The 224,690-nt window shown below is 58.7% G+C and carries 222 protein-coding genes, 2 tRNA genes and 3 pseudogenes (1 of these 227 running past the window's edge); 125 read left to right on the forward strand and 102 right to left on the reverse strand.

From position 1 onward, the window contains the following. Window positions 1-221 (forward strand): annotated as a pseudogene (locus ACR0A2_RS06350) (transposase); the annotation flags it as partial. A gap of 294 nt (window positions 222-515) precedes the next feature. Here ACR0A2_RS06350 and ACR0A2_RS06355 read toward each other — a convergent pair. Further along, window positions 516-950 carry a hypothetical protein gene (locus tag ACR0A2_RS06355; protein ID WP_480834493.1) on the reverse strand — a complete coding sequence of 145 codons (435 nt, stop codon included), beginning with the start codon at window positions 948-950 and terminating at the stop codon, window positions 516-518. Window positions 951-1,344: 394 nt separating this feature from the next. Then, window positions 1,345-2,433 (reverse strand): acyltransferase family protein, encoded by a 1,089-nt coding sequence (locus ACR0A2_RS06360; protein ID WP_480834495.1) that lies wholly within the window; start codon window positions 2,431-2,433, stop codon window positions 1,345-1,347. 283 nt (window positions 2,434-2,716) lie between these two features. On the opposite strand from ACR0A2_RS06360, the pseudogene ACR0A2_RS06365 reads away from it, so the two are divergent. After that, window positions 2,717-3,070: pseudogene (locus ACR0A2_RS06365) on the forward strand (integrase core domain-containing protein); the annotation flags it as partial. On the opposite strand, the gene ACR0A2_RS06370 reads toward ACR0A2_RS06365, so the two are convergent. The 6 genes and pseudogenes from ACR0A2_RS06370 to ACR0A2_RS06395 all read right to left on the reverse strand — a co-directional run bounded on the left by ACR0A2_RS06370 (window position 3,015) and on the right by ACR0A2_RS06395 (window position 10,976). Continuing rightward, the gene (locus ACR0A2_RS06370) at window positions 3,015-3,605 is read right to left on the reverse strand and encodes a hypothetical protein (protein WP_480834497.1); all 591 of its coding nucleotides are present in this window, start codon (window positions 3,603-3,605) and stop codon (window positions 3,015-3,017) included. The pseudogene ACR0A2_RS06365 and the gene ACR0A2_RS06370 overlap by 56 nt on opposite strands. Window positions 3,606-3,676: 71 nt before the next feature. Then, window positions 3,677-4,312, reverse strand: a complete 636-nt coding sequence (locus ACR0A2_RS06375) for a recombinase family protein (RefSeq protein WP_480834499.1) — start codon at window positions 4,310-4,312, stop codon at window positions 3,677-3,679. 1,006 nt (window positions 4,313-5,318) lie between these two features. Next, a complete protein-coding gene (locus ACR0A2_RS06380; protein ID WP_480834501.1) occupies window positions 5,319-6,914 on the reverse strand; it encodes a hypothetical protein in 1,596 nt (531 codons plus the stop codon). A 655-nt stretch (window positions 6,915-7,569) separates the two neighbouring features. Continuing rightward, a pseudogene (locus ACR0A2_RS06385) lies at window positions 7,570-8,697 on the reverse strand (IS3 family transposase). 246 nt (window positions 8,698-8,943) lie between these two features. Next, window positions 8,944-10,311, reverse strand: coding sequence for a sensor histidine kinase (locus ACR0A2_RS06390; RefSeq protein WP_480834503.1), 1,368 nt, complete (start codon window positions 10,309-10,311; stop codon window positions 8,944-8,946). Beyond that, window positions 10,308-10,976, reverse strand: a complete 669-nt coding sequence (locus ACR0A2_RS06395) for a response regulator transcription factor (protein WP_171118947.1) — start codon at window positions 10,974-10,976, stop codon at window positions 10,308-10,310. Before ACR0A2_RS06395 ends, ACR0A2_RS06390 begins: the two co-directional genes overlap by 4 nt. A gap of 139 nt (window positions 10,977-11,115) precedes the next feature. Between ACR0A2_RS06395 and ACR0A2_RS06400 the strand changes: the two genes are divergently transcribed. From ACR0A2_RS06400 to ACR0A2_RS06420, 5 genes are all read left to right on the forward strand, one after another. Beyond that, window positions 11,116-12,204, forward strand: coding sequence for a type 2 periplasmic-binding domain-containing protein (locus ACR0A2_RS06400; protein ID WP_171118945.1), 1,089 nt, complete (start codon window positions 11,116-11,118; stop codon window positions 12,202-12,204). Between the two features lie 76 nt (window positions 12,205-12,280). After that, the gene (locus ACR0A2_RS06405; protein WP_171229066.1) at window positions 12,281-14,311 is read left to right on the forward strand and encodes a tripartite tricarboxylate transporter permease; all 2,031 of its coding nucleotides are present in this window, start codon (window positions 12,281-12,283) and stop codon (window positions 14,309-14,311) included. Between the two features lie 79 nt (window positions 14,312-14,390). Then, window positions 14,391-15,479: a 4-oxalomesaconate tautomerase gene (locus ACR0A2_RS06410; protein WP_152459103.1), complete on the forward strand. Its 1,089-nt coding sequence runs from the start codon at window positions 14,391-14,393 to the stop codon at window positions 15,477-15,479. 36 nt (window positions 15,480-15,515) lie between these two features. After that, entirely contained in the window at window positions 15,516-15,767 is a 252-nt protein-coding gene (locus ACR0A2_RS06415; RefSeq protein WP_480834505.1) for a hypothetical protein, read from the forward strand. Then, window positions 15,764-16,744, forward strand: a complete 981-nt coding sequence (locus ACR0A2_RS06420) for a D-2-hydroxyacid dehydrogenase family protein (protein ID WP_480834507.1) — start codon at window positions 15,764-15,766, stop codon at window positions 16,742-16,744. The genes ACR0A2_RS06415 and ACR0A2_RS06420 overlap by 4 nt, the downstream gene beginning before the upstream one ends. On the opposite strand, the gene ACR0A2_RS06425 is transcribed toward ACR0A2_RS06420, so the two are convergent. Then, a complete protein-coding gene (locus tag ACR0A2_RS06425) occupies window positions 16,713-17,687 on the reverse strand; it encodes an AbrB family transcriptional regulator (protein ID WP_480834509.1) in 975 nt (324 codons plus the stop codon). The genes ACR0A2_RS06420 and ACR0A2_RS06425 overlap by 32 nt on opposite strands. A gap of 168 nt (window positions 17,688-17,855) precedes the next feature. Here ACR0A2_RS06425 and ACR0A2_RS06430 point away from each other — a divergent pair, with 168 nt between their 5' ends. The 4 genes from ACR0A2_RS06430 to ACR0A2_RS06445 all read left to right on the forward strand — a co-directional run bounded on the left by ACR0A2_RS06430 (window position 17,856) and on the right by ACR0A2_RS06445 (window position 21,229). Beyond that, a complete protein-coding gene (locus ACR0A2_RS06430; protein ID WP_480834510.1) occupies window positions 17,856-18,536 on the forward strand; it encodes a GntR family transcriptional regulator in 681 nt (226 codons plus the stop codon). Window positions 18,537-18,547: 11 nt separating this feature from the next. After that, window positions 18,548-19,942 carry an FAD-dependent tricarballylate dehydrogenase TcuA gene (gene tcuA, locus ACR0A2_RS06435; protein WP_480834512.1) on the forward strand — a complete coding sequence of 465 codons (1,395 nt, stop codon included), beginning with the start codon at window positions 18,548-18,550 and terminating at the stop codon, window positions 19,940-19,942. Next, entirely contained in the window at window positions 19,932-21,011 is a 1,080-nt protein-coding gene (gene tcuB, locus ACR0A2_RS06440) for a tricarballylate utilization 4Fe-4S protein TcuB (RefSeq protein ID WP_480834514.1), read from the forward strand. The genes tcuA and tcuB overlap by 11 nt, the downstream gene beginning before the upstream one ends. A 65-nt stretch (window positions 21,012-21,076) precedes the next feature. Then, window positions 21,077-21,229, forward strand: coding sequence for a hypothetical protein (locus ACR0A2_RS06445; RefSeq protein ID WP_480446109.1), 153 nt, complete (start codon window positions 21,077-21,079; stop codon window positions 21,227-21,229). Between the two features lie 66 nt (window positions 21,230-21,295). Here ACR0A2_RS06445 and ureG read toward each other — a convergent pair whose 3' ends face one another. From ureG to ACR0A2_RS06495, 10 genes are all read right to left on the reverse strand, one after another. Continuing rightward, the gene (ureG, locus tag ACR0A2_RS06450; RefSeq protein ID WP_480834515.1) at window positions 21,296-21,925 is read right to left on the reverse strand and encodes an urease accessory protein UreG; all 630 of its coding nucleotides are present in this window, start codon (window positions 21,923-21,925) and stop codon (window positions 21,296-21,298) included. Next, window positions 21,922-22,587, reverse strand: a complete 666-nt coding sequence (locus ACR0A2_RS06455; protein ID WP_480834516.1) for an urease accessory protein UreF — start codon at window positions 22,585-22,587, stop codon at window positions 21,922-21,924. Before ACR0A2_RS06455 ends, ureG begins: the two co-directional genes overlap by 4 nt. Continuing rightward, window positions 22,559-23,011 (reverse strand): urease accessory protein UreE, encoded by a 453-nt coding sequence (gene ureE, locus ACR0A2_RS06460; RefSeq protein ID WP_171725862.1) that lies wholly within the window; start codon window positions 23,009-23,011, stop codon window positions 22,559-22,561. The genes ACR0A2_RS06455 and ureE overlap by 29 nt, the downstream gene beginning before the upstream one ends. A 28-nt stretch (window positions 23,012-23,039) precedes the next feature. Further along, window positions 23,040-23,264 (reverse strand): DUF1127 domain-containing protein, encoded by a 225-nt coding sequence (locus ACR0A2_RS06465; RefSeq protein WP_171725861.1) that lies wholly within the window; start codon window positions 23,262-23,264, stop codon window positions 23,040-23,042. A 121-nt stretch (window positions 23,265-23,385) separates the two neighbouring features. Then, complete coding sequence (gene ureC / locus ACR0A2_RS06470) at window positions 23,386-25,146, reverse strand: urease subunit alpha (RefSeq protein WP_480834517.1); 1,761 nt, start codon at window positions 25,144-25,146, stop codon at window positions 23,386-23,388. After that, complete coding sequence (locus ACR0A2_RS06475; RefSeq protein ID WP_480446106.1) at window positions 25,121-25,453, reverse strand: urease subunit beta; 333 nt, start codon at window positions 25,451-25,453, stop codon at window positions 25,121-25,123. The genes ureC and ACR0A2_RS06475 overlap by 26 nt, the downstream gene beginning before the upstream one ends. Further along, complete coding sequence (locus ACR0A2_RS06480; RefSeq protein ID WP_171169025.1) at window positions 25,450-25,611, reverse strand: hypothetical protein; 162 nt, start codon at window positions 25,609-25,611, stop codon at window positions 25,450-25,452. The genes ACR0A2_RS06475 and ACR0A2_RS06480 overlap by 4 nt, the downstream gene beginning before the upstream one ends. 18 nt (window positions 25,612-25,629) lie before the next feature. Next, on the reverse strand, window positions 25,630-25,932 hold the full coding sequence (locus ACR0A2_RS06485) for an urease subunit gamma (protein ID WP_152459090.1): 303 nt from the start codon (window positions 25,930-25,932) through the stop codon (window positions 25,630-25,632). Between the two features lies 1 nt (window position 25,933). Further along, window positions 25,934-26,830, reverse strand: coding sequence for an urease accessory protein UreD (locus tag ACR0A2_RS06490; protein WP_480834518.1), 897 nt, complete (start codon window positions 26,828-26,830; stop codon window positions 25,934-25,936). A gap of 248 nt (window positions 26,831-27,078) precedes the next feature. After that, the gene (locus ACR0A2_RS06495) at window positions 27,079-27,696 is read right to left on the reverse strand and encodes a TetR/AcrR family transcriptional regulator (protein WP_480446104.1); all 618 of its coding nucleotides are present in this window, start codon (window positions 27,694-27,696) and stop codon (window positions 27,079-27,081) included. A 101-nt stretch (window positions 27,697-27,797) separates the two neighbouring features. Here ACR0A2_RS06495 and ACR0A2_RS06500 point away from each other — a divergent pair, with 101 nt between their 5' ends. From ACR0A2_RS06500 to ACR0A2_RS06520, 5 genes are all read left to right on the forward strand, one after another. Then, complete coding sequence (locus ACR0A2_RS06500) at window positions 27,798-28,946, forward strand: efflux RND transporter periplasmic adaptor subunit (RefSeq protein WP_480834519.1); 1,149 nt, start codon at window positions 27,798-27,800, stop codon at window positions 28,944-28,946. Window positions 28,947-28,949: 3 nt separating this feature from the next. Continuing rightward, window positions 28,950-32,078: an efflux RND transporter permease subunit gene (locus tag ACR0A2_RS06505; RefSeq protein ID WP_480834520.1), complete on the forward strand. Its 3,129-nt coding sequence runs from the start codon at window positions 28,950-28,952 to the stop codon at window positions 32,076-32,078. Further along, a complete protein-coding gene (locus ACR0A2_RS06510) occupies window positions 32,075-32,494 on the forward strand; it encodes a DUF2141 domain-containing protein (protein WP_171229056.1) in 420 nt (139 codons plus the stop codon). The genes ACR0A2_RS06505 and ACR0A2_RS06510 overlap by 4 nt, the downstream gene beginning before the upstream one ends. A gap of 6 nt (window positions 32,495-32,500) precedes the next feature. Further along, window positions 32,501-33,349, forward strand: coding sequence for an ABC transporter six-transmembrane domain-containing protein (locus ACR0A2_RS06515; protein ID WP_171229055.1), 849 nt, complete (start codon window positions 32,501-32,503; stop codon window positions 33,347-33,349). A 346-nt stretch (window positions 33,350-33,695) separates the two neighbouring features. Beyond that, window positions 33,696-33,962, forward strand: a complete 267-nt coding sequence (locus ACR0A2_RS06520; protein ID WP_480834521.1) for a hypothetical protein — start codon at window positions 33,696-33,698, stop codon at window positions 33,960-33,962. 18 nt (window positions 33,963-33,980) lie between these two features. Here ACR0A2_RS06520 and ACR0A2_RS06525 read toward each other — a convergent pair whose 3' ends face one another. Continuing rightward, window positions 33,981-34,319 carry a twin-arginine translocation signal domain-containing protein gene (locus tag ACR0A2_RS06525; protein WP_480834522.1) on the reverse strand — a complete coding sequence of 113 codons (339 nt, stop codon included), beginning with the start codon at window positions 34,317-34,319 and terminating at the stop codon, window positions 33,981-33,983. A gap of 110 nt (window positions 34,320-34,429) precedes the next feature. Next, on the reverse strand, window positions 34,430-36,088 hold the full coding sequence (locus tag ACR0A2_RS06530) for a sulfatase-like hydrolase/transferase (RefSeq protein WP_480834523.1): 1,659 nt from the start codon (window positions 36,086-36,088) through the stop codon (window positions 34,430-34,432). A gap of 78 nt (window positions 36,089-36,166) precedes the next feature. On the opposite strand from ACR0A2_RS06530, the gene ACR0A2_RS06535 reads away from it, so the two are divergent. The 9 genes from ACR0A2_RS06535 (at window position 36,167) to ACR0A2_RS06575 (ending at window position 46,890) form a co-directional block, all read left to right on the forward strand. Beyond that, complete coding sequence (locus tag ACR0A2_RS06535) at window positions 36,167-37,336, forward strand: helix-turn-helix transcriptional regulator (RefSeq protein WP_480834524.1); 1,170 nt, start codon at window positions 36,167-36,169, stop codon at window positions 37,334-37,336. A gap of 142 nt (window positions 37,337-37,478) precedes the next feature. Beyond that, the gene (locus ACR0A2_RS06540) at window positions 37,479-37,856 is read left to right on the forward strand and encodes a SnoaL-like domain-containing protein (RefSeq protein WP_480834525.1); all 378 of its coding nucleotides are present in this window, start codon (window positions 37,479-37,481) and stop codon (window positions 37,854-37,856) included. Window positions 37,857-38,042: 186 nt separating this feature from the next. Beyond that, window positions 38,043-39,836, forward strand: coding sequence for a PHA/PHB synthase family protein (locus ACR0A2_RS06545; RefSeq protein ID WP_480834526.1), 1,794 nt, complete (start codon window positions 38,043-38,045; stop codon window positions 39,834-39,836). Window positions 39,837-40,109: 273 nt separating this feature from the next. After that, window positions 40,110-41,096: a zinc-dependent alcohol dehydrogenase family protein gene (locus ACR0A2_RS06550; protein WP_480834527.1), complete on the forward strand. Its 987-nt coding sequence runs from the start codon at window positions 40,110-40,112 to the stop codon at window positions 41,094-41,096. 570 nt (window positions 41,097-41,666) lie between these two features. Then, a complete protein-coding gene (locus tag ACR0A2_RS06555; protein ID WP_152459077.1) occupies window positions 41,667-43,013 on the forward strand; it encodes a substrate-binding protein in 1,347 nt (448 codons plus the stop codon). A gap of 105 nt (window positions 43,014-43,118) precedes the next feature. After that, window positions 43,119-44,150 carry a branched-chain amino acid ABC transporter permease gene (locus ACR0A2_RS06560; RefSeq protein WP_171118891.1) on the forward strand — a complete coding sequence of 344 codons (1,032 nt, stop codon included), beginning with the start codon at window positions 43,119-43,121 and terminating at the stop codon, window positions 44,148-44,150. A gap of 3 nt (window positions 44,151-44,153) precedes the next feature. Next, a complete protein-coding gene (locus ACR0A2_RS06565; protein ID WP_171118889.1) occupies window positions 44,154-45,359 on the forward strand; it encodes a branched-chain amino acid ABC transporter permease in 1,206 nt (401 codons plus the stop codon). Window positions 45,360-45,369: 10 nt separating this feature from the next. Further along, entirely contained in the window at window positions 45,370-46,125 is a 756-nt protein-coding gene (locus tag ACR0A2_RS06570; RefSeq protein ID WP_152459074.1) for an ABC transporter ATP-binding protein, read from the forward strand. Window positions 46,126-46,134: 9 nt separating this feature from the next. Continuing rightward, window positions 46,135-46,890: an ABC transporter ATP-binding protein gene (locus tag ACR0A2_RS06575; protein WP_152459073.1), complete on the forward strand. Its 756-nt coding sequence runs from the start codon at window positions 46,135-46,137 to the stop codon at window positions 46,888-46,890. Window positions 46,891-47,382: 492 nt separating this feature from the next. Here the strand turns inward: ACR0A2_RS06575 and ACR0A2_RS06580 are convergent, their stop codons facing one another. From ACR0A2_RS06580 to ACR0A2_RS06595, 4 genes are read right to left on the reverse strand one after another with little or no spacing between them, the layout of a single operon-like run. Beyond that, a complete protein-coding gene (locus ACR0A2_RS06580) occupies window positions 47,383-48,180 on the reverse strand; it encodes an ABC transporter permease (protein ID WP_480834528.1) in 798 nt (265 codons plus the stop codon). Then, window positions 48,177-48,929, reverse strand: coding sequence for an ABC transporter permease (locus tag ACR0A2_RS06585; RefSeq protein WP_152459071.1), 753 nt, complete (start codon window positions 48,927-48,929; stop codon window positions 48,177-48,179). The genes ACR0A2_RS06580 and ACR0A2_RS06585 overlap by 4 nt, the downstream gene beginning before the upstream one ends. A 9-nt stretch (window positions 48,930-48,938) precedes the next feature. After that, a complete protein-coding gene (locus tag ACR0A2_RS06590; protein ID WP_171634594.1) occupies window positions 48,939-49,703 on the reverse strand; it encodes a transporter substrate-binding domain-containing protein in 765 nt (254 codons plus the stop codon). 42 nt (window positions 49,704-49,745) lie between these two features. Beyond that, complete coding sequence (locus tag ACR0A2_RS06595; RefSeq protein WP_480834529.1) at window positions 49,746-50,543, reverse strand: ABC transporter ATP-binding protein; 798 nt, start codon at window positions 50,541-50,543, stop codon at window positions 49,746-49,748. Window positions 50,544-50,620: 77 nt separating this feature from the next. Between ACR0A2_RS06595 and ACR0A2_RS06600 the strand changes: the two genes are divergently transcribed. Genes ACR0A2_RS06600 through ACR0A2_RS06615 form a run of 4 tightly spaced genes read left to right on the forward strand, consistent with a single transcriptional unit; the run spans window position 50,621 to window position 54,845 of the window. Next, a complete protein-coding gene (locus ACR0A2_RS06600; protein ID WP_480834530.1) occupies window positions 50,621-51,277 on the forward strand; it encodes a TetR/AcrR family transcriptional regulator in 657 nt (218 codons plus the stop codon). After that, complete coding sequence (locus tag ACR0A2_RS06605; protein WP_480834531.1) at window positions 51,274-52,458, forward strand: pyridoxal phosphate-dependent aminotransferase; 1,185 nt, start codon at window positions 51,274-51,276, stop codon at window positions 52,456-52,458. Before ACR0A2_RS06600 ends, ACR0A2_RS06605 begins: the two co-directional genes overlap by 4 nt. Then, window positions 52,455-54,059, forward strand: coding sequence for a 5-guanidino-2-oxopentanoate decarboxylase (locus ACR0A2_RS06610; protein WP_480834532.1), 1,605 nt, complete (start codon window positions 52,455-52,457; stop codon window positions 54,057-54,059). The genes ACR0A2_RS06605 and ACR0A2_RS06610 overlap by 4 nt, the downstream gene beginning before the upstream one ends. A gap of 3 nt (window positions 54,060-54,062) precedes the next feature. Further along, window positions 54,063-54,845: a dimethylarginine dimethylaminohydrolase family protein gene (locus ACR0A2_RS06615; protein ID WP_480834533.1), complete on the forward strand. Its 783-nt coding sequence runs from the start codon at window positions 54,063-54,065 to the stop codon at window positions 54,843-54,845. Window positions 54,846-55,110: 265 nt separating this feature from the next. Here the strand turns inward: ACR0A2_RS06615 and ACR0A2_RS06620 are convergent, their stop codons facing one another. The 5 genes from ACR0A2_RS06620 to ACR0A2_RS06640 all read right to left on the reverse strand — a co-directional run bounded on the left by ACR0A2_RS06620 (window position 55,111) and on the right by ACR0A2_RS06640 (window position 58,349). Then, complete coding sequence (locus ACR0A2_RS06620) at window positions 55,111-55,992, reverse strand: copper resistance D family protein (protein ID WP_480834534.1); 882 nt, start codon at window positions 55,990-55,992, stop codon at window positions 55,111-55,113. Next, window positions 55,989-56,330 (reverse strand): copper resistance CopC family protein, encoded by a 342-nt coding sequence (locus ACR0A2_RS06625; RefSeq protein WP_480834535.1) that lies wholly within the window; start codon window positions 56,328-56,330, stop codon window positions 55,989-55,991. Before ACR0A2_RS06625 ends, ACR0A2_RS06620 begins: the two co-directional genes overlap by 4 nt. Before the next feature lie 10 nt (window positions 56,331-56,340). Further along, window positions 56,341-56,772, reverse strand: a complete 432-nt coding sequence (locus ACR0A2_RS06630; protein WP_480834536.1) for a c-type cytochrome — start codon at window positions 56,770-56,772, stop codon at window positions 56,341-56,343. Window positions 56,773-57,803: 1,031 nt separating this feature from the next. Next, window positions 57,804-57,879: transfer RNA gene (locus tag ACR0A2_RS06635), tRNA-Ala, on the reverse strand. A gap of 143 nt (window positions 57,880-58,022) precedes the next feature. Beyond that, window positions 58,023-58,349 (reverse strand): TIGR02300 family protein, encoded by a 327-nt coding sequence (locus ACR0A2_RS06640; RefSeq protein ID WP_171118864.1) that lies wholly within the window; start codon window positions 58,347-58,349, stop codon window positions 58,023-58,025. A gap of 100 nt (window positions 58,350-58,449) precedes the next feature. Between ACR0A2_RS06640 and ACR0A2_RS06645 the strand changes: the two genes are divergently transcribed. From ACR0A2_RS06645 to ACR0A2_RS06655, 3 genes are all read left to right on the forward strand, one after another. Then, a complete protein-coding gene (locus tag ACR0A2_RS06645) occupies window positions 58,450-59,145 on the forward strand; it encodes a M48 family metallopeptidase (protein WP_480834537.1) in 696 nt (231 codons plus the stop codon). Between the two features lie 30 nt (window positions 59,146-59,175). After that, window positions 59,176-59,823 carry a GntR family transcriptional regulator gene (locus tag ACR0A2_RS06650; protein ID WP_480446085.1) on the forward strand — a complete coding sequence of 216 codons (648 nt, stop codon included), beginning with the start codon at window positions 59,176-59,178 and terminating at the stop codon, window positions 59,821-59,823. Window positions 59,824-59,936: 113 nt separating this feature from the next. Next, window positions 59,937-61,067: a lytic murein transglycosylase gene (locus ACR0A2_RS06655; RefSeq protein ID WP_480834538.1), complete on the forward strand. Its 1,131-nt coding sequence runs from the start codon at window positions 59,937-59,939 to the stop codon at window positions 61,065-61,067. Window positions 61,068-61,070: 3 nt separating this feature from the next. Here the strand turns inward: ACR0A2_RS06655 and ACR0A2_RS06660 are convergent, their stop codons facing one another. Further along, window positions 61,071-62,033 (reverse strand): acetyl-CoA carboxylase carboxyltransferase subunit alpha, encoded by a 963-nt coding sequence (locus tag ACR0A2_RS06660; RefSeq protein ID WP_152459042.1) that lies wholly within the window; start codon window positions 62,031-62,033, stop codon window positions 61,071-61,073. Window positions 62,034-62,136: 103 nt separating this feature from the next. Between ACR0A2_RS06660 and ACR0A2_RS06665 the strand changes: the two genes are divergently transcribed. Next, window positions 62,137-62,307, forward strand: a complete 171-nt coding sequence (locus ACR0A2_RS06665) for a hypothetical protein (protein WP_171118860.1) — start codon at window positions 62,137-62,139, stop codon at window positions 62,305-62,307. Here the strand turns inward: ACR0A2_RS06665 and ACR0A2_RS06670 are convergent. After that, entirely contained in the window at window positions 62,283-62,879 is a 597-nt protein-coding gene (locus tag ACR0A2_RS06670; protein ID WP_171168988.1) for a LysE family translocator, read from the reverse strand. The two genes, ACR0A2_RS06665 and ACR0A2_RS06670, sit on opposite strands and share 25 nt — an antisense overlap. Before the next feature lie 73 nt (window positions 62,880-62,952). Between ACR0A2_RS06670 and ACR0A2_RS06675 the strand changes: the two genes are divergently transcribed. Both ACR0A2_RS06675 and ACR0A2_RS06680 read left to right on the forward strand, forming a co-directional pair. Next, a complete protein-coding gene (locus ACR0A2_RS06675; RefSeq protein WP_171118856.1) occupies window positions 62,953-63,405 on the forward strand; it encodes an Lrp/AsnC family transcriptional regulator in 453 nt (150 codons plus the stop codon). A 119-nt stretch (window positions 63,406-63,524) separates the two neighbouring features. Next, entirely contained in the window at window positions 63,525-64,103 is a 579-nt protein-coding gene (locus ACR0A2_RS06680; RefSeq protein WP_171229028.1) for a PA14 domain-containing protein, read from the forward strand. 45 nt (window positions 64,104-64,148) lie between these two features. Here the strand turns inward: ACR0A2_RS06680 and ACR0A2_RS06685 are convergent, their stop codons facing one another. Then, window positions 64,149-65,111 carry an L-malyl-CoA/beta-methylmalyl-CoA lyase gene (locus ACR0A2_RS06685; protein ID WP_152459038.1) on the reverse strand — a complete coding sequence of 321 codons (963 nt, stop codon included), beginning with the start codon at window positions 65,109-65,111 and terminating at the stop codon, window positions 64,149-64,151. A 295-nt stretch (window positions 65,112-65,406) separates the two neighbouring features. Between ACR0A2_RS06685 and dgcN the strand changes: the two genes are divergently transcribed. The 3 genes from dgcN to ACR0A2_RS06700 all read left to right on the forward strand — a co-directional run bounded on the left by dgcN (window position 65,407) and on the right by ACR0A2_RS06700 (window position 68,320). After that, entirely contained in the window at window positions 65,407-66,408 is a 1,002-nt protein-coding gene (gene dgcN, locus ACR0A2_RS06690; protein WP_171229026.1) for an N-acetyltransferase DgcN, read from the forward strand. Between the two features lie 75 nt (window positions 66,409-66,483). Then, complete coding sequence (dgcA, locus tag ACR0A2_RS06695; RefSeq protein WP_480834539.1) at window positions 66,484-67,449, forward strand: N-acetyl-D-Glu racemase DgcA; 966 nt, start codon at window positions 66,484-66,486, stop codon at window positions 67,447-67,449. Window positions 67,450-67,459: 10 nt separating this feature from the next. Further along, a complete protein-coding gene (locus ACR0A2_RS06700) occupies window positions 67,460-68,320 on the forward strand; it encodes a D-amino-acid transaminase (RefSeq protein WP_152459035.1) in 861 nt (286 codons plus the stop codon). A gap of 199 nt (window positions 68,321-68,519) precedes the next feature. Here the strand turns inward: ACR0A2_RS06700 and ACR0A2_RS06705 are convergent, their stop codons facing one another. Then, window positions 68,520-69,422 (reverse strand): LysR substrate-binding domain-containing protein, encoded by a 903-nt coding sequence (locus ACR0A2_RS06705; RefSeq protein ID WP_480446079.1) that lies wholly within the window; start codon window positions 69,420-69,422, stop codon window positions 68,520-68,522. Window positions 69,423-69,594: 172 nt separating this feature from the next. Here ACR0A2_RS06705 and ugpB point away from each other — a divergent pair, with 172 nt between their 5' ends. The 8 genes from ugpB to rpsD all read left to right on the forward strand — a co-directional run bounded on the left by ugpB (window position 69,595) and on the right by rpsD (window position 76,467). Then, window positions 69,595-70,905 (forward strand): sn-glycerol-3-phosphate ABC transporter substrate-binding protein UgpB, encoded by a 1,311-nt coding sequence (gene ugpB, locus ACR0A2_RS06710; RefSeq protein ID WP_480834540.1) that lies wholly within the window; start codon window positions 69,595-69,597, stop codon window positions 70,903-70,905. 61 nt (window positions 70,906-70,966) lie between these two features. Beyond that, entirely contained in the window at window positions 70,967-71,848 is an 882-nt protein-coding gene (gene ugpA / locus ACR0A2_RS06715) for a sn-glycerol-3-phosphate ABC transporter permease UgpA (RefSeq protein ID WP_152459032.1), read from the forward strand. 20 nt (window positions 71,849-71,868) lie between these two features. Beyond that, window positions 71,869-72,705, forward strand: coding sequence for a sn-glycerol-3-phosphate ABC transporter permease UgpE (gene ugpE / locus ACR0A2_RS06720; RefSeq protein WP_480834840.1), 837 nt, complete (start codon window positions 71,869-71,871; stop codon window positions 72,703-72,705). Window positions 72,706-72,708: 3 nt separating this feature from the next. Next, window positions 72,709-73,764, forward strand: a complete 1,056-nt coding sequence (locus ACR0A2_RS06725; protein ID WP_480834541.1) for a sn-glycerol-3-phosphate import ATP-binding protein UgpC — start codon at window positions 72,709-72,711, stop codon at window positions 73,762-73,764. Then, on the forward strand, window positions 73,764-74,699 hold the full coding sequence (locus ACR0A2_RS06730; protein ID WP_253286088.1) for a glycerophosphodiester phosphodiesterase family protein: 936 nt from the start codon (window positions 73,764-73,766) through the stop codon (window positions 74,697-74,699). The genes ACR0A2_RS06725 and ACR0A2_RS06730 overlap by 1 nt, the downstream gene beginning before the upstream one ends. 128 nt (window positions 74,700-74,827) lie before the next feature. Then, the gene (locus tag ACR0A2_RS06735) at window positions 74,828-74,992 is read left to right on the forward strand and encodes a hypothetical protein (RefSeq protein WP_480834542.1); all 165 of its coding nucleotides are present in this window, start codon (window positions 74,828-74,830) and stop codon (window positions 74,990-74,992) included. Window positions 74,993-75,285: 293 nt separating this feature from the next. Then, the gene (locus tag ACR0A2_RS06740) at window positions 75,286-75,606 is read left to right on the forward strand and encodes a hypothetical protein (RefSeq protein ID WP_480834543.1); all 321 of its coding nucleotides are present in this window, start codon (window positions 75,286-75,288) and stop codon (window positions 75,604-75,606) included. 240 nt (window positions 75,607-75,846) lie between these two features. Beyond that, on the forward strand, window positions 75,847-76,467 hold the full coding sequence (rpsD, locus tag ACR0A2_RS06745) for a 30S ribosomal protein S4 (protein WP_171725844.1): 621 nt from the start codon (window positions 75,847-75,849) through the stop codon (window positions 76,465-76,467). Window positions 76,468-76,599: 132 nt separating this feature from the next. Here rpsD and ACR0A2_RS06750 read toward each other — a convergent pair whose 3' ends face one another. Further along, window positions 76,600-77,061: an Lrp/AsnC family transcriptional regulator gene (locus ACR0A2_RS06750; protein WP_152459027.1), complete on the reverse strand. Its 462-nt coding sequence runs from the start codon at window positions 77,059-77,061 to the stop codon at window positions 76,600-76,602. 102 nt (window positions 77,062-77,163) lie between these two features. Here ACR0A2_RS06750 and ACR0A2_RS06755 point away from each other — a divergent pair, with 102 nt between their 5' ends. From ACR0A2_RS06755 to ACR0A2_RS06770, 4 genes are all read left to right on the forward strand, one after another. Then, window positions 77,164-78,579: an aminotransferase class V-fold PLP-dependent enzyme gene (locus tag ACR0A2_RS06755; RefSeq protein ID WP_480834544.1), complete on the forward strand. Its 1,416-nt coding sequence runs from the start codon at window positions 77,164-77,166 to the stop codon at window positions 78,577-78,579. 64 nt (window positions 78,580-78,643) lie between these two features. After that, window positions 78,644-79,729, forward strand: a complete 1,086-nt coding sequence (gene hisC / locus ACR0A2_RS06760) for a histidinol-phosphate transaminase (RefSeq protein WP_480834545.1) — start codon at window positions 78,644-78,646, stop codon at window positions 79,727-79,729. Beyond that, the gene (locus ACR0A2_RS06765; RefSeq protein ID WP_480834546.1) at window positions 79,726-80,646 is read left to right on the forward strand and encodes a prephenate/arogenate dehydrogenase family protein; all 921 of its coding nucleotides are present in this window, start codon (window positions 79,726-79,728) and stop codon (window positions 80,644-80,646) included. Before hisC ends, ACR0A2_RS06765 begins: the two co-directional genes overlap by 4 nt. Then, window positions 80,643-81,476, forward strand: coding sequence for an extensin-like domain-containing protein (locus ACR0A2_RS06770; protein WP_171665935.1), 834 nt, complete (start codon window positions 80,643-80,645; stop codon window positions 81,474-81,476). The genes ACR0A2_RS06765 and ACR0A2_RS06770 overlap by 4 nt, the downstream gene beginning before the upstream one ends. On the opposite strand, the gene ACR0A2_RS06775 is transcribed toward ACR0A2_RS06770, so the two are convergent. Continuing rightward, window positions 81,473-82,471, reverse strand: coding sequence for a DUF2125 domain-containing protein (locus tag ACR0A2_RS06775; protein WP_480834547.1), 999 nt, complete (start codon window positions 82,469-82,471; stop codon window positions 81,473-81,475). The two genes, ACR0A2_RS06770 and ACR0A2_RS06775, sit on opposite strands and share 4 nt — an antisense overlap. A 66-nt stretch (window positions 82,472-82,537) precedes the next feature. Here ACR0A2_RS06775 and ACR0A2_RS06780 point away from each other — a divergent pair, with 66 nt between their 5' ends. From ACR0A2_RS06780 to ACR0A2_RS06790, 3 genes are all read left to right on the forward strand, one after another. After that, on the forward strand, window positions 82,538-83,068 hold the full coding sequence (locus tag ACR0A2_RS06780) for a gamma-glutamylcyclotransferase (RefSeq protein WP_152459021.1): 531 nt from the start codon (window positions 82,538-82,540) through the stop codon (window positions 83,066-83,068). 69 nt (window positions 83,069-83,137) lie between these two features. After that, entirely contained in the window at window positions 83,138-84,316 is a 1,179-nt protein-coding gene (locus ACR0A2_RS06785) for a biopolymer transporter ExbB (protein WP_171638904.1), read from the forward strand. A gap of 3 nt (window positions 84,317-84,319) precedes the next feature. Continuing rightward, window positions 84,320-86,062, forward strand: coding sequence for a peptidoglycan -binding protein (locus tag ACR0A2_RS06790; protein ID WP_480834548.1), 1,743 nt, complete (start codon window positions 84,320-84,322; stop codon window positions 86,060-86,062). 50 nt (window positions 86,063-86,112) lie between these two features. On the opposite strand, the gene ACR0A2_RS06795 is transcribed toward ACR0A2_RS06790, so the two are convergent. From ACR0A2_RS06795 to gloB, 3 genes are all read right to left on the reverse strand, one after another. Then, on the reverse strand, window positions 86,113-87,000 hold the full coding sequence (locus tag ACR0A2_RS06795; protein ID WP_480834549.1) for a YHYH protein: 888 nt from the start codon (window positions 86,998-87,000) through the stop codon (window positions 86,113-86,115). Between the two features lie 138 nt (window positions 87,001-87,138). Next, the gene (clpA, locus tag ACR0A2_RS06800) at window positions 87,139-89,463 is read right to left on the reverse strand and encodes an ATP-dependent Clp protease ATP-binding subunit ClpA (protein ID WP_171168952.1); all 2,325 of its coding nucleotides are present in this window, start codon (window positions 89,461-89,463) and stop codon (window positions 87,139-87,141) included. A gap of 174 nt (window positions 89,464-89,637) precedes the next feature. Then, the gene (gloB, locus tag ACR0A2_RS06805) at window positions 89,638-90,405 is read right to left on the reverse strand and encodes a hydroxyacylglutathione hydrolase (RefSeq protein WP_480834550.1); all 768 of its coding nucleotides are present in this window, start codon (window positions 90,403-90,405) and stop codon (window positions 89,638-89,640) included. Window positions 90,406-90,466: 61 nt separating this feature from the next. Here gloB and ACR0A2_RS06810 point away from each other — a divergent pair, with 61 nt between their 5' ends. The 7 genes from ACR0A2_RS06810 (at window position 90,467) to ACR0A2_RS06840 (ending at window position 96,826) form a co-directional block, all read left to right on the forward strand. Next, on the forward strand, window positions 90,467-91,201 hold the full coding sequence (locus tag ACR0A2_RS06810) for a class I SAM-dependent methyltransferase (RefSeq protein ID WP_171229009.1): 735 nt from the start codon (window positions 90,467-90,469) through the stop codon (window positions 91,199-91,201). Between the two features lie 300 nt (window positions 91,202-91,501). Beyond that, window positions 91,502-92,062: a F0F1 ATP synthase subunit delta gene (locus tag ACR0A2_RS06815; RefSeq protein ID WP_171232889.1), complete on the forward strand. Its 561-nt coding sequence runs from the start codon at window positions 91,502-91,504 to the stop codon at window positions 92,060-92,062. Further along, window positions 92,063-93,601: a F0F1 ATP synthase subunit alpha gene (gene atpA, locus ACR0A2_RS06820; protein WP_152459013.1), complete on the forward strand. Its 1,539-nt coding sequence runs from the start codon at window positions 92,063-92,065 to the stop codon at window positions 93,599-93,601. Window positions 93,602-93,616: 15 nt separating this feature from the next. Further along, the gene (locus ACR0A2_RS06825) at window positions 93,617-94,495 is read left to right on the forward strand and encodes a F0F1 ATP synthase subunit gamma (RefSeq protein ID WP_171118815.1); all 879 of its coding nucleotides are present in this window, start codon (window positions 93,617-93,619) and stop codon (window positions 94,493-94,495) included. Between the two features lie 18 nt (window positions 94,496-94,513). Continuing rightward, window positions 94,514-95,938, forward strand: a complete 1,425-nt coding sequence (atpD, locus tag ACR0A2_RS06830) for a F0F1 ATP synthase subunit beta (RefSeq protein ID WP_152459011.1) — start codon at window positions 94,514-94,516, stop codon at window positions 95,936-95,938. Window positions 95,939-95,950: 12 nt separating this feature from the next. Further along, window positions 95,951-96,361 carry a F0F1 ATP synthase subunit epsilon gene (locus ACR0A2_RS06835; RefSeq protein ID WP_480834551.1) on the forward strand — a complete coding sequence of 137 codons (411 nt, stop codon included), beginning with the start codon at window positions 95,951-95,953 and terminating at the stop codon, window positions 96,359-96,361. 114 nt (window positions 96,362-96,475) lie between these two features. Continuing rightward, window positions 96,476-96,826, forward strand: a complete 351-nt coding sequence (locus ACR0A2_RS06840) for an H-type lectin domain-containing protein (RefSeq protein WP_480834552.1) — start codon at window positions 96,476-96,478, stop codon at window positions 96,824-96,826. 44 nt (window positions 96,827-96,870) lie between these two features. Here ACR0A2_RS06840 and rpiB read toward each other — a convergent pair whose 3' ends face one another. Together rpiB and ACR0A2_RS06850 are read right to left on the reverse strand one after the other, a co-directional pair. After that, complete coding sequence (rpiB, locus tag ACR0A2_RS06845; protein WP_480834553.1) at window positions 96,871-97,320, reverse strand: ribose 5-phosphate isomerase B; 450 nt, start codon at window positions 97,318-97,320, stop codon at window positions 96,871-96,873. 103 nt (window positions 97,321-97,423) lie between these two features. After that, window positions 97,424-98,443 carry a ribose-phosphate pyrophosphokinase gene (locus tag ACR0A2_RS06850; protein WP_152459007.1) on the reverse strand — a complete coding sequence of 340 codons (1,020 nt, stop codon included), beginning with the start codon at window positions 98,441-98,443 and terminating at the stop codon, window positions 97,424-97,426. 107 nt (window positions 98,444-98,550) lie between these two features. Here ACR0A2_RS06850 and ACR0A2_RS06855 point away from each other — a divergent pair, with 107 nt between their 5' ends. Together ACR0A2_RS06855 and ACR0A2_RS06860 are read left to right on the forward strand one after the other, a co-directional pair. After that, window positions 98,551-99,153: a 2-hydroxychromene-2-carboxylate isomerase gene (locus ACR0A2_RS06855; RefSeq protein WP_152459006.1), complete on the forward strand. Its 603-nt coding sequence runs from the start codon at window positions 98,551-98,553 to the stop codon at window positions 99,151-99,153. Further along, window positions 99,150-99,983: an alpha/beta fold hydrolase gene (locus tag ACR0A2_RS06860; protein WP_480834554.1), complete on the forward strand. Its 834-nt coding sequence runs from the start codon at window positions 99,150-99,152 to the stop codon at window positions 99,981-99,983. The genes ACR0A2_RS06855 and ACR0A2_RS06860 overlap by 4 nt, the downstream gene beginning before the upstream one ends. Here the strand turns inward: ACR0A2_RS06860 and ACR0A2_RS06865 are convergent. The 3 genes from ACR0A2_RS06865 to ACR0A2_RS06875 are packed head-to-tail and all read right to left on the reverse strand — an operon-like array spanning window position 99,970 to window position 102,406. Continuing rightward, complete coding sequence (locus ACR0A2_RS06865; protein ID WP_480834555.1) at window positions 99,970-101,004, reverse strand: threonine aldolase family protein; 1,035 nt, start codon at window positions 101,002-101,004, stop codon at window positions 99,970-99,972. The two genes, ACR0A2_RS06860 and ACR0A2_RS06865, sit on opposite strands and share 14 nt — an antisense overlap. After that, window positions 101,004-101,477, reverse strand: coding sequence for a YcgN family cysteine cluster protein (locus ACR0A2_RS06870; RefSeq protein ID WP_171206268.1), 474 nt, complete (start codon window positions 101,475-101,477; stop codon window positions 101,004-101,006). The genes ACR0A2_RS06865 and ACR0A2_RS06870 overlap by 1 nt, the downstream gene beginning before the upstream one ends. After that, window positions 101,474-102,406, reverse strand: coding sequence for a bifunctional riboflavin kinase/FAD synthetase (locus ACR0A2_RS06875; RefSeq protein WP_480834556.1), 933 nt, complete (start codon window positions 102,404-102,406; stop codon window positions 101,474-101,476). The genes ACR0A2_RS06870 and ACR0A2_RS06875 overlap by 4 nt, the downstream gene beginning before the upstream one ends. A 260-nt stretch (window positions 102,407-102,666) precedes the next feature. Here ACR0A2_RS06875 and ACR0A2_RS06880 point away from each other — a divergent pair, with 260 nt between their 5' ends. Both ACR0A2_RS06880 and ACR0A2_RS06885 read left to right on the forward strand, forming a co-directional pair. After that, a complete protein-coding gene (locus tag ACR0A2_RS06880; protein ID WP_171118794.1) occupies window positions 102,667-103,248 on the forward strand; it encodes a methylenetetrahydrofolate reductase C-terminal domain-containing protein in 582 nt (193 codons plus the stop codon). Beyond that, on the forward strand, window positions 103,245-104,234 hold the full coding sequence (locus tag ACR0A2_RS06885; RefSeq protein ID WP_171638915.1) for a methylenetetrahydrofolate reductase: 990 nt from the start codon (window positions 103,245-103,247) through the stop codon (window positions 104,232-104,234). The genes ACR0A2_RS06880 and ACR0A2_RS06885 overlap by 4 nt, the downstream gene beginning before the upstream one ends. A gap of 75 nt (window positions 104,235-104,309) precedes the next feature. Here the strand turns inward: ACR0A2_RS06885 and ACR0A2_RS06890 are convergent, their stop codons facing one another. The 5 genes from ACR0A2_RS06890 to ACR0A2_RS06910 all read right to left on the reverse strand — a co-directional run bounded on the left by ACR0A2_RS06890 (window position 104,310) and on the right by ACR0A2_RS06910 (window position 109,053). After that, complete coding sequence (locus tag ACR0A2_RS06890; RefSeq protein ID WP_117872517.1) at window positions 104,310-104,753, reverse strand: MaoC family dehydratase; 444 nt, start codon at window positions 104,751-104,753, stop codon at window positions 104,310-104,312. Window positions 104,754-104,854: 101 nt separating this feature from the next. Next, window positions 104,855-105,730, reverse strand: a complete 876-nt coding sequence (locus tag ACR0A2_RS06895) for a TIGR01459 family HAD-type hydrolase (protein ID WP_171168937.1) — start codon at window positions 105,728-105,730, stop codon at window positions 104,855-104,857. A gap of 102 nt (window positions 105,731-105,832) precedes the next feature. Then, a complete protein-coding gene (locus ACR0A2_RS06900) occupies window positions 105,833-106,909 on the reverse strand; it encodes a DUF389 domain-containing protein (protein ID WP_480834557.1) in 1,077 nt (358 codons plus the stop codon). Window positions 106,910-107,041: 132 nt separating this feature from the next. After that, window positions 107,042-107,962 carry a manganese-dependent inorganic pyrophosphatase gene (locus ACR0A2_RS06905; RefSeq protein ID WP_480834558.1) on the reverse strand — a complete coding sequence of 307 codons (921 nt, stop codon included), beginning with the start codon at window positions 107,960-107,962 and terminating at the stop codon, window positions 107,042-107,044. A gap of 110 nt (window positions 107,963-108,072) precedes the next feature. Further along, window positions 108,073-109,053 (reverse strand): TraB/GumN family protein, encoded by a 981-nt coding sequence (locus ACR0A2_RS06910; RefSeq protein WP_480834559.1) that lies wholly within the window; start codon window positions 109,051-109,053, stop codon window positions 108,073-108,075. 110 nt (window positions 109,054-109,163) lie between these two features. Between ACR0A2_RS06910 and ACR0A2_RS06915 the strand changes: the two genes are divergently transcribed. The 6 genes from ACR0A2_RS06915 (at window position 109,164) to ACR0A2_RS06940 (ending at window position 115,023) form a co-directional block, all read left to right on the forward strand. After that, window positions 109,164-109,838, forward strand: coding sequence for a DUF2161 domain-containing phosphodiesterase (locus tag ACR0A2_RS06915; RefSeq protein ID WP_480834560.1), 675 nt, complete (start codon window positions 109,164-109,166; stop codon window positions 109,836-109,838). 153 nt (window positions 109,839-109,991) lie between these two features. Then, window positions 109,992-110,279: a co-chaperone GroES gene (gene groES, locus ACR0A2_RS06920; RefSeq protein ID WP_152458994.1), complete on the forward strand. Its 288-nt coding sequence runs from the start codon at window positions 109,992-109,994 to the stop codon at window positions 110,277-110,279. Window positions 110,280-110,332: 53 nt separating this feature from the next. Next, entirely contained in the window at window positions 110,333-111,976 is a 1,644-nt protein-coding gene (groL, locus tag ACR0A2_RS06925; protein WP_152458993.1) for a chaperonin GroEL, read from the forward strand. A gap of 244 nt (window positions 111,977-112,220) precedes the next feature. After that, window positions 112,221-113,063, forward strand: coding sequence for a DMT family transporter (locus ACR0A2_RS06930; RefSeq protein ID WP_480834561.1), 843 nt, complete (start codon window positions 112,221-112,223; stop codon window positions 113,061-113,063). Window positions 113,064-113,101: 38 nt separating this feature from the next. Further along, entirely contained in the window at window positions 113,102-113,875 is a 774-nt protein-coding gene (locus ACR0A2_RS06935) for an alpha/beta fold hydrolase (protein WP_480834562.1), read from the forward strand. Further along, window positions 113,872-115,023 carry an alpha-D-ribose 1-methylphosphonate 5-triphosphate diphosphatase gene (locus tag ACR0A2_RS06940; protein WP_480834563.1) on the forward strand — a complete coding sequence of 384 codons (1,152 nt, stop codon included), beginning with the start codon at window positions 113,872-113,874 and terminating at the stop codon, window positions 115,021-115,023. Before ACR0A2_RS06935 ends, ACR0A2_RS06940 begins: the two co-directional genes overlap by 4 nt. A gap of 67 nt (window positions 115,024-115,090) precedes the next feature. Here the strand turns inward: ACR0A2_RS06940 and ACR0A2_RS06945 are convergent, their stop codons facing one another. The 4 genes from ACR0A2_RS06945 to ACR0A2_RS06960 form a co-directional block, all read right to left on the reverse strand. Further along, on the reverse strand, window positions 115,091-116,158 hold the full coding sequence (locus ACR0A2_RS06945) for a 5-(carboxyamino)imidazole ribonucleotide synthase (RefSeq protein ID WP_480834564.1): 1,068 nt from the start codon (window positions 116,156-116,158) through the stop codon (window positions 115,091-115,093). A gap of 2 nt (window positions 116,159-116,160) precedes the next feature. Further along, window positions 116,161-116,916, reverse strand: a complete 756-nt coding sequence (locus tag ACR0A2_RS06950; protein ID WP_480446057.1) for an NAD(P)-binding domain-containing protein — start codon at window positions 116,914-116,916, stop codon at window positions 116,161-116,163. Further along, complete coding sequence (gene purE / locus ACR0A2_RS06955; RefSeq protein WP_152458987.1) at window positions 116,913-117,398, reverse strand: 5-(carboxyamino)imidazole ribonucleotide mutase; 486 nt, start codon at window positions 117,396-117,398, stop codon at window positions 116,913-116,915. Before purE ends, ACR0A2_RS06950 begins: the two co-directional genes overlap by 4 nt. Before the next feature lie 76 nt (window positions 117,399-117,474). Next, on the reverse strand, window positions 117,475-117,699 hold the full coding sequence (locus tag ACR0A2_RS06960) for a YdcH family protein (protein ID WP_152458986.1): 225 nt from the start codon (window positions 117,697-117,699) through the stop codon (window positions 117,475-117,477). Window positions 117,700-117,862: 163 nt separating this feature from the next. Here ACR0A2_RS06960 and ACR0A2_RS06965 point away from each other — a divergent pair, with 163 nt between their 5' ends. The 3 genes from ACR0A2_RS06965 (at window position 117,863) to ACR0A2_RS06975 (ending at window position 119,481) form a co-directional block, all read left to right on the forward strand. Next, window positions 117,863-118,276 (forward strand): Hsp20 family protein, encoded by a 414-nt coding sequence (locus ACR0A2_RS06965; RefSeq protein ID WP_058275530.1) that lies wholly within the window; start codon window positions 117,863-117,865, stop codon window positions 118,274-118,276. Between the two features lie 5 nt (window positions 118,277-118,281). Beyond that, entirely contained in the window at window positions 118,282-118,506 is a 225-nt protein-coding gene (locus tag ACR0A2_RS06970; RefSeq protein ID WP_171168916.1) for a DUF1150 family protein, read from the forward strand. An 84-nt stretch (window positions 118,507-118,590) separates the two neighbouring features. Continuing rightward, the gene (locus tag ACR0A2_RS06975; RefSeq protein WP_171228995.1) at window positions 118,591-119,481 is read left to right on the forward strand and encodes a PhzF family phenazine biosynthesis protein; all 891 of its coding nucleotides are present in this window, start codon (window positions 118,591-118,593) and stop codon (window positions 119,479-119,481) included. A 51-nt stretch (window positions 119,482-119,532) separates the two neighbouring features. Here ACR0A2_RS06975 and ACR0A2_RS06980 read toward each other — a convergent pair whose 3' ends face one another. The 4 genes from ACR0A2_RS06980 to trxB form a co-directional block, all read right to left on the reverse strand. Next, window positions 119,533-120,369, reverse strand: coding sequence for a hypothetical protein (locus ACR0A2_RS06980; protein ID WP_480834565.1), 837 nt, complete (start codon window positions 120,367-120,369; stop codon window positions 119,533-119,535). Between the two features lie 127 nt (window positions 120,370-120,496). Then, window positions 120,497-122,218: a bifunctional sulfate adenylyltransferase/adenylylsulfate kinase gene (locus tag ACR0A2_RS06985; RefSeq protein ID WP_152458982.1), complete on the reverse strand. Its 1,722-nt coding sequence runs from the start codon at window positions 122,216-122,218 to the stop codon at window positions 120,497-120,499. A gap of 196 nt (window positions 122,219-122,414) precedes the next feature. Then, the gene (locus ACR0A2_RS06990; RefSeq protein WP_480834566.1) at window positions 122,415-124,106 is read right to left on the reverse strand and encodes an adenylate/guanylate cyclase domain-containing protein; all 1,692 of its coding nucleotides are present in this window, start codon (window positions 124,104-124,106) and stop codon (window positions 122,415-122,417) included. Between the two features lie 214 nt (window positions 124,107-124,320). Next, the gene (trxB, locus tag ACR0A2_RS06995) at window positions 124,321-125,262 is read right to left on the reverse strand and encodes a thioredoxin-disulfide reductase (protein WP_480834567.1); all 942 of its coding nucleotides are present in this window, start codon (window positions 125,260-125,262) and stop codon (window positions 124,321-124,323) included. Between the two features lie 227 nt (window positions 125,263-125,489). Between trxB and ACR0A2_RS07000 the strand changes: the two genes are divergently transcribed. Further along, window positions 125,490-125,990, forward strand: a complete 501-nt coding sequence (locus tag ACR0A2_RS07000; protein ID WP_152458979.1) for an Lrp/AsnC family transcriptional regulator — start codon at window positions 125,490-125,492, stop codon at window positions 125,988-125,990. Between the two features lie 119 nt (window positions 125,991-126,109). On the opposite strand, the gene ACR0A2_RS07005 is transcribed toward ACR0A2_RS07000, so the two are convergent. The 5 genes from ACR0A2_RS07005 to lgt all read right to left on the reverse strand — a co-directional run bounded on the left by ACR0A2_RS07005 (window position 126,110) and on the right by lgt (window position 130,329). Further along, window positions 126,110-126,892, reverse strand: coding sequence for a Hint domain-containing protein (locus ACR0A2_RS07005; protein WP_171168906.1), 783 nt, complete (start codon window positions 126,890-126,892; stop codon window positions 126,110-126,112). A gap of 334 nt (window positions 126,893-127,226) precedes the next feature. Continuing rightward, on the reverse strand, window positions 127,227-127,355 hold the full coding sequence (locus tag ACR0A2_RS07010; protein ID WP_256367481.1) for a hypothetical protein: 129 nt from the start codon (window positions 127,353-127,355) through the stop codon (window positions 127,227-127,229). A 267-nt stretch (window positions 127,356-127,622) separates the two neighbouring features. Next, window positions 127,623-128,381: a peptidoglycan editing factor PgeF gene (gene pgeF, locus ACR0A2_RS07015; RefSeq protein WP_480446054.1), complete on the reverse strand. Its 759-nt coding sequence runs from the start codon at window positions 128,379-128,381 to the stop codon at window positions 127,623-127,625. Beyond that, window positions 128,378-129,445 carry a class I SAM-dependent methyltransferase gene (locus ACR0A2_RS07020; RefSeq protein WP_480834568.1) on the reverse strand — a complete coding sequence of 356 codons (1,068 nt, stop codon included), beginning with the start codon at window positions 129,443-129,445 and terminating at the stop codon, window positions 128,378-128,380. Before ACR0A2_RS07020 ends, pgeF begins: the two co-directional genes overlap by 4 nt. Then, window positions 129,442-130,329 (reverse strand): prolipoprotein diacylglyceryl transferase, encoded by an 888-nt coding sequence (gene lgt / locus ACR0A2_RS07025; protein WP_480834569.1) that lies wholly within the window; start codon window positions 130,327-130,329, stop codon window positions 129,442-129,444. The genes ACR0A2_RS07020 and lgt overlap by 4 nt, the downstream gene beginning before the upstream one ends. Before the next feature lie 97 nt (window positions 130,330-130,426). Between lgt and ACR0A2_RS07030 the strand changes: the two genes are divergently transcribed. The 5 genes from ACR0A2_RS07030 to ACR0A2_RS07050 all read left to right on the forward strand — a co-directional run bounded on the left by ACR0A2_RS07030 (window position 130,427) and on the right by ACR0A2_RS07050 (window position 133,632). Next, window positions 130,427-130,675: an accessory factor UbiK family protein gene (locus tag ACR0A2_RS07030; protein WP_152458974.1), complete on the forward strand. Its 249-nt coding sequence runs from the start codon at window positions 130,427-130,429 to the stop codon at window positions 130,673-130,675. 320 nt (window positions 130,676-130,995) lie between these two features. Then, window positions 130,996-131,496, forward strand: coding sequence for a type III secretion system chaperone family protein (locus ACR0A2_RS07035; RefSeq protein WP_152458973.1), 501 nt, complete (start codon window positions 130,996-130,998; stop codon window positions 131,494-131,496). A 39-nt stretch (window positions 131,497-131,535) separates the two neighbouring features. Further along, window positions 131,536-132,351 (forward strand): pyrroline-5-carboxylate reductase, encoded by an 816-nt coding sequence (gene proC / locus ACR0A2_RS07040; protein ID WP_480834570.1) that lies wholly within the window; start codon window positions 131,536-131,538, stop codon window positions 132,349-132,351. Further along, the gene (locus ACR0A2_RS07045; protein ID WP_480446049.1) at window positions 132,344-132,682 is read left to right on the forward strand and encodes a tRNA-binding protein; all 339 of its coding nucleotides are present in this window, start codon (window positions 132,344-132,346) and stop codon (window positions 132,680-132,682) included. The genes proC and ACR0A2_RS07045 overlap by 8 nt, the downstream gene beginning before the upstream one ends. Then, the gene (locus tag ACR0A2_RS07050) at window positions 132,682-133,632 is read left to right on the forward strand and encodes a 2-hydroxyacid dehydrogenase (protein ID WP_480834571.1); all 951 of its coding nucleotides are present in this window, start codon (window positions 132,682-132,684) and stop codon (window positions 133,630-133,632) included. The genes ACR0A2_RS07045 and ACR0A2_RS07050 overlap by 1 nt, the downstream gene beginning before the upstream one ends. Here ACR0A2_RS07050 and ACR0A2_RS07055 read toward each other — a convergent pair. Further along, complete coding sequence (locus ACR0A2_RS07055; protein ID WP_152458970.1) at window positions 133,629-134,207, reverse strand: thymidine kinase; 579 nt, start codon at window positions 134,205-134,207, stop codon at window positions 133,629-133,631. The two genes, ACR0A2_RS07050 and ACR0A2_RS07055, sit on opposite strands and share 4 nt — an antisense overlap. Before the next feature lie 354 nt (window positions 134,208-134,561). Here ACR0A2_RS07055 and ACR0A2_RS07060 point away from each other — a divergent pair, with 354 nt between their 5' ends. Continuing rightward, window positions 134,562-135,023, forward strand: coding sequence for a hypothetical protein (locus ACR0A2_RS07060; protein WP_152458969.1), 462 nt, complete (start codon window positions 134,562-134,564; stop codon window positions 135,021-135,023). A 64-nt stretch (window positions 135,024-135,087) separates the two neighbouring features. Further along, entirely contained in the window at window positions 135,088-136,992 is a 1,905-nt protein-coding gene (locus tag ACR0A2_RS07065; protein WP_480834572.1) for a hypothetical protein, read from the forward strand. 18 nt (window positions 136,993-137,010) lie between these two features. On the opposite strand, the gene ACR0A2_RS07070 is transcribed toward ACR0A2_RS07065, so the two are convergent. After that, a complete protein-coding gene (locus tag ACR0A2_RS07070; RefSeq protein WP_480834573.1) occupies window positions 137,011-138,135 on the reverse strand; it encodes a beta-ketoacyl-ACP synthase III in 1,125 nt (374 codons plus the stop codon). A 159-nt stretch (window positions 138,136-138,294) separates the two neighbouring features. Here ACR0A2_RS07070 and ACR0A2_RS07075 point away from each other — a divergent pair, with 159 nt between their 5' ends. Genes ACR0A2_RS07075 through ACR0A2_RS07085 form a run of 3 tightly spaced genes read left to right on the forward strand, consistent with a single transcriptional unit; the run spans window position 138,295 to window position 142,848 of the window. Next, on the forward strand, window positions 138,295-138,762 hold the full coding sequence (locus ACR0A2_RS07075) for a MarR family winged helix-turn-helix transcriptional regulator (RefSeq protein WP_152458966.1): 468 nt from the start codon (window positions 138,295-138,297) through the stop codon (window positions 138,760-138,762). Then, entirely contained in the window at window positions 138,759-139,796 is a 1,038-nt protein-coding gene (locus tag ACR0A2_RS07080; RefSeq protein WP_480834574.1) for an efflux RND transporter periplasmic adaptor subunit, read from the forward strand. Before ACR0A2_RS07075 ends, ACR0A2_RS07080 begins: the two co-directional genes overlap by 4 nt. A gap of 10 nt (window positions 139,797-139,806) precedes the next feature. Next, entirely contained in the window at window positions 139,807-142,848 is a 3,042-nt protein-coding gene (locus ACR0A2_RS07085) for an efflux RND transporter permease subunit (protein ID WP_171168886.1), read from the forward strand. Between the two features lie 225 nt (window positions 142,849-143,073). Here ACR0A2_RS07085 and carB read toward each other — a convergent pair whose 3' ends face one another. Next, the gene (gene carB / locus ACR0A2_RS07090; RefSeq protein ID WP_171638935.1) at window positions 143,074-146,418 is read right to left on the reverse strand and encodes a carbamoyl-phosphate synthase large subunit; all 3,345 of its coding nucleotides are present in this window, start codon (window positions 146,416-146,418) and stop codon (window positions 143,074-143,076) included. 177 nt (window positions 146,419-146,595) lie between these two features. On the opposite strand from carB, the gene ACR0A2_RS07095 reads away from it, so the two are divergent. From ACR0A2_RS07095 to aspS, 4 genes are all read left to right on the forward strand, one after another. Continuing rightward, window positions 146,596-147,723 (forward strand): aminodeoxychorismate synthase component I, encoded by a 1,128-nt coding sequence (locus ACR0A2_RS07095; RefSeq protein WP_480834841.1) that lies wholly within the window; start codon window positions 146,596-146,598, stop codon window positions 147,721-147,723. Beyond that, window positions 147,678-148,325, forward strand: coding sequence for an aminotransferase class IV family protein (locus ACR0A2_RS07100; protein WP_480834575.1), 648 nt, complete (start codon window positions 147,678-147,680; stop codon window positions 148,323-148,325). Before ACR0A2_RS07095 ends, ACR0A2_RS07100 begins: the two co-directional genes overlap by 46 nt. Further along, entirely contained in the window at window positions 148,322-148,993 is a 672-nt protein-coding gene (locus ACR0A2_RS07105; RefSeq protein ID WP_480834576.1) for a CPBP family intramembrane glutamic endopeptidase, read from the forward strand. The genes ACR0A2_RS07100 and ACR0A2_RS07105 overlap by 4 nt, the downstream gene beginning before the upstream one ends. A gap of 77 nt (window positions 148,994-149,070) precedes the next feature. Then, entirely contained in the window at window positions 149,071-150,849 is a 1,779-nt protein-coding gene (gene aspS, locus ACR0A2_RS07110) for an aspartate--tRNA ligase (RefSeq protein ID WP_480834577.1), read from the forward strand. A 194-nt stretch (window positions 150,850-151,043) separates the two neighbouring features. On the opposite strand, the gene ACR0A2_RS07115 is transcribed toward aspS, so the two are convergent. Continuing rightward, entirely contained in the window at window positions 151,044-151,763 is a 720-nt protein-coding gene (locus tag ACR0A2_RS07115; RefSeq protein WP_171329295.1) for a response regulator, read from the reverse strand. 136 nt (window positions 151,764-151,899) lie between these two features. On the opposite strand from ACR0A2_RS07115, the gene mce reads away from it, so the two are divergent. Together mce and ACR0A2_RS07125 are read left to right on the forward strand one after the other, a co-directional pair. Continuing rightward, window positions 151,900-152,304, forward strand: coding sequence for a methylmalonyl-CoA epimerase (gene mce / locus ACR0A2_RS07120; protein WP_170346086.1), 405 nt, complete (start codon window positions 151,900-151,902; stop codon window positions 152,302-152,304). A 24-nt stretch (window positions 152,305-152,328) separates the two neighbouring features. Further along, window positions 152,329-152,601, forward strand: coding sequence for a DUF1467 family protein (locus tag ACR0A2_RS07125; protein ID WP_117867937.1), 273 nt, complete (start codon window positions 152,329-152,331; stop codon window positions 152,599-152,601). A 6-nt stretch (window positions 152,602-152,607) separates the two neighbouring features. Here the strand turns inward: ACR0A2_RS07125 and ACR0A2_RS07130 are convergent, their stop codons facing one another. After that, window positions 152,608-153,306, reverse strand: coding sequence for an EI24 domain-containing protein (locus tag ACR0A2_RS07130; protein ID WP_480446038.1), 699 nt, complete (start codon window positions 153,304-153,306; stop codon window positions 152,608-152,610). Then, the gene (locus ACR0A2_RS07135) at window positions 153,303-153,881 is read right to left on the reverse strand and encodes a nitroreductase family protein (RefSeq protein ID WP_480619828.1); all 579 of its coding nucleotides are present in this window, start codon (window positions 153,879-153,881) and stop codon (window positions 153,303-153,305) included. Before ACR0A2_RS07135 ends, ACR0A2_RS07130 begins: the two co-directional genes overlap by 4 nt. 135 nt (window positions 153,882-154,016) lie before the next feature. Here ACR0A2_RS07135 and ACR0A2_RS07140 point away from each other — a divergent pair, with 135 nt between their 5' ends. Then, window positions 154,017-154,292, forward strand: a complete 276-nt coding sequence (locus tag ACR0A2_RS07140) for a DUF167 domain-containing protein (protein ID WP_171228976.1) — start codon at window positions 154,017-154,019, stop codon at window positions 154,290-154,292. Here the strand turns inward: ACR0A2_RS07140 and ACR0A2_RS07145 are convergent. After that, window positions 154,280-154,528, reverse strand: a complete 249-nt coding sequence (locus ACR0A2_RS07145; protein ID WP_170346090.1) for a hypothetical protein — start codon at window positions 154,526-154,528, stop codon at window positions 154,280-154,282. The genes ACR0A2_RS07140 and ACR0A2_RS07145 overlap by 13 nt on opposite strands. A gap of 120 nt (window positions 154,529-154,648) precedes the next feature. On the opposite strand from ACR0A2_RS07145, the gene ACR0A2_RS07150 reads away from it, so the two are divergent. The 5 genes from ACR0A2_RS07150 to ACR0A2_RS07170 all read left to right on the forward strand — a co-directional run bounded on the left by ACR0A2_RS07150 (window position 154,649) and on the right by ACR0A2_RS07170 (window position 156,586). Further along, the gene (locus tag ACR0A2_RS07150) at window positions 154,649-155,356 is read left to right on the forward strand and encodes a M48 family metallopeptidase (protein ID WP_171118712.1); all 708 of its coding nucleotides are present in this window, start codon (window positions 154,649-154,651) and stop codon (window positions 155,354-155,356) included. Then, on the forward strand, window positions 155,353-155,721 hold the full coding sequence (locus ACR0A2_RS07155) for a YigZ family protein (RefSeq protein WP_152458953.1): 369 nt from the start codon (window positions 155,353-155,355) through the stop codon (window positions 155,719-155,721). Before ACR0A2_RS07150 ends, ACR0A2_RS07155 begins: the two co-directional genes overlap by 4 nt. A gap of 69 nt (window positions 155,722-155,790) precedes the next feature. Further along, window positions 155,791-156,042: a DUF6455 family protein gene (locus tag ACR0A2_RS07160; RefSeq protein ID WP_152458952.1), complete on the forward strand. Its 252-nt coding sequence runs from the start codon at window positions 155,791-155,793 to the stop codon at window positions 156,040-156,042. A 14-nt stretch (window positions 156,043-156,056) separates the two neighbouring features. Then, window positions 156,057-156,326: a DUF6455 family protein gene (locus ACR0A2_RS07165; RefSeq protein WP_480834578.1), complete on the forward strand. Its 270-nt coding sequence runs from the start codon at window positions 156,057-156,059 to the stop codon at window positions 156,324-156,326. Continuing rightward, window positions 156,326-156,586, forward strand: a complete 261-nt coding sequence (locus ACR0A2_RS07170) for a DUF6455 family protein (RefSeq protein ID WP_152458950.1) — start codon at window positions 156,326-156,328, stop codon at window positions 156,584-156,586. Before ACR0A2_RS07165 ends, ACR0A2_RS07170 begins: the two co-directional genes overlap by 1 nt. Here ACR0A2_RS07170 and ACR0A2_RS07175 read toward each other — a convergent pair whose 3' ends face one another. Further along, a complete protein-coding gene (locus ACR0A2_RS07175; RefSeq protein ID WP_480834579.1) occupies window positions 156,587-156,829 on the reverse strand; it encodes a CDGSH iron-sulfur domain-containing protein in 243 nt (80 codons plus the stop codon). It lies immediately after the preceding gene. A gap of 229 nt (window positions 156,830-157,058) precedes the next feature. Here ACR0A2_RS07175 and ACR0A2_RS07180 point away from each other — a divergent pair, with 229 nt between their 5' ends. Then, window positions 157,059-157,247 carry a hypothetical protein gene (locus ACR0A2_RS07180; protein WP_050604769.1) on the forward strand — a complete coding sequence of 63 codons (189 nt, stop codon included), beginning with the start codon at window positions 157,059-157,061 and terminating at the stop codon, window positions 157,245-157,247. A gap of 610 nt (window positions 157,248-157,857) precedes the next feature. Here the strand turns inward: ACR0A2_RS07180 and rimO are convergent. After that, on the reverse strand, window positions 157,858-159,246 hold the full coding sequence (gene rimO / locus ACR0A2_RS07185; RefSeq protein ID WP_480834580.1) for a 30S ribosomal protein S12 methylthiotransferase RimO: 1,389 nt from the start codon (window positions 159,244-159,246) through the stop codon (window positions 157,858-157,860). Between the two features lie 94 nt (window positions 159,247-159,340). On the opposite strand from rimO, the gene ACR0A2_RS07190 reads away from it, so the two are divergent. Then, complete coding sequence (locus ACR0A2_RS07190) at window positions 159,341-161,296, forward strand: AsmA family protein (RefSeq protein WP_480834581.1); 1,956 nt, start codon at window positions 159,341-159,343, stop codon at window positions 161,294-161,296. A 47-nt stretch (window positions 161,297-161,343) separates the two neighbouring features. Here ACR0A2_RS07190 and ACR0A2_RS07195 read toward each other — a convergent pair whose 3' ends face one another. Genes ACR0A2_RS07195 through ACR0A2_RS07210 form a run of 4 tightly spaced genes read right to left on the reverse strand, consistent with a single transcriptional unit; the run spans window position 161,344 to window position 165,909 of the window. Continuing rightward, a complete protein-coding gene (locus ACR0A2_RS07195; RefSeq protein WP_480834582.1) occupies window positions 161,344-162,840 on the reverse strand; it encodes a phosphomannomutase/phosphoglucomutase in 1,497 nt (498 codons plus the stop codon). A gap of 15 nt (window positions 162,841-162,855) precedes the next feature. Continuing rightward, entirely contained in the window at window positions 162,856-163,689 is an 834-nt protein-coding gene (kdsA, locus tag ACR0A2_RS07200; RefSeq protein ID WP_171228967.1) for a 3-deoxy-8-phosphooctulonate synthase, read from the reverse strand. Window positions 163,690-163,694: 5 nt separating this feature from the next. Further along, on the reverse strand, window positions 163,695-165,272 hold the full coding sequence (locus ACR0A2_RS07205) for a KpsE/RkpR family capsule polysaccharide export protein (RefSeq protein ID WP_152458944.1): 1,578 nt from the start codon (window positions 165,270-165,272) through the stop codon (window positions 163,695-163,697). Further along, on the reverse strand, window positions 165,250-165,909 hold the full coding sequence (locus ACR0A2_RS07210) for an ABC transporter ATP-binding protein (protein WP_152458943.1): 660 nt from the start codon (window positions 165,907-165,909) through the stop codon (window positions 165,250-165,252). Before ACR0A2_RS07210 ends, ACR0A2_RS07205 begins: the two co-directional genes overlap by 23 nt. Before the next feature lie 224 nt (window positions 165,910-166,133). Between ACR0A2_RS07210 and ACR0A2_RS07215 the strand changes: the two genes are divergently transcribed. Both ACR0A2_RS07215 and ACR0A2_RS07220 read left to right on the forward strand, forming a co-directional pair. Next, window positions 166,134-166,745 (forward strand): uracil-DNA glycosylase family protein, encoded by a 612-nt coding sequence (locus ACR0A2_RS07215; protein ID WP_480834583.1) that lies wholly within the window; start codon window positions 166,134-166,136, stop codon window positions 166,743-166,745. Beyond that, entirely contained in the window at window positions 166,738-167,526 is a 789-nt protein-coding gene (locus ACR0A2_RS07220) for an SseB family protein (protein ID WP_480834584.1), read from the forward strand. Before ACR0A2_RS07215 ends, ACR0A2_RS07220 begins: the two co-directional genes overlap by 8 nt. 60 nt (window positions 167,527-167,586) lie before the next feature. Here the strand turns inward: ACR0A2_RS07220 and yghU are convergent, their stop codons facing one another. Continuing rightward, the gene (gene yghU / locus ACR0A2_RS07225) at window positions 167,587-168,465 is read right to left on the reverse strand and encodes a glutathione-dependent disulfide-bond oxidoreductase (protein WP_480834585.1); all 879 of its coding nucleotides are present in this window, start codon (window positions 168,463-168,465) and stop codon (window positions 167,587-167,589) included. 235 nt (window positions 168,466-168,700) lie between these two features. Here yghU and ACR0A2_RS07230 point away from each other — a divergent pair, with 235 nt between their 5' ends. Continuing rightward, the gene (locus ACR0A2_RS07230; protein ID WP_152458940.1) at window positions 168,701-169,219 is read left to right on the forward strand and encodes a YHS domain-containing (seleno)protein; all 519 of its coding nucleotides are present in this window, start codon (window positions 168,701-168,703) and stop codon (window positions 169,217-169,219) included. 49 nt (window positions 169,220-169,268) lie between these two features. On the opposite strand, the gene ACR0A2_RS07235 is transcribed toward ACR0A2_RS07230, so the two are convergent. Together ACR0A2_RS07235 and metF are read right to left on the reverse strand one after the other, a co-directional pair. Then, complete coding sequence (locus tag ACR0A2_RS07235; RefSeq protein WP_480834586.1) at window positions 169,269-169,934, reverse strand: J domain-containing protein; 666 nt, start codon at window positions 169,932-169,934, stop codon at window positions 169,269-169,271. A gap of 230 nt (window positions 169,935-170,164) precedes the next feature. Then, a complete protein-coding gene (metF, locus tag ACR0A2_RS07240; protein ID WP_480834587.1) occupies window positions 170,165-171,031 on the reverse strand; it encodes a methylenetetrahydrofolate reductase [NAD(P)H] in 867 nt (288 codons plus the stop codon). A gap of 94 nt (window positions 171,032-171,125) precedes the next feature. Between metF and ACR0A2_RS07245 the strand changes: the two genes are divergently transcribed. Beyond that, entirely contained in the window at window positions 171,126-172,031 is a 906-nt protein-coding gene (locus ACR0A2_RS07245) for a LysR family transcriptional regulator (RefSeq protein ID WP_171725953.1), read from the forward strand. Window positions 172,032-172,129: 98 nt separating this feature from the next. Further along, window positions 172,130-172,915, forward strand: a complete 786-nt coding sequence (locus ACR0A2_RS07250; RefSeq protein ID WP_480834588.1) for an inositol monophosphatase family protein — start codon at window positions 172,130-172,132, stop codon at window positions 172,913-172,915. A gap of 18 nt (window positions 172,916-172,933) precedes the next feature. Here the strand turns inward: ACR0A2_RS07250 and ACR0A2_RS07255 are convergent, their stop codons facing one another. Then, a complete protein-coding gene (locus tag ACR0A2_RS07255; RefSeq protein WP_480834589.1) occupies window positions 172,934-173,677 on the reverse strand; it encodes a rhomboid family intramembrane serine protease in 744 nt (247 codons plus the stop codon). A gap of 42 nt (window positions 173,678-173,719) precedes the next feature. Then, window positions 173,720-177,118 (reverse strand): bifunctional proline dehydrogenase/L-glutamate gamma-semialdehyde dehydrogenase PutA, encoded by a 3,399-nt coding sequence (gene putA / locus ACR0A2_RS07260; protein ID WP_480834590.1) that lies wholly within the window; start codon window positions 177,116-177,118, stop codon window positions 173,720-173,722. A 108-nt stretch (window positions 177,119-177,226) separates the two neighbouring features. Here putA and ACR0A2_RS07265 point away from each other — a divergent pair, with 108 nt between their 5' ends. Beyond that, on the forward strand, window positions 177,227-177,709 hold the full coding sequence (locus ACR0A2_RS07265; protein ID WP_152458934.1) for an Lrp/AsnC family transcriptional regulator: 483 nt from the start codon (window positions 177,227-177,229) through the stop codon (window positions 177,707-177,709). An 84-nt stretch (window positions 177,710-177,793) separates the two neighbouring features. Then, complete coding sequence (locus tag ACR0A2_RS07270; protein WP_371809266.1) at window positions 177,794-178,306, forward strand: tetratricopeptide repeat protein; 513 nt, start codon at window positions 177,794-177,796, stop codon at window positions 178,304-178,306. A gap of 114 nt (window positions 178,307-178,420) precedes the next feature. On the opposite strand, the gene ACR0A2_RS07275 is transcribed toward ACR0A2_RS07270, so the two are convergent. After that, window positions 178,421-179,194, reverse strand: a complete 774-nt coding sequence (locus tag ACR0A2_RS07275; RefSeq protein ID WP_152458933.1) for a FadR/GntR family transcriptional regulator — start codon at window positions 179,192-179,194, stop codon at window positions 178,421-178,423. Window positions 179,195-179,528: 334 nt separating this feature from the next. Here ACR0A2_RS07275 and ACR0A2_RS07280 point away from each other — a divergent pair, with 334 nt between their 5' ends. The 4 genes from ACR0A2_RS07280 (at window position 179,529) to dld (ending at window position 185,624) form a co-directional block, all read left to right on the forward strand. After that, window positions 179,529-180,578 carry a TRAP transporter substrate-binding protein gene (locus ACR0A2_RS07280; protein ID WP_152458932.1) on the forward strand — a complete coding sequence of 350 codons (1,050 nt, stop codon included), beginning with the start codon at window positions 179,529-179,531 and terminating at the stop codon, window positions 180,576-180,578. A 120-nt stretch (window positions 180,579-180,698) separates the two neighbouring features. Then, window positions 180,699-182,762 (forward strand): TRAP transporter large permease subunit, encoded by a 2,064-nt coding sequence (locus ACR0A2_RS07285; RefSeq protein ID WP_152458931.1) that lies wholly within the window; start codon window positions 180,699-180,701, stop codon window positions 182,760-182,762. Window positions 182,763-182,774: 12 nt separating this feature from the next. Next, entirely contained in the window at window positions 182,775-183,926 is a 1,152-nt protein-coding gene (locus ACR0A2_RS07290; RefSeq protein WP_480834591.1) for an alpha-hydroxy acid oxidase, read from the forward strand. A gap of 18 nt (window positions 183,927-183,944) precedes the next feature. Beyond that, window positions 183,945-185,624 carry a D-lactate dehydrogenase gene (gene dld, locus ACR0A2_RS07295; protein ID WP_480834592.1) on the forward strand — a complete coding sequence of 560 codons (1,680 nt, stop codon included), beginning with the start codon at window positions 183,945-183,947 and terminating at the stop codon, window positions 185,622-185,624. Between the two features lie 754 nt (window positions 185,625-186,378). Here the strand turns inward: dld and gph are convergent. After that, the gene (gene gph, locus ACR0A2_RS07300) at window positions 186,379-187,038 is read right to left on the reverse strand and encodes a phosphoglycolate phosphatase (protein ID WP_480834593.1); all 660 of its coding nucleotides are present in this window, start codon (window positions 187,036-187,038) and stop codon (window positions 186,379-186,381) included. A 206-nt stretch (window positions 187,039-187,244) separates the two neighbouring features. On the opposite strand from gph, the gene hemP reads away from it, so the two are divergent. After that, window positions 187,245-187,412, forward strand: coding sequence for a hemin uptake protein HemP (gene hemP / locus ACR0A2_RS07305; protein ID WP_083445319.1), 168 nt, complete (start codon window positions 187,245-187,247; stop codon window positions 187,410-187,412). Beyond that, window positions 187,409-187,885: a hypothetical protein gene (locus ACR0A2_RS07310; protein ID WP_480834594.1), complete on the forward strand. Its 477-nt coding sequence runs from the start codon at window positions 187,409-187,411 to the stop codon at window positions 187,883-187,885. Before hemP ends, ACR0A2_RS07310 begins: the two co-directional genes overlap by 4 nt. A gap of 50 nt (window positions 187,886-187,935) precedes the next feature. On the opposite strand, the gene ACR0A2_RS07315 is transcribed toward ACR0A2_RS07310, so the two are convergent. The 8 genes from ACR0A2_RS07315 to ACR0A2_RS07350 all read right to left on the reverse strand — a co-directional run bounded on the left by ACR0A2_RS07315 (window position 187,936) and on the right by ACR0A2_RS07350 (window position 198,916). Next, window positions 187,936-191,001, reverse strand: a complete 3,066-nt coding sequence (locus ACR0A2_RS07315) for an aminotransferase class III-fold pyridoxal phosphate-dependent enzyme (RefSeq protein WP_480834595.1) — start codon at window positions 190,999-191,001, stop codon at window positions 187,936-187,938. 103 nt (window positions 191,002-191,104) lie between these two features. Then, a complete protein-coding gene (locus tag ACR0A2_RS07320) occupies window positions 191,105-191,977 on the reverse strand; it encodes an NAD(P)-dependent oxidoreductase (RefSeq protein WP_171232840.1) in 873 nt (290 codons plus the stop codon). A 100-nt stretch (window positions 191,978-192,077) separates the two neighbouring features. Then, window positions 192,078-192,467, reverse strand: coding sequence for a Cu(I)-responsive transcriptional regulator (cueR, locus tag ACR0A2_RS07325; protein ID WP_171118663.1), 390 nt, complete (start codon window positions 192,465-192,467; stop codon window positions 192,078-192,080). Next, entirely contained in the window at window positions 192,464-194,932 is a 2,469-nt protein-coding gene (locus ACR0A2_RS07330; RefSeq protein WP_480834596.1) for a heavy metal translocating P-type ATPase, read from the reverse strand. Before ACR0A2_RS07330 ends, cueR begins: the two co-directional genes overlap by 4 nt. Window positions 194,933-195,010: 78 nt before the next feature. Continuing rightward, entirely contained in the window at window positions 195,011-195,775 is a 765-nt protein-coding gene (locus ACR0A2_RS07335; RefSeq protein ID WP_480834597.1) for an SDR family NAD(P)-dependent oxidoreductase, read from the reverse strand. Beyond that, window positions 195,772-196,704: an SDR family oxidoreductase gene (locus tag ACR0A2_RS07340; RefSeq protein ID WP_480834598.1), complete on the reverse strand. Its 933-nt coding sequence runs from the start codon at window positions 196,702-196,704 to the stop codon at window positions 195,772-195,774. Before ACR0A2_RS07340 ends, ACR0A2_RS07335 begins: the two co-directional genes overlap by 4 nt. Beyond that, the gene (locus tag ACR0A2_RS07345) at window positions 196,701-197,603 is read right to left on the reverse strand and encodes a bile acid:sodium symporter family protein (protein ID WP_480834599.1); all 903 of its coding nucleotides are present in this window, start codon (window positions 197,601-197,603) and stop codon (window positions 196,701-196,703) included. The genes ACR0A2_RS07340 and ACR0A2_RS07345 overlap by 4 nt, the downstream gene beginning before the upstream one ends. Next, entirely contained in the window at window positions 197,600-198,916 is a 1,317-nt protein-coding gene (locus ACR0A2_RS07350; RefSeq protein ID WP_480834600.1) for a flavin-containing monooxygenase, read from the reverse strand. The genes ACR0A2_RS07345 and ACR0A2_RS07350 overlap by 4 nt, the downstream gene beginning before the upstream one ends. Window positions 198,917-198,981: 65 nt before the next feature. Here ACR0A2_RS07350 and ACR0A2_RS07355 point away from each other — a divergent pair, with 65 nt between their 5' ends. Continuing rightward, complete coding sequence (locus ACR0A2_RS07355) at window positions 198,982-199,644, forward strand: TetR/AcrR family transcriptional regulator (RefSeq protein ID WP_480446010.1); 663 nt, start codon at window positions 198,982-198,984, stop codon at window positions 199,642-199,644. A 253-nt stretch (window positions 199,645-199,897) separates the two neighbouring features. Continuing rightward, window positions 199,898-200,593, forward strand: a complete 696-nt coding sequence (locus ACR0A2_RS07360; protein ID WP_171363876.1) for a THxN family PEP-CTERM protein — start codon at window positions 199,898-199,900, stop codon at window positions 200,591-200,593. A gap of 176 nt (window positions 200,594-200,769) precedes the next feature. Here the strand turns inward: ACR0A2_RS07360 and ACR0A2_RS07365 are convergent, their stop codons facing one another. Genes ACR0A2_RS07365 through ACR0A2_RS07375 form a run of 3 tightly spaced genes read right to left on the reverse strand, consistent with a single transcriptional unit; the run spans window position 200,770 to window position 202,079 of the window. Beyond that, window positions 200,770-200,931, reverse strand: coding sequence for a hypothetical protein (locus tag ACR0A2_RS07365; RefSeq protein ID WP_162896721.1), 162 nt, complete (start codon window positions 200,929-200,931; stop codon window positions 200,770-200,772). A 50-nt stretch (window positions 200,932-200,981) separates the two neighbouring features. Further along, a complete protein-coding gene (locus ACR0A2_RS07370; protein WP_171118650.1) occupies window positions 200,982-201,602 on the reverse strand; it encodes a pyridoxamine 5'-phosphate oxidase family protein in 621 nt (206 codons plus the stop codon). A 12-nt stretch (window positions 201,603-201,614) separates the two neighbouring features. After that, entirely contained in the window at window positions 201,615-202,079 is a 465-nt protein-coding gene (locus ACR0A2_RS07375) for a nuclear transport factor 2 family protein (RefSeq protein WP_480446009.1), read from the reverse strand. A 292-nt stretch (window positions 202,080-202,371) separates the two neighbouring features. Here ACR0A2_RS07375 and ACR0A2_RS07380 point away from each other — a divergent pair, with 292 nt between their 5' ends. The 3 genes from ACR0A2_RS07380 to ACR0A2_RS07390 all read left to right on the forward strand — a co-directional run bounded on the left by ACR0A2_RS07380 (window position 202,372) and on the right by ACR0A2_RS07390 (window position 205,643). Next, window positions 202,372-202,935, forward strand: a complete 564-nt coding sequence (locus tag ACR0A2_RS07380; protein ID WP_152458914.1) for a TetR/AcrR family transcriptional regulator — start codon at window positions 202,372-202,374, stop codon at window positions 202,933-202,935. A 141-nt stretch (window positions 202,936-203,076) separates the two neighbouring features. Further along, window positions 203,077-204,234, forward strand: coding sequence for an acyl-CoA dehydrogenase family protein (locus ACR0A2_RS07385; protein ID WP_480834601.1), 1,158 nt, complete (start codon window positions 203,077-203,079; stop codon window positions 204,232-204,234). Between the two features lie 137 nt (window positions 204,235-204,371). Further along, window positions 204,372-205,643, forward strand: coding sequence for an NAD(P)/FAD-dependent oxidoreductase (locus ACR0A2_RS07390; protein ID WP_480834602.1), 1,272 nt, complete (start codon window positions 204,372-204,374; stop codon window positions 205,641-205,643). 2 nt (window positions 205,644-205,645) lie between these two features. Here ACR0A2_RS07390 and ACR0A2_RS07395 read toward each other — a convergent pair whose 3' ends face one another. Then, on the reverse strand, window positions 205,646-206,347 hold the full coding sequence (locus ACR0A2_RS07395) for an SDR family oxidoreductase (protein WP_480834603.1): 702 nt from the start codon (window positions 206,345-206,347) through the stop codon (window positions 205,646-205,648). A 103-nt stretch (window positions 206,348-206,450) separates the two neighbouring features. Between ACR0A2_RS07395 and ACR0A2_RS07400 the strand changes: the two genes are divergently transcribed. Then, on the forward strand, window positions 206,451-207,302 hold the full coding sequence (locus ACR0A2_RS07400) for a LysR substrate-binding domain-containing protein (protein WP_480834604.1): 852 nt from the start codon (window positions 206,451-206,453) through the stop codon (window positions 207,300-207,302). Here ACR0A2_RS07400 and ACR0A2_RS07405 read toward each other — a convergent pair. Further along, the gene (locus ACR0A2_RS07405; RefSeq protein WP_480834605.1) at window positions 207,293-208,195 is read right to left on the reverse strand and encodes a LysR family transcriptional regulator; all 903 of its coding nucleotides are present in this window, start codon (window positions 208,193-208,195) and stop codon (window positions 207,293-207,295) included. The two genes, ACR0A2_RS07400 and ACR0A2_RS07405, sit on opposite strands and share 10 nt — an antisense overlap. A 75-nt stretch (window positions 208,196-208,270) precedes the next feature. On the opposite strand from ACR0A2_RS07405, the gene ACR0A2_RS07410 reads away from it, so the two are divergent. From ACR0A2_RS07410 to ACR0A2_RS07430, 5 genes are all read left to right on the forward strand, one after another. Then, window positions 208,271-211,483, forward strand: a complete 3,213-nt coding sequence (locus ACR0A2_RS07410; protein ID WP_480834606.1) for a reductive dehalogenase — start codon at window positions 208,271-208,273, stop codon at window positions 211,481-211,483. Window positions 211,484-211,608: 125 nt separating this feature from the next. Then, window positions 211,609-212,475 (forward strand): FAD binding domain-containing protein, encoded by an 867-nt coding sequence (locus ACR0A2_RS07415; protein WP_480834607.1) that lies wholly within the window; start codon window positions 211,609-211,611, stop codon window positions 212,473-212,475. Beyond that, on the forward strand, window positions 212,472-212,951 hold the full coding sequence (locus ACR0A2_RS07420) for a (2Fe-2S)-binding protein (RefSeq protein WP_152458906.1): 480 nt from the start codon (window positions 212,472-212,474) through the stop codon (window positions 212,949-212,951). Before ACR0A2_RS07415 ends, ACR0A2_RS07420 begins: the two co-directional genes overlap by 4 nt. Next, window positions 212,951-215,206 carry a xanthine dehydrogenase family protein molybdopterin-binding subunit gene (locus ACR0A2_RS07425; RefSeq protein ID WP_480834608.1) on the forward strand — a complete coding sequence of 752 codons (2,256 nt, stop codon included), beginning with the start codon at window positions 212,951-212,953 and terminating at the stop codon, window positions 215,204-215,206. The genes ACR0A2_RS07420 and ACR0A2_RS07425 overlap by 1 nt, the downstream gene beginning before the upstream one ends. After that, window positions 215,199-215,444 (forward strand): MoaD/ThiS family protein, encoded by a 246-nt coding sequence (locus ACR0A2_RS07430; RefSeq protein ID WP_152458904.1) that lies wholly within the window; start codon window positions 215,199-215,201, stop codon window positions 215,442-215,444. Before ACR0A2_RS07425 ends, ACR0A2_RS07430 begins: the two co-directional genes overlap by 8 nt. Here the strand turns inward: ACR0A2_RS07430 and ACR0A2_RS07435 are convergent. Further along, window positions 215,441-216,145 (reverse strand): lysophospholipid acyltransferase family protein, encoded by a 705-nt coding sequence (locus ACR0A2_RS07435; RefSeq protein ID WP_480834609.1) that lies wholly within the window; start codon window positions 216,143-216,145, stop codon window positions 215,441-215,443. The two genes, ACR0A2_RS07430 and ACR0A2_RS07435, sit on opposite strands and share 4 nt — an antisense overlap. A gap of 141 nt (window positions 216,146-216,286) precedes the next feature. On the opposite strand from ACR0A2_RS07435, the gene ACR0A2_RS07440 reads away from it, so the two are divergent. Beyond that, window positions 216,287-216,362, forward strand: a tRNA-Trp gene (locus tag ACR0A2_RS07440). Window positions 216,363-216,789: 427 nt separating this feature from the next. Here ACR0A2_RS07440 and ACR0A2_RS07445 read toward each other — a convergent pair. Then, window positions 216,790-217,716, reverse strand: a complete 927-nt coding sequence (locus ACR0A2_RS07445) for an alpha/beta fold hydrolase (protein WP_480834610.1) — start codon at window positions 217,714-217,716, stop codon at window positions 216,790-216,792. 218 nt (window positions 217,717-217,934) lie between these two features. Here ACR0A2_RS07445 and lptF point away from each other — a divergent pair, with 218 nt between their 5' ends. Beyond that, window positions 217,935-219,074 carry an LPS export ABC transporter permease LptF gene (gene lptF / locus ACR0A2_RS07450; protein WP_171206205.1) on the forward strand — a complete coding sequence of 380 codons (1,140 nt, stop codon included), beginning with the start codon at window positions 217,935-217,937 and terminating at the stop codon, window positions 219,072-219,074. A gap of 3 nt (window positions 219,075-219,077) precedes the next feature. On the opposite strand, the gene ACR0A2_RS07455 is transcribed toward lptF, so the two are convergent. Beyond that, window positions 219,078-219,911 (reverse strand): LysR family transcriptional regulator, encoded by an 834-nt coding sequence (locus ACR0A2_RS07455; protein ID WP_480834611.1) that lies wholly within the window; start codon window positions 219,909-219,911, stop codon window positions 219,078-219,080. 101 nt (window positions 219,912-220,012) lie between these two features. On the opposite strand from ACR0A2_RS07455, the gene ACR0A2_RS07460 reads away from it, so the two are divergent. Beyond that, on the forward strand, window positions 220,013-220,615 hold the full coding sequence (locus ACR0A2_RS07460) for an HD domain-containing protein (protein ID WP_152458899.1): 603 nt from the start codon (window positions 220,013-220,015) through the stop codon (window positions 220,613-220,615). Window positions 220,616-220,654: 39 nt separating this feature from the next. On the opposite strand, the gene speB is transcribed toward ACR0A2_RS07460, so the two are convergent. The 4 genes from speB to speA all read right to left on the reverse strand — a co-directional run. Then, a complete protein-coding gene (gene speB, locus ACR0A2_RS07465; protein ID WP_480834612.1) occupies window positions 220,655-221,497 on the reverse strand; it encodes an agmatinase in 843 nt (280 codons plus the stop codon). Beyond that, window positions 221,494-222,663, reverse strand: coding sequence for a carboxynorspermidine decarboxylase (gene nspC, locus ACR0A2_RS07470; RefSeq protein ID WP_171228927.1), 1,170 nt, complete (start codon window positions 222,661-222,663; stop codon window positions 221,494-221,496). Before nspC ends, speB begins: the two co-directional genes overlap by 4 nt. A gap of 106 nt (window positions 222,664-222,769) precedes the next feature. After that, window positions 222,770-223,993 carry a saccharopine dehydrogenase family protein gene (locus ACR0A2_RS07475; protein WP_480834613.1) on the reverse strand — a complete coding sequence of 408 codons (1,224 nt, stop codon included), beginning with the start codon at window positions 223,991-223,993 and terminating at the stop codon, window positions 222,770-222,772. A gap of 25 nt (window positions 223,994-224,018) precedes the next feature. Beyond that, window positions 224,019-224,690: the end of a biosynthetic arginine decarboxylase gene (speA, locus tag ACR0A2_RS07480; RefSeq protein WP_480834614.1), read on the reverse strand. 1,218 nt of this gene lie beyond the right edge of the window; only the last 672 of its 1,890 coding nucleotides appear in the window; its start codon lies beyond the right edge, outside the window — the gene reads right to left on this strand; the stop codon is at window positions 224,019-224,021.

Consider the following 224,690-nt stretch of genomic DNA (forward strand, 5'->3'; position numbering starts at 1 on the left):
GAGAAGCGTTGAAAGACAAAGGGATACGCGCCTGCATCCCCGGGCGAAAGCAGCGAAAGACGCCTGTCGAGTACGACAAGCGCAGATACAATCGGCGAAACCGCATTGAGATTATGATTGGCAGGCTTAGGGATTGGAGGCGCGTGGCGACACGCTGTGACCGTTGTCCCAAGGTCTTCCTATCAGCCATCGCACTCGCGGCAACCGTAATTTACTGGTTATGGGTCCTGACCCCAGGTCGTTTTACGATTGTTGCCATTGCCCAAATCTCCTGTGTTGGAGATATCTTTTCCGTTCAAGTGCAGCGGAGGCGCAGCGGACACAGTTTCATGCGCAGCATAGCAAGAGGTGCTAGTCGCGTAAGACCTTGATACACTGCGGGGAAAGGATGGTGGGTGATGAGAGACTCGAACTCCCACAACTTCACCACAACAGCCTTATTTTTATGATGCTTAATGGTCGCTGCCTTAAAGACGATGTACCATTGCGATGTACTCGTTGTCAAAGACCGTCCGTCAAGACGACGACAGCAGGTCAAAGAAGTCTTCCTGTTTAGCGCTGATCTCCCCCAATATTTTGTCTTTGGTTCTTGGGCTTCTAAACATCTGATAGTGAGCAATCGCTTTTGGCTGACTGCAGGCGTTGGCAACACGACGAATGGCGTCTTCAACCAATTCTCTTGCGGCATCTCCACTCGGCAGTACCGCGTTTTGTCTTTTCACATGAAGTAACTTGCAGGCATAAAAAACGAACCAATAACCGTATACAAGATACTGGTGCTGATGTTTATGCCCGTTTTCCGGTGACGACCCAAACTCAGAAATATAGGCATCGCGCATTGCCTCAATAAGTCGATAAATCTCGAATAGTCGTATTAACTCATCTATGTTTTGTCTTTCGTGGAAAATGGCATTGAAACGAGTGTCAAAGATGGAATCGGATTCTGACATTGCTTTGTCTGGCTCGTGTAGTTCAAACGCCAGAAAAATCGCCCAAGCTTTAAGGCGTCAATCCTCTTCTCTACCGGAGCATCAATGTGCATGTTCTTCTTTCGCTCGAAGAAGTACCCGCGCTCTTTGAGCGCTAGTGGTCGAGGCCTGCAATGACCGACCCGTTCGTGGCACAGCGGCTTGATTTCCTCGCTCACCATATCGGCCTTCAAAGCGTGCCCCTACGCCTGCTTTCGCGGCAGTGCAGTTGACACCATTGCATTTAATAAGTTGGGGTAGACCCCTGCTGTTTCGCCGACTTATTTGACAGATAATTACCGTTGCAAATGATAGCCTACATCATAACATTAAGCGTTCAGCGAAACGGATCAAACTTGCCGCTGGGTAACTTCAACTACTGGAAACGGCGATTCAGAACAGGCTCATTGGACCTTGGTTTGGTCATATGCCGGGCGAGGCGCATAAAGGGACGCTCTATAGTATAGAAAAAGATAGTTGCTATCGGCACAGCAGCGACAAGGGTTATCGCGCAGACAATTGGCACAACCAGTATTGGTTTTTCCGTGAGTTCTGCAGCCTGTCTAGTGAGATCCGTCTTGTAAATTAAAAACGGGTGCATCAAATAAAGACTATAGCTTATCTTTCCAAGAAATTCGGTAAATCTATTAACCAAGAAGCTTACGGGATAGAGCGCTTGGGATAGGGCGAGGCATGCAAACCCAATCCCCCATCCTAGAATGAAAATTAAGGAAATTGGATTCGTTGAAGCGTCTGGGTGAGGTCCATACAGAAACGCCACTGATAAGACACCCAAACCTATGACCAGGGCGGCCAGCCCGATCTCTCGCTCCCAGCTACCCTCGATCCTATGGAAAATACTCCATGCCAACAGACCAAGTGCAAAGTATGGGGCATTGGTAAGAAAGTTGTGCCAATAGTACCCGTATGGAACCTCGGTGGAACCGTGAAGATTCAAAATTCCCCATCCGATACATGACGCCACAAACAGGATGAGAGCACCCGACATGTTTCGCCAGATCCAGAAGAATGGGAAGAGTAGGTAGAAGATCGCTTCAACACCCAGTGACCACCCCGCAGGTACGAGACTGTTTTGTTCTTCGGGAACAAAACCGAATGTGAATGTGAGGTTCCTTATGATTGTATCGAATTCTGGCCAGGGTCCCTTGCGATGCCAGAGGAACAGCATGAAAAAGAACAACGGAGCAATCCGCAGAAAGCGCCGCACCGCATATTTCCAACCACTACGGATCGTCACTCCATTGGGATAGGCAAGTGACATAGAGAAGGCGCTGATTATGAAAAACAACGGAACTCCCATGGTCAAGTAGTTCACATGCCACCCGAAAAACTCGACCCCGAGCGGGTGAATATACACCGCATGTAGGCAAACCACTCCAGTCGCGGCAATACCGCGCAGAGCATCAAGGCCATGAGCCCGTTGTTTTCCCGCTTCGATCGACATGTCCTGCTAATACGATCCACTCGAGTAGGTAACGTCAGCACAAGTGCTTAGCCGCTTGCAAACGATTAATTCTGGCGGCGCTAGTTTCATCAACTTACTGGAAGGCTTTCGTGTGCGGGCGGCTAGCACGTTACAAGTAGTCATCGCATCCCATACCCCAGCACAGCTGTTTCAACAAGATCGAAATAGTCTCGATGCATCGTAACCAAACAGAATTCCCCGATCAGCCTCTCGGCCAGAGCATCCGCAATCCAGTTGGAAGTCCTACGTTGCGGTAAGGCTGAACCCTTCCAGTTATATCTCTGGTGAACTTGCTGAATGGCTGGAAGATCAGGAAATGGATCATGTCCGAGGGGCACCATACTATCCGCAAACTCAGGGAAAGATCGAGCGCTGGCACCAGACCTTGAAGAACCGCATCTTGCTGGAAAACTACTACCTGCCCGGTGATCTCATGCAGCAGATCGATGCTTTCGTCGATCACTACAACCACCGGCGCTATCACGAGAGCCTGCAAAACCTCACCCCGGTCGATGTCTACTTCGAGCGCGGCCACACCATTCTGAAACAACGAGAAAGGATCAAACGGAAGACAATCGAAACCCGGCGCTTGCTCCACCGCAAATCCGCCGCATAATCAAACCAAACAGATGCGCCAGATCCTCTCTTAGCTCAGGCGGCCATCTGTCCCAAAATCCCTGACGACGGGCAAGCACCGCAAGCATCGGGTAGCCGGGCTGTCCCTCTGCCGGAATTAGTTTGACAAGCTCAGCGCGGTGCCGTGCGTTATCTCTCGCTTCTTCTAAGGTAAGTACCTTCACTTCGATCTTCAATTTCGGACCTGATATACGGGGTAAATGTACAGATTGAGCAATCGAGTGTTGATCAGAGTGACGAGCTTGCCGCAGGTATTGCATTACCTCGTTATGCTTCCTTCGGTTTTTCACAAGCGCATACCAGGCTTTCGCATGAAAGGATGCTTTTGTACTCTGCTCAAATTTGGAAAAGAAAGAGTTTGAACTCATGAGGAAGCTAATCCAGCTTCCATAAGCATCGAAATTGCCGTAGTTGGCTACCATTTCTTTGACGTCTTGCTTTGCGAACCGAAGTCTTTTTTCAGCAGCAGCATATCCATCTAAGAGTTTTTGTTTTTGGTCGTCTGAAAGCGGCATTGCAGGTGACAAAAATATCTATGAACGTCAAAGTGATCGTCGCAAAAAACAAACAATAAAAGAAAGCAATTTCAAAGCCCCCACTTCGCCAAAGCCTTCTCTGCCGCCGCTGGGTCTTTCCTGATCCGTAGAATAGTTTGACGCGTAAGTGCCATTGCATTCGAGATTTCCGACGCACCTGCACCTTTTGACAGCATGTCCATAACCCTTGTGAGCGTTTCCCTGTCGTAGCTGGGTTTCTTGCCACGGTACTTGGTTTCATCATGACGCGCAGCCTCTATACCTGCCTTCTGGGCCTCCTTTGTGGCTTCAGCCTGAGCTTGAGCAGTGGCAGCCATAAAGGCTATCAGAGCGTCCCTCACGGCTTCTTGCATGGGGTCTGTTGTTGCCCCGTCAAACGTGAGGTTGTTGATCACCGTGCGCACGACTACTCCCTGCCTCATGAAGTGCCTGACCGTGTCGGTCACGTCTTGGTAGTTACGACCCAAGCGATCTACCCAGCGGACCACTAGCGTGTCACCGTGGCGCAACTTATCGTACAGCCGCTTCCCCTCAGGTCTGTCTTGCAGCGTAGTGCTGACACCCGAAACCCCGTGGTCGGATACCACCTCGTCGATCTCAAACCCAGCAGCCTCAGCTTGCGCCCGTTGATGGTCAAGCGTCTGGTCAGCAGTCGAAACTCGTGCGTATAGGATAGTCTTGCTCATGTCGCCTTCGTGTCCGTTTAGGTGCTGTACGTTGATAGGAATGTACGATTAAAGAAGTCAACCCTTACGGACAGTCTTTTTGGGGTGCTGTAGGTGTACTTTGAGGTATACCCTTACGGACAAAGCGATAAATGCGCTTACCTGAGTCAAGTTGTCGCGACGATTTCAGAGACACATTCGCTATTGATTAGGGCAAGGCGTTCTATGCCAACTGGCATGAGTTCGTTTCCTTGCGCAGTTCAAACGAAAGAGGACTTCGCAAATGAAAGCTTACACCGCATCCTTCGTTCTTTTCCATACGACGCTGGTCGTACGTTCTAACGTTCCGTTGCTTATGCCAAAGGTCGAAGCGACAAACGCAGAGTTGCTGTTTGACCTTGGTTTGGTGCAGTTGTTTGTGACGAGGGGACGCGCCCCAGCAGTCTAAGTATTCGCTTGGGAAGGCGTGGCAATTGACTGCGCCTTACCAGCCCGTCGAAGACCCGGTATGGGGGTATTATCGATTAATACGATATATGGATAAGGCTCTCAGATTTTTGCGATATTTTTTGCTTGGTTGACTAATGTCAGCTCTTTCACTGATTGCGCTAGCGTCAATCTCGTCGTGGTGATCAAACTTCAAGCTGCCTTCAGCAAACATAGCTTGAGCTATGAGGATGTGGATAATGGGTCTTTCCTCCACCACGAGGACGACCCAAGCTTCAGCAATAGCTTAAGCTACCTAAGCAAAATAGCTTCAGATGTATCCCCAGATGCCCCCCTTACCCCCCAAAGCTGAAAGCTGAAAGAACGGTAAGGGAGGTCTGGCGACTAACATCGAAGCTACAGCTTCAGATTGTAGTTGCCCCAGAGAGGCCCCCACAGAAACGATTATTCTGTAATGGTGGCACCTAAACCGAAGTAACCTAATGACGCGCTGAGAGACTCTGGAGCGCTCGCTAAAGGCTCTAGGCTATATACCCAGCTGAAGCGCACGAAAGGTCACTCAGTGACTCGCTCAGCGGCTCTAGCGGGGCAGGAATGAAGGAAGCTTACGCATCTCCGTCGCCAACCCTGGTAGCATTGCGTCGCTCTTGCCATACCCTTCAGCTGACCGCCCAGTTGATCGTCCTGTGATGTATGTCTTTGCGCTGTCCGAGATACCCGCCCTCAATGCCAAGTCTTCGAACAGATGTCTCCACCCATGGTTGGGTGCTAGGTCTTTTCTTTTAAGCCCAAGCTTACCTCGTACCCACCCAGCTACGTTTCCTTGTGATCGCCGGGGGAACAATCTTTGAGTGGGGGTGCCGCTGTGCGCCTGAACAAACTGGATCAATCCCTCAGCTATGAGGTCAGGGTGTACGGGAACAGTCCTCTTGCTGTGTTGGTTCTTCAGTGTTTTCCCGCCCTTCGTCGTGATCCGGTAGAACCAGTCGTCAGCGGACTGGAAGAAGTCATCGGGCCTTAGCTGCGCAACCTCTTCAATCCTAGCGCCCGAGTAGGCGCACATCCACGGCAACCATCTAAGCTCCGGCTTCGTCTCACGCCTCGCCCCTTTAAGGACCAACTTCGCCTCACTCAACCGATACGTCCGATCAGCGCTGTTGACGCCCTGTCGCTGCGGTAGCTCAACTAGTTCCAAGGGGTTGCCGTCGGGGAAAAGACTACCGAGGGCATGACGACGCGCCCACTCCACAACCGTCCTTACGTTCTGCAAACGCTGGGCTATCGTCGAGTTAGACAGCTTTCCCTCATTCAGCATTGACCACTTCCAGTCGTCTGCCTGTTGCGCTGTCAGAGTGTCCACTCGTTTGCTCTTTCGGTGCTTCGCAAACTCGTCAGCGGCTCTTCGAAACTTTCGCTCTGCACTGGAGGACATGGGCTTTGCATCTCTGCCTGCGGATCGGCGACGTACTTCCTCGTCAATTACTTCGTCAAACGTAACTCCACCGCGCTCATCGTGAACACCCGGGTGTTGTTTGGGTTTTGGCTCGTAATTTGGGTACTTCTTGAGAGTATCTATTTCAGAGTAGTCACCCGTCGCCCTTGCAAAGCTCACCCGGCTGACATCCTCCATGGCCACAGCAATGCGTCGAATGAGACGGTTGCGAGACTCGTTGTCAACGATCAGACCTCGCCTAGCCAACTGAGCATCTGCTAACTCGCCAAATCGATGCTCCATGTCTGTAACCTTGGTCGAAGGTGTAGGGACCGCCAAGGAATTGCTCTTGCCCTCCCTAGCGTTGGCATCCAGTTTTGCCACCTGCTTCCACACCTCAGGTGATCCGGGTTCTTCTTCAAGTACCTGAAGGAACGTTGCGACGACTTCGCCAGCTAACGCAACTGTGTCCTTATGACTTAGGCTAGTTGAGCCAGAGCGTAGTGTATCCCAGTAGGTCTCTAACGCAGCATATGCTGTTGCAAAGCGTTTCTTTGCTTCTGGCCAGTCTTTCGTCCTCAATGAAACTTTGGCGTGGGTCGTAAGCTTTACCCGACAGTCCCTATCGCCGACAGGTAGAACAACTGTGGTACCTGCAGCTTGGTTGACTACGTCTCTAGGGACATGGACACGTAAATAGTAAGTCGATCTGATCAGAACAGGCTTAGGCATTGCGAATCTCATCGTGTACCACCTCTATGTACTAGTTGAGGCAGCGCAAGGCCCTGAATATCAGGAACATTAGCGAGATCAATAAGTTGGGATGGTGGGTGATGAGAGACTCGAACTCCCGACATCTTCGGTGTAAACGAAGCGCTCTACCAACTGTTGCACAGACGCTCCGCTGTCTGAGCTAATCACCCGTGACGGATTGTGCGTGTTTTCCCAAAGCATCAACTGCGGTTTTCTCAGGTGAACCCTCGTGGTTCGAGTACGACACTTACTGTAACGGAATCAGAGGTCAAGTCGTTACATGTACGGGTAGAGGGGTTTGGGGCAGGTCCGACAACGGTTACTTGAGACGTCTCAATCTCAGCCGTGCGCTGAATTGTAAACCTTTACCGACTGGAAGATCCTGATGCTTCAACAGAATCTTTAACTTAGCCGTTCCATTTATCCGTAGAAGTTCACATCGGATCGATATTGACGGGTCACTGATCATCCAAACCGTTTGCTCGTCGGATCATTGTAACCAACTCTTCTACCTTTTCATTTAGGTCAAGAGTATCTAGTTTGGCGGTTTTCTCACACACCAAGGTCGCAGCCTTTACCTTGTCGCCATCTTTGTGAACATATGGGTCAGTTTGAGCAGCCTCATCTGACTGGTCCAAATTGATTGTTAGTGCATCGTCGGCCTGCGATCCATTGATATGATGGTTTCGGGCGCTGGCGGGCGATAGCCCAGTGCACTGTGGGGCCGCTTTGTGTTGTAGTGTCTCCTCCATTGTTCGATCAGAATTTGAGCTTCGCGCAGGCTGTAGAAGATCTCACTGTTGAGCAACTCGTCCCTGAACCGACCATTGAAACTTTCACAGTATCCGTTCTCCCAAGGGCTCCCAGGTTCGATGTAAGCCGTCTTGGCGCCAACTGCGGCGATCCAGTCTCGGACGGCTTGGGCAACAAATTCCGGTCCATTGTCAGAACGTATGAAACTCGGCGCGCCGCGAAGTATGAACAGATCCGTCAGGGCATCGATCACATCGACCGAGTTCAGCTTGCGCTTCACTTTAATCGCCAGGCATTCCCGACTGTACTCATCAAGGATGTTCAGCGTCCGAAAAGCTTTGCCATCATCGGTTCGGCAATGAACGAAGTCATAGCTCCATACATGATTGCGATACTCCGGCCTCAGCCGGACACATGATCCGTCATTCAGCCAGAGCCGTCCTTTCTTCGGTTGTTTCACTGGCACTGAGCAGCCCCTCTCGTCGCCAAAGCCGTTCAATTCGCCCATCGCTGACAGACCATCCAGCCTCTCGCAGTAGTGCAGCGATCCTGCGATAGCCATATCGGCCGTATTGACGGGTCAGCTCAATCATGTCGGCCACCAATCGGTCTTCGTCTGCGCGACCTTGTGGTACACGCCGTTGCGTGGACCGGTGTTGTCCAAGCACGCGGCAGGCGCGTCGCTCAGATACTTTGAGCTGGCTGCGGACATGATCGATGCAGGCACGACGACGAGCGGGGCTCAATAGTTTCCCTTGGCCGCCTCCGTGAGGATCAGTTTGTCCAACGTCAGGTCAGACACCGCGCGTCGCAGCCGCTCGTTCTCTTTCTGAAGCCGCTTCAGTTCCTTCAACTGATCCACACCCATTCCGCCGTACTTCTTTCGCCAGCGGTAGTAGGTTTGTTCAACAACGCCGATCTGCCTGATCGCATCAAGACGGGACATCCCTTGCCCCATCAGAACTTCAACCTGCCGTAACTTCGAGACAATCTCTTCGGGCCTCGGTCGCTTGTTTGCCATTCGTAGTCCTCCGTTTCCTAAACATAACGGTGGACCCGTTCAGTTGGGGAGGCTCAACCCAACATCGGTTTTATCGACGTTGGCGGTTTGTTATGACGCGGAAAATTAGCCGATGGTTGCGAGGCCAGCCGTTCAGAACATAGTCCGGAAACAACCGCAATGCGCAACGAAGCAACAGTTCGCTGCAACCGCAAAGAGTACCCTTTGATATTGAAGAGTTTAGGGCTTCTAAATGCTGGAAACGACTTACAGGGCTATGGGAAGCTCAAGTGTAACGCTTGCTCCTTTTTCGACTTGGTTGATTGCAACCACTCCTCCATGGCGTTTTGCCACCGCTGAGACAATTGACAATCCAAGGCCGCTGCCTTCCGAGTACTCTAGCTGCGAAAACCGACTGAATGCTGCTTCGCTTTGGGCGGGTGAAAGACCAGTTCCGTCATCGGCCACAGTAAGATTGACATTTCCTCCGTCACAGAAGAGCACAATTGAAATTCGGCTCAACTTAGCGCCACCATGCTTAACTGCATTGTCCAGCAGGTTTTTGATGGCCTCAGTCAAAAATACCCGATCCCCTGTTACCATGATTGCAGACTCCGGCATCGTGACCTCAAAATCGATCCCATTTGCCAGAATGTGTACGCCCATCTCTGCACAAGCTTCTTCCACGACCAAGCGGAAATCAATCTTTTCCATCTGATCCTGATGCGTAGGTTGCCGCAGCCGTTCCAGTGATAACAGCTGTTCCGCCACAGTGGCCGAGTTCTTTGCTGCTGCCACAAGCTCGACAATGCGTTTGTCCCTGTCTTCATCCGTTTTTGCATCTCGCAGCGCCTCGGCCATGGACTGGACTGCGGCTGCTGGATTTCGCAGTTGATGCGCAGCTTCTGAGATAAACACTTGATGGGCGTTAATACTGTCTTCGACCTGCCCAAACAGCCGGTTCAGGGTCTGAACAATGCCACGGACTTCGGTCGGGACCGGGCGTTTTATCTTGCTGAGGTCGTCGGGCGAACGCAGGTCAATGGCGTCCTGCAAATCCAGCAACGGTCGCAGGCCGCGCGCAACGCCGAACCAGACGACAAAGCCAAGGGTGGCCATTAGGATGCCCATCAGTATAGCTGCTCGGATCGACAATTCATTGGCAAACGCGTTGCGATCCGCGATGCGTTGCCATGCGGTGACCGTCGCATCTCCTACAAGGTTATCCAGAGTGACCCGTTCGGTCATTTTCAATACGCGCACCGGCTCGTTACGATAGACCGCTTCGAAAAACTGGGGTTGGTAAACGTCCTGTTTTGTCGGGTTTGCCGAGGCAGGTGGATATGCGTAACCGGTTACGTAGATACCGCCGGGTCCGGTCACGTGGTAAAAAATCTCTCCCCCCGATGCATCGCGGATTAAGCTGCGGGTGGTGGGCGATAAAGCATCGCCGTCTGACACCGCCACATCGCGCGAGATCGCCAGACCAGCAGATAACAGGCTGTCGTCAAAAAGCTCTTGCGCCGTTTCCCGGGCAACCGTGTAGCGCCAATATCCAAGCAGAATCGCGAGCAACACCAAGGGCGTCAGGATCAGAATGAACAGCCTAAGCCGGAGCGAACCATGCCTGATCACTTCTGCACCTCAAGCAGATACCCAAGACCGCGGGCGGTTTTGATCCTAATGCCAAGGTTCTGAAGGCGTTTGCGCAATCGCGATACATGAGGTTCAACGGCAGAGTCTTCGACATCCGCACCCACGCCATAGACATAGTCAGTCAGCTGGCCCTTGGGGACAATTCTGCCGCGCCGTTCCAGCAGGCATTCAAGCACAGCCATTTCTCGGCGTGGCACGTCAAGCACCTGTCCCTTTACGCTGACCTGCCGCGCGGTGCGGTCAAATTCCAGTTCTCCGATGGTCTCTTGCGAGCCGTAATCCAGTTGCTTGCGACGAGACAGGGCGCGGATGCGCGCCTCGAGCTCGTCCATCTCGAAAGGTTTGACCAGGTAGTCGTCAGCGCCCATATCCAGACCAGACACTCGGTCACTGGTCTCGGTGCGCGCGGTCAGCAGAATAACCGGGGCGCTGTCACCCCGGTTGCGCAACGACCGCAAGATTTCAAGCCCTGACCGACCCGGAAGGTTGATGTCCAGAACGATCAGGTCCGCGCCTTCCTGCTCTAGATACAGATCGGCTGCATCGCCATCTGTCAGTACATCAGCAGCATGGCCCCGATCCCGCAAGCGATAGGCAATGGCGTTGGCGAGGGTCTCATTATCCTCGACGATGACGATCCGCATTCGGGCTCCTGCAAGTTTCGCGCAAGGTTGGCGTTCCATGATTGCCAGATGGGAGGGGGAATCAACCCCACAGTTCTATTTGCGATCACGGTGGCGCGGAGGGCGCCGACGTGGTTGTCTGGTCAACAGGGAGGAACCAATGGCCATTTCCAACTTCACCCGTCGCGCCGTCGTGGGGCTGATCGCCGCCGCCGGTATCGCAGCACCCGCCGCAGCCGAGGTCGATTTCTCGGGCAAGACCATTGAATGGGTCATCCCGTTCTCGGAAACCGGCGGGTCTGCCAAATGGGCCAACTTCTTTGCGCCGCTTCTGTCCGAGGCGCTGCCGGGTCAACCGACAGTGGTGGTGAAATTTATGCCGGGCGCGGGTTCGACCAAGGGTGCGAACTGGTTTCAGGAGCAAAGCCATGATGACGGTACGCTGCTGTTCGGCACCTCGGGTTCAACTCAATTCCCGTATCTGCTGAACGATCCGCGCGTGCGTTATGAATATAACGACTGGATTCCGGTTATGGCATCGGGAACCGGTGGCGTCGCCTATCTGAACGCTGAGGATGGCGCAAAGTTTGATGGCTCCGCAAACGCGTTGAAAGACACCAACTTCATCTACGGCTCGCAGGGTGCAACCCGGTTGGATTTGGTGCCGCTGTTGGCTTGGCAGATGCTGGGTATGAATGTTGAGCCTGTCTTTGGCATCAAAGGCCGTGGAGACGGACGCCTGATGTTCGAACGTGGAGAGGCCAACATCGATTATCAAACCTCCTCGGGCTATCTGGGCGGTTCGGCGCCGCTGGTCGAGGCTGGTCAGGCCGTGCCGATGATGACATGGGGTGCCTTGGATGCAGACGGCAACATCGTGCGCGATCCGACATTTCCGGATATCCCGACTTTCAAAGAGGTCTGCGAGGCCACCGATGGCTGTGAAACCAGCGGTGAAGCATGGGACGCATGGAAAGCCTTCTTCGTGGCGGGCTTCCCAGTTCAGAAACTGGCCTTCCTGCCCGGTGACACGCCACAAGAGGTCGTCGATGCCTACACCGCGGCGTTCCAAGCTGTAACCGAGCGTGGTGACTTTGCAGACATTTCGTCCAAACGCGTAGGCAAGTATCCGGTGTTCGTCGGCGACGGCTCAAAAGCTGCGCTGCAAACCGCGACCAATGTGGATGACAATGCCAAGCAATATGTCCTGAACTGGCTGAAGGAAGCCTATGGTGTCGAGTTGAACTAAGCCGACACGTCGTCGCGCGCCCAACGAAGGGCGCGCGCTTTTCTACATACAAGACAATTTATGAAAGGCGGCCGCTATGGAGGTTTTCGCCACCGCTCTTCCTGCGCTTGGTGATGCGTGGGGTCTTATCCTGCAACCTATCGTTCTGGGTTATCTTGTGCTCGGCGTCGTTATGGGGCTGGCTGTAGGTGTTTTCCCGGGGCTTGGAGGCATTGCCGGCCTGTCGCTCTTGCTCCCTTTCATGTTCGGCATGGACCCGATCCTGGGTCTGGCCCTGATGATCGGGATGGTGGCGGTGGTTCCGACCTCTGACACTTTCGCATCGGTCCTGATGGGCATCCCCGGCAGTTCGGCCTCGCAGGCCACAGTGCTGGATGGCTTCCCCATGGCCAAAAAGGGCGAGGCCGCGCGGGCGCTGTCGGCGGCCTTTTCCTCGTCCCTGTTCGGAGGGCTGGTCGGCGCGACCTTTCTGACCATGTTCATTCTGATCGCGCGCCCAATCGTTCTGGCCTTTGGACTGCCCGAGATGTTGATGATCACTATTCTCGGCCTGTCGATGGTCGCCATTTTGGCAGGACGTATCCCACTGAAAGGCGTCGCCGCCGCTGGATTAGGCCTGATGGTCGGCACAATTGGCGAGGCCGATGCCGGTGGATCGCTTCGGATGGCGACCTATGACATTCCCTATCTTACCGATGGCTTGAAACTTGTCATTGTCGGTTTGGGTATTTTTGCGGTGCCCGAAATCGTCTCGCTGCTGCGGCAGGATCGGTCGATTGCGAAAGGCGCCTCGATAGGTGCTGGATGGCTGGACGGCGTCAAAGACTGGTTTGCGAATATCTGGCTGTCGGTCCGCTGTTCGATCATCGGGGTCGTCGTCGGCGTCATTCCGGGCCTCGGCGGTTCGGTCGTTGACTGGATCGCTTATGGCCATTCGGTTCAAACCACCAAGGACAAAAGTAATTTCGGCAAAGGCGAAGTGCGCGGGGTCATCGGCCCGGAAAGCTCGAACAACGCCAAGGAAGGCGGCGGTCTGGTGCCGACGCTTCTGTTCGGAATTCCGGGCTCGGGCTCGATGGCAATCTTCATTGGTGCGGTTGCGTTGCTGGGGTCGGGAGATATCGAAGTCGGTCCGAGCATGCTTCAGGACAATCTCGATATCACCTATTCGATCGTCTGGCTGTTGGCGCTGGCCAACGTGGTGGGCACCATCCTGTGCATCGCGGCCTCGGGCGGGATCGCCAAGCTGACCACGATCCGCTTTACCTATCTGGCGCCGTTCCTGTTCATGTTGATCAGCTTTGCAGCCTTCCAATCCGGTCAGAACTTCGAAGACCTGCTGGCCTTGTTTGTGATTGGTTTGATCGGCATCTTCCTGCGACGGTTCGACTGGTCGCGCCCTGCTTTCCTGATCGGCTTTGTTCTGTCGAACCCGGTTGAAAAGTTCACCAATCAGGCCTTCCAGATTGCATCGTTCCGTTTCCGAAAGAGCTTTGGCGAAGGGATGGAATATGTCTTCAGCCCCATCGTCATTGTCTTGATCGTCGTCACGGTTGCCTCGGTTATTCTGGGCATCCGGCAAGCCAAGATGATCATGGCCGAGGGTGAGGTCCAGGCAGGTACAAAGCGTGCGCCATTGGTCTTTCTACTGGTGATCATGGCCTATCTGATCGTGGCTTTGGTCAATGCTAACATGATCCCTGACTACAACATGACCGACAAAATCATCCCCCTGGTGATCGGCTGTATCTCTTTGTTCTGCTGCGTGATCCTGCTGATCCAGATGATGCGGCGGCCCGAGGGCGACGCGATTTTTGCAGACAAGGAAATTGCGGGTGAGGACGCCAGTGCCCCCCATGGTTTGTGGTCCACGCTGGCGTGGTTCGCCGGTCTCATCGCGGCGACATGGGTGGTGGGGTTCATCCTTGCATTGCTGGGTTTCCTGATCGCGTTTTTCCGTATTCGGGCGGGGGCCAGCTGGCAGATGGCGCTGATCCTGACCGCCTGCGGTATTGGCTTTATGTGCCTGATGGCGGGTGCTCTGAACCGCGATTTCCCGCCTGGTCTGTTGCAGGACATGGTCAGCTTGCCCTGGCCATTGAAATGAGCAGCCCGATGACATCGCTCGGCCTGTGTACCGGGCCGGGCAGAAGAAACACCACTCAGTCTTGGCCAGGGGGGACCCGATGACCCAAACAGCGATCCCATATGTATTCATGCGGGGCGGAACCTCTCGGGGCCCGTATTTCCGCCGCTCGGATTTGCCCGAGGATCTGGACACTTTGGCCAAAGTGCTGATCGCTGCCCTCGGGGCCGGGCAGTCGCTGAACATTGATGGTATCGGCGGTGGCGCGGCGGTCACGACCAAGGTCGCGATGCTGTCGGTCAGCGAGGATGACTGGGCCGATATCGACTATTTCTTCGCGCAGGTTGCGGTCGAGGATAAGTTGGTCGACTTCAAACCAACTTGCGGCAACATCCTGTCAGGTGTCGCCCCCGCTGCAATCGAAATGGGGTTGTTTGAGCCCCAAGGCGATGAAACCGAAATCCGTATCCGGGCGGTCAACACCGGGGCCCGTGTAGTGGCCCGGATTCAGACACCCGGGGGAAGGCTGACCTATGAGGGTGATACAGGCATTGCCGGGGTGCCCGGCCAATCTGCACCGGTGCAGCTGAGTTTCATGGGGGTGGTTGGGTCAGCAACCGGTGCTTTCCTGCCCACCGGCAACCTGCGTGACACAGTACAGGGGATCGAACTGACTTGCATGGACGTCGCTATGCCAATGGCCATTGCCTGCGCCGCCGACTTCGGACTGACGGGTTATGAAAGCGCCGAGGATCTGGACGCCAACCGCGCCTTTTTTGACCGGATGGAAGCCGTTCGGATCGAAGCCGGGGAACGGATGGGGATGGGGGATGTGTCCAAATCCGTGACCCCCAAATTCGGCCTTGTAGCTCCTGCCAAAGCGGGCGGAACGCTTGCAGTGCGGTATTTCATGCCGTGGAAGACCCACCCGACCATGGCGGTTACCGGTGCGCAGTGCATGGCGTCCTGCGCTTTGACGCCCGGCACGGTCGCGGACGGTTTGCTGGATCGCCCGACGACAAGCCCGGCTGAAGTCATATTGGAACATGCCTCGGGCACGATCGACGTATTGGTGGATTTCACCACTGAGAATGGGTTCACTGTAAACGCAGCAGGCTTGGTTCGTACCGCGCGCAAGTTGGCAGACGGCCATGTGTACGTTCCACAATCCGTGTGGAAAGGGAGTTGATTAGGCATTTCCAAATTGGTATACTTTTGTATACAAATGAGAGAGGTTACGATGGACGACTACTCGGAATGCCTCGATATCGCGCGTCAGGAGCTCCGGTTGGCGCAAGCTGCCTTGCGACGGGATATGGCCGAATACCCCACGCCAATCGCGGGATGCGACGAGCAATTCAATCATCTGTTGGACCAAAGCGAACGCGTCCGAAACGCGCTGGCAGCACTTGACGTGCAGCATTTTGTGCCGACACCCAGAAAACTGACCACCGGGCAGAGTATAGAAAGCCGATGAAAGTACACATTCTGGATGATTGGTTCGACACGCTGCGTGGGCTGCCATGTTTTGAGAGACTCAACGCTCATGAAGTGACGGTGTGGACGGATAATGTCGAGGATCTTGACATCTTGGCCAAGCGTTTGCAGGAGGCTCAGGTGCTGGTGCTGTTCCGAGAGCGGACCAAAGTCACGCGCGCCTTGCTGGAAAAGTTGCCGAATTTGCAGCTGATCAGCCAGCGCAGCGTCTATCCCCATGTTGATGTGCCGGCCTGTACAGATCAGGGTGTTTTACTGTGTTCGAATATGCATAGCGGCACGCCGTCTTATGCTGCGGCGGAACTCACATGGGCGCTGATCATGGCTGGGATGCGGGATTTGCCCGCTCAGATGGCCTCGGTCAAGGCAGGGCACTGGCAGGCAGGGGTAGGCAAGACGCTACGCGGTCGTCAATTGGGGCTCTATGGTTACGGCCGTATCGCGCGTGCGGTTGCGGGTTATGCCGAGGCGTTCGGAATGAATGTCGTTTGGTGGTCGTCCGATGAAGGTCGGTCGCGTGCGCAAGCGGATGGCGCTAGGGTCGCGCCGAGCCGCGAGGCGTTTTTTGCCGATAGTGATGTTGTTTCGATCCATGTGCGCCTGAAACCGGACACGCGTGCGATCATTACCGCATCGGATTTTGCGCAGATGCAGCCCGGGGCGATCTTCGTGAACACTTCACGGGCCGGGCTGATTGCTCCGGGCGCTTTGCTTGAAGCGCTCAACGCCGGTCGCCCCGGCAAAGCCGCGATTGATGTATTCGATTCCGAGCCACTGACTGACGCGACCGATCCTTTGCTGGCACATCCCAACCTGCTCGCGACGCCGCATATTGGTTTTGTGACCGAGGATGAGTTCGACCTGCAATTTGCCGATATCTTCGATCAGGTAAATGCGTACGCTGACGGCGCGCCGATCCACATGATCAACCCCGAGGTTTGGACCACCGTAGAATAAGATTGGCGGCGATGGGCGCGCCGATGATCACCAGCACAATCCTTGTCAGATGGTGAGTGATCACAAAGCCCAGGTCCGCGCCTGAAACGATGGCCAGAACTGTCATCTCGGCCTGCCCGCCGGGCGCGAAGGCCAGAAACGCCTCGACCGGCTTGCCAAGCCCTAACGTGGTGACAACAGCAGTGAAGGCCGCAGCCAACACGGCCAGAACAACCACATAGGCGCAACCCGCTGCCACGACCTTGCGCAATTCCACCCAGGTGACACCGACAAACTTCACTCCGATTCCGCAACCGATGAAGAATTGCGCGGCCAGGATGGCCTCGCGCGGGGGGCGGGTATGGATGAAGTCCCCGAGTGACAAAGCAGCTGTCAGGATCATCGGTCCCAGGATCGACGCGCCGAAGAGACCGATGCGCTCGCCGCCCTTCCAGCCGATAAAGGCGGCCAACACCATCAGGGCCAGTTCGTGAACCGGCAGGGCGTGTGCGGGTTCACCGATTGGGTTGGTCAATTCAGCGCCATAGAAAACAGTCAGAAATAGCGGGGCCAACGTCACTATGATCAGCACGCGTGTGCCGTGGATCAGCGACAACGTGCGCGGATTGGCACCCGCCTCGGATCCGAAGATGATCATGTCCTGCAACCCGCCGGGCATGGCAGCATAAAAAGCGGTTGTAGTATCGAAGCCCCAAACCTTGCGGAAGAATGGCACTCCGACCAGTGCGATCAGCAGGATAAAGAACGGAACCAGCGCAATCGACGCGGCCATTTTCGGCAATTCGGCAAACAGGGCCGGAGTGATCGATGCTCCCACGGCAACGCCCAGGATAGTGCGTGCCGCCACCGAGACCTGCCCGAATCCCTCCATCGGCGCATGCGCCAGGGCTGCAATCAGACAGGCGCTCATTGGGCCGAACAGGAAGGGCAGGGGCAAACTCATTAACCAGAATGCTCCGGTGCCCAACACTGCAAGCACGAAGGTCACGGCACGTTTTTTCGCTGAGGAGGGTGCGTTGATCTGGGTGGGCAAAATGTAGATTCCGGTGCGGTTGACTTAGTGTGTATCCAAATGTATACAAATGGACGCAATAACACAAGTGAGCGCGTGATGACCCTGCAGGACGACCCGTTACAGCCTGGCCCACAAGGCAATTCCGCCTATCAGCGCCTGCTGGATGAGATTCGCGAAGGTAGCCTGCCGCCCGGCGAACGCCTGCGCGAGATTGAGTTGTCCGAGAGGTTGGGAGTTAGCCGCACGCCTGTGCGCGAAGCGATCCGACAGCTGGAAGCGGATGGCTTGGTAACACATATCCCCCGTCAAGGCGCGACGGTACGCAGCCTGGATTACGCCGAAGTGATGGAGCTCTATGAGATGCGCGCTGTGCTCGAGGGCACTGCGGCCCGTCTGGCGGCAAGGGCGGCGTCCGATGTCGAACTGGATGAGCTGGATGTGCTGAATGACCGGCTGGCCGAGGCAGGCACCGGTCCGGAGGCCGCGCGGATCAATCGGATTTTCCATGCGACGCTTCTGGATGCGGCCAAGAACCGGTTTCTGGCTAAATCCATGTTGTCTTTACAAAAGGCGTTGCTGATCCTGGGTCCGTCGCAATTGCTGGACGGCGACCGAGCCGAGGTCGCAGTAGCCGAGCATCGCCTTATCATGGCCGCCTTGAAAGCCCGGGATGGCGCGGCGGCTGAGAAAGAGATGCGCGCTCATATCCACGCAGCACAACGCATGCGCATTCGCGCCTTGCAGGGGCGCGACCGAACAACGGACCAAACTCAATAGGCGGAAACCACATGGCCACCCAAAAGGAAGCCTACGATATCGCTGTGATTGGCGGAGGTAACGCCGCCCTGTGCGCTGCGATGACCGCCGCCGAAGCAGGCGCGCGCGTTCTTATCCTCGAAGCGGCGCCAAAACCCTATCGTGGCGGAAACTCTCGCCACACCCGAAACTTTCGCTGTATGCATTCCAGCCCGTTGGGCCCGCTGGTCGAGGAATACAGCGAAGACGAATACCTGTCAGATCTGCTCAAGGTTACCGGGGGCAAAACCGACAAAGATCTGGCGCGCCTCGCAATTCGCACGTCCGAGGAATGTCTTCCCTGGATGGAGGACCACGGAGTTCGGTTCCAGCCCTCTTTGTCGGGGACGCTATCGCTGGCGCGGACGAATGCGTTCTTTATGGGCGGCGGTAAATCGCTGGTAAATGCCTATTACCGGACAGCAGCGAAGCTGGGCGTCGAAGTCCTGTACGAAGCCGTCGTCACGCATCTCGAATTGAACGGAGACCGGATTGAGTGGGTAGACTTCACCTGCGAAGGCCAATCCCATCGCATAACGCCCAAAGCGGTCATCGTCGCTTCGGGCGGCTTTCAGGCTGACACCGATTGGCTGACGCGTGCGTGGGGACCTGCGGCACGCAACTTCCTGATCCGGGGCACGCCCTATAACCGGGGTGTCGTGCTGGCCGATCTTCTGGATCAAGGCGTCGAGAGCGTTGGAGACCCGACACAATGCCACGCGGTTGCCGTCGACGGGCGTGCTCCGAAATTCGATGGCGGCATCGTCACCCGTCTGGACTGCGTTCCAATCTCAATTGTTGTCAACAAAGATGCCGAGCGGTTCTATGACGAGGGCGAGGACGTCTGGCCAAAGCGTTACGCGATCTGGGGTCGCCTAGTCGCAGCCCAGCCGGATCAGGTGGGCTATGTGATCATTGATGCCAAATCGCTGAACCTGTTCATGCCGTCGGTTTTTCCGCCGTTAAAGGCCGACACGCTCGAGGAACTGGCCAAAGCGATGGGTCTGCCCGCCGATAAACTGACCACGACCGTCGCAGAATTCAACGCCGCCTGCGGTGACACAAGTGGCTTTCATCCAACGGAATTGGACGGAGTTTCAACTACCGGCCTGACCCCACCCAAAACCAATTGGGCGCGCCCGATCACCGAGCCTCCTTACTATGGCTACTCGCTGCGCACCGGTGTGACCTTCACCTATCTGGGGCTCAAGGTGGATGAATCTGCGCAATGTTCATTGTCAAACGGCAAAATCCAGAACCTCTGGGCGGCGGGCGAAACCATGGCTGGGTCGATTTTGGGGCAGGGTTATCTGGCCGGGTTCGGCATGACCATCGGAACCGTCTTCGGACGCATTGCAGGACGAGAGGCCGCTTCTTATGCGAACTGAACTGATACAGGAAGCCCGCCGTCAGGCTGAGATCTGCAATGCCTGCCGGTATTGCGAAGGCTATTGCTCGGTCTTTCCGTCGCTTCACGCTGAACGCGCATTCTCGGACGGCGATATCACGCAATTGGCCAATCTCTGCCATAACTGCAGAGGATGTTACTATGCCTGCCAATATACGGCGCCGCATGAGTTCGACCTCAACCTGCCGAAGGCTCTGGCCGAGGTCCGGCGCGACAGTTGGGAAAGCTTCGCCTGGCCGCAACCAGTGGCGCGCTGCTTCCATAGCCATGGTGGAGCGATCGCCCTGGCTCTGGTCGTCGGCTTCGCGCTTATTTTTTGGGCCATTCGCGCGATCGGCTCGACCGGAGGCGAAGGCTTCTACTCTGTCCTCTCTCACAATGCGATGGTGTTGATTTTTGCTCCGGCATTCCTTCTGCCGTTGTTCAGCATTGGCATCAGCTTGCGGCGCTATTGGCACGCAGTTGGAGGCCAGCCGATCCAACTGGGCGACTTGAAAGCCGCGCTAAGTCGAACGGCCAAAATGCAGGACCTGGCTGCTGGCCACGGGGAGGGTTGCAATTTCGAGGACGAAGACCGTTTTAGCCAGGCCCGCCGCCACGTGCATCATGCGATAATGTACGGGTTTCTGCTGTGTTTTGCTTCGACTTCGGTGGCGACGATCATGCATTATGGGTTCGATCTGCACGCACCTTACCGGTTCTGGTCATTGCCGAAGCTGTTTGGAGTCACAGGGGGCGTTTTGCTCACTGTTGGCTGCTACATGATGGTCCGGCTGAAACACAAGTCAGACCGCAATCTCGGCGATGTTTCAGCTTGGGGCGGAGAAATCGGATTTATACTACTGCTTGGGTTTGTAGCGTTGAGCGGGCTTGTTCTTTACGCTTTCGGTTCATCCGCAGTAATGCCTGCGCTGCTTGCCGTCCATCTGGGGTCGGTCCTCGCGTTCTTCCTTCTTACGCCTTACACAAAAATGGCGCACGGTTTCTATCGGCTTGCTGCCCTTGTCAGGGATGCACAACGAAAAAGAGATGTGTCGGTGGTCCGCTAGCAGCCCGCATTTCCTGAGTGAGGCAAAGGAAAACGCATTTATTATCGAAGGACGCGGTGTCGCGGGTGGCAGCCAACGTCCCGAAGGGTTCGCGTGAATATTTCTCAGCGGCACTGAAAGATACCGCCACGAAAGGTGCGGAATTGATGGAAAAGCTTGGAGTCGCGCGTGGTAAAGCCTTTGCGCCAATCGAAAACAGAATGACGAAAAATCTATGAATTAGGTGCCTCTGAACGGCAGAGCCGATGACAGGTGTCGACAGATTGGCATCTTCGTTCTGAGCGTTAATTCCTTTCTGGAATCATTAACCCCCCCTTCTTCACTAAAAGGTCGACAATTGCGCCGACTCCTTTTTTGTGACGAAGGGACGTGAACAAAAAGGGCCGCCCTTTGCGCATTCTGGCTGCATCTCTATCCATGACCTCCAGTGAAGCGCCAACATGCGGCGCCAGATCGGTCTTGTTTATGACCAGGATGTCGGATTTCGTTATTGCCGGTCCGCCTTTTCGCGGGATTTCCTCTCCTGCTGCGACGTCGATCACATAGATTGTAAGGTCTGCGAGTTCTGGACTGAATGTAGCCGACAGGTTGTCGCCGCCACTTTCGATCAGAACGATGTCAAGATCGGGATGCCGGTTTCGCATTTCAGCGACCGCTGCAAGGTTTATCGATGCATCCTCACGGATAGCTGTATGTGGACAACCGCCCGTTTCGACGCCGATGATCCTGTCCCTTGGCAAGACCTGCAAGCGCATCAGCGCCTCGGCGTCTTCCTGAGTGTAAATATCATTGGTGATAACGCCCACTGAACAAACATCGCGCAGGGTTTCAGATAGGGCAGCCGTCAAGGTGGTCTTTCCGGCTCCAACCGGACCACCGATGCCGACGCGAAGAGGGCCGTTCAAACTGCTCATGTTCGGAATATCCTTGAATACTGTATTTCGTGTCTCATCGACGCGATGTCCGTTAGGAACGCAGTCGAACTCAATTCGTTCAAGCCTGCCATTTGCGCTTGTTCAGCGATACGAGCACATAGCGGTGTCAAATTACGGATCAGTTTTTGAGCGTCGGTTTGCCCCAGCGGCACAAGGCGCGTTGCGCACGCGACCAAGTTGCTTGCAAATGCTTGTAGATACAGCTGTGTCGTTAACAGTATGGGAAGGCTCTGCAGATGCGCGGCGTAGCCCACAGACACTGGGTAGGAAAGCCGTTGGATGTCGAAATCCCAGACGTCTCCTGTGACGGTCCCGAATGCCTGCCCCAGCAATTCGGTTTCCATTTTTCTTTCCGATGATGCGCAGATCGCCCGTGCCTTGGTATCAACGCTGATAAGCTCATCATTATCCTGGGCGTTGTAAGCGGACACTACGAACAGAGCGTCATTCCATCCCGACCCATGTTCCAGCACATCAGAAATCCAGGCTTCGGCGTCTTGGGAGCTGGCGACTGCTCCTTCGTCAATTGCAGCTTCCAACCCATGAGAATAAGCAAAGCCCCCCACAGGGTATGCCGGAGACAACCACTGGGTCAGAGTCAGGATATCGGCGTCAGTGGGCGTGGCCATGTGTTCTGCCATGGCCATAGGCTCCGCCTTCGGGGTTGAACGGTTCGTGCACCTCGCGCACTGTGGCCCCGATTTTCAAAAGCATGTCTCGGATCACATGATCGACCTGGATCAACAGACGATCCTTTTCGATCTGGCAGGGCGTGTGGCGATTGCCGATATGCCATGCGATACGTGCCAGATCAGGAGCCGAGACCTCCAGCAAGGCTTCGGGCGCGGCCTGGATTTCAACCGCGCGCCCGTCGTCCAAGATCAGCGCGCCGCCGTGATCCAGTGAGGTTGTCTGAGCCAGGTCGACCAGAATCTGTTCGCCGCTTTCGCATGTTAAAACCTTTCGGCGCAAAAACCGATCGTCATAGGTCAACGACAGGCAATCGGCAGTGTCGTCGTGCATGTGATCCGAGTAACGGCGTGCGGTGCAGAGCAGGGCGGTCATACCGTCGCCTCCTCTGGAGCAGAAATGGTCAGAGCCAGATCGAATCCGAAAACACCCGATGCACGATCCGTTCGCGTGATAGGCCGCGTTTTTGCAACTCTTCGTCGCTGAGCGATTGCAGGAATTCGACTTGCCGCACGCGCGATTGAGCTTCGGCCACACTGATCAGAGCCCCATAGATTGATGATCCGATGGACGCGATCAGACCGGGCAGCGAAAAGCCTGCGTGTGATTGTGTTGCTGAGTGTGCCATTTGGACCCTCGTAAACGTTGGTCCTCCCTTGAGCATTAATATCTGTCATATCGGCCTCACGTTGAAGTGGGTGTTTGGTCATTTCTGCCTTGCGCACGGTGCAATGCAGCATAATTTTTAGTCAGAACATAAAATATCGCTGTGCCATCGGCAGCACTTCGGCCGGTTGGCAGGTCAGCAATTCACCGTCTGCCCGGACCTCATAGGTTTCCGGATCAACTTCAACATGCGGCGTCGCGTTGTTGAGCAAAAGATCCTGTTTGCCAATCTCTCGTGTGTTTTGGACAGCGACGGTCTGCTTCGCCAAGCCCAGTGTATCGCCAATCCTGTCGGCCTGTGCGGCCTCAGAGACAAATGTGATTGCCGAATGCTCGACCGAGCGGCCATAGGCCCCGAACATCGGGCGGCTATAGACTGGTTGCGGTGTGGGGATCGACGCGTTTGGGTCACCCATTTGGGCACAAGCAATCGTACCGCCCAGCAAAACCATCTCGGGTTTCAAACCAAAAAAGGCAGGGTTCCATAGAACAAGATCAGCACGTTTGCCTTCTTCGATACTGCCAATCTCGCGGCTCAGGCCATGAGCAATGGCCGGGTTGATCGTGTATTTGGCGATATAGCGTCTGACGCGCAGGTTGTCGTTTTCGCCTGTTTCCTCGGGAAGGCGCCCGCGCTGTTTCTTCATTTTGTCGGCGGTTTGCCACGTCCGGATCAACACCTCGCCCACGCGGCCCATAGCCTGACTGTCGGACGCAATGATGCTGAACGCGCCCATGTCGTGCAGGATATCTTCAGCCGCGATGGTCTCACGCCGGATGCGGCTTTCAGCAAAAGCCACGTCCTCGGGGATGGATTTGTCGAGGTGATGGCAGACCATCAGCATGTCCAGATGTTCCTCGACCGTGTTCACCGTAAAAGGCCGCGTGGGGTTGGTAGAGGAGGGCAGGACATGGTCCTCACCGCAGATTTTGATGATATCTGGTGCGTGGCCGCCGCCCGCGCCTTCAGTGTGGAAAGCGTGGATAGTCCGACCCTTTATCGCGGCAACCGTGTTTTCAACAAACCCGGATTCGTTGAGCGTGTCAGTGTGGATCATCACCTGAACGTCCATCGCGTCAGCGACCGAAAGGCAGCAATCGATGGCCGCCGGGGTCGTACCCCAGTCCTCGTGCAGTTTCAGGGCACAAGCCCCGGCTTTGACCTGTTCCTCCAAAGCAGCGGGAAGCGAAGCATTTCCCTTGCCTGCAAAAGCAAGATTCATGGGAAAAGCATCCGCCGCCTGCAACATCCGGCCAATATGCCACGGGCCCGGGGTACATGTGGTCGCCAGAGTGCCATGTGCCGGGCCGGTGCCACCGCCAAGCATGGTCGTCAGGCCAGAATGCAGCGCGTCCTCGATCTGTTGCGGGCAGATGAAGTGAATATGGCTGTCGAACCCGCCAGCCGTCAGGATGCGACCTTCGCCCGCGATGGCCTCTGTGCCGGGACCGATGATGATGTCTACTCCGGGTTGCGTATCTGGATTTCCGGCCTTGCCGATCTTGGCGATGCACCCGTCCTTCAGACCGACATCCGCCTTGTAGATGCCCGAGTGATCCACGATCAGAGCATTGGTGATCACAGTGTCCACGGCACCTTCGGCACGCGTGGTCTGAGACTGCCCCATCCCATCTCGAATGACTTTGCCGCCACCGAACTTGACCTCTTCACCATAGACATCTTCGCGGTGGCCGGTTTCACTGAAACGCGCAGTTGTTGCGCGCTCCACGATAAGGTCTTTTTCTACCTCGATGATCAGATCGGTATCTGCCAATCGTACCTTGTCGCCGACCGTTGGGCCGAACATGGAGGCATAGTCACTCCGACTGATCTTGCCCGGCATCTTTCAGAGCCCCCATGATATGCATATTGAAACCGTAAATGTGCCGGCGCCCTTCAAATGGCACCAGAATAACTTCGCGAGTTTGGCCTGGCTCAAATCGCACCGCGGTACCCGCCGGGATGTCCAGCCGCATACCCAAAGCTGCATACCGATCAAAATCCAGGGCCGAGTTTGCTTCAGAAAAATGGTAGTGGCTGCCGACCTGTATGGGTCGATCGCCGGTATTGGCGACAATAACAAGACGGGTGCTGCGTCCCGCGTTCAACGTCAGAGAGCCTTCGGCAGGAATGATCTCGCCCGGAATCATTTCGGCAGCTTCAAAATCACGGTTATGGCGATGACCCCAATCAAAGCCAACCCAACTGCAAGCGCGGTGTAATCGCTGCCATGGGCGTGAATATGGGTATCCGAATGGGCCGTGGCCGGACCAGCCAGAATGAGAGCGGGAAACAGCATGCGGATCATGGGTGACTCCTTTGGAAATTAGCGAATGGGGTTGTGGACAGTCACAAGTTTTGTGCCATCCGGGAAAGTGGCTTCGACCTGCACCTCGTGGATCATCTCGGGCACGCCTTCCATGCAGTGTTCCCGAGAGATCACTTCAGCCCCAGCTTGCATCATGTCGGCGACCGAACGGCCATCGCGCGCGCCTTCGACCACGGCATCGGTAATCAAAGCAATGGCCTCGGGGTGATTCAGCTTGACGCCACGCGCCAGCCGTTTGCGAGCGACCTCGGCGGCCATGGCCACCAGTAGTTTGTCTTTTTCACGAGGGGTCAGGTTCATGTCAAAGCATCCAGCATCGGGGTAATGTGTCGTTGTTCAGCCGGCGCAGAACCGGCATCAATGTGCGGCGCAGTGCAAAGCTGTCGCCGGCCAGAATGCGAATGACCAGTAGGTCTTTCCGGATCAGAGTTGCCCCGGCGGCGTCCGGTAGCAATTCCCTGACAGGCTCCAGATGACCTTCGGCGGAACCCGACATTAAGACGATCAGGGCCATCGCCCCTGCGCCGTTTGCAATATGCCGCTTAGCCAAGTGAGTGTGCCAATCACCAGCAAACCTAATCGCATCGAGAAACACCGGCGTTCCTTCGCGCCAAATCTCGATTTGATCGCGCAAGCGGATTTCAGTCAACGTTTCACCCATGGCGACGCGTCCAAAAACAAGCGGTTCCACCATCAGCATTTCGGCATCCGGTGACAGGTCGATCCTGAGGCGCCGGTCCAACGCACTGCCATTGTAAAGAATGGTCTCTTGCGGCAACCAGTTCAGCCGGGCTCCAGCCTCTACCGTCAAATGATTTGTAACCTGGCCCCATTCTTTGGGCTGGGCCTTGTAAGCGCGCTCGCAAGCTTGCGTAGTCAAGTTCAGCGCCGTGCCTTTTGCTGCCTTGCAAGAAAACCGAAATGAATCTCCTCCGGTCACTCCGCCTGCCGAGTTTAGCAGAACCGCATCAAGTTCAGGTGTCGTGGTTCTGGGGAATAGGCATTTGAAAGACCCAGATTGGCGAAACTTATTCAGCACGGTCCTGTTGCCCAATTGCTTGGTGCTTAAGCTGACGGTGCCTGCTGCGCGCGGTGGTACTGCGCTGTGCGCGGGTAATATGGTTGCAACTTGTGTAATAGGGCACCTACAGCGCTTCGGTTTGCTGCCACCTGTTTCTCTGTTGAAGTATCGGAACACTAACTTGCAGCGTCGGAATCTGCTTAATTTCCCATCATATGATTAAATTTTAGACAGCAACCATTGGCTTGGATGAAAAAATATGCGCATCTCGCCGATTTCCCAAATTGGGTTAAAGGTAAGTTGGGGAGGCTTCGTTTTCCTGAAGGATGGGCGGAAAGCTGAACTCAGCTATCCGCACGATTGCCACAGTGCGTCTTCCCGTTCGCAGGCTTTCATCAGCTTCAGGTAAACGCGCAACACAGGCTTCATTGACGCGCCAGCAGCGAGCTCAGAATGAAATCCTCCATGCTTCCAGCGATTTTGCTCATGGGCGTTTCCGACAGGACGCTGCGATACGCGCTTCCTTCCAGAACCTCTATCACCAATTGCGACGCCTGTAGCGGATCCGGAACAGCGCGCAGATCTCCTGCGTCAACTCCGCGTTTCACTACTTCTTCAAGCGCCTCGGTCAGTCTGGCTCGGTTTTCGACGAACAGTCGCGCGATATCCGGTTGACGAACGGCTTCGCTCGAAATCTCCAAGGTGAGGATGACGTTCTCCGGCGCAGCCAGATAGTTGGCGTAGGCCTTGATGAACTTTTTCAACACTTTGGGTGCGGGTGCATTTGAATTCAGGACTTTCAGAAACGGCTCCAGCTCGCGGCGTTCAAGCATCGCGATTTCCACAAGCACGTCATGCTTGCCGCGAAAATGGTTGTAGAGGTTTCCAAGGCTGACGCCCGCCCGCGATGCGATATCGCGGACGCCGGTCTGATGATAGCCGCGTTCGAGAAAACACATAACGGCGGCCTCCAAAATCTGGTTGCGGCGCTTGGCTGTTGCCTTTTCCCGGGTGGACCCTGGTTTTTTGGTGTTTTCGGGCATTTTGGTTTTTTCATATTGAACGAACGATCGTTCATAATATATGACATCCAATCGTGCCCCACAAGGCGCAATGGTTCAGGCGGCTCAGGAAAAACAGGACAATGACAGACAAAACCTCAGAAGCTCAGCGAAGACCAGCCCGACGATGGCTCTGGATTGGATTGTCGCTGATGCTGTTTGTGGCGGTCGTCATCCTGTTATTTGACGCGGAAGATACGGTTGATGTTCAGGCAGCAAACACCTCACCTCCGCCACCGACCGTCTCTGTCGTAACTGTTGTTCCGGAAACCGTGCAGGCGCGTGTTTCCGCATTTGCCGAAGTTCGGCCTCGTTGGGATGCCGAGCTGCGGTCTGCTGTGTCCGGGCGCATCACCGCAGTCCATGCCGGCGCTTTGGCCGGGACACAGGTGGAAGGGGGCGACCCTTTGTTTTCAATCGAAAATGCCCCCTATCAAAGCGCCGTTGCAGCCGCCGAGATGGAGCTTGAGCGAGCGGAGCTTGCACTGTTGCGCGCGCAGAACAACGTAACCGTCGCGAAACGGCAGTTCGAACGAGACGGGGTGGAACCGCCAAACAAATTGGCCGTGAACCTGCCGCAATTGCGCGTTGCCGAAAAAACCGTTGCAGCGGCGCAGGCCCGCCTGAATGCGGCGAGAAATGACCTGAAGGACGCAGAAGTTGTTGCCCCGTTTTCAGGCTTTGTCACCCGCCGCTTTGCCAGCCTTGGCCAGACGGTCAACCCGGGCGATCCCCTGATACACCTGTCGGACAACCGGCAATTCGAACTGGTTGCCGGGTTCAGCCAAGCGGATTGGGCGCTGTTCGATCATCCGATCTCTGGCGTTGCTGCTGAACTGACGCACCGTTCGGGCGAAAACCTGGGTCAGGCACGCGTCCGGCGTGGAGGCGGTTTTCTGGATCAGGACACACGACAGGTGCGCGTCTTTTTGGATGTCGCAAACCCCGGTGACGGCATACTCGCCGGAGACTTGCTGAAAGTGCACATTCCCGGACGGCGAATTGCTGACACCGTGACCCTGCCGGAAAGCGCCCTGACGCGCGCGGGGTACATTTGGATAGTGGATGAAAACGACCACCTTCAGAGGTTCAGCCCGAACATCCTGTTCCGCAGCGAAGGTGCTGTCACGATACAGGCCCCCGACGGGAACGGCCCATGGCGCGTGGCCAAGACACCTTTGGCTTCGTTTCTGCCGGGTCAGCGCGTCACGCCGCTTTCGGATGGGGGTTGAGCCATGCACGCACTGACATCCTGGTTTATCCGCAACCCTGTCGCCGCCAATCTGATGATGGCGCTGATCCTCTTTCTTGGGGTGCAGACGCTGCTGAATATTCGGATCGAGGGCTTCCCTCGCATTCCTGCGGAAAGCGTTACGATTTCGATCGAGTTCCCGGACGCCACTGCCGAACAGGTCGATGAATTGGTGACCCGGAAAGTTGAGCAGGCGCTGGAAGGGTTGGAGGGCGTGCGCAGTGTGACTTCGCGATCCCAAAACGATCTGAGTGTCGTGACCGTCCGCCGCGCGGGTGGCCAGAAACTGCAAGCCGTTCTGGATCGTGTCCGCATTCGCATCGATGGGTTGACCGATCTGCCCGATACCGCGCGCCGCCCTGTGATCGAAGCGTCGGGTTTCGATTTTCCAGCGCTCTATCTGAACCTCTACGGCGAAACAGACCCGGCCACATTGCAGAGCCTGGCGCAGCGCCTGAAGGAAGAGCTACTGGCGCAACCGGAATTGTCCCGGCTGCAAATCTGGGGTCTGATCCCGCGGGAACTACGCATCGAAATCGACCCTGCGCTGTTGCGCCACTATGGCCTGACCGTGGCGGATGTGACCCGCGCAATCGAGGAAAACTCGGTGACATTTCAGGCAGGCCGTTTGCGGACCGAGGGCGGCACGATCTATATGCGGGCCGATGATCGCGCAAAATACGCTCCTGAGTACGCGGCCCTGCCGATCATCGAACGTGACGACGGGTCTTTTGTGCCCTTGGGTGATATCGCCAAGATCGAAGACGGGTTTCAGGACGGCGAGTACCTGTTTCGGCTGAACGGCAAACCAACCGTCGGGATGGAGGTTCTGGTCGGGCAGAAAGAGAACCTGCTGACGATCAGTGACGTTGTGCGCCGCACGGTGGATGAGTTCAGCCGCCAGTTGCCGTCGCAGGTTCAGGTCGATGTCTGGGGCGACAGCGCCGGCTATATCTCGGACCGGCTGGCGCTGTTGCGGTCCAACGGGGTGCAGGGGCTGATCCTTGTGACTTTGATGCTGTCGGTGTTTCTGAACGTGCGCCTGGCCTTCTGGGTCGCCATGGGCATTCCGGTTTCGGTCATGGGGGCCATAGCTGTTTCGGGTTCAAAATGGGTGGACTATTCGCTCAACGATGTCACCACCTTTGGTCTGATCATCGCCCTGGGCATTCTGGTCGATGATGCCGTTGTGGTCGGAGAAAGCGTTTACGATGAACGTCGAAAGGGCACGGACCCGATACAGGACACTGAACGCGGCGTGCACCGCGTGGCGGTCGCAACAGTCTTCGGCGTGCTGACGACAATCGCGGCGTTCTTCCCGATGCTGCTGATCGACAACCCGTTGGGCAAGGTGCTGGCCGGGTTCGCGGGGATCGTGATCCTGACGCTGGTCTTTTCGCTCATCGAAAGCAAGTTCATCCTGCCCGCCCATCTTGCGCAGGTTTCGATGAGGCAAGAGCGAAGGTACCTGCTGTCCCGCCTCTGGGGCCGCGTACAGGATACCGCGCAGGGCGGCCTGGACTGGGGGCGGGATCGCATCTATCAGCCGCTGCTCGTTGCGGCAGTGCGGCAGCGCTATGCCGTGCTGATCCTGTTCGTCGCCGCCGCGACGCTGGGGCTTGGCCTGATGTACAAGGGCAAGGTCAGAACGGTGTTCTTTCCCGAAGTGCCCGGTCAGATCATCACGATGAACCTGGAAATGGACGCCCGCGCGCCCTTTGCACTGACCCGCGCGAACGTGGATCGGATCGAAACTGTGTTGAGCGATCTGAACGCCGAGCTTGCCGAAGACGCAAGTATGGCCGCGCCGCCCGTTCAGACCGTGTTCAGCATCATCAACAGCGCGGGCAGCGCACAAATATACGCCGAGATGATCCCGGTGGCCGAACGACCGGATGTTCCGATCCTTTCCGTGGTTCGCGAATGGCGCGACCGGGTCGGAGCGGTCGAAGGCGCAACCGAACTGGAGTTCACCGGATCGGAAACGCTCGCCGGAGGATTCCGCATCTGGTTGGCGTCAAGAGGCGAAGACCTGCTGCGACAGGCGAGCACCGAGATGAAAGACTTCCTGTCGAACATCGAGGGCGTGGCGAATGTTCGGGATGGGCTGGCGGGCGGCCAGCCCGAACTGAAGCTCCGCCTGCGTCCGGACGCGCGGCACCTTGGCTTCAATGCCGAGGCTTTGGCCAGACAGATTGGCTATGGGTTTGGCGGGGCCGAGGTGACCAAGGTTCGGCGCGACGGGTCCGAAATTCGCGTGGTCGTGCAGAACGCGCGGGAAAACCGCGATACGCTGGCCGATCTGATGCAGACCCAGTTGCGCAGTGCATCCGGTGCCTGGGTGCCGCTTGAGACGGTTGCCGAAATCGAAGGCACCTACACCTCTGGCACCGTCGATCGCCGCGATGGCAAGCGCATGAACATCGTGGCCGCGTCCATCGACCGTGACCGTGTTGCCCCCGAAGAGGTTGGTCAGGCAGTGTTCGATCAGCTGGTCCCGAAACTCCGCGAAAAGTACCCGAGCGTCACAGTTTTGCCCGCCGGTGAACTGGAAGAGATGGCCGATATCAGCGGTGGCTTGAAACGTGCGCTGCTGCTGGCGGCGGTTCTGATCTATGTGTTGATGGCCGTGCCGTTGAAAAGCTATTGGCAACCTTTCGTCATTCTGGCCATCGTGCCCTTTGGTTTTATCGCGGCTGCGGTCGGGCACCTGATCATGGATGTGTCGCTGTCGCTGTTTTCGTTCTTCGGCATGCTGGCGCTGACCGGCGTGATCGTGAACGACAGTCTGGTCATGATCACCCGATACAATCAGGCGCGCCAGGAAGGTCAGCCCGTGAACCTGGCGCTGAAAAGCGCCGGCATCGGACGTTTCAAGGCGATCTTTCTGACCACCGCAACGACGGTGATCGGCTTGCTGCCCTTGCTGACGGAAACCTCGGAACAGGCGCAGTATCTGATCCCTGCCGCCATTTCTCTGGCTTTTGGCGAACTGTTCGGCACCGCCCTCATGCTGCTGCTGGTGCCCGTGCTGATCGCCATTGCCGAAGATGTCCTTGTCGTCTTCAAGCCAGCCCCGCCGCACCCTTCCGGAGAAAGGACATATTTATGACACGTAGCATTCTGGCCCCCGCATTCGCCCTGATGGCGCTTGCAACGCCTGCCGCATCTGATGGTCTGAACGTGATTGTGGAGGGTATCCGCAACGCCAAGGGAAACATTGTGATCCTTGTTTTCGACGACGCGCGCGCCTTTGACGGTTTGGATGTCCAGAGCGCGATTGACTACGCCCAGGTTCCGTCCCGCAAAGGCAGTGTCAGCCATGAGTTTCCCGACCTGACGGCCGGCCCCTATGCGGTGCTGCTGTTTCACGACGAAAACAAGGACGAAGACCTGAACATGACCGAGACGAAGCTTTTGGAGGGGCTGGGTTCAACCGGCGCCCCGAACCCTCAGGACATGCCTGATTTCGAGGCCGCCTCGGTCTGGCCGGGCGATGTCCGCGTTCGTGTCCACTATGATCAGTGATGCCGCATGCTGAGGGACAGAAAACTGACTATCGGTACGTTGCTGAGCGTGTTTCGGTGGCGTGTCGGGATCACATGGTTTCTGATACTGTCGGAAACTGCATTAACCGTGTTGATCCCGCTGTTTATCGGCTTTGCCATAGATGGATTGCTGAGCGGACAGTTTCAGCCCTTTGTGCATTTGGGCGCTCTTATGGTCGCCCTCACGCTGATCGGCGTGATCCGGCGGATATACGATACGCGTGTCTACGGAACGATCCGCGTCGAACTGGGCAAGGCGCTTGCTGCGCGTTTTTCAAACCTGCCGATTTCTTTGTTGAACGCCCGGATCGGAATGGGGCGCGAACTGGCCGACTTTCTGGAAGAGATCCTGCCTTCGGCCATTTCAGGAATCATGCAGTTCGTCGTCTCAGCAATATTGCTGTTTTACTTCTCGCCGGTGCTGGCTCTGTCAGCCTGCGGGGTGCTTGTGGGAATGATATGCATCTACGCCCTGTTTCATTCGACGTTCTGGCAATGGAACCGGGCCCTGAATGAGCAGATGGAACATCAGGTCAGCATTCTGGAGCAACGCCGCGTCCGCCCGGTGCTTGTCCACCTGATGAAACTGCGTCGTTTCGAAGTGAAGCTCTCGGATACCGAAGCCTACCTGTACGGTGTGATCTTCGTTCTGCTGATAGGTCTGATCCTGTTCAACCTGTGGTTCGCGACGCAAAATCTGGATGCGACACCCGGAATGATCTTTTCGATTGTCAGCTACTCATGGGAATTTGCTGAAGCCGCACTTGCTTTGCCGATCACGTTCCAATCCTGGTCCCGGCTGTCCGAAATCACGGTCCGATTGCAGAGAGGATGATCAGATTTTCAAACTGCAAGTTGCGTGGAACGGGTGTTGCAATCAGGTGTTGGTCGTATCGTGACCGCCGTTGAGCTACCCTCTGGCATGCGGCAGGGCAGTCCTTCGTGGCAGATATTCGGTACGATGGCTCTGCGGCGAAAGTGTCAGAGGCCTGCAACGCGGGAAAAGCAGGTTTCGAAACAATGGCAGTGTCTCTGCGCAGGTCAGAGTGTTGAATGGAATGTCGTACAGGCTGTAGCTTTGCCAAGACGGCGTCGGCGGGATCTTTCCGGCTGGGAAGGATCAGCCAAGCCAGCCCATCTGCAATTGCTTAGGCTCAGGCTGTAAAACGGCTGAGAACGTTATGCGGGATTTGCTGAGTGGTGCGGTCCTTCCACTTGAGACCCAGGAACCAATAGATGGTGCCCGCGCAGAAGACCTCGCCCTGGCCTTCGATCAGCTGCGCCCAACCGGTTTGCGAAACCGTGTCCTAGCGCGATACGATGTATTGCTCGGCCACCGTGGCGCCTATGCTGGGCGATGTGATACGGGCCGCGTTCGGATCAATATCTTTGTTGAAAGCGCTGACCTTGATTTCGATCCCGTCTCCTCGACGGCAGCAGAACCGTGAGGAGTACCCGATCAAAGGTCATTCAAGCCCCTGTTCGGACTGTCGGGCCTCAACCTTGGTTGTGACGCTGTTCCAGGCAGCGACCAGCATCGCAGGCGATGCGGCCACGCTCATGGAGGCTTTCAAAAAGCTGCGGCGGCTAAGGTAGTCAGTAATCAAAGCAGAGGTTTTTTGGGCACGGTGATTTGTCCAGCTGGGTTGGAATGCGGTTGGCACATCGGTCAAACGATCCGCAAAAAACCACATCCGGTAAAAGCCTAAAAAGCCAGTTGCTACCAGATTGAACAATATCAGGGCAAACACTGGCGCCGATGCGTTCAAAGATTGCCTTAGAACATTACCTTCCTCGGATTTCATTGGCTTGGGCCACGCGGAAGCTTGTCCAAGCATTGGGGAGTGGCTCAGTGTTGTCTTGACTGCATAGGTTGTCGTTGGCGCGCGGGCAGGTTCCGCGCGCCATCAAGGCTTCACTCTTGCCAGCCCATGAAAACTTGCCGCGCCTTTTCGCTTTCGGGGCGTAGGTTCTCGATGCCGCCATAGGGGACGTCTTTACCGATTTCCGAGTTCGGATACTTGGCGATCATCTTCTGATGTCGCTTGATCATGTCCTGGAACGATGCGCCGGCCCAGAGGGAGTACCCGACCAGCGGATGCAGTTCGCGCGGGTCGCGATAGATGTTGTACGTTGGCGCGGCTGCGCCGGGTGCGCCCGGAGCAGGCAGGTGCATCTTGAACTCCTGTTTCACGACCGAGCGAAGAACCGGGCCCTCGTACACATAAACGTAGTCGCGTCGCCCATTGCCTTCGCCTTCCAGCAGCAGGGCCGTCTGATCGATCCCATCGATCACCCGATCACGCGGGATATAGTCGGTGGCGCCAGCGATACGCGCCATCGTCGTGTAGATATCCGAGACATGAAAAATGTCACCGGCGGCGCTGTCAGCCTCGATCACACCGGGCCAGCGAATGAATGCATCAGTGCGCACACCCCCTTCGAGATGTTGAGTCTTGCCGCCGCGATAGATCAGTTGGTTCAGCCCGGATGTTCCTTCGTAATGGTACATCAACCCGTTGTCGGCCATGATCATGACGATGGTGTTGTCCGCCTCGCCGGTCTTCTCCAGCGCGTCGAGAACTTCGCCGATCCAACCGTCCAGAAGCTGCAACTTGTCCGCGTGGAAGCCTCCGTTACGTGACAGCGCCTGATCGGGATAGACAAAGTTCAGCGGATAAAGCGGCCAGTATTGCAGGAAAAACGGCTCATCCAAGGCTGCGACACGCTCGAGCTGTTCAATTGCCTGCGTCTGGTAGCGCTCGTTCATCTCTTCGTATTTGGCTTGGGTCCATTCTTCACCTGCGGCCATGTCGACTTCGCGGGCTTGCCCTCCTGCCTCGGCTTCGACACCTGTCACCAAACCATAGGGCTTGAAACGCTCATCCAGCAGAAGGGCATTGTTCTGTCCCGACGCGTGGTACCCCAACATGTTGTTGGCCCGCATCGCCTCGCGGGTCATCAGGCTCAGCTGAACCTGCTGATGCAGCGGGAAGGCCGCCCAGTCAAATCCCTGATTGTGTGGGTAGGCCTCTTCGATATCGCCCTGATGCCATTTGCCGACATGCGAGGTGTTGTAGCCCGCCTGTTTCAGGATTTCCGGCAGCGTCACTTCGCTGGCAGGAAGCCCTTCCCCTACCAAAGCCACTTTCACCTCTTCCACGCCGGCCCGGATCGGGTGGCGCCCGGTCAGCATAGCCGTACGAGTGGGTGTACATGAGGGCTCGGTGTACATCCGCATCAACGACATGCCTTCGCTGGCAAAGTCATTGATATTCGGGGTTTCAATGCCCATCACATAGTTGAGTTTGCGTTCGCCCATCTGGCCAAAGCTGATGTCATCGATGAGGATGTACAGGAAATTCGGGGGTTTGCCGCCGTTGGCTTCCCGAAGTTCAGCCAGCCTCGCATCAATCTCGACGTCCTGCGCATCCCATTGCTCGCCAAATTGGGCGCGCAGGAACGCAAATTCACCGTCATGCACAATCGCGTCTTGTTGTGCGGCCGATTGTGTGGTGCTCAACGCTGCTAGCAAACAGGCTGCGATGCCAGTCCTTTGGACAACATTAGTCATTCTTCGTTCCCCCTTTGGTGCTCCTAAAGTTCATCGCCTGAACAATCAGGTCGCGACATTTTGCTGAAAGAGATTGGTTTGACTGATGCGCCAGCTCAGATAACCGCTGGTGTTCTGGTGGCGTTAGAAACGTCACCACGCGCTCTGATCGGGCGTCGGCCTCAGGAAGCCGTGGTCGGCCCATGGTGGCGAGGTTTGGAGTTTTTGCCGACACTTGACTCCCCGCGGTTCGAATTCGCTACATTACCGGTAAAGTGTCAGGCTCTGGGAATGGACCACATCAAGAATTCGCCAAATTCGCAAAAGGGTGTCCCTTCCGTATCAGACGGGGTTACGCCCACAGCCGTGCTGAATTTCGAACATCCCAACAAAATCGGGGAAATCACGCCGTGGGAGATAGACTTCCGACAGCTCGATCCCGGTCGATTGTCGACGTCCATAAGGGTGCGCTCAGGGCGATCGGTCTCCGCTCTCAGCATCGCGATGAACCAACGCGTTCATCAACGTGGTGTTTCGCCCAAGGGCTGGATGACGTTCGGGATTCCGTCAAATGGTGCGGTCGACAAATGGCAGGCAAAGGACGTAACCGATAACGCATTCCTGTCCTTCGGGGACAGTGATGGGTTTGACGGTATTTCGACGGCCGGTTTCACGGGAAATGTCATTTCCTTCCAAACCCAAAGATTGGAGAATTTTGCAGAGTCCTGCGGATTTCACCTGGCGCGCGACAACCCGGATGCCCACAGACTGAGGTCCAAAGCAGGTTTGGCCAGCATGGCGAATCTGGAGGGTCGCGTAGCCGGGCATCTTAACAGTGTTGATGCGCAGTGGTCTGAGGCGGCTGAGCAAGCCCTGATGCTTGAAGCCCTGGTTATCCTGACCGACGACGAAGCGCATTTTGACAGAAGTCAGGCGGGCACCAGGCGGCGTGCCCTGGATCGCGCAACCGATCTTATGGTTGCCAATCTGGAAGACCCGATTTCAATTGAAGAGATTTGTAAAGAAAGCGGGGCGTCTTGGCGAACTCTGGATCGCGCGTTCAAGGAACAGTTCGGACAAAGCCCCAAGTCGTATTATATGCGTCTCAGGTTGAACCGTGTTCGCGAGGACCTTCTTTCAGGGTCTTTCAGCGGAAGAATAACCGATGCTGCAAACCGGCTCGGATTTTGGCATATGGGCCAGTTCGCGCGCGACTACAGGCTGTTTTTCCGAGAGCTGCCGTCTGAAACAAGGGGCGTGCAGAAATAGGTTTCCCATACCAATTCCGCTCTTCAGCACCCGGAAGTATCAGCGCAGGGGCCAATCTTTGCAGGACCGTCTCATTTTGATCTTTGTCAAGGTTGGATGCGGCCCGACGAGATACAGTCACCAATGTATCAGGAGGTCTTGCATGGAAAGACTGGTCGAAATTGGGCGGACATTTGTTCAGGCGATGCGTGATCGCAATGGCTTGGTAAGTGTTGACGAGATGTATGCGGAAAACGCTCAATCCATAGAGGCGGTTGTGCCTCCGGTAAGGCAATTTCGGATTACAAAGGGTCGCGACGCGATCAAGGCAAAGCGGGAAGACTGGCTGAAAACGCATGAAATCCAAACGCTTACGGCAGATGGTCCTTTTGTTCATCCGCCCAATCGCTTTGGCGTGCGTTTCAATGCCGAGGTCGTGCAGAAAGACACCGGACAACGAATGAACCTTAGCGAGATTGCCATTTATTCCGTTGAAGATGGCAAGATTGTACTGGAAGAGTTCTTTATGTTGCCAAAATAGCGAACGGTGCCTGGCAACACGGGTTCCCAAGCGCTTGCGGCCATTTCAGGAAGCCTCGCCAGGTCCGGCGCTGCAATCAAGTACGTCCAATCAAAATGGGCGGTTGACTGGTCGGTCCGGGGCTTGATGGACAGATGGATTAAGGCTTGCAGCATTTTAGCACTCTGCCCGGATCGGAGAACCTAGATGACCGAACTCTCACCTGACAAGCTGTCTGCCGAGGCCGGGGTTTGTGCGGCAGATACCGACGAGAATGCCCCGCCACACCCCTATGAGAAACTTGACCGCGCAACGCGCGCGGCCCTCGCCCGTGCCACCGCCGGTGTTTCCCCGCATTCGATAATGGCCACCTGGATGGATTGGGCCCTGCACCTGGGTCGTTCACCCGGACGCCAGCTTGAACTGACAGAACGCGCGGCACGCGATGCGGCCAAGCTCTGGGTCTATGCCAGCGAGATGGCGACCGGCGCGAAGGCCACTCCGCCTTTTCAGCCACGTAAGCAGGATCACCGTTTCAATGCGCCCGGCTGGCAAAAGGCGCCATTTTCCCTTTGGCAGCAGACTTTTCTGAGCGCACAGGATTGGTGGCAGGCCGCAACGGACGAAATGCCGGGCATCGCCCCCCGTGACGCCGAACGCGCGCAATTTCAGATTCGCCAAGCACTTGATCTTGTCTCTCCTTCGAACTTTCCGTGGTCAAACCCGGAAATCATCAATCGCACGTTCCAGACCGGCGGTCGCAATTTGATAGAGGGCGCCGCCCACTTTCTTGAGGATGTTGCCCATACCATAACGCAACAGCACGAACCTGCCCCTCAGGGTTATGAAATCGGTAAAGACATTGCCGCGACCCCCGGCAGGGTCGTTTATCGCAACGCGCTGTTCGAGCTGATTCAATACACTCCACGCACCAAGCGCGTACAGGCCGAACCGATCCTTTTCGTGCCTGCATGGATCATGAAATACTATGTGCTCGACCTTTCGCCGGAAAACTCCATGGTGCGTTATCTGGTCGAGCAGGGCTTTACCGTTTTCATGATCTCTTGGGTCAATCCCACCGCTGATCAGTCGGATCTCAGCCTCGAGGATTATCGTCTGAACGGTGTCATGGCCGCGATCGAGGCCATCGAAAAAATCGTTCCGGGTCAAAAGATCCACGCCAATGGGTATTGCCTTGGCGGCACGCTTTTGGCGATTGCAGCTGCGGTGATGCAACGCGATGGCGATGACCGGCTTGCAAGCGTTACGCTGATGGCGGCGCAGGTTGATTTCGCCGAAGCCGGTGAGCTTTTGCTGTTTATCGATGACAGCCAGGTCGCTTTTGTCGAAGACCTGATGTGGTTGCAGGGCTATCTTGATCGCCCTCAGATGACGCGAACTTTCACGACAATCCGCGCCGAGGATCTGATCTATGCCCGGGCTGTCCGTCGCTATTTTCTGGGTGAAGACGACCTGCCTACGGATCTGACGGTCTGGAACAATGACACGACCCGGATGCCGGCGCGAATGCATTCCGAGTATTTGCGCGGTTTGTTCCTGGAAAACCGGCTGAGCGCTGGGCGCTTTTCTGTCGAAGGTCGGATCGTTGCGCTCAAGGACATACGCGTACCCATGATTGTGGTCGGAACGGAATCCGACCACATTGCTCCGTGGCGATCAGTGTACAAAATTCGGCTGTTTACCGACGGAGACCTCACCTTCGTGCTGACCAACGGTGGTCACAATGGCGGCATCCTGAGCGAGCCGGGGCACAAGCACCGCCACTATCGGTTGGGCCACAGGCCGGCCGACGCGCTGTATACCTCGCCGGATGAGTGGTTTGAGTCGGCCGAAGAAAAGCAAGGTTCCTGGTGGCCTGCGATGGTGGATTGGATCAAAGACCGTTCATCGGGCGAAACTGCGCCGCCGCCGATGGGCGGAAAACGAAGGGGGGCTGAAAACCTGCTCAAAGCGCCGGGCAGCTACATTCATCTGACCTGAAACCGGTGGCGAGGGTCAGACCCGTCAGTGCCCGGTCGATCTCCTTTGGACATCCTGCGCAAGCCCTTCAGGTGCAGTTGATATTTTGGTCGCTGAGTTGGATCTGAGACTTTGCGATGGATCAAGCCTTGCTGCGGCGCAGGTGTGCTATCGTTCAGGTCGTCGGAACCTAGTGCCACACTTACGGTTTTGTCGAAGGCCGAGCCCGAAATTTGCAACGACAAGAGGCAATAAACAGATGATTTCGGGCGGATGTATCTGGAGAGTTGGACCATGACCCGCGCAATGGTTTTGAACGAGGCCGGCCGCGCGCTGAAACTGGAAGACATCGAACTTCCGGCGCCGGGCGCTCATGATATCGAGATCCAGATCGAGGCTTGTGGTGTCTGCCGCACGGATCTTCACATCGTCGATGGTGACCTCGAACATCCTGAACTTCCACTGGTTCCGGGCCACGAAATCGTTGGGCGGATCGTTCGAAAGGGGGATGCCGTAACAGGGCTGGAAACCGGTCAGCGCGTGGGCGTGCCTTGGCTTGGGTCCACTTGTGGTAAATGTCCGTATTGCCATCGAGCACAGGAAAACCTGTGTGACGCGCCGGTGTTCACGGGATACACGCGAAACGGAGGATTTGCCGAAGCTTGCCTTGCGGATGCACGGTATGTCTTTGCCCTGCCAGAGATTGCCGATCCGGTTGCACTGGCGCCGTTGTTATGTGCCGGGCTTATCGGGTTTCGCTGTCTGCGAATGGCCCAGGATGCCAAGAATATCGGCTTTTATGGCTTCGGAGCTGCCGCGCATATCCTTGCACAACTGGCCGTCTGGCAGGGCCGGAATGTATATGCGCTGACCCGGCCCGGCGATATCGAGGCGCAGGAGTTTGCGCGTGACCTTGGCGCGGTTTGGTCTGGTGGGTCCGACGAACGACCACCGGCGGAACTGGATGCTGCAATCATATTCGCCCCCGTCGGAGCCCTTGTGCCCAAAGCGCTGCAAGCTGTCCGCAAGGGCGGCCGCGTGGTTTGCGGCGGAATTCACATGAGCGACATTCCGTCCTTTCCCTACAGCGATCTTTGGGGGGAACGCCAAATCCTGTCCGTCGCAAACCTGACGCGTCAGGATGGTGAGGAGTTTTTTGCAATGGCCCAAGCCGCAGGCATCCAGACACGAACCCAAGGATATTCACTGAAGGACGCCAACACAGCCCTCGCGGATCTGAGCGCCGGACGATTGCAAGGGGCAGCGGTTTTGGTTCCCTGACCAATGGTCTGTCGCGCTCCGCACCGGCTTGACAAGTCACAGCGGACGTCAGCATCCGAAATTAGGGTGGTGGCTTAGGCAAACGGATCCTGATCGTGGAATGGACGGAACACCGGAACACGAAAGACCGCTCGGCGCACTGGGATGTCGCCCACGCGTGCAGGACACGATCATACCGGCGGACTCATGGACGATCATGCGCCAACAAACAAACTGGACCCGTCAGATGAGCGACGAGCTTGTTTCCATTTAGCGTGCTGAAAATGCTGGCTTTGTATTGCAAATCGGCTTTTGGTGCCGCAGAGAACGAATATTGGTGTCATGCCTGACAAATATGTCCCCGATATTTACATTTAAATATATGAAAAATATATGTTTAAATGTGAGCAAGCGAAAAAGCTTTTCAAACGATCTTGATTTTCGTCAAGACGTTTACAAAATTTTGTTTCAAATCCAGTAATTTGTTGTGAAATTTTCCACCGCCTTTCCATTATTGAAATGCACATAAGTGCGCTTTCGTCTGCTGGAAGAGGAGCCAGACGACGAGAGAAAGGGAAATGGGAGGAATTAATGACCAACAAATCTGTCACACGCCGCGGCGTGTTGAAGTCTGGTGCCGTTGCAGGTACCGGTCTGGCCCTGCCTACGATCTTCACGGCTTCGTCGGCGGCCGCTTACACCAACGAACCAACCGGAGGGTCCGTGACCCTGGGCTTCAATGTTCCCCAGACCGGGCCGTATGCGGAAGAGGGCAATGACGAGCTGCTGGCGCAACAGCTGGCGGTGGAACATCTGAACGGAGAGGGTGACGGCGGTTGCCTGAACACCTTCACGTCCAAGGCGCTGAAGGGCAATGGCATCCTCGGCAAGAAGGTCGAGTTCGTCACAGGTGACACCCAGACCAAGTCAGACGCCGCACGTGCGTCCGCAAAGTCGATGATCGAAAAAGACGGTGCGATCATGATCAACGGCGGGTCGTCCTCGGGCGTGGCCGTTGCGGTTCAGGGCCTGTGTCAGGAAGCGGGTGTGATCTTTATGGCGGGCCTGACCCATGCCAACGACACCACCGGCAAGGACAAGAAGGCCAATGGTTTCCGCCATTTCTTCAACGCCTACATGTCGGGCGCTGCGCTTGCGCCGGTGCTGGCTGCCGAGATGGGCAATGACCGCCGCGCCTATCACCTGACGGCGGACTACAACTGGGGCTGGACCCAGGAAGAGTCGATCGTCGCCTCGACCGAAGCCCTGGGATGGGAAACGGTCAACACCGTCAAAACGCCACTCGCGTCAACAGACTTCTCGTCCTACATCACTCCGGTTTTGAACTCGGGCGCGGACGTTCTGGTTCTGAACCACTATGGCGGCAACATGGTGAACTCGCTGACCAACGCGATTCAGTTCGGCCTGCTCGACAAAGTCGCAAACGGCAAGGACTTCAAGATCGTCGTGCCGCTGTATTCGGAACTGATGGCCGCCGGTGCTGGCGAGAACATCAAAGGCGTGCTGGGTTCGATGAACTGGAACTGGCAGTTGCAGGATGAAGGCACCAAAGCCTTCGTGAAATCCTTCGGCGAAAAATACGGCAAGCCGCCGTCCAATTCGGCGCAAACCTGCTATGCACAGGTTCTGCTGTATGCTGATGCTTGCGAGCGTGCCGGTACGTTCAACCCATGCGGTGTCGTTGAAGCGCTGGAAGACTTCGAGTTCGACGGCCTGGGCAACGGCCCGACCTGGTATCGCGGCGCGGATCACCAGTGCTTCAAGGACGTACTGGTCGTGCGTGGCAACATGAACCCGACCAACGCCTATGACACGCTGGAGATCGTCGAGATCACCCCACGCGCGCAGGTCGAATACGATCCGGAGCATCCGATGTTTGCCGGTGGCGCACTGGGTGAGTGTAACCCGGGCGCATAAGACCGCGTATCAAAGTCTGGCCGCCAAAATGGTGGCCAGACATCTACAGCAGGGTTGATCCTGTTGTGCCACTCAATTCACACTGACCAACCCTGAGGTGGGCCAATGGACGCCATCCTATTGCAAATTCTGAACGGTCTGGACAAAGGGTCGGCTTATGCGCTGATTGCGCTGGGGCTGACGCTTATTTTTGGGACGCTCGGCGTTGTGAACTTTGCCCATGGGGCCCTGTTCATGATCGGTGCGTTCTGTGCCGTCACTTTGCAAAAGCTCATGAACCTGAGCTTTGTAACCATCGACGAGAGCCAAACCGACTTTCTTGGCAACCCGCTGAAGGTGGAAACACCTTATGTCGAGGCATGGTTCGGCCCGGAGTTCGGGGCGACGATCATCGACTGGTCCGTTCCATTGGCAATCCTGTTTGCGATCCCGATCATGCTGGCGGTTGGCTATGTGATGGAACGCGGGCTTATCAAGCATTTCTACAAACGCCCCCACGCGGACCAGATCCTTGTCACGTTCGGCTTGGCGATCGTGTTGCAGGAAATCGTAAAGTATTTCTTTGGTGCCAACCCCATCCAGACCCCGCCGCCCGACGCGCTGAGTGGCTCTATCGATCTTGGCACCATGATCGGGTTTGATCCCAACGCGATCATCTACCCGATCTGGCGCCTCGTCTATTTTGGCTTTGCAGTTGCCATTATCGGTGCCGTCTTCTCATTCCTGCAATTCACCACCTTCGGCATGGTTGTGCGCGCCGGCATGGCGGATCGCGAAACTGTGGGCTTGCTGGGGATCAACATCGACCGGCGCTTTACGATCATGTTCGGGATCGCTGCCGCGGTGGCCGGTTTGGCGGGCGTCATGTACGGGCCGCTCAACCCACCAAACTATCACATGGGGATGGATTTTCTGGTCCTCAGCTTCGTTGTGGTTGTTGTTGGTGGCATGGGGTCTCTTCCCGGCGCGGTGCTGGCTGGCTTTCTGCTGGGCATTCTTGAAAGCTTCGCCTCTACGACCTGGGCCACAACGACGATCCCGGGCATCAACCAAATCATCATCTACCTTGTTGCCATTATTGTGCTGCTCACACGCCCGCGCGGTTTGATGGGACGCAAAGGCGTGATGGAGGAATAATCGATGTTGGGACTGAACAAAAAAGATACCAGCCTGCTGATCATCGTCGGCATCCTTACGATGCTGGCACCCTTCATCCTGAATCCGTTCCCGGAAGGCAGCGCCATGGCGCAGTTCAACGCGGGCTATCCGGATCTGATGCAGCGTTTTGTCATTTTTGGCATCTTTGCCATCGGCTTCAACATCCTGTTCGGCCTTACCGGATACCTGTCATTCGGTCACGCGGCCTTTCTGGGCGTTGGATCCTATTCCGCCGTATGGATGTTCAAGCTGCTGAGTTACAACATCATCCCGGCCATCGCACTCAGCGTTGTGGTCGCCGGGGTATTCTCATTGCTGATCGGGTTCGTCAGCCTGCGCCGGTCGGGCATCTATTTTTCGATCCTCACGCTGGCCTTCGCCCAGATGAGCTTTGCGTTGGCTTATTCGGTGTTGTCCAACCCCAAATTCAACCTGACGAACGGGGAAACGGGATTGCAGGTTTACGCGGATGATCCACAGATTCTGCAAGGGGCGAACTCGCCGGACCTGCCGCATCTGTTCGGGTTGCCGATGCGCGCAACCTACACGCTGGACGTGGGCGCATGGAGCTTTGATTTCAACGCGGGATACTATCTGTGTGCGGTGATCATGATGGTGGTATTCTATCTGTCCATCCGAATTTTCCGTTCACCTTTCGGGATGATGCTGCGGGCCGTCAAATCAAACCAGCAGCGGATGAACTATACCGGCCTGAACTCGAAACCCTACACGCTGGCAGCTTTTGTCATCTCTGGCATGTATGCCGGCCTGGCTGGTGGGCTGATGGCCGCAATGGACCCGCTGGCAGGTGCCGAACGTATGCAGTGGACCGCATCGGGCGAGGTCGTTCTGATGACGATCCTAGGCGGCACCGGCACACTGATCGGGCCGGTGCTGGGTGCGGGCTTCATCAAGTACTTCGAAAATATCTTCTCGAAGATCAACGACAACGTGTTGCACAGCTGGTTTGCATTCCTGCCTGACGGGCTGGAGGACGCGGTGGTTTTCTTGATTCATCCGTTCATCGGCAAGGGCTGGCATCTGACGCTGGGCATTCTTTTCATGCTTGTCGTTATCTACTTGCCGGGTGGTCTTGTCGAAGGTGGTCAGCGTTTGCTGAACCGGCTCAAGCGCAAGAAATCAAAATCCGACGACGCGACGTCGGGCAAAACGGAACCGGCGGAATAAGGGGCGAGCCATGGCAATTCTAAGAGTCAAAGACGTCAGCAAGCGCTTCGGCGGCCTCAAGGCGCTCACGGATGTGAATCTCAGCGTCGAGGAGAATTCGGTTCACGCAATCATCGGGCCTAATGGTGCGGGCAAGTCGACCTTGCTGAATTGTCTGGTCGGCAAGCTCATGCCAGATACCGGGTCCGTATTGTTCGACAACGCATCGGTCTTGGGGCTTGAACCCTTCCAGATCAACCAGATGGGCATAAGCCGCGTGTTTCAGACACCAGAGATTTTTGGTGAACTGACGGTGATGGAGAATATGTTGATTCCGATCTTCGCCATGCGGGATGGGGCGTTCCGAATGCATGCGTACGAGACCATCGCCAACGAAAAAGCTGTTGTTGAACAGGCCGAAGCGATGCTGGAAGAGATGAACATGGCCGACAAGCGTGAGATGCACGCGGCTTCGCTGTCGCGCGGTGACAAGCGCCGGCTCGAGATCGGCATGTGCCTCAGCCAGAATCCGCGGTTGTTGCTGCTGGACGAACCGACGGCGGGGATGGCGAGGGCGGATACCAACAACACGATCGACCTGCTGAAACAGATCAAGGAAGAACGTGATATCACCATCGCGATCATCGAGCATGACATGCATGTTGTCTTCAGCCTTGCCGAACGCATCACTGTTCTGGCCCAGGGGACACCCCTGGTTGAAGATACTCCTGAAAACATCCGCGGAAACCCAAAGGTTCGCGAAGCCTATCTGGGCGAGGCTGCGTAAGGAAAAGCTATGAACGAGAAACCTGACTTTTCGAAAAACGCCAATATGGCCAGCACCGCCCCTGCGTTTCTTTCCGTTTGGGATATGCACTCCTATTATGGAGAAAGCTATATCGTGCAGGGTGTCAGCTTCAATGTGCATGAAGGCGAGATTCTTGCTCTTCTTGGGCGCAACGGTGCGGGCAAAACCTCGACACTGCGCTCGATTGCAAGGGTTGGAGAACCCGAAGTAAGACATGGCGAAATCTGGTTGGACCACAAACCGCTGCACAACATGACAAGCTATGAAGCAGCAGCGGCTGGCCTTGGTCTTGTACCAGAAGACAGACGCATTATTCCCGGCCTGACAGTCGAAGAAAATCTGCAACTTGCACAGATTGCGCCTCCGATCGGATGGTCCCTTGAACGGCTTTACGAGCTGTTTCCGCGTCTCGGTGAGCGCAGGAAGCAGGAAGGGATTACACTGTCGGGTGGCGAACAGCAGATGCTGTCAATCGCCAGAGCGCTTGCCAGGGACATCAAGGTGCTGCTTTTGGATGAGCCGTATGAAGGTTTGGCGCCTGTTATCGTCGACGAAATCGAAAAAACCCTCATACATGTCAAGCAGCAGGGTATGACCACGATAATCGTTGAACAGAACGCTGTGCGCGCTTTGGAACTGGCGGATCGCGCGATCATTCTTGATACCGGTACCATCGTGTTCGACGGAACGGCAAAAGAAGTGCTTGAGGACACCGGTCTTCGTGAGGAGTATCTGGCGATCTAAGCGTTATTCTGATTGGCAAACAGACCCGATGGGTATGACCAGTTCGTGGCTCACCATGACCCGCGTTCAGGGCAGATACTGCCCACTCGCGCGATCAAAGGTGTTTCACCCCAAAAAATGATTGTCGTTGGCTCAAACCCGAATGCGGGTTTGCGGCAACAGGTTCTGTCGGGCCTGCGCTGAATGCGCGCCTCGTGGAACGCGCCCCAAAGGACGAGGGGGCAAGTTTGCAATGCTTCGCCACATCCGCCACTGCGCCGACCAGACGATTGCGGCACGGTGTTCCAGGTCGTTGTGCAATGGATAAGAAAGTCAGGCTCTGGCCCTGGGCTGCCAGTGCCGCGCCGCAGGGGCCTGCAAGCCGAACCTGCCCTAAATCATTTCGGGCAACCGTCTTGATCGTGGGCCCATGGTTTCAATCGGCCTGAAAACGCGCCGACGAAATCTGTGCCCGGAGTGGGGCCGTGGATCTCGCTTTACTTCCGGCTTGTACTATCCGGCTGGCCCATTTCGGCTTTCGGTTCCCAGCACCTTCATTTCCAGCCAGTGGAACATCATGGCAATAATACCGGCAACGAGAATGTAGAATACGGCCAGCAGGATGAGCGGCTCGTAGATGATGAACGTGTCGGACCGCACCCGCGATGACACGGCATAGATATCCACCACCGTAATCGTGGCGACCAAGGGCGTCGCCTTCAACTGGAGGATGGTTTCACCGCCCAGGGTGGGCAGAACGTTGCGGATTGCCTGCGGCAGCCAGATGCGGCGGAACATCGTCAGCCTGGGCATGCCAAACGCCTTTGCCGCCTCCAGCTGACCTTTGGCGACGCCTTTGAAGGCTCCGCGCATTACCTCACCTTCATAGCCGGCATAGGAAAGCGTTAGTGCCAGCACCGCATAAGGCCAGGCCTGACGCAGATACGGCCAAAGCTCGGATGATCGTATCCAGGGGAATTGAGGGAACAATGAGCCGAGGCCATAATACAGCAACCAAAGCTGCAAAAGCAGGGGTGTGCCCCGAATGATGGTGCAAAACGCCTTGGCGGGAGCCGCAAGATACCAGGGCCCAACGGCCTGGGCCAACCCGAGTGGTACGGCCAGCAGAAACCCGAGAACGACGGTGACAACAAGCAGCCAGAGCGTGGTCCAGATTCCGTGCAACGTAAGCGGTGCGTATTTTGGCAACCAGTCCCATCGCAAAGACATGGCACACCAGATCACGATCCCGGCAAAGATCAGCATCATCACGATACGATGGGGTTGCATCAAAGACCTGAGATCGATCATCTGCCACCTCCTTTCAGAGAAGGTTGACCGCGACGCGCCCATTTTTCGATCCGCGCGAAGATGGCGCCCGAAAACAGGGTGACCATGAGATAGAGAAAACCCGCCGCCAGAAAGAAGGTGAAATAGGCGCGTGTGCTGCTGGCGGCCTGCCGGGTTTCCAGTGTCAGTTCATTGAATCCCACGACCGCGAGCAGGGCGGTGTCCTTGGTGGCGATCAGCCACAAGTTGGCCAGACCGGGTACGGCAAAGCTCATCATGGCGGGGATCGTCACGCGGCGCATGGTCATGAAGGCGGGCATCCCGTAGGATTTGGCGGCCTCGATCTGTCCGGGTGGAACCGCCTGAATGGCTCCGCGCAGGATCTCGGTTGCATATGCGCCCTGAACGACGCCCAGAACCCAGATGCCCGCAGCGACGCCATTGACCTCGACCCGTCCTCCGCCCATTGCAGCAGAGATTTTGTTGATGATGTCAGATCCCACGTAATACAGGATCAGAATCAGGACCAGTTCCGGAACGGCCCGGATCACGGTCGTGTAGATGGCAAGAAGATCGCGCGTGACCTTCCCGCCGTAAAGCTTGCCATAGGCTCCGAACAATCCGATCACGAGGCCGAGCGCATATGCACCAAAAGCGATCTGCAATGAGTGGGACAATCCGCGCAGCAGATTGCCCCCCCAACCCGGTGGCGACAGCGACAGAAGCTCTGCGCTCTGCGCCAATCCAAGCGATTCCAACAGTCCGGTCACGGCAGCCGCTTAGTAGATGCTGGCCGAGAAATAGTTCGAAGTGATCTTCTCGTGCGTTCCATCGGCAAGAATTGCCGCGATGCCTTTGTTCAGCGCCGCAAGCAGGTCATCATCGCCCTTGCGAACACCGGCACCAACGCCCCGGCCCAGGATGGCCGGATCATCTGCGACGGCGCCCTTGATTTCACAGCATGCCCCGGCATCCGAGTTCACGAAGTCCGCCATGGCGATACTGTCGGCCTGAGTGGCGTCAATACGACCTGCGAACAAGTCCTGGTTGGCCTCATCCTGCGTCTGATAAACCTTCAGTTCGGAATCCTTGAAATATTCCTGCGCATAAGCCTGGTGGATGGTCGACGCCTGAACGCCGACAACCTTACCGGCCAGCGACTCGGGGGTCGCTTCGATATCCATCGATTTGTCCGCGACGATGACGGCAGGTGTGTTGTAGTAAGGATCGCTGAAATCAATGGTTTTCAGCCGCTCTTCGGTGATCGACATAGACGCCATGATGGCGTCGATCTGCTGTCCGGTCAGCGACGGGATGATACCATCCCAGGCGACCGGCGTGATGACACAGTCAAGTTCCGCAGCGGCGCAGACCGCATTGATGACATCGATTTCCCAGCCGACCCAATTGCCTGAACTGTCCAGCGACGCGAATGGCGGGTAAGGTTCGGCCGCGATGCCGATCTTGACCTCTTCTGCACTGGCGATACCAGCCGAAAGGACAGCGGCGGCAAGGCCGGACGCGAGCAGTTTCTTGACGTTCATTTTGATACTCCCTTTTGGTTCATTTTGTTTTGTTTTTTAGGTTCAGGCGACCGAACTGAGGAACTGCTTCAGGCGCTCTGATTTCGGGTTTCCGAAGACCTCGGCAGGTGGGCCCTGCTCTTCGATGCGGCCCTCGAAGAGATATACAACGTGGTCTGCGACTTCGCGTGCGAATTTCATTTCATGGGTGACAAGCAGCATTGTGCGCCCTTCGGCGGCAAGATCGCGGATCACGGTCAGAACTTCGCCAACAAGCTCGGGATCAAGCGCCGACGTCGGTTCATCGAAAAGCATCACCGAAGGATCGACCGCAAGCGCCCGGGCAATGGCGGCGCGCTGTTGCTGACCACCCGAAAGATAGGCCGGATAGGTGTCGGCCTTGTCGCCAAGGCCCACCCGCGTCAGCAGCTCGTGCGCCCGCGCGATCGCCTGGGCCTTTGGCACCTTGAGCACATGCACCGGCACTTCGATCACGTTCTCAAGAAGTGTGCGATGTGTCCACAGATTGAACTGCTGGAAAACCATGGCCAGACGCGTGCGGATACGTTCGATCTGGCGGCGGTTGGACGGGCTGCCATCGGTGTGCATTTCAACCGGTTCCCCGCCGATGGTTATCTTTCCGGAACTCGGCGTTTCCAGAAAGTTGATGCAGCGCAGCATGGTGGATTTGCCCGAGCCTGAGCCCCCGATAATGGCAACAACATCCCCCTTGTTTGCGGTCAGGGATACGCCTTTCAAAACCTCCAGCGTGCCAAAGGATTTGTGCAGATCCTCAACCTTGATCGCCTCATCGGGCGTGGTTGTTTCGGGTGCGGGTGAAACTGCTTTGGCTGTGTCCATATCCAAGAATCTTCTGATTTCAGCTTGCAGTAAGCCCCGAATCTCGCAATTATGCAAGTGTATAATAACTCCGTGCCATGGATGACACTGACGTGCAGGACGACAGCCGCAAATTCAAACGTGAGTCTGCCGAGTTTCGCCGCGAGGCGCTGATTCTGGCGACTTTGGACCTGATCGCCGAGATGGGCGTTCGGGGTGCCACGGTGCGCGAGATCGCAGCCCGCGCGAATGTGACCCAAGGTTTGATCCGGCACTATTTCTCATCCAAGGACGAACTGGTTCAGGCGGCGTATGAGCACCACATGAATACGTTGACGGACCAGACCGCGGCGTCATCAGGAACCGGAAGCGCGGTTTCTCAGTTGACCAACTTCGTGGACGCGTCACTGCGACCGCCGGTCGTCGATCCAAGCGCCGTGGCGTTGTGGGCGGGTTTCCTGAACAAAGTGCAGCATGACCCGAAAATGCAGCGCATTCACCAGCGAACCTATGACTATTTCCGGGATCACCTCGAGAAGCTGATCGTCGCGGCATTGCAGGAAACCGGGCGTTCGGTTGATGCGTCAGAGGCAATGCAACTGGCCATCGCCTGCAACGCGGTGATCGACGGCCTGTGGCTTGAAGGGGGCGCGCTTCCGGATGCGTTTTGCGAAGGCCATCTGGCGCGGATCGGTTTGGATTCCGTCAGCGCCATCGTCGGGATTCCATTGACCAAAGAGGTGGAGCAGTCATGAAAACCACATCGGTGACAGAACGGTTGGCGGGCTTGGGTGGCGCCAAATGGGGCGTACATCTGAAAGCCCGCGACCTTATAAAGGCCGGAGCGAACATCGTCGAGATGACGATTGGAGAACCGGACGTGCCGGTGCCGGACGCGCTGGTCGAAGCCACCGTTGCATCATTGCGGGCGCAGCGGACAGGGTACTCCAACGGGCGCGGTGAAGCAGGGCTGCTTGACGCGCTGGCTGCGCGCTATTCTGTCTCTTGCGGGCGGGCTTTCGAGCCCGGGAATTTTCTGTGCTTTCCCGGCACGCAAACCGCCTTGTTTGCAGCCATGGCCGGGGTCGCCGAGGCGGGCGACGAAGTTCTGGTCGGCGATCCGTTGTACGCGACCTATGAAGGTGTTGTTCGTGCATCCGGGGCCGAGATGGTGCCCGTACCGCTGCGGCCCGAGAAAGGGTTTCGCATGCAGGCCGCAGATATCGCGGCCCGCATCACTCCGCGCAGCCGCGCCATTCTTCTGACAACGCCGCATAACCCGACGGGCGCGATTCTGACCGCCGCGGACATTGCCGAGATCGGGCAACTGGCGATTGCGCGTGATTTGTGGATCATCTCGGACGAGGTCTATGAAGAACTGATCTTTGACGGTGCCCGATTTGTTTCACCATTGGCAGATCCGGAACTGGCGGATCGTGTTATTGGCGTATCATCCATCTCGAAATCTCATGCCGCTCCGGGGTTCCGCAGTGGCTGGTGTGTCGGGCCCGCCCCGTTCTGCGAGGCGTTGCTGCCCTATTCCGAGACCATGCTTTTTGGCAATCAACCGTTCATCGCGGACATGACCGAAAAGGCGATCCGTGACGGATCCGAGGTTGCCCCCGGTATGGCCGCTCGCTTTTCTGGCCGCGCCACCCTGTTGGCCGATCGTCTTGAAGCCGAAACGGATCTGACTGTTCACCGGCCCGAGGCGGGAATGTTCGCACTCATCAATGTCTCTGCCACCGGGCTGGATGGCGAAGCCTATGCCTGGGATCTGCTGCAGGCCGGGGTGGCCGTCATGCCGGGATCCGCCTTTGGTGACAGCCTTAAGGACTGGGTGCGGGTTGCTTTGACGATCAATGACACGGACTTTGGTACCGCGGTTTCCCGTATCATCGAACACGCCAACAGCAAATCACGCGAGGTCGCATGAGCAGTATGACAATTGGCGAAGCTCTGGTTGCCGGGCTGCGCCAGCGGGATGTGACCTGCGTCTTCGGAATTCCGGGCGTTCACACGGTGGAACTGTATCGAGGGCTTGCCGCTTCGGGCATACGACATGTGACGCCCAGACACGAACAGGGGGCGGGTTTCATGGCCGATGGCTATGCCCGTGTGTCGGGTAAACCGGGTGTTGCCTTTGTGATCACCGGCCCCGGACTGACCAATACGCTGACGCCGATGGCGCAGGCGCGGGCCGATTCAATACCGATGCTGGTGGTGTCCGGCGTCAACAAAACCGGATCGCTTGGCAAGGGTTTGGGGCATCTGCACGAATTGCCAGACCAAATCGGGTTGGCGAAAACGGTTGCGTTGGTGTCCGAACAGGTCACCGGCCCCAGCGCTCTGGCCCCAGTTTTGGACCGCGTTTTTCACGGCCTCAGCAATGGTCGCTGCGGGCCGGCGCATATCGAGGTTCCGTTGGATGTCGCAGCGGCGGACTATCAGGAAACAGCAATCGAGACGCCTAACCCTGATCCTCCGGTCAGCCCGGCATTGATCAGGCAGGCCGCAGGGCAACTGGCTGAGGCAAAGAAAGTCGTCATTCTGGCGGGCGGCGGCGCGAAACGTGCCGAGGCGGGATTGCAGGCACTGGCCGAAGCTCTGGATGCTCCGGTTGTGCAAACCGTCAACGCGCGCGGCCTGATGCACGGACATGCTCTGACCGTTCCGGCCAGCCCCAGCCTGAACGCGGTGCGCGCATTGTTGGAAAGCGCCGATTGCGTACTGGCCTTGGGAACCGAGCTGGGGCCAACCGATTATGACATGTATGCCACCGGTCAGTTTGCGAAACTGCCAAACCTGATACGGGTTGATCGGTGCCGCGATCAGCTTTCGCGGCATGAGGCAGCGATTGCCATTCAAGGTGACGTTGGGTTGGTATTGCCAGCGCTGTGTCAGGCCCTGCCGCAGAGGGCACGGCAAAGCGACGGTGCGGACCGTGCCAGAAAAACGCGCGATGCGGCCTGGCAGGAGATTGGTCCGGATTATCGCCAACAGGTGGAGATACTGAATGCGATGCGCTCGGCGTCTCCGGATTCTCTGATGGTCGGGGATTCCACCCAGCCCATTTACGCCGGCAATCTTTACTATGATCACGACCGGGCAGGTGGCTGGTTCAATGCGGCAACGGGGTATGGTGCGCTTGGCTATGGCATACCCGCAGCCATCGGTGCGTCGATTGCCGATCCAACGGCGCGGGTAATATGCATCGTCGGCGATGGCGGGGCGCAGTTTTCAATGCCGGAAGCAATGGCCGCGGTAGACGAAAACCTGCCGGTCACGTTCGTGATCTGGAACAATCACGGGTACCGGGAAATCGCCACATCGATGCAGGATGCAGGCGTGACGGTCATTGGATGTGACCCCACACCCCCCGATTTTGCAGCAACGGCCAGATCCTTTGGCATTCCACACACCCGGGTTCCCGACAAGCCGCAGGCCGTCGCGCATGCATTACGCGAAACTGCCGCCCTGGGCGGACCCGCGATGATCGAAGTCACCGCCCGAAAATTCGAACCTCAGAGAGATTGAAACATGTCAGACCCGACTTTTGAGTTTTCCCGCGCCATCACCCGCCGCCCGGCACCGACCATCGCTGACGGATTGCGCGCAGAAGATATCGGAAACCCGGATTTCGATGGGATGACGGCCGCGCATGGGGCATACGTGGCAGCACTGAAAAGCACCGGGGCCGAGGTGATCGAGCTTGATCCCCTGGATGCGTTCCCAGACGCGCAGTTTGTGGAAGATACGGCCCTGTGCCTGCCGCAGGGCGCTGTGCTCATGCGGCCGGGCGCGCCTTCGCGAATGGGGGAAGTGGCCGAGATCGCCCCGGCACTGCGGGCCTGTTATGAAACGGTCACACAGATCAATGGTCCCGGCCATATCGAGGGTGGAGACATCCTTGTAACCGGCAGCGAAATTCTTGTGGGCCGGTCAGACCGCACTGACGCGGAAGGTGTTGAGGAACTGGCGAAAATCACCTCGGAATGGAGTCACAAACTGCGGGAAGTGTTCACGCCCGAGGGCGTTTTGCACTTCAAAACGGATTGTTCGCTGATGGACGCCGAGACGATCCTTGCGACCCGGCGATTGGACGCTTCGGGCTGCTTTAAAGGCTACCGGGTGCTGCATGTTGCTGACGGAGAGGAAGCAGCGGCAAACGCGATCCGGTTCAACAATCTGGTGCTGATGGCCGCTGGTTTCCCACGCACCGCAGAGATGCTGGACCGCGAAGGATATGAGGTCATTGAAATTGACAATACCGATTGTGCAAAGCTTGATGGTGGCATGTCCTGTCTTTCATTAAGGTTCTGAGGGGCAGCTGCAGGGTTCAGATCCCAGTGAATTCGGCAGGTCGCGTGTTGATGGTTCGAAAGACAGGCGGTGAACAAGCTTGATTTCTTACGGTTGACCGGCGCGCAGGTGGCACTGTTTGAACCCTGTTTGCCAAAGCCCAATGGCTGGGCCCCGCGGCAAGGGTCGGCGGGTCCTGAGTAGGATTGTCTTCCTTGTTCGCATCGGATCGTGCACCGCCGCTGCCATTGCTGCACATTGCGCGCGCACCGGTGTCTGGCCCGCTCTAATGGCCCGAATTCGGAAGCGCCAGAACACTCGTGAGTGTTGCCGTTGTTGCCAGCACCACCAACACCATCAATGCCTCAACCTCGATAGAGCGGGCGAGGCGTTGCGCTGCCTTGACCTCTCCACCTTGCATGGCCGGAACAAATCGGAGCTTGTTTGCGGCGGCAAGAAACAACAGCAGTGCCACAAAAAACACTTTGAGCAACAACGACTGCCCGTAGCCAGTGAACAGAAGCCCTTGGAGATTGCCGACAAGCAACCAGGCCATCCAAAGGCCCGCCACGATCAATGCCGGCACAAGCCAAGTGGCAGCTTGCCCAAAGACATGACCGAGTTCAGCAGCATCCTTCAGGTGTTCAGGAGCAAGGGCCATATTCCGCAGCGGGCTGAAGATGCCCACCCAGAAAGCTACACATAACAAGTGCAGCAGGAGAAGGAGCTGGATACCAAAGCTCTCCAGTTCCGGCACGTGCCCGATCTGCGCAAACGACCACAGAGCGATCGTGCCACCCAACAGCGCGATCCACTGACCAAAGCGAGGAACGGACAGCCCCACAAGGATCAACGCTGCGCCCGCAAGACGGTAAACAAGTGCGTCGCCCACGGATGTCTGCCACAGCAGGCCAAGCATCTTCGGATCGACCATGCCGTCAACCCCGCCTGTCAAGGCGGCTCCACGAAGCAAGAAGCCAACTGCTGTCGCGACAAGAGCAAGCCATGCCAAGGCCCTGGCCTGACGTGTCATCGCAAGGTTCACCGGCGCGACAAGGCCGGAATAGAGGCATCCAACAATCACAAGCCCGGCAGAGCCCGCAAAGCCGATGTAGAGCACCAGCTTTGCGAGGATCGCGGCAATCGCCCAGATGTCTGGCATGCTCATTCCACGGTAAAGGAAAACGCGCCCTGTATCGCATGGCCGTCTTCACCCAAACCCCGCCATTCGATGACATAGGTCCCCGTTCCATTGCTCGGCAGTGGGATCGTGAACGCCTGACTGAAACTTGTCTGGTCGCCCAAATCCAGGCTTACTGCCGAGTGTTCTTCATGGGCCATCTCTATCCGTGTCAGCCGGATGTTTTTTGAGAAGTCGAGGCCAATTTCAGCGGGCACAGTGGTTATCGTGGCGCCGTTGGCAGGGGTTGTTCCTTCAATTTTGGAATGCGCCAGTGCGCCGTTGGCAAGCGCAACCATAAGCGCGAATGTCATGATCTTCTTCATTGGGTTACCCTCAGTTTATTCCGTTGGCACGCTGGATTTCGCGAATGTAGGCGATCACCATGGCAACGTCACCTCGTGTCAGGCCCTCCACGGGGGGCATGTCGCCAAACTGCCAATGGTGGCTTCTTACACCTTGTGAAACCGCCCTGTGAAAGGCTTCATCAGCGTGGTGACTGGGTTCGTAAATTTTGTGGATCAGAGGCGGCCCGGCGCCCTCTACGCCGACCGCATTGGCGCCGTGGCATGACGCGCATGAGACCTCAAAAACACGCTGTCCGATTGCGGCATTGCCTTCGATGGCCGGCATCTGAATTGCGACCATGGCGTCGCCTGTGCGTGTTTCATGCGGTGCGGCCTCTTCAATTGCGCCGGAGCGAAGAGTTATGAAGGCGGCGACGGCAGCGACAGCGCATGCGCCGATTAGCAAGTGACTTTTTTTCATGGATTGGTCCTGACATTTTGGAAGCTGGCAACGCTGCGGCACATCGCGAACAACCGCACGTGCTGGTCGCTTACATCCGCAGGGATTTGTGCTGCTTCAAAGGTCAGGGGGCCTGTAGAGTGCGTCTGGTTCACTCAGCTTGACTTGAGTTCCAACATGGAACTCCGGGTCAGTATCACGCCGACCCTTGGCAACTTCACTGACTTGGAACGGCAATGCAACGGCTTGGCAGATAAAGGGATTGCACTTTCCGGTTTCGGAACTCTCCGGGTCATGATGATGACCTGAAGCCGAGACGTCACCGCTCGTTGCCAATGCAGAGTGTTCGGAAGGTTGCATATGGTGCTCACAGTGAAGGCCCACACAACCATTCGACAGCGCGTGCGCAACACCGCCAAGGCCAGTCAGGATGACCAGAACGCCAACCAATAGAACAAGTGAATATCGCCGGATGACCATGGTGCTGGACGTTACTGCACGCAAGCGCACGATACAACGCCACACAATTCATCGCCCCGAAACAGGGTCGCTCAATTGTGGTCTGCTATGCAAAAAAAAGCAAACCGTGACTGCGATGCGGTTTTGTGCGCTGCATTCTCACCATAGTCTTCATGGCCCAATTTGCAGTATCGGATGGTATCAATCATGCGCTCCCTCTGAGACTCACTGAAAGGGCCGAGTTTATCCCGCGCGCCTTTGTTCTTGCCAAAGCACTCATGAGACCCCGGGCATCATTGTGCGTAGTTCATGCCCGACTGTTATTTGTGCTTCTTTATTGCGTCGCCGCACGCTGCAAGACGCCGTGCCAGAGTACCAGCCTCTTTAGGGCATCGTGTACGCAAAGACATACGAAGGGTCCCACGTGTTGTGCTTGGTCTAGTGCGGGGTTTTGGAGTTGTCTCGGGCAGTGGTCAACGGAAGTAGTAGATGCCGTGTCGGGACAGTGAGAGATACGCATGCAGCTTCATTTTGTGTCACACCTGTGTGTCACACCGCTCTAATGCTTGCTATCTAGTTGTTCTGTTGGGTTTTGGTGGAGCCTAGGGGAGTCGAACCCCTGACCTCTTGCATGCCATGCAAGCGCTCTCCCAACTGAGCTAAGGCCCCATCTAGGTACCGCTGATGCGGTGGACGGACGTTTAGGAGACAGTGACGACGAGTGCAAGTCCAAAAATGGAATCGAACGCGAATTTCCGCACCAAGCTGTCCGTGGAACGAAAAAGGCGACGCTGTGGTCGCCTTTGACTTGATCAGTTTTCGTCTTCCGAAGACATGTCGGTGATATCATCCAGCGAAACGTCATCACTGGTGTCATCATCGTCATCCAGCAGATCATCATCCAGTTCGACGTCGACAGAGTCGTCGTCATCCAGTACCAGCTCCCCATCCGACGCGTTTTCACGCGCTTTGACCGAGGCGGCATCTTCTGCATCCGCCGCGATCATGCGGCTTTTGGATGTTTCAAGCTCCACGATCTCGCCAGTGTAGGGGCTGATGATCGGGTCCTTGTTCAGGTCGTAGAATCGCTTACCGGTGGTCGGGCAAACGCGCTTTACGCCCCATTCTTCCTTGGGCATGTCAAATCCCCTTGATATCAGGTGAGTCGTCTAAATGATTCAGCTCACCTGCCACAGGCAGAGAGCACTGTCAAAGTCTTTGCGCAAGAGAGGTCGCGATATGGGAGAGCACGCATTGCCAGGGACACCGCCGGTGCCGCTGAGGCTGCGCAAATCCGCCCGGGCGCGGCGCATAAGTTTGCGAATTTCTCAGCTGGACGGCCGGGTTACGCTGACCTATCCGGTCGGTGTGCCTGAATCCGAGGCGCTGAGTTTCGCACGTACCAAGGAAGAGTGGATTCGTCAGCATTTGCAGGACAGGCCGGAAACGGCCGTGGCGCAGTTCGGACAGAAGATACCGATTGAAGGGGTTGTCCGGCGAATCGTGCCCGCCAAGGGTCGGCGTGTTCAGTTGATGGCGGACGAGGTCGCAGTGCCCGAAGGGGCCGAGGCGCGCAGATTGGCCCGGTTTCTGAAGGAATTGGCGCGAGACCGATTGATTGGCGCGTGTGATGATTACGCGGCAATGCTGGGGCGGTCGTACAGCACGCTCAGCCTGCGCGACACGCGGTCACGCTGGGGATCATGCAGTTCGCAGGGTGGCTTGATGTTCTCGTGGCGGCTCATCCTCGCGCCGTCCGAGGTGCTGCACTATGTGGCCGCGCACGAGGTGGCGCATCTTGTCGAGATGAACCACTCGCCCGCGTTCTGGGAACAGGTGGAACGCATTTTCGGCCCCTGTCAGCAGCCCCGCCGCTGGTTGCGTGACAATGGGGCAGAGTTGCATCGTTACAGGTTTGACGCAAAGCCGAGTTGACCTTGCGCAGATTTGTGATCACATAAGCGGATGTTGAGCACACGCCCGTCTGACACCCAAACTGCCACTCATGACCGGGTGTACCGGGTCCTGAGATCTCGAATCATGCATGGTGAGATGGCGCCGGGACACGCGCTGACCTTGCGTGGCATCGGCAAGGAATTCGGCGTCTCGATGACCCCGGCGCGGGAGGCCGTGCGCCGTCTGGCCGCCGAGGGCGCTTTGTTCCTGTCCAATTCCGGCCGGGTCTCGACACCTGAATTGACCAACGACCGGATAGAAGAATTGGCGGCGTTGCGCGCGTTGCTGGAAGTCGAGCTGGCCAGCCGGGCTTTGCCCCGGGCGCATATTGCGCTGATCGACCGGTTGCAGACCATCAACATGACCGTTGCCGAGATGGTGACCAAGCGGGACGCGGTTGGGTACATCCGCTCAAATCTGGAATTTCATCGCACCCTGTACCTGCGGGCTCAGGCGCCCGCGATGCTGGCCATTGCCGAAACGGTCTGGCTGCAACTCGGGCCGACGATGAGGGCGCTTTACGGGCGTCTCAGGCGCACTGAGCCACCGCATTATCACAAGCTGATCATTGCTGCCCTCAAGGCCGGGGACGAACCGGGTTTGCGCCTGGCGGTCCGTTCGGACGTGACGCAGGGATTGCGCTTGCTGGTGAGCTGAGCGGCATCCCGCCGACATTCCCGCGCCCACTGCGCAAGGTTTCACCGTTCTGGCCTGTTCAACCCGACTGGGTTACTCTTGAGGCAAATCACAAACAAGAGCAGACCACAGCCATGATCACTCGACGGACTTTTTCCATTTGCCTTGGATCAACATTGTTGGCCGCCTGCACGCGTGGCGGTGCGCCATCCAGCGCGCCTGCATCGCGTATGCGAGCTGTTCCCAACGCGGGTTGGGATGCCTGGGTTGCCGGGTTCAAGGGCAGGGCGGCATCGCAAGGTATTTCACAATCCACGATTGATCGCGCTTTTCAGGGGGCAGGGTACCTGCCCGATGTCATCGAGCGTGACCGCAATCAGGTAGAGTTCAAGCGTTCGCTCGAAGACTACCTGGCCATTGCCGCCTCGGACGAGCGGATCAGCACCGGCCAGAAGATGCTGCGGCAATACAACGGGACGCTGTCGCAGATCGAGGCGCAGTACGGGGTGGACAAGGAAATCGTCGTTGCAGTGTGGGGGCTGGAAAGCCGCTATGGCGCGCGTCGGGGCGATGTGCCCGTTGTATCAGCTCTGTCGACGCTGGCCTATGACGGGCGGCGTGGTCAGTTCTTTGAAAGCCAGTTGATCGCGGCGCTCAAGATTCTTCAGAATGGTGACACCACGCCTGACAAGATGACCGGCAGCTGGGCCGGTGCGATGGGGCACACGCAATTCATTCCAACCTCTTACCTGGCCTATGCCGTGGATTTCACCGGCGACGGGCGGCGCGATATCTGGTCGGACGATCCGACGGATTCGCTGGCTTCGACCGCTGCTTACCTGTCACGCGCAGGCTGGGTGCGGGGGCAGCCCTGGGGGGGCGAGGTCGGAACCGTTTCCGGTACACCGGTCGACGTGCTGCAACCACAGAAACCCGGGCCGCGCATTGCCGTCTTCCGCAATTTTCAGGTCATCAAGCGCTATAACAATTCGGACAATTACGCGATCGGGGTCGGTCATCTGGCGGACAGAATCGCCGGTGGCGCGCCGTTTCAGGCCTCGTTCGGGCCAGATGCAAACGGTCTGACATTGGACGACCGCAAGGAATTGCAACGGCGGCTGACATCCCAAGGGTATGATACGAAAGGCGCGGATGGGGTGATCGGCAAAAACACGACGTCTGCCATCAGCGCGTATCAAAGCGCCAATGGCCTAGCGGTCACCGGAGAACCTTCGGTTGCGTTGTTGCGCAGGTTGGGCGGCTGACGGTTACGCCGCCAACCCTTTCGAGCCGATGTCGAGGAATTTTTGACGGCGGTCCTGTATCAGGGTCGCCGCGTCTTTGCCGTCCAGTTCCGCCAGCATATCGGTAAGAGCCGCGCGAACAGCCTCGACGGCGGCCGGACGATCGCGATGCGCGCCGCCCTTGGGTTCAGGGATGATCCGGTCGCAAACGCCAAGCTTGTGAAGATCCTGAGCGGTCAGACGCAGCGCCTCGGCCGCTTCACGCATCTTTTCTGCATCTTTCCAAAGGATCGATGCGCAACCTTCCGGCGAGATCACCGAATAGACCGAGTGTTCCAGCATTGCCACGCGGTTGGCGGTGGCAAAGGCCACGGCCCCGCCCGAGCCGCCTTCGCCGATGATGACCGACACCAGGGGCACGCCGATCTTCAGACACATCTGGGTCGAGCGGGCAATCGCTTCGGATTGACCGCGTTCCTCGGCGCCTTTGCCGGGATAGGCGCCGGCGGTATCGATCAGGGTGATCACCGGCAGGCCGAACCGCCCGGCCATCTCCATCAGGCGGACTGCCTTGCGATAGCCTTCGGGACGGGCCATGCCGAAATTGCGTTCGATCCGCGATTTGGTATCGCTGCCTTTTTCATGGCCGATCACCATGACGGGTTGATCGTTGAAACGTGCAAGCCCGCCGATCACGGCCAGATCATCGGCAAAATTGCGATCTCCGGCCAAAGGGGTGAATTCGGTGAACAGGGCATCGACGTAATCGCTGCAATGCGGGCGTTCCGGGTGTCGGGCGACCTGGCATTTCCGCCATGGGGTCAGATCGGCGTAAAGCTCATCCAGAAGCTTGGCGGCCTTGGCGTCCAACGCGGCGGCTTCTTCGGTTACGTCCATCTCTTCGTTGGTTCGGGCCAACGCACGCAACTCTTCAGCCTTGCCTTCAATTTCAGCCAGCGGTTTTTCGAAATCCAGATACTGGGTCATGACGCCTCTCAACGCGAAAGTTCCCTGCTATATGGCCTGACGGTGCTCCGGATGCAACTCGGCAAGATCCGAGTGGTGAAGATGTTCGATTTCAGATGGGCGAATGGAAAAACGGATACTGATGGCCGCCGCCAAGAAAGACCCCGCGCTGCGCGTTCTGACCTGCACCCACGACAATCTAACGCGGCGTCTGACCCTGTACCCACCCGAAACCGCGCCCGAGAATGTGTTGGCCGAAACCTGTCTGGGTCAACTGGGCCAGAGAACGGGATAGAGCGAAGCCACAAGCAGCACCGCCATTGTCCAGTTGAACGCACCCAGCCTGCGCGGGTTCGTTAGCACCCGCGACATCTGCTGCCCCAGAAAGGTCCATGTGCTCACCGATGGCAGATTGACCGCCCCGAAAACCAACGCCACAAGCGCAATCGCATGCAGGGTCTGACTGGGCGTGTAAGCGGTTGTGGCGGTCAGGGCCATGGCCCAGGCTTTGGGGTTCACCCACTGAAAGGCGGCGGCTTGCAGAAACGTCATGGGTGTCCCCGCTGCCAAATCGCCTGTGGCTGGCGCGGCATGCGCGATCTTCCATGCCAGATAGAGCAGATAGATCACCGACACGACCTTCAGCACTGAATAGCTGACCGGGTACCGGTCAAAGACCTGAACCAGCCCTGCACCGACCAGCAACACCATGAGCGTGAAGCCAAGGCCAATGCCCAGCATATGCGGGATCGAACGCCGAAAGCCGAAATTCGCACCCGATGCCATCAGCATCAGATTGTTCGGCCCGGGCGTAATGGATGTCACGAAGGCAAAAGCGATGAGCGCCAGAAGGATGTCGTAAGTCATGCTGCGAAGTATCGTCTGACCGGCAGCAAATGAAATTGCTTTTTCGTGCGCGTTTCCGCTATTTCTGCAACTTATGATGAAGAATGATCAGATAAATCGCCAGATATTGCAGGAACTGACCCGCGATGGGCGCATCAGCAATCTGGAATTGGCCGAACGGGTCGGGCTGTCTCCGTCCGCCTGCCTGCGTCGCGTTCAAGAGTTGGAAAAGGCCGGCGTGATCACCGGTTATCGAGCGGTTCTGAACCCGGCCGCGATGGGTGTCGGCTTTGTCGCCTATATCGGGGTCGGTCTTGGTGAACACACGAAAGCGGCGCAGGAGGGGTTTGAGCGTGCCCTGCAACAAGCCCCCGAAGTGGTCGAATGCCACAACATCACCGGTACGATCGAATACCTGCTGCGCGTCGAATGCGCCGATCTGCCGTCCTACAAGACCTTCCATACCGAGGTGCTGGGAACGCTGCCTCATGTCACGTCGATCACATCCTATGTGGTCATGGGGTCACCCAAGGATCTGCGTGCGTAGCCACTGGAAATGTGAAGCCACACTCTCTTGCAGCGCAAATTTTCAGGGCCTAGTGTCTTTGTAATGACGCTGCCAGGGGATACGCCCAGCCAAAACGGCACGCAAACAGGGAGATTACGATGAAACTCGTTCGAACAGTGGCGACCGCAGTTGCCATGTCGGTCATTGCCGGGGCCGCTTTGTCTGCCCCGCTGAAACTGCAACCCGCCAATCCACAGCCGTCTCCGAAGGCGGGTTTGAATGTCAAATACTTCGGTACAGGCAATCAGCACAAGAAGATCCGGGATTTGAGTCAGGCAAAAAGCATGCTGTCTAAGGCGAAGCCCGGAAAGCCGTTGCGCGGGTTGGATTACCGGGACACCAGCAAGGGTGAGGATGTCTTGACCTTCGACCAGGCCTACAACGTTGCCGCCGAGGTCACGGGATATATGCGGTTTGACTCGCCGGGCGTTTACGAGCTGGAAACGTGGTCGAATGACGGTATAGAGGCTTGGGTTGGCGGTCAGCAGATTGGCCGGGTAAATGGCATTCAGGGCTGTGAAGCCAATCAACGCACCGAAGTGGAAGTGCCCAAGGCGGGTTGGTATCCACTGAAGATCGTCTATTTCCAGAAACTGGGAACCTCTTGCCTGATGATGAAGTCAGGAAAGAAGGGGGAACGCTTCACATGGACGCCCAATGACGTTTTTGGCCGTTGAAGAATTCATGAAAGGGCGCTCGATCGAGCGCCCTTTTTTGGGGGCTTAGCTGCCCGCCGCAATCAGTTCGGCCTGCGCCACGATGACTTCGGCCTGCTTGATTGAGGCGATGTCGACAAGGCGGCCTTTATAGACGGTTGCGCCCTCACCGTTTGCTTTGGCCTGTTCCATTGCGGCCAGGATTTCGCGGGCCTCGGAAACGGCCTCATCCGACGGGGTAAAGACCTGATTGGCCAGTGCAATCTGCTTGGGATGGATCGCCCATTTGCCGACCATACCCAGCGTGGCCGAGCGTTTCGCCTGAGCGATGTACCCTTCATCATCGCTGAAATCCCCGAATGGCCCATCCACTGGCAGCACCCCATGGGTGCGGCACGCTGCAACGATGGCGGCTTGGGCCCAGTGCCACGGGTCAGACCAGTGTTTTTCGCCGTCACGCAGCATATAGTAGTTTTCCTGTGTGCCGCCGATGCCCGTGGTCTGCATCCCCATCGAGGCCGCAAAATCTGCAGCCCCAAGGCTCATGGCCTGCAAACGGGGCGAGGAGGCTGCGATCTCTTCCACATGCGCGATACCGGCAGCGGATTCGATAATGACCTCGAAGCTGATAGGTTTGGTCCGGCCCTTGGCGCGTTCAATGGCGGTGACAAGGGCATCCACGGCATAGACATCCGATGCGCAGCCGACTTTGGGAATCATGATCTGGTCCAGACGGTCGCCTGCCTGCTCCAACACGTCGACAACGTCACGATACCAATAGGGGGTATCTAATCCGTTGATGCGAACGGACATGTATTTGCTGCCCCAATCAACAGTGTTCAGGGCTTCGATGACATTGGCGCGGGCGATGTCCTTGTCCGAAGGCGCAACCGAATCCTCGAGGTCAAGGTTGATCACATCCGCAGCAGAAGCTGCCATTTTCGGGAACAGTTTGGTATTCGATCCCGGACCAAACAGTTGGCAGCGATTGGGTCGTGCAGGCGCGGCGGGTTGGATGCGAAAGCTCATCTGGACCTCGTGTGGGTAATGAAATTGCGATTTTCTTGCCCAATGAGGTATTAAATTGCGCAACCTGACGCAAGGGAGATTGTGCATCTGCGGCAATGCGGTTGCAGAATGCTGCGTGCCAGCGGCTGGGAAGTGGTGATTAAAGTTTAATCACTTTGGAAGCTTCGAATAATTTTGCGCCTTTAGTGTCAATGGTGCAAGAAACTCGCGTACCCGCCGTGTTGGGCGGATCAAAACGCGAAACGCTCGTTTAAACGCTTCTCTAGCTTGGGCGGGAATCAAAGGAGTGACCGCAATGATCGAGACACCGTACCTGCTGTTTTTGGGCGATGCGCCCGACCAATTGGCGGCCAAAGTGGCTGTGGGCATCAAGGATTGGCGCCCGGAAAACGCCGTCGGCCAATATCGTATGGACGGCTGCAAAGCTGATCTGGGCCTGAAGGATATGACCCTGACCGAGGCCAAAGCGGCCGGCGCAAAAACGCTGGTTATCGGTGTCGCCAACCGTGGCGGCGTCATCAGCCAGGAATGGAAAAAGGTTCTGGTCATGGCGCTTGAGGAAGGGTTTGACCTGGCCTCTGGCCTGCACAACCTGTTGCGCGACGAGCCCGATCTGGTGGCGGTGGCCGAAGCAACGGGGCGAAAGCTGCACGACGTGCGTGTACCCGAGGTCGATTACCCGATCGCCAACGGGATCAAGCGCAGGGGCAAACGTTGTCTGGCCGTCGGCACCGACTGCTCTGTGGGCAAGATGTACACTGCAATGGCGATGGATGCCGAAATGCGCAAGCGTGGTATGAAGTCGACCTTCCGCGCGACCGGCCAGACGGGCATTCTGATCACCGGCGATGGCGTGCCGCTGGACGCCGTTGTTGCGGATTTCATGGCCGGCTCGATCGAATGGCTGACACCTGACAACGATGACGACCACTGGGATCTGATCGAAGGTCAGGGATCGCTGTTCCATGTGTCCTATTCCGGCGTGACTATGGCGCTGATTCACGGCGGCCAGCCCGACGCGCTGATCCTGAGCCATGAACCGACCCGCGCGCACATGCGCGGTCTGCCGACCTATCAGCTGCCGACGCTCGAAACCCTGCGCGACACCGCGCTGGCCCTGGCCAAAGTGGCGAACCCGGATTGTCAGGTCGTCGGCGTTTCGGTCAACACGCAGCACATGTCCGAAGAGGACGCGACAGTATATCTGGCCAAGATCGAAGCAGATATGGGGCTTCCGGCGACCGATCCGTTCCGGTTCGGCTCGGGCAAGTTGGTGGACGCGCTGGCCGCGATGTGATCCAACCGGCCCGCCGGTGGCGGGCCGGTTCCGCCTCTGGCGGGAGTATTTTGGAAAAGATGAAGGAGCAGGTGCGTGCAGATAGAGGTCTCTCGCGATGTGTTTCAGTTGGCGCAGGTGTTTACCATTTCGCGCGGGTCACGGACCGAAGCAAAGGTGCTGACGGTGCGGGTGTCGGACGGAACGCATCAGGGCTGGGGCGAATGCGTTCCTTATGCGCGGTATGACGAAACGCTCGAGTCGGTCGAGGCCGAGATCGCCGGTCTGCCTGCTGAGTTCAGCCGCCGGTCACTGATGGATCTTCTGCCTGCCGGTGCCGCCCGGAACGCCGTGGATTGTGCTTTGTGGGATCTGGAAAGCAAGCGCGCGGGTAAGCGCGCCTGGGATTTGGCGGGCCTGCCGGTGCCCGGACCCGAGGTCACGGCCTATACTCTGTCGCTGGATACTCCGGAGGCAATGCAGGCTCAGGCGGCCGAGAACGCGCACCGCCCGCTTCTTAAGATCAAGCTGGGCACGCCAGATGACATGCCCCGGCTCGAGGCCGTGCGCGCCGGTGCTCCGAACGCCAGGATCATCGTGGATGCGAACGAAGGCTGGTCGGCCGAGGTTTACGCCGACCTCGCCCCGCATCTGGTGCGTTTGGGCGTAGCGCTGGTCGAGCAGCCATTGCCGGCCGGTGACGACGACGCTTTGATCGGAATGGACCGCCCGGTGCCCGTCTGCGCCGACGAGTCCTGCCATGATCGCGCCAGCCTGCCCGGGCTGAAGGGGAAATACGATGTCATCAACATCAAACTCGACAAGACCGGTGGCCTGACCGAGGCGCTTGAATTGCGCAAAGCCGCAATCGCGGAAGGGTATGGCATCATGGTCGGCTGCATGGTTGGCAGTTCGCTTGCCATGGCGCCCGCGACACTGTTGGCGCAGGGTGCGATGGTGACGGACCTTGACGGACCGCTTCTGTTGGCCGAAGACCGCGACACCCCGCTGATTTTTGACGACGCCGGAGTTCACCCGCCCGAAGCGGCGCTCTGGGGCTGAGGAGACAAACATGACCCGTACCGTTTATGTAAATGGCGAATACCTGCCCGAGACCGAGGCCAAGGTATCCATCTTTGACCGTGGCTTCCTGTTTGCAGACGCGGTTTACGAAGTGACCAGTGTACTGGATGGCAAGCTGATCGATTTCGAGGGCCACGCGGTGCGCCTGAAGCGGTCTCTGGACGAGCTGGAGATGGCCGAGCCCTGCACCAAGGAAGAGCTGCTGGAAATCCACCGCAAGCTGGTTGATCTGAATGGCATCGAAGAGGGGCTGGTCTACCTTCAGGTTTCGCGCGGCAGTGACGGTGACCGGGATTTTGTCTTTCCTTCGGCCGATACCAAACCCAGCCTGGTTCTGTTCACCCAGAACAAGCCCGGGCTGGCTGACAGCCCGGCGGCACGGAAAGGTGCCAAGATCATCTCGATCGAGGACATCCGTTGGGGGCGCCGCGACATCAAAACCGTGCAACTGCTTTACCCTTCGATGGGCAAAATGATGGCCAAGAAAGCTGGCTGCGACGATGCATGGCTGGTCGAGGACGGCTTTGTGACTGAGGGCACCAGCAACAACGCCTATTTCGTCAAGAACGGCAAGATCGTGACCCGACCGCTGTCCAACGACATCCTGCACGGGATCACTCGCAAGGCCGTGCTGCGCATGGCAGCCGAAGCACAGATGGAAGTTGAAGAGCGCCTGTTTACCATCGACGAAGCCAAAGAGGCTGATGAGGCGTTCACGACCTCGGCCAGTGCCTTCGTGATGCCGGTAGTGGAAATCGACGGTGTCACGCTGGGTGATGGTACACCCGGTCCGATTGCCAAACGCCTTCGTGAAATTTACCTGGATGAAAGCCGAAAGGCCGCGATCTGAAGAACCACCAAGTTGAACGGCGTCGCAGTAAATTGTTGCGGCGCCGTGCCAACATCAGCCGGGTCCCGGTGGCAGTGCAGGGAGTTTCGCTGTAGACCCCGCTGAGCACGAGCAGATCACATGCGACTTTCTGGCGGGACACCGGTCTTGTTGTGGGACCAGTTCCTGCTTTGTAACAGGAATATGGTTGAAGGCGGGGCTACCCGACCTTGAAAGGGCTCAGGCTTTCCTGAAACTGTTCGATGAATTCCAGCGTTACCAATGACGGTTGCTTCAGAATTGGACGCACCAACGAAAGGGTATGCGTCAAGGACGGCTTGAACGGCCGATAACTCAATCCCCTCGACGTGTATTGGACGGCATCCAGTTCGCTTACGACCGAGACTCCGACACCTTCCAGCGCCAATTCACATGCTGCCGTGAACTGCCTGACCTCGATATGCGAGTTCAATTCGACATTGGCATGTTGAAACACTTTCGAAAGCCGCCCGAAAAAGTCGCTGTCGCGTCGGGTGTGGATGATTTTGCTATGTGCGAGATCCGCCGGCGTAATTTCGGAAAGGCTTTCCAACTCGTGCCCGGTGGGGAACACGCACACCGTGCGAACGTCGATGTCCCTGCTTTCTACTGCCGGATGACCGTGAAAGCTGTCAGTGATTCCGAAATCATACTGCTCACCGATCATCCATTCCAGAATGCGTTCAGGTCTGTCTGGTTCGATCGTCAGGGTGACACCGGGCCGATCCTTCAGGAAACCGGCGACGACTTTGGGCAAATGGCTGGTGGCAAATCCCGGCAGGCAAGCGACACGGATGTGCCCTGCTTTGCGTTGTGTGATATCCTGACTGACATCCGAAATTTGTCTCATCAATTCGAGAACGCGCTCGACGCTGGGCAAGAGATAGCGAACCTCCTGCGTTGGTACTAATCGGCCTTCCCGACGGTCAAAAAGCTGAAACCCGAGCGACTTTTCAAGATCGGACAGCAATCTGCTGACAGCTGGCTGGGTCACGCCCAGATCAGCCGCAGCGGCCGTGACAGACCCATTGGTGGTCACGGCCATCAGGGCCTCCAACTGCCGAACTCTCAGAATTTGACTCATTGCTGATCCCGATCTGCTGCGCCATTTCATAACACTATGTTATTTTTTCACCAAGTAGATAGGCCTTGAATTATATTTTTGTAACGTTAACGTCGTGAAATCGTCATGTGTGCCGTTTACGCGTTGCGGTCGGTATTCAACGAAGCATCAACCCTGATGCATGGGAGGAATCATGAAAAAAAATCTGCTTGGCGCGATTGCCATCACCACAGCCTTGTCCCCCTTGGCGGCAATGGCGCAAACCGAAGTCCAGTTCTGGCATGCCTTCACCGGTCGCCTAGGTGAACTTGTCAAAGGACAGGTTGAAGAATTCAACGCCAGTCAGGATGAGTTCGTCGTGGTCGAAAGCCACAAGGGCAACTACTCGGAAACCCTGAATGCCGGGATTGCAGCATTCCGGGCCGGTGAACAGCCACATATCCTGATGGTGTTCGAAGTCGGCACGGCGACAATGATGTCAGCCAAAGGGGCGATCAAACCGGTCTATGAAGTGATGGCCGAAAGCGGCGCGCCTTTTGATCCCGACGCGTATATTGGCGCCGTCAAAGGCTACTACACAACCACTGACGGAGAGATGCTGTCGCTTCCCTTCAACTCCTCGACGCCGGTCCTGTGGGTTAACCGCGATGCCATGCAAGCAGCAGGCGTTGATCCGGACACGGATCTGTCCACTTGGGAAAAAGTCGGCGAAGTGCTCGAGCAGCTGAAGGCAGGTGGCGAGGATTGCCCGCTGGTGACAGCATGGCAAAGCTGGATTCACCTTGAAAACCTTTCAGCCTATCACGACGTTCCCTTTGCCTCACGGGACAACGGATTTGCCGGTCTGGATACCGAGCTGCTGCTGAACGGTCCGGTGCAGGTAGCACATCTGACCGCGATGGGTGACTGGGCCAAGGACGGCAAGTTCATCTATACCGGCCGCAGAAACGAAGGTGGTGCGAACTTCCGGTCAGGTGAGTGCGCATTGTTCACCGAAAGTTCGGCCGGATACGCCGGCATCAAGGCAGAGGCCGAGTTCGATTTCGACGTGCGTCCGCTGCCCTATTGGGAATCCGTCACCAGTGAGCCGCAAAACACCATCATCGGTGGCGCGTCTCTTTGGGTGATGGAGGGTCATGAGCCCGAAGAGTACAAGGGCGTCGGAGAGTTCCTGAGCTTCCTGTCATCACCTGATGTACAAGCGGCATGGCACCAGAACACCGGTTACCTTCCAATCACGACAGAAGCGGGTGAGGTTACGCGTGCCGCTGGTTTTTATGACGAAAACCCGGGTACCGACGTCGCAGTGATCCAGATGACCGCGAAAGAGCCGACCGCAAATTCGAAAGGATTGCGCTTGGGATCGTTCGACCAGATCCGGGGCATCATCGACGAAGAGCTTGAGGCGATCTGGTCCGGTGAGAAGACCGCTCAGGAAGCGATGGACAGCGCGAAGGAACGCGGTGATGCGTTGCTGCGCCGGTTCGAATCCGCCAATCAATAAGTCGTAACGTTATGCGGGCCCTTTCGGGGCCCGCATTTTCTTTCTTCGGTGGGTTTTCAGGATGGAAAAACGCGTCACCTTTCGCGGCTGGCTGTTGCCGTTGGCGTTGATCGCCCCTCAGGTCATCATTTCCGCTGTTTTCTTTTTCTATCCTGCCGGTCAGGCCATCTGGCAGTCGCTGTTCATACCAGACCCGTTCGGGCTGTCGTCCCAGTTCGTGGGGCTCGGCAACTTTGAATTCCTGCTGAGTGACAAGTTTTATCGCGCCTCTTTCGTGACCACGGCGGTGTTTTCTACGCTGGTCACGTTGTGCTCGATGATCCCTGCCTTGTTTCTTGCGGTCATTGCGGATCGATTGATCAAAGGGTCCGGGGTCTATCGGACGTTGCTGATCTGGCCCTACGCTGTTGCCCCTGCGGTCGCGGGCGTTCTGTGGCTGTTTATGTTCAACACGCGCGTCGGCGTCGTGTCATGGTATCTTGGCCAGCTTGGATATGACTGGAACCACGTTCTGAACGGCACCGAAGCCATGGGGCTGGTGGTCGTTGCTTCGGCCTGGGGGCGCATAAGCTATAACTTCCTGTTCTTTTTCGCTGCCCTGCAATCCGTTCCAAGATCCGTGATCGAGGCGGCGGCGATTGACGGCGCGCATTTCTGGCGCCGATTCTTCACGATCGTACTGCCGCTGCTGTCGCCGACGGCGTTCTTCTTGCTGGTGGTGAACGTCGTTTATGCCTTCTTCGAAACCTTTGGCGTGATCCACACGATCACCGGCGGCGGGCCGCAACAGTCGACGACAATCCTTGTCTACAAGGTATTTTCGGACGGGTTTGTGGGGCAGGACCTCGGCTCGTCTTCGGCGCAATCAGTCATCTTGCTGATCGTCGTGGGACTGTTGACGGTCATCCAGTTCAAATACGTGGAAAAGAGGGTGCATTACTGATGGCGGCCCAACAACACGGAATGGTCCAAAAACGCGGCGCGGGCATCTGGTTGTCCCATGCCCTCATGATCCTCGGTGTCCTGATCATATTTTTCCCGATATGGCTTGCCTTCGTGGCTTCGACCGTGACCCAGGCCGAGATCGTCTCGCCACCGATGCCTGTCGTGCCCGGCGATCAGTTCTGGGTGAACTACAAGGCGGCGCTGTTCTCGGGGGTAAATGTGCCCGTTGCCACGATGCTGTTCAACAGTCTGGTGATGGCAATCGGAATTGCAGTCGGCAAAATCATCATCTCACTGCTGTCGGCTTTCGCGATCGTCTATTTCCGCTTTCCCGGACGAACGACGTTCTTCTGGCTGATCTTCCTGACGCTGATGCTGCCGGTCGAAGTCCGCATCGTTCCGACGTTCGAAGTTGTCGCCGGGTTCGGCATGCTCAACAGCTATTACGGGCTGATCTTTCCCCTGATCGCCTCGGCCACGGCAACCTTCCTGTTCCGTCAGTTCTTTCTGACCATCCCCGATGAGCTTGCCGAGGCAGCCCGGGTCGACGGCGCGCGACCGATGCGGTTCTTCATCGATATCGTCGTCCCCATGAGCCGGACCAACATCGCCGCACTGTTCGTGATCCTGTTCATCTATGGGTGGAACCAATATCTTTGGCCGCTGCTGATCACGACCGATCCCGATATGAATACCATCGTGATGGGTATCAAGCAGATGTTCCCGTCCGGTGACGACTTTGCGCATTGGCCGACGATCATGGCGACGTCCATTCTGGCGATGATCCCGCCGGTCATCGTGGTGGTGTCGATGCAAAAGCTCTTTGTCCGTGGCCTTGTCGATAGCGAGAAGTAAGAAATGGCAACAGTTACTCTAGAGAATGTCAAAAAGAGCTTTGGCCCGACGGATGTGATCCACGGCGTTGATGTCGATATCGCCGATGGAGAGTTCATCGTGATCGTTGGCCCGTCAGGCTGCGGCAAGTCCACATTGCTGCGGATGGTGGCGGGGCTGGAAACGGTCACGTCCGGGGAAATCCGAATCGGCGGTGAACGCGCCAATGACAAAGAGCCCATGGATCGCGACATCGCCATGGTGTTCCAGAACTACGCGCTCTACCCACATATGTCCGTGCGTCAGAACATGGGGTACGGCCTGAAGATCGCGGGGCTGCCCAAGGCTCAGATCGATCAAAAGGTGACCCAGGCGGCAAAGCTGTTGCAGCTTGAACCTTTGCTGGACCGCAAGCCCAGGCAGTTGTCCGGCGGTCAGCGCCAGAGGGTCGCGATGGGCCGGGCCATTGTCCGCGAGCCCGCCGTTTTCCTGTTTGACGAGCCGCTCTCGAACCTCGATGCCAAGCTTCGTGTTCAGATGCGTCTGGAAATACGCGAACTTCAGGAAAAACTTGGGATCACGTCACTTTATGTCACGCATGACCAGGTCGAAGCAATGACAATGGCGGACAGGATGATCGTGATGAACGGCGGCATAGCCGAGCAGATCGGCACGCCGCTCGAGGTCTATGAAACTCCGCAGACGCTGTTCGCCGCGCAGTTCATCGGCAGCCCGGCAATGAACATATTCGAAGCGCGGCGCGAAAACGGGGCGGTCAAGATCGGAAAAGTCGAAGTCGGCCCCTCTGTGGGTCCGGACTGCGCCGTGAAGCTTGGCATAAGACCAGAGCATCTGTTGTCGGATGACAATGGCCCGCTTGAAGCCGCGATTCAGATGGCTGAACCGCTTGGGGCCAACACGTTGTTGCACGGTCACCTGTCGGGCTCTGAAAGCGCGATCACGGCAAGCCTTCCCGGTGTTCACCCGATCGAAGGACGCCATCCGATTATGCGGTTCTCGGTGGCACCGGAGAACATGCATTTGTTTGACCACGCGACAGGCAAAAGGCTGGAAGGCTGATGGCGTTTCAACAGGTTGAGGCCTTTCGCGGCGGGGAGAACCTGATCCGGGTCGTGGGGCATCGTGGGGCACGGGGCGTGTTGCCTGAAAACAGCATGATCGGCTTTGATTTTTCACTTTCCATTGGCGTCCCGCTTCTTGAATTTGACGTTGTCCTGACAGCCGATGATGTGCCGGTCATTACGCACAATCATCGCCTGCATTCGGCCAGTTTCCGCGATGGCAATGGCCTGTTTCTGACCGGGGAAGAGCCGAAAGTATCCTCGCTGACTTACGAACAGATCCGACAATTTGATATCGGGCGTCTGGACGGCCATTCCGCTTATGGCCAACGCTTCCCGGATCAGGCGCAAATAGACGATGTTCGTGTTCCAAGGCTGTTGGATCTGCTCGATTTGGTCGATGACCCGAAATACCGTGATGCCCATCTGATGCTCGAGCTGAAGTCGGACCCCGACCTGGCCCATGATGCGCTGTACCGAGAGAACTTTGTCCGCAGAGTACTTGGGGATGTTCGCGGCAAAGGGTTATCTTCGCGCGCGGTGCTTCACAGTTTTGATTGGAACCTGTTGGCGGAGTGTCAGAGGCAAGCTCCGGATATGCCTTCATCCTACCTGACGCAACTTCCGGACAATGCCGACGATGTTGGCGAGGATTCCTCAAAGTCCGTTTGCCCGGACTTTCGTGGCCGTCGCGACGAAATTCCAAACTTGGTAAAGCAGGCTGGCGGTTCGCTTTGGTGCCCGTACTTTGCGGATGTAACGCCCGAAAACGTCACGCGCGCAAAAGAGCTGGGCCTGTGCGTCGTCGTGTGGACAGTCAACGAACATGAAGATATCGGCAGGATGATCGATCTGGGCGTAGACGCAATCGTATCCGACTATCCCGGGCGGGTTCAAAGACAATTGTCGGAGTCAGGCTTCCGTTGGCAGTAGCGCACCGGTGATCCCGGCACCCCGAGGGTGACGTGGATGAATTTCTTGCGCCATTTGAAATTTGCCTCAAAAAAAGGCCCTTCAGCCCGTTGACGCTCAGGGCCCGCGTGTTTTTGCGGCCTGATTTGATGAGAGCCTTTGCTCAGGAAACCGTTCTTGGGCGCGCGGCTGACGGAAATCCGGAACACTGCCCCGTTGCTCTGAGCGTTGTACCCGCAGTTGTCGGAACCGCGTTCCACACGTTCTCCGATGAATTGGAATTGATATCTGGCATCGGTTTCGGCCATCGCTGACCACAACCGTCATCGACGGGCCGTCACCCCTGACGGATGGCGCCAAATATTGAGTCACATTAACAACAATCTTGTGATTGCTGCAGTTCTGTCTCTTTTCCGCCGGAATTTGTGCTGATAAGGATAAAATTAAGTGTTGGGGTGTTGTAAGTGCGAGTGGGCAGATGAGAGCCGGAACAAACGGTCAAATAGCTATTTCCTGGTGTCAGACGGAAATTGACGGGCTTGAAGACGCTCCTCTTTCCTGTTTGGCGGTCGGATCGGCGTGGTCATGGCGTGGTCAAGCAATCGTCATGAGCGAGGCTGCCGAGCAAAGCATCGAAAAAATAGGAAATGTCGGGGGCGCTGCCAGCCAGGTGAACAGCCACTTTCCAATTGTCCGTGACATTCCAGGCCACGTGGCCGGAACCCTTACCCTTACCAATGGTGCGCAGAAGTTCTCTGCCAAGCTTGTTGCCGATGGCAACGATACGTCGCGGGCTCTCGTGTTCGAAGGCGCTTGCCCGCCACGGGACGAAGAGTTCTGGATTGTCGAAGTGACCGAGCTTGCGATGATCCCAAACCCCGCCGCGAAAAGCGGCGCGACGGTAGTTTCTTTCCCGGCCTCAAACTAGGATTTCAAGGCGCCGCCAGACGGTTTCGGCGCGCTGCCGGGTCCGCTGGCTGTCTGCCCTGATCGTTTTTCTGAACTTTGCGGAATGCTGTGTTGACTCCGCCAGCATTGCGGATATAAGCGCGGCTTCATTGGTGTTGGTGGCCCCCGCAAGGGGATGCCTGTCATGGGGGAGACCTCAAGAGGACAACGCCCTTCATAGTGGCCCGTCAGGGCTTCGACCTAACGAAGGAGATCAGCCGTGACCAAACGCACGTCTGCCAAGTACAAAATCGACCGCCGGATGGGCGAAAACATCTGGGGTCGTCCGAAATCCCCGGTCAACCGTCGTGAATATGGCCCCGGCCAGCACGGCCAGCGCCGCAAGGGCAAACTGTCGGACTTCGGTCTGCAACTGCGTGCCAAGCAGAAGCTGAAAGGCTATTACGGCGACCTGACCGAGAAGCAGTTCCGCCGCATCTACGCCGAAGCCGAGCGTGTGAAGGGCGACACCGGTGAGAACCTGATCGGCCTGCTGGAGCGCCGCCTGGACGCTGTGGTCTACCGCGCCAAGTTTGTCGCAACTGTTTTTGCCGCACGCCAGTTCGTGAACCACGGCCACGTCAAAGTGAACGGAAAGCGGGTCAACATCCCGTCCTACCGAGTCAAAGAAGGCGACGTGATCGAGGTGCGCGACAAGTCCAAGCAACTGGCTGTTGTCCTGGAAGCCGCTGCGCTGGCCGAGCGTGATGTTCCTGACTACATCGACGCCGACCACTCGAAAATGACCGCGACGTTCGTGCGCGCGCCGGGCCTCAGCGATGTGCCGTACCCGGTCGTCATGGAACCGAACCTGGTCGTCGAATTCTACGCGAAGAACTGATCTTCGCCGCAATCGAATTCTGAAAGGCCGCGCTTTTGGCGCGGTCTTTTTTTATGGTTTGCCCATGGCGAAGGCGTCATCGCGACATTGCCCGCGACTCCTTAGGGTGTTTTTGGGCAAATGAAGTGCGTGTCAGATCGGCAGGGGCCTGCCTTCGGCGATCGCTTCCATCGCGAAATACGAGGTTACGCTGTCCAGCTCGACCTTTTCGATCAATCGTTGATAGACCTTGTCATATGACGACATGTCCTGCGTTACGACTTTCAGCTGATAGTCGTAGTCCCCTCCGATCCGATGAAAATCCACCACTTCCGGGATTGTCAGAACATGGCTCCGAAACGCCTGAAGCCACTGGGCAGAGTGGTGTCGGGTGCGGAGCATGACGAAGACCACAAGGCTCAACCCCAATTCTTCTCGTGCGATGCGGGCCGTGGATCCGATCAGCACACCGTTTTCGTTCAGGGCCTTCAAGCGCCGCCAGCAGGCATTCTGGGACAGGCCAACCCGATCCGCCAATTCCCGCTGTGACAGGGTGGCGTCCTTTTGCAGCTCTTTCAGAATGCGTGTATCAATTTGATCTATTTTTGATGTCATAACTGATCATATGACACAAACTTTTTAAAATCCACGCAAAGATATGTGAAGTTTCCTCGGGCCAGAAATATCACATTGGTATAGCAGTAAGGAGCCAATGTCATGACCCTGTCCAAATTTCGTGCGGAACTCTGTTCCACCGCTCACAATTCAAATCTGCGCGATGGGCTGATCGGCGAGAACGTTCTGATCCCGGGTCTGCTTGGAGACGTGCCGCTTGTCTATGCGGATTACGTCGCTTCGGGCCGCGCGTTGCGGCAGGTCGAGGATTTTGTGGCGCAGGACGTATTGCCGTTTTACGCAAACAGTCACACCGAGGCCTCCTACTGTGGGTCCTACATGACACGTCTGCGCCGCGAAGCGCGGGCGGAAATAGCCCGCATTGTTGGCGCGCGGGAAGAGGACGCGGTGATCTTTACCGGGTCCGGCGCCACTGCGGGGCTCAATCGGTTGGTCAGCCTGCTAGGGGTGGCAGAGGCTGACCAGCCGATTGTCTTGATCGGCCCGTACGAGCATCACTCGAACATTCTGCCGTGGCGCGAAAGCAAGGCACGTGTCATCGAAATCCCCGAGGCCGAGGGCGGTGGTGTGGACCTGCATGCGCTGAAAGCCGCGCTGGAGGCCCATGTGGATGCCGATTTGGTGGTCGGATCGTTTTCTGCCGCGTCCAACGTAACGGGCATTGTCACCGATCCTGATCCGGTCACGCGGATGCTCAAGGCGTATGGTGCCTTGGCCGTTTGGGACTATGCCGGTGGTGGGCCCTACCTGCCGATGGACATGGGGCCGGAAGGGGCCCGAAAGGATGCGATTGTGGTTTCGCCGCACAAGTTTCCCGGTGGCCCGGGCGCGTCAGGCGTTTTGGTTGTGAACCAATCGGCCGTGAAACGGACGTGCCCCAGCTGGCCCGGCGGTGGAACCGTCAGTTTCGTGTCACCGTGGCGGCATGACTACAGCACCGATCTGTCCACCCGGGAAGAGGCCGGGACGCCCAACGTGATCGGAGACATTCGTGCGGCGCTGGCCTTCATCGTCAAGGATGTCGTCGGAACGGACGAAATCGCCCGGCGTGAGGCGCAGTATAATCAAATGGCGCTGGACGGCTGGAAGAACAACCCGAACCTGACCCTGCTTGGGGTCGAGAAAGCGCACCGTCTGCCGATCTTTTCCTTCCTGGTGCGCGACAATGCGGGCCAGCCCGTGCATCAGCAGCTGTTCACGCGGATGCTCAGCGATATCTACGGCATTCAGGCGCGGGGCGGCTGTGCCTGTGCCGGACCCTACGCCCACCGCTTGCTGGGGATCGATCGGACAACTTCAGAGGCGCTGCACGCTGCCTTGTCCGCCGGGGAAGAAATGAAAAAACCCGGCTGGGTGCGTCTGAATTTCTCATATCTGATGAGCGAAGAGACGGTTCAGTTCATCATCGACAGCGTCAATGACCTGTCGCACCGGACCGAAGAATTCACGCCTTACTACAACGCTGACCCGGCAACAGCGCGCTTCAAGGCCGCATGAGGGAATTGCCGCTTTTCTCAACCCTTTGAGACAGGTATGAGAGGCCCATTCAACGGAGCCTCTCATGACCAAGATCACCCCACAACCCGGCATTATGGACATCGCGCTGTATCAGGGCGGCCAGTCGCATGTGGCGGGAGTGGAGCATGTGATCAAGCTGAGCTCGAACGAGAACCCCTTTGGACCCAGCCCCAAGGCAATAGAGGCGGTGCGCGACAGCGCGGCCATTCTGCATCGTTATCCCAGCACCGACCACGCGAGCCTGCGCGCGGCCATCGGCGCACGCCATGGGCTGGACCCGGCGCGGATCATCTGCGGTGTCGGCAGCGACGAGGTATTGCAATTCGTCGCCCAGGCCTACGCGGGGCCGGGGGACGAGGTGATCTATACCGAGCACGGGTTTTCCATGTACCCGATCATCGCCCGCATGGCCGGCGCGACGCCGGTCATGGTGGCCGAACGTGACCGCAAGGTGGATGTGGATGCCATTCTCGCCGCGGTGACGGGGCAGACGCGGATCGTGTTTGTCACCAACCCCGGCAATCCAACTTCGACCATGATCCCGAACGACGAACTGGAACGTCTGGCGCTGGGTCTGCCCGGCACCTGCCTGATGGTTCTTGATGGCGCTTATGCGGAGTTTGTCGAAGGGTTCGATGGCGGGGCGTCACTGGTTGACGCCCATGAGAATGTAATCATGACGCGCACCTTCTCAAAAGTGTACGGGTTGGGCGGAATGCGTGTCGGATGGGGCTATGCGCACCGCCCGATCATCGACGTGCTGAACCGGGTGCGCCAGCCCTTCAACCTGTCAATGACCGCATTGGCGGCGGCTGAAGCTGCGGTAAACGATGTGGAATTCCTGACCTTCTGTCAGGCCGAAAACGCGCGCCTTCGCGTGTGGCTGGCCGATCAATTGGCCAAGACAGGCGTGCCGTCGGACCCGTCCTGCACCAACTTCATCCTAGCGCGTTTCGCCGATCGGGCCGAGGCTGAGGCCTGCGATGACTACCTGAAAACGCAGGGTTTGATTGTCCGCCGGGTTGCAGGCTACAACCTGCCGAACGCCTTGCGGATCACCGTGGGCGACGAAGAAGCCTGCCGCCGTGTGGTTGCGGCGATCACTGCATTCAAAGAGGGCGCAGCATGAGCCAGATTTACGACCGCGTTGCGCTGATCGGGCTGGGCCTGATTGCTTCGTCCATGTTCTGGGCGATGAAACGTGCAGGGCTGGCCGGGGAAGTGACGGGTTATGCCCGGTCTGAAAAGTCCCGTGAAACCGCGCGCAGGATCGGATTGTGTGACCGTGTTTGCGACACGGCACGCGAGGCGGTCGAAGGCGCCGATCTTGTCGTTCTCTGCGTGCCTGTGGGGGCTATGGGCGCAGTTGCAGAAGAAATTGCATCCGTGCTGAAACCCGGTGCCACCGTTTCGGATGTGGGTTCGGTCAAGCGGGGCGTCATTCGGGCGGTGCAACCGCATATCCCCGACGGTGTGCATTTCGTCCCCGCGCATCCTTTGGCAGGGACCGAGCATTCCGGTCCTGAATCCGGGTTTGCCGAACTGTTTGACAATCGCTGGTGCCTGTTGGTCCCGGTCGAGGGTTCGGACCCGGATGCCATTGCCCGCCTGCGCGCGCTTTGGGAGGGTATGGGGTCGAATGTCGATGAGATGGATGCGGATCATCACGATCTGGTCCTCGCCGTAACGTCCCATGCGCCGCACCTGATTGCCTACACGATGGTTGGCGTGGCCGACGATCTGCGACGGGTAACCGACAGCGAAGTCATCAAATATTCGGCCGCCGGCTTCCGCGACTTCACCCGGATTGCCGCGTCCGACCCGACCATGTGGCGGGATGTGTTCCTGTCCAACAAGGATGCGACGCTGGAAATCCTGGGCCGGTTCACCGAAGAGCTTTTTGCCCTGCAACGCGCCATACGCACCGGCGACGGCGATCATTTGTTTGACTACTTCACCCGCACCCGTGCTATTCGTCGCGGCATCATCGATGCCGGGCAGGATACGGATGCGCCGGACTTTGGGCGGGGAAAGACAAGTTCATGAGACTGCGCTGGGGGCATATTCTGATCGGGGTCGTGGCTTTGAGCGCCGCGCCGGTTCAGGCCGCGCCCCTTGACCAGTCTTTGGTGCCCCTCATGCGCCCTTTGACTGTTCAGCAGGCTGTCAGCGCGCCTGCCCCTTCTGACATTGCCAACCTGCGTCCGGTTTCGCGTCCGGTTTCGCCGCAAGTCACGGCTGCGGCGGCGCGCCCGTCGGAGCTGCCACTTCTGGGACCGGACACATCCTTGATGCCTTATTTGCGGCCCGAGTCTGTCGAGCAGCAGGTGTTGTTCAAAAGGCGCAAGCTGCGCAAAGGGTCTGTTTGCGGGGATATTGCCATTCAGGGCAAGCCTGTTGGCCGGGTGGGCAGCAAGAATTCAGCCTGCGGTGTCAAGGATGCGGTACAGATCACCTCGGTTTCGGGTGTGATGCTCAGCCGCCCCTCGACGATGGATTGCGGCACCGCCATTGCGTTGAACAAGTGGGTCGACAAGACCGTCAAACCCACCTTCAAACGCCGCGGACCCGTGGTCGAGCTGCAAATCGCCGCCCATTATGCCTGCCGAACCCGCAACAACCGCAAAGGCGCGCGGATATCCGAACATGGCAAGGGCCGTGCGATCGATATCTCAGGTTTCAAAATGGCCGACGGTGAGGTGGTGACCGTCCTGAACGGGTGGCGCAAGAACCCGTCTCAGAAACAGCTCAAGAAGATCTGGCGCGGGGCGTGCGGCCCCTTTGGTACCGTGCTGGGGCCGAATTCCGATCGCTATCACAAGGATCATTTCCACCTTGATACGGCCCGCTATCGCAGCGGACCCTACTGCCGTTAACGCAGGATCAGGCGCGGGGCAGGGCCCAAAGGCAATGGCCCGAGCGCCACGAAACCATCGCGGAAATTCAGTTGCAGATCCAGCGCGTTGGGGTTTCCGCCCAGCCCTGCCAGAAAGTTCAGCCCTCGGGTGACGGGATCTACGGCCTGATCGGGCAGGGCCCCCGCCGCGTTTGCCATTGCGATCATATCCCGCCAGTTTTCGGCTTTGACGGCAATCTCTCCGGTCGGGATACCTTGGGCGTCCACGTCCAGATCGCCGGTCGCGAACAGGCGCAGCTCACCCCATTTGATCTCGGCCAGACGCAGATCAATGGCCACGGGCTGCGGACGGCTGTCTTCGAGGGCGGACCGGCTCCAAACCTTGTCGAATGTGGTGACCATATCCAGTTCCAGCGTCTCAAAGCTCTGCGGTAACGAACTTGCGGAATGCATCAGGGCCCGCAGTTTTTCCCCCGGTGTGAACCCATCCGCGCGGGCCGTGATGGAATAGGCTTGGGAAATTGGCGTTTGTTCCATGATCAGGCTCAGCGTGTCGCCCGAGGCCAGCGTGGTAGAGTTTTCCGTCACCGACCAGGCTCCGGCCGTCAAAGCCATTTTCTCCAGCACGAGCGAGACGCCGGGCTGCAATTGCAGCTCGGCAAGCAATTCGTCGGCCACAATTGTTGATGTCTGGTCGAAATATGAAAGGCGTTGCGGTGTGTCCGCGAACCGCAATACCTGACGACCGGGCCAGATGGCGGGGCTTTTGAATTCGATCCAATCCGCGCTCCATGCCGTGCCGTTCACCGGATCCGCCAGTGCCGGATTGTTCAGGCGGGTCATGTGGTGGGTCGGATAGCCTGCCGTTGCGACATTCGAGAAATCCGCTTGCCAGCCGCGCGCCTCCTGCTGTTCGAACCAGCCAGTGATAGCAGAGCGCAGGCCATATCCGGCCACGAACCAATAGGCGCTCCATGCCAGGGAAACAAAAATCAACACTCGTATCAGACGCATTCGAAAGGCCCTTTTTCCCGCCTTGGAATTGATGTTTATAGGCCGAAACAGGCAAGGACCAGTGCAATGACGATGTGGGTATTCGGATATGGATCGCTGCTGTGGAATCCGGGCTTTCCGGTGGCACGCAGTGAACGCGCGACACTTCATGGTTATTCCCGGTCCTTCTGCATGAGCTCGATCCACCATCGCGGGACCGAAGAAAAACCCGGCCTGGTGCTGGCACTGGACGAACAGGAGAACGCCAGTTGCACCGGTTTGGCCCTTGCGGTCGAGGCCGGTCACGAAGACCGTACGCTGCACGAGCTGCGCGAGCGCGAGCTGATTTCCTCGGCCTATGTTGAACGTATGCTGGATGTGCACCTGGAAAACGGCGAAATCGTCAATGCCGTTACCTATGTGATCGATGCCGACCACGTTCAGTATTGCGGCGGGATGCCGTTGGAGGAACAGGCCCGGATCATCGCCCATGCGGTTGGCGGGCGCGGTCCGAATGACGAATATCTTTACAACACCGTAGAACATCTGGCCGAGATCGGGCTGCGTGACCATGATCTTGAGTGGTTGGCGCAACGGGTGCGGGACATCACCGCATAAACTCTTGGCGTCACGCGCGGAATCCCGCTAGATTCGACGCAAAGCAGGCAAATACCGGGAACCACGCGCATGGCGCAGGCACATCAGGGCGCGAGACCCCATTTCTCGCATCCCATTCGACAAATTCTGTTGATGTTGATGGCGATCGGCTTGTCCGGGCTGGGCGTGTTTCTGGCACTGCCTTACGTATTGCCGGTTTTCTATGCCAATCCGTATCTGAATGGTTTCATTCTGATCGTATTTCTTATCGGCGTCCTCGCTTGTTTTTATCAGGTCACGCAACTGATCGGGTCTGTGCGCTGGATCGAGGCCTTTGTCGGGGGCGTCGTTCGCGAAGATGCGCGCACACCGCAATTGCTGGCGCCTTTGGCTTCGCTGCTGCGCGAGCGAGGCGCGCGCTCACAGATCAGTTCCACCTCAACCCGGTCCATTCTGGATTCCGTGGCCGAGCGTGTCGAAGAAGAACGGGAAATCACGCGTTATATTACCAACGTTCTGATCTACTTGGGTCTGCTGGGTACATTCTTTGGCCTGGCGACAACCGTTCCAGCCATTGTCGACACCATCCGCAGCCTGAACCCGCAGGAAGGCGAAGAGGGGCTGGCCGTTTTCAATCGCCTGATGACGGGGCTCGAGGCGCAGTTGCAGGGGATGGGTGTTGCGTTCGGGTCGTCTCTGCTGGGCTTGGCGGGATCGCTGATCGTTGGTCTGCTCGAAGTGTTTGCCGGGCATGGGCAGAACCGCTTTTATCGCGAGCTCGAAGAATGGCTGTCCACGATCACCCGCGTTGGATTCGCCGGTGGTGAAGAAGGCGGGGCAGAGATCGCCGTACTGACACCTGTGCTGGATGCCATGTCCGAACAGATGGATGCGTTGCAGGATCTGTTTGCCGCTCAGGAAAGCGAGCGGGCCGAGGTTTCGGCCAAGCTGGGGCAACTGGTCGATGTGATTGCCGAGATGAACAATCGCCAGGCCAATACCGAAAGCGTCACTTCGGCTCTGGAGCGTGTCGCGCTGGGGCAGGATGCGTTGCTTGACCACATGCGCGAACACGGTGCAGGCGATGGCATCGATGCCGAAAGCCGGATGCGCCTGCGCTCGATGGACGTGCAGTTGCTGCGCATTCTCGAAGAGATTTCGGCGGGTCGTCAGGAAAGCATGAACGAATTCCGCAAGGATATCGAACTGCTGGTCAAGGCCCTGACCCTGCCGCGGGGCGCGGTGCGCACCACGCCGGAAGGAGAGTAACCCATGGCGCTGTCCCGCCGCACCGGTCAACGCTTCCAGGGCTCGGTCTGGCCCGGATTCGTGGACGCGATGACCGGGCTGCTGATGGTGCTGACATTCGTTCTGACCATTTTCATGGTGATTCAGTTTGTTCTGCGCGAAACCATTTCGGGGCAGGAAGACGAACTGACGACACTGGCAGACGAAGTTGCCGCGCTTGCGGGCGCGCTGGGTTTGGAAGAGCGTGAAAACAGCCGCTTGCAGGCAAGGCTGGGTGCGTTGAACACGACGCTGTCGCAGGCCGAAGACGATCTGGCGCAAGCGCAGTCGCTGATCGCCTCACTGACCACCGAACGCGACCGTCAGGCCGCCGCGCTGGATCAGGCGCAGACCCGTATCACGAATTTCGAAGCACAGGTTGCGGCGCTGCTTGCCGAGCAGGAACAGGCTTTGGGCGACATCGCAGCGCTTGAGACTGAGCGCGAGCAATTGCTGACGGAACAAGAGGCGCTGAACCTTGCCCTTGCACAAAGCCGCGAGGAAATCGATGCGCAGACAGAAGCGGCCCGATTGGCAGCCGCCCGCCGCGAGGCGCTGGAAGCAATGGTTGCGGATCTGGAGCAAAGCGGCAAGGAACGCGCGGCGGAAATCGCCACTCTTGAACAGCAACTGAGCGATGAAGAAGCCGCCCGCCTGGTCGAAGCCTCTGCTGCCGAGGCATTGCGAAACCGTCTTCAGGATGCGGATGCCGAACTGACGGCCATGACGCTCGCGTTGGAGGCACAACGCAAAGAGGCCGAAGAGACGCTGACTCTTCTGGCCGCCGCGCAAGCCGCGCGGGCCGAGCTTGAGCGGCAATTCGGCGACGTGAATCCTGATGAATTGCGCGCCCAGCTTGAAGCCGCCTTGGAGGCGCAAACGCAAGCGCAGGCGGATGCTGATGAACAACGCACCTTGGCCGAACAAAGGCAGGCTTTGCTGGCTCTGGCCGAATCGACATTGTCGGAAGAGAAAGAAATCTCAGCCGAGGCCCAGCGTGAGGCGGCTTTGCTGAACCAGCAGATTGCCGCCCTGCGCGGGCAGTTGGGGTCCTTGCAGGCCCTGCTGGATGATTTCGAAGAACGCAACGAGGCCGCCGAAATCCAAATCCAGACTTTGGGTCAGGACCTGAATGCCGCGCTGGCCCGTGCCGCTTCGGAAGAACGCCGCCGCCGCCTGCTGGAAGAAGCCGAACGCCTGCGTCTCGAGGCCGAGGCCGAAGCACTGGCCGGTCAGAATGAGGAACTGGCAGCGCAAGCGGAAGATCTGCAACGCTATCGTTCGGAATTTTTCGGACGTCTTCGGGATGTCCTTGGCGATCAGGAAGGTGTGCGGATTGAAGGCGACCGTTTTGTCTTTTCGTCCGAGGTTTTGTTTCCGACAGGATCAGCCGTGCTGTCCGTGGAAGGGCAGCAGGAGGTTGCGAAAGTTGCCAACATCCTGCGCAGTATCGCCGCTGAAATTCCACCCGGTCTGAACTGGGTGATCCGGGTCGACGGCCATACCGATAATGTTCCGCTGGCCGGTTCAGGCCGATACCGGGACAACTGGGAACTCAGCCAGGGTCGCGCGTTGTCTGTCGTGCGCTATATGGTCGACGCGCTGGGCATCCCGCCCAATCGTCTGGCGGCAAACGGGTTTGGTGAATTCCAGCCGGTCAATCCGGCTGACACGCCCGAAGCGCGGGCACAGAACCGCCGGATCGAGCTGAAACTCACGGAAAGATAGCAAAACTCTTGCCTCTTGCCTGGGTAATCTGCGTGATGGGGTCAAACCGATTACCGTCTGCCAAAGCGAAAGCTTTGATCCGGAGTGCCCCTGAAGCACCGGGGCACCACGGGGTAGTCTTCGGTCAGAAAATACGCATAGGTTCCTGAAGGGTATTCTGCTGAAACGGTGAAGGCGCCGTTGCATTGGTCCAAATTGCCGTGACCCTGAACAAAAACGTAGTCCTCGTTGAAGGTGCCGCCATGCCGCCCGCCCGGCGCAGCGCCACCCGGCCGGTTGCCGGGTTTCAGACGATAGGACGACGTCATTTCGGTCACTTCGCCCCCTACGACGCCAGTGACGGCATATATCGGGAAACCATCTGCGGCATAGCCGATCAGGGGCGAATGCTCGGACGGTGACCATCCCAGCAGCTTAACCAACTCTGTCGGTACACCGTGATAGTGATACTTTCCGTTCGGCTGTACATGGGCATAATTGGCGTCCAATCCCAAGGAAACAGCGCCACCCAAGGCATTGTAGGACCACCCGGACCTGGGGTCGCCATGCCAGAACTCGGCCGCCAGCGGGTCGAATACAACCCCGTTGAGTGACACGCCAAAGTTCCACCCCATTTGCAGCGGCGTGATTGCACCTTTGGCCGTTGGATTTGCAGGCAATTTCAACCTGACCTTCTGCTGTTCGATCTGGTGCGGGTTGCCTTGGTTTGGAAACCGACCAACCAGATGATCAGGAATGCCGTTGCCCGTCAATTTGATTTTTCCGCCTTTTTCTTTCAACGAGGCGCTGCTTTTCCCGGGGTTTTCGGTTGCGGGCACCAACCTCAGCGGTTCTGCGGTCGTTTCGTCGTGATAGCGAAACCTGTGCTGTGCAGTTGCCACAGCGGCAACGGCGGATAGGGCAAAGGCGGCGCCCCAGAGGATTGAAATTTTGCTCACGTGTCGATCCCTGTCTTGCGTTCATCATTGAAGATGACACGCAACAGACGTCTTTTTCCGTCGCATTTTATTGTGCCGCCACTTAAAAAGCCCGGCGATGGGGATCGCCGGGCTTTGAAGGAGTTGTCTGTTTTCCGGTCAGTCTGCCGTCAACAGAGGTGGCTTGTCTCCTGAAATGCGCCGTTGGTCCGGGCCAAGAATTTCAAGATCCAGTTCGCCTTTCTTGACCGAGACACGCACCACGCCGCCCTTGGCCAGCTTGCCGAACAACAGCTCTTCGGCCAGCGGCTTCTTGATGTGCTCCTGAATGACACGACCCAGCGGGCGTGCACCCATCTTGTCGTCATATCCCTTGTCGGCCAGCCACTCGGCAGCTTTCGGGGTCAGGTCGATGGTCACGCCACGATCCAGCAGTTGTGCCTCAAGCTGTAGGACGAATTTCTCGACCACCTGCAAAATGACCTCTTTCGGCAGCGGTGCGAAGGAGATCACGGCATCCAGACGGTTGCGGAATTCCGGTGTGAACATGCGCTCGATCGCGGCCGTGTCTTCGCCTTCGCGCCGATCGCGACCGAAGCCGATGGCGGCCTTGGCCTGTTCCTGCGCGCCCGCGTTCGAGGTCATGATCAGCACCACGTTGCGGAAATTCACCGTGCGCCCGTTGTGATCGGTCAGCTCGCCATGGTCCATCACCTGCAACAGGATGTTGAACACGTCCGGGTGGGCCTTTTCGATTTCGTCCAGCAGCAATACGCAATGCGGATGCTGGTCGACACCGTCGGTCAGCAGACCACCCTGATCAAACCCGACATAGCCCGGAGGGGCACCGATCAGGCGGGAAACCGCATGTTTCTCCATGTATTCCGACATGTCGAAACGCAGCAGTTCTACACCCAAGGTATCCGCCAGCTGTTTCGCCACCTCGGTTTTGCCAACCCCCGTCGGACCGGCAAACAGATAGTTGCCGATGGGTTTTTCAGGTTCGCGCAGACCGGCACGGGCCAGTTTGATCGCACTGGACAGCGCCTCGATGGCCAGATCCTGACCAAACACCACCCGTTTCAGCGATGCTTCGAGGTCTTTCAGCACCAACGCATCATCCTTGGTGACGTTCTTGGGCGGAATACGCGCGATCTTGGCGACAACCGCCTCGATCTCTTTGACGCCAATGGTCTTGCGCCGCTTGCTTTCCGCGACCAGATGCTGCGCCGCGCCGGCCTCGTCGATCACATCGATGGCCTTGTCGGGCAGCTTGCGGTCGTTGATGTAACGCGCCGACAGCTCAACCGCCGTCTTGATCGCATCGGCGGTATATTTGATGTCATGATGCTCTTCGAAATAAGGCTTCAGCCCGCGCAAAATCTTTACGCTGTCCTCCACCGAAGGCTCGTTCACGTCGATCTTCTGGAACCGGCGGCTCAACGCACGGTCCTTTTCGAAGTGCTGACGGAACTCTTTGTAGGTGGTCGAGCCCATGGTGCGCAGTTTGCCGCCCTGAAGCGCAGGCTTCAGCAGGTTCGACGCATCCATCGCCCCGCCCGAGGTCGCCCCGGCACCGATCACGGTATGAATCTCGTCGATGAACAACACCGCGTCGGGGTGATCCTCCAGTTCGGTCACAACCGCTTTCAGACGTTCTTCGAAATCACCGCGATAGCGGGTTCCGGCCAGCAGCGCGCCCATGTCCAACGAATAGATCGTGGTATTGGCCAGCACATCGGGGGCCTCGCCACCGACGATCTTGTGCGCAAGGCCTTCTGCGATGGCGGTCTTGCCCACACCCGGATCCCCCACCAGCAGCGGGTTGTTCTTGCGGCGGCGGCACAGCACCTGGATGCAGCGTTCCACCTCATCCGAGCGTCCGATCAGCGGATCGACATCACCAGCTCGAGCCTTGGCGTTCAGATCCACGCAGTATTTTCCCAGCGCGCTTTCTTTCTGTTCGGCTTCGCCGGATGTGGTCTGGGCGTCTTCTTCCACCTGATCCGCACCGGATACCGAGCGGCTTTCGCCATAGGCAGGATCCTTGGCGACGCCATGCGCGATGAAATTGACCGCGTCGTAACGGGTCATGTCCTGCTCTTGCAGGAAATAGGCGGCATTGCTTTCGCGTTCGGCGAAAATGGCGACCAGTACGTTGGCGCCGGTCACTTCGGTCCGGCCCGAGCTTTGAACGTGGATCGCCGCGCGTTGGATGACGCGCTGGAACGCCGCGGTGGGTACGGCTTCGGATCCGTCGATATCCGTGACCAGATTCGAAAGATCCTCGTCGATGAACTCCACCAAAGTGCTGCGCAACTCGTCCAGATCGACACTGCACGCTTTCATGACGCGCACGGCATCGGGTTCTTCCAGAAGGGCCAGCAGCAAATGCTCCAGCGTTGCGAATTCATGGCGCCGTTCATTCGCAGCCGCCAGGGCCGCGTGGATGGCTTGTTCCAATGTGCTCGAGAATGAAGGCACGCGGGTGCTCCTCTGTCTTGGGTCAGAAGGGGGCGGTTTCTTGGCCGGAACCCCATCCCAACCATGTCCTCATACTATTAGAGTTTGGTTGATCGTGGCCCGGCTTCAAGGGTTTTCTTTCACTTGACAGTCACATTTGTTGTGACCGTGGCCCTGAAGAGGAGCAAATAGGCATCAGAACCGGTCTTTTCTAGCCCGAATTTCGGCAAAAACGGCCTCGGGGTCAGCACCCACCATACCCAATTTCGCCTGAATCGCCGGATCGGCGGCCCTCAGGAACGGATTTGTGGCCTTTTCAAGGGCCAGAGTCGAAGGAACAGTGGCTTTTCCGGCCGCACGCGCGCGGTCGATATCCGCAATGCGATCTTTCAAGGCTTGGTTTTCGGGATCGACTGTAATCGCGAATTTGGCGTTGGATTGTGTATATTCGTGCCCTGAACAGACCAAAGTGTCATCCGGCAGGGCGGCCAGCTTGTTCAACGAGGCCCACATTTGCGCGGGTGTGCCCTCGAACAGGCGCCCACAACCCAGCGCCATCAGGCTGTCGGCGGTGAACACGGCGGAACTCTGCGGCATGTAGAATGCGATATGGCCATCCGTGTGCCCGGAAACGTCCAGAACCTGAACCGGTTCGCCGCCTATCTCGAAACTGTCCCTCTCGGTGACTTGCTGATCCAGCGGCGGCAGGCGATTTGCGTCAGCGGCGGCCCCGATGACTTTTGCCGGCTGTTTGGCCAAAATCCCCGACAGCCCGTCCACGTGATCCCAGTGATGATGGGTCAACAGCACATGCGACAGTGTCCACCCTCGGTCATCCAGCGCCTTCAGGACCGGTGCGGCCTCGGGCGCGTCGATCAGGGCGGTCTGGCCAGTGACGGCGTCATGCGCCAGAAAGGCGTAATTGTCGCTCAGGCACGGGATTGTAACGATTTCAAGAGGCATGGCCTTTTGCCCTTTCATTGCTAGACTACGCCCAGCTAAGCCGATTGACCGGATGTCCGCAATGCATCTTGATGTACAGGATCTGAGGAACTTCTATTACCGCAGCACATTGGGGCGTGCGGCGCAGGCGGCTATTCGCGGGCGTCTGATCGAGCTTTGGCCCGAAGCAAAAGGCCAGACAGTGGCGGGATTCGGTTTTGCGGTGCCTTTGCTGCGCCCTTACCTATCGGATGCGCGCCGGGTCATCGGGTTGATGCCGGGACCACAGGGCGTGATGCCATGGCCGGCAGGCATGCCCAACGTTTCGGTCCTGACCGAAGAAACACTCTGGCCGATCGAGACCGGCCACGTGGACAAGCTTGTGGTGATGCATGGGCTGGAAACGTCGGAACGGCCAAACCAGTTGCTTGACGAATGCTGGCGCGTGCTGGGCCCCGGTGGCCGGGCCGTCTTCATAGTACCCAACCGGGCGGGTCTGTGGTCACGGTCGGACAAGACCCCGTTCGGGTTCGGGCGCCCGTACTCGGCAACTCAGCTGGAGAACCAGCTCAAGGCGCATCACTTCCTGCCCGAGGTGCATTGCTCGGCCTTGTATATGCCTCCGTCGTTCCGGCGATTCTGGTTGAAATCCGGCAACCTGATCGAAAAGGCCGGCCAGCGGATTCCGACGGTCATGGCCGGTGGGGTGCTGATGGTCGAAGTCAGCAAACATATCCGCCCGCCAAGCGGCAGCGTGACCAAGGATGCGGTCAAAAAACCGATCAAGGCGCTGGACGGCTTGCTGAAGCCCGCCTGAGACCCCGGGCAATTCCATGCGAAAAATTGAGGAAAAAAAGTCACAGGAATCGCAAAAACCTGCATATTCGTAACATTTTTCAACTGGGCCAATGTGTTCAAACCGTCGCACTTGCCGTAAGTTAATGAAAAATAACAATTTGTGGATAAATCTGTTACCGCTATAGCGTATTGCTTGGTTGGTTCGGCTCTGCTACATCCCCGGTGATTTTGATCCCCGACCGTCTGGCCGGGGTTTCTTCACGCCCCCGGGGTAGCTGCCGCACGCGAATTCGGGGCCCAAAATATCGGAAGGGTGGACGTGTCCGAACCAGCTTCGATTTCCACTGGCATCGCCGAGCGCTATGCCACCGCGATCTTCGAGATCGCAAAAGAGAACAACGACCTTGCAGGTCTGGAATCCGGCATCAATGATCTGGCAGCCGCGCTGGACGACAGTGCAGAGCTGCGCGACCTGATCGCATCGCCGCTGGTTTCCCGCGCTGAACAGGAAGGCGCGATCACTGCGATCGCAGACAAGATGGGTCTGAACCCCATCCTGCGCAACACGCTGGGTCTGATGGCGCAGAAGCGCCGCCTGTTCGTCGTGCCGCAACTGCTGAAGGTTCTGCGCGACATGCTGGCCGAAGAGCGCGGCGAAGTGACCGCCGAGGTTGCCTCGGCCAAGGCACTGACCAAGACCCAGATGGAAAAACTGTCCAAGACACTGTCCGAGCGTGTGGGCAAGACGGTGACAATCAATGCGACCGTGGATGATAGCCTCATCGGCGGTCTTGTCGTTAAAGTGGGCTCGAAAATGATCGACAGTTCGATCCGTTCGAAGCTGAACTCCCTACAGAATGCAATGAAAGAGGTCGGATAAATGGGAATCCAAGCTGCAGAGATTTCTGCAATCCTGAAGGACCAGATCAAGAATTTTGGTCAGGAAGCCGAAGTGGCCGAGATCGGTCGCGTGCTGAGCGTCGGTGACGGGATTGCCCGTGTATACGGTCTGGACAATGTGCAAGCCGGTGAGATGGTCGAATTCCCCGGCGGCATCATGGGCATGGCGCTGAACCTGGAAAGCGACAACGTCGGTGTCGTTATCTTCGGGTCCGACCGTGACATCAAAGAAGGTGACACCGTCAAGCGCACCAACTCGATCGTGGACGTTCCGATCGGTGACGAGCTGCTGGGCCGCGTTGTTGACGGCCTGGGCAACCCGCTGGACGGCAAAGGCCCGATCAACGCAACCAAGCGTGGCGTTGCAGACGTCAAGGCGCCCGGCATCATCCCGCGTAAATCGGTTCACGAGCCGATGGCAACCGGCCTGAAATCGGTTGACGCGATGATCCCGATCGGCCGTGGCCAGCGTGAGCTGATCATTGGTGACCGTCAGACCGGCAAAACCGCCGTTGCTCTGGACGCAATCCTGAACCAGAAAACCTACAACGACGCAGCAGGCGACGACGAGTCGAAAAAACTGTACTGCGTTTACGTTGCAATCGGTCAAAAGCGTTCGACCGTTGCACAGCTGGTGAAGAAACTGGAAGAATCCGGTGCGATTGAATATTCGATCGTTGTGGCCGCAACCGCTTCGGACCCGGCTCCGATGCAGTTCCTGGCGCCCTACGCCGCAACTGCGATGGCTGAATACTTCCGCGACAACGGCCGCCACGCGCTGATCATCTATGATGACCTGTCGAAACAGGCTGTGTCTTATCGTCAGATGTCGCTGCTGCTGCGTCGTCCGCCCGGACGTGAAGCCTATCCTGGCGACGTTTTCTACCTCCACTCCCGTCTGCTGGAACGTTCGGCGAAGCTGAACGAAGACTTCGGCGCGGGTTCGCTGACCGCTCTGCCGGTTATCGAAACTCAGGGTGGTGACGTTTCGGCGTTTATTCCGACCAACGTGATCTCGATCACCGATGGCCAGATCTTCTTGGAAACCGAACTGTTCTACCAGGGCATCCGTCCTGCCGTGAACACCGGTCTGTCGGTTTCGCGTGTGGGCTCTTCGGCTCAGACCAACTCGATGAAGTCGGTTGCCGGTCCGGTTAAACTGGAACTGGCTCAGTACCGCGAAATGGCTGCTTTTGCGCAGTTCGGTTCAGACCTCGACGCCGCAACCCAGCAGCTGCTGAACCGTGGTGCGCGTCTGACCGAGCTGATGAAACAGCCGCAGTACTCGCCGCTGACCAACGCTGAAATCGTCTGCGTCATCTTCGCAGGTACCAACGGTTACCTCGACAAGATCGATGTGTCCGACGTTGGCCGTTACGAAGCTGGCCTGCTGGCACACCTGCGTGGCAAGCACGCGGATCTGCTTCAGTGGATCACGGACGAAGACCCCAAGATCAAGGGTGACGCTTCCGACAAGATCAAGGCTGCGCTGGACGAATACGCCGCAACCTTCGCTTAAGGGAGAGGCGGGCATATGCCAAATCTTAAGGACCTTAAAAACAGGATCGAGTCGGTCAAATCGACCCGCAAGATCACCAAGGCCATGCAGATGGTCGCGGCTGCAAAACTGCGCCGCGCCCAAGAATCTGCCGAAGCCTCGCGTCCGTATGCCGAACGGTTCAATGCCGTGATGGCAGGGCTGGCGGCTTCGGTCGGGGGCAGCGACAGCGCCCCCAAGCTGCTCCGTGGTACGGGCAGCGATGATGTCCATCTGCTGGTTGTCATGACAGCTGAACGCGGCCTCTGCGGCGGCTTCAACTCGAACATCGCCAAGCTGGCCCGCCAAAAGGCGGAAGAGCTGCGCCTGAAAGGCAAGACGGTCAAGGTTCTGACTGTCGGCAAGAAGGGCCGCGACGCGCTCAAGCGTGATTTTGGCGATCTGTTCGTTGGACATATTGACCTGAGCGAAGTCAAGCGTCTGGGCTATGCCAACGCGCAGGACATCGCGAAGGACATCCTGTCTCGTTTCGACGGGGGAGAGTTCGACGTGGCCACGATCTTCTACTCGAAGTTCGTCAACGTCGTGACCCAGATCCCAACGGCACAGCAAATCATCCCTGCCTCGTTCGAGGACGAAGCGGCGGGTGACGACAGCGGTGCCATCTTCGACTACGAGCCCAGCGAAGAAGCCATTCTGGCCGACCTGCTGCCCAAGGGGGTTGCGACTGCGATCTTCTCGGCTCTGCTCGAAAACGGGGCGTCTGAACAGGGTGCACGGATGTCCGCGATGGACAACGCGACACGCAACGCGGGTGAGATGATCGACAAACTGACGATCCAGTTCAACCGCTCGCGTCAGGCTGTGATCACCAACGAGCTGATTGAAATTATTTCCGGCGCCGAAGCGCTGTAAGAAAACCGGAGACGAAACATGGCGAATGCAAAAGGCAAAGTCACACAGATCATCGGGGCCGTCGTCGACGTGCACTTCGAAGATCAGCTGCCTGAAATTCTGAACGCGCTGGAAACCACCAACAACGGCAAGCGCCTAGTGTTGGAAGTTGCTCAGCACCTGGGTGAAAACACTGTCCGCACCATCGCGATGGACGCGACCGAAGGTTTGGTCCGCGGCGAGGCCGTGACCGACACCGGCGCACCGATCTCGGTTCCTGTCGGCAACGCCACCCTGGGCCGCATCCTGAACGTGGTCGGCGAACCGATCGACGAAAAGGGCCCGGTCGAAGCCACCGAAACCCGCGCCATCCACCAGCCCGCGCCCGAGTTCGACGAACAGTCGACCGAGTCGGAAATCCTAGTGACCGGCATCAAGGTTGTTGACCTGCTGGCCCCCTACGCCAAAGGCGGCAAGATCGGCCTGTTCGGCGGTGCCGGCGTTGGTAAAACCGTTCTGATCATGGAACTGATCAACAACATCGCAAAAGTGCACTCGGGCTTCTCGGTGTTCGCGGGTGTTGGTGAACGGACCCGTGAAGGCAACGACCTGTACCACGAGATGATCGAATCGAACGTCATCAAACCCGACAACCTGTCGGAAAGCCAAGTGGCCCTGGTTTATGGTCAGATGAACGAGCCTCCGGGTGCGCGTGCACGGGTCGCTCTGACCGGTCTGACCCTGGCGGAACAGTTCCGCGACCAGTCCGGTACCGACGTTCTGTTCTTCGTCGACAACATCTTCCGCTTCACGCAGGCGGGTTCCGAGGTGTCGGCTCTGCTGGGTCGTATTCCTTCGGCGGTGGGCTACCAGCCGACGCTGGCCACCGACATGGGCGCCTTGCAGGAACGCATCACCTCGACCAAGTCGGGATCGATCACCTCGGTTCAGGCGATCTACGTGCCTGCGGACGACCTTACCGACCCCGCGCCGGCAACCTCGTTCGCGCACCTGGACGCGACCACCGTCCTCAACCGTGCGATCTCGGAAAAGGGTATCTATCCGGCCGTTGACCCGCTCGACTCGACCTCGCGTCTGCTTGATCCGGCCATCGTTGGAGAAGAGCACTACAAGGTTGCGACCGACGTTCAGCAGATCCTTCAGCGCTACAAGTCGTTGCAGGACATCATCGCCATCCTCGGCATGGACGAACTGTCGGAAGAGGACAAACTGACCGTGGCCCGTGCCCGTAAGATCGAACGTTTCCTGTCGCAGCCGTTCGACGTGGCCGAGGTATTCACCGGTTCGCCCGGCGTTCAGGTTCCTCTGGATGTGACCATCGCGTCGTTCAAGGCCGTTGTGGCCGGCGAATACGATCACCTGCCCGAAGCGGCCTTCCTGATGGTTGGCGGCATCGACGAAGTGATCGCCAAAGCGGAGAAGATGGCCGCAGAAGCCGCCTAAGGAGTATCCCTGATGGCAAACACGATGCAATTCGACCTCGTCAGCCCCGAGCGGTGCCTTGCTTCGCTGCAGGCGAGCGCGGTCCAGATTCCCGGCGCGGACGGGGACATGACGGCAATGCCCGATCATGCCCCCACCATCACCACGCTGCGCCCCGGTCTGCTCAAGGTCGAGGCACCCGAAGGGTCCAGCGAATACCTGGTCACCGGCGGGTTTGCCCAGATCAACGGCGACAGCCTGTCGGTTCTGGCCGAAAAGGCCATCCCGGTGGCGGAAGTAACCCGCGCGCATCTGGACGAGCTGATCGCCGAGGCGCGCGCCTCGCACGAGGTGGCGAAGGAAAACGGCGAACAGACCATTGTCGACGATGCAGCCAAGCTGCTGGCCGATATGGAAGCGCTTGGAACGCATATGAGCCTGTAACGGGCCCACCAGAAAAAAATTTGAGCGGCCTCGCACTTGCGGGGCCGTTTTTTTGTCGTGCTTTTGCCGAAATGCCGGGGTAAGTTGCGGGAATTCAAGAATAATGATGATAAGATGAAAAAGTTTCTAACCCATCCCATTGGAATTGAGCAGGGTGAAAATGTCCTGTTCTCGGAGTTTGCCGAAGGCGGCGATATGTGGACCGGGCAGGGGCCGCGTGAACGTCGCACGCACATTCGGTTCAAAGAAGCATTTCGAACCCCGCCTATGGTGCAGATCGGGATCTCGCTGTGGGATGTCGACACGTCCTCGGCGCTGCGCGCAGAGGTTCAGGCCGAACATATCACCGCCGAGGGTTTTGACGCAGTATTCCGGACTTGGTCCGACACTCGGATTGCCCGCATCCGGGCCAGCTGGACCGCGATTGGAGAGGTGGCACACCCGGACGACTGGAATATTTCCTGATCCGGGTTCGCCATTTTTTCAAGCGTTTGAACGACTGATTGGGCTCAGTCGTCCTGCGCTTCGATCATGTCCACGCGCGTGGCGTGGCGGCCGCCTTCGAATTCGGCGCTCAGAAACGCGTCAACGATGTCCAGCGCCAGACCTTCGCCGACAACCCGCGCGCCAATCGACAACATGTTGGCGTTGTTGTGCTGGCGGATCATGCGGGCCGAGAATGCGTCGGAACAAACGCCACAGCGAATGCCGGGCACTTTGTTCGCAGCCATCATGATACCCTGCCCGGTGCCGCAGAGGATGATACCCAAGCTGCAATCGCCCGAGGCAACGGCCTGCGCCGCGGCCTTGCCGTGCTTGGGGTAATGGGTGCTTTCGGGGGTTGTCGGGCCGATATCAACCACGTCCCAACCTTGCTGCGCGATGTGGTTGGTTACGGACTGGCGCAGCTCGATCGCCGCGTGATCGCTGGAAAGAACAATACGTTTGTTGGCAGTCATGGAGGTGATTCCACTTGTGTCGCCGATCGCGCCGCATGGTCAGATATCCGCGCAATCGGTATTTCAGATATCAGGGGGCGACATGTTCGGCCGCCCCTGTTGCTCAATCCATCTGGTACATGGATTCGTAGATCGGGGTCAGCGTCTTGTCTTCGAACAGCGAAGACACACTGGTTCCGTTCCAGATGTTCAGGATCGCCTGGGTGAAGATCGGCGCAGTCGGAACGATGCGGATATTCTTTGCCTTCAAAATCTCTTTGGTCGGCTGGATCGTATCGGTCAGCACCAGCGACTTCATGACCGAGTTCGTCACCCGTTCGACCGCGGGGCCGCTCATGACGCCATGCGTGATGTACGAATGAACTTCCTTGGCGCCATTGTCCAACAGGACCTGCGCGGCCTTGCAAAGTGTTCCGGCGGTGTCACACATATCGTCGACGATCAGGCAGATCTTGTCCTTCACATCCCCGATAACGGTCATTTCCGCGACTTCGCCTGCTTTCTCGCGCCGCTTGTCAACGATCGACAAGGGGGCATTGATGCGTTTGGCCAATTCACGTGCGCGCGCCACGCCGCCCACGTCGGGTGAAACCACCATGATCTCATCCAGATTGTCCTTGAACTGGTTTTTGACATCCAGCGCAAAGATCGGCGAGGCGTACAGGTTGTCGACGGGCATATCGAAAAAGCCCTGAATCTGCGCGGCATGAAGATCCATCGTCAGAATCCGCTCGATCCCTGCGCCGGTCAGCATATTGGCCACCAGCTTGGCGCTGATGGGCGTGCGGGCCTTGGTGCGGCGATCCTGGCGGGCATAGCCGAAATAGGGGATCACGGCCGTGATCCGTTGCGCCGACGAGCGGCGCAGTGCGTCGGCGATGATCAGCAGCTCCATCAGGTTGTCGTTGGCCGGGTTCGAGGTCGGCTGGATAATGAACATATCCTCGCCGCGAACGTTCTCGAACACTTCGACGAAGATCTCGCCGTCATTGAACCGTTCGACGCGCGCATCGACCAATCCCTGGTCGACACCGCGATACAGGCTCATGCGGCGGGCGATGGTTTCGGCAAGTGGAAGGTTGGCGTTCCCAGCGATAAGCTTGGGTTCGTGAAGTGTCGGCATCGGCTGAGGTCCCCGGGCAGCAATGGCAATGTGACAGATTCGTGATGTTGACACCGCTTAGCATGGCCTTACCGTCCCGCAAAGGTAACGCAGCGGAGAAAGTGAACATGACCCGGATTGACTACTTTTTTGCGACAATTTCGCCCTACAGCTATCTTGCGGGGAACCGGCTGGAAGAGATTGCGGCGAAACACGACGCAACGATCAACTACAAGCCGCTGGACATCATGGCCCTGTTCGCACGCACCGGGGGCACGCCACCGAAAGACCGCCATGTATCGCGCATCGAATACCGCGCTCAGGAGCTGCTGCGTCAATCGAAGAATCTGGGGATGGAGTTCAACCTGCAACCGGCGCACTGGCCGACCAACATGGCGCCGTCTTCCTATGCGATCATCGCCGCGATCAAAGATGGTTCGGGCGACGTGGGCAAGTTGTGCCAGTTGATCCTGCGCGCCTGCTGGGCCGAAGAAAAGGACGTCGCTCAGGATGATGTGATCCGGGACTGCCTTGCAAATGCCGGGTTTGACCCGGAACTGGCCAACAGCGGTCTGCTGGTCGGGGCCGAAACCTATGCCGCCAATCTAGAAGAAGCCGTGGATCGCGGCGTGTTCGGCGCGCCGTTCTACATCACGCCGGATGGTCAACGCTTCTGGGGGCAGGATCGCCTGGACGATCTGGATCGGCATCTGTCCGAGATGAATGGATGACAGCCCCGACGGCGATGCAATCCGGTTTCGTGAGACGATTGGGCGACGGAGGGCGCAATTTGCTTGCCCTTCATTGCACCATTGCACATTCCGGCGCGTGGTCCGGCCTGGCCAAGGCATTGGATGGCAGCGTGTGTCTTGTTGCACCGGACATGCTGTCTCATGGGCGCAGTCCGGATTGGGACGGTCAAAGCGATTTCTTTGACGCTGTGACAGGGCTGGCGGCGGTCGAATTGACCGAGCCCACGGATCTGGTCGGCCATTCCTTTGGGGCGATCGTTGCGCTCAGACTGGCCATCGAGCACCCGGACTGTATACGAAGTTTGACCCTGATCGAGCCTGTGTTCTTTGCCGTGGCAAAACAGGACGCGCCCGATTTGTACGATCAGCACCGGCGAGAGTCACAACCGATTGAAGCAGCGTTCCAAGCAGGCGACGAAGCGCTGGCCGCGCGGTTGTTCAACCGGATGTGGAGCACCGGTATCGGCCCAAAATGGCCTGACCTGCCAGAGCGGACGCGCGCCGGAATGGTGCGTGGGATTCATGTTGTTCCTGCGTCTTACCCCGTTCTGTACGATGACCGCGCCGGGTTGCTTGACCCCGACAGCTGCAAGCGCGTATCGATGCCAACCCTGTTGCTGAGCGGATCAAAGACCCACCCGACGATCCCCGCAATCTGTGATGGATTGCAGCGCCGTCTGCCGAACGCACGCCATGAGGTCATTCAAGGTGCGGGGCACATGCTGCCCATTTCGCACCCCCGTGAAACCAGCGTGCTGCTTCGAAAGCTCTGGAAAGCTGGCCAAGAGACGGGTGTTACAACAGGCTGAGAAACTGATCGATCTCGGCTGTCCCGATCGACCAGTCGCAGACCAGTCGGCATGCAAGGCTTTCATCGTCATCATCACCTTCAAGCTCGGCCCCCCAGAGGTGGTAGACCGCCCCGGCCTCATGCAGCTGTTTGTGCTTCGCGCGTGAAAAAGCGGCAAAGATCATATTGGCCTGTGGTTCGTGCAGGAACTCGGCCCCTTTTGCACGCAGGCCGTCGGCCAGCCGGGCACAGTTTGCGTTGGCCTGACGCGCCAGCTTCAGCCACAGATCATCCTCAAGATAAGCCGCCATCTGAGCGGACAGGTAGCGATGCTTGGAAAACAGATGCGCCCCGCGCTTGCGCCGCAGCTCGAATTCCCAGGCTTTGCTCTCGTCAAAGAATACCACCGCTTCAACGCCCATCAGCCCGTTTTTCGTGCCGCCAAAGCTGACCGCGTCCACCCCGGCTTTCCATGTCATATCAGCCGGAGAACAATTCAGGGCCACCAGAGCATTGCTGAACCGGGCCCCATCCAGATGGACCGGCAAGCCATATTCCTTTGCGACCCCGCACAACGCCTGCAACTCCTCGAGCGAATAGACCGATCCGCGCTCGGTGACCTGGGTGATCGACACCGGCCCGCGCTGCGGCCCGTGAACCCCGCGGGTTTCTTCGCCCAGGATGGACCCGCGCAGCGCGTCCGGCGCCATCTTGTCGCCGCCGGGAACAAGGGTCAGCTTGGCGCCGGTGTAAAACTCGGGCGCGTTGCACTCGTCTTCGTGAATATGGGCAACCGGAGAGCAGAAGATCGTTTCCCAGGGGTTGGACAATGTGGCAAGGGCCAGCGAATTTGCCGCTGTCCCCGTCGCCACCAGATAGACGGCCGCCCCCGGAGCTTCAAAGATGCTGCGAATGCGGTCACGCACCTCGTTCATCATCGTGTCGGCGCCATAGGCCATCTGGTAGCCCTGGTTGGCCTCGGCCAGTTTGGCCATGACCTGCGGGTGAACCGGCCCGGAATTGTCAGATGCGAAATACATCAGCTAGGCTCCTCGATAATGTAGTCTTCCCACTCTTCCATGGGGGTTTCGAACTCGGACACCGTGCGCCCTCGGACCGACACGCCTGCGGCGTGCACGGTTTCCGGCGTACCAGACAACAATGGATGCCAGTCGTAAAGCGGTTTGCCCTCCCACAGCAGCCGATAGGCGCAGGTTTGCGGCAACCAATAGGCGTGTTCGTCGATATTGTCGGGTGTCATGACGATGCATTCCGGGACGAATTGATGCCGGATGTCGTATTGCGTGCAGCGGCAGCTTTCATCGTCCAGCAGGCGGCAGGCGACGCAGGTCAGGGCAACTTCGCCCGAGTCTTCATCTTCCAGCTTGTTGAGGCAGCACTTGCCGCAGCCGTCACACAGGGCCTCCCACTCGCGCTGGTTCATCTTGCGCAGGGGTTTGCGTTCCCAGAACCGGGCGGGCAGGCCGGTGCGTTCAATCGGATCGGCGCTCATAGGGCGGCCAGTATGCCCCGGGCCTGTTCACAATCGGCATTCATCTGCGTGATCAGACCATCCAGCCCCTTAAATGTCATTTCAGGGCGCAGGAATTCGATCAGCCCCACCGACAAGGTCGCCCCGTACAGGTCGCCGGAAAAGTCGAACAGGAAGGTTTCGATATTTGGCACTTCGCCATGGAACATCGGGCGCACCCCAACCGAGGCCGCGCCGTGATAACTGCCCTGATGCGGGCCATCCAGCACGTCGACCAATACCGCGTAGACACCGAATTTCGGCGGATGGAGCCCTTCGATGGACATGTTCGCAGTTGGGAAACCCAGTTCCCGCCCGCGTTGCTCGCCGCCGATCACCTCGCCTTCGATCCTGTGCCAATGGCCCAGCATCGCGGCTGCATCCTTTGGGCGACCCTCGCTCAATGCGGTGCGGATGGCGGTTGACGAGACCACGTTTTCCGACCGCTGCATCAAAGGGGCAATCGTCACGCCAAATCCCATCTCTTGCCCGAAGCGAACCAGATCGTCAGCCGTCCCACTGCGGCCCTTGCCAAAACAGAAATCGGCCCCGACCACGACATGGGACAGACCCAGACCGTCACAAATCACGTTGCGCGCGAATTCATCAGGGGAAAGCCCGGCCAGCGCCGCGTTGAACGGCAGCTCGTACAGTTTCTCCACACCCAGCTTCTCAAGCCGATGCGCCCGCGCATTGCCGCGCATCAGGCGGAACGGAGGAGAGTCCGGCGCAAAGTATTCACGTGGATGCGGCTCGAATGTCATGACCCCCAGTGGCGCATCCGGGGCCGCGTCGCGGGCCAGTTCGATGACCGACTGGTGCCCCAAATGGACGCCATCAAAATTCCCGATCGCAACGCTGGCGCCGCGATCTTCTGGCTCGACAAACTGGAAATCCCGGATGATGTGCATAGGCGATTGCGTAGCGTTGCGTTGCGATTTGTTCAAGCGGCAGTTTGAATTCAAGGCACGGGTCCTGGCGAAACACACCAAAACCATTTGTCAGACCTGATTGCACACAGGGCATCCCCGGAATGCTGTGCGACATTCGGCCAACTGCTTGATCCAAAAAAAATACTGGGTGTAGACTGGGTTTCCGGCCCTCGGACCACGCTGGGGGGGCGGACGATGGCCCGGCCAGGTTCAAATGGACCCAGCACAGGAGGCAGACCATGTATCGATTGCGACTGTTCGCGATTCGCAACGCCCGTGCGTTCGAGTGGATTTACAAATGTGTCGAACGGGGCATGGTCGCGATGGATCCGGTCTTTGCAAGGATCGGCTACAACCGCGTTGAACGCCCCATCGCGCTGGTCGAAAAAGGCGTCAAAAGTCTTTTGTTTGATTGCAAGATGTGCGGACAATGCGTTTTGTCTTCGACGGGTATGTCTTGCCCGATGAACTGCCCCAAGCAACTGCGCAACGGCCCATGCGGCGGCGTACGTCCCGGTGAGTTCTGCGAGGTGAAGCCCGATATGAAATGCGTCTGGGCTTTGGCCTGGGACGGGGCCAGCCGCATGCAACACGGGGGCGACAAGATAAAAGAGGTCCTTCCGCCTGTGGAACACACGTTGAAGGGATCATCATCCTGGCTGCGGGTCAGCCGCGAGATCGCCGCGCAGGAACGCGAGGCCCGAGACGCTGCCCGCGAAACGCTTGCGCAGGCGTTCCCGGAGGCGCGCGAAAACGAACCCTCTGCGGCACCTCTGGCTGCTGAACCCCCCAACGCGGTGAACCGGGAGCTGAAGAAATGAATGATGCCCATCGCAGCGAGGTCGAGCCGATCGGCTATGTGCCTGTTCCCGAAGGCTATGTCTCGCACAGTCGATTGGAAAGAGTTCTGCGTTCGGGCCGCTTTGCGGTGACCGCTGAACTGAACCCGCCAGACAGCGCTGACCCCGAGGATGTTTTTCAGGCGGCGCAGCCGCTGGGTGAAGTGGCGGATGCGATCAATGCAACCGATGCGTCTGGTGCCAACTGCCACATGTCTTCGATAGGGATCTGTGCGTTGTTGACCCGCGCGGGGTATTCTCCGGTCTATCAGATTTCCTGCCGAGACCGGAACCGGATCGCCATTCAGGGGGATGTTCTGGGGGCTGCGGCGCTGGGCGTCAGCAACGTGCTGTGCCTGACGGGCGACGGTGTCGGTGTTGGGGATCAACCGGGGGCAAAACCGGTGTTCGACTTTGATTCCCTGACCTTGTTGCGGACGATCCGAACGATGCGCGATCAGGGAAAGTTTCTTTCCGGCCGCAAGATCACGCGCCCCCCTCAACTGTTTTTGGGTGCGGCGGAAAACCCCTGTATACCGCCCTATGACTGGCGCCCGGAACGTCTTGCAAAGAAGGTCGAGGCGGGGGCCGAGTTTATTCAGACCAACTATATCTACGACATTCCGCTCTTTGAAAGGTTCATGGATCGTGTTCGGGATGCCGGTCTGGACAAAAAAGTATTCATCATCGCCGGTGTGGGGCCCATCGCTTCGGCACGCGCGGCACGCTGGATGCGCAGCAATGTGCCCGGAATTCACATCCCGGATCATGTCATCGAGCGGATGGAAAAGGCCGAAAAGCCCGCGGAAGAGGGCAAGAAGATCTGTATTGAACTGATCCAGCAGATTAGGGACATCGTCGGTGTTTCCGGGGTTCATGTGATGGCCTACAGGCGTGAACACGTGGTGTCGGAAATCATTCTGGAATCAGGTGCGCTGAAAGGGCGAAAACGAACTCGTTCTTCCTGACGACCTTGTGTGCAGTTGAGTGCCCAAACAAAAAAGGCGCCGGTCCGGCGCCTTTTGCAAAACTGTGTTTGCCAGTCAGTCGAACTTGCGCGACGGGGCAAGCACCATGGCTTCGCCGATCAGGACCTTCTTGCCCTCGACCGAACAATGGCAGTCTAGCTTGACGCGGCGCTTGGCAAAATCGATGTCGATCACTTTCACCTCGGCATAGACCATGTCACCCGGACGCACAGGCGCCAGGAACTTCAGTGACTGACCCATGTAAACGGTGCCATGACCCGGCAGTTGTTCACCAATCACGGCCGAGATCAGACCCGCCGTCAGCATTCCGTGGGCAATACGGCCTTCGAAGATCGTATCGCGGGCATAGTCGTCGTCCAGATGCACCGGATTCCGGTCGGTCGAGACCTGCGCGAACATTTCGATATCTTCATCCGTCACCACTTTGCGCAGGTGGCGGGACATGCCCATTTCGATGTCTTCGATACAGATCGTTCCGCGCGGAAGATTGTCCAACATGTTGCCCTCACTCGAAGTCGGCCGTGAAAGAAAAAACCATCATTTGGCCAAGGTTGGCAACTTTATTACTTCGCAGTTGCAGAAAATCAAGTCTTTTCTTGCTACCTCAAGCGCCCGATCGTGTAGGTTGGATTGATCTTTTCCCTTTCAATATAGGCGGTTAAGGATTCGTGGTGCGGATGATGCGACGTTTTTGTTTCTGCCGCGGCTAATCCGCCCGAGATGAACAGAGAATCAATGCCCTCTCCCATGCCGCCCAGAATGTCCGTGTGGGGGCCGTCGCCGATCACCAGAATGTCGCTGTCGGGGATATCGTGCCCCAGTTCCTGCAACCTGCGACGGGCCAGATCATAGATCGGGGGATGCGGTTTGCCGAAATACAGGCTCTCGCCGCCCATTTCGGTGTACAGCCTGGCCAAAGCACCGGCACACCATTCGCGCACCTCGCCGCGGTCCACGACAATGTCAGGGTTTGCACAAAGCAGTTTCATCCCCATCTGCTTGGCGTAAAGGAAATCCGGCCGGTTCACATCCGGGTCGGCCATCGGGTCGAACGGGCCGCAGCAGACAATACCCTCGGCTTCCTTCAGCGGCACACGCTCGATATGGATGGGGTGATCCAGCAGTTTCAGCGGTTCGAAAAAGCCCGCATCGCGCTGCCACTCGCCCATGAAGTAAACCTTGTGCCCCACAGCACCCCGGAACATCGCGGATCGCGCGGAATCCCCGCTGGTGGCGATGGTGTCATACGCGTCGGCGGGGACGTTGAATTGCACGAGTTGCTCTGCCACCCCGGCGCGGGGTTTGGGAGAGTTCGTGACCAAGACCACCAGTCCACCCTTGGCGCGATAGGCCTTCAGCGCTTCGACGGCCTCGGGGTATGCCGTGATGCCATTGTGAACACAGCCCCAAAGGTCGACGAACAATGCTTTGTAACGGTCCGATATCTCGGAAAGCGAGGAAACGATCTGGGTCATGGGGGCCTCTGGGTCTGATGTCGCGCTGGCGACAGCTATGGCAAAGCTTGGGTCCGAACACCATCCCGCATTCCCGTTTGCGCGAAGGAATGGGTGAAACTGCTACTCGTCTTCGGTAATTTCCGAGACGTCTGGGGCCTGCTGAACGTTTTCCGTTCCCAGGATGATCTGGGCCCCGATACGCGGCTGATATCGGATTATGGCAAGATATCCGGGTCCAAGCTCCTCTTCCAGTACCCCGACCAGAGGGGTCTCCCGCAGCTTGGGTGGCAGCAATCCGGCAATGGAAGAAACTTTGAACTGCGCTTCGGCGGGCAGATCGACGATCAGCCAAACCTCGGCCCGCTTGCGCTGAGCGTTGACGTCGATGCGGATGATTTCCACGGAAACCGGATCGGCCCATGCGCGAATGGCATCGGCCAGTTGCGCCTCGGTGCGCGTCTCCAGATAACGGTTGTAGGTGGATTTCCCAAGTTGCAGGACGACGACGACCAGAAACGCGATCGCGACAAAGACGCTGGCGGTGAAGTTCAGCTTGCGCTTTCCCTTGCTGAAAACCACGGACCGCGCGGCATAGACAAGATAAACCGCGCAGGCTGACAGAATGATCGCACCAAGGTTCGTTGCGAAAAGCAGCCCTGCCTCATAGGCTTCGGCGGGTTCGTCAAAATACAAAAGAATGCCCGAAGCCGACAGCGGGGGAACAAGCGAAACGCCGATGGCCGCGCCGGGTAGAAGGCTCAATTCGGATTTGTTGATCTGGACATAGGCCCCGGCCACACCGGCAGCGAGCGCGACGATCAGGTCTTCGGTGCCGGGATCGGTGCGCGCCAGGACTTGGTCGGGGATCAAAATGCCACGGGGAACATCGGCGACATAGACCAGAAACCATGCCATCATCACGCAGACAATGGCAGCCAGGCAAACCGTAAGCGCCAGCGTCACCGCGCGTTTCAGCCACCCCATGACCATCGCGGCGGCCACCCCGAGGATCGGGGTCATCAGCGGTGCCACAAGCATGGCCGCGATCACGACAGCGCCGGAGTTGCGCAGCAAACCCATGGTGGCAATCACGACCGACAGCGTCAGCAGCATTGCAAAGCGTCGCCAATACGCCGCCTTGTCGGCACCCTCAAAAAGAAGGATGCTGCGGGTGGTGCTTAGTTTTCGTACGACCATTGCATTTACCTGACCTGGGATAGGCTTTGGGCCCCCGGTCAGACTAACAACCGACAACGCGTCCGCAAATGGCTGTCAGCAAAGAAAAAAGGCGCCCGAGTTGGACGCCTTCAGATTTGGGTCGCTTGACGATCAGACCTTCAGGTTCGGAATGATCTGCTTTTTGCGGCTCATGATACCGGGCAGAACGACGGCGTCCCCGTCCACGGTTGCGCCAAAGCTTTTCTCGGCCACGGTTTTGACCAGATCATTGGGGACCAGCAGCGTGGCCTCTTCGTTCAGGATATCAACCACGAACAGCAGCACCTGATCGACGCCGTCTTCCTTGGCAACGTCCACCATCGAGTCCGCCAGGCTGGCCTTGCGGTCCAGAACGACGCCGGGGGCGGTGGTTTCCAGAACCGAGACCCGGAATTTGGTGCCGTCGACCTCGTATTCCTTGCTGTCCATGCGGATCAACTCGGTGTCCGAGAAGGACGAGACATCCGATTTCGCCGCAAACATGTCGGCTGCATATGCCGAAATGTCCAGCTCGAGCTCGGCCGCCAGACGTTCTGCAACCTCGCGGTCATGCGCCGTGGTGGTGGGAGAGCGGAACTCCAGAGTATCCGACAGAATGCAGGTAAGCGCGGCGCCTTTGATGGCGTCGGGCATCTTGGCCGCATCTTCGCCCATCAGATCGACCATGATGGTGGCGGTGCAGGCCAGGGGGCGCACCGTGATGTCGATCGGGCCTTTGGTTTCCAGGCCACCGACCAGCTTGTGATGGTCGATGATGGCGCGGATGTCCGCGTCGTTGATGTTGGCCGGCAGTTCGGCGGGGTTGTTGGTGTCGACGATGACCACCGGAGTTTCCGCAGGCAGGTCCTCAAGGATCCGCGGTTTGGGCAGGTCCCAGTTTTCCAGCATGAATGTTGCTTCGGTGTTGGGTTCACCCAGCAGCACGGGTTCGGTCTGCTCACCCTTGACCTCGTTCAGGTACCACGACCACAGGATCGGCGAACCTGTGGAATCTGTGTCGGGGGATTTGTGGCCAAATACTAGCGTTGTCATGTCAGTGTCCTGCGGAATGGAAATTTGCGCGCCTTATAGGGCGGCTAAAAGCCGTTGTCACGCCGCTGAGCACTGTCTGCGACGCTTGGTCTGAAAACCGCTGGGTCCGTTCAGAATTCGGCGCGTGTCAGAACGTATCCGGCTTCTTCCAGTTGGTTCAGCAGGCCGTAATCATCGCTCAGGTGTCCCGCGCCGACCGCAATCACAACTGTCTGATCCCTGATGTCCAGAATCTGCGCCATCCAGTTGGCATTTCGCTGCACCAGCAACTGCTGCTCGAAATTTTGCCATTCCGCATCAAAGGCTTCGGGGCTCAGGCCCGACCGCTCAAGCCCCTGTAGGCGGGCAAGCTGTATGATCTCGGCGTGCTTTTCTTCCAGATACGCGTTGGCCATGGTGGCCAATTGGTCCGCATTGCCCTGCATCGCCCCGGTCAGGCGCACAAGCGACTCGACTTGTTTCTCGAGCGGATAACTGTCGAACATGGCCATCAGGTCTTCGATTCGTTCCAGCGAGTGCTGCGGGATACCTTTTTCAACGGCCAGATCGTTCAGGCGGGCGTCCATTCCATAAGTTGAATTCGGGTCCTCGATCATGCAGGGCGGAATGCTCAGCATCATGGTCAGGAACCACGGACGCATCTTCGCAGCCATCCAGCCGGGTATTCCGCGCTGGGCCAGGGCTGCGGACAGCGCATCCCAGTCGTCTTCCGCCATCAGATCGATCAACGTAGGGCCCGAGGTAATCATCACCGCACTCAGGTCGCTGGCCATGGTCTTTTCGAAGGCGTCCATGTCGTGCTGAGTGACTTCGAAATAAAAGGCGTCCGCTTTGCTGAGTTCGGGCGACAGGCGGTCAATCACGTCTTCCATTCGCGGATCGTAACTGTGCAACGTGCCGATGATGTGCAAAACCGTGTCGCCCTTGCGTGCAATCCAGTGATTGCCTTCTGGATAAGCGATCTGGGCCACTGCACTTTGCAGTTTGGTCCGGGTTTCCTCGGGCAGTTGCGGGCGCAGGTCCACCCCCTCGCACGCGGCCTGAGCCGAGATCGGAAACAGAAGGAACGCAAGAAAAGTGAGCAAACGCATGGGGCCGGCCTGAATGGTGTCAAGAAGTTGAACCCAGACTTAGCCACGCCACCTGCCGATGTTCAAGCCGCCCGACTGGTATTCCCCGACAATCTGCGTAGCATGGGCACATGAACCGCGAGCAGGATCTTTATCCCCCGGTCAAGGCGCTGCTGGAGCGTCAGGGATACACCGTCAAGGGCGAAGTCGGCGCAGCCGACATCGTTGCGGTGCGCGATGGGGATGCGCCGGTGATTGTCGAACTGAAACTGCGGTTCACGCTGTCCCTGTTTCATCAGGCGATCACCCGGCTGAAACTCACCGATCTGGTCTATGTTGCCGTCTGCAAACCCACGGGCCGAACGGCCCGGCGGGCGCTCAAGGATAATCTGGCACTGTGTCGTAGGCTCGGCCTGGGCCTGATCACCGTGCGGGCTGATGGCACGGTCGAGGTTCAGTGCGATCCCGGCCCCTACGCGCCCCGTAAGAACAAAGCCAGGGCCGCACGGTTGCTGCGCGAATTCGACCGGCTGCAAGGCGACCCGAACGCCGGGGGCGCGACGCGCCATGGTATCGTGACGGCGTATCGGCAGGATGCGCTGAAATGTGCGGCCTATCTGGCCGAGAATGGCCCGGCCAAGGGGGCGGACGTCGCCAGATCGGTCGCGGTCCCGGTCGCCACCCGGCTTATGCGGGAAAACCACTACGGGTGGTTCGAGAAGGTTGAAAAAGGCATCTATGGGCTTACGTCACAGGGCGCAGAAGGGTTGAAGCATTGGGCCTATAGCTGGGAACAGGCTGACTGATCCATTTTGCAAAAAAAATCTCTCACAAATTGTTGACTCGGACTTTTAGACTCCCTAGCTATGCGTCGTTATCACTCAGACACCCCGAGTGCTAACGCCTCGTCGGAAGGCGGGGGGAGGATAGATAAACTTTGAGCCCAAGGAGCTACAAAGATGGCATTGAAACCGCTTCATGACCGTGTGCTGGTTCGCCGCGTAGAGAGCGAAGAGAAAACCGCAGGCGGCCTGATCATCCCTGACAGCGCAAAAGAAAAGCCGAGCGAAGGCGAAGTCGTCGCAACCGGCGAAGGTGCGCGCAAGGACAGCGGCGAACTGATCGCAATGGCTGTCAAAGCTGGGGACAAGATCCTGTTCGGCAAATGGTCGGGCACCGAGGTCAACGTCAACGGCGAAGAGCTGCTGATGATGAAAGAAAGCGACATCATGGGGATCATCGAGTAAGCGCGCGCTTTCTCTGATCTTCATTTCAAACTTATTTCTCAAGGAGAAACGACATGGCTGCAAAGGACGTCAAATTCGACACCGATGCCCGCAATCGTATGCTGAAGGGTGTGAACATCCTGGCCGACGCGGTTAAAGTGACCCTGGGCCCCAAAGGCCGCAACGTGGTTCTGGACAAATCTTTCGGCGCACCGCGCATCACCAAGGACGGTGTTTCGGTTGCCAAGGAAATCGAACTGGAAGATAAGTTCGAAAACATGGGCGCGCAGATGGTGAAAGAAGTCGCCAGCCGCACCAATGACGAAGCCGGCGACGGCACCACCACCGCAACCGTTCTGGCACAGGCGATCGTAAAAGAAGGCCTGAAGCAGGTTGCAGCTGGCCTGAACCCGATGGACCTGAAGCGCGGCATCGACCTGGCAACCGCCAAGGTTGTTGAAGGCATCAAAGAAGCCTCGCGCGAAGTCAAAGACTCGGCAGAAGTTGCCCAGGTTGGCACCATCTCGGCCAACGGCGAAGCCGAAATCGGTCAGCAGATCGCAGACGCGATGCAGAAGGTTGGCAACGAAGGTGTCATCACCGTCGAAGAAAACAAAGGTCTGGAAACCGAGACCGACGTTGTCGAAGGTATGCAGTTCGACCGCGGCTACCTGTCGCCTTACTTCGTCACCAACGCAGACAAGATGATTGCAGAACTCGACGACTGCATGATCCTGCTGCACGAGAAGAAACTCTCGTCGCTGCAGCCGATGGTTCCGCTGCTGGAACAAGTGATCCAGTCGCAGAAGCCGCTGCTGATCATCGCGGAAGACGTTGAAGGCGAAGCGCTGGCAACTCTGGTTGTCAACAAACTGCGCGGCGGCCTGAAAATTGCTGCTGTCAAAGCACCTGGCTTCGGCGATCGCCGTAAGGCGATGTTGCAGGACATCGCAATCCTGACCGGCGGTCAGGTTATCAGCGAAGATCTGGGCATGAAGCTCGAGTCCGTCACCATGGACATGCTGGGCACCGCCAAGAAAATCGAAATCACCAAAGACGAAACCACCATCGTCGACGGTGCTGGCGAGAAAGCCGAGATCGAAGCACGTGTTGCTCAGATCCGCACCCAGATCGAAGAAACCACCAGCGACTACGACCGCGAGAAGCTGCAAGAGCGCGTTGCCAAACTGGCAGGCGGTGTTGCCGTTATCCGCGTCGGCGGCATGACCGAAGTCGAAGTGAAAGAGCGTAAGGACCGTGTGGACGATGCTCTGAACGCAACACGCGCTGCCGTTCAGGAAGGCGTTGTTGTGGGCGGTGGTGTTGCTCTGGTCCAGGCCGGTAAAGCACTGGAAGCTCTGAAAGGTGCAAACGCCGATCAGGACGCAGGTATCAACATCGTTCGCAAGGCCATCGAAGCGCCGCTGCGCCAGATCGCCGAGAACGCGGGTGTCGACGGCGCGGTTGTAGCCGGTAAGGTCCGTGAATCGTCGGACGCAGCGTTCGGCTTCAACGCGCAGACCGAAGAATATGGCGACATGTTCTCGTTCGGTGTGATTGACCCGGCCAAAGTGGTTCGGACTGCTCTGGAAGACGCTGCATCGGTTGCTGGCCTGCTGGTCACCACCGAAGCAATGGTTGCCGACAAGCCGGCCAAGGAAGGCGCGGCACCTGCCGGCGGCATGCCCGACATGGGCGGCATGGGCGGTATGATGTAAGCACGCCGAATTCGCCTCTGGCGAATTCTGGCGACCCGACAGGCGCTTGGCGGTATCGCCAAGCTGCCGAGGGGGGAGCATTGGAGCTTGAGAACGGGGTCGCCTTCGGGCGGCCCCGTTTTGTGTTGACAGTTCTGTTTTCAAGGCGTGTTTAGACGCTGCTTTGTCCGGCGCCGGATGTCTGTTCCCACAACCTTCGCGAAAGTGAGTGTGCAAATCCCGCCCGAACGGCTATGCGGATGGCATGAGATTGTTTTTGCTCACCGCCCTGACCATGTGTGCCTTTGCGGCGAACTCCATTCTGAACCGGCTGGCCATCGACAGCGGAGCCAGCGATCCAACCGGATTTGCCATCGTTCGGGTTTTGGCGGGGGCCGTGGTCCTGGCCGCTCTTGTGCTGGCACGCGGAGGGCGCCTTCCGCTGCGCAATCGAAGGCGGATCATTGGCGCGGGGTCGTTGACGCTCTACATGATCGGATTTTCAATCGCCTACCTGACGCTGGATGCAGGCTTGGGTGCATTGATTCTGTTCGGCGTGGTGCAAATTACGATGTTTTCTGTGGGCGCATTGACGGGCGCGACTCCGACCGCCCGGCAGGTGGCGGGGGCAGGGGTTGCGCTTGCAGGTCTTGCCTATGTGCTGTGGCCGACTGGCGCCGTTCAAGTCGACTTGGCTGGCGCGGCTCTGATGGCCGCCGCCGGTATTGGTTGGGCCCTTTACTCGATAGCGGGCCGATCAGAAACAAACCCGCTGGAGGGAACGGCCGCCAATTTCATCGTCGCTTTGCCGGTGACTGCCCTGGCGATGCTTGCCGGCGGCAGCGCCTGGCAGATGAGCGGGGCGGGGTATCTGCTGGCCGTCCTGTCCGGCGCGGTAACATCCGGGCTTGGTTATGCTTTGTGGTACCGTGTTTTGCCTCAACTGGCCCCGTCGGTGGCGGCTGTCGTTCAACTCAGCGTGCCGGTAATCGCAATTCTCGGCGGTGTCGTCTTTCTGGGCGAGATTGCCGGAGTACGGCTGATCATCGGGGCCACGCTTGTTTTGGGCGGTATCGCGCTGGCCGTGCTGCGACGTCACCGGGGCTAGGGCTTTTATCAAAGGCTGATAGGCTTTATCTGGCGGTTATGAAACTTTTGATTGCCTTGCTCTTCTGCCTCGCTCCCGCCGCAGCCAGTGCGAAATGCGTGATCCTTCTGCACGGTCTCGCGCGCACCGAGGCCTCGTTCACCGTGATGGAGCAGCTGTTCAAGGCGCATGACTTTACCGTTGTGCGCCACGGGTATCCATCGACCGAAATCGGTATTCCGGAACTGGCAAGGCAAACCATACCGGACGCGCTTGCGGCGTGTGGTGATGACAAAGCCAATGTCGTTGCGCATTCCATGGGCGGTATCCTGTTGCGCTATTGGCTCAAGGACCATCGGCCGGAAAACCTGGGTCGTGTCGTCATGCTCGGCCCGCCCAATCAGGGCAGCCAGTTGGTCGATGAGCTGAGCGCATGGGAAGTGTTCGGGTATCTGAACGGCCCGGCGGGCCTGCAATTGGGCACAGGTCCCGAAGGCATTCCGCGCCGCCTGCCGCCGGTGGATTTTGAACTGGGGGTGATCGCGGGTGAGAATTCGCTCAACCCGCTTTTTTCATCGCTGATCGACGGGCCGGATGACGGTAAGGTTTCGGTTGAAACCACCAAGGTCGAAGGGATGAAGGATCATCTTGTTCTGCCAGTGACCCACACCTTCATGATGAACAACCCGCGCGTTATGGCACAGGCGCTGCATTTCATCGAATTTGGCCAATTCGATCGGCAGATCACCTGGCTGGACGGCGTGATGGAGATAATCGACGAGATCTGCATCGGGCAGGATTGCTCGGAACCTGACTCGGAGCCCACACAATGACCTCTCTGGATCTGACTTTGACCGGCGCAGAGGTTCTGTTGCCGGGGGATGGTCTGTCGCGCTGCGATCTCTCGATGGCGGAGGGCGTCATTCAGCAAGCTCGGACCGGGCGCAGGGTTGACCTGACCGGTTATCTTGTCCTGCCCGGTATCGTCGACCTGCACGGGGACGGGTTCGAACGCCACATCGCCCCGCGCCGGGGCGCAATGAAGCAAATGAGCGAAGGCATACTGGCAGCCGAAGCCGAACTGGCCGCCAATGGCATCACCACCGCCGTTCTGGCCCAGTTCTACAGCTGGGAAGGTGGCGTGCGTGGCCCCGAGTTTGCCGCGCAGGTGTTTCAGGCCATCGCTGCGGTCAAGAACAGCACCGTCACGGATCTGATCCCGCAATTGCGGTTCGAGACTAACATGCTGGGGGATTACGACGGTCTGGCCCATCGCATCGCCGAATGGCAGGTGCCCTATGTGGTGTTCAATGATCACCTGCCGCATGATCGTTTGGCGCAGGGCAAAAAGCCGCCGCGCCTGACCGGGCAGGCGTTGAAGGCCGGACGCAATCCGGATGCGCATTTTGAGATGTTGCTCCATATGCATGCCCGTAGGAACGAGGTTCCCGCTGCCGTCGAAGCACTCAGCGCCGAACTTGTCTCAATGGGGGTGCGTTTGGGCAGCCATGATGACGCGACCGCCGAGACTAGGGCATGGTGGCGCGACCGGGGCGTGCGCATTGCCGAATTCCCCGAAACGCTTGAAGCCGCCGAAGCCGCGCGTTCCGCCGGGGATCACGTTATCCTCGGCTCTCCCAACGTCGTGCGGGGGGGATCACACAAGGGGAACGCAAGCGCCGTCGAACTGATCGCCATGGGGCTCTGTGATGCGTTGGCCTCGGATTATCACTATCCCAGTCTGCGCCGCGCAGCGTTGATGCTAGCCAAAACCGGTCTGCTGGATCTGGCCGGTGCCTGGGCGCTGGTCTCGTCCGGCCCCGCGCGGGTGCTGGACATGCAGGACAGGGGTACGCTCGTGCCGGGAAAACGCGCGGATCTGGTCATCCTGGACGCGGGCACCCATCGCGTTGCAGCCACCTTGGCCGGTGGGCGCGTCAGTTACATGTCAGGCGACATCGCCGCCCGGTTTCTGGGTTAGGCCCCGAAAAACCTTTATCTTTTCCCAAATTCTCTCGCCGAAGGCGTCGCGCGCAGGCGCGACAGCCTCAACGTTTGATGCGGTTGAAATGCCCCATCTTGCGCCCGGCCTTTACCTCGGCCTTGCCATAGAGATGCAGCGCCACATCCCGCTCGCGGGCCAGCTCAGGTACACGGTCCATGTCGTCGCCGATCAGGTTCTCCATCACGACGTCGGAGTGGCGTTGCCCGTCCCCCAAAGGCCAGCCCGCCACCGCACGGATATGCTGTTCGAACTGATCCACGGCACAGCCGTTCTGCGTCCAGTGCCCCGAATTGTGAACCCGCGGAGCGATTTCATTCACGATCAGGCCGCCGGGCGTCACGAACAGCTCAACACCCATCACGCCAACATATTCGAGAGCGTTCAGGATGTTCGCCGCCAGCAGGATTGCATCTGTGCGCTGGGCCGGGGACAGGCGGGCGGGGATGGTGGTGGTGCGCAGGATGCCATCGCGGTGCTCATTCTCACCCGGATCGAAACAGGCGACCTGACCGTCCAGACCACGGGCCGCGATGATCGACACCTCGTGCGAGAAATCCACGAACCCTTCCAGAATGGCTGGTGCCCCGGCCATATCGGCCAGAGCGGCCTCGGCATCCTCGGGCTTGCGCAGCCGGGCCTGCCCCTTGCCGTCATAGCCGAAGCGGCGGGTTTTCAGGATGGCGGGTGTCCCGATCAGTTCGATCGCCGCATTCAGGCTGTTCAGGTCGGCGATATCCGCAAACGGGGCCGTCTTCAGGCCCAGCTCTTGCAGAAATGTCTTCTCGGTCAACCTGTCCTGGCTGACCCGCAAGGCCTCGCGCCCGGGGCGGATCGGGCGGTGCGCTTCCAGAATGTCCAGCGCTTCGGTCGGGATGTTCTCGAACTCATAGGTGATGACATCGACCGCATCGGCAAAGGCTTTCAGCGCATCTGCATCGTCATAAGCAGCAGTGGTGACGCGATCCGCAACCTGCCCCGCCGGTGGGTTCGCACCCGGCTCATAGATATGGCTGACAAAACCCAGCCTGGCGGCTGCCACGGACAGCATCCGGCCCAGCTGACCGCCCCCCAGAATCCCGATCACTGCACCTTGGGCGAGCATTTCCGCCATCTTCAACTCTCCAAACGTTTGCCAATTGCCCCAAGCGCGGACCGCAGCGCCTCGTGCGCGCCCCCGTCTTTCAGGGCGTCCGTCATTTGCAGGCTCAGCGTGCCCTCGGTCGCCAGGGCGTCACGCTCCTGCGCCAATCGTCCGGCGGCGCCTTTTTCCATCGAGGCCAGAAAACCCGCCATCAACTGCGTTGTATAGAACTCGGCCCCGTCCGCATCACCGGTTGCGTCACCCAGCCATTCGGCACCGGTGGCCATCAGGTCCAGAATGCCGGGAACCATGGCACAAATGGCGAAATGCGCGTTCAGCGCGGCTTCATCCGCAACCTTGACCACGGGGTTTTCCGGTTCAAACAGATCCGCCAGCAGGCGATCATTGCCAAAAGCCGCCATCGGGCAGCCGCCGGTTTCCAGAAAGCCCAGCGGGATGGTCTGCACGAAATCCGACGCCGGGGCGCAAAGCGCGGCCAGATGCTCGGCCGAAACCGCCGCCATGACCGACACGATCTGCTGATCGGCGCGGAATGTCAGCGGGTCCAGAACGTCGGCCGCGATATGCGGGCGCAGGCACAGGAACACGATGTCCGAGGTGTCAATCACGGCCTGAGGCGCAGCTACGGTTACGCCCAGTTCCGCCTTCAATGCGGCTGAAACCTTGGCGTTGCGCTCGGTCACGCTGATCTGGTGCCCCTTGGCGGCCATCAGCCGCGCAATCGGCGCGGCGATATGGCCGGTTCCGATAAAGCCGATCCGGTTCATCCCTGCGGTTCCTGGGGGATCGAGGCTGACAACGCGTCACGCCAGCTGTCCAGCCTTTCGGCCAAAGCATCATCCTGCAATGCAAGAATGCCCGCCGCCATCAGGCCGGCATTGGCCCCGCCGGCGGACCCGATCGCCATGGTCGCCACCGGAAACCCTTTGGGCATCTGCACGATGGAATACAGCGAATCCACGCCCGACAAGGCTCGGGTCTGCACCGGGACGCCAATCACAGGCACCCGCGTTTTCGACGCCATCATGCCCGGAAGATGCGCAGCCCCACCTGCACCTGCAATGATCACCTGCAACCCACGCGAAACGGCGGTCTTGCCATAATCCCACAGCCGGTCCGGCGTGCGGTGGGCGGATACGATGCGCGCTTCGTAGGCGACGCCCAGTTCGTCCAGAATATCCGCGGCTTCCTTCATCGTGGGCCAGTCCGACTGGCTGCCCATGATGATCCCCACTTTCACATCGCTCATCCGCATACGTCCCCGCGCTCAGAAAGAGCGCGCACTATAGCCAAATCCGGTTGGCTGGCAATGCGGTACAGGGCGTTCAGGCGATGATATCGGGCGTCAGGCGGTCTTCGATCAGGCGGATGATGTCTTTCAGGCGCAGTTTCTCTTTTTTCAGGCGCCGCAAGGTCAGTTGATCGGCCGTTCCCTTGTCATGCAATGCCTGAATCGCCTCATCCAGATCGCGGTGCTGTCGGCGGAAGACCTCAAGCTCAACACGCAATACTTCATCTGTTTTCATCGAAAGATCGGTAGGCGCGTTCATTGGCGACTCGAGTTGGTTGTGGTGCTTGGCCAACAAGATAGTGTGTCAGACGTTATCGCGCCAGACCTTGTGGACATCCTGGTTTCTTCCCATATTCTATTGCAGGCGGTTGCCAGAACGGGGCCGCACACCACGTCGCTTTTACAAAGAAGGACGAAAATACGTGTCGAAACTTACTCTTGGCTCATACCCGCATCTTTTGGGGTTCGAGCAGTTGGAACGCCTTCTGGAACGGTCTGCAAAGGCCGGAAATGAGGGATACCCGCCCTATAACATCGAACAGACCTCGGATTTTTCCTATCGCATCACTCTTGCGGTGGCCGGGTTTGCCGAAGAGGATCTGTCAATCACGATCGAGGATCGCCAGTTGGTGATCCGGGGCCGTCAGCGCGACGACAGCGAGGGGCGCATCTTCCTGCATCGCGGCATTGCGGCGCGTCAGTTCCAGCGCATGTTCGTGCTGGCCGATGGCGTCGAAGTGGGCGAGGCGATCATGGAAAACGGTCTGCTGCATGTGGATCTGACCCGCGCCGTGCCGGAAACTGTGGTTCAGACGATCAACATACGGAAGGGGTAAGAGCAATGAATACACCGATTGAAATCAACGCCCAAGGCAACCGTATTGTCTATGTCAAAACGGTTGAAGTATCTGAATTGCCTCGGGAAGTTCGTGAACAGGCCGGCGATCTGGATCAGCTTTACGCCGTCCACGATTCCGACGGGCAGCAACTGGCGCTGGTCGCCGACCGCAAGCTGGCCTTCGTGCTGGCGCGCGAACATGACCTGTCTCCGGTGGCCGTTCACTAGGCGGCCTGAAACTCTGCTGAAAAGACGTGACATTTTCTGCCTATGCAGTGATCGTGCCACAAATGCTAAAGCAGGAGTGGCATTATGGGCTGGTTTGACTTTGACTGGGTGGACGCCTTCAGTGATCGCGCCTTTGGTGGCAACGGATGTGCCGTCGTCCATGAAGGTGCGCGCCTGACGCAAGAGGTCTGCATGGCCTATGTGCGCGAAACCTCTCTGGTCGAATGCACCTTTACCGGGCCGTCCGACGTGGCCGACATCCGCGTCCGCTACTTTCTGGCCAGCCGCGAAATTCCCTTTGCGGGGCATCCGACTATCGCCACCGTCGCGGCGATGCGATCCCGCGGAATGATCTCGCGCGATCGTCTGACGCTGGAAACCGGTGCCGGCCTGGTGTCGATCCGTTTGCAGGGGGATCAGATCGAAATGACTCAGGTCGCACCGCAATTCGGTACGCGCGTCCCAGCGGAACTGGTGGCGGAAGCGGTCAGCCTGCCACCGGAAGCCATCATTTCTCCGCCTCAAATGGTTTCAACCGGCTTACCGTTCTGCATCACCGTTCTGCGGGATCATGCGGCCTTGCGGGCCGCTCAACTGGTTGAAGGCCCGTTGCGCAAAGTGGCTGAAACTGCGGGGTATTCCGGCTCGGACATGGCCGAGCCGTTTCTTGTCACGCTGCAAGGGGCAACCGATGAGGGGGATACGTTTTCACGCCTTCTCTTAGCACCGCCCAGCCCGCCCGAAGATCCGTTTACCGGGTCTGCCACCGGTGCGATGGCCGCCTATTTGTGGAAACATGGCTTGATGCAAAAGGAAAGCTTCATCGCCCAGCAGGGTCACGATATGGGCCGCCCCGGGAAAGCCATCGTCACGCGTGTCGGCCCGTCTGATGCGATGACGGGCATCAAGGTTTCTGGTCAGGGGCATATCCTGATGCGCGGGCAGGTCGACCTTCCGGAAATGCCGATAAACTAGGCGGGAGCCGACCAAGGGCTGACCCGCGAAACCCTGGCCGGATGCCACGGGCTACATCCAGGCCAACCGCAGAATCGGGGCCGTACTTGGTTCGATCCCGTGTCGTTTACACAACCTGTCCAGATATGACCCTGAAACCGGCAGCCCGGCCATCCGGTTGGCCATCAGTTTCTTCTGATGGCCGTAGATGTGTACCGAATGCACGGCTTCGGTTTCGATTTCGTTCGTCGCGATGCGCGGATCATGGAGCTTCCACAATTCCTCCTGGGCCAGCGGATAAAAGGTTTCGGCAGCCATGGCATGGTGGTCTTCTGCCGTCTGGCGCAGGAAATGGCCAAAGGCTTTGGGCCCCGAACTGGCCCAGGGCAGGGCTTCGATGCCCCAGCGTTCCCCTCTGGCGGTTCGTTCCCGATTGTGGCGCTGCAATCTGCGTCCACGCCAGGGTTGGGACGGGTTAGACGACATGACAAATTTCAGCATCTGTTCCAGGGTCGCCGATCTTGTGGGCAGGCGCAGCACACCAGTTGGGAAGTCACCCCGCCTGGAGCGACCGAACACGAAATCCGTCGAAAATTCAAACGCCCGTACGCAATAGGCATCCAGATCGACCCAGATCATCTCGCCTTGCCGCATCAGGTGCAGCCGGAAAATATCCGAGAAGACGGCAACGCCCTGTCTGTCTTCGGCCTTGACCACAAAAGGCGGGGGCCAGAAAACGTCGCTGGCAGGGCGGGTTTCGACGCCTGCCGGAATGCCTTTTACCTCTTGCGCGACATACAGGACGAAGCGGTGGCCATGATCCAGAAAGGACTGAAGGCAGAGTTGCTCCAACCAACTCAGATCGGATCCAAACCAGAAACTGGCAATGGTCGGAGACCTGTTCGTCATCTCAGTTTCACACCCGCCTTGAGGTCCTGAAAACCATCAGGACCAGCGGCAATTGTCAATCGAAGACCAAAAAAAGGAACGGCCCCCGGAATGACCGGAGGCCGCCAAACAAAGTCTGATGAGACCGTTATCCGTTTGCTGCGATCAGGCCCATGCTTTCCAGTTTCAGCAGCACCTGATGGGCGCAGTTGTCGACCTCGACATTTTCGGTTTCGACGCGCAGCTCGGGGTTTTCCGGAACATCGTAAGGGTCCGAGATGCCCGTGAACTCCTTGATCTTGCCCTCGCGCGCAAGCTTGTACAGACCCTTGCGATCGCGGCGTTCGCATTCCTCGATGCTGGTGGCCACATGCACCTCGCAGAAGGCTCCGAACTGTTCGATCTCTTCCCGCACGGCACGGCGTGTGGTGGCATAGGGCGCAATCGGGGCGCAGATGGCGATGCCGCCGTTCTTGGTGATCTCGGACGCCACATATCCGATGCGACGGATGTTCAGGTCGCGGTGTTCCTTCGAGAAGCCCAGTTCCGAGCTGAGATTCTTGCGAACGATGTCGCCATCCAGCAGCGTCACCGGGCGGTCGCCCATCTCCATCAGCTTGACCATCAGCGCGTTTGCGATGGTCGACTTGCCCGAGCCCGAAAAGCCAGTGAAGAAGACGGTGAAACCCTGCTTGGAGCGCGGCGGGAAGCGGCGGCGCAGTTCCTCAACCACCTCGGGAAACGAGAACCACTCGGGGATTTCCAGCCCTTCACGCAGGCGGCGGCGCAGTTCGGTGCCCGAGATGTTCAGGATCGTGACGTTGTCCTTGTCGAGAATCTCATCATTCGGTTCGTACTGGGCGCGTTCCTGCACATAGACCATGTGCTTGAAGTCCACCATTTCAACGCCGATTTCGTCCTGAAACTGTCGGAACAGATCCTGCGCGTCATAGGGGCCGTAGAAATCCTCACCTTTGCTGTTCTTGCCGGGGCCCGCGTGGTCGCGGCCAACGATGAAGTGGGTGCAGCCGTGGTTGGCGCGGATCAGGCCGTGCCAGACGGCCTCGCGAGGGCCAGCCATGCGCATGGCCAGGTTCAACAAGCTCATAGAGGTGGTCGAAGCGGGGTATTTATCCAGCACCGCCTCGTAACAGCGCACGCGGGTAAAATGATCGACGTCGCCCGGTTTGGTCATGCCCACGACCGGGTGGATCAGCAGGTTGGCCTGTGCCTCTTTGGCGGCGCGGAAGGTCAGCTCCTGATGTGCGCGGTGCAGCGGGTTGCGGGTCTGGAAGGCCACGATGCGGCGCCAGCCCAGCTTGCGGAAATAGGCGCGCAATTCATTCGGCGTGTCGCGGCGCCCACGAAAATCGTAATGTACGGGTTGTTGGATTCCGACCACCGGTCCGCCCAGATAGACCTTGCCGGCCACGTTGTGCAGATAGTTCACTGCCGGGTGGGCATCGTCATCGGCACCAAAGACCTTCTCTGCCTCGCGTGACTTGTCCGGAGTCCAGCGGTCGGTCACGGTCATGGTGCCCAAGATTACGCCTTCCTGATCACGCAGCGCGATATCCTGCCCAAGTTCGATCTGATCCGCGAAGTCTTCGCTGACATCCAATGTGATGGGCATTGGCCAAAGCGTTCCATCGGCCAGGCGCATATTCTCGACCACATTGTCGTAATCCGCTTCGCTCAGAAATCCCTTGAGCGGGTTGAACCCGCCATTCATCAGAAGTTCCAGGTCGCAGATCTGACGCGGGCTCAGATCCCAGCTGGTCAGGTCGGCCGCTTCCACCTTCAGCTTCTGCGCCGAATCGTATGACACATACAGTTCGGGGATCGGGGCCAGATTGCTTAACATCGTCATTGGAATTCTCTTGTCGCAGTGTTGATTTGCCAGTGGATATCAGGCGGTTTCGAGGCGTTTGCACCGACTGACAGGCGAAGTCCACAGGCGGGAATGTAACAAAGGAGGATATGCGCCGAATATTTTTGAATTGGAAGGAATTTCTAATTCACGGGTCAAATCGATGATCTGATCCTTGCGATCAGAGGTTATTGGTTCATGCAGAGAATTTCTGTTCCTGTTTTGTGGCGTTCTGCTCAAGTGTGGACGCACGGGTGACGGGCAGGGCGGGAATCGGTTCAGACACGCCGCGCAGCTGGAACAATCTGATATCGTTCTGGGGCACAACGACACCTGCGGCCTTCAGCAACTCTTCCGAAACCAGCAGTTCGACCTTCAGCGCCTTGGTTTCGCTTTCCAGACGGCTGGCGACATTGACGGCGTCGCCGATTATGGTTTTCGACGCATGGCCCGCGGCGCCGATCTCACCCACCACCAGATCCCCAAGATGCAGACCCATCCCGATGCGAATGCCGGGGCTGCCTTCGGCCTCGAGCTGTGCGTTGAATTCATCAAGGGCGTGACTGATGTCGATGGCGGCTTGCAATCCGGCACGGGCGGACGCCGCCGCTTTCGGCTTTTCAAAAACGGCAAGCAGCCCGTCTCCCATGTATTTGTCCACGACACCGCCTTCCTTGGTGATGGCAGGTACGACCGCATCGAAAAACCGGTTCAGCAGGAACACGATGTCATAAGGCAATTGGCCGGTCGTGCGCGCGGTAAAGCTGCGCATGTCCAGAAACAAAACAGCCAACTGACGTTCCTGACCCTGGCTGGCATGTCCGCGTATGCGCCCGCCATCTGGCCTGAAAACCCGAAAAACGGTGGTGGGTTCCGTTGGGCGTATCTGGCAGGCCAGTCGCGTCTGCGGCGAGGCGCCCACAGCGGCAAGGCTGCGTGCTTCGACGTCGCCGGGCGGTGGCAGGGCGTCGCTGCCATCCTCTACGATGACCCGGCATGTGGTGCAGCGCCCCTTTCCACCGCACAAGGCGGCGTGCGGCACGCCGTTCACCTGCGAAATCTCAAGCAACGTCATGCCTTTTTCCGCGACCACCTCGGGCCCTTTAGCGTAATTCACGCGCACCGAATGCCTGCGCCGCCACAGTTTGCGCCCGATGTAAACCAGACCCGTCGCCCCCAGAGCCAGCCAGAAGATCAAAAGGCCATAATCTTTTACACTGAACAGGGTCTGGAAGGTTTCGGGCGATGGCCAATTGTAGTGCTCGATATATTGCTCGCGCAGGAATTCATCAGCAAAGTCGGCCCATATGCGTCGACCTTCGGTCAGCAATCCGGCCAACGCGAATAATGGCACGAAAACCGCAACGCCGATCAGATAGGGCACGACCCGCGACCACCACCGGGTCAGCCGCAACCACATATGCAAACCGATGCAGCCGTGTATCCAAACGATCAGCAACAAGGCGCTTTGCATCCATACGGCGATACTGGGCCACATCAAAATGATGATATATCCCATCTCGTCATTGACGTCATAGATCTCGTGCGCGACCCGCGTCTGCACGATGTGCGAGATCAGTTGCAGCGGAATCAGCAAGCCCAGAACGACCTGCAACGCCGTGCTGAAGGGCATGCGCAGGGTTCTGCGTTGCGCGATCGATGTCAGGGCCAGACCTGTATGCGTGAACAGGGCAGCATAGAAAAGCACGCTCATGACATCGTGGCGGGTGACGGCCTTTCGACCGTCCTGCATCCCGTGCAGGTAATCCGTGTGAAACAGGCCCAAGCCAATATTTATGAAGTGAAAGAACGCGAACACAAACAACACAAGACCACTGACGATCCTAAGTCGGGTTGACCACCCGCCGCGCCAAAGAGCGTTGTTCAAATGTTCACCTGTTTTTCGCTTTTCCCTCGGCAATCCTGATACGCCGCCGGCTGGGGGTCAAGGGATTGGCGGTCGGCATCGGCTGCCGTTCAGTGATTGCAGCGCAGCGTATGCTGTGCAGTGCCCCCTTAAACCCCGGGGGCACTGTACTGAAAGGGCTGGCGGCCTTCGGATCTGAATTACCGGGGCAGGCCGGCAAAATTCAGAATTCGCGTTATTCGTTTTCCGCCAGGAACCGTTCGGCATCCAGTGCCGCCATGCAGCCCATACCGGCGCTTGTGACCGCCTGACGATAGACGTGATCGGTCAGATCGCCCGCTGCGAACACGCCCGGAACCGAGGTTTCCGTGCTGCCCGGTTTGGTGACGACGTAGCCACCCATATGCGTTTCAAGCGTGTCCTTGACCAGCTCGTTCGCGGGCGCGTGGCCGATGGCAACAAACACGCCTTTACAGGGGATTTCAGTGATCTCTCCGGTTTTGACATGTTTGACGCGAACGCCCTCGACGCCCAGCGGCGCGTCGGTGCCGATCACTTCTTCCAACTCGTGGAACCACAGTGGCTCGATTTTGTCGTTCTTCATCAGCCGGTCTTGCAGGATCTTTTCCGCGCGCAGCTCATCGCGGCGATGGATCAGTGTCACCTTGCTGGCGAAATTGGTCAGGAACAAGGCCTCTTCCACGGCGGTGTTGCCGCCACCGATCACCACGATTTCCTGTCCGCGATAGAAGAACCCGTCGCAAGTGGCGCAGGCTGAAACGCCAAAGCCCTTGAACTTCTCTTCCGACGGCAGGCCCAACCACTTGGCGCGCGCGCCGGTCGCCAGAATGACGGCGTCCGCCGTATAGGTGGAGCCGCTGTCGCCCTTGGCGGTGAAGGGGCGCTGGCTGAGGTCCAGATCGTTGATGATGTCGCCGATCACTTCGCAACCCATGGCCTTGGCATGATCCTGCATCCGGACCATCAGGTCCGGGCCCTGTACCTCGGTGTCGCCGGGCCAGTTCTCGACCTCGGTCGTTGTCGTCAGCTGGCCGCCGGGCTCGATACCCTGCACCAGGATGGGTTCCAGCATGGCGCGGCTTGCGTAAACGCCCGCAGTGTATCCTGCTGGCCCCGATCCGATGATCAGAACCTTGGTGTGTCGTGTGTCGGCCATGGTAACTCCGCTCGAATTGCCTGAATTGGGCTTTTGGCCCGTCGCCCCGATATAGCGACCGACAGACCCGGCTTAAAGCCCCTTACTGTTCAAGGCCGTTCAAGCCACCTTGCGCAGGGTGAGGGCGAAATGAGAGATTTGAAAACAAAGAAAATTGCGCAAGTACGAAACATTATTGCGCGCGCGTGGGGGGCTGATATAAGAACCGCAATAATCAGGAGCATTTGATGGTCACGACTCGGCTGGATGATATCGACCGCAAAATTCTGGCGGAACTACAGGCAGACGGTCGGATGACCAATGTGGAACTTGCCAAACGGGTTGGAATTTCGGCGCCGCCCTGTCTGCGCCGGGTGCGCACACTGGAAGAATCCGGCTATATCACCGGTTACCACGCCGAGGTAAACTCCCGCGAGCTGGGGTTCGAAGTGCAGGTGTTCGCCATGGTCGGTCTTGACAGTCAGGCCGAGACCGAGCTGCGCGCGTTTGAAGAACGCTGCCGCGAATGGCCGCTGGTCCGTGAATGCCACATGCTGAACGGCGAGGTGGATTTCATCCTGAAATGCGTCGCACCCGATCTCAGCAGTTTTCAGCAGTTTCTGACCGGTGAACTGCTGACCACGCCAAATGTGGCTAGCGTCAAGACATCACTTGTTATCCGCGGCGCAAAAGACGAACCAGGCGTGCCGTTCGACGTTCTGGAAGAACGAATGAACCGGACGGCGTAACCCCCAGACGTTTTGCAGGTGCGGTGTTCGGTGGCAGCATGGCAGCCACCGCCAAGGATAGAATCCAACTTAGTACCAGCTGCATGATGCCCCCCATAATGCAGTAATCGCTATCGTACTCAGGCTGTCATCGCGTCGATTTCTCCGTCCCCGGCACGCGGCATCAGCAGCGGGCCAAAATCGTTGAGCGACTCAATATGCGCAAACAGGTTCAGATAAACCGACCGCAACGAGTGGCTGATCATCCGGACCGCGTTCACACCTGGGTGATACGTTTCGAACTGTAAACCATCTACCCGAATAACGGAATGCCGTTTCAGACAAATGTGAAACAGTTCAACTGGCGTCGGCGGCATTGTTTCAATCACGCCCGTTCCATCCTGAAATTCGGACACAGGTGTCAGAATCGGGTCATTTCCATACAAATGCCGTAAATGCGTCGGTGTGCCCACGATCCGTGCTGCAGGCCCGGCGATTACACCCGACATCGGCTTTTGCATCCCGAATGTATCTGCCGTGACGCGCGTAAGCGGCCGCGTGCGGCCCCGCGAATCCGGGCGTCCGGGGATCAGAGTGACAGATCCCTTCCACAGCACGGTTTCCGACGCGCCATCCTGAGTCAGGACTGTATCCCCCGGCATCAGGTCTTCGATGGCCATGGGCCCATGTTCCGTTTCAACCAGCGATCCGCGCGTGAAGGCACAAAAGGCGTCTTCGAACATTGGCAGAGCGGGCGCGATGTGTCTGGTCTGAACCACGTTTCCGTTTTTCAACAGGCTGCTGACTTCATACCGGCGCAGCTGAGCCTTTGGTTTCGCAACCGGCCGCGGTGCTTCCCGCAGCATGGCTGTCGTTTCGATCGCATTTCTGGCCGCACGGGCCAGTGAACTAGGAATAGTCATAAATATTCCTTCCCCTCAAATTGTCCGGTCAGGCGCGGCGTATCCCCGTACAGGCCAACCTGGCGAACTGGTTCTTTGTCTTGAAACAAATGGGTGACCCTTGGGCGGCGGTCGGTCGGACCCCGCATTGCGACAAAATCTCGCTTTCCAATGGTCAACACATTGACCCCCCAGACAAACTCGTACTTCACGGGCGAAAATTGCCCGCACACACACAACTCCTGAATCCGTCTCGACCCCCTCAGATCGCGACGCACCACACATCGGGCAGGAGCAAGCCCGAAGCGCGTTCACCCAATCGAGACCGGCAGCTTGGCCTCAGGGTGTTTCTGTCTCAGCGTCGTGCCGCGATGCGGCTGGCGACCCTGACAGAATGGCTTGATACCCGCTTCCACGGCATTTCCAGCTTCTGGCTCCGCGTGGCGGCAACCATGGCTTTGAGAAAGCGAGATTTGGTTTTCATTTTCTGGTCCTGCTCTGAACGGGTTTGTTTCCCGCATCCGTTATGAACCTTTTGTGACGCACGTTTGCGGCATGGATAAGGCTTATCCGGGATGTTTTGCAGACAAGAAATTTATACTCGGTCCATCCTTCCACTCAACACGCCAGCGTCCGAAACAAGGACGTCAGAAGACCATCTGATAGCTGGCAAAACTCGTTACGATTCTGAGTCCGATAAACACAACAAATGTGGCGGAAAAGTGGCGCGACGCCTAAATCTGGGCCAAAATCACAATCTTATGACCGAGATCAGCCGCCCGTAATCGGCCTCGTTTGCATGTGTTGTGCGGCGGTAGGAATAGAACCGGTCCGGGTCGGAATATGTGCAGTGCCGGGTCCATTCCGCCTGCCCGACACCGGCCTGCCGCAATCGGTGCAAGCCAAAGGCGGGCAGGTCGAATTGCAGCCGGTCATCCTGTCCGTTTGCAAAGAACCGGGTGTTGTCTGGAGAATCGGCGATAAATGCGTCCAGAAACTCGGGGCCCACTTCGTAGGCGCGTTGCGAAATGCTGGGGCCGATGACGGCGTTGATATTCCGGCGTGTTGCGCCAAGCGCTTCCATGGCGTCCAGCGTCGCCTCCAGCACACCGTCAAGCGCGCCGCGCCAGCCCGCATGGGCTGCTCCGATCACATTGGCCGCGGGATCGGCAAACAGAACTGGCTGACAATCTGCCGTCAGAATCGTCAGCGCCAGACCGGGTGTCGCCGTCACGACCGCGTCCGCGCGCGGTTTTTCACCTTCCAGGGGCTGTTCAACCGTCAGAACTGTTGGGGAATGAACTTGATGCACGCCGATCATCGCCTCGGGCGCGACGCCCATCGCATCGGCAACCCGCCGGCGGTTCAGCGCGACAATTTCGGTTTGATCTGACGATCCATAACCGCAATTCAACCCGTCGAAGATACCAGAGGACGCCCCGCCGCGACGGGTGAAGAACCCGTGCCGAAATGGGGAAAGCAAGTCCGAAGTCAGAATTTCCAGTGTCATGGCTCTAATCCCGGCGGTGGTGCAGCATAGGCCGGATAGAGGCCCATCACCTTGAACAGATTTCCCATTTCGGCCGGATGCGTCAACCGGCGATGCGCGGCAGCCAGGGCATCCAGCTCGGAACCGCTCAGCGACCGGGACAAAGCCTGCGCCCGGGCGGTTATGCCAAGCCGTTCCAGAAACACGCCCTGCGGTGTCAGGCCTGTGTGCCGGGCTCCACAAGCGCGGGTCGCAATGGCCAGAGGCTCAAAATCCACATGTGCGGTCAGGTCGGCCTGACCGGGTGACGCCAGCGGATCGGCGGGCTCGTGGTTTTGCAGGGCTTGCAGCGTGTCGCCCAACGAATGCCAGTCGCCATAATCGACGATCAGCGCGGCACCTCCGTGGCTGGCGATCCGACCGGCAATCACGGTCAGAATGGGGATCGCTGCGGCGCACAGCTCGACCAGATCACCATCCTTGGTGTCCGAAAGCCTGTCTGCCAGCGCCACTTGCGGCCCGTTGGGGCCCCGTCCAAACAGCAATTCGCCGTCGCGCTCGCCGACCAGGCGTTCGCTCCAGCCGTCACCGTCGCGCAGGAACTGCCGGACAGGCAGCGCGTCGAAGAACTCGTTCGCCACCAGCAGCAGTGGCTGGTCCGGCAACTCTGCGACACTGTCGGCCCAGTTCGGTGTGTAATCCTTCAGGGTGTCCGCCTGCACCTGCCTCAGGGCAGGCGAGGCCTCGACCAGCACGATTCGGGCAGCATCGTGAAATCCCTGCACGGCCCGGGTGGCACGCAATATGTCACTCATCAGAGTGCCGCGCCCGGGCCCCAATTCGCACAGGGTGAATGGCGCGGGACGGCCCTGATCCATCCAGCATTGCGCAAGGCACAGCCCGATCAGTTCGCCAAACATCTGGCTGATTTCCGGTGCCGTGGTGAAATCCCCCGCAGCCCCCAACGGATCACGCGTCGTGTAATAGCCCAGCGTGGGATGCAGAAGGCATTCGGCCATGTAGTCGGCCACGCTCATCGGTCCATCCTGTCGGATGCGTGCGATCAGGTGATCGGTCAGGCTCATTTTGCCCGCCCTGCGCGAAAGACAAACCACAGGCCAAGCGCGATCATGGGCAATGACAGGATCTGGCCCATGGTCAGGCCATATCCGCCCACATGCCAGGCCAATCCCAGCGGATTGCCGGGCGACACGAACTGCGCATCCGGCTGGCGGAAGAATTCAACAATAAAGCGTGATGCGCCGTAACCGGCCAGAAACGTGCCCATGATCAGGCCGGGTTTCTGAAAGGCCCCCCGGCGATAGACCAGCCACAGCAACAACGCTCCCAGCAACACGCCTTCCAGCACCGCTTCGTACAGCTGCGAGGGGTGCCGGGCGCACATTCCCTCAACCACACCGGGGCAGTCCTGCGCGGCAAAACCGGGAAAGATGACGGCCCAGGGCAGCTCGCTCGGGCGGCCCCACAGCTCGGCATTGACGAAATTGGCCAGCCGCCCCAACAGCAGACCCGGCGGAACAGTGTAGGCGACCAGATCACCCAGCGACAGGGCGGGGATCTGATGGCGGCGGGCAAACAGGTACGAGGCCAGGATCACGCCCAGCAGACCACCATGAAACGCCATGCCGCCTTGCCAGACCTTCACGATCTCAAGCGGATGCGACAGGTAATAGCCGGGTTGGTAAAACAGCACGAAACCCAGCCGCCCGCCCAGGATCACGCCCAGAATGATCCAGGTGACCAGATCCTCCAGTTGGTTTGGTTTCATCGGCGGGCCGTCCGCAGGCCACAGGGCAGGGCGGCGCAACGCCACGACCGCCAGCCGCCACGCAATCAGGATGCCCGCGATATAGGCCAGCGCATACCACCTCAACGCGAACTCCATCCCGAACAGCGAGATCGAGAACAATTCGGGCGACAGATCGGGAAAATTCAGAACAGCCTGCATGTGCGTCTCATTGCCCGGGGTTTGCAGGGCAAGTCAACCTTGAGCCTGCGGCATTCTTTCCCCATATAGAGATCAACCGCGATACCGGAGTAGTGATATGCAAACCCGCAACAAGATACTGGACGACATGTCCCAGCTGATGACCAACGCCATGGGTGTCGCGCAGGGCGCGCGGGAAGAGGCCGAGAACGCGATGAAGTCGATGATCGACCGCTGGCTGGCCGACCGCGATTTCGTCACCCGCGAAGAATTCGACGCCGTCCGCGCCATGGCACAGAAAGCGCGCGAAGAAAACGCCGCACTCGAAGCCCGCATTGCCGCGCTCGAGGCGAAACTGGACAAGTAACGCCCCGGGCGTTCCCTGTTTTCACAATTTTGGACAAACTACGACGCCGCGCAATCCAGCCGGGATTGTGCGGCGTCGTGCATTTTGAACCATCGCGGGATTAAATCAAGACAAAGCTGACCCGACATCCAATATTTTGATCCCCGTTGCCTTCTGTCCACAACTTATTGCTGTTATCCCCAACAAATAGGGTTGCCAGAACCTGCGCCACATCGCACCATATTTAGTACAGGCCTATGGGGGAAGCCCGGTTTGTAGAGCAGGCAACTAGCGCTGGGGCGCTGCCAGCCCCAAATGCTAGAGATTAGTGAGGTGGCATTATGGCCCTTTCCGAGCAGTATCTCGAAGAAGACATTCATCCGATCGACATTGTTGAACATCTGGCCGAACATCACGACTGGGATTTTGACCGCATTGGGGATGATCAGATCGCCATGGCTGTCGAGGGCCAGTGGCGGACGTATTCGATTACCCTCGCCTGGTCCAACTATGACGAAACGTTGCGGATGGTGTGTTCGTTCGAAATGGAACCACCGGCCGAGCGGGAAATGCAGCTCTATGAGCTGCTCAACAAGATGAATGATCAGTGCTGGGCGGGTGCCTTTACCTATTGGGCGAACCAGAAGCTGATGGTGTACCGGTACGGGTTGGTCCTTGCCGGAGGGCAGACAGCCAGCGCCGAACAGATCGATACGATGATCACCGCTGCCGTCATGAGCGCGGAACGGTACTATCCGGCGATTCAACTGGTCACCTGGGGCAATCGAGAGCCAGAAGAAGCCATGCAAGTGGCCATTGCAGAGGCCTACGGCCGGGCGTAAAGCTTTGCCCCGAACCGACATGTAACGCGGGAGGGGCAAATGGACATGACGTGTGTGGCCGAACAGGGGCTTGTGCTTCTGGGGTGCGGAAAGATGGGGTCCGCAATGCTGGCGGGATGGCTGGAACACGGCCTTCCGCCAGCGTCCGTTTGGGTGATTGATCCGCACCCGTCCGACTGGCTGAAGGCGCAGGGCGTCAATATCAACACACCTTTGCCCGAAGCCCCTGCCGTGGTGTTGGTCGCGGTCAAGCCGCAGATGATAGGCGAGGCCTTGCCCGCCATTCAGGCGCTGGGCGGTGGCAGCACGCTGTTTGTTTCGGTCGCGGCGGGCACCTCGATTGACACGTTCGAATCCGTTCTGGGCAGCGATACGCCGATCATTCGCGCCATGCCCAACACCCCCGCTGCCATCCGTCGGGGCATCACCGCGCTGATCGGCAACAGCCACGCCTCGGCCGAGGATCTGGCTCTGGCCGAAAATCTGCTGTCGGCGGTAGGTGAGACGGTTCGTCTTGAAGACGAGACGCAGATGGATGCGGTCACCGGCCTCAGCGGATCCGGTCCTGCCTATGTGTTCCATCTGATTGAAACACTTGCCAAAGCAGGCGAGGCGCAGGGCCTGCCGCACGACCTTGCGATGAAACTGGCCAAATCGACGGTGGCCGGGGCCGGCGCACTGGCGATGGCCGCTGACGAGGATCCGTCTCAACTGCGGATCAATGTAACGTCGCCGAACGGCACGACCCAGGCCGCGCTTGAGGTGCTGATGCATGAAGAACGCGGCTTCCCTGACTTGCTGCACCGCGCCGTCAAGGCCGCAACCGACCGATCCAAGGAGCTGTCACGTGAATGAGATTTCTTTCGACGATTTTCTCAAGGTTGATATCCGCGTGGGCGAGGTGATCCGCGCCGAACCCTATCCCGAAGCCCGCAAACCTGCGATCAAGATGTGGATCGACTTTGGTGATGAGATCGGCGAGCGCAAGACGTCGGCGCAGATCACCGCGCACTATGATCCATCGACTCTGGTGGGCAAACAGGTCATGGCCGTGGTCAATTTCCCCCCTCGTCAGATCGGCAGGTTCATGTCCGAAGTTCTGGTGCTGGGTCTGCCCGATGAAAACGGCGAGATTGTTCTGATCGGTCCCGACGGCCGAGTTCCGACAGGCGGGCGGATGCATTGATGAAACTGCTGATCACACGCCCGATGACGCCGGCAGTCGAGGCCCGCGCCCGCGCCGCGTTTGACGTGAAAATTCGAGACAAACCGGCGCCCATGTCGCGGCAGGAAATGCTGTCGGCGCTGACGGATTTCGACGTGGTCGTGCCCACGCTGGGTGATCAGTTTTCGGCTCGGATATTTGCGGATGCAGGCGCGCCTCGGTGCAAGCTTCTGGCCAATTTCGGCGTCGGCTACAATCACATCGATGTCGAGGCCGCGCGCGCAGCGTCGGTCGAGGTGACCAACACGCCCGGCGCAGTCACCGACGCCACGGCGGATATCGCCATGACCCTGCTGTTGAGCACGGCCCGACGCGCGGGCGAAGGCGAACGGCTGGTCCGCGCGGGCCAATGGCAAGGTTGGCATCCCACGCAGATGCTGGGCCATCATGTAACGGGCAAACGCGTCGGTATCGTCGGAATGGGCCGTATCGGGCAGGCCATCGCGCGCCGGTGCCGTTTCGGTTTCGAAATGCAGGTGGCCTATCAATCCCGCAGCGCCAAGCAACTGGACTTTCCGGCCGAGTTCACACCTGACCTTGAAGCCCTTGCCGCCTCGGTCGATTTCCTTGTGCTCGCCGTTCCCGGCGGTGCCGAAACCCGACACCTGATCGACGCGCAGGTTCTTCAGGCGATGAAACCTTCGGCCATTCTGGTCAATATCGCGCGGGGCGAGGTCGTGGACGAAGCGGCCCTGATCGCGGCGCTGCAATCGGGTCAGATTGCCGGGGCCGGGCTGGATGTCTACGAGTTTGAACCCAAAGTGCCCCGGGCCCTTTCTGAAATGGACAACGTCACCCTGCTGCCCCATCTGGGCACGGCCACCGAAGAGGTACGCAGCAGCATGGGGCACATGGCACTGGATAACGTGGCGGCCTTTGCGGCGGGCGAGGCGTTGCCCAACCCGGTCTAGTCGCCCACCGCCTCGCGCCAGTGTTTGCGGCAAAGCGAAACATAGGTCTCGTTGCCACCGATCTGCACCTGGGCGCCTTCGGTTATGGCGTTGCCGTTTTCGTCTTGACGTATCACCATCGTGGCCTTGCGTCCGCATTTGCAGATGGTGCGGACCTCGCGCATCTCATCAGCCAGGGCCAGCAGCGCGGCTGATCCGGGAAACAGCTTTCCCTGAAAATCCACCCGCAGCCCGTAGGCCAGTACCGGTACGTCCAAATCGTCGACGGCCCGGGCCAGCTGCCAGACCTGAGCTTCGGACAGGAACTGGGCCTCATCGATGAACACGCAGGTTACCGGACCGTCGTCCAGGCGGTTTCGGATCATCGCGAAGACATCGTCGCCGGGCGTGAAGGTATCGGCCTCCTCCGAGATACCGATGCGCGATGCGATCCGTCCGGCACCCGCCCTTCCGTCAATGGCCGCGGTCATCAGGTATGTCTGCATCCCACGCTCGCGGTAGTTGTGCGAGGCTTGCAGCAACACAGTCGATTTCCCCGCGTTCATGGTTGAATAGTTGAAATACAGCTTTGCCATGACGCGGGTCTAAAACGCTTGGGGAAAAGGAACAAGATATCAATCGTTTTGATGGAGCGACGTCGCCGTTGCGTTCGCAGAGGCCGAGCTACGCTCTAGGGGATGGAACCCCCACATCTGCAACAGCGACGCCGTCGGCCAACATGTGGCCAAAACGCAGCAAGGTTTAACAATATCACCCTGCAATCACTCGTTACCGGCTTGAACTGCCGCCACTCACTCACAAAATCCCCCGCATATCTGAGGGATAGCCAATGTATGACATTTCAATTATGACTTAGTTATGGGAAATTTACCCACGCTTTCCCCCGTTTGGACATCGGGCAGGCGTTTGCAGGTAACAAAGGTAAAACAATGGCAGATATCGGGGCCTATCTGAAAAAACACACAGAAGCGCTGGTCAAGGATGTTGGAATCGAAGCCGCGTGTGAAATTACAGGGAAATCCAAGGCCACTTTAGGACGATACTATTCAGACAATGCTGAACACGAGGACAGGTTCATGCCAGTGGACGCGGTGGCCCGCCTTGAAAACGCGGCGACGTATCCGCATGTGACGTCGGCTTTGGCGGATCTGAAGAACATCACCTTGTCCTATAGCGACCGCAACACCTCTACCCCCCGCACCGGTGGTGTCAATTCGGATGTCATTGCGCTCAGCCAGCGGTTTGCGATGTTGATGACCGAGTATCAGGCCGCAATCGAAGACGGAATCATCACCGTCAACGAAGCCAAACGGTTGCTGAAAGAAACCAGTTTGTTGCAACAGGTTCTGATCGAGATGAAGCTGCATCTGGAAGAAGAAAGCGTCAGCTAGCCAAGGTCGGGAACCGTTGCACCCGTGACTGGCCAGTTTTCGCCTGTGCGACGTACCTCTTTTCATGCTCGAAAAGACAGAAACGCTGACCGTGCCTGTTGCCTCAATTCAGTCACGTCTGTCCTGTAAGGTCCGTCGCGGGCAAGTACGTCAAGGGCAGTGGACCATGCAGAAATCGCAGGGAACATACAGTATTTTCGCAGACCGGGTGGTTCTGCGATTTTTCGTATGCGCCTATGCGGCACTTCTGGTGTTGATGGCCCTGAGTGGTCATCAGGAAGGCTCTGACGACGTGATGCGCTGGGTGGTCGTGCAGGATCTGTTGCAGGGGCAGGGCTGGTTCGACAGCCATCAGTACCGGCTGGGCCCCGAGGGCGGCACGCTGATGCATTGGTCCCGACTGATCGACGCGCCGATTGCCTTGCTCTACGGAGCATTCGGTTTGGTTTTGCCGCCCGATATGGCCCTTCAGGTAACGGCATTCGTCTGGCCCTCACTTTTGGCGGGTCTGACCTTGTGGGCCTTTGCGGTGACTGGCAGTGTTTTGGGCGCGCGGGAAGGCGCTGTTTCGGCGCTGGTTGTGGGGGTGCTTGCGCTCGAACACTCCAGGAAGTTCGACTATTTTTCGTTTGATCACCACAATGCTCAGATTCTTTTGTTCGTCACAGCCCTGATGCTGTTTGCTTTGCGCAGGGACAAACCATATGCCGGATGGCTGCTGGGTGCCTGCCTGGCGCTTTCGGTGTCGATAGGCACCGAATCGATATTGCAGATCGCACTTGTCGCCGTGTTTTTTGCCATTGACTGGATCTTAAACGGCGAACCGACCCGTCGCCGGACCATGGCGTTTGGTATAGGGCTGGTCCTGACGCTTGTGCTGACCAGCCTTGCAACAACGGGACACGAGGCCTTTCTGTTCCCAAGTTGTGACGCCCTGACTCTCAGCGTGGCATTGCCGGCGAGCGTTGCCGCGGCAGGGCTTTGCATTGCGGCATGGATCGGGTCTGGCTGGTCACTTTGGGGCCGCATCGGCGCATGTGTTGCAATTGGAGTGGTGACATTGGCCTGCGCTTACGGCTTCGCCCCGCATTGTCTCAGCAACCCGATCGAAGCCCTGCCTCAGGACATGCGCGACTATTGGCTGAGCCAGGTGGCGGAAGCTCAGAAGATCAACGTCATTCTGCAACTGCACCGGGGCGAAGCGCTGGCCCTGATCGCGATGTCGATCCTGTGCATGGCAGCCGCCCTGATCTTTGCAGTCAGATCGCCTTTCAGACTGGAATACGCGCTGTTTCTGGCTCTGATCGTGACCGGCCTGGTGGTGTTCCTCTATCAGTCCAGAATGATGACATTCCTGGGTGTTTCGCTGGTGGCTGTCCAGGCGCAGATCCTGCGTGCCCTGTACAGCTCTTATGCAAGCAGTCGCCGCGCGTTGTCAGGGTTTGCGATGGTTGCTTTCATCCTCGGCATCTCGCCGAAAACCGGCGCCAGCATCGATGAGCAGCTGGGGCGTTTTGCCGGGCCGTCCCTTGCCGCTTCCGCGAAGCCGGTCCGACAGTCACAGCAAAACTCGGGCGCATCCTGCAAAACGCCCGAAGCCTATGCGGCCCTGCGTGATCTTCCAGCCGGCAGATTCCTTGTTGATTTCGACTTTGCCGCAAACGTGCTGCGCCATACCGACCATTCCGTTCTGGCGGGCAATTATCACCGGAATCAGGCTGGAATTCTGGCGCAGATCGAACTGTTCCGATCGGACGCGGACCAGATCGGATCTCGCCTGACCGAGCTGGACGTGGATTACGTCATGCTCTGTACGTCCGCGCCGCGTGCCGAATTCTGGTCCTGGGTGTCACAGGGTCGTGGTTTGCAGTCGCGATTGATTGCGAGTGAAATCCCGGCCTATCTCAGGCAGATACAAGGCGCGGAAGGTGCAGCCTTTCAGGTCTTCCAAGTGACTGGGGCAGGCTAGGCCAGACAAGATCAACCGTCAGGCGTGGCGCTTCACGATCACCGACCCGACCGAATACCCGGCGCCGAAAGAACAGATCAGGCCCAGATCACCCTCCTGCAAGTCGTCGGAATACTTCGAAAACGCGATGATCGACCCCGCAGATGACGTGTTGGCATAATCCTGAAGGATGTTGGGTTGCTCGCCCGGCTCGGGTTCGCGGCCCAGAACTTTCTTGCCGATGAAGTCGTTCATCGTCTTGTTGGCCTGATGCAGCCACAGGCGTTTCAGATCAGAGTTTCCGACCCCTTCGGCATCCATGTGGTCGCTGATATGCTTGCTGACCATCGGCAGTACTTCCTTGAATACTTTCCGACCGTTCTGCATGAACTGCATGTCGCGTCGGTCAATCAGCCCGTCAGGGCGCGAGCGGCGCAGAAAGCCGTTGTTGTTGCGGATATTGTTGGAAAACGCAGTGGCGCAGCGCGTCGACAGAATTTCGAAATGCGGCCCTTGTGCGTCTTCGATCCGTTCGACCAGCGTTGCCGTCGCCACATCGCCAAAGATGAAATGGCAATCGCGGTCGCGCCACTCCAGATGGCCCGAGCAGATTTCGGGGTTCACCACCAACGCCGCCCGCACCGATCCCGACCGCACCATATCCGCCGCGGCCTGAATGCCGAACGTGGCTGACGAACAGGCGACGTTCATGTCAAAGCCGAACCCGTTGATCCCCAGTTCCTGCTGGACTTCGATCGCAATCGCCGGATAGGCGCGCTCGTGGTTCGAAGCCGCGCAGATTACCAGATCAACATCCGCCGCCGTGCGCCCCGCCTGTGCCAGCGCTTTGTTGCAGGCATCCACCGCCATTTCGGTCATGATGCCGGGTTCATCATCGCTGCGCTGCCGCAGCAGTGGATGCATCACGTCCGGGTCCAGCACGCCGCTCTTGTCCATCACGTAGCGGTTTTCGATCCCCGATGCCTTGACGATGAACTCTTCCGATGAATGCTGCATCGGCTCCATCTGACCGGCGGCGATGGCTTCGGCATTCTTGGCGTTCTGCTTGTCGGCATAAGCGTTGAATGCCTCGACAAGCTCGGCATTGGTGATGACGTTCTGAGGCGTGAAGACACCGGTACCGGTGATGGCGGGGGTATACATGGCGAGCCCTGAATGTTTCGGATTTGCCCAAAATGCAGTCACGTTGTGATTTGATCAAGGTATGTTGACCTAAGGGAATGTGCGCAAAGCCGCAACTTCATATCTTGAATAGTTCAGAAACTGAAGTATATGACCCCTCCAAACGCGCGGAGATCCCCGATGCCCGACGATATCAGCACCAGACTTGGCCGCCTCAGCCCCGAGATTCAGGCGATCATGGGGGTGTATGCCCTGTACTGGAAACTGGAAGAGACATTCGACAGCATCGAAACCGACCTGAGCCACCCCGAATGCCACATGCTGATCAAGCTGGATCAGCCGAAACGCATGGGGGTTCTGGCTGCGGATATGCTGAGCGTACCGTCCACAATCACCGCCACCGCGGATTCGCTGGAAAAAGCCGGCTATCTCACGCGCGAGCGTGACCCCGAAGACCGCCGCGCCTGGTTGCTGGTGCTGACCGAACGTGGCGAAGAAGCCCGCAACATGCTGGTGGCCGAGGCCGGAGACCTGTTTCACAGGGCCTCGGGCCTGAACGACGAAGAAACAGCCGAATTCGCGCGACTGGCGCGCAAAATCCGTGACAACGTTTTGAAAACGGGAATTCCCGAGGGACTGAAGAAATGAAACTCCTGACCTCTCTGGGCCTTGCACTGGCCGTTCTGGCAACTCCGATTGCCGCTCAAGATACTCCGAAACCGGTCAAGCTGATGCAGGTGCGCGAAACAACACCCGGCTTCACCCGCCAGTTCTTCGGTCGTGTTGCCGCACGGCAGACGGTCGATCTTGCCTTTCAGGTCGCCGGTCAGATCGTCGAAATGCCGGTCAACGAAGGGTTTGTCATCCCCAAAGGAGGCCTGATTGCGCGACTGGATCAGGAGCCGTTCGAACTGCGGCTCGAACGGGCGCAGCTGCAAAAGGAACAGGCCGACCGAACCGTCGCACGCCTGTCGCGGTTGCGGGGCACCACGGCCAGCCAGGTGGCGGTCGATGACGCAGAGACCGAAGCGCAACTGGCCGCGATCGCACTGCGCGATGCCGAATACGAACTGGAACACGCGACTTTGACCGCACCATTCGACGCGCTGGTCTCCAGCCGCGCGGTCGAGGCTTTTACCACCGTATCGGCCGGCACGCCGATCGTCCGCATCCACGACATGTCCGAATTGCGCATCGAGGTGGATGTGCCCGAGATCCTGTTTCAACGCTCGGGCCAGAACGACGACATCACCATCACCGCCAAATTCCCCGTAAGTGATGAAGTCTTCCCGCTGGAAATCCGTGAATTCGACGCTGAAACTTCCAGCGTCGGGCAGACCTTCCGCATTCAGTTCGGCCTGACCCCACCCGAGGGGCTTCAAATTCTTCCCGGCTCGTCCGTCACCGTCAACGTAAAGGTCCAAGACGAGCGCACAGGCATCATTGTGCCGGCGACGGCCGTCATCGCGGATGCAACAGGTGAGCTGAGCGTCGTGGTGTTCTCTCCCGCTGGCGCGGATGAAGGCACGGTCCGCCGCGTTCCGGTGACAATCGAACCCACGCAGTCGGGCGATGTTCGGGTGTTGAAGGGCTTGTCCGACGGTGACGAAGTTGTTGTGGCTGGCGGTGCTGTGCTGACAGACGGCCAGCCCGTGCGCCGGTTCACCGGCTTCGCGAACTGAGGGCAGACAGATGAACATCGCGCGCGCCTCGATTGATCGACCGCTTTACACATGGCTGATCATCCTCATTGCCCTCTTCGGTGGCATCTGGGGATTCACGTCGCTTGGTCGTTTGGAAGACCCGGCTTTCACCATCAAGAACGCGGTCATCGCCACGCAATATCCCGGTGCCACGGCGGAACAGGTGGCGCTTGAAGTGTCCGAACCCCTTGAATCCGCGATCCAGCAGATGGGTGAGGTGGATGTCATCACCTCGGTCAACCAACCCGGACAATCGCTGATCGAAGTAGAGATCAAGTCGACCTACGACGGCACCGAACTGCCCGATATCTGGACCCGCCTGCGGGCCAAGGTGCGCGATGCCGCCCGCGGGCTTCCGTCGGGTGTCAGCCAACCCTACGTGAATGACGGGTTCGGTGATGTGTTCGGCCTGTTTTATGCGGTGACTGCCGAAGGGTTTTCTGACGCCGAAAAGCATGAACTGGCAACGTTTCTGCGTCGCGAACTGCTGACCGTGGACGGCGTCGCCGATGTCGAGGTTCAGGGCTTGCCGGACGAGGCGATTTTTGTAGAGCCCGACCTGGCGATCTCGGTGAACCAGAACGTCCCGCTCCAAGCGATCAACGAAGCCATTGCCAATGCGGATTCGGTGAATTCCTCGGGGTCTTTGCGGTCTGAAGATGCCCGCACCACCATTCTGACGGCCGAGGGTTCGGACAGTGTCTCGGCCATTGCGGGCCTGTCTGTCGGCTCGCAAGGGCAGGTGATCAACCTGTTCGACATGTCCGATGTCTATCGCGCCCGTCAGAACGATCCGGACATCATGATCCGCTACAACGGGACCGAAGCCTTTACCCTCGGCATCGCCGGTCTGGCGACGGAAAACATCGTCGAGGTCGGCAAGCGGGCTGACGCCAAATTCGCCGAGCTGGATGCGAATATCCCCTTCGGTGTCGATATTCTGCCGATCTATCAGCAACATGTGGTGGTCGAGCAGGCCTCGAACGACTTTCTGGTGAATCTGGCCATGTCAGTGGCCATCGTGGTCGCCGTACTGGGAATCTTCATGGGCTGGCGCGCGGCCATCGTCGTCGGTTCGACCCTGTTGCTGACCGTGGTCGGCACGCTTCTGTTCATGTCACTGTTCTCGATCGAGATGGAACGGATTTCCCTGGGTGCGCTGATCATTGCCATGGGTATGCTTGTGGACAATGCTATCGTGGTGGCCGAAGGGATGCAGATCGCGATGTTGCGAGGAAAACCTTCGCGCGATGCGGCTGAAGATGTGGCGTCAAAAACCCAGATTCCCCTGCTTGGAGCCACCGTGATCGGCATCATGGCCTTTGCCGGGATCGGGCTCAGCCCGGATGCGACGGGCGAGTTTCTGTTTTCCCTGTTTGCTGTGATCGGCATTTCGCTGCTGCTCAGCTGGATACTTGCCATCACGGTCACGCCTTTGCTGGGGCACTATTTCTTCAAGCAGGGCAAGGAGGGTGAGATCGACGCCTACGGGGGCATCCTGTTCCGCACATATGGCGCGATCCTGCGGTTTGCGCTCCGTTTCCGGTGGCTGGTTGTTGCGGGTCTCATCGGCGTAACCGTTGCGTGCTATGCCGGGTTCGGGTTGATGAAACAACAATTCTTCCCCAACTCGAACACGCCTTTGTTCTTTGTGCATTACAAGCTGCCTCAGGGCACGCCGATTGCCCGCACGGCACAGGACATGGCGGTTTTCGAAGATTGGCTGACCCAACGCGATGACGTGGTTTCGGTCACGACATTCGTCGGTCAGGGGGCAACCCGGTTCATGCTGACCTATTCGGCAGAGAAACCGAACCCGAGCTATGGTCACATGATCATCCGTACGGAAAGTCTGGATGACATCCCGGCCTTGCAAGCGGATCTGGAAGCGTTCGGGTCGGTCCAGTTCCCCGAAGGCGAGTTCGGAACCAAGCGCCTGGTGTTTGGCCCCGGTGGCGGTGATCCGATTCAGGCCCGGTTCTCGGGCAGCGATCCGGTGGTACTGCGACAACTTGCGGACGAGGCCGTGCAGCGCATGGCGGCGGCGTCGCCCAACGCCCTGCTCGTTCATCATGACTGGCGCGAACAGGAACTGGCGGTGCAGCCGATCTATGCCACGGAACGGGCCCAAACCGCGGGCGTCACGCGCGAAGATATTGCGGCCACGCTGCAATTTTCGACCGATGGCATCACGGGCGGTGTGCTGCGGGAACGTGACCGCCTGATCCCCATCATCCTGCGTCGTCCGGCGGACGGAGATTATTCCATCGTCGATCAGGTGGTGTATTCGGACCAGTCCGGGAAATTTGTACCAATCGAACAGATGGTCGATGGATTCGAGTACAAATCCCTCAATACGCTGGTTCATCGCCGCGATCGTGTACTGACCATCACTGTCGGCGCGGACATCCCGCCCGACCTGACGGCGGCTCAGGTACACGCCGAAGTTCGGGACGCCATCGAGGCCATCGAACTGCCACCGGGCTACAAGATGGAGTGGGGCGGTGAGTTCGAAAACTCGCGCGACGCGCAGGAAAGCCTGGGTAAACAGTTGCCGCTGAGCCTGCTGATCATGGTGCTGATCTCGGTCCTGCTGTTCAACGCGATCCGTCAGCCGATCATCATCTGGCTGCTGGTTCCGATGTCGGTCAACGGCGTCGTCATCGGCCTGTTGGGAACTGGGCTGCCCTTCACCTTTACAGCCCTTCTGGGCCTGCTCAGCCTGTCGGGCATGCTGATCAAGAACGGCATCGTGCTGGTGGAAGAGATCGACCTGGTTCGCGCCACGGGCAAACCCCTGCGCGAATCCATCGTCGAAGCCTCGGTCTCGCGTTTGCGCCCGGTGATGCTGGCTGCGATCACGACCATTCTGGGCATGGCGCCGCTGCTGACCGATGCGTTCTTCGTCTCGATGGCGGTGACGATCATGGGCGGGCTGGCTTTTGCGACCGTCCTGACAATGGTCGCCGCGCCGGTGTTCTACCTGCTCTTCTTTGCGCGCGATGAAAAACGCGAGGCGCTGGCAGCCTGAACACTGGCCTCTTGTGGGTCCAGCTGAAAAGCTGGGTCCAATCAGGTTAGATCAAAGGAACAAACGGCACGTCACAGGCGGCCAGTGCAGTGAAGATTGCGAGAACCAGAAATGTGCGCATTGTTTCATTCTCCTTATGCCTGAACGAAATGCGCGCCCGTTGAGTTCAGGTCAACGGGCGCGCCTCTTTTCGTTCACTGATGAGCCAATTGTGGCTCAGGCGGGTTAGCCCTGTAACGACTTCACCTCGACATCCCCTTCGGCCTGCGCCTTGATCGCCAGAGCGGCAGCATGGCTTGCGGCGGCCGTGGTGTAATACGGGATCTTGTCATAAAGCGCGATGGACCGGATGGCCTTGCTGTCCTCGACCGCCTGCGCGCCTTCGGTGGTGTTCATCAGCAGTTGAACCTGACCGTCTTTCAGCATGTCGACCACGTCCGGGCGGCCCTCATAGACCTTGTTGACCACTTCGCATGGCACACCCTGTTCCGCCAGCCAGCTTTGCGTGCCGCGGGTGGCGACCAGCGTGAAGCCTTGTTCGACCAAAACCTGGGCGGCCTCGAGCATCGCCGCGCCCTTGTCGGCATCCTTGATCGAAATGAAGGCCCGGCCCGAGGTCGGCAGAACCATACCTGCGCCCATCTGCGCCTTGAGGAAGGCGCGCGGGAAATCGCGGTCCCAGCCCATGACCTCGCCGGTCGAGCGCATTTCAGGGCCCAGGATGGTATCGACGCCCGGAAAACGGGCGAAGGGCAGGACCGCCTCTTTCACCGAGAACCATGGCATGTCCGGATCGGCCAGCGTCATCTGATCTGCGATCTTGGTGTCGTCCACGGTCTTGTAGGGCGGACGCTGCGGGAAGCTCGCCAGCTTTTCGCCCGCCATGACGCGCGCGGCGATGGATGCAATCGCGCTGTCGGTGGCCTTTGCCACGAACGGCACGGTGCGCGAGGCGCGCGGGTTGACCTCGATCAGGTAGATCTCGTCATCCTTGATCGCGAACTGAACATTCATCAGGCCGACAACGTTCAGCGCCTTGGCCAGCTTGAACGCCTGATCTTTGATCTGCGCGATGATCTCTTTCGACAGAGAATAGGGCGGCAGCGAACAGGCGCTATCGCCCGAGTGCACGCCTGCCTCTTCGATATGCTGCATGATGCCTGCCACATGCACATCGGTGCCGTCGCACAGCGCGTCCACGTCCAGCTCGACCGCGCCAGCCAGATAGCTGTCCAGCAGAACGGGGCTGTCGCCCGAGACCACCACGGCTTCGTTGATGTAGCGTTTCAGCTGGTCCATGTCGCGCACGATCTCCATCGCGCGGCCACCCAGAACGTAGGACGGGCGGATCACCAGCGGGAAGCCGATTTCCTCAGCGATTTCCAACGCCTGCGTGTCGGTCGAGGCGATGCCGTTCTTGGGCTGTTTCAGCCCTAGCTCATTGACCAGCGCCTGAAAACGCTCGCGGTCTTCGGCCAGGTCAATCGCGTCGGGCGTGGTGCCCAGGATCGGGATGCCCTCGGCCTCGAGCGCGTTGGCCAGTTTCAGCGGTGTCTGTCCACCGAACTGAACAATGACGCCGTGCAGCGTGCCGTTTTCCTGTTCCTTCGTCAGGATTTCCATGACGTGTTCAAAGGTCAGCGGCTCGAAATACAAGCGATCCGAAGTGTCATAATCGGTCGAAACCGTCTCGGGGTTGCAGTTGATCATGATGGTTTCATACCCCGCTTCGGTCAGCGCGAAGCAGGCGTGGCAGCAGCAATAGTCGAACTCGATGCCCTGACCGATGCGGTTTGGGCCGCCGCCAAGAATGACGACCTTTTTGCGGTCGCTCGGGCGCGCCTCGCATTCGACCTCGCCCATCATGGGCGCTTCGTAGGTTGAATACATGTAAGGTGTCTGCGCCTCGAACTCGGCCGCGCAGGTGTCGATGCGTTTGAACACCGCTGAAACGCCCAGATTGCGGCGCGCGCGGCGGACGTTGTCTTCGTCACGGCCCGTCAGCTTGCCCAAACGCGCATCGGTGAAGCCCAGCATTTTCAGCTTGCGGATGCCGTCCTCGGTGACGGGCAGGCCGTCCTTGCGGAGCTGACGCTCGGCCTCGACGATCTCGCGGATGCGGGCCAGGAACCAAGGGTCGAACTTGGTGACGCCGAAAATCTCGTCATCGCTCAGGCCATGGCGCATCGCTTGCGCAATGGTGCGCAGGCGGTCGGGTGTCTGCTGGCTGATCGCCTTGATCACGGCGGCCTTGTCGTCGGCCTCGTCCCAGAGGCCCACGTTCAGGCCGGGGATTTCGACCTCATCAAAGCCGGTCAGGCCCGATTCCATCGAGGCCAGTGCCTTTTGCATCGATTCGTGGATCGTACGGCCAATCGACATCGCCTCGCCCACCGACTTCATCGCGGTGGTCAGATAGGGTTCGGAACCGGGGAATTTCTCGAAGGCGAATTTCGGAATTTTTGTCACGACATAGTCGATGGTCGGCTCGAACGAGGCCGGGGTGACTTTGGTGATGTCGTTGTCCAGCTCATCCAGCGTATAGCCCACGGCCAGTTTTGCGGCGATCTTGGCAATCGGGAAACCGGTCGCCTTCGACGCCAGCGCCGACGAGCGCGACACGCGCGGGTTCATCTCGATCACGACCATGCGGCCATCGACCGGATTGATCGCCCATTGCACGTTTGAGCCGCCGGTTTCGACACCGATTTCACGCAGCACGGCAATCGAGTGATTGCGCATGATCTGGTATTCTTTGTCGGTTAGCGTAAGGGCAGGGGCCACGGTGATCGAGTCACCCGTATGCACGCCCATCGGATCGACGTTTTCGATGGAACACACGATGATGGCGTTGTCAGCAGTGTCGCGCACCACCTCCATTTCGTATTCTTTCCAGCCCAGAAGGCTTTCGTCGATCAGGATCTGACCTACGGGCGAGGCATCCATACCCGAGCGGCAAATATGGATGTAATCCTCGCGGTTATACGCCACGCCGCCACCGGTGCCGCCCAGTGTAAAGGCCGGGCGGATGATGGCAGGAAGCCCCACGGTTTCAAGGGTTTCAAGGGCCAGCGCCACACCGGCGTCCAGGTCTTTCTTGCCGCTCTCGTCCTTGGGGGCAGTCACGATCTCGGCCTTGGGGTTTTCGATGCCCAGCCGGTCCATCGCCTCGCGGAAAAGGGCGCGGTCTTCGGCCATTTCGATGGCATCGCGCTTGGCGCCGATCATCTCGACGCCGAATTTCTCCAGCACACCCATTTCTTCCAGTGCCAGCGAGGTGTTCAGGCCGGTCTGTCCGCCCATGGTGGGCAACAGGGCGTCAGGGCGTTCTTTCTCGATGATCTTGGCGACCACTTCGGGTGTGATCGGCTCGATATAGGTGGCGTCGGCTAGACCGGGGTCGGTCATGATCGTCGCCGGGTTCGAGTTCACCAGAATGACCCGGTATCCTTCCTCTCGCAGGGCCTTGCAGGCCTGAGCACCGGAATAGTCGAATTCACAGGCCTGACCGATAACAATGGGGCCCGCCCCAATGATCATGATCGACTGGATGTCGGTTCTTCTCGGCATGGCCTTGTTCCTTCGATTGTCCGCGAGTCAGGGCACCGCCCCAGCGCCCAAATTGTCCTGCGTTATAGGGACCGCGCAAAAAGGTGCAAGAGGTATCGGAAACAGGGGCGAAATTGCCGCTTTCCCCTCTTTCACTTGGCAGAGTATTCTCTATATGGCCCCTCACGGCAAATGAGGATGCAAGTGCGTATTCGTTTCGATCAGGGACCGGCTGGGCGAGGAACCCGGTTTCAGCGTCCGTCTCAAGTGATCCGCGCGGATGTGGCGGAGGACGTGCCCCAGGCTCTGGCGGCACTGGACGAGGCGCGCGCAGGTGGTGCCTGGCTTGCAGGGTATGCCAGTTACGAGCTGGGCTATGCGCTTGAACCCCGGCTCAATGGTCTTTTGCCGGAAGAACGACGCCTGCCTTTGTTGTGCTTTGGGGTCTATGATGCACCGGATCGGGTCGCCCTTCCGTCGCCTGCGGGCGAAGTGGGCGCATTCCGGCCGCGATGGGATGAAGCGCGATACGGCAAGGCCTTCAGCGCCGTGCATGACGCCATTGGTGCCGGCGACATCTATCAGGCCAACCTGACCTTTCCGATTGATCTGACCGTCTCGGGCAACAGCGAAACGCTCTATGCCGCGCTGGCGGCGGGGCAGCCGGTGGGCCACGGAGCACTGGTGCAACAGGATGGGCTGCCCGATCTGCTCAGCCGCTCGCCGGAGTTGTTTTTCCGCACCGATGAGGGTGGGAGGATCGAAACCCGGCCGATGAAGGGCACGCAACCGCGCAGTGAAGACCCGGATGAGGATGCGCGCCGCCGGGCTTTTCTGAGCGCGGACGAAAAGAATCGGGCCGAGAACCTGATGATTGTTGATTTGCTGCGCAACGATATCAGCCGCGTCGCGCTGCCCGGATCCGTTCATGTGCCTGACCTGTTCCGGGTGGAAACCTATGCCACCGTACATCAGATGGTCTCGCTGGTGCGGGCGCAGCTGCACAAATGCGTGGGGTTGGGTGAAATACTGACAGCACTGTTTCCCTGCGGGTCGATCACCGGAGCCCCCAAGATCCGCGCGATGGAAATTCTGGCGGAACTGGAGCCATGGGCGCGCGACATCTATTGCGGGACGATTGGCTGGGCCGCGCCGGATGGTCGGTCCGAGTTCAACGTGGCCATCCGCACCTTGATGCTTGAGGATGATCAGGCCACTCTGAACGTAGGCGGCGGTGTCGTTTGGGACAGCACCGCCCCGTCAGAGTATGAGGAGGCGTTATGGAAAGCCCGCTTCGCCCGCCAGCTGAACCTGATTTCAGCCTGATTGAAACACTGGCCTTCCGCCCGGATCAGGGCTTTGTCAGGCTGGACCGCCATCTTGCACGAATGGCCCGTACTGCGCGGGTGTTCGAGATTCCTTTCAACCCCGATGAAGCGACCGCCCGACTGAATGGCGCTGCTTGTGACACCCCGCTGCGTTGCCGCCTTACGCTGGATGTGTCGGGCTCGTTCGATCTGTCGACCGGCGAACTGGTGGACAATCCCAGAACCTGGCGCGTCGCTCTGTCGGATCAGCGTCTGGCTTCAAATGACCTGTGGTTGCGTCACAAGACCACGCGCCGTGCGCTCTATGATTCCGCGCGCGCAACGCTGCCCGAGGGGGTGGACGAACTGTTGTTTCTGAATGAACTGGATGAGCTTTGTGAAGGCACCATCACGAACCTGTTTCTGGAAATGCCTGATGGCCGGGTTCTGACGCCCGCTTTGTCCTGTGGGCTCTTGCCGGGGATACTGCGCGAAGAACTGCTGGAAAACAAAGCAGTCACCGAAGCCGTGCTGACCTTGACCGACCTGAAAAATGCGCAAACTGTGCAGATCGGAAATTCACTGCGCGGACTGATCGAGGTGGAGCTGATAGACGGGTGACAAAAAACAGCATGATGATCGGACCGCCGGTTGCATTGCGACGGCTGCGGCTTGAATTTGGCCTGTTCTATATTGGCTTGCCGCTGCTGATCGCTGTTCTTTTACCTCCGAACTGGATGTTTCCGGCGCTGTTTGCGCTGACCGGGCTTGGTATCGTGCTGCTGCACCGGACGCCCGGGTTTCAATGGGCCGAGCTTCGTCATGACTGGGCCAACTGGACCCTGCGCGAGGTGGCTTTGTTCTCTGCCATCGTGACTGCCTTTTGTGTTGGTCTGATTCAGATCACGCGCCCGGATGCCGCGTTCTTCCTGCTTGTGCAGCGCCCCGAAATGCTGGCCTTCATCTGGGTCGGCTATCCACTTTTGTCAGCGCTGCCGCAAGAGCTGCTGTTCCGCCCTCTGTTCTTTCGCCGCTATCACGCGATCCTGCCGGATGGGCGTGCGGCCTATCTGCTTAACGCGGCCATATTCTCGTTCGCGCACCTGATGTACTGGAGCTGGATCGTCGCACTGATGACATTCGCCGGCGGCCTGCTGTTCACATGGGCCTACCGGCAGCGTGGGTCATTCTTCTATGCGGTGTTGCTGCACGCGATTGCGGGCAATATCATTTTTGTGGTGGGGCTGGGCGTATATTTCTACTCGGGCAATGTGCAAAGGCCGTTTTGAAGGGGCAACCCGCCTTGACTTTCCGGGGCTGACAGGGTGTATCGGCGCGACGAATTCTGCGCCCGAAGGGATATTCCATGCACGCCTATCGCAGCCACACCTGCGCCGCCTTGACCGCCGCCAATGTTGGAGAAACCGTTCGCCTGTCCGGTTGGGTGCATCGGGTTCGAGATCATGGGGGCGTGCTGTTCATCGATCTTCGCGACCATTTCGGCGTAACCCAGATCCTGTGCGACGGCGACAGCGCCGCCTTTGCCGAGCTTGAAAAGGTGCGGTCCGAATGGTGCATCCGTATCGACGGCACCGTCAAAGCCCGTGACCCGGACCTGGTGAACCCGAAACTGCCCACCGGCGAGATCGAGGTTTACGTACGCGAACTGGAAGTTCTGGGGGCCGCCGACGAATTGCCGCTGATGGTCTTCGGCGATCAGGAATACCCCGAGGAAACCCGCCTGCGCTATCGCTATCTGGACCTGCGCCGCGAGGCGATGCAACGGAACATGACCCTGCGCTCGGACGTGGTTGCGTCCATGCGCAAACGGATGTGGGATCAGGGCTTTCGCGAGTATCAGACGCCGATCATCACCGCCTCGTCACCCGAAGGCGCGCGCGACTTTCTGGTGCCTTCGCGCCTGCATCCGGGCAAATTCTATGCGTTGCCGCAAGCCCCGCAGCAGTTCAAGCAGCTGATCATGGTGTCAGGCTTCGACAAGTATTTCCAGATTGCACCCTGTTTCCGGGACGAAGATCCACGGGCAGACAGGTCGCCCACCGACTTCTACCAGCTGGATCTCGAGATGTCCTTTGTCGAGCAGCAGGACGTGTTCGACGTCATTCAACCTGTTCTGACCGGCGTGTTCGAAGAATTTGGCGGCGGTCGAAAGGTTGATCAGGACTGGCCGCAAATTTCCTACAAGGACGCGGCGCTGTGGTACGGCACCGACAAGCCGGACCTGCGGAACCCCATCAAGATGCAGGTTGTATCCGAGCATTTCCGCGGTTCCGGTTTCGCGATCTTCGCCAAGCTGCTTGAACAGGAAGGCACCGAGATCCGCGCGATCCCCGCGCCGGGCGGCGGCAGCCGCAAGTTCTGCGACCGCATGAACGCCTTTGCCCAGAAAGAGGGCCTGCCGGGCATGGGCTATATCTTCTGGCGCGATCAGGGTGAGGGGATGGAGGCTGCAGGACCGCTGGCCAAGAACATCGGCCCCGAACGCACCGAGGCAATCCGTCAGCAACTGGGTCTGGGTGTCGGCGATGCAGCCTTCTTCCTGGGTGGCAAGCCAAAAACCTTTGAAAAGGTTGCCGGCAAGGCGCGTGACATGATCGGTGAGGAATTGAACCTGACCGAAAAAGACCGTTTTGCTTTTGCCTGGATCGTCGATTTCCCGATCTATGAACAGGACGAGGAAACCGGCGCGATCGATTTCGAACACAACCCGTTCTCGATGCCGCAGGGCGGTATGGAGGCGTTGAAGGGCAACCCGCTGGATGTGCGCGGCTACCAGTATGATCTGGCGTGCAACGGGTACGAGCTGGTTTCAGGCGCGATCCGGAACCACAAGCCGGAAATCATGCTGAAAGCCTTTGAACTGGCAGGCTATGGCGAGGATGAAGTGAAATCCCGCTTTGGTGCCCTGTTCAATGCCTTCCACTACGGCGCCCCGCCACACGGTGGATGCGCGGCTGGTATCGACCGGATCGTGATGTTGCTGGCAGATGAGGCCAATATCCGCGAAGTCATGATGTTCCCGATGAACCAGCGCGCCGAAGATCTGATGATGGACGCACCTTCGGACCCGACCTCGGATCAGTTGATGGAGCTGGGTCTTCGCATTATCCCTCAGGACCAGTAAAAAATATCCCTTAGGACCAGTAAAAACCGCCCGCTTGCCGCAGGCGGTTTTTTTTGCACGCAGGCAGTCTGTGTCAGTCCAGCGGGTCTTTCAGATTGGTTCGGTTGACGCGGATGGAACGCGCGGCCTGCCGTGTTTGGCGGTACAGCCAGATGCACAAAAGGGTTGCAGTGATAAAATAGGCTGTCACCATTTCAGATCGCCTCTCGCTGTTCCAGTCGGTTCTGCACCATCCCCGCAACCTGCGCCGCCTGCGCCATGATCGGCGTCCCGTTTGCGCGTGACAATGCCAGCTTTCGCGCTGCTTCCGCCAAGGGCCTGTCATTTGCCTCGCGCGCGACGCCGTGCAGGAACTGTGCGGCGTAGTCCAATGTACGGTGATCGTTGGGACCAGCGAGCACATCAGCGATATGGGCCATGTCGTCCTGATAGGCCAGAGGGTCCGGGCGAATGATTTCATCGCGCACGGCATGAAGCCCGCTGGGCCGCCGGTCCTCTGGCAGGCGTTCCAGAATGGATTTTTGAAAATGTGACATTGATTTTAGCGGCTTGGACAAAAAACCATCCGCGCCGGCCGCCAGAGCCATGTCTTCGCTGCCGTCATCGCCCGAAAGGCCCATGATGACACTGATACGGGGCGTGGCCTCGGCCAATTCGGCGATCAGTTCGGCGCCGGAACCGTCCGGCAGGCCCATATCGACCAGGATGACCGAAGGCCGATAGATCTGTAGGTGCCTTCGGGCCGATTTCAGGCAATCCGCACGGCGAATGCGCGCGCCGCTGTGTAGGCACATCAGGCGGATGGCATCGCAAGCGTACCGGCTGTCTTCGACAACCAATATGGTTTGACCCAGCAAGGGTCGAGTCGCGGTGGGCGCGGCGGTGGTGGTGGCAAGTAGGCCCGAATCGTCCATGGCGGCTCTCCTATGCAGCAGATGCTTCACGCTAGGAACTTCTGGCTAACACGACGTTAACGCGCGATTTGGCGCACTTGTCCTTTGGCGGATCAGCCCCCATAACCCATGCAACGCAGGACAGCAGGAGTGAGACATGATTGGACGTCTGAACCACGTCGCCATCGCCGTACCGGATCTTGAGGCGGCGTCCGAGCAATACCGTAACGCGCTGGGCGCCAAAGTCGGCGCGCCGCAGGACGAGCCGGATCATGGTGTCACGGTCGTGTTCATTGAACTGCCCAACACCAAGATCGAACTTCTGTATCCGCTGGGTGATGACAGCCCGATCAACGGGTTTTTGGAAAAGAACCCGGCCGGCGGCATCCACCATGTGTGTTACGAGGTCGAGGATATCATCGCTGCCCGTGATCATCTGAAAGCGACCGGAGCCCGTGTTCTGGGATCAGGTGAGCCCAAGATCGGTGCGCATGGTAAACCGGTTCTGTTTCTGCACCCCAAGGATTTCAATGGCTGCCTGGTCGAGCTGGAGCAGGTATAATCCCCCAGCCCCGGAGGGCCTGAAATGACCATTACTGCCGCGCTGGTGTTGTTTGCCGTCATCTGGTTCATGACGTTGTTGGTGGTGCTGCCCATTCGCATCAAAACCCAGGGCGATCTGGGTGACATCGTTCCCGGCACGCATGCGGGCGCGCCGGAAGTGCATCACATGAAAAGAAAGATGTGGATCACCACCGGTATCTCTGTGGTTCTGTGGGCGATCATCGCTGGAATCATCCTGTCGGGCGTGATCTCGGTGCGGGATTTCGACTGGCTGAACCAGTTGGAGCCAAGGTAATCCCCGTCAGGCCTTTTGGCCTGACAAGGCATGATAGATATGGGTGAACGTGGCGGCCCCGATGATCGGGATCACCAGGTTCACCAGCGGCACTGAAAGCGGAATGGCCATCAATGTGCCCGCCACCCAGATCGTCGTTGAATGTTTGGCCCGCAGCTTGCGCGCGCCATCGCGCCCGATCCTTCGCATCGCGGCAAGGGTAAAGTATTCACGCCCCAGCAAAAATCCGTTCATCGCCCAGAAGATGAAAGGCGCAAGCGGGGTGAAAATCGCATAGAGGATCAGCGCCAGCAGGTTTGCCACAATCAGAACGCCAAGGAAGCTGAGACCGTCCATAAGCGCCTCTGAGGCCGGGATGCGCTGTGCGGGCGGCAACGCCGGAAAATGCTTGTCCTCAACCGCCTGTGCCACCTCGTCCAGAAAGATCGAGGTGATGGCCGACGCGACCGGCACCATCAGAAAAACGGGCAGGATCAGGACGAGCACGATACCGGAATAGTTCAGAACGTCGTTCAGCCACGGCACAGCCCCCACAAACGGCAGTGAGATTTCGCTGCCTGACAGCCAGTTGATCAACCAGATCGCACCTGCACAGGCCAGAACCAGCAGCAGAATGGTCAGACCCACGCCGCGCAGCAATACGGCGCGAAACCTGGGGTCTCCGGTCTGGCCAAGTGCGCTGAAAAAGGCGTTCAGGATGATCATTCCGTAACCCACTCTGTCAACGCGGCCACGTCGGGCCGGGGGCGTTCCGGAGGGGTCGCTCCCTCGGTGGCGATATGAATCAAACCGGCCACGCGTTCGTTTTCGGCAAGCCCGAAAGCATCGACACAGAATTCGCGATCATGTGTTTGCCAACCCGACAGCCAATTGGCGCCCCAGCCCGCAGCCAGCGCGGCATTCAGCAGCGCCAGACAGACCGCGCCAGCAGAGTAGGATTGTTCGATGGCCGGAATCTTTTCGGATTGTTTGCGAACCTCGATGACCGCGACGGCCAGATGCCCCATATCGAACTGGCTGCGCGCCTTGGCGATGTCTTCCGCGCTTTTGTTCAGCCTTTGTCCGCAGGCCTCTGTCAGGGTTGCCAGGCGTGGCATCGCGCCCTTTTCCAGAACGATAAATCGCCAGGGCTCCAGTTTGCCGTGATCGGGGCTGCGGGCTGCGGCCGTCAGCAACGGCAGCAACTCTTCCCGGGTTGGGGCCGGAGCAACCAGTGTCTTGGCCGGCCGGGACCGGCGCGACTGCAAAAACTCCAGAGCGGCGGGGTTTTTCAGGGACATATGTTAACTTCCTTTACATCGGGACTCTGTATCTTGGTCGGTATTCTGCCCGTTTCAAGGGCACGCCAATGGATTGCTTGGATCAATTTCATTACGACGTGCTTCGTGCAAGACTTTGAGAAAAAAGAGGAGACAATGGCGAAACCCAAACTGCGCGATCTGCCGGATCTCAGCGCGATGGCGCAGGCCGGGGCCGTTTTCAAACTGAAGGTGACGCCCAAGGCGGCCCGCGATCGGGTGAGCGTCGAAGACGGTCAGATCAAGGTATCCGTTACGGCCCCGCCGGAAAACGGCAAGGCCAACAGGGCCGTGCAGTTGCTGCTTGCAGAATGTCTTGGCGTCGCGCCCTCGACCCTGACGCTGAAGCAGGGGCAAGCCGCACGGATCAAGCTTTTTTCCTATGACCCCTGAGGTCCGGTTTCGCGGATTTGATAAACACCTTCGGGCAGATCCAGCGCGGCCGCCAGATCCCGCACCTGCTCGGGCGACAACGTGATCTTCTGTATTTGATCGGTGCGGGGATCAAGTTGTTCCAGCGTGACGCATTCCGCGAAATTGTTGATCACCACATCTTCCTGCAAAGGTTGTTCACCTTCGTCCACAAGCGTAATGACCGTCGAGTCGAATTCATGCTCAATCGTAAACATGAGGCCAGAGTGCAAGCCGCCGGGGCGCAATGCAAGCCGTTCGTTGAACCGGCGGTGTGGTTTCGCCGGCACGGGCGTACTATGTTGAAATCACGGCCATTCGGTCTCAAAGGATATGACATGCACAGATGGTTTGTTTTTTTGCTGTCCCTGCTGCTTGCGGCATGTGGAGAGGGGGCCTTGCGCGTCCAACCCGCCGAGGAATGGCGGGGGGATGAGCCTGAGGCCGAACCGATGGTGCAAACCTTCCGAGAGGTCAGTCGGGCCGTTGGGGCGGAAGCCCGCAGACAGTGTCTGAAACAGACGACCGGGCAGAATTGCGACTTTCGGATTCTTGTCGACTTGAACCCACAGGCTTCGGTCAATGCATTCCAGACGCTGGATGAAAACAAGCAGCCGGTGATCATATTCACCCGCTCGATGATCGAATCCACCCAGAACGCGGATGAACTGGCGTTTGTCATGGGGCATGAAGCAGCCCACCACGTGTTGGGGCACATCGCCAGGCAGAGTGAAATCGCCAGCGCCAGCGCGGCTGAGTTCGGGCGGGTGGCAGAGTTGCGCGGCGGGGACGCCGCCGCCATTGAAGAGGCGCAAAAGCTGGGCGCGCAGGTCGGCGTTCAGGCTTATGTGAAAGACTTTGAGCTGGAGGCAGACCAGTTGGGAACCATCATCACGTATAATGCGGGATACAATCCGTTGGTCGGGGCAAGGTTCTTTGATCGCATCCCGGATCCCGGTGACAGGTTTTTGGGAACCCACCCACCAAATGCACAACGTGTGCAGATCGTGCGGGAAACAGCAGAGCAATTGGGTTTGTCCCAATGAGCCGACTCACATGCCTGGGTGTCGTCCTGACGGATCGCGGCTCGAAATACGCGGTGTCTGGGGCGCAGGTCACGACGCGGGCTGAAATCGACGCGGTTCTGAACGATTTGAAATCCGACAAGAGCTATGCCAAGGCTACGCACAACACCTGGGCTGCGACTTTGCCGACCGGCGCGTTGAAAGCTGACGACGGGGAAAGCGGCGCGGGCATGGTGATCCTTCGGATGATCGAACGCGCCGGGCTGAAAAATCACTTAATAGTCGTGACGCGCTGGTATGGGGGCAAGAAATTGGGCGGGGACCGCTTTCGCCGTGTTCAGGATGCCACGCGGGCCTATCTGGATCACATCGGCGTCCAATCTTGACCTGAGTCAATGTTTGCCTTCGCGGATGCGCTACCCTTTGGACACAGCGTGAAAGCGAAAGGAAACAGCATGCCCACCCACGAGACCCTGCGGCTGCATGCCGGATTGGTGGACGATATGGCCAGAATGCTGGACATTGATCTTGAGGAAGCCGCCATTGATGGTTCCGTTTCCGTGGACCAGATCTCTGATGCTGTTTTGCGCTGTACCGACTGCCCGAACCCGGATCACTGCAAGAGTTTGCTGAACGATCCCGGATCTGCTCGGCGGACGCCCGAATACTGCCGAAATCAGGAATTGCTTCACAATCTCCTGCCTTGACACAAAGGTCTGCCATGACACATCTGGGCGAAATCATGACCCATCTGCGCTTGGTGTTGCGTATGGGGCAAGCAACCGGAACCGACTTGGCCGCAGCCTATCGGAAAGGTCATCTGAAACAGGAAGAATGGGCTGAAATCGTGCAGCAGTGTCGCGGCTGTTCTTGGGCCAAGGACTGCCCGGAATGGTTGGAACGGCACGAGCAGGTTGAACTGGCGCCGTCGACATGCCCGAATCGCAAGTACTTTGCCGCCCTCAAAACCAAGCAGGTGGAGAACGCTTGATGTCTCAGGTCGCGTTGGGGGAAATCGAAAAGCACTTTTGGCTTACACGCTCGGTGTCGCGCTGCATGGGCATTTCAATGACCGAAGCGATGGCCGAAGGACGTCTTTCACCCGAAAAATACGCTGAACTTGTCACACGGTGCCGCGCTGCCGGATGTGATGTGCAATGCGAGTTTTGGCTTGCCCGGCAACAGGGCACAGCGACCACTGCCCCGGATTTTTGCCCCAATGCCGAGATACTGAATGGGTTGAAAACCTGATCAAAGCCCGTTGTGTGTTCCGTCGCACAAAGGCGGTTTCGAACTGTGTTTGCACCCGCAAAAGAAGACCTTTTTGCTGCTTTCCGCCGTATATTTCACGGGCTCTGACCCGGTGCCTTTGTGCGATCCGTCGCAAAACGGCTGGCGGCTGGATTTGCCGCAGGCGCACCAGAAATAGGTTTTCCCTTCGACGACCTCGACCGGAAAGGGCGATTTTAGGGCAATGATGGGTGCGTTTGACATGTGGCTTCTCCGTCTTTGGCTGAATTCGCTGCAACAATTTAGGGCGCCGGAGTCAGAAGGATAGGTTTTACGCCTCAAAGAACATCATTGCGTCATTGGATTGGCATGGATTCGCTGTGACTCACGAAGACGTGATCGATTCAGTTGCCAGATTGTCGTTCAGCCCGTATTCTTAACTTGGCCCCGAAAAGCTGGGCAATATCAGAAAAGTAATAAAGGATTGACGGACATGAAACTGAAACTCGCTGCCGTTGGCGCATTTGCACTGATCCTGACTGCCTGTGCGCAGCAGGAAGAACCGACACCTGTTTACGTTCAGCCCAGCTATGACAAAGCCGGCACACCCAGCTGTCCGGGTGGTTATCAATTGGCCACAACCGAGGCTGGCCAGACGGTCTGTGACCCAATCACTCAGTAAGCCATTCGCAGGCGGCCCGGACCCGGACCGCCTGTACGCTTTCGGGAAAAACCGTCACCAGTTGTGGCGGTTTTTTCTTGCCTGCGATTTCGCGGCTATCGGATAGGTTGCGTTCTTCGCGTTGCGCGAACCCTGTTTAGTGCCTTTTGAGGCCGTAGGTATGCTTGAACTTGAATGACTTGAATTTCTGTCGCTTGACCGACCCATAGGGGATATGCCTGAGGACACGCCGTTTGGGAGCGGTGTATCGATAAACAGGGGCCGGCTTTTTGATATGCGCCTTGGGCCGCTTGACATGTGACTTGGCCTTCGGGGCCACGTAATACCGGTTTATCTTGTGACGGCCGTTTTTTGTGAAAGCTTAGATGTTTGCCGCCAACCGTAATGAATCCGGCAGAGCCGACCTGTGTAGGCTGGGCGTAACCGGGGGTGGCCACGAAATGCGCAGCGATCAGGAAAACCACGCAATTCAGGCCAAGCTTGAAGATACGAGACATGAAAACCTCCATGATTGGCTTTCAGTCCAAGATCGGGTCTGACCGCGTGTTCGGCCAGTAAACTCGGTTCACGCTTTGCCCATATGCCGTGTGCTCGACCGCGGTGTCAGACCTTAGACGGGCTTACCCCACAAATCGTATTCTCCGGCCTCGTCCACTTCGACCGTGACGATGTCACCGGGCCTGAGGTTTTCGAACCCTTCATCGATGAACAGGTTGCCGTCGATCTCGGGCGCGTCTGCCTTGGTGCGGCAGGTGGCGGCCTCGTCGTCGACCTCGTCCACGATCACCTCAAGCGTCTGTCCGACCTTCGCCTGCAACTTGGCCTCCGAGATCGCCTGAGCCTTTTCCATGAAGCGATCCCAGCGTTCCTGCTTGATTTCGGCCGGAACGTGATCGGGCAGGTCGTTCGAGCGCGCGCCATCCACGTTTTCATACTGAAAACACCCGACACGATCCAGTTGTGCCTCGTCCATCCAGTCCAGCAGGGTCTGAAATTCGTCTTCGGTCTCGCCCGGATAGCCGACGATAAAGGTCGATCGCAGGGTGATACCCGGGCAGATCGCGCGCCAGGCCTTGATTTCATCCAGCGTTCTGGCCGACGCGGCCGGGCGTGCCATGCGTTTCAGAACGTCCGGGTGGGCGTGTTGAAACGGGATATCCAGATAAGGCAGCACGTTGCACCCGGCATCCGCCATCAGCGGAATCAGGTCCCGCACATGCGGATAGGGATACACATAGTGCAGCCGCACCCAGGCATCCAACTGCCCCAGTTCACGCGCCAGATCGGTGATATGGCTGCGTACTTCACCGTCTTTCCAAGGGTTCACATCGTATTTGCGGTCCAGCCCGTAGGCCGAGGTGTCCTGCGAAATCACCAGCAATTCACGCACGCCATTGTCGACCAGCTTTTCCGCCTCGCGCAGAACCGCATGCGCGGGGCGGCTGGCCAGCTTTCCGCGCATGTCGGGGATGATGCAGAACTTGCACTTGTGGTTGCAGCCCTCGGAAATTTTCAGATAGCTGTAATGGCGCGGCGTCAACTGCACGCTGCTGGCGGGTAACAGGTCCACGAACGGATCAGGGTCGGGTGGCACGGCGGCGTGCACCGCATCCAGCACCTGCTCGTATTGGTGCGGGCCGGTGACAGCCATGATGCGGGGGTGATGCTCGCGAATGTAATCCGGTTCTGCGCCCAGACAGCCGGTTACGATGACCTTGCCGTTTTCCACCAGCGCCTCTCCGATCGCGTCCAGCGATTCCGCCTTGGCGCTGTCAAGGAACCCGCAGGTGTTCACAATGACGGCATCGGCCCCGGCATAATCTGGCGAAATGCCGTATCCTTCGGCACGCAGCCGGGTCAGAATGCGTTCACTGTCGACCAACGCCTTTGGGCAGCCCAAGGACACCATACCGATGGTCGGCTGGTTTGATTGGGGCGTCTCGGTGATCCGGGCAGCAGGCGCCAGGTCGGGGCGGAGGTTTGGCGGGTTTGTCGTCATGCGCGGCATATAGTGGGGAAAGCTTCCCCTTGCAAATGTGACGTGTGATTTGAATGATCACGGCAATGACAAGCCAAAAGGCGGAGAGCAGACTATGAAATGGCTGATGCGCATCCTGTTTATTGTTGTGGCCGTGGTCGCGTTGATCATCGGCGCGCTGTTGCTGATGCCGGGGGAGAAGCTCGCCGCGATTCTGGCCGAGCAGGTCAAGGCGCAGACCGGGAGGGATCTGACACTGACCGGCGATGTGCGCATATCCTTCTGGCCGGTGGTCGGGATGGAGACCGGGCCGGTGCGTTTCGGCAACGCAAGCTGGGCCGGACCGGAGCCGATGCTCAGCGCGGATAGCCTGGCCGTCGGGGTGGACGCTGCCGGGCTGTTGAACGGGGATCTGCGGATCAAACGTGTTTTTGCAAACAATCCCGTGTTGCGGTTGGAACGATCCGATGGGCGCGGCAATTGGGAATTGAGCACCCCGACAACAGCGACAACTGCGGCCACGACCGGGGGCACCACGCCCGCTGAACCATCGGGGCAGGTCACGCTGGATCAACTGGAGCTGACAAATGCACGGCTGATTTACGTGGAAAATGGCGTCACGCAGATGGACTTCTCGGGCGTGACACTATCTACAAGCTGGCCCGAGGTGACGGCCCCGTTGGTGATGGAGGCCGCCATGCCAGTGCCCGGAGGTGCGGTTCAGGTTGATCTGAAAATCCCGGATTTACCGGCTTTTGCGGCCGGGTCAGTGACTGATCTGGAACTGGCGTTGACGGCTCCGGGCGGCGAGATCGGATTTGAAGGACGCGTCAATCTTACGGGTGAAATGGATGGAACGACCAATGTGGTGACTCGGGACACGGAAAGGATGCTTGCCGCCTTCGGTCAGGCTGGCACATCCGTACCGCCCGGATTGGGCAAAATCGCCGACATTTCAGCGCATATGACGTATACGCAGGACGGTCGGATTTCCATGCGGAACATGGTTGCGCAATTGGATGACAACCGGTTTGTGGGCGAGGCGGATATCACCATCTCGGACCCGCCGCGTATCGTGGCCCGTCTGGAAGCCGGTGATTTGGATCTGTCGCGGATTTCCGAAACCGCTTCTGCCTCAGGCGGTACGTCTCAGGCAAACGCTCCTGCACCTGAGGGGTGGTCGAAGGACCCTATCGACGCGTCTGCTCTGGCATTGGCGAACGGTAAGATCCGCCTGACGGCGAACTCGATCGCCGTGCCCGGGATGACGTTCGGCAAAAGCGATCTGACCCTGTTGCTGGATCGGTCGCGGGCCGTTCTGGAAATGCACCCGGCCACGCTGTTTGCGGGTCAGTTGCACGGTCAGGTGGTGGCCAACAACCGCAACGGCCTGTCTGTCGGCGGCAACGTGACCGCCACCGGGATCGATCTGAAACAGGCACTGACCACGATGGCCGGGGTCAAACGCCTGTCGGGAACCGCTGCGGGAGCGTTTGAGTTTCTGGGCGTCGGCCAATCCGAGGATCAGATCATGCGGTCCCTCAGCGGCAAGGGAAACTTGGATGTCGGTCCCGGAGTGATTTCCGGGCTCGATCTGGACCGATTGATGGGGCAGGGCACCGGATCAGGCGGAACCACCGTGTTCAACAGCCTGACGGCCAGTTTCACCATCGACCAGGGCGTGTTGACGAACAGCGACCTGCTCATGTCACTGAAGAATTTCCGCGCAGATGGCACCGGTACAGTGGATCTGGGGGCTCGCAACATCGACTATCTGTTCACGCCCGTGGCGCTGCGTGCCAATTCCGGGCAGGGGATATCGGTTCCCGTTCACATCAAAGGCCCCTGGAGCGATCCGGCGATCAAGCCGGACCTGACCAAGGTGATCGAGGCGGCCGCGGATGTGAAGGTCAAGGAACTGGAAGACGACGCCAAACAGAAGGTTTTTGAAAAGGTCGGCAACGAATTGGATACGACGATCACCGACAGTGATCAGATCGAAGACGCCATCAAGAATAAACTTGAAGAAGAGGCAAAAAAAGGTCTGCTTAAATTATTCGGCGGCGACTGAGCAACCATCGTGCTTGGGGCATCGTGATATGCCCCAAGCAGTTGTGTTCAGATGGTTTGGTCGTAATCGCCGACACCGGGCTCGGTTCGGATGACGGCGTCAATGTCCGCGAAGATGGCGCGCATCTCAGCCTCGCTTTCGCTGCTTTCACAGACGACGACCAGATTGGGGGTATTGGACGAAGCCCGCACCAGGCCCCAGCTTCCGTTGTCCAGAATCACGCGTGCGCCGTTCACCGTGACCACTTCTTTGATTGCGCGGCCAGCGAGTGTTTCGCCCGCATCTCCCTTGGCGACCAGCTTGTCGACCAGCCGCTGAAGGATTTCATATTTCTCGGTATCGGCGGCGTGGGGCGACATCGTGGGGGTGGACCAGGTCTTGGGCAGGGCCTTGCGCAGGTCCGACATGCTTTTGCCCGGGTTGCGGTCCATCAGTTTGCAGATTTCGACTGCGACACGCATTCCACAGTCGTATCCACGCCCGATCGGTTCGGCCAAAAAGTAGTGGCCTGATTTTTCGAACCCTGCCAGTGCCCCGATTTCCTTGACGCGGCGCTTCATGTGGCTGTGGCCGGTCTTCCAGTAATCGGCTTTGACACCCAGTGCCTGTAACTCGGGGTCGCTGGCAAACAGACCGGTGGATTTGACATCGGCCACAAAGGTCGATCCGGGATGAAGTTTGGCCAGATCACGCGCCATGATCACGCCAACCTTGTCGGCAAAGATCTCCTCACCCTCATCATCGACGACGCCGCAGCGGTCTCCGTCACCGTCAAACCCAAGCGCCAGATCGGCACCGCTGGATTTCACCGTGGCGGCCATGTCGTGCAACATCTCCATGGCTTCCGGGTTCGGGTTGTAGTTGGGGAACGTATAGTCCAGCCGGTTATGGCTGGGCACGAGCTCAACCCCGATCCGTTCGAAAATCTCGGGCGCAAAGGCCGAAGCCGTACCATTCCCGGTTGCGCAAACCACTTTCAGCGGGCGGGACATTTTGAAATCGCCGACCAGATCGTCGATATAGGCCTCTTTGACGCCATCGACGAACTCGTACGAGCCGCCTTCGCGCGCGACGCCCTCGCCGTTCAGTACGATGTCCCGCAGTTCCGACATTTCATCCGGGCCATGGGTCAGCGGGCGGTCAAATCCCATTTTGACCCCGGTCCAGCCGTTCGGGTTGTGGCTGGCGGTGACCATGGCCACTGCGGGCACATCCAGATGGAACTGCGCAAAATAGGCCATGGGGCTGAGGGCCGGGCCGATGTCTTTGACACGGATACCAGCCTGCATCAGGCCCAGCATCAGGGCATTCTTGATCGCCAGTGAATAGTCGCGATAGTCGTTGCCGACTGCGATCACAGGCTCGATCCCGCGCCTGTGCATCTGTGTGCCAAGCCCCAGCCCAAGTGCGGTCATGCCGGGCAGGTTGATCTCTTCAGGATATTTCCAACGGGCATCGTATTCACGGAACCCGGTGGGCGTGATCATCGCGTCGCGCAGAAAGTTCCAGCTGTTGGGTGTTACCTCGGTGAGGGGTTTGATCATAACAAGTCTCAATCGTTAAATCTGTATCGGATTCGCTTTAGCAAGCGCATCAAATCGCATCAATGTGTCAACAAGTTGGGGCATCTGGTCGAGCGGGATCATATTTGGCCCGTCCGATGGGGCCGAGTCCGGGTCCTGATGGGTTTCGATGAACACGGCCCCAACACCCAGAGAAACGGCGGCGCGGGCCATTACCGGTGCAAATTCGCGTTGTCCGCCCGAAGACCCGCCCTTGCCTCCGGGTTGCTGCACGGAATGGGTGGCGTCCATCACCACCGGATACCCGGTTTTCGCCATTTGGGGCAGCGCACGCATATCGGCAACCAGCGTGTTGTAGCCAAATGAGGTGCCACGTTCGGTCAGCAGGATATTCTGATTCCCGGTACTTTCGATTTTGTCGACGATGTTGGTCATTTCCCAAGGTGCAAGGAATTGCCCCTTTTTCACATTGACCGCTTTGCCGGTGTTACCGGCCGCCAGCAGCATGTCCGTCTGACGGCACAGGAATGCCGGAATTTGCAGAACGTCCACCGCCTCGGCGGCGATGGCGCATTGCGCTTCGGTATGAACATCGGTCAGAACCGGGATACCCATCGTTTTGCGGATGTCATCCAGTACCTTCAGCCCCGCATCGATGCCCATGCCACGCTTGCCCGACAGGGATGTCCGGTTCGCCTTGTCATAAGACGCCTTGAAGACGTATTGCGCCCCGGCTGCGTCGCAGGCTTCTTTCATTTTGCCCGCAATCATCTGCGCATGGTCTGCCGTTTCAAGCTGACATGGCCCAGCTATGATGGTCAGCGGAAGGTCGTTGCCGACTGTCAGGTCGGAGATTTTAACATGTTTCATGAGTTTTATGAGGATACCTGTTCACGAAGGACCGACGCGGTAAGCGAGATCATCAGGTAGATACCAGCAAACAACAGGAATGCCAAAATCGTATTTTCGAACTTGCGCGGATAACTGGGTTCCTGACTGGGAACGGGGTTGACCGAGACGGTCAGATAGCGCACCTGCCGGTTGGCTTCGGACCGGGTCGCTTCCATTTGCTGCATTGCCGTTTGCAGCATCATGTCACGCGCCGCCAAGTCCGCCTGCGCGATCTGGATACGCACGCTCAGCCGCGCCAGCGAGTTTTCGCCGTCCGAGGCATCCTGCATCTCGGCATTCAGTTCTCTCAGAACCTTTTCCAGACGGGCGATATCTGCCTTGACGCCATCAACCTTTGCCTTGTTCGGGCGCAGGTTGTCCTGAAGCGCGGCGAGCTCAAGCTCTTTGTCCTGAACCAGTATTTCGATTTCGTTGATGCGGGCTCGCAGGCTGGCAATGACGTTTTCGGGGTCAAGAACCGCGCCCTGAAGCTGAAGCTCGATCAACTCTTCCTGAGCCTGCCTGCGCGCTTCCTGCGCCGCTTCGAAACTTTGCAGCGCGTCGCGCATCTGGTCTTCACGTTTTTTTCCGGACAAGGCATTAACCCTGTCTTCGGCATAAGAGATCAGGCGCTCGGAAAATTCGGTCGATGTCTGCGCGTCGGGGGCGGCAACCTCCATCCGAATGACCCCTTCGGTCGGGTCATAGCCGATGGTGATCATGCGTTTGAACAGCTTATAGGCGTCTTCAAGCGAGGCGTCCGGCGCCAGTCTTTGAATCGGGTCGATCCATTCCTGCTTGAAGACATCAGAAAACCCGGCATCGCGGTCCAGCAACAGCAAAGCTTCTTTCGACTCCAGGAAGGACTGAACCGAGATCGAATCCTGCGTGGTGGCGAATTGCGTACCGGCAAGAAGACCGCCGATATTGCCCGGTCCGCCATCCGCTTGCAGGATCAGGAATTCGGAATCGCTGGCATACATCGGCGTGGCGATGCGGTAGAAATAGAAGCCGACAATGAAGGTCGGCAGGAACACAAAGGCCGCCAGACGCGCAAACAGTCCAAACAATTTACGCTTGCGACGACGGGCGATGTCTTTTTGGATTTGGCCAATTTCAAAATTGCGCCGCTCAGCCGGGCTGAGCTCGGGCCCGGGCAGGTTTGTTTTCTCTGCACCCATGGCCTGCGGCAGTTGAACGTTGATCCTGTCCTTGGGTTTGTCACCCTCGTCCGACGGCCTTGCGGCGGCAAGGTCCAGAAGATTGGTGCGCTGGAAGGGGTCGATGCCCTTTTTGCGCAGCAATCGCACCGCGTCATAGTCCGACGTCGCGGCCAGACCGTGTTTCTGCGCCAGACGTCGTGCGATACGCAATTGACGGCCCGTCAGGCCTTCGCGCTTGATGTCATCCAGCTGCGTGCCGGGCTGCGCTTCGCCGGCGGCCTCGGGGCCCTGCGTCGCGTTGCGAATACGCGAGATGGCGTCCGATCGCGCCTCGGCCGAACTTTCCGTCTGGCGTCTGCGGCGCCAGTTGTATTTTCTAACCTTGGGTTTCGTAGTCATAAAGCTGCTTTGCCTCTTCCAAGGAGTCAAACATATACAATTGCCCGTCCAGAAGTACGGCCGCTTTCTGGGCGAATTTCTCCAACACGGACGGGCTGTGCGATACGATCACCAAAGTCGTCGTGCGCAACCTTTCCTTCAGGATCGCCCCTGCCTTTTCGTTGAATTCGACATCTGTTGTTGCCGGCATCCCTTCGTCGATGAGATACATGTCAAAGTCCAGCGCCAGCATCAAAGAAAAGGTGAAACGCGCCCTCATCCCAGAGGAGTAAGTGGCAAGGGGCTGGTCGAAATATTCGCCCAGACCGCAGAGCCATTTGCAGTAGGCCTCGATATAGTCGGGGTCCATACCGTAGATCTTGGCGATGTAGCGCGCGTTCTCAAGCGCTGACAGTTTTCCCGACACGCCACCGGTGAACCCCATGGGGAAAGAAACCCGGCATTCGCGACGGACCACGCCTTCGTCGGGTTTCTCCAGGCCGGCCATCATGTTGATCAACGTGGTTTTTCCGGTTCCGTTCGGGGCCAGAACGCCCAGTGAGGTGCCCAGTTCGACCCGAAACGAGACCCGATCCAGAATCACCTTGCGGCGCGTTCCGGTCCAGAAGGATTTGCTGACGTTGTCGAATTCTAGCATTCGGGGTCTGCTGCTCGTTTCGTTCGTGTTGTCGCACTTGCGGGCGGCCAGAAAGGGTATTTTTTACCGTCCCATGTTGGCTACATTATGTCGAATTATGAAACAAATGATCAATGCGGTCCGGTTGCGCGCATGAATGTCTGATTGGGTGCAGCAAAGGTTATCGGTGACTTGGTGCCGCGTCAGGTCGTTATTATCTGTTTTGGCAGCCAACAACAGACTGGATGGGCAAGGGCCTTCACGATCAGATGAACGCGTTACGTCAGGAAATCCGCGCCTGCCGCTTGTGTGCCGACAGGTTCGCGCAAACAGAAACCGCACACGAGCCGCGCCCGGTGGTCTGGTTCCGCCCCGGAACACCGATCCTTGTCGCGGGGCAGGCACCGGGCGCCCGTGTGCACGAGTCGGGGCGGCCCTTCACCGACCCGTCCGGCGACAGGCTGCGGCACTGGCTGGGGATTGGTGAGTCGGTTTTTTATGATCGCGACCGTGTTTCGATCGTACCGATGGCGTTCTGCTTTCCTGGATATGATGCGCGCAATGCTGATCTTCCGCCACCTGCGATTTGCCGCAAGACCTGGCATGACCGGGTGATGCAGGACCTGGGGCGTGTGCCGCTGACCGTTTTGGTCGGAGGTCATGCACACAAGTTTCATCTTGGCGCGCGCGGGTCGGTTACGGACACCGTCCGCAATTGGCGGGACCATGCGCCGCGGGTCTTTGCCTTGCCTCACCCGTCCTGGCGCAATACGGCATGGTTGAAGAAAAACCCGTGGTTCGAGGCTGAACTGCTGCCTGTTTTGCGTACACGGGTCCAAGAGGTGCTGAATGACTGAATCCACGGCGTTGGACACCGCGCATGCCGCGATGCAGGCGGACCCGACAAGTGATGCCGCCCGTCTGCGTTTCTTTGAACGGCTTGCCGATAGCGAGCTGTTTCTGATGCTGACCGAAGAAGCGCGGGACGAGAATATCTCGCCCGAATTGTTCGATGTGGCTGACGGGCGCTTTGTTCTGGCTTTTGATCGTGAGGACCGGCTGGCGCAGTTTGCCGGGCGGCCCGTGCCTTATGTGGCGCTGTCGGGGCGGGTGCTTTCGGGGATGCTGTCGGGGCAGGGCATCGGGCTTGGTCTGAACCTGGAGACTGCGCCATCTTCTATGCTGGTCCCGGCGGAAGCCTTGGAATGGTTAGCTGAAACGTTGCAGCACAGCCCGCAAGAGGTCGAGGAAGAGCTTGCCGAGTTTTTACCCCCTGCCGGTCTGCCGCAGAACCTGCTGACCGCGCTGGATACGAAACTAGCGACGGCGGGCGGACTTGCCAGCGCAGCCTATCTGGTTGCCACCAAGTCCAAATCGGGCGCGCAGGGCCATCTGTTGGGATTTGTCGATGCGATCGAGGGGGCCGAGCCCGCTTTGGCCAAGGCCGCGTCCGAGGCGCTGACCTTTTCCGGGATCGAGGCAGGCGCGATGGATGTCGGGTTTTTCACCGCAAGCGAGGCCGCCGCCGCGCTGTTGGCCAAGGTGGGCCTTCGGTTTGATCTGCCCCAGCCGCAAATTGCCGAAACGGTCCGCGAAGCCCCCGGCAGCAATCCTGACAACCCACCCATTCTGAAATAACCATCCAAACGCAAACACGCGGCGCAAGCTGCACCGCGTGTCGTTGCGCCCGGTATGTGTTTATTCCGCCGCTGCTTCCAACTTGTCCTGCGTGCGGGTTTCGAAATCGCTGGCGTCGTGGCGTTCGTGAAGCTGCGTGTGCGGCTCGCCAAAGGCGCGGTTGACCATGCGGCCGCGCTGAACCGCCGGGCGCGCGTCGATAGCCTTGGCCCATCGCATGACGTTCTTGTAGGAGTCCACGTCCAAGAACTCTGCCGCGCTGTAAAGGCGGCCCAGAACCAACTGGCCGTACCAGGGCCAAATCGCCATGTCGGCGATTGAATAGTCTTCGCCCGCGATGAAGGTTTTTTCCGCCAGTTCACGATCCAGAACATCCAGTTGGCGCTTGGTCTCCATGGCGAAACGGTTGATCGGGTATTCCCATTTCTCGGGAGCATAGGCGTAGAAATGCCCGAATCCACCGCCCAGATACGGCGCGCTGCCCATCTGCCAGAACACCCAGTTCATCACCTCGGTCCGCTCCGGGCCGGATGCGGGCAGAAACGCGCCGAACTTCTCAGCCAGATGGAACAGGATCGAGGCGCTTTCAAAAACACGAACAGGTTTGTCTCCCGACCGATCCCAAAGCGCGGGGATTTTCGAGTTCGGGTTGGCCTCGACAAAGCCCGAGCTGAATTGATCGCCGTCTCCGATGTTGATCAGCCAGGCGTTGTATTCAGCGCCTTCATGACCAAGTGCCAACAGCTCTTCCAGCATCACCGTGACTTTCACGCCATTGGGTGTCGCGAGCGAGTACAGCTGAAGAGGATGCCGTCCAACCGGCAGGTCCTTGTCATGGGTCGCTCCGGCGATCGGTCGGTTGATGTTGGCGAATTGTCCGCCACTTTTACTGTCCCAGGTCCAGACCGTTGGAGGGGTATACGAGGATTGGTCGCTCATCACTTGCCTTTCTTGCCTATGTCAGGGCTGCCATACAGCTAATATTGCAAACCGCCGAGTCCAACCCTACTCAACTGGCGTATTCTGTAACAATCCGCCGCCAAACTCTCACGTTTTCTCGTGTCGGGTCACAGCGGCGTTAGGGGGACTACGCACCGCTTGGGAATCGCATATTGTCCTGTCAGACCTGCCGCAAGGCATCACGGATTTAGTTGACCCGAAAAGGATGAACGACATGAAACGCTTTGCATTGACACTCGCTGCGGCCATAGCGCTGGCGGTTCCGGCTTTGGCCGGCCCTCAATATATCGACGGCACAGGTTTTGCTGTTTCGGGTTATGATGTCGTTGCCTATCGCAGCCTGGATCAGATGCCGGTGGGCCAGTCGCAGCCCGAAGGTGTGCGCGGAAATGCCAACATCACCGCCGAATACAACGGTGCGACCTGGGCTTTTGCGACCGAGGAAAACCGCGACAAATTTCTTGAAAACCCAGCATACTACGCGCCGCAATATGATGGGCACTGCGCTTACGGCGTGTCGCGTGGTGGCAAGGTTCCGGCAAATCCGAACCTGTGGCGGATCGTGGATGACAAGCTGTATCTCAACATCACCGACGTGGTTGTCGGATTTTTCGAGGAAGACATTCCAGGCAATATCAATCTTGCCGAAGGAAACTGGCCCGGTATCGAACCAAGCGACGCTTCGACCAATGTGATCCCGAAATTCACGTCGGAAGGCCCGGTTTCAAACTGATCCGGCATCAAAAGAACCAGGCCCGGCTGGTCCAGCCGGGCTGAGCCCGTTACCCCGCAAGCCAGAATTGATCCCGAATATCCTGATCGGCATCAAACCTGATCCGCACACTTTTGGCCCCCGGAAACTTCCGTTCGCGGATCGTATCGGGGATGATGACTTCTCCGGCGCCGGTATCTTTTGACTGGAAGCTCAGAATTTCAGCCGCGGTGTGACGCGCGTTGGTCAGGACGGTCGTTGGCAAGGCCACGCGATTTGCCCCATGATGCACGGGCGTGGTGACAAAATAGGTCAGATGCCGCCCGTAACACCCGACCGCGTCGGGAACGTGATCCGAGACACATGCATCAGATCTGTCCTGAACATCCGCTTCATCCGGCATTTGTGGCAACCTCTGGTCGGGATTCAGCATCGCCTTGCAGGCGGCGATATCCTCCAGCGGAAGTTCGATGATGCGCTTTTTCAAGCGGGGTCGGCGTGGTTGCGGAGGGCCGGAACTGGCACCACCTTTTGTAACCAACCCTTCCTTGCGCAGAAAATCATATGCCGCTTTGGCGCGCGAAAAACCGGAACTGTCCCCATCCTTGTGATCGGGATGTGAATGGAAGGCGATCTGCCTCCAGGCGTCCCTGATCTCTTGGGAACCGGCGCAGGGACTCAACCCCAGATCCGCCAACGCATCCGCGCGCGCCCGCACTTTATCGACAGGTTCCATACTCAAAACACTCTTTACAAACTACACAGAACCAGTGTGGTCACAGTCATAGTTTTGTCAAATTTCTGGGATGATTTGCCGGGCTGGGGACAACAATCGCGATGCTGAGATTCAATTGTCCCTCAAAGGCGCCGTTTCAGGGGCGGGGTTGTGAAACAGTGCACATCTTCTGAAACGACAAACGCCCGGGCGTAAACGTAACCCGGGCGAATCATTGGGTTTTTTGAAAGTCAGGCGACGTTTTCCAACTCAACGCTCGGTGTAATGCCCAGTGCAAAGCAGACATCGCGCGTCAGTTCGGGACGGTTCAGTGTATAGAAGTGCAGCTTGTCCACGCCGCCTTCGATCAGGTCTGAACACAGCTCTGTGCAGATTGCCGTGGCCAACAGATCCTCACGCCCATCGCGCACCGCCTTTTCAAATGCCTGTTCGACCCACTGGGGAATATGCGTGCCACAGCGCTTGGCGAAGTTGCGAGCACCTGCCCAGTTCTCGATCGGCAGGATGCCCGGCACGATCGGTTTGTCGATGCCGGCCTTGGCGCAAGCATCGCGGAACCGGAAAAAGGTCTCGGCTTCGAAGAAGAACTGCGTCAGCGCTTCGTCTGCGCCTGCGTCCAGCTTGGCCTTCAGCCAGTCCACATCCGCAGCCATGTTGGCAGCCTCGGGGTGGGTGTCGGGATAGGCCCCGACACGAATGCTGAACATTTCGGTTTCGGCCAGTGCCTCGATCAGTTCGACTGAACTGCAAAACCCGTCGGGGTGCGGCACAAACTTGTCCTGACCCTTCGGCGGGTCGCCGCGCAGGGCGACGATGTCCTGCACGCCGGCGCGGGCAAAGGTGTCTGCGATCTCCAGCGTTTCCTGCCGCGAAGCATCGACGCAGGTCAGATGAGCGGCCACGTTCAGGCCCGATGACTTGTGCAGGGTCGAAACCGCGTCGCGCGTAAGTTCACGCGTCGTGCCACCAGCGCCGTAGGTGACGGAAACAAAGCGGGGATCCAAAGGGGCCAATGTCTGGACCGTGTCCCAAAGGCGGAAAGAGGCTTCCAGAGTTTTGGGTGGAAAGAACTCGAAGGAAATTTCAGGTTTGGACATCGTGGCCTCACTGGATCAACTGAGCCTCTTGTGCCATGGCGAGCATTGTGAAACAAACTCATATTACTCAACAACAACATGAATGCTGTTTGAAATGCATATTGAATTCCGGCACCTGCGCACCATCAAGGCGATCCATGAATGCGGCGGGCTGGCCCGCGCTGCGGATCAGTTGAACATCACCCAGTCCGCATTGAGCCATCAAATCAAAGGGTTGGAGGATCAGGCCGGGGTCGAGCTGTTTCTGCGCCGCTCCAAACCCATGAAACTGTCGGCTGCCGGTTTGCGCCTGTTGCGATTGGCCGAGCAGATCCTGCCGCAGGTCGAAGCCGCCCAGAATGAATTTTCTTCGCTGCGGGACGGGCGCACGGGGCGGATGCACATAGCCATCGAATGCCACGCCTGTTTCGAATGGCTGTTCCCGGTGCTCGAATCCTTCAGGAAATCCTGGGGTGACGTCGATGTCGATATCCGCCCCGGTCTGGCCTTCGACGCGCTTCCGGCCTTGCAGAAGGAAGAGGTCGATCTGGTGGTCTCGTCCGATCCCGAAGACCTGCCGGGCGTCGAATTTGTCGAACTTTTTGATTATAACGCGGTGTTTGTGGCCGCTTCGACCCATCCCCTGGCCAAGAAAGACTATATCGAGGCCGAGGATTTTCGCGGTCAGACCCTGATCACCTATCCGGTGGAACGCACGCGTCTGGATGTGTTCAGCCAGCTGTTGATCCCGGCGCGGGTTGAGCCCGCAACGATCCGGCAGGTGGAACTGACCGCCGTCATTCTGCTGCTGGTCGCGTCGAACCGGGGCATTTCAGTGCTGCCGGATTGGGTCGTGCGCGAGGTCAAATACAACTCGGACTACGTCACCCGACCCTTGACGAAAGAGGGCATTACACGGCGTCTCTATGCCGCCGTCCGGTCGGAAGATCTGGAGAAACCCTTTGTGCAGGAACTGGTGAAACTGGCCCGGGAAGAAGCGCGCAAGCTGCAATCCCAGTAACGGCGTTTCCTGCGGGTCTGTTATGCGCATCATTCCTCTTGGCAAGGGCGCATTGCGGCAGTATACGCGCGGTTTGACCGGACAGGAGCCTTTTGACAATGGTTGGCAGCGCAAATCTCAACATCATGATCAAGGCCGCGCGCAAGGCGGGGCGTTCTTTGGTCAAGGATTTCCGTGAAGTCGAGAATCTGCAGGTGTCGATGAAAGGCGCTGGTGATTTCGTCTCGAAGGCCGACATTGCCGCCGAAGCCATCCTGAAAGAAGAGCTGCTGGGCGCACGGTCGACCTATGGCTGGCTGGCCGAAGAGGGCGGTTCCATCGATGGCGAGGATCCGACCCGCCGCTGGATCGTCGACCCGCTGGACGGCACCACCAATTTCCTGCACGGCCTGCCGCATTGGGCGATTTCCATAGCACTGGAACACAAGGGCAAGATCGTTGCCGGCGTGATCTATGACGCCGCCAAGGACGAGATGTTCTTTGCTGAAAAAGGTGAGGGCGCCTGGATGAACGACACCCGTATTCGCGTGTCGGGTCGTCATCGCATGATTGAATCGGTCTTCGCGACCGGTCTGCCCTTTGGTGGCCGCTCGGACCTGCCTGCGACTTTGCAGGATCTGGCGCGTCTGATGCCCGCCTGCGCCGGTGTGCGTCGTTGGGGCGCCGCCGCGCTGGACATGGCATATGTGGCCGCGGGCCGGTACGAAGGCTTCTGGGAGCGCCGCCTGAATGCGTGGGATCTGGCCGCCGGTGTGATCATCGTCAAAGAGGCTGGCGGTTTCGTGCAGGCGCTGAACCCTGAAGGCAACGTGCTGGACGATGGTGAAGTGATCTGTTCGAACGAACCGATCTTCGATCAGTTCGCCAAGGTGATCCGGGGCTAGGCGCCCTTTGAACCGGCTTTAGCGGCGCGGAACGCGCGGAATGCGGGATTGTGACAACTTGTACTTCGCCTCCGGGTGGGGCGGGTGTCCATGGGTTCGATCCCAGAACTGAATTCCGCCGCGTCTCAGCCACAGCGGTATGCACAGGATCAGGCCAACGGCAAACCCCCCGGTATGGGCCCAATAGGCGATGCCGCCTTCGTCCGGATTGCTGGTGACGCTGCCAAAGAACTGTATCGCCAGCCAGACGCCCAGCATGATGAAGGCGGGAATGGTAAAGACCCTGAAATAGACGATCAGGATCAGCAGGATATCCACCCGTGCTTTCGGGAACAGCAACAGATACCCGCCCATAACGCCCGCAATCGCGCCCGAGGCCCCAACAGTGGGAACTTGGGACTCGGGCCCGGTGACTACGTGAATCAGGCCCGCGCCGATTCCAGCTGCCATGTAAAACAGCAGGAAGGGCAGATGGCCCATCTCGTCTTCCAGATTGTCACCGAAGATCCACAGAAACAGCATGTTGCCGGCCAGGTGCATCCACCCCCCGTGCAGGAACATGGATGTCACGAGGGTTTCCAGCCCGAACCCGTCGCTGACCCGCGCCGGGATGATGGCGTAGTCGAAAAACAGCCTGCCGATCCGTGGCCCATCATCCATGATCCCCGCATAGCTGAGGAAGATCAGGGTATTGGCCGCCAGCAAGGCATAGACAACATAAGGTGTGCGCCCCGAGGGGTTATGGTCGCGGATCGGAAACATGCCGTGACGCTGGGCCTTTGTGCGCCCAGCGTCAAGGCAAGCTTATGCCGCACCTCCCAACAAAGCGGCGTTTCCGCCCGCCGCGGTCGTGTCGACGCAGACATGGCGTTCACCCAAAACATGCGCGCGGTCGGGCTTGCCGGGTATAAGCGGCAGAATCGGGCCGTCGCGGCGCGCCAGATGCTGTTCGATCTGCCGCGCTGTTTCGTCATCTCCCCACCACAACATGCCCGAAATGCCGGTCAGGTTTTCCAACCGGTGCAGGTCAAGCATCCCGGTCGCCTGAATGGCGGTGCCACCCAGCGCGTGTACAGCATCGGCCTGCGCACGCGCTGCGGCCTCTCCGGGTCCCAAGCACAAAAGAGGCGGACGGGGATACTCGCTCAGGCGGTTCGATTCACCGGTCGGGCCGGGCAGGGACCGGGTTTTGACCTGCGCAGGTTGACCTTGTGCCGCAGGCAGATCAGCCACGGCGCCCCAAGTATCCGCCGTGCTTTGACGGTCGGGTGCGCAGAACCGGATCATGTAGTTCGGCCCGCCCGCCTTGGGGCCCGTGCCTGACAATCCTTCGCCACCAAAGGGCTGAGACCCGACGATGGCGCCGATCTGGTTGCGGTTCACATAGATGTTGCCCGCATGGATCGCCTCGGTCACATGCTGCACGCGGTCGTCGATGCGGGTGTGCAGGCCGAAGGTCAGGCCGTATCCGGTGGCGTTGATATCGGCGATGATCTTGTCGATCTCTTGCGACTTGAACCGGGCGACGTGCAGCACCGGGCCGAACACCTCGCGTTCCAGCGCGGCGATGCCAGGGATCTCGATCAGTGTCGGCGCAACAAAGATACCTTCGGGCGGCAACGGAAGCTCTTTCAGCACCCGCCCTTCGTGGCGCGCCTTGGTCACATGCTCGGCGATTCCCTGACGGGCCTGTTCGTCGATCACCGGTCCGCAATCCGTCGACAAGAGCCAGGGGTCGCCGACCGACAGCGCATCCATCGCCCCTTTGAGCATGGTCAGAACGTCATCGGCGATGTCTTCCTGCAAATACAGGCAGCGCAGGGCGGAACAGCGCTGGCCCGCCGACTGAAAGGCGCTTTCGATGATCGACTGCACGGCTTGTTCGGGAAGGGCGGTGCTGTCGACGATCATCGCATTCAGACCGCCGGTTTCCGCGATCAGCGGCGTACCGGGGCGCATGGATCCGGCCATCGCCGCACGGATTTTCAGCGCGGTGGCTGTTGACCCTGTGAAGGCCACGCCCGAGACGCGCGGATCCGACGTCAGCGCCGCACCCACGGCGGGCCCACCCGGCAACAGTTGCAGCACATCGCGTGGCACCCCCGCCTCGTGCAGCAGCTGCACGGCCCGGTGGGCGATCAGGGGCGTCTGGGGCGCAGGCTTGGCCAGAACCGCGTTTCCGGTAGCCAGCGCGGCGGAGATCTGCCCAGAGAAAATCGCCAGCGGGAAGTTCCACGGGCTGATGCAGGTGAAAATCCCCGCGGGTTCGGCATCGGGGATGTTGGCTGCATAGTAACGCAGGAAATCCACCGCCTCGCGCAGTTCGGCCACCGCATCGGGCAGCGACTTCCCAGCCTCACGCGCCAGCAGGGCAAACAACTCGCCATAATGGGCTTCGTAAAGATCGGCTGCGGCATTGAGGATGCGGGCGCGTTCGGCAGCGGGGGCATCCCAGGGGTTGGCCGAGGCCAATGCCATTTCCACATCCGCCGCGCTGGCTGGGGCCACCGCGCCGGGCCTGTCCTGCGGCCGTGCCGGATTGATCACCGGCTCATCCGCGTCGGGTTTGGCCGCATCGGCCAGCAAGGGTTGCGCATACCAGTGATGGGCGCGGAACTGATCCCGTGCCGCATCAATCTGATCCAGGGTTGGTGTGTGATGCAGGTCAAAACCCTTGGAATTCGGTCTTTCAGGCTGGAACAATTCCGGCCCGGTCGGCAGTGCGGGCGGAGGGGTCCGGATCGCAACAAACGGATCGGCAGCGACCACTTCCGGCGGCACATCCTCGTCCACAATCTGGTTGACGAAGGATGAATTCGCACCGTTCTCCAACAAGCGCCGAACCAGATAAGCCAGCAAGTCGCGATGCGCCCCCACAGGTGCATAGATGCGGCACCGGGTGTTCTGCTTGTCCATCACGATCTGATGCAAGGTCTCGCCCATGCCGTGCAGGCGCTGGAATTCGAACGGTTGATCTTTGGCCATGTGAAGAATGGCGCTGACCGTGTGCGCGTTGTGCGTGGCAAATTGCGGATAGATCCGATCGGTCAGGCCCAGCAGTTTGCGTGCATTGGCGATATAGGAGACGTCGGTTGCCGCCTTGTGCGTGAAGACGGGAAAGCCATCCACCCCTTCGACCTGCGCGCGTTTGATCTCGGTATCCCAATAAGCGCCTTTGACCAATCGCACCATAATCTGGCGATCGTGACGTTCGGCCATGCCATGCAGCGTATCCAGGACCAGGCCTGCGCGCGGGCCATAGGCCTGAACCACGATGCCAAACCCGTGCCAGCCCGCAAGGGCCGGGTCGGACATCACCGCCTCTATCACCTGCAACGACAGCGACAGGCGATCCGCCTCTTCTGCATCGACGTTCAGGCCCATTCCGGCCGCCTTGGCCAGCAGGGCCAGCGCCCGCAGTCGCGGCACCAGCTCGTCCATCACACGCTGTTCCTGTGCCAGCTCATAACGGGGGTGCAGAGCGGACAGTTTTACCGAAATGCCCGGGTTGGCGCGGATGTCGTCATGGATGCAGGCCTCGGCAATGGCCGAGATGGCGCGGGAATAGGACAGGTGATAGCGCGCCGCGTCCGCTTCGGTTCGGGCTGCTTCGCCCAGCATGTCGTAGGAATAGGTATAGCCTTTCTCCTCCATCCCGCGTGCGCGATCCATGGCGGACTGAATGGTTTCCCCCAGAACGAACTGCCGGCCCATCTCTTTCATCGCGCGTGCCACGGCAGTGCGGATCACCGGCTCGCCCAACCGCTTGATCGCACCGCGCAGCGCCCCGACCGGAGACGCCTTGCCCTCGTCCAGCACCTTTCCGGTCAACATCAGCGCCCATGTCGAGGCGTTCACCAGCGAGGACGAGGATTGCCCCAGATGCCTGCCCCAATCGGAGGGCGCGATCTTGTCTTCGATCAGCGCGTCAATCGTGTCGGCATCCGGCACACGCAGCAACGCCTCGGCAAGGCACATCAGGGCGATGCCTTCGTCGGTGGACAGGCCATATTCGGCCAGAAACACCTCCATCAAACCCGGAGAGGTGCTGGACCGGATATCGCGCACAAGCTGCGCAGCCGTGGCGCCGATGGCGCTGCGATCCGTGTCCGTCAGGCTGGCCTGAGAGATCAGAGTCTCAAGAACTGCCGACTGATCGGCATAGGTGGAAGTATCGATGAGGGTGCGCAGGCTGTGTGACATATGTCCTCCGGTCTTTGTGGTAATATAATGCGGAAAAATCAGGACAACGGACTGAATTTGATGTAATCAAAGGAGAATGATCTGAATTTTTGGCAGCGGACAGTTCAAATGAGTTTTCCTGATCTTGATCGGTTTGACCGGTCGATTCTAAGAATTCTGGCCGAGGACGGCCGTATCTCGGTGGCCGATCTTGCGCGCGAGATCGGGCTGTCGAAATCTCCGACGCAGGCGCGGCTCAAACGGCTGGAAGCGAGCGGAGTGATCACGGGCTATCGGGCGATGCTGGATCCGATCCGGCTGGGGCTGGATCACGTCGCGTTTGTCGAGGTGCGTTTGACCGATACCCGCGAAAAGGCGCTGGCCGAGTTCAACGCAGCCGTCCGCAAAACCGCCGAGGTCGAGCAGGCGCATATGATCGCGTCCAATTTTGACTATCTTCTGAAAGTGCGCACCGCCACGATGTCGGAATACCGCCGTGTATTGGCCGAGAAGATCTCGTCTCTGCCGCATGTCGCCAATACCTCAACTTTTGTTGCGATGGAGGCCGTGAAGGAAACCGGTATGCTGGGCGGTTTTGAACATCAGCCTTGACGCGGCGGAATTATGGCCCACCCTTGTTTCGTGATGCGAACCTGTGCTGCAACGTTTTTACTGATCACGTGTTCATGCTCGGCCATGGCCGAGACATGCCCCACGGCTCCGGATCATATCGAAGGTGTGGATGCGCTGATCAAGCAGGTCCAAAAGGCGCAATCGCAAAGCGATGCCCGGGCCATCTCGAATCAAATGTGGGAACTTTGGACAGACGCGCCGGATGCCCGGTCGCAGACCCTGCTGGATCGGGGAATGGCGCGACGAGAGGCGTGGGATTTGTCGGGCGCATTGGACGATTTCAACCAACTTGTCGAATATTGCCCGGATTACGCCGAAGGCTACAATCAGCGGGCTTTCGTAAACTATCTGAGGCAGGATTTTGACGCGGCATTGCGCGACCTGAATGTCACGATCGAAATGTCGCCAAACCATATCGGTGCGCTGAGTGGGCGGGCTTTGTCCCTGTTGGGGTTGAGACGCCTGGAAGACGCGCGCGCAGCACTGTCCGAGGCGCTTGAGCTCAACCCGTGGCTGTCCGAGCGGGCCTTGTTGGAGCCAGGCGGCCTTCTGGAGCCGCCCGGAGAAGATATCTGACAGCCGGATCGGGCAAGTTTGGAAACCGGTCGCAAATCGCCAAACAGGTGCCTTTCGCGGCCACCTCGGGGACTGGGGCCCCGCAATCAGAAGGGCAAATGGGTGGCAAAGCCGTCAGCGTGACAGTATCCGGCGCTTTTCGGCCATGGCTTCGCGTCGCCGCTGCTCGATCCCGAGTTTGAAAGATTCTTCAACAAAGTCGATGTGATCCTTTGCCGCTTTTTCGGCCCGCTTCTCATCCCCTTCGATCACCGCGCGTCCAAGTTCGAGATGTTGTTGCAGCAGCTTTTCGCCGGTCCCGTCAATCGTGCGCAAGAAGTCGCGATTGTAGAAAACGCCCTTGCGGGTGAGTTCGTAGATCGACGCCATCATGTGGATCAGGGTCGCGTTCTGGCTGGCATCCACAATCGCGGAATGCAGCGCAAAGTCCGCCTCTTGCGAAGCCTTGGCGTCCTGCTCCTGCCAGGCACGCTCGTTTTCATCAAGGATCTCGGAAATCCGTTCCTTGTCTGCCTTGGTGGCGCGACGTGCGGCAAGCCGGGCCGCGAAACCTTCCTGCTCGCGGCGATACTCCAGATAGTCGAAGAAAGCCGGCTCGTGGCGTTCGTACAAAGCAAGAAGCGCGGGCATCATGGCTTGTCCGGTCAGGGCCGCGACGAATGTTCCCTCACCGTGTTGCGTTGTGACCAGCCCGCGTTCTTCCAGCACCTGAAGGGCCTCGCGCAACTTCGGGCGCGACACGCGCAACATCTCGGCCAGATCGCGCTCGGAAGGCAGTTTTCGGCCCTGCTTCAGGATGCCCGAAGCGATCAGGTCCTCGACCTGTGAAACCACCGCATCAGCCAGCGATTCGTGTCCAACCGGTTCAAAAATCGCCGTGGTGTTCATGAGATATTGCCCCGTGTGACGCTGAAATAACCAGAATAACTGGTAAACAAAGATAACCATATCCGTTCAGATTTCAAGCGCGAGGCTGTTCTTCCCGGATGTGAAGTACATGTCTGTTTTTGAATGATTTTTGGAGAATCTGTTGGTTTTTGAGGCAGTCGTATCGGGATTTCGCAGGGCTTGCAGAAGGCGAGATTCCAGTTTCGATCGGCGCCAGTGGTAAACAAAGTTATTGACTGGTTTAAGCTGGTAAAGTTAGTTTACCACCGGAGCGGCGCTGGAAGAGCCTGCGCCACTGATCGGAGAAAACCCGACCAACCCTGGAGGAGATTTCATGAAGAAGACCCTGACAAGCCTGGCCGTGGCCGCCAGCCTGCTGGCGGCACCCGCAGTTGCGGCGGACAAGCTGCTGCTGAAAACACCGATTGCCTTTTCGACCGAACTGCCGGGCCTGGGTTCGCCTATTCCACGTGTGGCTGATCAGCTGGAACTGATGTCCGGCGGCACGCTGAAGATGAAGGTGTACGAGCCGGGAAAACTGGTGCCGCCCTTCGAAATTCTGGACGCCGTGTCCACCGGCAAGATCAACTCGGGTTACACCACGGCCGGTTACTGGGCCGGAAAAATCCCGGCTGCGCCGCTGTTCTCGGCCGTGCCGTTCGGCCCCGAGGCGGGCGAATACATGGCTTGGCTGTATTATGGCAACGGCATGACCCTGTATCAGGAGATGTATGATCAGGCCGGTTACAACGTCAAAGTACTGCCCTGTGCCATCATCGCGCCGGAAACCTCGGGCTGGTTCGCGTCCGAAATCAATTCGCCCGAGGACCTGAACGGGCTGAAGATGCGTTTCTTTGGTCTGGGCGGCAAGGTGATGCAAAAACTGGGTGTGGCGACCTCGCTGCTGCCAGGTGGCGAGATCTTCCCCGCATTGGAAAAAGGCGCGATTGACGCGACCGAGTTTTCAATGCCTGCCATCGACGCGCGCCTGGGCTTCCACAAGCTGGTCAAGTTCAACTATTTCCCCGGCTGGCATCAGCAGGCGACCGTGTTTGAACTGCTGATCAACAAGGACGTCTGGAACGAAACCAGCGATCAGCACAAGGCAATCATCGAAAGCGCCTGCAAGGCTTCGATGGCGGACAGCTTTGCCGAAGGCGAAGCCATCCAGCACGCGGCCCTGATCGACAACGTTGAAAACAACGGCGTCACCATCAAGCAGTGGTCGCCCGAGATGCTGGATACCTTCCGCGCGACCTGGGAAGAGGTTGCCGCAGAAGAAGCCGCCAATGATGCCTTCTTTGCCAAGGTTCTGGCCGACATGAACGAATTCCGTGACGGCTATAACCTCTGGAAGACGAACGCCTTCCTCCCACGTCAGTAATCTCTCCCTCACTGACGTTGCCGGGGCGGCCCGATCCGCCGCTCCGGTTCCTGCTTTTCGATCTTCGGACTTTCTAACCTTTCACTACCCGTATTCCGGGTTGCTGAGCGAGGAATGACCATGACCACCCAAAAGAACCTCAACGATCCGGTCGAAGCCTATGAAGGCATCCTGGAACACCCCGATTCCGACCGCCAGAAAATCGCCGTCGCGATCGATGCCGGGGTAAAGGCTGTAGGTCATGTCGTCATGTGGGCCAATGTCCTGCTGATGGGCGCGATCTTCGCACAGGTCTCGTTGCGCTACCTGCTCAGCCAGAACTACCCGAAACTGGATGAGATCCAGTGGCATTTCTATGGAATCGTCACGATGATCGGCATCTCGTATGCCTTGATCACTGACAGCCATGTGCGTGTGGACGTCCTGCATATGCAGCTTTCGCGCCGCGCGCAGCGGATCATCGAGGTGATCGGCATCCTGACCCTGCTGACCCCGTTCATCTATCTGATGGTCGATCAGGGCTATGATTATTTCTACGAAAGCTTCCGCGTCAACGAACGCTCGGACAGCCCAACCGGCCTGCCTGCGCGTTGGGCTTTCAAGGCGGTGATTCCGATCAGCTTTGTGCTGTTGGCGCTGGCCGCGTTGGCACGGTTGATCCATGACGGGCACGCGCTGATCTACGGGCCGGCCTCAGAACGTGAAGGCGCGCCGCTGCGCCGTATTCTTCTGGTACTGGCGGTATTCGCTGCCGTCTGTGTTGGCCTGACCTTCCTGGTCGAAACGACCGAGGAAAAGCTGGTCATCGCGATGTTCCTGACCTTCATCGCGCTTTTGTTCACCGGTTACCCGGTGGCGTGGGTGCTGGCCGGTGTCGGCGTCGCCTATTGCGGTCTGGCTTATCTGTTCGACAACGATCTGATGCTGTGGACCGGGTTGGAAAGCACCTTTACCGGGCTTGATTACCTGACCCTGGGTGCTGTGGTGAACCGGGTCTACGCGACCATGTCCAACGCGGTTCTGGTTGCGCTCCCGATGTTCATCTTCATGGGGCTGATGCTGGACGAATCCGGAGTGGCCGAGCGTCTGATGTCCTCGATGCAGCGCCTGTTCGGGACGGTGCGCGGAGGACTGGCCATCACCGTGACCCTGATCGGGATCATTCTGGCGGCCTCGACCGGCATCATTGGTGCCTCGGTTGTTCTGCTGGGCGTGCTGTCGCTGCCGTCGATGATGCAGCAGAAGTACCAGCCGACGCTGGCGGCGGGCGTGGTTTCGGCCTCGGGGACATTGGGCATCCTTATCCCGCCCTCGATCATGCTGGTGATCATGGCCGATCAAATGGCCCTGTCAGTCGGTGACCTGTTCATGGCCGCGGTTTTCCCGGGCGTGATCATCGGCGCCTTGTATCTGACCTACATCTTCATTCTGGCTCTGGTGAAACGCGACGCGGCCCCCGTACCCGAAGGCGCGAAAGCCCCCGACTGGGCAGCCGTGAAGGACGTGCTGATCGCAGTCATCCCGACGCTGATGCTGATCCTTGCCGTGTTGGGGTCGATCTTTGCCGGTCTGACCACGCCAACCGAAGCGTCCGGCATCGGTGCCTTGGGTGCGACCCTGCTGGCGCTGGGCTATCGCAAGCTGACCTTTGCCAAGCTGTGGAACGTGCTGGTGTCGACCTTCAACACCACCGCCTACATTTTTGCGATCTTCCTCGGTGCGACCGTGTTCTCATACGTGCTGCGCGAGTTGGGCGGGGATGAGCTGATCGAACACGTGGTGCAATCCACCGGCTTTGGCGCCAACGGGACAATTCTGTTCATCCTGTTCATCGTCTTCCTGCTGGGCTTCGTACTGGACTGGATCGAGATCACGCTTATCGTGCTGCCCCTGATGCGCCCCATCGTGAACGGTCTGGGCATCGACATCCCCGGCTTTGGCGTTCTGGATGAACCGGCGCTGGTGTGGTTCGTGATCCTGGTTGCGGTGACGCTGCAAACCAGCTTCCTGACGCCGCCAGTAGGATTTGCCTTGTTCTATCTCAAAGGTGTTTGCCCGCCCGAGATCAAGCTGACGCATATCTATAAGGGCATCATCCCATTTGTCCTGCTGCAATTGACCGGATTGGCGCTAGTGTTCCTGTGGCCGACCCTCGCCACCTGGTTGCCCTCGGTCGCCTACTAAGGAGCTTATCGGATGCGTCTGAGCCAATGTCATAACTTCCACGACTTCCGGCGGCTGGCCAAACAGCGGCTGCCGGCGCCGATCTTCAATTACATCGACGGTGGCGCGGATGATGAGGTGACGTATCGGGAAAACACCAAGGCGTTCGACCGCTGCGATCTGTTGCCTTCGGTCCTGCGCGGGGTTTCGGACGTGGACATGTCCGTCACGGTGATGGGGCAGAAACTGGACATGCCGGTCTATTGCTCACCCACCGCGTTGCAGCGCCTGTTCCACCATCAGGGCGAGCGCGCCGTCGCAGCGGCGGCCGAGAAATACGGCACCATGTTCGGAGTTTCCTCTCTGGGCACCGTCTCGCTGGAGGAGCTGCGCCAAAAACACAAGAACCCGCAGGTCTATCAATTCTACTTCCACAAGGATCGCGGGTTGAACGCCGCCATGATGCAGCGCGCCAAAGAGGCCGGTGTCGAGGTCATGATGCTGACCGTCGACAGCATCACCGGCGGCAACCGCGAGCGTGATCTGCGCACGGGGTTCTCGATCCCGTTCCGCTTGACGCTGGGCGGCATGATACAGTTTGCGATCAAGCCGATGTGGGGCATCAACTATGTCACCCATGAAAAGTTCCGGCTGCCTCAGCTTGAGGAACATGTGGATATGGGCGGTGGGGCCAGCTCGATCGGTGGGTATTTCACCGACATGCTGGATCCGTCGATGAACTGGGATGACGTGGCGCAGATGGTGCGCGACTGGGATGGTCAGTTCTGCTTGAAGGGGATCATGACCGTCGAGGATGCCAAACGCGCGGCTGAGATCGGTTGCACCGGCATCATCCTGTCGAACCACGGTGGCCGCCAACTGGACGGATCGCGCACGCCGTTCGATCAACTGGCCGAGATTGTCGATGCCGTCGGCGACAAGCTGGACGTGATGATGGACAGCGGCATTCAGCGTGGCACCCATGTGCTTAAGGCGCTGTCGATCGGGGCCAAGGCCGTGGGTATCGGGCGGCACTACCTGTATCCTCTGGCTGCCGCGGGGCAGGCTGGGGTCGAACGGGCCCTTGGGCTGATGCGTGCCGAGATCGAGCGCGACATGAAGCTGATGGGTGTCACCAGTGTTGGCCAGCTCAGCCGCGAAAATATTCGTTTCCGCAATCCTTAACCCGAAACGGGGGCCGATATGACCAATGACGCGTTGATCAAACATTTCCGCTCTATCGTCGGTACGCGTCACGTGCTGATTGGAGAGCGCGCGACAGAGCGCTTTCGGCGCGGTTTCCGCTCGGGCGAGGGTGAGGCGCTGTGCGTTGTTCAGCCGGGGACCCTGCTGGAGCAATGGAAGATCCTGCAAGCCTGCGTTGCAGCCGACAAGATCGTCATCATGCAGGCGGCCAATACTGGCCTGACCGAAGGGTCTACGCCGTCCGGCACCTATGACCGTGACGTAGTTCTGATCAACACGCGCCGGATGGATACTCTGGTGCCCTTGAACGACGCAGAGCAGATCGTCAGCTTTCCGGGCGCCACGCTTTTTGCGTTGGAAAAACTGTTGGCCCCGTTCGGACGCGAGCCGCATTCGGTGATAGGTTCGTCCTGCATCGGCGCGTCGATCGTGGGTGGGGTATGCAACAATTCCGGCGGTTCTCTGGTAGAGCGCGGTCCGGTTTACACGGAACTTTCCGTCTATGCGCAAATCACCGAACAGGGTGAGTTGGAACTGGTCAACCATCTGGGCATCGATCTGGGCAGCACGCCGGAAGAGATCCTTGCAAACCTCGATGCAGGCAGGTTCGAACGCAATCCCGGGGCAACCAACAAACGCGCATCGGCCAGCGACTACGCTCAGATCGTGCGGGACGTGAACGCAGAAACGCCTGCGCGGTTCAATGCGGACAAGGCCAGGCTTTTCGAATCTTCGGGCTCGGCCGGGAAGCTGGCCGTTTTTGCCGTGCGCCTTGACACCTTTCCCAAGAACGAGGTCGAGAAGGTGTTCTATGTGGGCACCAACAATCCCGACGATCTGGCGGACCTGCGGCGCCACATATTGTCAGAGTTCAAATCGCTGCCGGTTTCGGCCGAATACATGCATCGCGAAGCGTTCGATATTGCAGCACGCTATGGCAAGGACACGGTCGTGATGATCGACAAGCTTGGCACGGACCGTCTGCCAATGTTCTTTGCGATGAAAGGCGCCGTGGATGCCCGCCTGCGGCGCATTCCGTTTTTGCGAAATTTCACTGATCGTTTCATGCAGGCAGCAATAGCTTTATGGCCCCGTGTCCTGCCCAAACGGATGACGGATTTTCGCGACAAATACGAACATCACCTGATCCTGAAAATGAAGGATGACGGTGTGTCCGAGGCCGCTGCGTGGTTGCCGCGATTTCTGAGTGGCCGGGATGGCGGATTTTTCGAATGTGATGCGCGCGAGGCCAGGATCGCCGGCCTTCATCGTTTTGCGGCGGCAGGCGCGGCGGTGCGTTACATGGCAATCCATTCGGACGACGTCGAAGATATCATCGCACTTGACGTCGCACTGCGCCGCAACGACCAGGACTGGCTAGAGAAGCTGCCGCCTGAGATCGAAGACCAGTTGGTTCACAAACTCTATTACGGGCACTTTATGTGCCACGTGATGCATCAAGACTACATAGTCAAAAAAGGGGCTGACCCAAAAGCTCTGAAGGCCGCAATGTTGAAACTGTTTGACGAACGCGGCGCGGAATACCCTGCTGAACATAACGTGGGGCACCTTTACAAGGCCAAGCCCGACCTGGCGGCACATTACAAATGCTGTGACCCGACCAACTCGTTCAATCCCGGTATCGGCAAAATGTCCAAGGCGAAGAATTACCAATAGCCGGTTTTCCTGCGCGGCAGGTTGCTGTGAAAACGGCCGACAGATTCGTCGGGTTCTGATGAAAAGGGTGTTGGTGCCCGACAGCCTGATATCCTGAGCGCAACCCCGCAAGCATCTGCCGCGCAGAAGGCTGCCAGAACCGAATTAACGGCGCGTGCCAAGAATAGGGGAGATTCGGACGGCGCAGTCGGGGTCGTCGAAATCGGCAGAGAATTTCGCGTTGAGACGTGGAATTCAGCCGCGTATGGCACAGATCGTTCGGTTTTGAGTATCACACACACGCATTTGTCAGGCTGTCCGGGATTTGAACCGGCGGGTTCATGCGGTCAATTGACAGAGCACCCTTCTGTTCAGGTAATTTCAGGGTCGCGTGATTTCTGACAGGTTTTCCTAGGGTTACCCTTGGCTTGCAATCGGCTTGCAGATCATCCCTGCGAAGCTGCGGGCCGGAAGCCTGTCTTGCATGCGAAAATTTGCAGAGGACCGGGGCCGGAAAAACGCCATTTTTCCCTTATTTTTCGCATTTTTTGGGGAACTACGGGAAACCCCCAATTTCGCGCCGCGACAAACAGGGGTAAACATAACTTACCGTACTTACCACACAAACACACACGGTATTAACTTTCCCCGATGAGGGGCTGGCCACACCCCCTCGGCCGGCCCCTCTTAACTTTTTGGGGTCATGGCAGTCGGGATCAGTGGCTATGCGGATCGTTACGGGCGTCGAAGGGCGCGATGATCTTTGCGCCCGGCGTCAGCTTTTGATCAATTCGGCGACGAGGGCGGGCAAATCTTGTGATGCGCCATAGGCCACGGTGTGTGGAATTTCGGCGACCGGTGTTTTCCGGTATCCTTCTGTAAACAGCAAAAACGGGATCTTCGCACGCGCAGCCGTTTCCGCGTCAACTTCGCTGTCGCCGACGAACAGACGCGTGCCGGACGTCTGAAGCGCATCGAAGCTTGCGAACAGATGGTTGGGATCCGGTTTTCTCGTCGAAAGGCTGTCGCCACCCAGAACCGCGCCGAAATACCGGGACAGGTTCAGTGCCTCCAGCACATGCCGCGCCGGTGTTTCGGGTTTGTTGGTGCAGACGCCCAGAACGCATCCCATTTGCTGCAATTTGGCTAATGCCTCCGGGATGCCGGGGTAGGGAACGGTCGTTTCGCTGGCCGCGGAATTGTAGTGATTGAGGGTCAGTTGGGTCAGTTCCGTGTGGCGATCCAACGGCAGCCCGCAATGCCGGATCATGCGTTCGACCAGCTTGGGTAAACCGTTGCCGACGAATCCTTTGATGATGTCCGTTGCCAATGGATCATGCCCAACGTCGTTCAGCGTGCGGTTGGCCGCCGCCGCCAGATCGCCCAGGCTGTCCACCAGCGTTCCGTCCAGATCGAATACAACTGCTGCGGTCATGTTTGCTTGCCCTTCATCGCCCGACCCAAGACCTAACCCGCCTTGTACCGGGGGGCAATCGCCTGTTTCAAAACGATGCTTGACAATCCTTACTAATTTAATCAGGTTAAGCGGCAGGAACAGAAAGCCAGCCCTTTCGGGGTCAGCCAAATCAATTGAAACGCGATAGATATGGCACCATGCCGAAACGCTCTGGAGATGTCCCGATGAACGTACAGAACCCGACCCCAACCCAAGGTTACGCTGTCTCGATGCTTCCCGCGCACAAGGCCGAGGATCTGACCAAGGGCGGCAACCTGGCCCATATAGAACTTGGCGATCAACTCTACACCCTGCGCATCACCCGTGCAGGCAAACTGATCCTGACGAAATGAGCGCGCCTTTCAAGCGCGGCGGCGCAGCGGTTGGCCGCCTTGCCGATCTCGATCCCATCGAAGCGGGTGCCGTGATGTACCTGCGGATGTGGAGCGAAGGCGAGGGCGGTCGTGCCGACGCTGCCAGCGATTTCCAAGTCGCGCTGGGCGTGGATTGCGGGCGTGCGGCAATGCTGACTTTGGATCGCTTGTGCTCGCTATGCGCCACCCATGGCCGCCGCCCCCTGATCCGGCATGGTCTTGGATGTGCATGCCTTGGCGCGGATGAGAATTGCTTTGCCCAGATGATCGCGGCAGCGTCGGAAGGGGCGCGTGAAGATGCGATGATGCTGGCGTCTTTGATCGTACGTCCGGATTTTGCCCCCGCGCTGGCATCTCTGTCGGAAGAACTGGGGCTGACTCTCAGACGTATGACCGCAGGTTTCAAAATGCCGACCACCGGCCACCAGACCCCCTCGGCCGTGCTCCACTGACCCTGAGTGTGAAACGGTTGAACCCCGGCGATGCGCCGGGGTTTTTTCGTTCAGCAGCACCCGCATCCGGCATGGTGATGGTCATGATCGCAAACAGGGGCAGGGGTAAAGTCGCCCACCTCGGACAACACATCCCGCAGCGCCCACAGGATCATGTCAACATCCTCGGCCTCGATGGTCAGGGGCGGGCGGATTTTCAGGATGTTGTCTTTGGGCCCTTCGCTGCCGATCAGGATGCGATGATCGCGCATCCGGTTTTTGACATAGCTGCAAATCTCGGTGCCTTCGCTTCCATCGGGGTTGATCAGTTCCACGCCAAGAAACAGCCCCATACCCCGCACGTCGCCAACGCAACCAAAGTCGGCTTCGATCTGGCGCAGCCCCGCCATCAGACGATCCCCCATCCGGCGGGCATTGTCCTGCAACCCTTCGTCATCGACGATATCCAGCACCTCTTTGCCGATCCGGCAGGACAGGGTTGAACCGCCAAAGGTCGAAAAGAACTCGATCCCGTTGTTGAAGCTGTCCGCGATCTCGCGGGTTGTCACCAGCACGCCCAGCGGGTGCCCGTTTCCGATTGGCTTGCCCATCACCACGATATCGGGAACCGCGCCCTGGTGTTCGAAGCCAAAGTAATACTCACCCAGCCGTCCCAGACCTGTCTGCACCTCATCGGCGATGCAAACACCCCCCGCAGCACGTATTTTTTCGTAAACCGCAGGCAGATAGCCCTTGGGCGGAATGATCTGTCCGCCGACGGACGGGAAGGTTTCCGCGATGAAACCGGCCACGCCCTGTCCCCGATCCCGAAGGGCGGCAATCGCCGGATCGACAAGATCAGCAAATTTTTGTGCCCGGTCCGCATCGTCACGCCTGAATGACCCGCGATAGTCATCGGCAACCTCGACCAGTTCAACCCAGTCGGCTTTCCCGATGCCGCCCGGTTTGTTGAATTTGTAGGCCGAGATCGCCACCGCAGCGTTCGTGTTCCCGTGATAGCCGTGATCCGGCGTCACGATCCCCTTTGCGCCGGTATGGGCGCGGGCCAGCCGCAGGGCTAGTTCGTTTGCCTCGGTTCCCGAATTGACGAAAAAGCAGACCTGTAGGTGATCCGGCATCTTCGACAGGATCTTGTCGGCAAATTCCACCTGTGCCGGATGCAGATAGCGGGTGTTCGAGTTCATCCGCTTCAACTGGTCCGCAGCCACGGCCTGAATGCGCGGATGGGCATGGCCCACATGCGGGACGTTGTTGTAGGCATCCAGATAGGGGCGTCCCCATTCGTCGAACAGGTGATGCTTCCAGCCGCGCACCAGCATGACCGGATCGTCATAGGTCAGGGACAGGTTGCCCCCGAAATGCGCCCGCCGTTTGTGCAGGATGTCCGCTTTGTCAGTTGGGTGATAGAACACCTTGTCATCCGGCAGGTTCAGCAACGCCGCCGGGTTCGGGCAGACCGCGTGCCACAGCTCCAGCTCGTCCGGGTCTCCGACACCGGGCCAGTCCGCTTCCATGCCATCGGTGGTCAGGGCCAGCTGGAAATGCACATGCGGGGCCCATCCGCCATTCTGGCCGGCATCGCCCAACCGCGCAAACGCGGCCCCCTGTGCCACCGGGTCGCCGGGTTTCAGCCGGTCACAGCATTCCGGGTCCAGATGGCCATAGAGCGTATAGAACGGGTCGCCTTCGGGCGTTTCGTGATGCAGGATGATCGCCCCGCCGTAATCAAGGTGCTGGTCGCGGTTCTCGACCACTTCGACCCGCCCGCTCATCGGCGCATGCAGAACCGTCCCGGCAGGCGCAAACACGTCCACGGCCAGATGCACCGTCCGCCGGTCCGAGGCTTTCCAGGGGCCCTTGCGGAACCCCGGCTCGGCATAGATCAGGCGGGGCTCGTTGTAGTAACCCAGCCACAGGTCCTGCCCGTATTCCTCGCCAACGCGCGCGGCCTCGGCCAAAGGCATGTGGAACGGGTCTTGCGGCCAGACGCAGTTTTCGACCGAAAGCGAGCCCATGGGCACATCGCCCAGGTCCTGGCCGAACATGTCGGCAAAATGTCCCCGGTGTTCCTGAAGATAGGTGTGGATGCGTTCAGCCCCATCAACCACGGGCAAGCCGCAAGCCGCCCGCAACCGCGCCGACATCAGCCCGCCATTGACTGACGTGTTCTCAAGGAACCGCCAAGCAGGCGCCTGAGAGATCGTCACATAAGGATCATCCGGATTCTCGGCCGCCATCAGGGTCGAGTTGACGACCGACACGGCAAGCCGCATCCTCAGCAACGGCCAGATCAGGTCAACCTCATCCGCCCGCAGCCGGTTGGCCGCGTGATAGCCCTTTACCAACGCAGCCAGCGCCCGTTCCGGCTTGGGGTGATCCAGCACGACATACGCGCCGGCAATTGCCAGATCGCAGATGCGCGGCGCGGCGCACATGTCGCCCAGATCTATCAGGCCCGAAATCCGCCGCCGCTCGCCCAGTTCTCCTTCGACCAGAATGTTGTAGTCATTGGCGTCATTGTGGATGGCCTGTTTCGGCAGGTCCGCAAGGACATCCGCGATTGCAGCGAACCCCTCACAGATTTCCGTCAGCAGTGCCCGCTGCGCGGGGTCAGAGATCGCGTTTAACTTGTCAGCAATCCAGCCCGCCTGCATCAGGTCCCATTTGAAACCGGCCCGGTGCAACCCTTCATGCTCAAACCCTTCCAGGGCCCGGTCGGTTGCCCCCAATACACGGCCCAGTTTCAGGATCAGCTCTTCGGATTTTGGAGCGGCCTTCGCGTAACACTGGCCCGGCAGGCACTCCAACAGCCAAACCAGCCTGCGCTGTCCTTCAGAATCGGCAATCTCGGGCAGCATTGCGCCGGTCAGATCAGGGAACACCTTGGGAAACGGCAGCCCCGGTGCCTCAGAAGCGATATGTGCCAGCGCCTTGATTTGCAGATCAACCAGATCCGCATCGCATCCGGCCCGCATGGCCTTCAGCACGTAATCCTGACCATTGGTGGCGTGCACCCGAAAGTTCAGATCATACTCACCATCCAACCGCGTCAAACGGGCGTCCAGCCCCCAGAGCTGCCGCAGCGCGGCCGTCCAAAAAGCACTCAAATCGTCCATTCCCGTCTCCGCTCCGATCGCGCCGGAGCCCTCTTCATCTGGCCAAAAATATCCCCGGGGGGAATCGCGCCTTGGCGCGATGGGGGGCAGACAGCCCCCCGCGTTACCCCATGGCCCGCAGGCGCTTGATCAACGACGAGGTGTCCCAGCGGCCACCACCCAGTTTCTGAACATCCTTGTAAAACTGATCGACCAGAGCGGTGACGGGCAGGGACGCACCGGTTTCATTGGCGGTATCCAGACAGATACCCAGATCCTTGCGCATCCAGTCGACGGCAAAGCCATGTTCGAACTGATCATCCAGCATGGTCTCATACCGGTTTGCCATCTGCCAACTGCCCGCCGCGCCCTGGCTGATCACCTCGACCACGGCCCTTCCGTCCAGCCCGGCCTTCTCGGCGAAGTGCAATGCTTCGCTCAGGCCCTGAACCAACCCTGCGATGGCGATCTGGTTGCACATCTTGGTCATCTGGCCCGCGCCGCTGTCCCCGATCCGGCGGCAGATCTTAGCATAGACCTGCATCACCGGTTCAGCCGCATCATACGCCGCCTGATCTCCGCCGCACATGATTGACAGAACACCGTTTTCGGCGCCTGCCTGGCCGCCCGAGATCGGCGCGTCCACGAAGGCGATACCCTGTGATTGGCCGGCAGCGTACAATTCCCGTGTGACTTTTGCAGAAACCGTGGTGTGGTCGACGAAAACAGCCCCGTTGGACATGCCGCGAAATGCGCCGTCCTCGCCCGTGCAAACCATGCACAGATCGTCGTCATTGCCGACGCAGGCCATCACAAATTCGGCGCCTTCAGCCGCGTCTTTCGGGGTGGCCGCCATCGATCCGCCATGCTGCTTTACCCAGGCTTCGGCCTTGGCAGCTGTGCGGTTGTAGACGGTGACGTCATGACCTGCGGCGTGAAGATGCCCAGCCATGGGATAGCCCATGACGCCCAAGCCAAGGAACGCGACTTTTGCCATTTTGTGATCCTCTCCGCTGTTCGGTCGGCTTCAGCGGTGCGTGCCTGGCCGAAGTGTTTGCGAAGACAAAGCAAAGCTGCGCCCAAAGGGCAACCCCAAGTCAGCCCTTCCCGCCCAGATCCTGCAGGATCGGGCAATCCGGCCTGTCATCCCCGGCGCAGGCGTCGATCAGGTGGCTCAGCGTCTCGCGCATCGCGTTCAGGTCGGCGATCTTGGCTTCGATCTGCGCCAGATGATCCCGCGCGACCTGTTTCACATCTGCACTGGCGCGGGTTTCATCCTCGTAAAGCGCCAGCAATGTCCGGCAATCCCCGATGGTGAATCCCAGAGCCCGGGCCCGGCCCAGAAAGTTCAGCTTGTGCACATCCTGATCGCGAAATCGGCGATAGCCGTTGTCGTCGCGCAGCGGTTTGATCAGGTCGATGTCTTCATAGTACCGGATCGTCTTTGCAGGCAGGCCGGTGCGGGCGGACACATCTCCGATATTCATGCGTGCACCTCCTTGGCGGGCGGGATCGGGGTTTCCGGCACGCTGGCTTGAACGCGACGCAGACGCAGCGCGTTCGAGACGACAAAGACGCTCGAAAGCGCCATCGCGCCCGCCGCCAGTGCCGGAGACAACAGATGGCCTCCGAACGGGTACAGCGCACCAGCGGCGACCGGGATCAGCAGGACATTGTAACCGAATGCCCATCCCAGGTTCTGGCGTATGTTCCGCATCGTTCTGCGGCTGATCTCGGTTGCATTTGCAACCCCGCGCAGATCGCCGGACATCAGAACGACATCAGCCGTTTCGATGGCCACATCGGTGCCCGTCCCGATGGCGATGCCTATTTCAGCCGTTGCCAGCGCCGGGGCGTCATTTATGCCGTCGCCGACGAAAGCCAGCGTTCCGAACTGGTCCCGCAAGGCGGTGATCGCATCCACCTTGCCGTCGGGCAGCACTTCGGCGGTGACGTGATCAATCCCCAGCCGATCAGCCAAGGCCTGCGCGGTGCGCGCGTTGTCTCCGGTGACCATGGCCACGGTCAGACCCATTTGGTGGAGCCGCTCCAGCGCCTCTTCGGTGCCGGGTTTGACCGGGTCGGACACAGACAACGTGGCTGCGGCCTGCCCATCCAATGCGACGAACAATGGTGTAGCCCCTTCGGCGGCGCGGGCCTCTGCCTCGCTTGCCAGGGGGCCAAGGTCGATCCCGCATTGTTGCATAAGCCGGTGCGACCCGATCAACACGTTTCGGCCTTCAACCAGCCCCTGCATGCCAAGCCCGGTAAGCGACAGGACGTCCGTCGCCTGTGGCAGCGTCGCAGGCCCGGCCCGGGTGATCGCCGAAGCTATCGGGTGTTCCGACCGAGCCTCGAGGGCGGCGGCCAGCCGCACGACCTCATCCCTGTCAAACCCGGACGCCGTCAGAACATTGTCCAGTTCCGGGCGGCCCAGTGTCAGGGTCCCGGTCTTGTCCAGCGCGATGATGCGTGCCTGCTGAAGCTGCTGCAAGGCATCGCCCTTGCGGAACAGCACCCCCAGTTCGGCCGCGCGCCCGGTGCCGACCATGATCGAGGTCGGAGTGGCCAGACCCATGGCGCAGGGGCAGGCTATGATCAGCACCGAAACCCCGGCGACAAGCGCCAGCGGCAGGGCGGGGCTTGGGCCGAAGATCAGCCAGGCCGCGACGGTGATCACGGCGACCAGGATGACCGCCGGGACAAAGCGATATGTAATCCGATCGACCAGGCCCTGGATCGGCAGCTTGGCCCCCTGCGCCTGCTGCACCATGCGAACGACCTGGGCCAGCACCGTGTCGCCCCCCACGCGCGTCGCCCGAACCCGCAAGGCGCCGGTGCCATTCACGGTTCCTCCGACAACAGCCGCGCCGGCTGATTTTCCAACCGGTATCGGCTCGCCCGTGATCATGCTTTCATCGACGTAAGAGGTGCCCTCGAGCACTTCGGCATCCACCGGCACACGTTCGCCCGGGCGGATGTGCAGGATGTCGCCCACCGCAATCTCGGCGATAGGGCGGTCTTCTATCCGGCCATCGATTTCGACCCGCGCGCTTTTGGGTTGAAGGCCGGCCAATTTACGGATCGCGGCCCCGGTTTTGCCCTTGGCGCGCGCCTCCATCAGCCGGCCCAGAAGGATCAGAACGACAATCACAGCCGCCGCCTCGTAATAGACGTTGGCAGTTCCGATCGGTAACGCGCCGGGGGCAAATGTGGCCACGACCGAATACAGATAGGCCGCACCGGTTCCCAGCGCGACCAGCGCGTTCATATCCGGCGTGCCCCTCAGCAACGACGGGATGCCCTTGTGATAGAACACGCGACCGGGTCCCAGCAGCAGGGCCGTTGTCAGGGCGAACTGAATCAACTGGCTGGTCTGCGTACCGATGGTGGCGTGTACCCAATGGTGGAAGGCGGGGATCATGTGCCCGCCCATCTCAAGTATGAACACGGGCAGGGCAAGAGCGGCCGCCAGCAAAGTGGCCCGGGTCAGCCCTGCTGCTTCAGTGTCTGCGCGGTCTTCGGGTGTCGAAGCGGCTTGAAGCCGCGCCGTGTATCCGGTGTCGGTGACCACCTGTGCCAGCGCCTGTGGCATCGTTGTCCCCGCAGCGTAAGTCACCGCGGCAGTTTGTGTCGCCAGATTGACCTGCGCTTCGATCACACCGGGGCTGGCCGCCAGCGCGCGCTCGATCTTGGCCACGCACGAGGCGCAGTTCATACCTTCAATGATCAGATCCGCCCGGCTGGTCTCGGCCGGATACCCTGCCGCGTCCAATGCCTTGGTCAGCGCCGAAACCGGCCCGTTGAAAGCCACCTGTGCGGACTTGGTGGCAAAGTTGACCGAGGCCGTTTCAACCCCGGGCACATCACACAGCGCCTCTTCAACGCGTCCCACGCAGGATGCGCATCCCATGCCCGTGATTTTCAGCTCTGTCAGTGCTTTTTGCGCCATGCGACTCGCCCATGAAGTTTTCTTGCTCACCAGATGGGGGTTCCAGTGACGGGAAGGTCAAGGGCCTGGGGCAGTTTTTTAAAACCCCGAGCCGCGCATGTTTCGTTCCATCATGCGCTGATAGAGGCGCGGTGACAGACGGTTGAGCCACCAGGACAGGCGCGCCACGCGGCCAACCGGGATCATGGGCTGCGATTTGTCCAGCCCCCGCAGGATCGTTTCGGCGGCGGCCTCGGGGCTCATCTCGTCCATCCCGTCCTTCGCCGATCCGGGCCGCGCTGTGCCATCCGCCTGCTCTTGCGCGTTGCCGGGGTTGGTGGCCACAAAGGACGGCGCAGCGATCAGAACCTCAACGCCATGAGGGGCTTCTTCCGAGCGCAGCGATTTGAAGAACCCCTCCAGCGCGTGTTTCGAGGCAGCATAGGCCGTTCGATGATAAAGCGGTGCAAACCCGGCCACCGATGAGATGGCCAGATGTGTCCCCTTTGACGCCCGAACCGGGTGCAAAAACGCGCGGGCCATTTCAACGGCCGCAAAATAGTTGATGTCAAACAGAGTTCGGTGGCTGGCCGCGTCGGACTTTTCAAAGCCCCGGATTTGCGTGACGCCGGCGTTGTAGATGACCAAATCGATACTTTCGCTGGTCGCGATCACCTTTTGGGTTGCTCTGGCAAGCTGGTCGGGATCCGTCAGATCGCAGCCAACAGGCAACTGGTTCGGCCCGGTGTCCAGATCTGAAATATCGAGATCCAGCAGCACCACCCGCCACCCGCGACTTTGCAGTGAATGGCTGAGGGCCCGCCCCAAACCGCCCGCCCCGCCGGATATGACAGCCGTCTTCATAGCCCCGCCTGCTTTTGCCAGAGTGCGAATACCTGGGCGCTGGTTTTTTTCGGCGTGTACCCGAAGTCGGATTTCAGGGCGGTGTTGTCCAGAACCGGTCGATATTGCAGAAATCGCACCTGTTCCGGCCCATAACGGGACAGACCCAGCGGGCGCGCAGCGGCCAAAGCCGATTTCAGCGCCCAAGCGGGCAGGCGCAGAACCGGTTTCCCCATGGCGCGGGCCAGATCGGTCACGCCCATCGCGCCGTCCCCGGCGACGTTGTAAACGCCATCCGGCCCGTCGGTTGCCGCGCGCCTCAAAATGCGTGCCAGATCATGCGTCCAAATGAACACAAATGGGCTTTCGCTGCCGACCACGGCCAGCAGGCGGGGTTTGTGAAACAGGGCGGTGATCTGGTTTTCGGACCCGGCCCCCAGAACCGTGCCCACGCGCAGCACGACCTGTTCCAGATCGGGAGCGGTTTTGCGAACCTCGGCCAGCATCTCTTCGACCTGCCTCTTGTGATCGGAATACGGGAACTCTGGGTTGCCACGCAGCGGATCACCCTCGCGCAGGGGCACGGGGTTGTCCGGGTGATAGCCGTAGGCCGCACCCGAGGATGTGACCACCAATCTACGTACTCCGTTGGCAAGGGCCGCGTTCACCACCTTGCGGGTGCCTTCGACATCAACCGCATATGCCGCCGCCCGTTCCATTTTGGGCGGTGGCGTCACGATGGAGGCCAGATGCACAATGACTTCAGGCTTCACTTTACAGATTACACGGGCGGGCGCGTCGGTCGTCACATCCATGGGCAGATAGTGGACGTTTTCCGGCATGCTGTTGGGGCGTTTGATATCCGTTGCAAAAACATCGTGCCCCTCGAGTTCGGGCAACAGTGCCTGCCCGACCATACCGGCGGCGCCCGTGATCAGGATACGGCTCATCGCGCGGCCTCGGTTCGGGCCATGACCGACGCCAGGGCAATCCCCGAGATCGCGTGCCAGATGCCCCAGAACGCGGCCACGACGGCCATGCCGCCCAGCCCGTGGAAAAAGGCAAAGATCAGCACCAGCCCAAGACCGGAATTCTGAATGCCGGTTTCGATGGTGATGGCACGGCGATCGAAAGGGGACAGCCGGGTCAGAGTGGCCACAACCCAACCGCCCCCCAGCGCCAGGGCATTGTGAAGGATCACAAGCCCGGCAACAGCCCCGGCAAAGCTGAGGAAGAACCCCCAGTTCGCGCCCAGGGCAAGTAAGATGAAAGCCGTAAAAATACCCATCGACAGGTATTGCAGCGGCGCGCGCAACCGTGTGGTCAGGGCCGGGCGGCGCTGGTTCAGAGCAATGCCCAGGACCAGAGGCAGGATCAGCATCAACCCGACAAGGATTGCGATTTGCACCGGGTCAATCTGGGTCTGTTGCAGGATCGCGCGTGTCGGCGGATACAGCCCGCCCCAAAGCGCAATGTTGAAGGGCGTCATGAAAATCGCGCCGATGGTGGCAAAGGCGGTCATCGACACCGACAGCGCCGCATTGCCACCGGCGCGGTGCGTAATGAAGTTCGAGATATTGCCCCCCGGACAGGCTGCGACAAGGATCAGCCCAAGCGCAATTGACGGTCGCGGAGCCGTCACCCACACAAGCGCAAAAGTCAGCGCCGGCAGGACCAGGAATTGGGATACCAGCCCGACGATCACTGGCTTCGGCGCGCGTCTGAGGCGATCAAAATCCCTTGGCGTCAGATCGATCGCAATCGAGAACATCACGATCGCCAGTATCGCATTCAACAGCGTCAGAGAGGCCGGGCTGAAATTCAGCGTAATTTCGTCGATACCACTCATACGGCGGCTTTCCGCAGCCGCTCGATCCACCCGGTGACAGCCTTTCTGTAGGTGGCCTTGTCCACGTAGTAAGCCATTCGCGGCAGATCGATATAGCTCATGCCTCCGGTGGCGCGCGTATAGTCTTTTTGCTTTTCGGCTTTCAGATCGGCCGCCACCGGGCAGCCCTTCTGAAGACCTTTGATATAGCGCGCCACCATTTCGGCCTGCTCGTGCCTGCCCTGCCAGCCCAGACCCGTGGCCTCGACCATGCCCAGCACAAAAAGATCGTCCCGTTCGGGGTGCATCGCGTTCAGGTACAGATGTGGGGCATCGCCCTGCCAGTTCAGCAGGGCCCGGTCGATGAACGGATAGTGCAGCTTGTATCCGGTCGCGGCGAGAATCATGTCATATTCTGCGCGCGTGCCGTCCTTGAAATGCACGGTTTTGCCTTCCAGGCGGTCGATATCGGGGCGAATGCGCAGGTCGCCATGGCCTGCGTGATACAGGACCAGCGAATTGACCACCGGGTGGCTTTCGTACAGCTGGTAATCGGGCTTGGGAAAGCCGTATTTCTGAGGATCACCGACAAACCAACTGAGGATGAGGCTGTCCACCTTGCGTTTCAGCCACATCGGCAGGCGGATTTTGCCGCCCAGCGTGTCGGCCGGTTTGCCGAAAACGTATTTCGGCACGAAGTAATAGCCGCGGCGCATCGACAGGTCGCAGCGTTCTGCGTGATGGATTGCGTCAACCGCAATGTCACAGCCGGAATTGCCCGCGCCCACGACCAACACGCGCTTGCCGTCGAACTGACTGGGGTACCGATATTGCGAGGCATGGATCAACTCGCCGTCAAACGTGCCGGGAAAGCTGGGCATATTCGGTTCCGACAAGGTGCCGTTTGCAATCAGAACCCCTGCGAATTCAGCCTGATGCTCACCTTCGGCGTCCCGCCATGCAACACGCCAACCGTCGCCGGATTTGCCCAGCGGAGTGATCCGGGTGACTTCTGCATTGAAATTGTAACTCTTGCGCAGGCCGAAACGATCGGCAAAGGCCCGGAAATAGTCGCGCATCGCCCGGTGCGAGGGGTACTCGGCCACCGCCTCGTCCATCGGGAAATCCTCGAACTCGGTCATGCGTTTGGAAGAGATCAGATGCGCCGATTCATACATGGTTGATCTGGGGGCATCGATATCCCACAGACCGCCCACATCCGAATGCAATTCGAACCCCTGAAAGGCGATGCCCTGTTCCTTGAGCACCTTGGCTGCGGCCAAACCCATCGGCCCCGCCCCGATCAGGGCGAATGCGTTGCGTGTCTGTGTCATGAACCCTCCCGACGTTCGCGATGCTTAACTTGAACGAACGACCAAAATAAGGCAAGATGAAATTCATGAGTCCAAAAAACATAGAAAAACCAAGGCAAAGAGCACCGTCCAAGCGATCGCTTGAAACCAAGGCACGGATCATGGATGCGGCTGAAACCGTCTTTGCCGAACGGGGATTCGAGGGTGCGTCGATCCGGGATATCGCGGCCTTGGCGGGGGTTCAGATTGGTCTTGTGCACCATCATGGTGGTGGCAAGGAGGAGTTGTTTTACAAAACCGTGGCGCGGCGCGCGGACGCGCTGGCGCAGCTTCGGATCGACGCGTTGAACAGGGCCAAGGCCGCCGCTCCGCTGACGCTTCACAGCATTCTGGACAGCTTTATCCGACCCTATGTGGACCTGGCAGAAACGGGTGGGCCCGGGTGGATGGCATATGGGCGGTTGGTGGCCCACGTATCGGTTGACCCCAGGTGGCGCGATATCGCAGCGGAGTGTTTCGACCCTACCGCCCAGCTGTTCATCACCGAGATCGCCACGCTTTACCCGGATGTCGATCCTGCGGTTTTGGCAAGTGGCCAGGTTTATTCGGTCTCGGCGATGCTGGCCCATCTCAACAGTGGATGGCGGGTCAAAGCCCTGTCGCAGGGCGGTGACGTATCAGGCATGGACCGTCTGGTGGACTTTTGCGCCGCCGGTATCGAAGCAATGGTCCGATCCGGTCGCAAATGAGCCCTCACTCGGCGCCCGGTTGCGTGTTCAATCGTTCAGATGGCGCCTTGTATCCGAAGTATCTGTTTCCAAAAGTTGGACAATTGGCGCAGGCCAGATGATTGTGTCCTTTTCGGCGCTCTTTGCGGCGTCATTCGCCTTGATTGAGGTAAAAACGTGGCGTCAATGTGGCGCGTGAGCTAGAAATATGATTCTGTTGTGCTACTCTTTTCCAGGGTGGTTTGTAACGAGTATTCATACGTAAGGTGGGCACATGACATTCATACGAAACATAGCTGCGATCGCTGTTGCAGGTGTGATGACTGCAAGCGGTGCGTCGGCGCTGACCATTTCCAGCATCTCGCCCTCTTGGCAAAACGTAAATCCAAGTTCCGGCGTTACTGAAAGCACCTCTGGTTCTACGATTTCTCTTCGCTGGGGAAGTGGCAGCAGCTCGAGTGGTTACGATTTCACGCCAACTGGCACGCCAATTTCAGGTCTGATGCCTGGAACTGCTTTTGCTCTGGGTCAGTTCTCGCATCTGAATTTCCCGATCACGGGAACAACCCTAAGCTCCGTCGACCTTCTTGTTGACATATTGATCAGCGGTGGCCCTTTGGTGTCTTCGTCGTTTGCCCTGACGCATAACGAGACATTGAATCGCCCAGCGAACTGTCCGGCGGACTCTACCCCTTGTGATGACATCGTGACCATTACCAACAATTTGGGCTCTCAGAGCTTTAATTTTCGTGGACAGAATTATGTGTTCTCGGTCCTCGGTTTCTCTCAGGACGGCGGCAGCACCATTTCGAACGGCTTCAGCACAACGGAAAACATGCAAAACGTCGCAACGCTGTATGGGGAATACACGGTAGCCCCCGTGCCGCTGCCCGCAGCTGGCTGGCTGCTTCTTGGCGGCATCAGCGGTTTGTTTGTGATGGGGCGCCGGAAAAAGCGCAGCACGGCCTGATCTGGCTTATTTATGCTCTCACCATTCTTGGTGGTGAGAGCAGACCTGGAACCGGGCCGCTTTTTGGCCAGGTTCTTCAGCCTTTCAGCCTAAGCGCCCCATGAGCCCGAGTTGATGGCATTGGCTTGAAACGACAAGCGCGCTTGCCGGGTTCCTGCCGCAGTGACGCTCGGTCATCATTCTTGCTGCAAATGTTCGAACAAAATCTTGCTGAATACCGATGGCGGCGACGTTCGTACGGCGCTGGGCGAGACGAAAAAACCGAACATGATGATCAGAATGATCAGGGCAGTACCGGCAAGGCAAGCCGCCGAGAGGTGAAAGACCGAGCGAACCATTGCGACGCTCCCTTCTCTTGAAATCCGTAAATTCTGTGAGGGCTGAAACGTCAACCTGACTTTGCCAATTGCTGTTTCAGCCTTTGGTTTTCCGCCTGCAACTCTGCCAACTGCTGCCCCAGCCTGTTCAGATGAGGGCGCAACTCTGCTTCGGTGAAGCGCGGCGTGATGTGGCTTGGGCAGTTCCAGTCCAATGCCTCGACGCGGATGATCACGGCCCGTTCGGCCGGTCCCTCGGCCTCTTCCGGGTAAAGGGTGGCGGCCGCTGTTTCGCCTTCCGTGAACTCTACGCGCCCAAGGATCTTGAGGCGGCGTCGGTTGGCGTAATCCATCAGGATCATTGCAATACGATCATTGCCGTCCAGATTCCCGCGCGAGATATACTGTTTATTGCCCGAAAAATCCGCATATCCGATGGTCTGAGGGCCAAGTACCTTCAGAAATCCTGTCGGCCCGCCCCGATACTGCACATAGGGCCAGCCGGTCTCGGACACTGTGGATTGATAGAACCCGTCCCGCGCCTGAATGAACTCTTTCTCGGGGTCTCCGATCAGATGGCCTTGCCGCGGGCCACCTGCAATGAACTTGGCATAGGTTCTGGCCGATCCCATCCTTTCTTGATGGGCGCGGACAGCGGGTGTGAAGGTCAGTTCGGAAAAAGCGCGGGGCATTGGAAAATCCTTTCAAAGACCCAATTCGGACAACCCGGGGTGGTCATGAGGGCGTTCGCCCAAGGGCCAATGGAACAGCCTGTCATCTTCGGCTATCGGAAGATCGTTGAGCGAGGCATGGCGATGTGACATGCGCCCGTCATCGGCGTATTCCCAGTTTTCATTGCCATAGGATCGGAACCACTGACCGCTGTCGTCGCGCCATTCATAGGCATAGCGTACGGCAATGCGATTTCCGGCAAAGGCCCACAGTTCCTTGATCAGACGATAATCCAGTTCCTTCCGCCATTTGCGGGTCAGAAAGGCGTGGATGTCGGCGTGGCCGGACAGGAATTCAGCCCGATTCCGCCATTGACTGTCATCCGTATAGGCGGGCGTCACGCGGTCGGGATCGCGACTGTTCCAGGCATCTTCCGCCGCGCGCACTTTTTGAGCGGCAGTTTCCAACGTGAAGGGGGGCAAGGGGGGTCTGGACATTCCGCAAAGGCTTTCAGGTGAGGGAGGCGGCAAGAAGAGCCATGGTCAGAAGGAAGGGGACGTACTGAGGTGGAAAAATGCTGGCGCGACGTTTCATCGGTCAAATCCTCGGGTGTACAGATCAGTTAACTTACAGATAAAGTGTACCGATCTGTAAACTTTTTCAAGTGGAAATTTCATGGTGAGACAAGGCGCCTGGTGAAACTATTTCAAAACAATGCTTTGGCCTGAGGTCATTGTACTTCACGCTCCATGGTAATATGTACAGAACGGTACACCATGGAGCCGAATCATGCGCCCAAACAAACGGGATGAGTTGGTCAGCAAGGCCCTGAAGGTCTTTTACCGCGACGGGTTTCACGCAACCGGCATGGACAAGCTGGTTGTGGAAACAGGCGTGTCCAAGACGTCGATGTACAAGCATTTCCGCACCAAGGAAGACCTGATCATCGCCGCGCTGCGCTTGCGGGATGAGAACTTTCGCAACTGGTTCTTTCAGCGCATCGACGAGATGGCGGAGACACCGGCCGATCAGATCATCGTCAGTTTTGATGCCCTGAAAGAGTGGTTCGAAGAGGACGGGTTCCGGGGCTGCATGTTCATCAAGGCCGGGGCCGAGTATCAGGACAAGGATCACCCGATCCATGAACAGGCCGCCGAACACAAACAGCTTTTGCTGGAACACTTCGCGGCCATAGCGCAACAGGCCGGCGCGCATGATCCTCGGAAGCTCGCGAGTCAGATCGTGTTGTTGCAGGAAGGAGCCATCGTTTCCGCCGTCCTGCTCAAGAACTGCGATCCGGCGGAAGACGCCAAGGATGCGGCCAAGCACCTTTTGGCCAAAGCACTGGCTTAACCCCGCCAGTTAAAAGGTATCCTCTGACATCGCAGCTCGAGGAACGTTGCGTTGTTCCTCAAAGGGACGCCGCGTCACAAGGATTGGCGTGAACCGAACACGGCGCTAGCCTTTTCGGAAAGACCGATTGGAGGGCGTACAATGTCACTTTTCACTTCGACTGCGGCATGGGTCACTGATGAACACCGCATGTTCGCGGATATGGCGGGTCGGTTCATGGATGACGAACTGTCACCCAATATCGAAACCTGGGTTGAAAACGGCGTTGTGGATCGCGATTTCTGGCGCAAGGCCGGCGAAACCGGGCTGATGGCGGGTGCGATCCCCGAAGAATATGGCGGTGTCGGCGGCGGCATTGGTTTTGACGCCATCACGGCCTACGAACAGGGCGCGCGGGGTGATGCGGGTTGGGGCTATGGCATTCAATCCATCGTGACCCACTATCTCACCGCTTATGGCAGCGAAGATCAGAAGAAGAAGTGGTTGCCCAAACTGGCGTCGGGTGAATTGGTCGGCGCGCTGGCAATGACCGAACCCAGCACCGGTTCGGACGTACAGGCGGTGCGGACGACGGCCGAGAAGGACGGCAACTCCTACCGGTTGAACGGGTCCAAAATCTTCATCACGAACGGACAGACTGCGGATCTGATCATCGTGGCCGCCAAGACCGACAAGACCGCTGGCGCACGCGGCGTTTCGTTGATCGTGGTGGAAACCGACGGGTGTGAAGGTTTTCGCCGGGGGCGGAACCTCAAGAAACTGGGCATGAAGGGCAATGACACTGCCGAACTGTTTTTCGAAGATGTCAAAGTGCCGATGACAAACCTGTTGGGCCCCGAGGAAGGGCAGGGATTCTATCAGCTGATGAAACAGCTGCCTTGGGAACGGCTGAATATCGCGATCATGGCGCTGGGCGCGATCGATTTCGCCATCGGCGAAACCGTGAAATACGTGCAGGAACGCAAAGCCTTCGGGCAGCGGGTGATGGATTTTCAGAATACCCGGTTCAAACTGGCGGAATGCAAGACCAAGGCCGAGGTTCTGCGCAGTTTCATCAATGATTGTATCGGGAAACTGGAAGCAGGCGAGTTGGACGCGGCAACTGCTTCGATGGCCAAATACTGGGGATCCGAGGTGCAGAACGAGATCATGCATGAATGCCTGCAACTGTTCGGCGGCTACGGGTTCATGATGGAATACCCGATTGCGCGTCTTTACGCGGATGCCAGGGTGCAGATGATCTATGGCGGCACCAACGAGGTCATGAAAGAGCTGATCGCGCGATCGCTCGACGTCTGAGCCCACCACGCGGGCCCTCCCGCCCGTCGTCATCATTCCTGCCGGGCCTGTTTCGTTGTCGCAGCACGGGTCAAAAGGCCGCTTGCAAAGGGGGGGTGTCGGTATGATGATCCGCCGACAAGACTCAGAGGTCCGACGTGAACGATCCCGAACAATCCCTTTGGCAGACCACTTGCACCGAGACAGTCACCGCACCGCCCCTGACCGCTGACGCCGCGGTTGATCTGGCTGTCATCGGAGGTGGCTACACCGGCTGTTCAGCGGCGTTGACCGCAGCCCGCGCCGGCGCGTCGGTCTGCCTGCTCGAGGCGCAGGAGGTCGGGGTTGGCGGTTCGGGGCGCAATGTCGGTCTGGTCAATGCGGGGCTGTGGCTGCCGCCGGACGACATCCGTGCGCATATCGGTACTGAACCGGGGAACCGTTTGATCGACTTGCTGGCCAAGGCGCCGTCGGATGTGTTTGCCTTGATCGATGAATATGGCATTGCGTGTGAGCCCGTGCGCAACGGAACCCTGCATTGCGCTCATTCCGCGTCGGGTTTGAAGGACCTGCATACGCGTCATGCGCAGTTGAGCGAAACCGGAGCGCCGGTTGAGCTGTTGTCGGCGGACCAGGCGGGTGAACGCACCGGCAGCCAGGCCTTTCACGGTGCCTTGTTCGATCCACGGGCAGGAACCATTCAGCCTTTGGCCTATGCGGTGGGTTTGGCGCGCGCGGCGTCACAGGCCGGGGCGCGGATACACACGCAAAGCCCCGTGCAGACCATGACATATGAGGGCGGGCACTGGGTTCTGGTGACACCGGGTGGGACGGTTCGGGCAAGATCGGTCATTCAGGCGACGAATGCCTATCATGTTGCGCTGCCGAATACCGCGCCTGCTTATGTGCCGGTCTACTATTTCCAGTACGCCACAGCCCCGCTGACCGACAATTTGCGCGCCAGTATCCTGCCAAGGAAAGAAGGGTGCTGGGATACCGGGCTGATCATGACGTCATTCCGGCTGGATCAGGCGGGTCGGATGATCGTTGGCGGCATGGGGGATCTGGGACATGTCGGCCGGGTTGCACATTCCGGTTGGGTCCGGCGCAAGCTGGCCGAGCTCTATCCGCAATTGGCCGACCAGTCGTTGGAACACGGGTGGCACGGGCGGATCGCAATGACATCGGATCATATTCCAAAGATCACGCAGATCGGCCCCAACGCTTTGGCCGCACACGGGTATTCCGGTCGCGGCATCGGCCCGGGCACGGTGTTCGGCCGCATGATGGCCGAAAGCACTCTGGCCGGTGATCCCTCGCTTCTGCCGGTTCCCGCCGTGTCGGAACACCGCGAAAACTGGACGCGCGTGCGCCGCGCCTTTTTTGAATCCGGCGCGGCGCTGACGCATCTTGTAAAGGCGCGGTTCTAAGCTCAGACAGACCGGGTGATACCGCCGTCCACCCGGATATTCTGTCCGGTGATGTAACCGCCGCCCTCCGAGGCGAGCAGAGCGACGACCGAAGCGATCTCGTCGTAGCTGCGCCCATAACGACCCATCGGAATGCGGCTGCGGAATTCTTCTTTCTCGGGCAGGCTGTCAATGAAGCCCGGAAGAACGTTGTTCATGCGGATATTCGCGGCGGCATATTTGTCCGAGTACAGCTTGGTGAAGGCGGCCAGCCCGGCGCGGAACACGCCCGACGTCGGGAAAACCGGATCCGGCTCGAACGCGGCAAAGGTCGAGATGTTGATGATCGAGCCTCCCCCCTGCGTCTGCATGATCGGGGTTACAAGCCGGGTTGGCCGCACCGCGTTCAGGAAATAGACATCCATGCCGGTGTGCCAATCCTCATCCGTCAGTTCAAGGATCGGGGCGCGGGGGCCGTGACCGGCAGAATTGACCAGAACGTCAATTCGCCCCCAATGGGCCATGGCGGCATCGACAAGTTTCTGCAAATCCTCGGTGGACTGGTTCGAGCCGGTAATGCCGACGCCGCCCAGCTCTTTTGCCAAAGCTTCCCCTTTGCCCGAGGAGGACAGAATGCCGACCTTGAAACCGTCCGCCGCCAGCCTCCGGGCGGAATCCGCCCCCATGCCGCTGCCGCCCGCCGTGATAAGTGCTACTTTTTCCATTTGACATCTCCGTTTTCAGTTGATCCCAAGATGGCCGTCGGACAGTGGTTTGACCAATCAGTTCTGCTGCCTCTATTCTGTAGAAAATCTACAGGATAACTGCATGACCGCCCTTCCACCCCTAAACGCCTTGCGCGCTTTCGAGGCTTCGGCCCGTCATTTGAACTTTCGACTGGCCGCCGAAGAGCTGGGCGTGACGCAGGGCGCCGTGGCGCAGCAGGTGCGCGGGCTTGAGGCGCGATTGAACGAGGTTCTGTTCGACCGCCTGCCGCGCGGGTTGCGCCTGACGGATGCCGGGCGGCGGTTTCACGCGCCCCTGAGGCGTGCTTTCAGGTTGATCGAAGAGGCTGTGGCCGACCTGTCCCAGGACCGGCGGATCACATTGTCGGTCACGCCCAGCTTTGCCTCGAAATGGTTGGTGCCGCGTTTGTCGGGCTTCACGGACCTGTATCCGGACATCTCGGTTCAGGTGGATGCGCGCGAGCGTCTGGCGGATTTCAGTTCGGATGGCGTCGATCTTGCAGTCAGGCAGGGTCGGGCGCCGTTTGCGGCGGAACTGGAGGCGGTGCCTTTGTTCTCGACCGAATTCATCCCGGTATGCAGCCCTTCTGTTGCGGGCGGAATCAGCACCCCTTCTGACTTGATGAAGCAGGTATTGCTGAACGATACCCACGGATTGTGGCCCTTGTTCCTTGAACGGGTGGGGGTGAGCGGAAAGCCCAGAATGATGAGCTTCAGCCAGACCAGTCTTGCGATCGATGCCGCAGTTTCGGGGCAGGGGATAGCACTGGCCAATGCGCCTCTTGTCGTGCCCGAGGTGGCCTCGGGCCGTCTTGTTCAGCCGCTTGCGGATGTCCTGGTTGCAGATCTGGGGTTTTACGTGGTTGCGCCCCGCAAGCCGCGCCAGCCGCAACTGGTCAGAATCACGCGAGACTGGCTGTTGTCTCAGGTCTGAAGAGACGCGGCGATCGCCTCGATCCGGGCCCGCAACCAGCGATGTGCCGGGTCATTGGCCGATCTTTGGTGCCAGACCATGTAGATCGACACCGGCGCGCATTCGAACGGCAGTAGCGCGCAATCCAGCATGGCCAGCGGGCCCTGTTTCATCAGCGCCGTGTCGGTCGAGATCAGGTCGCTGCCCAGTATGAAGGCCGGGATGGCGTTGAAATGCGGCAGGGTCACCACCGCTGGTCTGATCTGGCTTTGATCGACGCCACGCATGACGGCACGGGCATTGCGGCCATCGGCAAAGCGAACCTCGACATGATCGCAGTTGCAATAGGCGTCCCAACTGTCCGGCGGTGTGCGCTGTGTGGCGTCATAGAACAGCATCAGCGGGCTGGTCATCAGGCGTTTTTGAAAGATATCCGGCCCATCCGGTGGCAACGGGGTCAGCATCAACTGGCATCTGTCACTGCGCAGCAGCTCGGGGTCCGGCACGCCTGAAGGAATGAATTCCAGCCGCAGACCTGCGCCTTCGGCACGTGTTTCTCGAAGCAGCTGCGGAAAGATCAACTCGCGTGGCATGTCATTGGTGGCGATGCGGATCCTGATCTGTTCGGACTGCGGATCGAACGGCCGCCCTTCGGTCAGCGCCCGCATTCCGTCCAGCACCTTTTGTGCGGGCTCCTTCAGGGACAAGGCGCGCTCGGTCGGGGTCAGGCCCTGACCGGACCGGACAAACAACGGGTCGCCCAGTACCAGTCGGAGCTTGGCCAGCGTGTGGCTGATGGCCGATTGCGTGACGCCCAGCCGATCCGCAGCTTTCGAAACCGAGCTTTCCTCGAGAATGGTCAGAAAGGTGCGCAGAACCCTGCCGTCGAGATCAGTGAAATCGATTTTCTTCATACCACTTATGATTAGGCATGAATGGTTTCGCTGTCCATGACGGGGTAGGGGATGAGTGGCAACAGGAGGCGCATAATGGGAATCCGCTTTTTCTCGGACAAGAACCGGCCCGTTCACATGGGGCGATACCCGTTGGAGCGTTTGACCCGACAAGAGACCATGCCGGATTTGTCGCGCGTGCCCGCCATGGGCGAACTGAGCTTCCACAGGACGGAACGGCCCGACAGCATCGTCAACGCCATGGGCGAGTTTCAGGCGATGCTGGACGCGATCCGCGACGGGTTGGTGAACCCGATTGCATCCGAGATCCCCTCAGATCCGCAGGAGCGCGCCAACCATCTGAAGGCATTTGGGTATTTCAACGACGCATCGATGATAGGCTGCGGGCCGTTGCCGTCGGATGCACTGCTGGACGAACCACGCCGCAACCCCGATATCGACCGGCTTGCCCACGCGCTGCGCACGCGCCAGACCAAAACGCTGGCCTCTGGGATCGATCTCATCATGGCCGATCTGAAAGACAGTATGGAGGCCGCGCCCAAGCCGATTGACGACCACCGTCACGCCATCGTCTTTCTTTATGAACACAATCGCGACCCTGACCCTTCCGAACCCGGTGCGGACTGGATCATCGACGCGCAGGATCATCGTTCCTGCCTGCTGGCAACCGAGAATGCCGTAGTCATTGCCAACTATATCCGACTACTGGGTTTTGACGCCCGCGCGCACAGCGTGATGTCGACCGAAGTTGATCTGGGCAAGCTGGCCTTGGCTGCCGGTCTGGCCTCGGTCGAGGGCGACCAGCTGGTTGCGCCTTGGCTGGGCACCCGGTTTGGCCTTGCAGCAGTGACGACCGAGATGCCCATCGCGCATGACCGGCCGCTGAGGCCCATGGCGCAACAGTCGTGGTTTCGAACCCAAGGTCCGGCATGGTGGCTGGGCACGGAATTTGCCAAGAACGCCCTCAACCGTGACCCATATGCCAAACGACGCTATGTGGACGGGGCCCATCCCTTCGAAAAGCTCAAACGGGTCGAGGCTCCGACAACCTATATCGACGAAGAAAATGTTGCCCGCGTTCCCAAGCGCGCCGACATGTTCGCCCGCGCCCAGTTCGGCGACATGGGCAAGTCATTGCAAGACGCCGCGAAAGGCGGGTACTACGTGCGCAAGGCCGCGCCCAGCTTTGCCCAGCGTCGCGCGCTGGGTGCATTCGTTCTGTTGCAGGATGGTGAAAGCGCCGAGGTCGCCGGATACACCGATGCCGAGCGCAATGCGGCGAACATCAAGGCGGCGACCTATTTCCTCGGGGTCGATGCGGTGGGCCTCAGCCGCTGCCCGGAATGGGCGTGGTATTCTCATGACGCCACGGGCGAAGAAATCGTGCCGCCTCATGATCAGGCCATCAGCATGATCATCGATCAGGGCTATGAAACGATGGAAGGTGCCAGCGGTGACGACTGGATCAGCGTCGCCCAATCCATGCGTGCCTATCTGCGCTTTTCGCTGCTGGGCGGAGTGATTGCCCAGCAGATCCGCAACCTGGGCTACAAGGCCAAGGCGCATACGGTGATGGATGGCGAGGTGCTGCAACCGCCGCTTTTGTTGCTGTCCGGTTTGGGCGAGGTCAGCCGGATCGGAGAAGTGATCCTGAACCCCTATCTGGGCCCGCGCCTGAAATCAGGCGTGGTGACGACCGACATGCCGATGGCGCATGACAAACCCATCGATTTCGGCCTGCAAACCTTTTGCGCATCCTGCAACAAATGCGCCCGCGAATGTCCCTCGGGCGCGATCACCGCGGGACCGAAGCTGATGTTCAACGGTTATGAAATCTGGAAATCCGACAGTCAGAAATGCGCCACGTACCGTGTGACGACCCCGGGCGGTGCGATGTGCGGGCGCTGCATGAAGACCTGCCCGTGGAACCTCGAAGGTCTCTTCGCCGAGCGCCCCTTCCGGTGGGCTGCGATGAACATCCCCGCCGCCGCGCCCGCGCTGGCCAGGCTGGACGATGCGGTCGGCAATGGCGGGCTGAACGACATCAAGAAATGGTGGTGGGATATCGAGTTGCAGCCCGACGGCGCCTATCGCCCCACGACGCACCCGTTGAACCGGCGCGATCTGCAAAAGGATCTGGACCTGAAATACGAGGATCAGACCCTGGCCGTCTATCCTGCTTATCTGGCTCCGCACCCCTGGCCCTATCCCTTTGCAATGGACCGAGAGGCCGGGATTGCAGCCTATGAGGCCATGGTGACGGCCGACGAGTACGAGGCCCGCAAGGCAAGCGGGGACATGTCGATCATCCATCGCTATCAGATCGCCGGTGATGCACCTGTGATGCGGGTCGCCGTGACCAAGGTTGAAAAGATGACGGCGGATGTCACGAAATACGAATTTGCATCGCTGGACGGTGCGCCCCTGCCGGGATGGACAGCGGGCGCACATCTGGACGTCCTGGTCGCGCCGGAATTTCTGCGGCAATATTCCATGTCGGGCGACCCGTCGGATCGTACGAAATATCAGATCGGCGTGCTGCGCGAGGATGACGGGCGTGGCGGGTCCGCGCTGTTGCATCGCATCTTCACCGAGGGCCGAAAGGTTTTCGTGTCCAAACCGATCAACCACTTTGAATTGGATGAAACGGCAACCAGAACATTCCTCATGGGCGGCGGCATCGGAATCACCCCGATGATCGCATTTGCCCATCGCCTGCATGCGCTGGGCCGCGAGTTCGAATTGCACTATTCGGCCAGCACACGGGGCGGGGCGGGGTATCTGGATGATCTGGCCTCCATGCCCTGGGCGGATCGAATACATTACCATTTCTCGGATGAAGGCACCCGCGCTGACCTGAATGTGATTCTGTCCGGTTACCAAGATGGATGGCATGTCTATACCTGCGGGCCGGATCGTTACATGGACGGCGTGATTCAGGCGGCCGAGAAGCAGGGCTTTCCCGAAGAGGCACGTCATCTGGAATACTTCTCGGTTCCTGAAACGCCTGAATATGAAAACCACGCGTTTGAGCTCAAGCTTGCGCGTTCGGGCCGGACACTGCCCGTGCCCGCGGACAAGGACGCGGCGCAAGTTCTGAACGAATCCGGTTTTCATGTGGATGTGAAATGCGCTGACGGCATCTGCGGTGTCTGTAAATGCGGTGTCATTTCGGGCGAGGTCGAGCATCGGGATTTCGTTTTGTCCCGCAAACAGCGCGAAGGCGCCATGATCCTGTGCCAAAGCCGCGCGGCGGAACCTGATGGTGTGATCGAGATCGATCTCTGAACCCTGTCCAAAAGCGACATTTGGAAGTTGAATTTTGGTCGCTCGGCCCATGGACGCCGGACGAGGGGTGAATTAACGTCGCCGCGAACCCAGATATTCCTGACCAACAGGTACGAGGTAGCTTCATGGATTATCACAGCCCCGCCAGCTTTGCCGAAGCTTCGGCTCTGGCCGCGAACGCGACGGGCATCACACGTTTTCTGGCGGGCGGTACGGATGTATTGGTACAACTGCGCTCGGAACTGGTGACGCCCGATACGCTGATCGACATCAAGAAGATCGACGGCGTGCGTGACATCAACCGCAATGCCGACGGCAGTTGGACGATCGGCGTGGCCGTCACCGGCGCCGAGATGAGCGAGCACCCCGAGCTTGGTCGCGACTGGCCCGGTGTGGTCGAGGCGATGGACCTGATCGGTTCAACTCAGATTCAGGGCCGCGCGACGTTGACGGGCAATCTGTGCAATGGCTCTCCTGCGGCTGATTCCGTGCCCGCCATGGTGGCCGCAGGCGTGACCGTCACCGTAACCGGCCCCGATGGCACGCGTGACGTTGCGGTCGAGGACATCCCGACCGGGCCCGGCAAGACCTCGCTGGCGAAGGGCGAGTTGATCTCGGCCGTCAACATCCCTGCCCGAGGCGAGAATGGGGGCGACGCCTATCTGCGTTTCATCCCCCGTACCGAAATGGACATTGCAGTGGTGGGCGTTGGTGTGAACCTCCGTCTGGATGGTGACGTCATCACCGAGGCGCGCGTGTCGCTGGGTGCCGTGGCACCGACCGTTCTGTTGGTTGAAGACTGTGCCAAAGCGATCATCGGCAGTACTTTGGACGATGCCGCACTTGACGCACTGGCCGCGGCCGCGTCGGCCGCCTGCAATCCGATCGATGACAAACGAGGTACGATCGCATTCCGTACCGAAGTCGCTGGCGTTCTGGCCAAGCGTGCCGCAAAGATCGCCTATGCCCGCGCGAAGGGAGAAAACGCATGAGCAAGCTCCACGTATCCACCACCGTGAACGGGGACGCAGTCGAATACCTGTGCGACCCGCGGGAAACCCTGCTGGACTGTCTGCGCGACAAGCTGAACCTGACCGGCGCCAAAGAGGGCTGCGGCACCGGCGATTGCGGCGCGTGTTCGGTCACCGTCGATGGCCGCCTTGTGTGCTCGTGCCTGATGCTGGGTGTCGAGGCCGAAGGCAAGCAGATCGAGACCGTCGAAGGGATTGCGGATGGTGACATCCTGCACCCGTTGCAGAAGAAGATGATCGAATATGCCGCGCTTCAATGCGGCATCTGTACCCCGGGCATTCTGGTGGCGGCGAAGTCGCTGTTGGAGAAGAACCCCAATCCGACCGAGGAAGAAACGCGCTATTGGCTGGCGGGCAACCTGTGCCGCTGCACCGGCTATGACAAGATCATTCGCGCCGTGATGGACACGGCCGCTGAGATGCGGGAGGCGTCATAATGGCTCTGGACGATCGCAAAACTGATTTCACCTTCGTTGGCACCCGCCCCGATCGCCCTGACGGTCTGGACAAGGTGACGGGCCGGGCCAAGTTCGGTGCGGATATCTCGGCCCCCGGCATGTTGCACGGCGCGATTCTGCGCTCACCCCATGCCCATGCCCGGATCGTCAGGATTGATACCTCGAAAGCCGAGGCATCGAAGGACGTCAAAGCCGTCGTGACCCGTGCCGATTTCGCCGATGTCCCATTCAAGCCCGGGCTCGAAGGTGAATTCTGGAATGTGCTGGAAAACGTCATGGCGGGGGAAAAGGCGCTCTATGACGGGCACGCGGTTGCTGCGGTGGCGGCCACATCTGCCTTGGCGGCACGTGACGCGCTGAAACTGATCGAGGTCGAATACGAGGTGCTGCCGCACGTCACCGACGTGGACAAAGCGATGGCCCCGGATGCGCCGGTGATCCGGGAAGGTGCTGCGGATTATTCGGTGCCGGAAAGGATGCACCCGAACGTCGTGCGTTATCACGAAAGCGGGCACGGCGATGTCGAGGCTGGGTTTGCCGAGGCCGATCTGGTCATCGAAGACAGCTTTGTGACCGAGGCGACCCATCAGGGGTACATCGAACCGCATGCCTGTCTGGGCATGCTGGGCAATGACGGCAAGGGTGAGCTGTGGTGCACAACTCAGGGCCACTGGATCGCGCAGAAAACCTGTGCGGCGCTGCTGGGAATCGAAACCTCTCAGCTGCGCGTCACGGCATCTGAAATCGGCGGCGGTTTTGGAGGCAAGACCACGGTCTTCATCGAACCTGTCGCGCTGGCGCTTAGCCGCAAGGCCAACCGTCCGGTCAAGATCGTGATGACCAGGTCCGAGGTTTTTCGAGCCACCGGGCCGACCTCTTCGGCGTCAATGGACGTGAAGATCGGCATGAAGAAAGACGGCACGATCACGGCGGCGCAGGGTGTCTTCCGCCTGCAAGGCGGGGCCTTCCCCGGCGCCCCGGGCGATATGACGGCCATGTGTGCCTTTGCGCCCTACAACCTGACCAACGTCAAGCAGATCGGTTACGACGTGATGTCGAACCGTCCGAAACAGGCCGCCTACCGCGCGCCGGGTGCACCCATGGGCGCCTTCGCCGTTGAATCCGTCATTGATGAGCTCTGCAACAAGCTGGGCCTCGATCCTATTGATGTGCGTCTGAAAAATGCCGCGCATGAAGGCACGAAGGCCAGCTATGGCCCGACCTACGAACGCATCGGTCTGGTCGAAACCCTTGAGGCTGCCAAAGCGCATCCTCATTACTCGGCCCCGCTGAAGCCCGGGCAGGGGCGCGGGGTTTCCTGCGGTTTCTGGTTCAACCACGGGGGCGAGACCAGTGTTTCACTGGCACTGTCCGAGGATGGTTCGGCGCAGTTGATGGTCGGAACACCCGACATCGGCGGGTCGCGCGCATCCATGGCCCTTATGGCGGCCGAGGTTCTGGGCATTCCGTATGAAAACATCCGCGTGACCATCGCCGACACGGCGACGCTGGGTTACAACGACGTGAGCCATGGTTCGCGCGTGACCTACGCGTCGGGCCTCGCGACGATCAAGGCCGCAAGACACGCGGTCGAGAAACTGTGCGAACGTGCGGCGGCCAAGTGGGGCATCCCGGTCGATGCGGTGAAATGGGAAGACGGCTGCGCGGTGCCCTCGGGGCCCAATGCAGGGGATTTCGACCCGATGCCTCTGGCCGACATCACGGCGGATATGGGATCGACCGGAGGTCCGATTTCGGGCCATTTCGAAGCAACCCCCGAAGGCGCGGGCGTATCCTTTGGTACCCATATCGTCGATGCCGAGGTCGATCCGGAAACCGGCAAGACATCGATCACCCGGTACACGGTCATTCAGGACGCCGGAAAGGCGATCCACCCGACCTATGTGGAAGGGCAGTTTCAGGGTGGCGCCGCACAGGGCATCGGCTGGGCACTGAACGAGGAATACATCTATGGCGAAGATGGCCGGTTGCAGAACTCGATCTTTCTTGACTACCGGATTCCCGTCGCCAGCGACCTGCCGATGATTGACACGGTGATCGTCGAAGTGCCCAACCCCGGCCACCCGTTCGGGGTGCGCGGCGTGGGCGAGACGGGCATCGTGCCGCCCCTGGCCGCCATCGCCAATGCGGTGTCCAATGCGGCGGGTGTTCGGATGAAGCAACTGCCGATGTCTCCGCCGCGCATTCTGGCGGCCCTGAAGGAAAATGGTTGAGGTCCACCTCTGGTCCGGCCTCCGGTCACTGACCGGGGGCCAGCAAGTGGTTGAGGTCGAGGCCAAAACCACCGGAGAGCTTTTGCGGGCTCTGGTCCGGGCCCACCCGCAGTTGCAGGCCCCCATTGATGCGGGGGTCTCCATCGCGATCGACGGGCGCGTCATTGCCACCGGGCTTACCGAGCCGATTCCCGAAGGCAGCGAGGTCTATCTGATGCAACGTCTCAGGGGCGGTTAGGCGTCAGGTGACCAGGGCTCGCGCCCGACCATCCGGTCAGCTTCTGCCGTGATGTCGTTCATGTGCCGCTCCAGGCTCAGGCGCAGGGTCTCGATTTCCTCTTCGCTGGCCTTGCGGGGCACCGTTTCAGTCCATTCCCGGCACAGAAACACGCCTTCATTTCGCCAGGGGCGGGGCATCAGAAGGTGATCCCAGGTTCCCGCTTCGCGACCATGTTTCGTGGAAAAGGTGATACCGAATACGCGCTTGCCCGATGTGCGCGCCCATACCAGCGGAACCGTCGACAGAACCCGTTCCGGCCCGCGCGGTCCGTCTGCCGCGATCCCAATAGAGATACCCTGCTTCATCTTGCCCAGAACCTGACGTGACAAGGCGACGTGGCGTGTCTTGCTGGCCATGGCGATCGTGTCCATGCCAAACAGCTTTTGTACGCGCCCCACCATGCTGCCCGCCCGGGCAGAGGAGGTGATCGAACAGATGCGCCCCTTGTCCAGCGGGAAGAAATAGGGCGACTGCGCCAACCGTTGGTGCCAAAGCACAACGATGACAGGTTCACCTTGTTCGACCAGCTGATCCAGTTCTTCGTATCCGATGCGCTGCCAGCGTGTGTTGCGGTTGACCAATCGAATGTAAGTGGCGATCCGGCGGGCCACCCAGTTCAGCACGGCTTCGCTGTCTGCGATCTTCTTGCGGAGGTTCACACGGGGTTCCTTTTGCTGACCGGACCTTGTCTTAGCGCACTGCACATTTTGCGCAACTTGTTTGTCGGCTCAGATAGTGGTGTGGAATTCGAAAAAGCCTCTTGAGTCCGCCGCGCGGCTGTCATATCTGGGGCTCACCACAGGGGTATAGCTCAGTTGGTAGAGCGACGGTCTCCAAAACCGTAGGTCGCGGGTTCGAACCCTGCTGCCCCTGCCATCCGCATCAAAACACCAATCGGCAATCGTGCCTGGCGCGTTTCCAGCGCGTGCGGCTTTCGACTATGGCCGGGGCGAACCGGCAATCAGGACGCGTGCAGGTATTGTGAGCCGCAGTGCAACCAAACCCTATACGCCATCAAAAAATTCCGGCCCAGAGTGTGAACAGCGTCACTGACGGATGTTGGAAAGTCTGGTTGTCTGAGAATGTCAAAGAGTTGGCGTTCAGGTTCTGCACAGAACGCAGGTTTTCAATTTCTCCCTTGTGACTGGGGCGCGCTTGAGGTCGAGCGCGCCCTTTCCGTTTCTGGTCAGCAACGCATACTGACGATATCAGAACGTGCAGAGATTCTGCCCAAAGCCGGTGCTTGAGCAAAACCCGCAAAATCGGGCTTTGCACCAGAGAAAGTCGTGTGGCGGCCGGTCGGTCAGGCCAGCAGCGCCAGATCCCCGATATTTGTCTTGTGCCGGGTCGGCATCGTTTTTACCGAATGGCCGTCGATCGTCAGGGCGAGGTCCTCATAAAACCCGCCGCTGTCGAACCACCAGCGATGCGACTTCATCATCTTGCGCTGTCCTTTGGGGACGTCTCGTTGATATTGGTGGTCACAGAAAATATCCCAATGACCTTTCGAGGTCAGCTTCGGCATCCCGACACGACCGGCGCGACGCCGACCGCCGTGAACAATCCCGCCGGCCAGGGCCAGCACTTTGTCTTTCCGGCTGTAGTAATTGGTGAATCGCTTGCACCGTTTTTTCAGGACCAGATCGCCCCATGCGCCCTTTTCCAGCCATTCTGAATCGATGTCCGCTGACGCAAACATGACCTGATCCGCCGACCATATCTTGTTGCCGGGCCCGGCCGAATCCCCGAAGTCCGAGAATGCGCGCAGTACCACCAACGCCCCCATGGAATGAGCGATCAGATGCACCTTGGGGCGTGGCGACATTCCCAACAGCGGCAAGATTCCGTCCCCCACCAGATGCGGTGCCACCGCCTTGGCATCGGAGCGGTCCGAGTCGTAGGTGTGCACCGATCCGTCGCTGGGCCAGTCAAAGGCAACGACCGCGCCCTGATACCCGTTGCCCCTGAGATTGGTTTCTATTTTTCCCAGCCGGTCCAGCATGTCCTTCTGGCTGGTGTTGAACCCGTGAACATAGATCAGGACGGCCGAATCCCCGCCCTCCTGTCGCACGAGATCCAGCCATTTGGCTTTTTTGACAATACTTCCCTTACGAATTTTTCCACCGGGGCTTTGCTGGGTGATGTGAACATATCTGGTCTTTGCCGCCGGCTTTAACGTGAACTTTTTCTTCGGGGCGTTATAGGTGCGGCGTGAAAAAAACAGTGCCATTATTCAAACTCCATTCTAATCAATTCGTAAAATGTGCCATGAGCCGCTGTTTTCACAAAGCGTAATCTCCCGGCCCTTCTGATGCCAAAACGGGGATGTGCGATGAAGCCGGTATGCGCCAAGGTTGCATACAGGGGCATCCTGACGTCCAATGCCTGTTTCCTCTGCCGGCTTAATGCCCTAGTGTCCGCTGCAAACGAACACACGCACGAGGCCCCATGTCGCGTTTTGATGGATATTTCCTGCGGCAATTGCTGATTCTGTTTGGCTTTTTCACCTTGGTGCTTGTCGGTGTGTTCTGGATCACCCGGTCTGTCAGCCTGTTTGACAGGGTCATTAGCGGTGGGCAGTCGGCAATGGTCTTTCTGGAATTCACCGCGCTGACTTTGCCGACCTTGATCCGCACGGTCATGCCCATGGCGGTGTTTGCCGCCGCCGTCTATGCCACAAATCGCCTGAGCCGCGAAAGTGAGCTGACGGTTATGCTGGCCACCGGATCCAGCCCTTGGCGGCTTGCCCGGGCGGTGCTGCTGTTCGGTGTGATTACTGGGGTGATGATGGCGATCATCAGCGTGTTCCTGCGCCCGGCCTCGGTGGAACAGCTGGAAATCCGGCAAGCCGAAGTGGCCGGAGATGTGACGGCTCAACTGCTGAACGAAGGCGAGTTTCTGCACCCCGCCGAAGGTGTCACGGTTTACATAGGCAGCATTGATCTGGACGGCACACTCCACGAAGTGTTCGTGTCTGACCGCCGCGATCCTGAAAACGCGGTCAGCTATTCAAGCGTAACCGCCTATCTGGTCAACAATGATGTCGGCATCCACCTTGTGATGGTTGATGGGGTTGCATTGCGCCTGAACAAGGAAGGCAAAGTGTTGTCATCGACCCTGTTCCAGGACGCGTCCTACGACATCTCGGAACTGACGAATACAAATCCGATGGCCCGGCGCAGCCTCGAAGCTATTCCAACGGCGGACCTGATCCGCAACCGGGATGAGGTTTCAGCCACGGAAGGGTTCAGCCAAGGCAAGCTGATCGAAGAGCTGCACCAGCGGTTCTCGTGGATCGCGATATGCATCGCCGTGGCCCTGGCCGGGTATTCCACCCTGATGCTGGGCAGTTTTTCCCGGTTTGGATTGTGGCCGCAGATATTGGGCGCCTTCACCATCCTTGTGCTGCTTGAAGGTGTGCGCGGGTTTGTTTCCCCGGTGGTGATCGATGACCCGGAGCTTTGGTTTCTGCTTTACCTTCCCGCAATCATAGGGGTGCTGATCTCGGGCCTCTTCCTGCTTGTTGCTGGTCGGCCGCTGATGCGAAAACGGCAGCGCGCGCCGCAGATCATGCCGACGCCGGCCTGAGTTCTAGCCGCGAAGATCCACCAAACAGCTGTGAATGTCGTCAAATTCCTCGCGATCACCGCGGGTGACCAGATACATGGGCAGCGGCAAGCTGATACTGTCCTCGACCCGCTCCAGAGCACCCGAGGCCAGATGTTCGGAAATGACGTAATCGGGGAAATAGCCGTTTCCGCCTCGGTGCAGAATATATCGCAGCGCCATCATGCAATTGCCAAGAAACACTGTCTGACCCGACGCCCGCCGCGCAGCCGATCTGACATGGTCCTGATAGACCTCGCCCAGTTCAAGGTTGACAAAGATCATGTCATCGTCCGTGCCGTCAGTCTTTGGCGTCCGGACCAGGGACAAAAGCTCGGGTTCAAGCGCGTACCACGTGACACGCCGGTCCGCCGGCTTTTCATGTGTGATCGCCGCGTCCAGCACATGGGTTGCCACCGCTTCGACCATGTTCAGGTCGTGGTCATAGTTCAGCGTCAACAGCAACTTGCCAAAGCGCTGTTCAAACCGAACCGCCAGGTCCACCAGCAACGGATCCCAGATGCTGAGTTGGCCGCCCAACCGCAGCGCCGGGCGGTTCTGTGCCTGTACCGGCAGGTCGCGCGATGCAAAGCCCCAAAGGGACAACATCTGTTCCGCATAGGGTTTGAACTGCTGGCCGAACTCGGTCAGCGCCGTTCCGCCGGCACCGCGCGTGAACAGCGCCCTGCCGGTTTCCTCCTCGATCAGGCGAATACGCGCGCTGACAGCGGTCTGCGTCACATGCAACTTGCGAGCGGCGGCATGAAAGCCACCGGCTTCGGCCACGCAGAGAAAAGTTTCCAGAGCTTTGAAATGCATGTCGAAAGTATTTTTTGATCATTGTGATAAAATCAATTCATTTTTTTGGAGGCTGGTTTCGAACTACGCTTTCGCTCAGGACACATGCAAAAGGATCAGCCATGCTGGACAAAAGCCACAAACCCACCTGGACCAGTTTCGAGACAGCCACCAAGGCCGACTGGGACGCCGTAATGGAGTACGAAGAGGCGTATAATGCGGCCCTGCCAGACCGCATCCTCGATGCCATCCGCTCGTTGGACGAAGAATGGACGCCCTATCCGGTGAACCGCTACCAGCACAGCCTGCAAGCCGCGACACGTGCTTACGAGGACGGTGCGGATGAGGAACTGGTGGTGGCGGCGCTGATCCACGATACCGGCGATATCCTGTCACCCTACAATCACGGAGAGCTGTCAGCGGCGATGATGAAGCCTTACGTCAGCGAAAAGACGTATTGGATTCTCAAGCATCATTGCGTGTTTCAGGGATATTACTACAACCACCATCTGGGCGGCGACCGCAACGCGCGCGACAAATATCGCGACAGTCCTTATTGGGAAGATTGTCGCTATTTCTGCCATGAATACGATCAGAAGGCGTTCGACCCGAATTATCCGACCAAGCCGCTGGAGTTCTTCGAACCCATGTTGCGCCGCGTCCTGAACAGGGGCGAAGGCCATATGGAGCTGAACGAAACCGCCGATGACGGCAAAACCGGCTAGGAACCGGATCAGGCGGGCCAGCCCGGCCCGCCTGCCTGTTCAGCAGCTCGCCATCAGGCGATAGACGATCTGCGCCGCAGTGAAATCCCAGGCGGCATTGCCGTCGGGGGCCAGTTCGACCACGTCGAAGCCGACGCAGCGGCGGCCCTTCAGGGCGTGTTCGACGAGGCGAAGCGCCTGATAGTATCCCAGCCCGCCCGGAACTGGCGTGCCGGTCGCGGGCATCTGCGCCGGGTCCAGCCCGTCAACGTCAAAGCTGACATAGACCAGTTCGGGGAAATCCTCGGGCAGGTCGACGGCATGGATGTTGCCGGTGACCAACTCTTCGGCATCCACGTGGAAAACGCGGTTCCTCAGACGGCTTTTTGCTTCCTCGGTGGAAAAGGCGCGCACGCCGAACTGGGCCAGTGGGATACCTTCCTCGGCCAGCAGATGCATCACCGAGGCGTGCGAGTGTTTTTCGCCCTGATAGGCGTTGCGCAGATCGGCATGGGCGTCGATCTGCACGATGCCGAGGGGCTGGCCTAGCGAGCGAGTCACACCCATGACCGCGCCATAGCTGAGCGAGTGTTCGCCGCCCAGCGTGACCGGCACCTTGCCGGCGCGGATGGCGGCCTCGGTGCGCTGGGCGAGGCGCTCCATAACGTCCGGCAGCGGGCCGTCGCAATCCAGCGGGGGCTCGGTAAAGATGCCTTCGACGCAGGGTTCGGCGTGGCCCGTGATGCGTTCGAGTTCATTGCTGGCCGCGATGATCGCTTCGGGGCCTTTGGCGGTGCCGGACCCGTAGGATACGGTGCGTTCCAGCGGCACCGGGATCACGTGGAATCGCGCGTCTTCGCTGCGTTCGGTCTCGGTCAGTTCGCTGTCGAGGAAAAAGCTCATGAAAGCCTCTCTTTGAAGTCGTCGTAGCCGAATTGCCTGATGATTTTCAGGTCGTCGGTTTCGCTGTTCCACAGGGCGATGGTGGGCAGGGGCACGCCGTTGAACGTGTTGGTCTTGACCATCGAGTAATGCGCCTGATCGAGGAAGGCAAAGCGCTGCCCGATCCGCAGCGGTTCGGCCCAGGTGTAGTCGCCGATCACGTCGCCCGCCAGGCACGAGGGGCCGCCCAGGCGATAGGTGTGGCCGGTTTCGGCCTCGTCCATCAGGGCGGGGCGATAGGGGGCCTCGATCACGTCGGGCATGTGGCAGGTGGCCGAGATATCGGTGATCGCCAGATCCATGCCGTTATGCGGCAGGTCGAGGATTTCGCCCACCAGGATGCCCGCATCCAGCGCCACCGCCTCGCCGGGTTCCAGATAGACCTCGCCGCCGTATTTGGCGCGGATGTGTTTGATGAACTTTACCAGCCCGTCGCGGTCATAGTCGCTGCGGGTGATGTGGTGACCGCCGCCGAAATTGAGCCATTTCAGGTCGTTCAGGAAGGGGGCGAGTTGCGGATCGACCGCAGCCCAGGTGCGTGCCAGCGGTTCGAACCCCTGTTCGCAGAGCGTGTGCATGTGGAGGCCGTCCACGCCCTCCAGCGCCTTGGCGTCCAGTTGGCTGACCGGGGTGCCGAGGCGTGAACACGGTGCGCAGGGGTCGTATTTCGCGACCTCGCCTTCTGAATGCTCGGGGTTGATGCGCAGCCCGACCTGCCGCCCCGCGGCCTGTGCCTTGGCCAAGAAGCGGTCTTTCTGCGCGGGGCTGTTGAAGATGATGTGATCCGAGAGCGCAAGGATTTCGTCGATGTCGGCGTCCTTGTAGCCCGCGCAGTAGGTCGCGACCTCGCCGCCATATTCCTCGCGGCCCAGCCGGGCCTCGTAGATGCCGCTTGCGCAAGTGCCGCCGAGATACTGTCGCACCAGAGGGGCCAGAGCGAACATCGAGAAGGCCTTGAGCGCCGACAGGACATGCGCGCCAGAGCGCTCACCGATATCGGCCAGAACCGCCAGATTTCGCTCCACCGCCTTTTCGTCGACGACGAAGCAGGGTGACGGCACGCGTGTCAGGTCGAAGTGGCGGAAGGCGCCGGCGTCTCCGGCCTGTGTGGTCATCATGTCGGACATGTCGGGCGTCTCCGATTGTGAAAAGGCCGGGGGGCCTGCCCCCCGGACCCCCCGGGATATTTTCAGCCAGATGAAGCAGGGCGGTCGCGCGGACCGCCCCGAGGGATCAGAAGTCGACGGGCCCGTCGAGTTCGTGGACCTGCCAGGGAAGGCCGTGGGTGTTCAGCATGTCCATGAAATCGTCCGGGTCGAGCTGTTCCATGTTCCACACGCCCGGTTCGCGCCAGTTGCCTTTCAGCACCTGTGCCGCGCCGATCATCGCGGGGACACCGGTGGTGTAGCTGACGGCCTGCGAACCGACCTCGCGATAGCATTCCTCGTGGTCGCAGATGTTGTAGATGTAATAGGTTTTCTCGCCCGAGCCGTCCTTGGCCTGACCCGTGGCGATGTCGCCGATGCAGGCCTTGCCTTTGGTTTCGGCGCCCAGATCGCCGGGATCGGGCAGCAGGGTTTTCAAGAACTGGATCGGGATGATCTCGACCCCGTTATGCATCACCGGGTCGATGCGGGTCATGCCGACGTTTTCCAGCACCCTGGCATGGGTGATGTAGGCGTCGCCGAATGTCATCCAGAAGCGGGCGCGCTCGATCTCGGGGAAGTGGGTGCTGAGCGATTCCAGTTCCTCGTGATACATCAGGTACATGTTCTTGGGGCCGATGGCGGGGAAGTCAAACTCGACCTTGTGGGTCATGGCGGGAGAGTGTTTCCATTCGCCGTTCTCCCAGTGGCGTACTTCGGCCAGGACTTCGCGCAGGTTGATTTCTGGGTTGAAATTGGTGGCGAATTCCTGATCGTTCTGGCCGCCATTGGCGTCAAGCACGTCGATCTGGCGGATCGTGTCCAGCTTGTGTTTCTTGAGCCACTTGGCGAAGACGGATGTAACACCCGGATCGAAGCCCGAGCCGAGGATCGCCGTCAGGCCGGCCTGTTTGAACTTGTCTTGATAGGCCCATTGCCAGTGGTATTCGAACTTGGCCTCGTCTTCGGGCTCGTAGTTTGCAGTGTCGAGATAGTGGCACCCGGCCTCGAGGCAGGCGTCCATCAGCACCAGGTCCTGATAGGGCAGGGCCAGGTTCACCAGGATTTCCGCGCCTGTTTCCTTGATCAGCTTGACCGTGTTTTCGACCTTGTAGGCGTCAAGCTCGGCGGTGGCGATGTCAACGCCCACGCGCTCTTTCACCGATTTGGCGATGGTGTCGCATTTTGACTTGGTCCGGCTGGCCAGTGTGATTTCAGTAAAGATGTCCGAATTCATCGCCATCTTGTGCACGGCGGCGTGGGATACGCCGCCCGCGCCGACAACCAGTGTTTTGCCACTAAGTGAACCCATGGGGGTAATCTCCTCTCACAGGGGGTTATTCGTAATAGGTGTAGCCGTTGATCGAGTCGCGATAGGCGCTCATCAGGGTTTTGCGGTCCTTGGCTTTCAGAGTACCGGTCGAGATCGCCTCGTCCACCATTTTGCGGAAGGCGGCGACGCAGTCGGTGGGGTCGAATTCGACATAGGACAGCACCTGGCTGATCGTGTCGCCCTCTTGTTCGTGCAGCAGGTCGAACCCTCCGTCAGCGCGCAGGTCGATGGTGACGACGTTGGTGTCGCCGAACAGGTTATGCAGATCGCCCAGCGTTTCCTGATAGGCGCCGACGAAAAAGACGCCCATGAAATATTCATCATCTTCGGGCAGGGTATGCACCGGCAGACTGGGTGAAACACCGTCGGCCAGGATGAACCGGTCGATCTTGCCGTCGCTGTCGCAGGTGATGTCGGACAGGACTGCGCGGCGGTCGGGTGTCTGGTTCAGGCCCTGCAAGGGCACGATCGGATGCAGTTGGTCAATGGCCCAGACGTCTGGCAAGGACTGAAACAGAGAAAAGTTGCAGTGGTAGATATCGGCCACTTTCTCAAGCTGGTCGTCCACGTCGGTTTCCAGGTCGTCACTGGCCGCCAGCGCCTTGAGGCGGGCCATCAGCGACAGGTAGATGCGTTCGGCCCGGGCCATCTGGCGCAGGTCTACATATCCACGGCG

It is taken from the genome of Ruegeria sp. H8 (assembly GCF_056532905.1).

Coding starts and splice junctions, on each gene's coding strand:
- ACR0A2_RS06780 (WP_152459021.1), top strand. CDS start 82,538: ATGACGATGTGGGTATTCGGATATGGATCGCTGCTGTGGAATCCGGGC.
- ACR0A2_RS07250 (WP_480834588.1), top strand. CDS start 172,130: ATGGTTGGCAGCGCAAATCTCAACATCATGATCAAGGCCGCGCGCAAG.
- ACR0A2_RS06400 (WP_171118945.1), top strand. CDS start 11,116: ATGGCCATTTCCAACTTCACCCGTCGCGCCGTCGTGGGGCTGATCGCC.
- tcuA (WP_480834512.1), top strand. CDS start 18,548: ATGGCCACCCAAAAGGAAGCCTACGATATCGCTGTGATTGGCGGAGGT.
- ACR0A2_RS07080 (WP_480834574.1), top strand. CDS start 138,759: ATGAAACTCCTGACCTCTCTGGGCCTTGCACTGGCCGTTCTGGCAACT.
- ACR0A2_RS07210 (WP_152458943.1), bottom strand. CDS start 165,909: ATGCTAGAATTCGACAACGTCAGCAAATCCTTCTGGACCGGAACGCGC.
- ureE (WP_171725862.1), bottom strand. CDS start 23,011: ATGACCGCCCTGCTCTGCACCGCACGCCGTTACTCGGATCACATGCAC.
- ACR0A2_RS07190 (WP_480834581.1), top strand. CDS start 159,341: ATGAAATGGCTGATGCGCATCCTGTTTATTGTTGTGGCCGTGGTCGCG.
- ACR0A2_RS06945 (WP_480834564.1), bottom strand. CDS start 116,158: ATGGCGGAAATGCTCGCCCAAGGTGCAGTGATCGGGATTCTGGGGGGC.
- ACR0A2_RS07385 (WP_480834601.1), top strand. CDS start 203,077: ATGTCACTTTTCACTTCGACTGCGGCATGGGTCACTGATGAACACCGC.
- ACR0A2_RS07255 (WP_480834589.1), bottom strand. CDS start 173,677: ATGTTTCCGATCCGCGACCATAACCCCTCGGGGCGCACACCTTATGTT.
- ACR0A2_RS06520 (WP_480834521.1), top strand. CDS start 33,696: ATGCGGGATTTGCTGAGTGGTGCGGTCCTTCCACTTGAGACCCAGGAA.
- ACR0A2_RS06575 (WP_152459073.1), top strand. CDS start 46,135: ATGAACGAGAAACCTGACTTTTCGAAAAACGCCAATATGGCCAGCACC.
- ACR0A2_RS07420 (WP_152458906.1), top strand. CDS start 212,472: ATGAGCAAGCTCCACGTATCCACCACCGTGAACGGGGACGCAGTCGAA.
- ACR0A2_RS06705 (WP_480446079.1), bottom strand. CDS start 69,422: ATGAGTCAAATTCTGAGAGTTCGGCAGTTGGAGGCCCTGATGGCCGTG.
- ACR0A2_RS07455 (WP_480834611.1), bottom strand. CDS start 219,911: ATGCATTTCAAAGCTCTGGAAACTTTTCTCTGCGTGGCCGAAGCCGGT.
- nspC (WP_171228927.1), bottom strand. CDS start 222,663: ATGTCCGACATGATGACCACACAGGCCGGAGACGCCGGCGCCTTCCGC.
- ACR0A2_RS07265 (WP_152458934.1), top strand. CDS start 177,227: ATGAGTTTTCCTGATCTTGATCGGTTTGACCGGTCGATTCTAAGAATT.
- ACR0A2_RS07170 (WP_152458950.1), top strand. CDS start 156,326: ATGTCTCAGGTCGCGTTGGGGGAAATCGAAAAGCACTTTTGGCTTACA.
- ACR0A2_RS06900 (WP_480834557.1), bottom strand. CDS start 106,909: ATGGTCGTACGAAAACTAAGCACCACCCGCAGCATCCTTCTTTTTGAG.
- ACR0A2_RS07430 (WP_152458904.1), top strand. CDS start 215,199: ATGGTTGAGGTCCACCTCTGGTCCGGCCTCCGGTCACTGACCGGGGGC.
- ACR0A2_RS06540 (WP_480834525.1), top strand. CDS start 37,479: ATGGAAAGACTGGTCGAAATTGGGCGGACATTTGTTCAGGCGATGCGT.
- ACR0A2_RS07070 (WP_480834573.1), bottom strand. CDS start 138,135: ATGTATACCCCCGCCATCACCGGTACCGGTGTCTTCACGCCTCAGAAC.
- ACR0A2_RS06740 (WP_480834543.1), top strand. CDS start 75,286: ATGAGCGAGGCTGCCGAGCAAAGCATCGAAAAAATAGGAAATGTCGGG.
- putA (WP_480834590.1), bottom strand. CDS start 177,118: ATGTCACACAGCCTGCGCACCCTCATCGATACTTCCACCTATGCCGAT.
- ACR0A2_RS06725 (WP_480834541.1), top strand. CDS start 72,709: ATGGCAACAGTTACTCTAGAGAATGTCAAAAAGAGCTTTGGCCCGACG.
- ACR0A2_RS07315 (WP_480834595.1), bottom strand. CDS start 191,001: ATGGACGATTTGAGTGCTTTTTGGACGGCCGCGCTGCGGCAGCTCTGG.
- ACR0A2_RS07155 (WP_152458953.1), top strand. CDS start 155,353: ATGAGCCGACTCACATGCCTGGGTGTCGTCCTGACGGATCGCGGCTCG.
- groL (WP_152458993.1), top strand. CDS start 110,333: ATGGCTGCAAAGGACGTCAAATTCGACACCGATGCCCGCAATCGTATG.
- ACR0A2_RS07035 (WP_152458973.1), top strand. CDS start 130,996: ATGGCCCTTTCCGAGCAGTATCTCGAAGAAGACATTCATCCGATCGAC.
- ACR0A2_RS06405 (WP_171229066.1), top strand. CDS start 12,281: ATGGAGGTTTTCGCCACCGCTCTTCCTGCGCTTGGTGATGCGTGGGGT.
- kdsA (WP_171228967.1), bottom strand. CDS start 163,689: ATGAAACATGTTAAAATCTCCGACCTGACAGTCGGCAACGACCTTCCG.
- ACR0A2_RS06360 (WP_480834495.1), bottom strand. CDS start 2,433: ATGTCGATCGAAGCGGGAAAACAACGGGCTCATGGCCTTGATGCTCTG.
- ACR0A2_RS06860 (WP_480834554.1), top strand. CDS start 99,150: ATGACAGCCCCGACGGCGATGCAATCCGGTTTCGTGAGACGATTGGGC.
- ACR0A2_RS07140 (WP_171228976.1), top strand. CDS start 154,017: ATGGCGAAACCCAAACTGCGCGATCTGCCGGATCTCAGCGCGATGGCG.
- ACR0A2_RS06630 (WP_480834536.1), bottom strand. CDS start 56,772: ATGAAAAAAAGTCACTTGCTAATCGGCGCATGCGCTGTCGCTGCCGTC.
- ACR0A2_RS06980 (WP_480834565.1), bottom strand. CDS start 120,369: ATGACGAACAGGTCTCCGACCATTGCCAGTTTCTGGTTTGGATCCGAT.
- ACR0A2_RS07050 (WP_480834571.1), top strand. CDS start 132,682: ATGAAACTGCTGATCACACGCCCGATGACGCCGGCAGTCGAGGCCCGC.
- ACR0A2_RS07445 (WP_480834610.1), bottom strand. CDS start 217,716: ATGGCACTGTTTTTTTCACGCCGCACCTATAACGCCCCGAAGAAAAAG.
- cueR (WP_171118663.1), bottom strand. CDS start 192,467: ATGAATATCGGAGATGTGTCCGCCCGCACCGGCCTGCCTGCAAAGACG.
- ACR0A2_RS07290 (WP_480834591.1), top strand. CDS start 182,775: ATGCGTCTGAGCCAATGTCATAACTTCCACGACTTCCGGCGGCTGGCC.
- ACR0A2_RS06880 (WP_171118794.1), top strand. CDS start 102,667: ATGTATCGATTGCGACTGTTCGCGATTCGCAACGCCCGTGCGTTCGAG.
- ACR0A2_RS06810 (WP_171229009.1), top strand. CDS start 90,467: ATGCATCTTGATGTACAGGATCTGAGGAACTTCTATTACCGCAGCACA.
- ACR0A2_RS06565 (WP_171118889.1), top strand. CDS start 44,154: ATGTTGGGACTGAACAAAAAAGATACCAGCCTGCTGATCATCGTCGGC.
- ACR0A2_RS07330 (WP_480834596.1), bottom strand. CDS start 194,932: ATGGCGCAAAAAGCACTGACAGAGCTGAAAATCACGGGCATGGGATGC.
- ACR0A2_RS06665 (WP_171118860.1), top strand. CDS start 62,137: ATGGAAAAACGGATACTGATGGCCGCCGCCAAGAAAGACCCCGCGCTG.
- mce (WP_170346086.1), top strand. CDS start 151,900: ATGATTGGACGTCTGAACCACGTCGCCATCGCCGTACCGGATCTTGAG.
- ACR0A2_RS06590 (WP_171634594.1), bottom strand. CDS start 49,703: ATGAACGTCAAGAAACTGCTCGCGTCCGGCCTTGCCGCCGCTGTCCTT.
- ACR0A2_RS06545 (WP_480834526.1), top strand. CDS start 38,043: ATGACCGAACTCTCACCTGACAAGCTGTCTGCCGAGGCCGGGGTTTGT.
- ACR0A2_RS06685 (WP_152459038.1), bottom strand. CDS start 65,111: ATGAGCTTTCGCATCCAACCCGCCGCGCCTGCACGACCCAATCGCTGC.
- ACR0A2_RS06775 (WP_480834547.1), bottom strand. CDS start 82,471: ATGCGTCTGATACGAGTGTTGATTTTTGTTTCCCTGGCATGGAGCGCC.
- groES (WP_152458994.1), top strand. CDS start 109,992: ATGGCATTGAAACCGCTTCATGACCGTGTGCTGGTTCGCCGCGTAGAG.
- ACR0A2_RS07245 (WP_171725953.1), top strand. CDS start 171,126: ATGCATATTGAATTCCGGCACCTGCGCACCATCAAGGCGATCCATGAA.
- ACR0A2_RS06785 (WP_171638904.1), top strand. CDS start 83,138: ATGGCGCAGGCACATCAGGGCGCGAGACCCCATTTCTCGCATCCCATT.
- hemP (WP_083445319.1), top strand. CDS start 187,245: ATGAACGTACAGAACCCGACCCCAACCCAAGGTTACGCTGTCTCGATG.
- ACR0A2_RS06465 (WP_171725861.1), bottom strand. CDS start 23,264: ATGGCACACTCAGCAACACAATCACACGCAGGCTTTTCGCTGCCCGGT.
- ACR0A2_RS06480 (WP_171169025.1), bottom strand. CDS start 25,611: ATGATCCGCATGCTGTTTCCCGCTCTCATTCTGGCTGGTCCGGCCACG.
- ACR0A2_RS07395 (WP_480834603.1), bottom strand. CDS start 206,347: ATGGAAAAAGTAGCACTTATCACGGCGGGCGGCAGCGGCATGGGGGCG.
- ACR0A2_RS06840 (WP_480834552.1), top strand. CDS start 96,476: ATGAAAAAGTTTCTAACCCATCCCATTGGAATTGAGCAGGGTGAAAAT.
- lptF (WP_171206205.1), top strand. CDS start 217,935: ATGTCGCGTTTTGATGGATATTTCCTGCGGCAATTGCTGATTCTGTTT.
- ACR0A2_RS07365 (WP_162896721.1), bottom strand. CDS start 200,931: ATGGTTCGCTCGGTCTTTCACCTCTCGGCGGCTTGCCTTGCCGGTACT.
- ACR0A2_RS06455 (WP_480834516.1), bottom strand. CDS start 22,587: ATGGCAGAACACATGGCCACGCCCACTGACGCCGATATCCTGACTCTG.
- rpiB (WP_480834553.1), bottom strand. CDS start 97,320: ATGACTGCCAACAAACGTATTGTTCTTTCCAGCGATCACGCGGCGATC.
- ACR0A2_RS06380 (WP_480834501.1), bottom strand. CDS start 6,914: ATGAGATTCGCAATGCCTAAGCCTGTTCTGATCAGATCGACTTACTAT.
- ACR0A2_RS07335 (WP_480834597.1), bottom strand. CDS start 195,775: ATGAAGACGGCTGTCATATCCGGCGGGGCGGGCGGTTTGGGGCGGGCC.
- ACR0A2_RS06855 (WP_152459006.1), top strand. CDS start 98,551: ATGACCCGGATTGACTACTTTTTTGCGACAATTTCGCCCTACAGCTAT.
- atpD (WP_152459011.1), top strand. CDS start 94,514: ATGGCGAATGCAAAAGGCAAAGTCACACAGATCATCGGGGCCGTCGTC.
- ACR0A2_RS07280 (WP_152458932.1), top strand. CDS start 179,529: ATGAAGAAGACCCTGACAAGCCTGGCCGTGGCCGCCAGCCTGCTGGCG.
- ACR0A2_RS06865 (WP_480834555.1), bottom strand. CDS start 101,004: ATGTATTTCGCATCTGACAATTCCGGGCCGGTTCACCCGCAGGTCATG.
- ACR0A2_RS07215 (WP_480834583.1), top strand. CDS start 166,134: ATGGGCAAGGGCCTTCACGATCAGATGAACGCGTTACGTCAGGAAATC.
- ACR0A2_RS06655 (WP_480834538.1), top strand. CDS start 59,937: ATGATCACTCGACGGACTTTTTCCATTTGCCTTGGATCAACATTGTTG.
- dgcN (WP_171229026.1), top strand. CDS start 65,407: ATGATCGAGACACCGTACCTGCTGTTTTTGGGCGATGCGCCCGACCAA.
- ACR0A2_RS06875 (WP_480834556.1), bottom strand. CDS start 102,406: ATGCACATCATCCGGGATTTCCAGTTTGTCGAGCCAGAAGATCGCGGC.
- ugpE (WP_480834840.1), top strand. CDS start 71,869: ATGGTCCAAAAACGCGGCGCGGGCATCTGGTTGTCCCATGCCCTCATG.
- ACR0A2_RS06555 (WP_152459077.1), top strand. CDS start 41,667: ATGACCAACAAATCTGTCACACGCCGCGGCGTGTTGAAGTCTGGTGCC.
- ACR0A2_RS07010 (WP_256367481.1), bottom strand. CDS start 127,355: ATGAAAACCAAATCTCGCTTTCTCAAAGCCATGGTTGCCGCCACGCGG.
- ACR0A2_RS07400 (WP_480834604.1), top strand. CDS start 206,451: ATGACCGCCCTTCCACCCCTAAACGCCTTGCGCGCTTTCGAGGCTTCG.
- ACR0A2_RS06560 (WP_171118891.1), top strand. CDS start 43,119: ATGGACGCCATCCTATTGCAAATTCTGAACGGTCTGGACAAAGGGTCG.
- ACR0A2_RS07275 (WP_152458933.1), bottom strand. CDS start 179,194: ATGAACACCACGGCGATTTTTGAACCGGTTGGACACGAATCGCTGGCT.
- ACR0A2_RS07020 (WP_480834568.1), bottom strand. CDS start 129,445: ATGAGCCTGACCGATCACCTGATCGCACGCATCCGACAGGATGGACCG.
- ACR0A2_RS07475 (WP_480834613.1), bottom strand. CDS start 223,993: ATGGGTTCACTTAGTGGCAAAACACTGGTTGTCGGCGCGGGCGGCGTA.
- ACR0A2_RS06550 (WP_480834527.1), top strand. CDS start 40,110: ATGACCCGCGCAATGGTTTTGAACGAGGCCGGCCGCGCGCTGAAACTG.
- ureC (WP_480834517.1), bottom strand. CDS start 25,146: ATGCCGGGCAAGATCAGTCGGAGTGACTATGCCTCCATGTTCGGCCCA.
- ACR0A2_RS06960 (WP_152458986.1), bottom strand. CDS start 117,699: ATGAACGCGCCTACCGATCTTTCGATGAAAACAGATGAAGTATTGCGT.
- ACR0A2_RS06975 (WP_171228995.1), top strand. CDS start 118,591: ATGGGCTGGTTTGACTTTGACTGGGTGGACGCCTTCAGTGATCGCGCC.
- carB (WP_171638935.1), bottom strand. CDS start 146,418: ATGCCGAGAAGAACCGACATCCAGTCGATCATGATCATTGGGGCGGGC.
- ACR0A2_RS07060 (WP_152458969.1), top strand. CDS start 134,562: ATGGCAGATATCGGGGCCTATCTGAAAAAACACACAGAAGCGCTGGTC.
- ugpB (WP_480834540.1), top strand. CDS start 69,595: ATGAAAAAAAATCTGCTTGGCGCGATTGCCATCACCACAGCCTTGTCC.
- rimO (WP_480834580.1), bottom strand. CDS start 159,246: ATGACGACAAACCCGCCAAACCTCCGCCCCGACCTGGCGCCTGCTGCC.
- ACR0A2_RS07055 (WP_152458970.1), bottom strand. CDS start 134,207: ATGGCAAAGCTGTATTTCAACTATTCAACCATGAACGCGGGGAAATCG.
- ACR0A2_RS07180 (WP_050604769.1), top strand. CDS start 157,059: ATGAAACTGAAACTCGCTGCCGTTGGCGCATTTGCACTGATCCTGACT.
- ACR0A2_RS06625 (WP_480834535.1), bottom strand. CDS start 56,330: ATGAAGAAGATCATGACATTCGCGCTTATGGTTGCGCTTGCCAACGGC.
- ACR0A2_RS06475 (WP_480446106.1), bottom strand. CDS start 25,453: ATGATTCCGGGCGAGATCATTCCTGCCGAAGGCTCTCTGACGTTGAAC.
- speB (WP_480834612.1), bottom strand. CDS start 221,497: ATGAGCTTTTTCCTCGACAGCGAACTGACCGAGACCGAACGCAGCGAA.
- ACR0A2_RS07230 (WP_152458940.1), top strand. CDS start 168,701: ATGAAACGCTTTGCATTGACACTCGCTGCGGCCATAGCGCTGGCGGTT.
- ACR0A2_RS07115 (WP_171329295.1), bottom strand. CDS start 151,763: ATGGACGATTCGGGCCTACTTGCCACCACCACCGCCGCGCCCACCGCG.
- ACR0A2_RS06615 (WP_480834533.1), top strand. CDS start 54,063: ATGTCAGACCCGACTTTTGAGTTTTCCCGCGCCATCACCCGCCGCCCG.
- ACR0A2_RS06905 (WP_480834558.1), bottom strand. CDS start 107,962: ATGACAACGCTAGTATTTGGCCACAAATCCCCCGACACAGATTCCACA.
- hisC (WP_480834545.1), top strand. CDS start 78,644: ATGACCAAGATCACCCCACAACCCGGCATTATGGACATCGCGCTGTAT.
- ACR0A2_RS06600 (WP_480834530.1), top strand. CDS start 50,621: ATGGATGACACTGACGTGCAGGACGACAGCCGCAAATTCAAACGTGAG.
- atpA (WP_152459013.1), top strand. CDS start 92,063: ATGGGAATCCAAGCTGCAGAGATTTCTGCAATCCTGAAGGACCAGATC.
- ACR0A2_RS06910 (WP_480834559.1), bottom strand. CDS start 109,053: ATGCGTTTGCTCACTTTTCTTGCGTTCCTTCTGTTTCCGATCTCGGCT.
- ACR0A2_RS06870 (WP_171206268.1), bottom strand. CDS start 101,477: ATGAGCGCCGATCCGATTGAACGCACCGGCCTGCCCGCCCGGTTCTGG.
- ACR0A2_RS06650 (WP_480446085.1), top strand. CDS start 59,176: ATGTTGAGCACACGCCCGTCTGACACCCAAACTGCCACTCATGACCGG.
- ACR0A2_RS06375 (WP_480834499.1), bottom strand. CDS start 4,312: ATGAGCAAGACTATCCTATACGCACGAGTTTCGACTGCTGACCAGACG.
- ACR0A2_RS07360 (WP_171363876.1), top strand. CDS start 199,898: ATGACATTCATACGAAACATAGCTGCGATCGCTGTTGCAGGTGTGATG.
- ACR0A2_RS07285 (WP_152458931.1), top strand. CDS start 180,699: ATGACCACCCAAAAGAACCTCAACGATCCGGTCGAAGCCTATGAAGGC.
- ACR0A2_RS06530 (WP_480834523.1), bottom strand. CDS start 36,088: ATGACTAATGTTGTCCAAAGGACTGGCATCGCAGCCTGTTTGCTAGCA.
- ACR0A2_RS07460 (WP_152458899.1), top strand. CDS start 220,013: ATGCTGGACAAAAGCCACAAACCCACCTGGACCAGTTTCGAGACAGCC.
- ACR0A2_RS06770 (WP_171665935.1), top strand. CDS start 80,643: ATGAGACTGCGCTGGGGGCATATTCTGATCGGGGTCGTGGCTTTGAGC.
- lgt (WP_480834569.1), bottom strand. CDS start 130,329: ATGCAGGCTGTTCTGAATTTTCCCGATCTGTCGCCCGAATTGTTCTCG.
- ACR0A2_RS07175 (WP_480834579.1), bottom strand. CDS start 156,829: ATGTCAAACGCACCCATCATTGCCCTAAAATCGCCCTTTCCGGTCGAG.
- ACR0A2_RS07005 (WP_171168906.1), bottom strand. CDS start 126,892: ATGACTATTCCTAGTTCACTGGCCCGTGCGGCCAGAAATGCGATCGAA.
- proC (WP_480834570.1), top strand. CDS start 131,536: ATGGACATGACGTGTGTGGCCGAACAGGGGCTTGTGCTTCTGGGGTGC.
- ACR0A2_RS06825 (WP_171118815.1), top strand. CDS start 93,617: ATGCCAAATCTTAAGGACCTTAAAAACAGGATCGAGTCGGTCAAATCG.
- ACR0A2_RS06415 (WP_480834505.1), top strand. CDS start 15,516: ATGAGAGAGGTTACGATGGACGACTACTCGGAATGCCTCGATATCGCG.
- ACR0A2_RS07350 (WP_480834600.1), bottom strand. CDS start 198,916: ATGACACAGACACGCAACGCATTCGCCCTGATCGGGGCGGGGCCGATG.
- ACR0A2_RS06835 (WP_480834551.1), top strand. CDS start 95,951: ATGGCAAACACGATGCAATTCGACCTCGTCAGCCCCGAGCGGTGCCTT.
- ACR0A2_RS06970 (WP_171168916.1), top strand. CDS start 118,282: ATGAATACACCGATTGAAATCAACGCCCAAGGCAACCGTATTGTCTAT.
- ACR0A2_RS07270 (WP_371809266.1), top strand. CDS start 177,794: ATGGCCGAGACATGCCCCACGGCTCCGGATCATATCGAAGGTGTGGAT.
- ACR0A2_RS06915 (WP_480834560.1), top strand. CDS start 109,164: ATGAACCGCGAGCAGGATCTTTATCCCCCGGTCAAGGCGCTGCTGGAG.
- ACR0A2_RS07030 (WP_152458974.1), top strand. CDS start 130,427: ATGCAAACCCGCAACAAGATACTGGACGACATGTCCCAGCTGATGACC.
- ACR0A2_RS06755 (WP_480834544.1), top strand. CDS start 77,164: ATGACCCTGTCCAAATTTCGTGCGGAACTCTGTTCCACCGCTCACAAT.
- ACR0A2_RS07415 (WP_480834607.1), top strand. CDS start 211,609: ATGGATTATCACAGCCCCGCCAGCTTTGCCGAAGCTTCGGCTCTGGCC.
- ACR0A2_RS06640 (WP_171118864.1), bottom strand. CDS start 58,349: ATGCCCAAGGAAGAATGGGGCGTAAAGCGCGTTTGCCCGACCACCGGT.
- ACR0A2_RS07355 (WP_480446010.1), top strand. CDS start 198,982: ATGAGTCCAAAAAACATAGAAAAACCAAGGCAAAGAGCACCGTCCAAG.
- ACR0A2_RS06505 (WP_480834520.1), top strand. CDS start 28,950: ATGCACGCACTGACATCCTGGTTTATCCGCAACCCTGTCGCCGCCAAT.
- ACR0A2_RS06420 (WP_480834507.1), top strand. CDS start 15,764: ATGAAAGTACACATTCTGGATGATTGGTTCGACACGCTGCGTGGGCTG.
- ACR0A2_RS07135 (WP_480619828.1), bottom strand. CDS start 153,881: ATGTCCCTGAAAAACCCCGCCGCTCTGGAGTTTTTGCAGTCGCGCCGG.
- ACR0A2_RS07370 (WP_171118650.1), bottom strand. CDS start 201,602: ATGCCCCGCGCTTTTTCCGAACTGACCTTCACACCCGCTGTCCGCGCC.
- ACR0A2_RS06675 (WP_171118856.1), top strand. CDS start 62,953: ATGATGAAGAATGATCAGATAAATCGCCAGATATTGCAGGAACTGACC.
- pgeF (WP_480446054.1), bottom strand. CDS start 128,381: ATGACACTGGAAATTCTGACTTCGGACTTGCTTTCCCCATTTCGGCAC.
- ACR0A2_RS06765 (WP_480834546.1), top strand. CDS start 79,726: ATGAGCCAGATTTACGACCGCGTTGCGCTGATCGGGCTGGGCCTGATT.
- purE (WP_152458987.1), bottom strand. CDS start 117,398: ATGAGCGATGTGAAAGTGGGGATCATCATGGGCAGCCAGTCGGACTGG.
- ACR0A2_RS06500 (WP_480834519.1), top strand. CDS start 27,798: ATGACAGACAAAACCTCAGAAGCTCAGCGAAGACCAGCCCGACGATGG.
- ACR0A2_RS06495 (WP_480446104.1), bottom strand. CDS start 27,696: ATGCCCGAAAACACCAAAAAACCAGGGTCCACCCGGGAAAAGGCAACA.
- ACR0A2_RS06570 (WP_152459074.1), top strand. CDS start 45,370: ATGGCAATTCTAAGAGTCAAAGACGTCAGCAAGCGCTTCGGCGGCCTC.
- ACR0A2_RS06610 (WP_480834532.1), top strand. CDS start 52,455: ATGAGCAGTATGACAATTGGCGAAGCTCTGGTTGCCGGGCTGCGCCAG.
- ACR0A2_RS07320 (WP_171232840.1), bottom strand. CDS start 191,977: ATGGCAAAAGTCGCGTTCCTTGGCTTGGGCGTCATGGGCTATCCCATG.
- ACR0A2_RS07150 (WP_171118712.1), top strand. CDS start 154,649: ATGCACAGATGGTTTGTTTTTTTGCTGTCCCTGCTGCTTGCGGCATGT.
- ureG (WP_480834515.1), bottom strand. CDS start 21,925: ATGAGCAGTTTGAACGGCCCTCTTCGCGTCGGCATCGGTGGTCCGGTT.
- gph (WP_480834593.1), bottom strand. CDS start 187,038: ATGACCGCAGCAGTTGTATTCGATCTGGACGGAACGCTGGTGGACAGC.
- ACR0A2_RS06645 (WP_480834537.1), top strand. CDS start 58,450: ATGGGAGAGCACGCATTGCCAGGGACACCGCCGGTGCCGCTGAGGCTG.
- ACR0A2_RS06750 (WP_152459027.1), bottom strand. CDS start 77,061: ATGACATCAAAAATAGATCAAATTGATACACGCATTCTGAAAGAGCTG.
- ACR0A2_RS06885 (WP_171638915.1), top strand. CDS start 103,245: ATGAATGATGCCCATCGCAGCGAGGTCGAGCCGATCGGCTATGTGCCT.
- ACR0A2_RS07130 (WP_480446038.1), bottom strand. CDS start 153,306: ATGATCATCCTGAACGCCTTTTTCAGCGCACTTGGCCAGACCGGAGAC.
- ACR0A2_RS06680 (WP_171229028.1), top strand. CDS start 63,525: ATGAAACTCGTTCGAACAGTGGCGACCGCAGTTGCCATGTCGGTCATT.
- ACR0A2_RS07235 (WP_480834586.1), bottom strand. CDS start 169,934: ATGGAACCTGTCGATAAAGTGCGGGCGCGCGCGGATGCGTTGGCGGAT.
- ACR0A2_RS07375 (WP_480446009.1), bottom strand. CDS start 202,079: ATGTCCAGACCCCCCTTGCCCCCCTTCACGTTGGAAACTGCCGCTCAA.
- ACR0A2_RS06985 (WP_152458982.1), bottom strand. CDS start 122,218: ATGACGATGTTAAGCAATCTGGCCCCGATCCCCGAACTGTATGTGTCA.
- tcuB (WP_480834514.1), top strand. CDS start 19,932: ATGCGAACTGAACTGATACAGGAAGCCCGCCGTCAGGCTGAGATCTGC.
- ACR0A2_RS06790 (WP_480834548.1), top strand. CDS start 84,320: ATGGCGCTGTCCCGCCGCACCGGTCAACGCTTCCAGGGCTCGGTCTGG.
- ACR0A2_RS07405 (WP_480834605.1), bottom strand. CDS start 208,195: ATGAAGAAAATCGATTTCACTGATCTCGACGGCAGGGTTCTGCGCACC.
- ACR0A2_RS06410 (WP_152459103.1), top strand. CDS start 14,391: ATGACCCAAACAGCGATCCCATATGTATTCATGCGGGGCGGAACCTCT.
- ACR0A2_RS07345 (WP_480834599.1), bottom strand. CDS start 197,603: ATGAGTGGTATCGACGAAATTACGCTGAATTTCAGCCCGGCCTCTCTG.
- ACR0A2_RS07410 (WP_480834606.1), top strand. CDS start 208,271: ATGGGAATCCGCTTTTTCTCGGACAAGAACCGGCCCGTTCACATGGGG.
- ACR0A2_RS07340 (WP_480834598.1), bottom strand. CDS start 196,704: ATGAGCCGTATCCTGATCACGGGCGCCGCCGGTATGGTCGGGCAGGCA.
- ACR0A2_RS07125 (WP_117867937.1), top strand. CDS start 152,329: ATGACCATTACTGCCGCGCTGGTGTTGTTTGCCGTCATCTGGTTCATG.
- ACR0A2_RS06425 (WP_480834509.1), bottom strand. CDS start 17,687: ATGAGTTTGCCCCTGCCCTTCCTGTTCGGCCCAATGAGCGCCTGTCTG.
- ACR0A2_RS07205 (WP_152458944.1), bottom strand. CDS start 165,272: ATGACTACGAAACCCAAGGTTAGAAAATACAACTGGCGCCGCAGACGC.
- ACR0A2_RS07075 (WP_152458966.1), top strand. CDS start 138,295: ATGCCCGACGATATCAGCACCAGACTTGGCCGCCTCAGCCCCGAGATT.
- ACR0A2_RS06935 (WP_480834562.1), top strand. CDS start 113,102: ATGAAACTTTTGATTGCCTTGCTCTTCTGCCTCGCTCCCGCCGCAGCC.
- ACR0A2_RS06370 (WP_480834497.1), bottom strand. CDS start 3,605: ATGCCGCTTTCAGACGACCAAAAACAAAAACTCTTAGATGGATATGCT.
- ACR0A2_RS06430 (WP_480834510.1), top strand. CDS start 17,856: ATGACCCTGCAGGACGACCCGTTACAGCCTGGCCCACAAGGCAATTCC.
- ACR0A2_RS06850 (WP_152459007.1), bottom strand. CDS start 98,443: ATGCCGACACTTCACGAACCCAAGCTTATCGCTGGGAACGCCAACCTT.
- dld (WP_480834592.1), top strand. CDS start 183,945: ATGACCAATGACGCGTTGATCAAACATTTCCGCTCTATCGTCGGTACG.
- ACR0A2_RS06605 (WP_480834531.1), top strand. CDS start 51,274: ATGAAAACCACATCGGTGACAGAACGGTTGGCGGGCTTGGGTGGCGCC.
- ACR0A2_RS07380 (WP_152458914.1), top strand. CDS start 202,372: ATGCGCCCAAACAAACGGGATGAGTTGGTCAGCAAGGCCCTGAAGGTC.
- ACR0A2_RS07310 (WP_480834594.1), top strand. CDS start 187,409: ATGAGCGCGCCTTTCAAGCGCGGCGGCGCAGCGGTTGGCCGCCTTGCC.
- metF (WP_480834587.1), bottom strand. CDS start 171,031: ATGTCCAAACCTGAAATTTCCTTCGAGTTCTTTCCACCCAAAACTCTG.
- ACR0A2_RS06660 (WP_152459042.1), bottom strand. CDS start 62,033: ATGACCCAGTATCTGGATTTCGAAAAACCGCTGGCTGAAATTGAAGGC.
- ACR0A2_RS06890 (WP_117872517.1), bottom strand. CDS start 104,753: ATGTTGGACAATCTTCCGCGCGGAACGATCTGTATCGAAGACATCGAA.
- ugpA (WP_152459032.1), top strand. CDS start 70,967: ATGGAAAAACGCGTCACCTTTCGCGGCTGGCTGTTGCCGTTGGCGTTG.
- ACR0A2_RS06895 (WP_171168937.1), bottom strand. CDS start 105,730: ATGACCCAGATCGTTTCCTCGCTTTCCGAGATATCGGACCGTTACAAA.
- trxB (WP_480834567.1), bottom strand. CDS start 125,262: ATGGCCGACACACGACACACCAAGGTTCTGATCATCGGATCGGGGCCA.
- ACR0A2_RS06735 (WP_480834542.1), top strand. CDS start 74,828: ATGAGAGCCTTTGCTCAGGAAACCGTTCTTGGGCGCGCGGCTGACGGA.
- ACR0A2_RS06395 (WP_171118947.1), bottom strand. CDS start 10,976: ATGCGGATCGTCATCGTCGAGGATAATGAGACCCTCGCCAACGCCATT.
- ACR0A2_RS06595 (WP_480834529.1), bottom strand. CDS start 50,543: ATGGACACAGCCAAAGCAGTTTCACCCGCACCCGAAACAACCACGCCC.
- ACR0A2_RS06730 (WP_253286088.1), top strand. CDS start 73,764: ATGGCGTTTCAACAGGTTGAGGCCTTTCGCGGCGGGGAGAACCTGATC.
- ACR0A2_RS07065 (WP_480834572.1), top strand. CDS start 135,088: ATGCTCGAAAAGACAGAAACGCTGACCGTGCCTGTTGCCTCAATTCAG.
- ACR0A2_RS06620 (WP_480834534.1), bottom strand. CDS start 55,992: ATGAGCATGCCAGACATCTGGGCGATTGCCGCGATCCTCGCAAAGCTG.
- ACR0A2_RS06510 (WP_171229056.1), top strand. CDS start 32,075: ATGACACGTAGCATTCTGGCCCCCGCATTCGCCCTGATGGCGCTTGCA.
- ACR0A2_RS06580 (WP_480834528.1), bottom strand. CDS start 48,180: ATGATCGATCTCAGGTCTTTGATGCAACCCCATCGTATCGTGATGATG.
- ACR0A2_RS06950 (WP_480446057.1), bottom strand. CDS start 116,916: ATGAACCGGATCGGCTTTATCGGAACCGGCCATATCGCCGCGCCGATT.
- yghU (WP_480834585.1), bottom strand. CDS start 168,465: ATGAGCGACCAATCCTCGTATACCCCTCCAACGGTCTGGACCTGGGAC.
- ACR0A2_RS07145 (WP_170346090.1), bottom strand. CDS start 154,528: ATGTTTACGATTGAGCATGAATTCGACTCGACGGTCATTACGCTTGTG.
- ACR0A2_RS06700 (WP_152459035.1), top strand. CDS start 67,460: ATGACCCGTACCGTTTATGTAAATGGCGAATACCTGCCCGAGACCGAG.
- aspS (WP_480834577.1), top strand. CDS start 149,071: ATGCACGCCTATCGCAGCCACACCTGCGCCGCCTTGACCGCCGCCAAT.
- ACR0A2_RS07095 (WP_480834841.1), top strand. CDS start 146,596: ATGCAAGTGCGTATTCGTTTCGATCAGGGACCGGCTGGGCGAGGAACC.
- ACR0A2_RS07160 (WP_152458952.1), top strand. CDS start 155,791: ATGCCCACCCACGAGACCCTGCGGCTGCATGCCGGATTGGTGGACGAT.
- ACR0A2_RS07000 (WP_152458979.1), top strand. CDS start 125,490: ATGGTCACGACTCGGCTGGATGATATCGACCGCAAAATTCTGGCGGAA.
- ACR0A2_RS06940 (WP_480834563.1), top strand. CDS start 113,872: ATGACCTCTCTGGATCTGACTTTGACCGGCGCAGAGGTTCTGTTGCCG.
- ACR0A2_RS06515 (WP_171229055.1), top strand. CDS start 32,501: ATGCTGAGGGACAGAAAACTGACTATCGGTACGTTGCTGAGCGTGTTT.
- ACR0A2_RS07425 (WP_480834608.1), top strand. CDS start 212,951: ATGGCTCTGGACGATCGCAAAACTGATTTCACCTTCGTTGGCACCCGC.
- ACR0A2_RS06525 (WP_480834522.1), bottom strand. CDS start 34,319: ATGAAATCCGAGGAAGGTAATGTTCTAAGGCAATCTTTGAACGCATCG.
- ACR0A2_RS07085 (WP_171168886.1), top strand. CDS start 139,807: ATGAACATCGCGCGCGCCTCGATTGATCGACCGCTTTACACATGGCTG.
- ACR0A2_RS07195 (WP_480834582.1), bottom strand. CDS start 162,840: ATGATCAAACCCCTCACCGAGGTAACACCCAACAGCTGGAACTTTCTG.
- ACR0A2_RS07165 (WP_480834578.1), top strand. CDS start 156,057: ATGACACATCTGGGCGAAATCATGACCCATCTGCGCTTGGTGTTGCGT.
- ACR0A2_RS06485 (WP_152459090.1), bottom strand. CDS start 25,932: ATGAACCTGACCCCTCGTGAAAAAGACAAACTACTGGTGGCCATGGCC.
- ACR0A2_RS07100 (WP_480834575.1), top strand. CDS start 147,678: ATGGAAAGCCCGCTTCGCCCGCCAGCTGAACCTGATTTCAGCCTGATT.
- gloB (WP_480834550.1), bottom strand. CDS start 90,405: ATGCCTCTTGAAATCGTTACAATCCCGTGCCTGAGCGACAATTACGCC.
- ACR0A2_RS06355 (WP_480834493.1), bottom strand. CDS start 950: ATGTCAGAATCCGATTCCATCTTTGACACTCGTTTCAATGCCATTTTC.
- ACR0A2_RS07220 (WP_480834584.1), top strand. CDS start 166,738: ATGACTGAATCCACGGCGTTGGACACCGCGCATGCCGCGATGCAGGCG.
- ACR0A2_RS06670 (WP_171168988.1), bottom strand. CDS start 62,879: ATGACTTACGACATCCTTCTGGCGCTCATCGCTTTTGCCTTCGTGACA.
- ACR0A2_RS06930 (WP_480834561.1), top strand. CDS start 112,221: ATGAGATTGTTTTTGCTCACCGCCCTGACCATGTGTGCCTTTGCGGCG.